178 protein-coding genes and 4 tRNA genes (2 of these 182 cut by a window edge) are annotated in these 230,686 nt (G+C 38.5%); 61 read left to right on the plus strand and 121 right to left on the minus strand.

The window, feature by feature from the left end:
• The 3 genes from porG to PP182_RS01120 form a co-directional block, all read right to left on the minus strand.
• On the minus strand, positions 1 to 644 hold the 5' portion of the coding sequence (gene porG, locus PP182_RS01110; RefSeq protein WP_419197717.1) for a type IX secretion system protein PorG. It extends 46 nt beyond the left edge of the window; the window shows 644 of its 690 coding nt (coding positions 1-644); its start codon is at positions 642 to 644; its stop codon lies beyond the left edge, outside the window.
• 112 nt (positions 645 to 756) lie between these two features.
• Positions 757 to 1,638 carry an NAD kinase gene (locus PP182_RS01115; RefSeq protein ID WP_272649483.1) on the minus strand — a complete coding sequence of 294 codons (882 nt, stop codon included), beginning with the start codon at positions 1,636 to 1,638 and terminating at the stop codon, positions 757 to 759.
• Position 1,639: 1 nt separating this feature from the next.
• On the minus strand, positions 1,640 to 2,296 hold the full coding sequence (locus PP182_RS01120) for a CBS domain-containing protein (RefSeq protein WP_272649484.1): 657 nt from the start codon (positions 2,294 to 2,296) through the stop codon (positions 1,640 to 1,642).
• A gap of 92 nt (positions 2,297 to 2,388) precedes the next feature.
• Between PP182_RS01120 and PP182_RS01125 the strand changes: the two genes are divergently transcribed.
• The 6 genes from PP182_RS01125 (at position 2,389) to clpX (ending at position 7,813) form a co-directional block, all read left to right on the plus strand.
• A complete protein-coding gene (locus PP182_RS01125; RefSeq protein WP_272649485.1) occupies positions 2,389 to 3,102 on the plus strand; it encodes a pyridoxine 5'-phosphate synthase in 714 nt (237 codons plus the stop codon).
• A complete protein-coding gene (locus PP182_RS01130; protein WP_272649486.1) occupies positions 3,099 to 3,872 on the plus strand; it encodes an alpha/beta fold hydrolase in 774 nt (257 codons plus the stop codon). The genes PP182_RS01125 and PP182_RS01130 overlap by 4 nt, the downstream gene beginning before the upstream one ends.
• Before the next feature lie 77 nt (positions 3,873 to 3,949).
• The gene (locus PP182_RS01135; protein ID WP_272649487.1) at positions 3,950 to 4,294 is read left to right on the plus strand and encodes a phage holin family protein; all 345 of its coding nucleotides are present in this window, start codon (positions 3,950 to 3,952) and stop codon (positions 4,292 to 4,294) included.
• A 104-nt stretch (positions 4,295 to 4,398) separates the two neighbouring features.
• Positions 4,399 to 5,721 carry a trigger factor gene (gene tig / locus PP182_RS01140; protein ID WP_272649488.1) on the plus strand — a complete coding sequence of 441 codons (1,323 nt, stop codon included), beginning with the start codon at positions 4,399 to 4,401 and terminating at the stop codon, positions 5,719 to 5,721.
• Positions 5,722 to 5,810: 89 nt separating this feature from the next.
• Positions 5,811 to 6,491: an ATP-dependent Clp endopeptidase proteolytic subunit ClpP gene (gene clpP / locus PP182_RS01145; RefSeq protein WP_272649489.1), complete on the plus strand. Its 681-nt coding sequence runs from the start codon at positions 5,811 to 5,813 to the stop codon at positions 6,489 to 6,491.
• A gap of 86 nt (positions 6,492 to 6,577) precedes the next feature.
• Positions 6,578 to 7,813 carry an ATP-dependent Clp protease ATP-binding subunit ClpX gene (gene clpX, locus PP182_RS01150; protein WP_272649490.1) on the plus strand — a complete coding sequence of 412 codons (1,236 nt, stop codon included), beginning with the start codon at positions 6,578 to 6,580 and terminating at the stop codon, positions 7,811 to 7,813.
• On the opposite strand, the gene PP182_RS01155 is transcribed toward clpX, so the two are convergent.
• The 4 genes from PP182_RS01155 to PP182_RS01170 all read right to left on the minus strand — a co-directional run bounded on the left by PP182_RS01155 (position 7,810) and on the right by PP182_RS01170 (position 11,688).
• On the minus strand, positions 7,810 to 8,376 hold the full coding sequence (locus tag PP182_RS01155) for an alpha/beta hydrolase (RefSeq protein ID WP_272649491.1): 567 nt from the start codon (positions 8,374 to 8,376) through the stop codon (positions 7,810 to 7,812). The genes clpX and PP182_RS01155 overlap by 4 nt on opposite strands.
• A gap of 171 nt (positions 8,377 to 8,547) precedes the next feature.
• Positions 8,548 to 8,898: a hypothetical protein gene (locus PP182_RS01160; protein ID WP_272649492.1), complete on the minus strand. Its 351-nt coding sequence runs from the start codon at positions 8,896 to 8,898 to the stop codon at positions 8,548 to 8,550.
• A 115-nt stretch (positions 8,899 to 9,013) separates the two neighbouring features.
• Positions 9,014 to 10,159 carry a helix-turn-helix domain-containing protein gene (locus tag PP182_RS01165; protein ID WP_272649493.1) on the minus strand — a complete coding sequence of 382 codons (1,146 nt, stop codon included), beginning with the start codon at positions 10,157 to 10,159 and terminating at the stop codon, positions 9,014 to 9,016.
• A 14-nt stretch (positions 10,160 to 10,173) separates the two neighbouring features.
• Positions 10,174 to 11,688, minus strand: a complete 1,515-nt coding sequence (locus PP182_RS01170; protein WP_272649494.1) for a GH3 auxin-responsive promoter family protein — start codon at positions 11,686 to 11,688, stop codon at positions 10,174 to 10,176.
• A 76-nt stretch (positions 11,689 to 11,764) separates the two neighbouring features.
• On the opposite strand from PP182_RS01170, the gene PP182_RS01175 reads away from it, so the two are divergent.
• Positions 11,765 to 12,559 (plus strand): DUF2797 domain-containing protein, encoded by a 795-nt coding sequence (locus PP182_RS01175; protein WP_272649495.1) that lies wholly within the window; start codon positions 11,765 to 11,767, stop codon positions 12,557 to 12,559.
• Here the strand turns inward: PP182_RS01175 and PP182_RS01180 are convergent.
• From PP182_RS01180 to sppA, 3 genes are all read right to left on the minus strand, one after another.
• Positions 12,552 to 15,287: an AsmA-like C-terminal region-containing protein gene (locus PP182_RS01180; protein ID WP_272649496.1), complete on the minus strand. Its 2,736-nt coding sequence runs from the start codon at positions 15,285 to 15,287 to the stop codon at positions 12,552 to 12,554. The two genes, PP182_RS01175 and PP182_RS01180, sit on opposite strands and share 8 nt — an antisense overlap.
• Positions 15,288 to 15,434: 147 nt before the next feature.
• Positions 15,435 to 16,145 (minus strand): queuosine precursor transporter, encoded by a 711-nt coding sequence (locus PP182_RS01185; protein ID WP_272649497.1) that lies wholly within the window; start codon positions 16,143 to 16,145, stop codon positions 15,435 to 15,437.
• Position 16,146: 1 nt separating this feature from the next.
• Positions 16,147 to 17,907, minus strand: a complete 1,761-nt coding sequence (gene sppA / locus PP182_RS01190) for a signal peptide peptidase SppA (RefSeq protein WP_272649498.1) — start codon at positions 17,905 to 17,907, stop codon at positions 16,147 to 16,149.
• A gap of 71 nt (positions 17,908 to 17,978) precedes the next feature.
• Between sppA and folK the strand changes: the two genes are divergently transcribed.
• Positions 17,979 to 19,124, plus strand: coding sequence for a 2-amino-4-hydroxy-6-hydroxymethyldihydropteridine diphosphokinase (gene folK, locus PP182_RS01195; RefSeq protein WP_272649499.1), 1,146 nt, complete (start codon positions 17,979 to 17,981; stop codon positions 19,122 to 19,124).
• Between the two features lie 113 nt (positions 19,125 to 19,237).
• Here the strand turns inward: folK and PP182_RS01200 are convergent, their stop codons facing one another.
• Entirely contained in the window at positions 19,238 to 19,768 is a 531-nt protein-coding gene (locus tag PP182_RS01200; protein WP_272649500.1) for an RNA methyltransferase, read from the minus strand.
• A 144-nt stretch (positions 19,769 to 19,912) separates the two neighbouring features.
• Here PP182_RS01200 and mutS point away from each other — a divergent pair, with 144 nt between their 5' ends.
• The 4 genes from mutS to PP182_RS01220 all read left to right on the plus strand — a co-directional run bounded on the left by mutS (position 19,913) and on the right by PP182_RS01220 (position 25,036).
• A complete protein-coding gene (gene mutS, locus PP182_RS01205) occupies positions 19,913 to 22,495 on the plus strand; it encodes a DNA mismatch repair protein MutS (RefSeq protein WP_272649501.1) in 2,583 nt (860 codons plus the stop codon).
• A 95-nt stretch (positions 22,496 to 22,590) separates the two neighbouring features.
• Positions 22,591 to 22,663 (plus strand) — tRNA-Gly (locus tag PP182_RS01210).
• A gap of 54 nt (positions 22,664 to 22,717) precedes the next feature.
• Positions 22,718 to 22,801 (plus strand) — tRNA-Leu (locus tag PP182_RS01215).
• Positions 22,802 to 23,227: 426 nt separating this feature from the next.
• Positions 23,228 to 25,036, plus strand: a complete 1,809-nt coding sequence (locus PP182_RS01220; protein WP_272649502.1) for a hypothetical protein — start codon at positions 23,228 to 23,230, stop codon at positions 25,034 to 25,036.
• A gap of 140 nt (positions 25,037 to 25,176) precedes the next feature.
• Here the strand turns inward: PP182_RS01220 and PP182_RS01225 are convergent, their stop codons facing one another.
• The 6 genes from PP182_RS01225 to PP182_RS01250 all read right to left on the minus strand — a co-directional run bounded on the left by PP182_RS01225 (position 25,177) and on the right by PP182_RS01250 (position 30,710).
• The gene (locus PP182_RS01225; RefSeq protein WP_272649503.1) at positions 25,177 to 25,683 is read right to left on the minus strand and encodes a hypothetical protein; all 507 of its coding nucleotides are present in this window, start codon (positions 25,681 to 25,683) and stop codon (positions 25,177 to 25,179) included.
• 137 nt (positions 25,684 to 25,820) lie between these two features.
• Complete coding sequence (locus PP182_RS01230) at positions 25,821 to 25,964, minus strand: hypothetical protein (RefSeq protein ID WP_272649504.1); 144 nt, start codon at positions 25,962 to 25,964, stop codon at positions 25,821 to 25,823.
• Between the two features lie 91 nt (positions 25,965 to 26,055).
• A complete protein-coding gene (locus tag PP182_RS01235; RefSeq protein WP_272649505.1) occupies positions 26,056 to 27,669 on the minus strand; it encodes a carboxylesterase/lipase family protein in 1,614 nt (537 codons plus the stop codon).
• Between the two features lie 14 nt (positions 27,670 to 27,683).
• Positions 27,684 to 29,054 carry an FAD-binding protein gene (locus tag PP182_RS01240; RefSeq protein WP_272649506.1) on the minus strand — a complete coding sequence of 457 codons (1,371 nt, stop codon included), beginning with the start codon at positions 29,052 to 29,054 and terminating at the stop codon, positions 27,684 to 27,686.
• A 9-nt stretch (positions 29,055 to 29,063) separates the two neighbouring features.
• On the minus strand, positions 29,064 to 29,981 hold the full coding sequence (locus tag PP182_RS01245) for a sugar phosphate isomerase/epimerase family protein (protein ID WP_419197718.1): 918 nt from the start codon (positions 29,979 to 29,981) through the stop codon (positions 29,064 to 29,066).
• A gap of 36 nt (positions 29,982 to 30,017) precedes the next feature.
• Complete coding sequence (locus PP182_RS01250; protein ID WP_272649507.1) at positions 30,018 to 30,710, minus strand: NUDIX hydrolase; 693 nt, start codon at positions 30,708 to 30,710, stop codon at positions 30,018 to 30,020.
• Between the two features lie 228 nt (positions 30,711 to 30,938).
• On the opposite strand from PP182_RS01250, the gene PP182_RS01255 reads away from it, so the two are divergent.
• Positions 30,939 to 32,135 carry an esterase gene (locus PP182_RS01255; RefSeq protein ID WP_272649508.1) on the plus strand — a complete coding sequence of 399 codons (1,197 nt, stop codon included), beginning with the start codon at positions 30,939 to 30,941 and terminating at the stop codon, positions 32,133 to 32,135.
• A 138-nt stretch (positions 32,136 to 32,273) separates the two neighbouring features.
• Here PP182_RS01255 and PP182_RS01260 read toward each other — a convergent pair whose 3' ends face one another.
• Complete coding sequence (locus tag PP182_RS01260; RefSeq protein WP_272649509.1) at positions 32,274 to 35,894, minus strand: family 78 glycoside hydrolase catalytic domain; 3,621 nt, start codon at positions 35,892 to 35,894, stop codon at positions 32,274 to 32,276.
• A gap of 175 nt (positions 35,895 to 36,069) precedes the next feature.
• Between PP182_RS01260 and PP182_RS01265 the strand changes: the two genes are divergently transcribed.
• The 8 genes from PP182_RS01265 to PP182_RS01300 all read left to right on the plus strand — a co-directional run bounded on the left by PP182_RS01265 (position 36,070) and on the right by PP182_RS01300 (position 46,727).
• The gene (locus PP182_RS01265) at positions 36,070 to 37,092 is read left to right on the plus strand and encodes a GntR family transcriptional regulator (RefSeq protein ID WP_272649510.1); all 1,023 of its coding nucleotides are present in this window, start codon (positions 36,070 to 36,072) and stop codon (positions 37,090 to 37,092) included.
• A gap of 100 nt (positions 37,093 to 37,192) precedes the next feature.
• Positions 37,193 to 39,292: a bifunctional aldolase/short-chain dehydrogenase gene (locus PP182_RS01270; protein ID WP_272649511.1), complete on the plus strand. Its 2,100-nt coding sequence runs from the start codon at positions 37,193 to 37,195 to the stop codon at positions 39,290 to 39,292.
• Between the two features lie 74 nt (positions 39,293 to 39,366).
• A complete protein-coding gene (locus PP182_RS01275; RefSeq protein ID WP_272649512.1) occupies positions 39,367 to 40,647 on the plus strand; it encodes a sugar isomerase in 1,281 nt (426 codons plus the stop codon).
• 3 nt (positions 40,648 to 40,650) lie between these two features.
• Positions 40,651 to 42,021, plus strand: coding sequence for an FGGY-family carbohydrate kinase (locus PP182_RS01280; RefSeq protein WP_272649513.1), 1,371 nt, complete (start codon positions 40,651 to 40,653; stop codon positions 42,019 to 42,021).
• Positions 42,022 to 42,027: 6 nt separating this feature from the next.
• The gene (locus PP182_RS01285) at positions 42,028 to 43,179 is read left to right on the plus strand and encodes an alpha-hydroxy acid oxidase (RefSeq protein WP_272649514.1); all 1,152 of its coding nucleotides are present in this window, start codon (positions 42,028 to 42,030) and stop codon (positions 43,177 to 43,179) included.
• 19 nt (positions 43,180 to 43,198) lie between these two features.
• Positions 43,199 to 44,605: a purine-cytosine permease family protein gene (locus PP182_RS01290; RefSeq protein WP_272649515.1), complete on the plus strand. Its 1,407-nt coding sequence runs from the start codon at positions 43,199 to 43,201 to the stop codon at positions 44,603 to 44,605.
• Positions 44,606 to 44,798: 193 nt separating this feature from the next.
• Positions 44,799 to 45,437 (plus strand): SanA/YdcF family protein, encoded by a 639-nt coding sequence (locus tag PP182_RS01295; protein ID WP_272649516.1) that lies wholly within the window; start codon positions 44,799 to 44,801, stop codon positions 45,435 to 45,437.
• Between the two features lie 39 nt (positions 45,438 to 45,476).
• Positions 45,477 to 46,727, plus strand: coding sequence for an NRAMP family divalent metal transporter (locus PP182_RS01300; RefSeq protein WP_272649517.1), 1,251 nt, complete (start codon positions 45,477 to 45,479; stop codon positions 46,725 to 46,727).
• Between the two features lie 292 nt (positions 46,728 to 47,019).
• Here the strand turns inward: PP182_RS01300 and PP182_RS01310 are convergent, their stop codons facing one another.
• The 7 genes from PP182_RS01310 to PP182_RS01340 form a co-directional block, all read right to left on the minus strand.
• Positions 47,020 to 48,939 carry an OmpA family protein gene (locus tag PP182_RS01310; RefSeq protein WP_272649519.1) on the minus strand — a complete coding sequence of 640 codons (1,920 nt, stop codon included), beginning with the start codon at positions 48,937 to 48,939 and terminating at the stop codon, positions 47,020 to 47,022.
• A 10-nt stretch (positions 48,940 to 48,949) separates the two neighbouring features.
• A complete protein-coding gene (locus PP182_RS01315; protein WP_272649520.1) occupies positions 48,950 to 49,933 on the minus strand; it encodes a PorP/SprF family type IX secretion system membrane protein in 984 nt (327 codons plus the stop codon).
• A gap of 5 nt (positions 49,934 to 49,938) precedes the next feature.
• On the minus strand, positions 49,939 to 54,423 hold the full coding sequence (locus tag PP182_RS01320) for a Calx-beta domain-containing protein (RefSeq protein ID WP_272649521.1): 4,485 nt from the start codon (positions 54,421 to 54,423) through the stop codon (positions 49,939 to 49,941).
• A 158-nt stretch (positions 54,424 to 54,581) separates the two neighbouring features.
• A complete protein-coding gene (fabD, locus tag PP182_RS01325; RefSeq protein ID WP_272649522.1) occupies positions 54,582 to 55,466 on the minus strand; it encodes an ACP S-malonyltransferase in 885 nt (294 codons plus the stop codon).
• Positions 55,467 to 55,535: 69 nt separating this feature from the next.
• Positions 55,536 to 56,054 carry a gamma carbonic anhydrase family protein gene (locus tag PP182_RS01330; RefSeq protein ID WP_272649979.1) on the minus strand — a complete coding sequence of 173 codons (519 nt, stop codon included), beginning with the start codon at positions 56,052 to 56,054 and terminating at the stop codon, positions 55,536 to 55,538.
• A 14-nt stretch (positions 56,055 to 56,068) separates the two neighbouring features.
• Positions 56,069 to 56,800, minus strand: a complete 732-nt coding sequence (locus PP182_RS01335) for a LytR/AlgR family response regulator transcription factor (protein ID WP_272649523.1) — start codon at positions 56,798 to 56,800, stop codon at positions 56,069 to 56,071.
• Entirely contained in the window at positions 56,801 to 58,999 is a 2,199-nt protein-coding gene (locus PP182_RS01340) for a histidine kinase (protein ID WP_272649524.1), read from the minus strand. It lies immediately after the preceding gene.
• A 203-nt stretch (positions 59,000 to 59,202) separates the two neighbouring features.
• Here PP182_RS01340 and PP182_RS01345 point away from each other — a divergent pair, with 203 nt between their 5' ends.
• Positions 59,203 to 60,378, plus strand: coding sequence for a VWA domain-containing protein (locus tag PP182_RS01345; RefSeq protein WP_272649525.1), 1,176 nt, complete (start codon positions 59,203 to 59,205; stop codon positions 60,376 to 60,378).
• 45 nt (positions 60,379 to 60,423) lie between these two features.
• Here PP182_RS01345 and PP182_RS01350 read toward each other — a convergent pair whose 3' ends face one another.
• Positions 60,424 to 61,446 carry a PorP/SprF family type IX secretion system membrane protein gene (locus PP182_RS01350; protein WP_272649526.1) on the minus strand — a complete coding sequence of 341 codons (1,023 nt, stop codon included), beginning with the start codon at positions 61,444 to 61,446 and terminating at the stop codon, positions 60,424 to 60,426.
• A 123-nt stretch (positions 61,447 to 61,569) separates the two neighbouring features.
• Between PP182_RS01350 and PP182_RS01355 the strand changes: the two genes are divergently transcribed.
• From PP182_RS01355 to PP182_RS01375, 5 genes are all read left to right on the plus strand, one after another.
• Complete coding sequence (locus tag PP182_RS01355; RefSeq protein WP_272649527.1) at positions 61,570 to 62,478, plus strand: NifU family protein; 909 nt, start codon at positions 61,570 to 61,572, stop codon at positions 62,476 to 62,478.
• Between the two features lie 72 nt (positions 62,479 to 62,550).
• On the plus strand, positions 62,551 to 62,751 hold the full coding sequence (locus PP182_RS01360) for a dodecin family protein (RefSeq protein ID WP_272649528.1): 201 nt from the start codon (positions 62,551 to 62,553) through the stop codon (positions 62,749 to 62,751).
• A 113-nt stretch (positions 62,752 to 62,864) separates the two neighbouring features.
• Complete coding sequence (locus PP182_RS01365; RefSeq protein ID WP_272649529.1) at positions 62,865 to 64,898, plus strand: thioredoxin domain-containing protein; 2,034 nt, start codon at positions 62,865 to 62,867, stop codon at positions 64,896 to 64,898.
• A gap of 93 nt (positions 64,899 to 64,991) precedes the next feature.
• Entirely contained in the window at positions 64,992 to 65,816 is an 825-nt protein-coding gene (locus tag PP182_RS01370; RefSeq protein WP_272649530.1) for a mechanosensitive ion channel family protein, read from the plus strand.
• A gap of 114 nt (positions 65,817 to 65,930) precedes the next feature.
• Positions 65,931 to 66,632: a hypothetical protein gene (locus PP182_RS01375; RefSeq protein ID WP_272649531.1), complete on the plus strand. Its 702-nt coding sequence runs from the start codon at positions 65,931 to 65,933 to the stop codon at positions 66,630 to 66,632.
• On the opposite strand, the gene tsaB is transcribed toward PP182_RS01375, so the two are convergent.
• The 26 genes from tsaB to ruvB all read right to left on the minus strand — a co-directional run bounded on the left by tsaB (position 66,629) and on the right by ruvB (position 97,770).
• Positions 66,629 to 67,303 carry a tRNA (adenosine(37)-N6)-threonylcarbamoyltransferase complex dimerization subunit type 1 TsaB gene (tsaB, locus tag PP182_RS01380; RefSeq protein WP_272649532.1) on the minus strand — a complete coding sequence of 225 codons (675 nt, stop codon included), beginning with the start codon at positions 67,301 to 67,303 and terminating at the stop codon, positions 66,629 to 66,631. The two genes, PP182_RS01375 and tsaB, sit on opposite strands and share 4 nt — an antisense overlap.
• A 75-nt stretch (positions 67,304 to 67,378) precedes the next feature.
• Positions 67,379 to 68,746, minus strand: coding sequence for a TolC family protein (locus tag PP182_RS01385; protein ID WP_272649533.1), 1,368 nt, complete (start codon positions 68,744 to 68,746; stop codon positions 67,379 to 67,381).
• A gap of 31 nt (positions 68,747 to 68,777) precedes the next feature.
• Positions 68,778 to 69,914, minus strand: coding sequence for an efflux RND transporter periplasmic adaptor subunit (locus tag PP182_RS01390; RefSeq protein WP_272649534.1), 1,137 nt, complete (start codon positions 69,912 to 69,914; stop codon positions 68,778 to 68,780).
• 24 nt (positions 69,915 to 69,938) lie between these two features.
• Complete coding sequence (locus PP182_RS01395; protein ID WP_272649535.1) at positions 69,939 to 71,201, minus strand: ABC transporter permease; 1,263 nt, start codon at positions 71,199 to 71,201, stop codon at positions 69,939 to 69,941.
• A gap of 1 nt (position 71,202) precedes the next feature.
• On the minus strand, positions 71,203 to 72,432 hold the full coding sequence (locus tag PP182_RS01400; RefSeq protein WP_272649536.1) for an ABC transporter permease: 1,230 nt from the start codon (positions 72,430 to 72,432) through the stop codon (positions 71,203 to 71,205).
• Positions 72,425 to 73,126 (minus strand): ABC transporter ATP-binding protein, encoded by a 702-nt coding sequence (locus PP182_RS01405; protein WP_272649537.1) that lies wholly within the window; start codon positions 73,124 to 73,126, stop codon positions 72,425 to 72,427. The genes PP182_RS01400 and PP182_RS01405 overlap by 8 nt, the downstream gene beginning before the upstream one ends.
• 99 nt (positions 73,127 to 73,225) lie before the next feature.
• The gene (locus PP182_RS01410; protein ID WP_272649538.1) at positions 73,226 to 74,341 is read right to left on the minus strand and encodes an efflux RND transporter periplasmic adaptor subunit; all 1,116 of its coding nucleotides are present in this window, start codon (positions 74,339 to 74,341) and stop codon (positions 73,226 to 73,228) included.
• A 31-nt stretch (positions 74,342 to 74,372) separates the two neighbouring features.
• Positions 74,373 to 75,632 carry an ABC transporter permease gene (locus tag PP182_RS01415; protein ID WP_272649539.1) on the minus strand — a complete coding sequence of 420 codons (1,260 nt, stop codon included), beginning with the start codon at positions 75,630 to 75,632 and terminating at the stop codon, positions 74,373 to 74,375.
• Between the two features lie 35 nt (positions 75,633 to 75,667).
• Positions 75,668 to 76,915, minus strand: a complete 1,248-nt coding sequence (locus tag PP182_RS01420) for an ABC transporter permease (protein ID WP_272649540.1) — start codon at positions 76,913 to 76,915, stop codon at positions 75,668 to 75,670.
• A gap of 114 nt (positions 76,916 to 77,029) precedes the next feature.
• Positions 77,030 to 77,302: a hypothetical protein gene (locus PP182_RS01425; RefSeq protein WP_272649541.1), complete on the minus strand. Its 273-nt coding sequence runs from the start codon at positions 77,300 to 77,302 to the stop codon at positions 77,030 to 77,032.
• A complete protein-coding gene (locus PP182_RS01430) occupies positions 77,292 to 77,825 on the minus strand; it encodes a DUF420 domain-containing protein (RefSeq protein ID WP_272649542.1) in 534 nt (177 codons plus the stop codon). Before PP182_RS01430 ends, PP182_RS01425 begins: the two co-directional genes overlap by 11 nt.
• Before the next feature lies 1 nt (position 77,826).
• Positions 77,827 to 78,552 carry an SCO family protein gene (locus PP182_RS01435; RefSeq protein WP_272649543.1) on the minus strand — a complete coding sequence of 242 codons (726 nt, stop codon included), beginning with the start codon at positions 78,550 to 78,552 and terminating at the stop codon, positions 77,827 to 77,829.
• On the minus strand, positions 78,552 to 79,184 hold the full coding sequence (locus PP182_RS01440; RefSeq protein WP_272649544.1) for a hypothetical protein: 633 nt from the start codon (positions 79,182 to 79,184) through the stop codon (positions 78,552 to 78,554). Before PP182_RS01440 ends, PP182_RS01435 begins: the two co-directional genes overlap by 1 nt.
• Positions 79,185 to 79,314: 130 nt before the next feature.
• Positions 79,315 to 79,698, minus strand: coding sequence for a cytochrome C oxidase subunit IV family protein (locus tag PP182_RS01445; RefSeq protein ID WP_272649545.1), 384 nt, complete (start codon positions 79,696 to 79,698; stop codon positions 79,315 to 79,317).
• A 34-nt stretch (positions 79,699 to 79,732) separates the two neighbouring features.
• Complete coding sequence (locus PP182_RS01450; protein WP_272649546.1) at positions 79,733 to 80,707, minus strand: cytochrome c oxidase subunit 3; 975 nt, start codon at positions 80,705 to 80,707, stop codon at positions 79,733 to 79,735.
• Between the two features lie 98 nt (positions 80,708 to 80,805).
• A complete protein-coding gene (locus tag PP182_RS01455; RefSeq protein WP_272649547.1) occupies positions 80,806 to 81,387 on the minus strand; it encodes a cytochrome c oxidase subunit 3 in 582 nt (193 codons plus the stop codon).
• Positions 81,388 to 81,393: 6 nt separating this feature from the next.
• Positions 81,394 to 82,293, minus strand: a complete 900-nt coding sequence (gene cyoE, locus PP182_RS01460; RefSeq protein WP_272649548.1) for a heme o synthase — start codon at positions 82,291 to 82,293, stop codon at positions 81,394 to 81,396.
• A 175-nt stretch (positions 82,294 to 82,468) separates the two neighbouring features.
• Positions 82,469 to 83,173, minus strand: coding sequence for an energy transducer TonB (locus tag PP182_RS01465; RefSeq protein WP_272649549.1), 705 nt, complete (start codon positions 83,171 to 83,173; stop codon positions 82,469 to 82,471).
• Positions 83,174 to 83,235: 62 nt separating this feature from the next.
• Complete coding sequence (locus tag PP182_RS01470) at positions 83,236 to 83,631, minus strand: VanZ family protein (protein WP_272649550.1); 396 nt, start codon at positions 83,629 to 83,631, stop codon at positions 83,236 to 83,238.
• Positions 83,624 to 84,004, minus strand: coding sequence for a glycine cleavage system protein GcvH (gcvH, locus tag PP182_RS01475; RefSeq protein ID WP_272649551.1), 381 nt, complete (start codon positions 84,002 to 84,004; stop codon positions 83,624 to 83,626). Before gcvH ends, PP182_RS01470 begins: the two co-directional genes overlap by 8 nt.
• 88 nt (positions 84,005 to 84,092) lie before the next feature.
• Positions 84,093 to 91,280, minus strand: a complete 7,188-nt coding sequence (sov, locus tag PP182_RS01480) for a T9SS outer membrane translocon Sov/SprA (protein ID WP_419197719.1) — start codon at positions 91,278 to 91,280, stop codon at positions 84,093 to 84,095.
• A 5-nt stretch (positions 91,281 to 91,285) separates the two neighbouring features.
• Positions 91,286 to 91,867: a Holliday junction branch migration protein RuvA gene (ruvA, locus tag PP182_RS01485; RefSeq protein WP_272649553.1), complete on the minus strand. Its 582-nt coding sequence runs from the start codon at positions 91,865 to 91,867 to the stop codon at positions 91,286 to 91,288.
• A 42-nt stretch (positions 91,868 to 91,909) separates the two neighbouring features.
• The gene (locus tag PP182_RS01490; RefSeq protein ID WP_272649554.1) at positions 91,910 to 94,204 is read right to left on the minus strand and encodes an NADP-dependent malic enzyme; all 2,295 of its coding nucleotides are present in this window, start codon (positions 94,202 to 94,204) and stop codon (positions 91,910 to 91,912) included.
• 118 nt (positions 94,205 to 94,322) lie between these two features.
• On the minus strand, positions 94,323 to 95,642 hold the full coding sequence (locus PP182_RS01495; RefSeq protein ID WP_272649555.1) for an MFS transporter: 1,320 nt from the start codon (positions 95,640 to 95,642) through the stop codon (positions 94,323 to 94,325).
• A 173-nt stretch (positions 95,643 to 95,815) separates the two neighbouring features.
• The gene (gene queG / locus PP182_RS01500) at positions 95,816 to 96,718 is read right to left on the minus strand and encodes a tRNA epoxyqueuosine(34) reductase QueG (RefSeq protein WP_272649556.1); all 903 of its coding nucleotides are present in this window, start codon (positions 96,716 to 96,718) and stop codon (positions 95,816 to 95,818) included.
• Positions 96,719 to 96,747: 29 nt separating this feature from the next.
• Entirely contained in the window at positions 96,748 to 97,770 is a 1,023-nt protein-coding gene (ruvB, locus tag PP182_RS01505; protein ID WP_272649557.1) for a Holliday junction branch migration DNA helicase RuvB, read from the minus strand.
• 95 nt (positions 97,771 to 97,865) lie between these two features.
• Between ruvB and PP182_RS01510 the strand changes: the two genes are divergently transcribed.
• Complete coding sequence (locus PP182_RS01510; protein WP_272649558.1) at positions 97,866 to 100,130, plus strand: acyl-CoA dehydrogenase family protein; 2,265 nt, start codon at positions 97,866 to 97,868, stop codon at positions 100,128 to 100,130.
• Here PP182_RS01510 and PP182_RS01515 read toward each other — a convergent pair.
• The 9 genes from PP182_RS01515 to PP182_RS01555 all read right to left on the minus strand — a co-directional run bounded on the left by PP182_RS01515 (position 100,127) and on the right by PP182_RS01555 (position 112,857).
• Positions 100,127 to 100,954 (minus strand): GIN domain-containing protein, encoded by an 828-nt coding sequence (locus tag PP182_RS01515; protein ID WP_272649559.1) that lies wholly within the window; start codon positions 100,952 to 100,954, stop codon positions 100,127 to 100,129. The two genes, PP182_RS01510 and PP182_RS01515, sit on opposite strands and share 4 nt — an antisense overlap.
• Positions 100,955 to 101,086: 132 nt before the next feature.
• Positions 101,087 to 102,919, minus strand: coding sequence for a cytochrome c oxidase subunit I (locus PP182_RS01520; protein WP_272649560.1), 1,833 nt, complete (start codon positions 102,917 to 102,919; stop codon positions 101,087 to 101,089).
• Between the two features lie 60 nt (positions 102,920 to 102,979).
• Positions 102,980 to 104,083: a cytochrome c oxidase subunit II gene (locus PP182_RS01525; protein ID WP_272649561.1), complete on the minus strand. Its 1,104-nt coding sequence runs from the start codon at positions 104,081 to 104,083 to the stop codon at positions 102,980 to 102,982.
• A 31-nt stretch (positions 104,084 to 104,114) separates the two neighbouring features.
• Positions 104,115 to 105,434 (minus strand): quinol:cytochrome C oxidoreductase, encoded by a 1,320-nt coding sequence (locus tag PP182_RS01530; protein WP_272649562.1) that lies wholly within the window; start codon positions 105,432 to 105,434, stop codon positions 104,115 to 104,117.
• Between the two features lie 15 nt (positions 105,435 to 105,449).
• Positions 105,450 to 106,010: a c-type cytochrome gene (locus tag PP182_RS01535; RefSeq protein WP_272649563.1), complete on the minus strand. Its 561-nt coding sequence runs from the start codon at positions 106,008 to 106,010 to the stop codon at positions 105,450 to 105,452.
• Positions 106,011 to 106,012: 2 nt separating this feature from the next.
• Positions 106,013 to 106,543 carry a DUF3341 domain-containing protein gene (locus tag PP182_RS01540; RefSeq protein WP_272649564.1) on the minus strand — a complete coding sequence of 177 codons (531 nt, stop codon included), beginning with the start codon at positions 106,541 to 106,543 and terminating at the stop codon, positions 106,013 to 106,015.
• A 3-nt stretch (positions 106,544 to 106,546) separates the two neighbouring features.
• Positions 106,547 to 108,295: an NrfD/PsrC family molybdoenzyme membrane anchor subunit gene (gene nrfD / locus PP182_RS01545; RefSeq protein ID WP_272649565.1), complete on the minus strand. Its 1,749-nt coding sequence runs from the start codon at positions 108,293 to 108,295 to the stop codon at positions 106,547 to 106,549.
• A gap of 31 nt (positions 108,296 to 108,326) precedes the next feature.
• Positions 108,327 to 111,443, minus strand: a complete 3,117-nt coding sequence (locus PP182_RS01550) for a TAT-variant-translocated molybdopterin oxidoreductase (RefSeq protein ID WP_272649566.1) — start codon at positions 111,441 to 111,443, stop codon at positions 108,327 to 108,329.
• 34 nt (positions 111,444 to 111,477) lie between these two features.
• Entirely contained in the window at positions 111,478 to 112,857 is a 1,380-nt protein-coding gene (locus PP182_RS01555) for a cytochrome c3 family protein (RefSeq protein WP_272649567.1), read from the minus strand.
• Positions 112,858 to 113,090: 233 nt separating this feature from the next.
• Here PP182_RS01555 and PP182_RS01560 point away from each other — a divergent pair, with 233 nt between their 5' ends.
• Entirely contained in the window at positions 113,091 to 113,465 is a 375-nt protein-coding gene (locus tag PP182_RS01560; protein ID WP_272649568.1) for an SPOR domain-containing protein, read from the plus strand.
• A 39-nt stretch (positions 113,466 to 113,504) separates the two neighbouring features.
• Here PP182_RS01560 and infB read toward each other — a convergent pair whose 3' ends face one another.
• From infB to rimP, 3 genes are read right to left on the minus strand one after another with little or no spacing between them, the layout of a single operon-like run.
• On the minus strand, positions 113,505 to 116,180 hold the full coding sequence (gene infB, locus PP182_RS01565) for a translation initiation factor IF-2 (RefSeq protein WP_272649569.1): 2,676 nt from the start codon (positions 116,178 to 116,180) through the stop codon (positions 113,505 to 113,507).
• A 42-nt stretch (positions 116,181 to 116,222) separates the two neighbouring features.
• Complete coding sequence (nusA, locus tag PP182_RS01570) at positions 116,223 to 117,455, minus strand: transcription termination factor NusA (protein ID WP_272649570.1); 1,233 nt, start codon at positions 117,453 to 117,455, stop codon at positions 116,223 to 116,225.
• A gap of 12 nt (positions 117,456 to 117,467) precedes the next feature.
• Positions 117,468 to 117,929 (minus strand): ribosome assembly cofactor RimP, encoded by a 462-nt coding sequence (gene rimP, locus PP182_RS01575; protein ID WP_272649571.1) that lies wholly within the window; start codon positions 117,927 to 117,929, stop codon positions 117,468 to 117,470.
• 208 nt (positions 117,930 to 118,137) lie between these two features.
• Between rimP and PP182_RS01580 the strand changes: the two genes are divergently transcribed.
• Complete coding sequence (locus PP182_RS01580) at positions 118,138 to 119,478, plus strand: cation:proton antiporter domain-containing protein (RefSeq protein ID WP_272649572.1); 1,341 nt, start codon at positions 118,138 to 118,140, stop codon at positions 119,476 to 119,478.
• Positions 119,479 to 119,506: 28 nt separating this feature from the next.
• On the opposite strand, the gene PP182_RS01585 is transcribed toward PP182_RS01580, so the two are convergent.
• Both PP182_RS01585 and PP182_RS01590 read right to left on the minus strand, forming a co-directional pair.
• Positions 119,507 to 119,827, minus strand: coding sequence for a hypothetical protein (locus tag PP182_RS01585; protein ID WP_272649573.1), 321 nt, complete (start codon positions 119,825 to 119,827; stop codon positions 119,507 to 119,509).
• 244 nt (positions 119,828 to 120,071) lie between these two features.
• Positions 120,072 to 120,142 (minus strand) — tRNA-Gln (locus tag PP182_RS01590).
• 168 nt (positions 120,143 to 120,310) lie between these two features.
• On the opposite strand from PP182_RS01590, the gene PP182_RS01595 reads away from it, so the two are divergent.
• Positions 120,311 to 123,664, plus strand: coding sequence for a DUF2723 domain-containing protein (locus tag PP182_RS01595; RefSeq protein ID WP_272649574.1), 3,354 nt, complete (start codon positions 120,311 to 120,313; stop codon positions 123,662 to 123,664).
• A 28-nt stretch (positions 123,665 to 123,692) separates the two neighbouring features.
• On the opposite strand, the gene PP182_RS01600 is transcribed toward PP182_RS01595, so the two are convergent.
• From PP182_RS01600 to PP182_RS01610, 3 genes are all read right to left on the minus strand, one after another.
• Complete coding sequence (locus PP182_RS01600; protein ID WP_272649575.1) at positions 123,693 to 123,989, minus strand: thioredoxin family protein; 297 nt, start codon at positions 123,987 to 123,989, stop codon at positions 123,693 to 123,695.
• Positions 123,990 to 124,081: 92 nt separating this feature from the next.
• Entirely contained in the window at positions 124,082 to 125,311 is a 1,230-nt protein-coding gene (locus tag PP182_RS01605) for a metallophosphoesterase (protein ID WP_272649576.1), read from the minus strand.
• 57 nt (positions 125,312 to 125,368) lie between these two features.
• Positions 125,369 to 126,091 carry a copper homeostasis protein CutC gene (locus tag PP182_RS01610; protein WP_272649577.1) on the minus strand — a complete coding sequence of 241 codons (723 nt, stop codon included), beginning with the start codon at positions 126,089 to 126,091 and terminating at the stop codon, positions 125,369 to 125,371.
• Positions 126,092 to 126,132: 41 nt separating this feature from the next.
• On the opposite strand from PP182_RS01610, the gene PP182_RS01615 reads away from it, so the two are divergent.
• From PP182_RS01615 to PP182_RS01625, 3 genes are all read left to right on the plus strand, one after another.
• Complete coding sequence (locus PP182_RS01615; protein WP_272649578.1) at positions 126,133 to 127,128, plus strand: isoaspartyl peptidase/L-asparaginase family protein; 996 nt, start codon at positions 126,133 to 126,135, stop codon at positions 127,126 to 127,128.
• 95 nt (positions 127,129 to 127,223) lie between these two features.
• Complete coding sequence (polA, locus tag PP182_RS01620; protein ID WP_272649579.1) at positions 127,224 to 130,058, plus strand: DNA polymerase I; 2,835 nt, start codon at positions 127,224 to 127,226, stop codon at positions 130,056 to 130,058.
• Positions 130,059 to 130,234: 176 nt separating this feature from the next.
• A complete protein-coding gene (locus PP182_RS01625) occupies positions 130,235 to 130,564 on the plus strand; it encodes a T9SS type A sorting domain-containing protein (RefSeq protein ID WP_272649580.1) in 330 nt (109 codons plus the stop codon).
• A gap of 3 nt (positions 130,565 to 130,567) precedes the next feature.
• On the opposite strand, the gene PP182_RS01630 is transcribed toward PP182_RS01625, so the two are convergent.
• The 4 genes from PP182_RS01630 to PP182_RS01645 all read right to left on the minus strand — a co-directional run bounded on the left by PP182_RS01630 (position 130,568) and on the right by PP182_RS01645 (position 137,781).
• On the minus strand, positions 130,568 to 132,985 hold the full coding sequence (locus PP182_RS01630; protein WP_272649581.1) for a TonB-dependent receptor: 2,418 nt from the start codon (positions 132,983 to 132,985) through the stop codon (positions 130,568 to 130,570).
• Positions 132,986 to 132,999: 14 nt separating this feature from the next.
• Entirely contained in the window at positions 133,000 to 134,163 is a 1,164-nt protein-coding gene (locus tag PP182_RS01635; protein ID WP_272649582.1) for a DUF4249 domain-containing protein, read from the minus strand.
• Positions 134,164 to 134,563: 400 nt separating this feature from the next.
• The gene (locus tag PP182_RS01640; protein ID WP_272649583.1) at positions 134,564 to 135,064 is read right to left on the minus strand and encodes a lipocalin family protein; all 501 of its coding nucleotides are present in this window, start codon (positions 135,062 to 135,064) and stop codon (positions 134,564 to 134,566) included.
• Between the two features lie 83 nt (positions 135,065 to 135,147).
• Complete coding sequence (locus tag PP182_RS01645; RefSeq protein ID WP_272649584.1) at positions 135,148 to 137,781, minus strand: DUF5916 domain-containing protein; 2,634 nt, start codon at positions 137,779 to 137,781, stop codon at positions 135,148 to 135,150.
• A 240-nt stretch (positions 137,782 to 138,021) separates the two neighbouring features.
• Here PP182_RS01645 and rplM point away from each other — a divergent pair, with 240 nt between their 5' ends.
• The 4 genes from rplM to tsf all read left to right on the plus strand — a co-directional run bounded on the left by rplM (position 138,022) and on the right by tsf (position 141,130).
• Positions 138,022 to 138,477, plus strand: a complete 456-nt coding sequence (gene rplM / locus PP182_RS01650; protein WP_272649585.1) for a 50S ribosomal protein L13 — start codon at positions 138,022 to 138,024, stop codon at positions 138,475 to 138,477.
• Positions 138,477 to 138,863 carry a 30S ribosomal protein S9 gene (gene rpsI, locus PP182_RS01655; RefSeq protein ID WP_272649586.1) on the plus strand — a complete coding sequence of 129 codons (387 nt, stop codon included), beginning with the start codon at positions 138,477 to 138,479 and terminating at the stop codon, positions 138,861 to 138,863. Before rplM ends, rpsI begins: the two co-directional genes overlap by 1 nt.
• Positions 138,864 to 139,106: 243 nt before the next feature.
• Complete coding sequence (gene rpsB, locus PP182_RS01660) at positions 139,107 to 140,243, plus strand: 30S ribosomal protein S2 (RefSeq protein ID WP_272649587.1); 1,137 nt, start codon at positions 139,107 to 139,109, stop codon at positions 140,241 to 140,243.
• Between the two features lie 62 nt (positions 140,244 to 140,305).
• A complete protein-coding gene (gene tsf, locus PP182_RS01665; protein ID WP_272649588.1) occupies positions 140,306 to 141,130 on the plus strand; it encodes a translation elongation factor Ts in 825 nt (274 codons plus the stop codon).
• A gap of 79 nt (positions 141,131 to 141,209) precedes the next feature.
• Here the strand turns inward: tsf and PP182_RS01670 are convergent, their stop codons facing one another.
• Positions 141,210 to 143,078 carry a M61 family metallopeptidase gene (locus tag PP182_RS01670; protein WP_272649589.1) on the minus strand — a complete coding sequence of 623 codons (1,869 nt, stop codon included), beginning with the start codon at positions 143,076 to 143,078 and terminating at the stop codon, positions 141,210 to 141,212.
• A 166-nt stretch (positions 143,079 to 143,244) separates the two neighbouring features.
• Here PP182_RS01670 and pyrH point away from each other — a divergent pair, with 166 nt between their 5' ends.
• The 6 genes from pyrH (at position 143,245) to PP182_RS01700 (ending at position 150,759) form a co-directional block, all read left to right on the plus strand.
• Positions 143,245 to 143,952, plus strand: coding sequence for a UMP kinase (gene pyrH, locus PP182_RS01675; protein WP_272649590.1), 708 nt, complete (start codon positions 143,245 to 143,247; stop codon positions 143,950 to 143,952).
• Positions 143,953 to 143,991: 39 nt separating this feature from the next.
• A complete protein-coding gene (gene frr, locus PP182_RS01680; RefSeq protein ID WP_272649591.1) occupies positions 143,992 to 144,546 on the plus strand; it encodes a ribosome recycling factor in 555 nt (184 codons plus the stop codon).
• A gap of 125 nt (positions 144,547 to 144,671) precedes the next feature.
• On the plus strand, positions 144,672 to 147,059 hold the full coding sequence (locus tag PP182_RS01685) for an efflux RND transporter permease subunit (protein WP_272649592.1): 2,388 nt from the start codon (positions 144,672 to 144,674) through the stop codon (positions 147,057 to 147,059).
• Between the two features lie 165 nt (positions 147,060 to 147,224).
• Positions 147,225 to 148,658: an asparagine--tRNA ligase gene (gene asnS, locus PP182_RS01690; protein ID WP_272649593.1), complete on the plus strand. Its 1,434-nt coding sequence runs from the start codon at positions 147,225 to 147,227 to the stop codon at positions 148,656 to 148,658.
• A 38-nt stretch (positions 148,659 to 148,696) separates the two neighbouring features.
• Positions 148,697 to 150,154 (plus strand): RNA polymerase factor sigma-54, encoded by a 1,458-nt coding sequence (rpoN, locus tag PP182_RS01695; protein ID WP_272649594.1) that lies wholly within the window; start codon positions 148,697 to 148,699, stop codon positions 150,152 to 150,154.
• Positions 150,154 to 150,759: a hypothetical protein gene (locus tag PP182_RS01700; protein ID WP_272649595.1), complete on the plus strand. Its 606-nt coding sequence runs from the start codon at positions 150,154 to 150,156 to the stop codon at positions 150,757 to 150,759. The genes rpoN and PP182_RS01700 overlap by 1 nt, the downstream gene beginning before the upstream one ends.
• Here PP182_RS01700 and PP182_RS01705 read toward each other — a convergent pair.
• The 8 genes from PP182_RS01705 to PP182_RS01740 all read right to left on the minus strand — a co-directional run bounded on the left by PP182_RS01705 (position 150,754) and on the right by PP182_RS01740 (position 155,904).
• Positions 150,754 to 151,440: a porin family protein gene (locus PP182_RS01705; RefSeq protein WP_272649596.1), complete on the minus strand. Its 687-nt coding sequence runs from the start codon at positions 151,438 to 151,440 to the stop codon at positions 150,754 to 150,756. The two genes, PP182_RS01700 and PP182_RS01705, sit on opposite strands and share 6 nt — an antisense overlap.
• A 73-nt stretch (positions 151,441 to 151,513) precedes the next feature.
• Positions 151,514 to 151,996: an ExbD/TolR family protein gene (locus PP182_RS01710; RefSeq protein WP_272649597.1), complete on the minus strand. Its 483-nt coding sequence runs from the start codon at positions 151,994 to 151,996 to the stop codon at positions 151,514 to 151,516.
• Between the two features lie 19 nt (positions 151,997 to 152,015).
• On the minus strand, positions 152,016 to 152,636 hold the full coding sequence (locus PP182_RS01715; protein WP_272649598.1) for an ExbD/TolR family protein: 621 nt from the start codon (positions 152,634 to 152,636) through the stop codon (positions 152,016 to 152,018).
• A gap of 9 nt (positions 152,637 to 152,645) precedes the next feature.
• A complete protein-coding gene (locus PP182_RS01720) occupies positions 152,646 to 153,077 on the minus strand; it encodes a hypothetical protein (protein WP_272649599.1) in 432 nt (143 codons plus the stop codon).
• 27 nt (positions 153,078 to 153,104) lie between these two features.
• Positions 153,105 to 153,854 (minus strand): MotA/TolQ/ExbB proton channel family protein, encoded by a 750-nt coding sequence (locus tag PP182_RS01725; protein WP_272649600.1) that lies wholly within the window; start codon positions 153,852 to 153,854, stop codon positions 153,105 to 153,107.
• A 77-nt stretch (positions 153,855 to 153,931) separates the two neighbouring features.
• Positions 153,932 to 154,019: transfer RNA gene (locus PP182_RS01730), tRNA-Ser, on the minus strand.
• A 70-nt stretch (positions 154,020 to 154,089) separates the two neighbouring features.
• Positions 154,090 to 155,121: an asparaginase gene (locus PP182_RS01735; RefSeq protein WP_272649601.1), complete on the minus strand. Its 1,032-nt coding sequence runs from the start codon at positions 155,119 to 155,121 to the stop codon at positions 154,090 to 154,092.
• Between the two features lie 15 nt (positions 155,122 to 155,136).
• Positions 155,137 to 155,904, minus strand: a complete 768-nt coding sequence (locus tag PP182_RS01740; RefSeq protein WP_272649602.1) for a TatD family hydrolase — start codon at positions 155,902 to 155,904, stop codon at positions 155,137 to 155,139.
• Positions 155,905 to 155,985: 81 nt separating this feature from the next.
• On the opposite strand from PP182_RS01740, the gene PP182_RS01745 reads away from it, so the two are divergent.
• A complete protein-coding gene (locus PP182_RS01745; RefSeq protein WP_272649603.1) occupies positions 155,986 to 156,447 on the plus strand; it encodes a retropepsin-like aspartic protease family protein in 462 nt (153 codons plus the stop codon).
• 33 nt (positions 156,448 to 156,480) lie between these two features.
• Here PP182_RS01745 and odhB read toward each other — a convergent pair whose 3' ends face one another.
• Both odhB and PP182_RS01755 read right to left on the minus strand, forming a co-directional pair.
• Positions 156,481 to 157,758 carry a 2-oxoglutarate dehydrogenase complex dihydrolipoyllysine-residue succinyltransferase gene (odhB, locus tag PP182_RS01750; RefSeq protein WP_272649604.1) on the minus strand — a complete coding sequence of 426 codons (1,278 nt, stop codon included), beginning with the start codon at positions 157,756 to 157,758 and terminating at the stop codon, positions 156,481 to 156,483.
• Positions 157,759 to 157,779: 21 nt separating this feature from the next.
• Positions 157,780 to 160,584, minus strand: a complete 2,805-nt coding sequence (locus tag PP182_RS01755) for a 2-oxoglutarate dehydrogenase E1 component (RefSeq protein WP_272649605.1) — start codon at positions 160,582 to 160,584, stop codon at positions 157,780 to 157,782.
• Between the two features lie 117 nt (positions 160,585 to 160,701).
• On the opposite strand from PP182_RS01755, the gene PP182_RS01760 reads away from it, so the two are divergent.
• Together PP182_RS01760 and PP182_RS01765 are read left to right on the plus strand one after the other, a co-directional pair.
• Positions 160,702 to 161,217 carry an alpha-ketoglutarate decarboxylase gene (locus tag PP182_RS01760; protein ID WP_272649606.1) on the plus strand — a complete coding sequence of 172 codons (516 nt, stop codon included), beginning with the start codon at positions 160,702 to 160,704 and terminating at the stop codon, positions 161,215 to 161,217.
• A 42-nt stretch (positions 161,218 to 161,259) separates the two neighbouring features.
• Positions 161,260 to 162,363: an acyltransferase family protein gene (locus PP182_RS01765; protein ID WP_272649607.1), complete on the plus strand. Its 1,104-nt coding sequence runs from the start codon at positions 161,260 to 161,262 to the stop codon at positions 162,361 to 162,363.
• A 33-nt stretch (positions 162,364 to 162,396) separates the two neighbouring features.
• Here the strand turns inward: PP182_RS01765 and PP182_RS01770 are convergent, their stop codons facing one another.
• The 4 genes from PP182_RS01770 to PP182_RS01785 all read right to left on the minus strand — a co-directional run bounded on the left by PP182_RS01770 (position 162,397) and on the right by PP182_RS01785 (position 166,338).
• On the minus strand, positions 162,397 to 162,744 hold the full coding sequence (locus tag PP182_RS01770) for a hypothetical protein (protein WP_272649608.1): 348 nt from the start codon (positions 162,742 to 162,744) through the stop codon (positions 162,397 to 162,399).
• 23 nt (positions 162,745 to 162,767) lie between these two features.
• On the minus strand, positions 162,768 to 164,045 hold the full coding sequence (locus PP182_RS01775) for a metal-dependent hydrolase family protein (RefSeq protein WP_272649609.1): 1,278 nt from the start codon (positions 164,043 to 164,045) through the stop codon (positions 162,768 to 162,770).
• Positions 164,046 to 164,123: 78 nt separating this feature from the next.
• Complete coding sequence (gene galE / locus PP182_RS01780; protein WP_272649610.1) at positions 164,124 to 165,140, minus strand: UDP-glucose 4-epimerase GalE; 1,017 nt, start codon at positions 165,138 to 165,140, stop codon at positions 164,124 to 164,126.
• A gap of 43 nt (positions 165,141 to 165,183) precedes the next feature.
• A complete protein-coding gene (locus tag PP182_RS01785) occupies positions 165,184 to 166,338 on the minus strand; it encodes a DegT/DnrJ/EryC1/StrS family aminotransferase (RefSeq protein ID WP_272649611.1) in 1,155 nt (384 codons plus the stop codon).
• 91 nt (positions 166,339 to 166,429) lie between these two features.
• Here PP182_RS01785 and PP182_RS01790 point away from each other — a divergent pair, with 91 nt between their 5' ends.
• From PP182_RS01790 to PP182_RS01800, 3 genes are all read left to right on the plus strand, one after another.
• A complete protein-coding gene (locus PP182_RS01790; protein WP_272649612.1) occupies positions 166,430 to 167,665 on the plus strand; it encodes a 3-deoxy-D-manno-octulosonic acid transferase in 1,236 nt (411 codons plus the stop codon).
• Positions 167,666 to 167,683: 18 nt separating this feature from the next.
• Positions 167,684 to 167,920: a hypothetical protein gene (locus tag PP182_RS01795; RefSeq protein WP_272649613.1), complete on the plus strand. Its 237-nt coding sequence runs from the start codon at positions 167,684 to 167,686 to the stop codon at positions 167,918 to 167,920.
• Positions 167,921 to 168,809: 889 nt separating this feature from the next.
• A complete protein-coding gene (locus PP182_RS01800; RefSeq protein WP_272649614.1) occupies positions 168,810 to 170,630 on the plus strand; it encodes a helix-turn-helix domain-containing protein in 1,821 nt (606 codons plus the stop codon).
• Between the two features lie 507 nt (positions 170,631 to 171,137).
• Here the strand turns inward: PP182_RS01800 and PP182_RS01805 are convergent.
• The 13 genes from PP182_RS01805 to PP182_RS01865 form a co-directional block, all read right to left on the minus strand.
• Entirely contained in the window at positions 171,138 to 172,892 is a 1,755-nt protein-coding gene (locus tag PP182_RS01805) for a RagB/SusD family nutrient uptake outer membrane protein (protein ID WP_272649615.1), read from the minus strand.
• Positions 172,893 to 172,940: 48 nt separating this feature from the next.
• Entirely contained in the window at positions 172,941 to 176,138 is a 3,198-nt protein-coding gene (locus PP182_RS01810) for a SusC/RagA family TonB-linked outer membrane protein (protein WP_272649616.1), read from the minus strand.
• Positions 176,139 to 176,763: 625 nt separating this feature from the next.
• A complete protein-coding gene (locus PP182_RS01815; protein ID WP_272649617.1) occupies positions 176,764 to 178,491 on the minus strand; it encodes an efflux RND transporter periplasmic adaptor subunit in 1,728 nt (575 codons plus the stop codon).
• On the minus strand, positions 178,481 to 178,963 hold the full coding sequence (locus tag PP182_RS01820; RefSeq protein ID WP_272649618.1) for a DUF305 domain-containing protein: 483 nt from the start codon (positions 178,961 to 178,963) through the stop codon (positions 178,481 to 178,483). The genes PP182_RS01815 and PP182_RS01820 overlap by 11 nt, the downstream gene beginning before the upstream one ends.
• A gap of 16 nt (positions 178,964 to 178,979) precedes the next feature.
• Positions 178,980 to 181,481 carry a heavy metal translocating P-type ATPase gene (locus tag PP182_RS01825; protein ID WP_272649619.1) on the minus strand — a complete coding sequence of 834 codons (2,502 nt, stop codon included), beginning with the start codon at positions 181,479 to 181,481 and terminating at the stop codon, positions 178,980 to 178,982.
• Positions 181,482 to 181,483: 2 nt separating this feature from the next.
• On the minus strand, positions 181,484 to 182,713 hold the full coding sequence (locus tag PP182_RS01830; RefSeq protein WP_272649620.1) for a permease: 1,230 nt from the start codon (positions 182,711 to 182,713) through the stop codon (positions 181,484 to 181,486).
• Positions 182,714 to 182,719: 6 nt separating this feature from the next.
• The gene (locus PP182_RS01835) at positions 182,720 to 183,250 is read right to left on the minus strand and encodes a DUF3347 domain-containing protein (protein ID WP_272649621.1); all 531 of its coding nucleotides are present in this window, start codon (positions 183,248 to 183,250) and stop codon (positions 182,720 to 182,722) included.
• 2 nt (positions 183,251 to 183,252) lie between these two features.
• A complete protein-coding gene (locus PP182_RS01840) occupies positions 183,253 to 184,470 on the minus strand; it encodes a TolC family protein (protein ID WP_272649622.1) in 1,218 nt (405 codons plus the stop codon).
• On the minus strand, positions 184,467 to 188,252 hold the full coding sequence (locus PP182_RS01845) for an efflux RND transporter permease subunit (RefSeq protein WP_272649623.1): 3,786 nt from the start codon (positions 188,250 to 188,252) through the stop codon (positions 184,467 to 184,469). The genes PP182_RS01840 and PP182_RS01845 overlap by 4 nt, the downstream gene beginning before the upstream one ends.
• 116 nt (positions 188,253 to 188,368) lie before the next feature.
• Positions 188,369 to 188,791 (minus strand): HYC_CC_PP family protein, encoded by a 423-nt coding sequence (locus PP182_RS01850; protein WP_272649624.1) that lies wholly within the window; start codon positions 188,789 to 188,791, stop codon positions 188,369 to 188,371.
• A gap of 296 nt (positions 188,792 to 189,087) precedes the next feature.
• Positions 189,088 to 189,882, minus strand: a complete 795-nt coding sequence (locus tag PP182_RS01855; protein WP_272649625.1) for a hypothetical protein — start codon at positions 189,880 to 189,882, stop codon at positions 189,088 to 189,090.
• Positions 189,883 to 190,026: 144 nt separating this feature from the next.
• Positions 190,027 to 190,758, minus strand: a complete 732-nt coding sequence (locus PP182_RS01860; protein WP_272649626.1) for a LytR/AlgR family response regulator transcription factor — start codon at positions 190,756 to 190,758, stop codon at positions 190,027 to 190,029.
• The gene (locus PP182_RS01865) at positions 190,759 to 192,717 is read right to left on the minus strand and encodes a tetratricopeptide repeat-containing sensor histidine kinase (protein WP_272649627.1); all 1,959 of its coding nucleotides are present in this window, start codon (positions 192,715 to 192,717) and stop codon (positions 190,759 to 190,761) included.
• Positions 192,718 to 192,939: 222 nt separating this feature from the next.
• Here PP182_RS01865 and PP182_RS01870 point away from each other — a divergent pair, with 222 nt between their 5' ends.
• The 8 genes from PP182_RS01870 (at position 192,940) to PP182_RS01905 (ending at position 200,056) form a co-directional block, all read left to right on the plus strand.
• Positions 192,940 to 193,464 (plus strand): ester cyclase, encoded by a 525-nt coding sequence (locus PP182_RS01870; RefSeq protein ID WP_272649628.1) that lies wholly within the window; start codon positions 192,940 to 192,942, stop codon positions 193,462 to 193,464.
• 156 nt (positions 193,465 to 193,620) lie between these two features.
• Positions 193,621 to 194,517, plus strand: a complete 897-nt coding sequence (locus tag PP182_RS01875; protein WP_272649629.1) for a nuclear transport factor 2 family protein — start codon at positions 193,621 to 193,623, stop codon at positions 194,515 to 194,517.
• Between the two features lie 156 nt (positions 194,518 to 194,673).
• Positions 194,674 to 195,435 (plus strand): hypothetical protein, encoded by a 762-nt coding sequence (locus PP182_RS01880; RefSeq protein WP_272649630.1) that lies wholly within the window; start codon positions 194,674 to 194,676, stop codon positions 195,433 to 195,435.
• A 292-nt stretch (positions 195,436 to 195,727) separates the two neighbouring features.
• Complete coding sequence (locus PP182_RS01885; RefSeq protein ID WP_272649631.1) at positions 195,728 to 196,063, plus strand: hypothetical protein; 336 nt, start codon at positions 195,728 to 195,730, stop codon at positions 196,061 to 196,063.
• A gap of 977 nt (positions 196,064 to 197,040) precedes the next feature.
• On the plus strand, positions 197,041 to 197,760 hold the full coding sequence (locus PP182_RS01890; protein WP_272649632.1) for a DUF6090 family protein: 720 nt from the start codon (positions 197,041 to 197,043) through the stop codon (positions 197,758 to 197,760).
• Complete coding sequence (locus tag PP182_RS01895; RefSeq protein WP_272649633.1) at positions 197,757 to 198,476, plus strand: DUF6090 family protein; 720 nt, start codon at positions 197,757 to 197,759, stop codon at positions 198,474 to 198,476. The genes PP182_RS01890 and PP182_RS01895 overlap by 4 nt, the downstream gene beginning before the upstream one ends.
• Positions 198,477 to 198,540: 64 nt before the next feature.
• Positions 198,541 to 199,263, plus strand: coding sequence for a DUF6090 family protein (locus PP182_RS01900; protein WP_272649634.1), 723 nt, complete (start codon positions 198,541 to 198,543; stop codon positions 199,261 to 199,263).
• A gap of 49 nt (positions 199,264 to 199,312) precedes the next feature.
• A complete protein-coding gene (locus tag PP182_RS01905) occupies positions 199,313 to 200,056 on the plus strand; it encodes a DUF6090 family protein (protein ID WP_272649635.1) in 744 nt (247 codons plus the stop codon).
• Between the two features lie 52 nt (positions 200,057 to 200,108).
• Here the strand turns inward: PP182_RS01905 and PP182_RS01910 are convergent, their stop codons facing one another.
• Together PP182_RS01910 and PP182_RS01915 are read right to left on the minus strand one after the other, a co-directional pair.
• A complete protein-coding gene (locus PP182_RS01910) occupies positions 200,109 to 201,158 on the minus strand; it encodes a DUF3667 domain-containing protein (protein WP_272649636.1) in 1,050 nt (349 codons plus the stop codon).
• 400 nt (positions 201,159 to 201,558) lie between these two features.
• On the minus strand, positions 201,559 to 203,019 hold the full coding sequence (locus PP182_RS01915) for a sulfatase family protein (RefSeq protein WP_272649637.1): 1,461 nt from the start codon (positions 203,017 to 203,019) through the stop codon (positions 201,559 to 201,561).
• Positions 203,020 to 203,193: 174 nt separating this feature from the next.
• On the opposite strand from PP182_RS01915, the gene PP182_RS01920 reads away from it, so the two are divergent.
• Positions 203,194 to 204,897, plus strand: coding sequence for a sulfatase family protein (locus PP182_RS01920; protein ID WP_272649638.1), 1,704 nt, complete (start codon positions 203,194 to 203,196; stop codon positions 204,895 to 204,897).
• 182 nt (positions 204,898 to 205,079) lie between these two features.
• Here the strand turns inward: PP182_RS01920 and PP182_RS01925 are convergent, their stop codons facing one another.
• The 16 genes from PP182_RS01925 to PP182_RS02000 form a co-directional block, all read right to left on the minus strand.
• The gene (locus tag PP182_RS01925) at positions 205,080 to 205,427 is read right to left on the minus strand and encodes an L-rhamnose mutarotase (RefSeq protein WP_272649639.1); all 348 of its coding nucleotides are present in this window, start codon (positions 205,425 to 205,427) and stop codon (positions 205,080 to 205,082) included.
• 3 nt (positions 205,428 to 205,430) lie between these two features.
• Positions 205,431 to 206,750: an L-fucose:H+ symporter permease gene (fucP, locus tag PP182_RS01930; RefSeq protein WP_272649640.1), complete on the minus strand. Its 1,320-nt coding sequence runs from the start codon at positions 206,748 to 206,750 to the stop codon at positions 205,431 to 205,433.
• Between the two features lie 19 nt (positions 206,751 to 206,769).
• Positions 206,770 to 207,564, minus strand: coding sequence for an SDR family oxidoreductase (locus PP182_RS01935; protein WP_272649641.1), 795 nt, complete (start codon positions 207,562 to 207,564; stop codon positions 206,770 to 206,772).
• A gap of 6 nt (positions 207,565 to 207,570) precedes the next feature.
• Positions 207,571 to 208,404 carry an amidohydrolase family protein gene (locus PP182_RS01940; protein WP_272649642.1) on the minus strand — a complete coding sequence of 278 codons (834 nt, stop codon included), beginning with the start codon at positions 208,402 to 208,404 and terminating at the stop codon, positions 207,571 to 207,573.
• A 14-nt stretch (positions 208,405 to 208,418) separates the two neighbouring features.
• Positions 208,419 to 209,429 (minus strand): zinc-binding alcohol dehydrogenase family protein, encoded by a 1,011-nt coding sequence (locus tag PP182_RS01945; RefSeq protein WP_272649643.1) that lies wholly within the window; start codon positions 209,427 to 209,429, stop codon positions 208,419 to 208,421.
• Positions 209,430 to 209,587: 158 nt separating this feature from the next.
• Positions 209,588 to 210,676: a Gfo/Idh/MocA family protein gene (locus PP182_RS01950; RefSeq protein ID WP_272649644.1), complete on the minus strand. Its 1,089-nt coding sequence runs from the start codon at positions 210,674 to 210,676 to the stop codon at positions 209,588 to 209,590.
• 162 nt (positions 210,677 to 210,838) lie between these two features.
• Positions 210,839 to 211,774 carry an RraA family protein gene (locus PP182_RS01955; RefSeq protein ID WP_272649645.1) on the minus strand — a complete coding sequence of 312 codons (936 nt, stop codon included), beginning with the start codon at positions 211,772 to 211,774 and terminating at the stop codon, positions 210,839 to 210,841.
• A 27-nt stretch (positions 211,775 to 211,801) separates the two neighbouring features.
• Positions 211,802 to 213,082, minus strand: coding sequence for a mandelate racemase/muconate lactonizing enzyme family protein (locus PP182_RS01960; protein ID WP_272649646.1), 1,281 nt, complete (start codon positions 213,080 to 213,082; stop codon positions 211,802 to 211,804).
• Between the two features lie 41 nt (positions 213,083 to 213,123).
• On the minus strand, positions 213,124 to 214,230 hold the full coding sequence (locus tag PP182_RS01965) for a bile acid:sodium symporter family protein (RefSeq protein ID WP_272649647.1): 1,107 nt from the start codon (positions 214,228 to 214,230) through the stop codon (positions 213,124 to 213,126).
• 11 nt (positions 214,231 to 214,241) lie between these two features.
• Positions 214,242 to 214,709: a nuclear transport factor 2 family protein gene (locus tag PP182_RS01970; RefSeq protein ID WP_272649648.1), complete on the minus strand. Its 468-nt coding sequence runs from the start codon at positions 214,707 to 214,709 to the stop codon at positions 214,242 to 214,244.
• A gap of 19 nt (positions 214,710 to 214,728) precedes the next feature.
• Complete coding sequence (locus PP182_RS01975; RefSeq protein WP_272649649.1) at positions 214,729 to 215,667, minus strand: RraA family protein; 939 nt, start codon at positions 215,665 to 215,667, stop codon at positions 214,729 to 214,731.
• Between the two features lie 200 nt (positions 215,668 to 215,867).
• Positions 215,868 to 217,367, minus strand: a complete 1,500-nt coding sequence (locus PP182_RS01980; RefSeq protein WP_272649650.1) for a mandelate racemase/muconate lactonizing enzyme family protein — start codon at positions 217,365 to 217,367, stop codon at positions 215,868 to 215,870.
• A 61-nt stretch (positions 217,368 to 217,428) separates the two neighbouring features.
• Complete coding sequence (locus PP182_RS01985) at positions 217,429 to 218,994, minus strand: SusD/RagB family nutrient-binding outer membrane lipoprotein (RefSeq protein WP_272649651.1); 1,566 nt, start codon at positions 218,992 to 218,994, stop codon at positions 217,429 to 217,431.
• A gap of 4 nt (positions 218,995 to 218,998) precedes the next feature.
• On the minus strand, positions 218,999 to 222,562 hold the full coding sequence (locus PP182_RS01990; RefSeq protein WP_272649652.1) for a SusC/RagA family TonB-linked outer membrane protein: 3,564 nt from the start codon (positions 222,560 to 222,562) through the stop codon (positions 218,999 to 219,001).
• A 79-nt stretch (positions 222,563 to 222,641) separates the two neighbouring features.
• On the minus strand, positions 222,642 to 223,838 hold the full coding sequence (locus tag PP182_RS01995) for a FecR family protein (protein ID WP_272649653.1): 1,197 nt from the start codon (positions 223,836 to 223,838) through the stop codon (positions 222,642 to 222,644).
• 112 nt (positions 223,839 to 223,950) lie between these two features.
• Positions 223,951 to 224,454, minus strand: a complete 504-nt coding sequence (locus PP182_RS02000; protein ID WP_272649654.1) for an RNA polymerase sigma factor — start codon at positions 224,452 to 224,454, stop codon at positions 223,951 to 223,953.
• A 465-nt stretch (positions 224,455 to 224,919) separates the two neighbouring features.
• On the opposite strand from PP182_RS02000, the gene PP182_RS02005 reads away from it, so the two are divergent.
• Together PP182_RS02005 and PP182_RS02010 are read left to right on the plus strand one after the other, a co-directional pair.
• Positions 224,920 to 226,107 carry a fumarylacetoacetate hydrolase family protein gene (locus PP182_RS02005; RefSeq protein WP_272649655.1) on the plus strand — a complete coding sequence of 396 codons (1,188 nt, stop codon included), beginning with the start codon at positions 224,920 to 224,922 and terminating at the stop codon, positions 226,105 to 226,107.
• A 135-nt stretch (positions 226,108 to 226,242) separates the two neighbouring features.
• On the plus strand, positions 226,243 to 228,180 hold the full coding sequence (locus tag PP182_RS02010) for an SMP-30/gluconolactonase/LRE family protein (RefSeq protein ID WP_272649656.1): 1,938 nt from the start codon (positions 226,243 to 226,245) through the stop codon (positions 228,178 to 228,180).
• 14 nt (positions 228,181 to 228,194) lie between these two features.
• Here the strand turns inward: PP182_RS02010 and PP182_RS02015 are convergent, their stop codons facing one another.
• Both PP182_RS02015 and PP182_RS02020 read right to left on the minus strand, forming a co-directional pair.
• On the minus strand, positions 228,195 to 229,433 hold the full coding sequence (locus tag PP182_RS02015; protein WP_272649657.1) for a cupin domain-containing protein: 1,239 nt from the start codon (positions 229,431 to 229,433) through the stop codon (positions 228,195 to 228,197).
• Between the two features lie 56 nt (positions 229,434 to 229,489).
• Positions 229,490 to 230,686: the 3' portion of an outer membrane protein assembly factor BamB family protein gene (locus PP182_RS02020; RefSeq protein WP_272649658.1), read on the minus strand. It continues 1,011 nt past the right edge of the window; the window shows 1,197 of its 2,208 coding nt (coding positions 1,012-2,208); the start codon falls outside the window, past its right edge; it ends in the stop codon at positions 229,490 to 229,492.

The raw sequence follows: 230,686 nt of genomic DNA on the forward strand, positions 1-230,686 counted from the left end.
AAAGTCACCCCTGAGAAAACATACCAATCATCACTAAAGATATTTCCAAAACTGAACTCTTCAAAATTGGAACCCATAGGGTTGCTGGCATCCAAATTATCAGTAAAGGTATACCTTGCCCCTATTTCTGCCCCAAAAATAAGAAACTGGTTGATACGATACTTAAAACCTGCTGTCATTGGTATGGCGAATGATCCATCCGATTGGGAAATATCTTGAAAAACACCCCCATTAAAATAGTTGAAATCATACCTAAAATAGGTAACTCCCGTATATAAGTAGGGAGTAAAGGCAGGACCCAATTTATGTAAGTTATATTCCACAAAATTAAATTCCAGGCCTACGGAACCCTCTAATACGGAATTGTCTACCACATATCCCCGCTGCTGCCTTGAGGACATGCTCGATTTGTTGTCATCTGCAGTGAATTTACCATAGGTTATACTACCTCTCCAAGCATATCTTTTACTCTTGTTCCATTTGAACAGTCCACCAAAGGCCATTCCGGATGGTAATATATAATTTGTTCGCCCTACGTCCCCTATCACATTCGCACCACCCGCGAAAAGACCCACTTCATAGGTCTGTGCTCTTATACAGAAAGAAGTCATAAAAAATATTAGTAGAGCTAAACTACGCATCATAATCAATATCGTTTACATTCCTATACAGCCAATTATCTATAGATAATAACCCCAAAAATTTGTTCTCAAAAGGTAAACAGTTTTTAATGGCAAATATTGTTTAAAGGAAAGCTCAATTTCTTCTGTCCTCTCCCCATAATAATTTATTTCGGAGTGTCTTCAAGAAACTTTCAGAAGTATATTCTATCATTTTGATAGTAAAAGGCGCTTTGGTTATGGTTATCTCATGTCCATTCTCCAGGGATGCTATTCTTGAATCCAATGAAACTAAATGGTTATCCTCGCGGCCTGAAACCCTTAACCTAATTTCCGTATCATCGGAAATAACCAAAGGCCTGGCATTCAAATTATGAGGAGCAATAGGCGTTAATACCAAGGATTTTGCAGTGGGTATAATTACCGGACCACCACAGCTTAATGAGTATCCCGTTGAGCCCGTTGGGGTCGAAATAATTAAACCGTCAGCCCAATACGAAGTGAGGTATTCATTATTTAAAAAAGTTTCAACAGTTATCATGGAAGTGGTATCCTTTCTGCTCACCGTGATTTCATTCAAAGCAAAATTTAAGCTACCAAACTCGACATCCAAAGCTTCCGCATGTATCTGGACCAAGCTTCTTTCAATTATACTATAATCACCTTTTTCAAATTCCTGAATTACCTTCCTAACATCCTCTTTTTTAAATGTAGAAAGAAAACCTAATCTACCTGTATTTACACCAACTATGGGTATACCCAAATCCTTAACAAATGTAGTTGCCCTAAGAATTGTGCCGTCACCCCCAAAACTTACGAACATATCAAAGGTATGATCTAATCCACGCTCTGATGTAAATGTTGGATAGGAAACCGAGTCTTTCTTTTCCTTAAATAATTGATGGAAATCCCTCTCGATAAAGACTTCGGATTTTACCTTATCAAGTTCATCCAAAAGCTCCTCTACGTAATCAAAGGCATTATCCTGATAAGTTTGACCGTAAATGGCGACTTTCATACTAGACATTTAGATACTTATCCAGATAGTCCGACCTATTTTTTAAATCTTCCAAAAACTGGTCATCACTATTTCCAAAGATTATATGGTAATTATACCTTCTAAAGGTTTGTACAACCTTGTCAAAATTCGAAGTACTTATTTTAATGGTAACTTGTACCACATCATTCTGCATGTCAGTAATAAAGCCACCAATCAATTTTGCATTATTACTTTCCACGATTTGCGCTATTTCGCTAAATGAATAATCCTTTACCCCAGTGGCTACGACCAAAATATTGCCAGGATCCGTAAAGAAAGGTGTATTTATAAAAACAGAAACGATATCCGTTAAGTCATAGTAACCTATTACCTTTTCGGCTTTATCCAAAATAGGAAGTAGATTTGCTTCATTTCTTGCAAATACTTCCAGAACGTCCAACCAACTCGTTTCCCTCCGAACAAAAAATGTTTCTAAGTCATACCTATATTCATCGATCCTTGAATCAATGGGAACTACGTCCATATCATTTTCGGAAAAAACCCCTAAAAACCTATCCTTCTCAAGGATAGCAACATGGGAATAGGTGTTTTCCTTGAAAAACTCCATAACCTCACTACATGACACTTGAACGTCAAAAGTTGGGATGTTAGAAATAATATGTTGTTGAATATTCATATCCGAGATTATAACGCAAAATTACAATTAATAATATCAAAAGGTGTGCCTTATTCGTATTTTTGGGGTCCTTTTACTAAGTAATCGATAATATGACGAAACTAAGTGTTAATGTGAATAAAATAGCCACCTTAAGAAATGCCAGAGGTGGAAATGTACCTAATTTATTAAAGGTTGCCTCGGACATTGAAAGATTTGGTGCCCAAGGAATAACGGTTCATCCAAGACCGGACGAACGCCATATTAGATATCGTGACACCAGAGATTTAAAAAAAATTGTTGCCACTGAATTTAATGTTGAAGGAAACCCCAATCCTAAATTTATTGAATTGGTCTTAGGAGTAAAACCCGACCAAGTAACTTTGGTGCCAGACGCGGTGGATGCCATTACCTCCAATTCTGGCTGGGATACAATTAAGCATCAAGAATTCCTAAGGGAAGTCATATCCAAATTTAAGGACGCCGGAATAAGAACCTCCATATTTGTAGATCCAGATGAGCAAATGGTTAAAGGAGCAAAGTCCACAGGAACCGATAGAATTGAGCTATATACCGAAAGTTATGCAACTGGATATTCCTCAAATAAAGAAATGGCCATAAAGCCTTTTATTGAAGCTGCTAAAATGGCAAACTCACTTAATATTGGCATTAATGCAGGTCATGATTTGAGTTTAGAAAATATTCAATTTTTCAGTGAGAATATTCCCGGTCTTTTAGAAGTTTCCATTGGACATGCCTTAATATGCGAATCTTTGTACCTCGGGTTAGACAATGTTGTAAACATGTATTTAAACAAATTGAAATGAACCCAATTTTATACTCTAACATTATAGGCACAGGAGAACCACTTTGTATTTTACATGGCTTTTTGGGAATGTCCGACAATTGGAAAACCTTGGGCACCCAGTATGCAGAAAATGGTTTTGAAGTACATCTATTAGATCAAAGAAATCATGGGAGAAGTTTCCAATCAGCAGATTTTAATTATGACCTATTGGCAAAAGACCTATTGGATTATCTCAACGATAAAAAAATCGATAAGGCCACAATAATCGGTCATTCTATGGGTGGTAAAACAGCTATGCAATTCGCCTGTTCCTATCCGGAAAAAACCAAAAAGTTATTGGTGGCTGATATTGCCCCTAGGTATTATCCTCCACATCATCAAGACATATTAAATGCCTTGAATAGTCTTGACCTGAACAGTATAAAAAGTAGAAGTGATGCAGACCAACAATTGGGAAGGTATTTGGAGAACTTCGGTGTGCGTCAATTTTTGTTAAAAAACCTATACAGAACCAAGGACAAGAAATTTGGTCTTAGGATGAATTTGCGAGTATTGAGCGACAAAATGGAAGAGATTGGGGAAAATATCTCTAGCTCGGAAAGCTTCAACGGGCCTACACTTTTTTTAAAGGGTAGCAAATCGGAATATGTTTCTGAGGCTGACACCGCACAAATAAAAAGACATTTCCCAAATGCAAGGATAGAAGTTATTGAAAATGCAGGGCATTGGCTACATGCTGAAAATCCAACACAGTTCTTTGAAAAATCATTACGTTTTTTTCAACAATAACAAAGAACGATCGCAAGGTCCGCTTAGCTCTAAACCATTTAATTTTCTATCTTTAAAAGAATCTAAATTTTTGTACCATGAACATGATCATCCGAATACTTTTGAGCGCCTTAGCGGTTGTTCTTTTGGCTAATTTTCTTCCACATGTATCCGTCGACTCATATGTTACGGCCATTATAGTCGCAATTGTACTAAGTCTTTTAAACTTTATAGTAAAGCCCATTTTGGTCATCCTTACCTTACCGGTAACCATTGTCACCTTTGGTCTTTTTCTGCTGATTATCAACGCTCTAATCATATTATTAGCCGATAATTTAATAGGTGGTTTTAATGTTGACGGCCTTTGGTGGGCCCTGCTTTTTAGTCTTTTACTGTCTTTTTTGCAATCAATTCTATTTTCGCTACTTAAGGAGGATAAATAACCAGTTATTATTTGAAATTCAGCCCTTTAAAAACTTGTTCAACATAAGAAAATAAAGTAATTTTGCCTCCCGTTTTATTAAAGTAATCAAGAAGATACGAAGGAATGAATATTACAAAAGAACAGATAGACGATTTAAATGCCGTTGTTAAAGTTGCTATCACAAAGGAAGACTATCAAGATAAGGTGGACACTATCCTTAAAGACTACAAAAAACAGGCCAACATACCCGGTTTTAGAAAAGGGCAAGTACCTATGGGGCTAATTAAAAAGCAATATGGAAAAGCTGTCTTGGTAGACGAAGTAAACAAATTACTTCAAGACAACCTGAACAAATATTTGACCGAGGAAAAATTAGACGTACTTGGAAATCCTCTACCCAAACAAAAAGATGATTTTGATTGGGACCAGGACGAATTGGATTTTGAATTTGAATTAGGACTGGCACCTGAGTTCGAAGTTCCTTTAAAAACTAAAAAAGCCATTACCCATTACAAAATTGTTGCTGACAAAAAAATGATTTCCGAGCAGGTGGAGCGAATCCAAAAGCAATATGGAAAATTAGTAAACAAAGAGGAAGTTGGGAAAAAAGATGAAGTTTCAGGTACTTTTACCAATGAAGAGGAGGAGATAGACAACCAGGCCCTTCTTGAAATGGATAAGCTTAAAAGTAAAAAAGCCATTGAAAGCCTTTTAGGTAAAAAAGTGGGTGACGTAGTTACTTTAAAGACCAAAGGCCTATTGAAAGAAGACCATTTGCTTGCCAGTGTTTTGGGAATTGCCAGAGATAAGGCTGAAAACTTGAACACCGAAGTTACTTTCACGATTAAGGAAATAAATGAAAGAGAGCCTGCTGATTTAAACCAGGAGCTTTTTGATAAACTTTTTGGAAAGGATACCGTAAAATCCGAAAAAGAATTAAGGGAACGTATTGCTGAAGATTCGGAAAAGCAATTTGAACAACAGGCCGATCAAAAATTATTGAATGACGTAACGGAGTATTATATTGAAAATACAAAGTTTGAACTTCCTACTGGATTTTTGACCAAGTGGATTCAAATGACAGGTGATAAGCAGTTATCTCCTGAAGAAGCCAGCGAAGAGTATGAAAAGTCGGAAAAAGGATTACGCTACCAACTTATTGAAGGTAAGATAATCAAGGATAACGATCTTCAGGTTCAATTTGATGAATTGAAAGAGTTTGCAAAGGGATTTATAAAATCTCAAATGGCGCAATTTGGACAATTAGACCCTAAAGAAGAAGAATTGGATAATATTGCTGCAAGGGTTTTAGGAAACCAAGACGAAGTAAAACGTTTATCCGAACAACTTATGAGCCAGAAGTTATTGGAACTTTATAAGGAAAAAGGAAACCTAAAGACAAAAGAAGTTACCTATGATAACTTTGTGAAAGAAGTTTACGGATAACATTCAAACAATAAATTAAGTATCTTTACGGTGCCGGAAATCCATTTTTCGGCACCTTTTTTTACTACTAAAAAATCGATTAAGAGTTTATGGATTACGGAAAAGAATTCAAAAAATACGCCATAAAAGATCAAGGTATCAACAGTATGTACTACGATAAGATAATGAGTAGCATGTATCCTGTGGATATGACTCCAAACATTATCGAGGAAAGACAGCTTAATGCCATTGCAATGGATGTGTTTTCGAGATTAATGATGGATCGGATTATCTTTTTGGGAACTGGAATCAATGATCAGGTGGCCAATATAGTGCAGGCACAACTATTATTTTTGGAAAGTGCAGATGCTTCCAAGGACATCCAAATTTATATTAATTCCCCGGGAGGTAGTGTTTATGCCGGCTTAGGTATATATGACACCATGCAATTTATCAAACCTGATGTTGCCACTATTTGTACTGGTATGGCGGCTTCCATGGGAGCTGTGCTTCTTTGTGCAGGCGAAAAAGGAAAACGAAGTGGATTAACCCATTCTAGGGTAATGATACACCAACCTTTAGGCGGAGCTCAAGGTCAGGCAAGTGACATAGAGATTACAGCACGGGAAATCCTAAAATTAAAGGAAGAACTTTATCAAATCATTTCGAAACATTCAGGACAGTCCATTGAAAAAATTCATGAAGATAGTGATCGCGATTATTGGATGAAAGCTGATGCTGCGCTTGAATATGGGATGATTGACGAGATTTTAGTAAGGGATAAAGAATAATTTCGACCAATTACTAGAAATTTAATTGTTTTATTGAACCAAAAAGAATTATAATACGTTAGTTTTTTGGTTAGATTAATCATTATATGGCAAAGGAAAATTTAGAATGTTCGTTTTGTGGAAGGAAAAAGCCAGAAACCAATCTTTTAATCGCTGGTTTGGATGCTCACATATGTGATAGATGCATTGAGCAGGCCCACGGTATCGTGGCAGAGGAATCGAGACAAACCAAAACAAACGACCTTAGTTCGGAACTTACCCTTAAGAAACCTCAGGAAATCAAGGAGTTTCTTGACACTTTCATCATTGGTCAGGAACGAACAAAAAAGGTAATGTCCGTAGCCGTATATAATCATTACAAAAGATTATTACAACCTTCTTCCAAGGAGGACGATATTGAAATACAGAAGAGCAATATTATAATGGTAGGTCAGACCGGAACCGGAAAGACCCTTATGGCCAAGACCATAGCCAAAATGCTCAATGTACCCTTAGCCATTGTAGATGCTACCGTACTTACAGAGGCTGGTTATGTTGGTGAAGATGTAGAGAGTATCTTAACAAGGTTACTCCAAGCGGCCGATTATAATCTTGAAAAAGCAGAGCGTGGTATTGTTTTCATCGATGAGATAGACAAGATTGCCCGCAAAAGCGACAATCCTTCGATTACCCGTGACGTATCCGGTGAAGGCGTTCAACAAGGTTTACTAAAACTATTAGAAGGTACTACTGTAAATGTACCGCCTAAGGGTGGAAGAAAACATCCTGACCAAAAATTTATTGAAGTAAATACAGAGAATATATTGTTTATTGCTGGTGGTGCCTTCGATGGAATCGAAAGAGCCATAACAAAACGACTTAACCTGCAAGCCGTTGGTTACAGTGCTTCAAAGGCAGATGAAAATCTGGATGAAACCAATATACTTCAATATATTATACCAAAAGACTTAAAGGAATTTGGCCTTATACCAGAAATTATTGGAAGGCTTCCTGTTTTAACCCATATGAATCCTCTAGATGAAAAAACTTTGAGGGCCATACTTACCGAACCTAAAAATGCCATTATCAAACAGTACGAAAAACTGTTTGCAATGGATGACATTACCTTTACCATTACGGATCAGGCATTGGATTATATTGTTAAAAAAGCCATTGAATACAAACTTGGCGCTAGGGGATTAAGATCTCTTTGTGAGGCTATATTTACAGATGCCATGTTTGAAATGCCAAGTACGGATGAGTCTGAGTTTAAGGTTACCAAACCATATGCAGAGCAAAAACTTTCGTACGAGACGGTGAAAAAATTAAAGGCAGTTTCTTAAACTGCCTTTTTTTCTACTGGTTCTGGTATAGAAATCGTAGTAACTTGTTTTAATAAAGAAAGACATACATCTTTAATTATTTTTTCATCCGTGTATAGCGTGTGTCCGTAGTTGGGAATTAAATCCAATTCAACATCTACCTTATTGGCCCAAGTATCACTTGGTTTATTAATATCCTTTTCCCCATATATTAAATGGAATGGAACATTTGGTTTTTCTTCTTGAAGCCTAATTCTGGTAGCAGAAACAGAAAATAGTGATTTAACCTTCAATCCTTTTAGGGCAGCTTTCCAAACAATAGTACCGCCTGTACTAAAAGCTAAATAATAACAAGGAGTTTTTTCCTTTTTCAATAAGTGGGCAACCGCTGTATCAATACCCCCATTTATAAAAGCTTCATGGACGTTTTTTCCAGTTTGCACCGGTAAATCTAAATTCGCCAATTGTTGGCTATCATAAAAAGTAATATCGAAATACTGTTGTAGATAACCTAAATATGAAGTAATCCAAAGGCCCTTTTTTGTGCCCCACATATCCGAGACAATTACTAGTTTTTCAGCCATAATTATAGTTTTGTAAATTAATAGTTTGGGAACATTACCTTCAAATTGCTTAATTAACGTGACAAACCATCATTTATTTGTTTAGTAGCTACAAATCTTCGACGTAGTCCATTAAAGCATTTTTTAAGCAACCATTTAAATCAACGAACAAACAAGCACGAAGAATAATTATTAATTATACCAATCTCCTCCAATTGCCAAGCCGGATCCATTGATTGCCAGCCATAATGCTCCGAATACTCCGACCGTTGCCGTTGTAGATAATACTATGGTCTTCCCAAGGGAAAACTTTCCTTTTTTAATTTCTTGGATTCCGTCCCTTCTAAGTTCGATAATTTTTCCATTTGAAGTTATATAGGTTATAATACTGTCTTTAACACTAAGCACCCTACCTTTTTTAAACTTACCATATTCCACATGTTTCAACTTATATCTATCCCCAGTTATGAGTTCTTCTTGATTCAGTTCCAGTTTTTTATAAGTAAAACAACTTTGCAATAACAATACGACAACTAATAACATCAATTTAGTTTTCATAACGATCAACCATAAATTATAGGTACAAAACTAGAAAGCAGACAAAACTAATTGTCCAGAATTATCTAAATCAAAGAAATTCGGACAGTGTTTTAAAGCATTACCGTTGTTGACTTTTATATTGTACAGGGGTAATGCCGGTATTTTTCTTAAACGCGGAATAAAATGTGGATTTGGAATTAAACCCACATTCCAAACCAATCGCCGCAATGGTATATTCCGAAAAATCGTCGGAGGCTAAAAGCTCCTTTACTTGGGCCACTCGAAACGCGTTTACAAAATCTGAAAAATTTGTATTCGAATTTGTGTTTATTATTTTGGATAAACCGCTAACGCTCATATCAAGTTCTTCTGCCAATTTTTCCAAGCTAAAATAGGGGTCTAAATAACGTTGCTCTTTTAGGATATGGCTTTTTACCTTGCTAAAGGTTTCGGCTCCCCTGCTTGTGCGGGAATTAGCAAACATTTTGTAGCCTTGATCAAAAGTAGATTTTGATTTTTTCCTGATTTCCTTTCGTAGTACTATCCTATTTTTTAACATCGTATATCTAAAGAAACCTTGATAGCCCACCCAATAAATTAATAAAGACGAACTTAATCGGAGCGGATAAAAGCTATAGGGTTTTTGAACAATTCCCGTAATATTCCAAAATATGGACAACAACCAAAGGGCAAAAACAACACCACCCAAGAACATAAATTTTTTCACCCACCTTAAATCATCATAAGCAAGAATATCCGGGTAAAGTCCTTGATATTTGTAAATAAGTCGTATTGCTTTTACAAACAAAAATAAAGAATAGGAAAAAGTAACCGTGTCCTCTAAGGAATCATATAAAGAGGCAAATTCCTGGGCAATCGCTCCATTGCCCAATAAATAGTAAACAACTGACCTTGTTATTAATTCCACTACAAAGAGGGTCAACGACAATCTTAAATAGGGCCATCTTTTACTTTCCAACTCAAGATAGTAAATCAAAAAAGCATAGAACATAGGAACTATCAAGACATACCAAGGAATTGTAAAATGCCCCCAGTAATCCTCATTAAACAAAAACCCTTTATCCCTTAACCATGACTGAAGGTTGTTCAATGAAAGAAAAAAAATAAATAGGTTGAGAAATAAAATGGGGTTTTCAATTTTCCTGCGAGAAGAAAATGTAGCTATATTGAAAACAAAGCCTTGAATTACACCTGCAATCATTAAAAAATTGAAAATAGCCGTCACTAATAACCATATTTCCAATCAAGATATGCATTTTAACCATTCATGCGAAGGAGTTCTTCTATGTATTCCCGTTTATTGGATAGTCTTGGAATTTTATGTTGTCCACCAAGCTTATCATTTATTCTTAACCAATCGTAAAAAAGATTTTCTCGTGCCATATGAATCTTAGGCATTTCCAATGTAATATTGTTATAACGCTTTGCCTCATAATCCGAATTCAAGGATTTAAGGGCATTATCAAATAATTCCGTGAAATAGTTTAAATCCTTAGGTGATTTCCTAAATTCTACAATCCATTCGTGAGATCCCTTCTCCTTACCATCCATAAAAACTGGCCCAGCAGTATAATCCTTAATTTCGGTATTGGTCTTTAAACAAACCATCTTAAGGGCCTCCTCTGCATTTTCAATAATCAACTCCTCCCCAAAGACATTGATATGATGTTTAGTTCTTCCTGTAACCCTAACTCTATAGGGGCTTTTGGAAGTAAAGCGTACCGTATCACCAATTTTATACCGCCATAATCCCGAGTTCGTAGTTATGATAATTGCGTAATTTTTACCCAATTCCACATCCCAAAGAGGAATACAGTCTTGTTGTTCGCTACCATAAACGTCCATTGGAATAAATTCATAGAAAATGCCATAGTCTAACATTAATAAAAGATCATCTGCGTTATTTCTATCCTGAATCGCAAAAAACCCTTCCGAAGCATTGTAAATCTCGTAGTACCTGAATTTTTTTCTAGGCAACAACTTTTTATATTGTTCCTTATATGGACTAAAACTTACCCCACCATGAAAATAAACCTCGAGATTTTCCCAAACCTGAAAAAGATGATCCTTTCCGGTTTCCTGAAGTACATTGTTCAACAAAACCAGCATCCAAGAAGGTACTCCCGCTAAACTCGTTACATTTTCTTTTATACTCTCCTTAATTATAGCATCCAATTTTGTTTCCCATTCACTCATCAGGGAAATCCTGTTACTGGGTGTACTACTAAACTCCGCCCACAAGGGCATATTATCTATTAATATGGCGGATAGATCTCCAAAGAATGAACCATTATCCTCGTATAGTTCCTTGCTACCTCCCAACCGCAAACTCTTGCCCGTAAAAAGCTGCGAATTCTCGTTATTATTCAAATACAAACAAAGTAAATCCTTCCCGGATTTATAATGACAATCTTCCAATGCCTCTGAACTCACAGGAATGAACTTACTCTTGGCATTCGTAGTTCCACTGCTTTTAGCGAAGAGCTTTACGGTTGTGGGCCAGAACAAGTTCTGCTCCCCTTTTCTAGTCCGCTCTATTATTGGTTCAAACTCCTCATAGGAGACTACGGGTAAACGTTCCTTGAACGTGGAATAGTTATTAATCGTTTCAAAATCATATTGACGTCCAATTTCGGTATCCTCTGCAAACTCCAAAAGGTTTAATAAGACCTCTTCTTGCACTTCCTCTGGATACTTTAAAAAAAGTTCTATCTGATGATAGCGCTTTTTAAGCAGCCAAGAGGCAATAGAGTTAAACAGTGGAATGGACATTTTTGGGTATCTTTAACGCCTAAAAATAGGTCATATCCCTATCATTTTCAAATTGAAATATTAATAGCGTTCAACTATGCAGTACGAGGGTGTTCTACGAAAAATGCAAACTGAAATTGGAAGTCCCATTCAATATTATTTGGTATTTGAATCTGATTATCTGAATATGAACCAAGTCCTGAACAACCAATTAAAGATTGAGCTGATAAAGCATCAATGCTTAAATTGTGGGAATGATAGGCCTATATACCGCCAAGGGTTTTGTAAGTCCTGCTTTTTTGACATACCATCTGCAGGAGACTGGATAATGCGACCAGAGTTGAGCACAGCACATTTAGGTAAGGAGGACCGCGATTTGGAGTATGAAAAGAAAGTTCAGTTGCAACCCCATATAGTTTATTTGGCGAATTCTAGCAATATAAAGGTTGGAGTTACCAGAAAAACACAAATACCCACACGTTGGATCGACCAAGGAGCACATGAGGCCATAGAAATTGTAGAGGTTCCCAATCGCTATCTTGCAGGAATTACGGAGGTGGCCTTAAAAGACCATGTTTCGGATAAAACCAACTGGCGTAAAATGTTGACCAATACTATAGAAGATCAAGATTTGGTATCATGGCGGAATAAATTAAAGTCCTATATTCCCAAAGAGGCACTCCCCTATTTCATTGAAAATAATACGGAAACCAATTTAGAATTTCCTGTACTACAATTTCCAGAAAAAGTAAAGAGTCTAAATCTGGATAAAAATCCCGAGTACTTGGGCACACTTAAGGGAATTAAGGGACAGTACCTCATCTTTGAGGACAATACGGTATTCAATATTCGGGGAAGCGAAGGCTACTACGTTGGCCTTACAATTAATTAACTGTATCCTTTTTGGTTTCAGCTTCCGTTTTTTTCTTTCCAAATAATCCTTTTAGAACATCCTTAGCGGCTTCTTTTACTGCTTCCTCTTTCTTTGGAGTTGTCGTAACCGTATCTGTTTTGACCCTTGTTGAATCGGTATTTTTACTGCCCTTGAGTATTCCTCCCAACACCTCTTTTGCCCCAGGCTTGTTATTATCACCGCCGGTAGAATCCTTCTTAGTTGAATTAGATAAAATACCTCCAATCAAATCTTTGGCCTTCTCTTTCCCTTTGTTTACCAATTTCTGTTTCTCAATTTCAACCAGTTGGTTCGTCAGGTTTTTTATACCAGAAGTTAAATCTGTAGAAACATTTGGGCTGTTGTAAACACCTCCAATATTGGCCGTAACAGGAATAGTAAGACTATCCAAAGCACTATCGTTTATCCTTGCGATTAAATTATTAATATCCTTTCCAAGGTATTTTGCAGGCACCTGCATCGTGGCCTTATAATCCATTTTTTGGTCGAAGGTATGGTTACCGTCTATATTAATTTTAATATCCTGATAACTAATGGTAAAAGGTTTTACGGACACTAATCCATCTTTGAAAGATAACTTGGTCTTTAGTTCTCTGAGGTTTAGTTTTTCCAAATTGATAAAATCCAGTTTAGAATCCAAGGCCGATAATACCGGTGCCTTTTCCGCACTAATTTCTCTAGTAACGATATCCGCTAAAATATCACCAGTCAATGAAAGTAGGTTCGGAGTAAAATCATCCGTTAGGTTACCTGACAAAGAAATGTCGGAACTCAATTTACCTTTGAGAATTCGAGCCACTGGAGCCAAGACTTGAAATAATTCGAGGGCTTCAAAACTTTCTTTCAGTTCCAATTGATCTAATGCCAATTTCATAGCAAAAGTTGGAGTATCCTGTTTGGTAGAAACTTCACCATTAAAGGCAACCTTACCATCAAATAAAGAGGATGTCATATTACTTAAGGTCGCTTTTTCATCCTTGATCTTTAAATTTCCCTTTACATTTTTAAGGGTGATATTATCATAAATCACGGTATTGGCGGAAGCAGCAAAATTGGCATCCAAGAAAGATGGTATTTTTATCTTTTCGGTCGATTCCTGTGAGCCACTAGAAGTATTTTCCAAAGATGTGTCGCTCTCATCGACCATAAAATCATTCAAAGCGAAAGTGTTGGAGACCAAGTTGAAATTACCTTCAATATTTTCATCATTAAAAAGGTATCCCAAAAAATTATCTATAGTACCCGTTACTTGAAAATCGGTATTACCAGTAGCCCCTTTCATTTCTTTCAACGTAACCGTTTTAGGGTTAAAAGAAACAGAGGTCGAATTCAAGACTACCGGATTAGGTATCTCCTCCGAGTTATATTCGAATCCAGTTAGGGTCATTTGCCCCGCTGTCTTGGTATTCTCATATTGTTTTTGCTCAATGGTGGCCATATCAAAGGCCGTTGTTATATCCGCGTTCAACAATCCTTTTAGACTAAGGCCGGCAGGTACAGGATAAGCTTTTTCCAAGTTGGCCAAGTTCATTTTTCCGTCCACATGGGCATTAACACGGGTATTACCCATTAACTCGGTAATTTTAGATGTCAAGTTAAACCGATCATCATCAATCATAAACGAGGCGTTATTAATATCCAAATAAGTATCTTCAGCGATTCCCGTCGTATTATTCACCACCACATCAATAAAAATATTCTTGACGGCTTTGGGAAGGTCCGGATACTTAAAAGATGCATTATTTGAATTTATCTTGATATTAAATTTTGGAATATGCGTATCGTCCACCACACCATTAAAATTCCCTTGCACCATAAAATCCCCAGTTGTAGTGACATTAGAAATATTTTTGGAATATGTTTCGGGGATTACGGCCAAGAAATTTTTAAAATCAGAAGAAGGTGTCTTAAAACTTATATCCATTTCCTGGCTGTCCTCGTTCACTTTTACGAACCCTTCAAAAACCAAGGGTAGTTGATTTACAAGAGCTTTGTTCTTTAAAAACGAATATTTATTTTGGTTCAAATCAACCCCAATCAAAGCATCCAATTGGACCTTATTTTTATTTAGATAATTAGTGCTATCCATTTCAAAGGAAACCAAGGCATCTGTATGGGTATCCAATTCTGAATTTTCCAAGGATAAATCTCCGGTTCCCGAATGGCTCATTTCCAAAACTTCCAAGTGTATACCAGTAGCAAAGTCATCATATAATATTTTGGAATTGTTTATTTCATAGGATTCCATATTGAACGTAAATCCATCCGCTGCAGAAGGTTCCGTAGCAGTTACAGATTCTGCGGCTTTGGCTATATCATAATTGGCATTTTCATCTTCATCAACTTTAATATGTAGTAAGGCATTTTCTACCTTCAATTTTGTAATGGAAATAGGATCGCCGCTGGATTTGAATAATTGCATAATTCCCATGGATAAAGAAACTTCCTGGGATGCGAAAAGGGTGTCCCCCTCAAATGGCGCTTTGTTTATAAGGCTTACATCCTTTAAACTTACCTCAGCATTGGGAAAACTACTGATCAGACTTAAATCAGCATCGGAAAAATCCAATGTGGCATTGACGGAATTATTAACATTATTTCTGATTATATCTCCTATTTTGGCTTCCAGAAAAAACGGGATTGCCACAAGTAGTCCTAAAACCAGTAACAGTACTATTCCAACTATCTTTAAAACCTTCTTTTTCATGTACTCCTATTTGTTATTTTTTCAATGTCGATTTGTATTATCGAGCCCAATGTTCATGGGTGAATGCCAATAGTTTTTTACCTTTTTACAATTGGGTATTTCATACAAGAACATTGATACTCTTAAAACAGGAAATTGGTCTTAATATTATGCGTCCAAATCAATTTCTTGATTTAAGCTTAACTTAAAACGTTTCCTCATTATATATACGAAGAAATAGAGGAAAGGAGTGTCTAGAAGTGCTATAATTATCTTAAAAATAAATCCGCTGATTACCAGACCCGTGAAACGATCCCATGGGATTTCGCCGAAAGAACACAGTAGTAACACCACGGTAAAGGTATCGATTAGCTGAGACGAAAAAGTTGAAAAGTTGTTACGTAACCATAAATATTTACCCTTAGTAAGGTTTTTCCAGAAATGATAAATCTGTATATCTACAAATTGCGCTAATAAATAGGCCATCATAGAGGCAAAAACAGCAATAATGGTATTTCCAAATACCGATGTAAAGAGTTCATTATTTACAGGAGACCAGACCGTTGCGGGTACACCGTTGGCCGTATAGACAATAAGTAAAGAAAAAAATGATGCAAAAATTCCGGCTACAACAATTTGATTCGCTTTTTTCTTTCCAAAAATTTCCGAAATTAAATCCGTAATCAAAAAGGTAACGGGATAGGGTAGAATCCCAACGGATATCTCGAACAATGGGGCTCCAAAAATACGTACATCCCCGAACGGTTGCCAATAGAAAAATTTTTGAAATATAAGATTGGAAACCACCAAGGAGGTAATAAACAGCGCCCCTAAATACAGGTAAATTCTTCGGGCAATTAATTTGTCCTTGTGAAGCATGTTAATCTATGTTCAGGATGAAGGGCATTCTTGCCTGAACCCCTTTTTGGTTCATAAAGGATTTCACTTCCTTTAAAACCTTGTAGGCCTCTTCGCCAATTTCTTGTTTTATTAGGTTATCCTTAGCTTTTGCCCCCGCACCGGATATATCTTCCATAAATCTTTCGAATCCGGATTTGTACTTAGGATATTTTCTAATTCCATAACTTTCGATCTCCGCCAAAATAGCTGCCTCTTCGATTGCATCCTCTAAGGTTCCCAATTCATCTACCAATCCTAATCGTTTTGCATCAACACCACTCCAAACTCTACCTTGGGCAATACTGTCCGCTTGAGCCATAGACATATTTCTTCCATCAGAAACTCGAGCCAAAAAAGTTTGGTAGGTATCCTCTATACTTTCCTGAACCTGATTTCTGAATGTTTCACTCATCGGTTCAAAAAATGAGTATTCTATGGAATTTTTGTTGGTTCCCACCTGCTCTGCATTTATGCCTATTTCTTCAGATAACCCGTGAAGATTCGGAATAGTACCGAATACACCAATGGAACCCGTAATAGTAGTTGGCTCCGCAAATATCTTAGTAGCCCCTGCTGCAATATAATACCCTCCAGAGGCCGCTACATTCCCCATAGAGACTACCACAGGTTTCACCGCTTTTGCGAGTTCGACTTCCCGCCAAATAATATCCGACGTAAGTGCACTTCCTCCAGGCGAGTTAACCCGTAATACTATGGCTTTCACTTTTTCATCTTCTCTAGCCTTTATAAGGGCTTTATTGATTATTCCCTGACCTATGACATCCGGTCCGCCTTCGCCATAAAATATCTCCCCTTGTGCAAAAATTACTGCGATTTTGTCCTTTCCGGACTTTACCTCTTTCTTGCTGGAATATTTTGTGTATTCGTCGAGCGTAATATAATTAATATCCTCATTTTCACTTTCGGACAAAGCATACGCTATTTTACGCTCATATTCATCGTAAAAAAGAATGTCATCTATTAATTGGTTTTGTTTGGCATATCTTGGCAACCTTCCACCCAAGGTATCGGCGATTATATTGAGATTATCGACCGTTAGCCCCCTATCCTCGGAAATATCGGAAATCATTGAATTCCATAGCGATTGTATCAGCTCCTTGATTTGCGTTCTGTTCGCTTCGCTCATTTCATTTTCTAAATAAGGTTCCACGGCACTTTTATATTTTCCATGACGAATAACCTCCATCTTTACTCCTGTTTTTTCCTGTAAATCCTTGTAGTACAAAACTTCGGAAGAAAGCCCCCTAAAATCCAATACCCCAACTGGGTTCAGAAATACGGAATCCGCTACACTGGCCAAATAATAATCTTTCTGGGAATAAAAATCCCCGTAGGTATATATAAACTTATCTTTCTGCTTAAATTCCTTTAAAACTTTACGCAATGTTTGGGTCTGCGCGAGCCCTGCCAGTAAAAAATTGTTGTTGATACTTATTCCTTTAATTCTCTCATCATCCTTAGCAACCGTAATGGCATGTAAAATTTCATCAAGACCTTGCGATTCCTCAAATAAGCCAGATAAGGGGTTTATATCACTACTACCTGTATAATCGGCAATAGGGCGTTGCAATTGAATCTCCAAAACAGAATTGTTCTTAACATTTACTGCATCCTCACCACTCCCTATAAGGGATATAAATATGAAGAACATGACAAAGACAATTCCGAAGGCAACCAAACTACCAAGAATAGCAGCCAAAAAGTTTCTTAAAAAATTCATGCAAGAGCAATTTTTATTAGCCTGCAAAGATAACTAATGTGAATTTGTTTTAGTTATTTTGCCCTCATATTATGTCTGAAACTCAAACCCTATATTTATCTATTGGCAGTAATCTGAACCAAAGACAAAGTAACTTACAAAATGCTATTTTCCACATTGGAGAGCGTATAGGAGAAGTTACTACCGTTTCTCCAGTTTACAAAACTCCTTCTTGGGGCTTCGAATCGGCCGATTTTTTTAATGCATGTCTCATGGTGGAGTCCTCCTTGTCCGCACCTTCTATTTTGCAAGAATTACTGAAGATTGAAAAACAAATGGGTAGGGTAAGGTCTATTGAAGAGGGGTATCAAAGTAGAGTTATTGACCTTGACATCATATATCTTGGAAATGAGGTAATTGATAATGACGTTTTAACCATTCCCCATCCCAGAATGGCGGAACGAAAGTTTGTACTTAAGCCACTGGCCGATATTGCCCCCCAATTTTATCACCCCATTGTTAATAAGGATACTAGGAATTTATTACAAGAAACCCGGGATAAAAGCGAAGTGACCAAACTACCGATTAAACTCTTTAAAAATAAGGTTGAGCTATTCTCCGATACTCAATTCATCGCCATTGAAGGTAATATTGGAGCGGGTAAAACCAGCTTAGCAACTAAAATTTCAGAGGATTTTAATGCTAAATTGATTTTGGAACGTTTTGCGGAAAACCCCTTTCTACCCAATTTCTATAAAGATCAATCACGTTATGCATTTCCCCTCGAGATGTCCTTCTTAGCGGACCGCTATCAGCAGTATACCGATGACACCAACCAATTTGATCTATTCAAGAATTTTATGGTCAGTGATTATGACATCTTCAAGTCACTTATTTTCGCCAAAGTAACCTTACAAAAAGAGGAATTTGCGTTGTATCGTAAGATTTTCAACTTCATGTACAAGGAGGTCAAAAAACCGAAAATTTACGTTTATCTGTACCAAACAACGGAGCGCCTCTTGGAACAAATTAAAAAAAGAGGTAGGGATTATGAACAGCGTATCGATGCAGTATATCTAGAGAATATAAATCGTGGCTATCTGGACTTTCTAAAAACCTATCCAAAACAGAATCAATTGGTTATAGACGTATCCAACCTTGATTTTGTCAACAATAAGATAGACTATCAAACTCTATTAAAGCACATCACCGACTTTGCTCTCCTACAAAGGAATTAACACAATTTTGGCTAATTACTTGCACAATAGAAATGATTTTACTTTCTTGGTAGCCTCTAATGAGAAACTAACTAACTCAAACTATACACAAAGCCCGGCAATGCCGGGCTTTTTTATTTTTGCAGTTTGGACCAAAAATCCCAAATCACGACCCCTACGCTTACTGCAATATTTAAGGAGTGTTTGGTCCCAAATTGAGGTATCTCTAGAACAGTGTCACAAACATCGACCACCTTCTGCTGTACTCCCTTTACTTCATTTCCAAAAATCAATGCATACCTTTCTGTTAAATTTGGTTTAAATTCATTGAGCATTCTTGCACCTTCCGTCTGTTCAATCGCCATGTTTCGATATCCCTGTAATTTAAGCTCTTGCGTGAGTTCCATAATATCCTCAACATATTCCCACGCTACACTTTCGGTTGCCCCAAGCGCTGTTTTATGTATATCCTTATGTGGAGGTTTTGCGGTTATACCGCAGAGGTATATTTTTTCGACAAGAAAAGCGTCGGAGGTTCTAAATACTGACCCTATATTGTTTAAACTACGTATATTGTCCAACACAATACACACGGGAACTTTATCGGAGTTTTTGAATTCCTTCACATCCAATCTGCCCAATTCTTCATTCTTTAATTTTCTCATCTAGATACTTTTCAACTATCAACCTTAAATATCAACAAAAATTCAAATAGCATTTGGAATGCTATATATTCGTAACTGGTCAACAAAAATAGGTAGATAAAACAAGTGGCGACAAAAGGAAAGACAAAAAAGGTAACTCCGTTGATGAAACAATACAACACAATCAAGACTAAGTATCCTGATGCCTTGTTATTGTTCCGTGTTGGTGATTTTTACGAAACTTTTGGAGAAGATGCCGTCAAAGCTTCTAAAATTCTTGGTATAATTCTTACCCACAGAAACAATGGAGGAGACAGAACCGAACTTGCGGGTTTTCCACACCATTCACTGAATACCTATTTGCCCAAATTGGTTAAGGCGGGTCAACGAGTTGCTATTTGTGACCAGTTGGAAGACCCCAAACAAACAAAGACCATTGTTAAAAGAGGGGTGACCGAATTGGTTACTCCCGGGGTTGCCTTAAATGATGATATCCTAAATGCAAAAAGTAATAACTTTTTATGTGCCGTTCATTTTGGCAGAAAGAAGCTTGGAGTCGCCTTTGTTGATATTTCCACTGGGGAATTTTTAACCTCGGAAGGCAATGAAGAACAGATAGATAAACTACTTCAAAACTTTTCCCCAAATGAAGTGCTAATTTCCAAAGCCCACAAAAGGGAATTTTCGGAAATATTTGGAAACCAATTCCATACTTTTTTTATGGAAGATTGGGTGTTTCAGGAGGATTATGCCTTAGAAAATCTTACCACCCATTTCAAGACCAAGTCGCTAAAAGGGTTTGGAATTGATTATTTAAAACATGGAATTATTGCATCTGGCGTTGTCCTGCATTATCTATCCGAAACCCAACATAGGCAACTACAACATATAAACACCTTACAGCGGATAGCTGAGGATGAATACATATGGATGGATCGTTTCACGATAAAAAATCTTGAACTATACCATTCCTACAATGAAAATGCAGTAACCTTATTGGATGTAATCGACAAAACGATTTCCCCAATGGGCGGTAGGATGATTAAGCGTTGGTTGGCCCTTCCGCTAAAAAATGTCCAAAAAATTAAAAGTAGGCATCAAGTTGTTACCCATTTATCCGATAACGAGGGTATTTTGGACAAATTACAAGGAAGTATAAAGCACATGGGAGATTTGGAACGGTTGATTTCCAAAATCTCAACAGGCAAGGTTAACCCGAAAGAGGTTGTACAGCTCAAAAATTCCTTAGAGGCTATTCTTCCTATAAAACAAATCGCATCGAATTCCAAGAACGATGCATTGGCATTAATTGGTGATAAATTGCAATCCTGTGATTTACTGCGCAATAAAATTAAGGAAATGCTCAACGAAGAAGCGCCCGTTAATCTTTTGAAGGGTAGCGTGATTGCGAAAGGGTTTTCCAAGGAACTGGATGAATTACGAGGACTGGCCACAAGTGGTAAGGATTATTTGGACCAGATGTTGGAGCGAGAAACTAAAGCCACAGGAATTTCTTCCTTAAAAATAGCATCAAACAATGTATTTGGATATTATATAGAGGTTAGGAACACCCATAAAGATAAAGTTCCCGAAACTTGGATTCGAAAACAGACCTTAGTGAGTGCCGAAAGATACATTACCGAGGAACTCAAGGAATACGAAGCAAAAATTCTTGGTGCGGAAGAACGTATCACTTCCTTGGAACAACAGTTGTTCTCGCAGCTTATCGTTTGGATGCAAGAGTACATTGAACCCGTACAGAATAATGCACAACTTATTGCCCAATTGGACTGTTTATGTGGTTTTACCCAATTGGCCAAGGAGAATAACTATGTAGCTCCGGAATTAAATGATTCCACGGACATTACCATAAAGAATGGAAGGCATCCTGTGATAGAGAAACAACTACCCTTGGGAGAGGCCTATATTGCCAATGATGTTACGCTGGACCGTAGCAACCAACAAATTATCATGATAACCGGTCCAAACATGAGTGGTAAATCCGCTATTCTTAGACAAACCGCATTGATTGTCCTATTAGCCCAAATGGGGAGTTTTGTACCGGCAGACTCTGCTCAAATTGGCTACGTAGACAAAATTTTTACACGGGTCGGTGCCAGTGACAATATCTCTATGGGGGAATCCACTTTTATGGTGGAGATGAACGAGACTGCATCTATCCTAAACAACCTTTCTGATAGAAGTTTGGTCCTTTTAGATGAAATAGGACGAGGTACTAGTACTTATGACGGTATTTCCATTGCATGGGCCATTTCGGAATACTTGCATGAACATCCTGCCAGGGCAAAAACTTTGTTTGCCACCCACTATCATGAATTAAATGAAATGGCGGCTACTTTTGGGCGCATAAAGAATTACAATGTTTCCGTTAAGGAGCTCAAGGATAATGTTCTTTTTCTAAGAAAATTGACTTCGGGTGGAAGTGAGCACAGTTTTGGCATCCATGTGGCAAAAATGGCCGGTATGCCCCAGCAAGTAATTTCAAGGGCGAATAAGATTCTAAAAAAACTGGAGAAGTCGCACTCCAGTGAAGAACTTACTGAGAAAATGGTTTCCGCACCCGATGAAATGCAATTAAGCTTTTTTAATCTGGATGATCCTTTACTAGAGGAAATCAAAGAGGAAATACTCCATTTGGACATTGATACCCTGACACCCGTGGAGGCATTAATGAAACTCAATGAGATAAAACGCTTACTCTCAAAAAAGAAGAAAGCGACCTCCTAATTAAAATTATTCTTTTGCTTTTTTTACTTTGACATTTATAGAATTGTATTAAATTTGCATCCGCATCTTTTAATAGATGTACGTTCTTTAAACTTGCGAAAATAGCTCAGTTGGTAGAGCGCCACCTTGCCAAGGTGGAGGTCGCGGGTTCGAATCCCGTTTTTCGCTCAGAGACGCTGGTTTCAGCGTTTTTTTATACCAATACCTGTCGATAGGTATTAGGCTCGAGTGGTGGAATTGGTAGACACGCCGGACTTAAAATCCTGTGACCATCTGGTCGTGCGGGTTCAAGTCCCGCCTCGAGTACTTACAATTAGAAAAGTCGTGACAGTTGTCACGACTTTTTTTTGTTTTTAAGGCTTGGGCACATCACATTCTTAATGCTATTCATAAAATATTCCCTACCTAATTCTATTCCGTTTATAATTTCTTTAAAATTCAGCAATCTATTTTTGGGGTTTGGTTGCGATAGCCATAAGAAAATCAAACTGGTCCAATCTTTCAAATCCTCACTCCGAATGGGCTTTACCCAATAAATGTTACGTTTAAATAATTTTACGGTGCAACTTTCTTCATTCCCGACTTTGTTATGATTAATGTCCAGTTCCGTGTTAAGTTTTCCTATTTAAATTTCTCACAGGATTTATACAGTTTAAAAAATATGAGCTATGACATATGTCAGGTTTTAGTTAAAGAATAAAGGTCACATTTGTGTTTTGTTTAATTTAAAAAATGGTTTTGCCTGAATCAATACACACCTTTCATATTCCAGTAATGGGATTAGCGTATACCATAGACAGTCCAATACGTGTGGCCCACCATGGAATTTCTTCTGTAATATCTATTATTGACGATGAGCTCATAGAACAAATGAATTCGTTCTATAGTAAAAAGTTCAATCTTCCATATCAAGAAATTTCAAAAAAAGCACAGGATTATCGTGCCAAGCGTATAACTTCCTATTTAAACTTAGTGGATACCATTGTTAAGGAAAAATTCTCAAAATTTAAAAAAGAATTAGCTGAAAGTAAATTGGCATTGGAACGTTTCATTACTACCTTGCCCAATACATCCAGTATAAGGGAAGGACTTTCCAATTTAATGAATGAAGGTTCAGCGCCTAAGGACGACATAGAAAACTTTTTAGAAGCGCATTTAAAAGCGGGAGATATTGATGTGAATATCATGACAAAAGTTGATAAGGACAACTTTGTCAATAATGAGCAATTGCCTATTGAATTTAACGACGCCCATGCCTCACTCCGGGGTTTTGCCAATAGTAGACTAAACTCTTCAGTAGTACTTTCGGCAGGAATGAACCCTAGATTGTATAGTTACTTTGAAAATTTCAAAGATTTCTTTCCTGATAGAAACCACCGATTAAAAAAGAAGATTATTCTTAAGGTCAGTGATTATCGTTCAGCAACCATTCAAGGTAAATTTTTGGCAAAAAAAGGACTTTGGGTTTCAGAATATAGGATTGAATCCGGTTTAAATTGTGGCGGACATGCTTTTGCAACAGAAGGCTTTTTGTTGGGTCCTATTTTAGAAGAGTTCAAAAATAAAAAAGCAGAATTAATTGAAGACACACACAAGGTTCTTACAAAAGGGCTGCTTCAGAAGGGGATGGAAGTTCCTGTACAGCCTTTAGATTTGAAGATTACCGTACAGGGAGGTGTCGGCACGGCAGATGAACACGACTTTTTACTTGAAAATTACCAAGTTGATTCTGTAGGTTGGGGAAGCCCATTTTTATTGGTTCCGGAAGCCACCTCAGTAGATAATAAAACTAGAACATTATTAGCTGATGCCAAAGAAAAAGATTTGTATTTAAGCAATATTTCACCTTTGGGAATTCCTTTTAACACCATTAAAGGGAGTACAAATGAGTACCATAGACAAAAACGTATTGACAACAATAAAGCTGGGAGTTCCTGTCCAAAAAAATATTTGGCGTTGAGCAAAGAGTTGGATTTAAAGGGTGTTTGTACAGCTTCAAAAAAGTATCAGGACGTGAAACTTCAGGAATTAGAAGCTAACCGATTTGAAATCCCCCGAAATACCTATGAAAACGCCAAAGTTAAAATAACTGAAAAGGCCTGCCTTTGTGTAGGTTTGGCCAATGCATCTTTTTTGGAAAACGATATTGAAATAAAAGGACAGAAACAAGGTGTGGTTATTTGTCCAGGACCTAATATGGCGTATTTCGACAAGGAAGTGTCACTTTCAAAAATGATGCAACATATTTATGGAAACGGGTCTGTGCTCCACACCCTGCATCGCCCAAACATGTTTGTCAAAGAATTGAAAATATATGTGGATTATTTAAAAAATGAAATAGAAACTATTTCAGAAGAAGTTACAACCAAACAAATCAAGAAATGGGAGGCTTTTAAAAGTAATTTGTTTAATGGAATTGCTTATTATCAGGATTTGTTTCAAACGGATATATTTCCTGAAAACATCAACCTACAAAAGGATTTACTATTTTTCAAGGAAGAACTCAGCGTCGTTACTATACCAATAATAAAAGAGATGTAATTTAAGGGCAATAAAAGACACTATCTCAAATAAGTGTATAATTTCAAATATACGGTTGGACCTTTTTAGAGACTGACCCTTTTTAGTTGAAGTTTATGTTATTTTCTCTCGCTTTGTTTGCCCCACTTTCTTCTAATGTATTAAATAAATAAGATAATCAGGGTCAAGACAATACCCGCTAAGGAGAAGTAGATTCCTTTTTTAAAAACCGAGGTTTTTGGCAAAAACATCCAAAAGGCGGATACTACGAAGAACAATAGGGATAAACCAAAGAATATATTCAACCAATACACGGGACTATCCGTAGTGGCTTTATGCAAATGTTCCATTTTCTGTAGAATAATTGGCAATTCTTTCCTTTTAACAACCGCAAGACCTGTTTCTGTGTTATAGGTACTTTCTCCAAAATAAATTATGTCTCCCTCAGTCTTATCCACATTTACTCTCATTTTTAATTGCGGTCCTAATTGCTCTACACTTAAATTAGGCCCTAATTGCCTTTCAACGATTACTTCTTTTTTTAAAAAATCAGTATTTCTAAAAATCATGATAATCCCGCTAATGGCGTACATACCCATGATACCGGCCAAGAAGAAGCCTAAATACCGATGAATAATTCTCATATAAAGTCCTGTGGTCATTTTCATTTTGAACCTATTATTGGTTTTTATTTGTTTAGTTGTTCTTTAGACGAAGAAAAAAGTAAAGGGTTTAATGGAATATGGAATTTTTTAAAAATGGAAAGCCCTCAATTCTAAGTATTGAGGGCCATTAAATAAACTTCCTATTTATATGTAGACACTCTTTCGTCTGAAATAGGTCCATTCCAATTTAGTCCAAAGGCAAAATCATAAACATTCCCTTCAGAATCCGTATACGGGATCATATCCCTTGGCACATCTTCAAACTGGGTTTCGACGGTAGTCATATCGGCAGGCATCTAAAATGGCAGAGCACAAGGGTTGTAATGGTCTGTACACTCAAAAGTTCATACTCCCTGAATTTTGGTATTATTTTTTCTAATTTCCACTTACAATTTCAAACAATTCCTTGTCCATTTGAGGTTTTACCTCACAGGTTACGTTAAAATGCATCGTAGCCGTATTCGTTTCATTGTATACAGGCCATTCCGGCAAACTAGCTGCATTGGGATTCCCCGTCTTGGCAAAATTGATCCAAGCGCTACTCATTTTATCGGCCAGTTGATGGGCCTCTTCGCCTCCTCCGGTCATTTGATTTGCCAAATCCACCGTATCAAATACAAATGGTAATTCCATACAATGCAAGGCCTTGTATTTTCCATTGAAAACTGGGGACTGCCAGGTAAACAAATACATATAAACATCCGCTCCGCCCTTTAAAGCAGATTTTTCGTTCGCCTGCACCACGGCTCCAGGTCTGAACATCGTATCCACGTCCAAAAGATCTTTGGGGTCTGTATCGTTGGGGTATGCTTTTTTCACGGCCTTTATATAGGCATCGGCATTTTCTTTATAGCGTTCCTTAATCTGTTTCATAATATCTTCTTCAGAAGCATTTACCAATTGCATCGTAGTAAAAGGGGCAAATTCGTTTTTTACCGTTCCAATCAATAGTGGTATTTCCTTGGACATTTCCATGGCCTTGTTGGAATTTACCTGATGGGGTAAATCCGTTCCATCCAGGCTAGGTCCCCAACTAAGACCAAAACCTATAGCCGGTTTGCCAGCAGCCCTCATTTTTTCGGCCGTAATTCTTAAAGCCTTGCTACTTGCTTCGGACAATACTTCAAAAGGAATATTCTGAATGCTATCCACAGAGGCCTCATCCAACCCTAAAATGGATAAGGTTTCGGACGCTATGGACTGGGTATCCTCTTTTTCCAAAATAGAACTTCTAAAAGATCCGCTCTGATTAATAGCCTTATGGAACAAACCCTCGGCCTTGGGCATGGCCATTAAAGTATTTACCTTGGCACCACCACCAGATTGGCCAAAAATGGTTACATTATTTGGATCGCCCCCAAAATTGGCAACATTGTCCTTGACCCATTCCAAGGCCAAAACGATATCTAACATGCCGTTGTTGGCGGAATGACTGTATTTATCCCCATAGGCCGAAAGATCCAAGAACCCTAAAACATTCAAACGATGATTAATGGACACAACGACTACATCTCCTTTTTTACTCAGATTTTCACCATCATAAGACGGTAGTTCATGACTTGACCCCGAAGTGAATCCACCCCCGTGAATCCAAAATAGTACCGGTCTTTTTTTAGTGTCCGATATACTTGGGGTCCAAACGTTCAAACTTAAACAGTCCTCATTGGTATATCCCCAATCATGGTCAAAAACAAATTCCGCCTCATCATTGACCGTTGTTGTTGGTGTTAACAAAGGGGCCACTGGTCCATACATCGTAGAACTACGAATACCCTCCCATGGTTCTGGTTTTACAGCGGCCTCAAACCTTTCGGCCTTACCAAAAGGAATTCCCTTATATGTAAAAATATCGTTTTGTATATACCCGCGGACCTTTCCATTATTGGTGTTCGTAACCGCCACATCCATTCCGGTCTTCACTTCTTGGGCCACCATGGAAATGGAAACCGATAATAGAAGCATGCAAATTTTAAGAGTTAGTTTTTTCATTGTTTCAATATTTTTTAGGCTTGATATAAATTCTTGTTCAAATAATCATTTTTGAATTTTCCATCGGAATCGTGCTGTTTCGCCAGAGCTAGAAAATCCGAAAACTTACTATATCTTAAGGCCAACACCTCGGGGTCAACGTTAAAGATTTTCCCCCAATGTGGCCTGAACTGAAAAGGCTCCAGTTCATTTTCTATCATGGTTACCAGCTCCCCAACTTCCTTGGGGTTTTGTTTCCATGTGAAATGAATGGCAACACAATCCTGTTGATAACATGGGCTCATCCAATAATCATCTGCCGCTATGGTACGTATTTCAGTAATCATCAATTGCGGGGAAATTAGGTCTCTCTTTTTTTCCAGGGCCAATATGGCATCAAGTGCTTGATCTTCAGGTACAAAAAACTCCGATTGTAATTCTTCACCGCTACTGGGCGTGAAACCCATTTTAAAATGCGGAAGTCGGTCGTACCAAGGTCCAGAAACACCCATTTGATCCGTGCAATTCACAGCAGACAATTCCGTAATTGGATGCAGGTTTCTTGTAGCCGCTTTGGCTCCAAAATAATCGTTACCTAAATCCTTAACTTCTTCATCGGTCCGTCTTTTCACCCACACCTGACTTATTTTTTGATCCTGCCAGTCCGTAAAAAGACTTACGCTGTAACCACCCGATAAAATAGCATGAAAATTTTCCTTCAGGGATTCCAAGGGAAGTTCTTGAAAGACATCCTGTCGAACATCAAATGTCTTTTGGATATCCAAGGTCATTTTGGTGATAATACCCAAGGCTCCGAGATTTACTACAGCACCGTTAAAGGCTTCGTCTCCCCTTTTTAGCATTATAATTTCTCCATTGCCATTGACCAATTCAATGGCAGCCACTCCAGTTGCTAAATTTCCGTTTTTAACGCCAGAACCATGTGTTGCCGTCGCACATGCTCCCGCAACCGAAATATGTGGCAGAGAGGCCAAGTTATGCAAAGCATATCCCCTTTCATGTAATTCAGGGGCAAAATCACCGTATTTAGCACCTGCACCAACGGTAACGGTCATTTTTTCCTCATCCAAATCGATGACACCATTTAAATGTTTGGTGGAGATTTGGTTCATAGGACTATCGGCAATGTTGTTGAAACAGTGTTTAGATCCTAAGGCTTTTTGAGCATCCAGTTCCTTGATCAAGGTTTGAACCTCTGAAGTGGTCTTCGGCTCATGTAAATCTTTTGCCTTGTACACATAGTTACCGGCCCAATTCTTTCGAACAGGTTCAAGTGGCAAATCTTCGGACATTTTCTTTTTATCCAGTTTACAGGAGGCCAAGGGATTTATGGTCGTAGCAGCTGCGAATGCGGCCGTAGTTTTAATAAAAGTTTTCCGTTTCATCTTGAAGGATTACTCAAATCCGATTTCCTTCAACCCTTCATGGCTAATCTTTATGGCTTCCAAAGGTTTTAGTCCATCAAATGTCATATCCTGTTCCACCATATAATATTCCATACCGGAAAGCTCTTTCTTCTCTAAAATTCTACCAAAATCAATGGTTCCTGTACCAACAGGAGCAAATCTCCCCTGATCATCCATATCCTTTACATGCCAAAGTTTAAAACGACCCGGATACTTTTCAAAATAAGCAACTGGGTCGGCGCCTGCTTTGGTCACCCAATACAAGTCCATTTGAAAGTTAACGTTATCAGGATTACAATTTTCCAGTAAATAATCTATCATTACCACATCGTCGTCCCCTTTTTTAAATTCGAAATCGTGATTGTGATATAAGAGTTTAAGGCCAGCATTGCTTGCTTTTTCCCCAAGAGTATCCAAAATATCGGCTAGTTCCTGAGCGGTACCTTTCATTCCCATAGTTCTTTCCTCCATATTGAAGGTGAACATTCCCATAGGAGGAACTGGTACTACGAAATATTCAAATCCCGCAGCCTTAACCTCTGCCATCATTTCATCCGCATTATCCAATGTAACGCTAGACTGATGTGTACTTATAGGGTTAAGGCCTATTTCAGATAAGTAGGCTTTAAAATCAACAGGAGTCATGTTGTAGAATTTACCATCAGCATAACCTGCGGCCTCAATATTTTCATAGCCTGCATCCGCGACGGCCTTTAAGGTTGACTTGGCATCCGTTCCCATATCATCTCTTACGGTGTATAATGCAAGACCTCCAAAGTCCTTAACTTCTTCCACTGGAGTTTCAGGCGTATCTGCCATTTCATTTGTTTTCTCCGTTTTTTCCTTACAAGAAAAAACAAGGCCAAATGCAACCAGTATAAACGCATTAAAAATTATTTTCTTCATGTTCATTATTGTTTTAATTAATTATTGATTCAATTTTTATTTAAAGCTATATAGATAAGGAGCTTTATGAGCTTTACCCTGAAACAATTTTTCATGCCTTACCAAAATGTCAAGGGAAAGCATTTTTCTTTGAAAAGTTGTTCGTCGCAGTCCCACTCCTAATACCGCTTCATATACCTGTTGCAATTGCTTCATTGTGAATTTATGAGGCAATAGGTTCGTCCCTACCAATTTCCGATCCAAATTATGGCGGAGTACCCTAAGCGCCCTTTCCACCATTTCCTCATGGTCCATCATCAACTTTGGAAGTTCATCAATCGGGTACCAGTTGATACTATCCGAAAGTTCATCGGGTTTAGGAGTCACATCTTCATAATTGATCAGTGCATAGTAACCAATGGAAATAAATCGCCCCATCATCCAGCTGTACTGTTCCTTATCCAAATTATTTTGGGTTAAAATCTTATCCATTGCTGCTGGATCGGACCGCTTTAAACCACCAAAGGTGTAGAATTGTTCCAAGTAAATATCCTGAATACCGGTTCGCTGCCTAACTCCATTTTTTACCGCGTCCTCCAAGTTTTCATCCATCTGTACAAATCCTCCAGGAAGCGCGAACAATCCTGTATTGTGATACTCCAAAATAAGGATTTTCAACTGAGTTCCATTAAAGCCAAATATTACAGAATCATATGACAAATTTTGAATAAAATCCTGCTTTTCCTCCATAGTCTTCAATTTACACGCGCAAATAATCCTAAAGTGTCAAATAACGAACAAAACAAGTAGAAAACAAAGTATTATTGTAACAAAATGAGACAATAATTAAACTATTACCTTTAGGAAGCGCTTTTTTTGTATACATTTGTTTGCGTTCACAACTACCTACCTCATCCTTAGCAGGAATAAATATTAAAAATCTAAGACTTAAAATAATTTCGATCTAAACTTTTTAAAATGACAAAAACAAAAATAATGATTGCCCTTGTCATGCTTTTGGCAGGTCTAAAATCAAACGGACAAGAAGCCTTATTTGGCGGACAGGAAATTGTATCACCAGAAATAAATAAAGATAAAAGCGTAACATTTCGATTATTGGCGCCAGCGGCCGATTCCGTATTCATTACAGGGGATTTTCTGCCCACCACAAAAATGAAGACTCCCATGGGTGAAATGGATGCCCCCGGAAAAAAGTTGTTATCCAAAAATGGTGACGGCCTTTGGACGTATACCACCGAAACCTTACCCTCTGAATTGTACAACTATAGTTTCATTGTAGATGGTATGACTATAAGGGATCCAAACAACCCCTTTGTCATAAGGGATGTGTCTTCCCTGACCAATATTTTTATTATTGGGAAAGGAAAGGCAGACAGTTACAAAGTAAATGATGTGCCCCATGGAACCGTTGCCAAACGATGGTATGATTCACCCGGACTTGGCATGGACCGCAGAATAACCATCTACACCCCACCAGGATATGAGGATTCCAAAGAAGAATATCCTGTACTCTACCTTCTTCATGGTGCCGGAGGTGATGAAGAGGCTTGGATGGACTTGGGACGTACCTCACAAATTATTGACAATCTTATTGCAGAAGGAAAGGCACAGCCAATGATCATAGCAATGCCCAATGGCAATGTTACCCAAGATGCAGCACCTGGAAAGGGCAGTGATGGATTTTACAAGCCAGTTTTTATGGCCCCGAAAACAATGGACGGTACGTACGAAGCATATTTTATGGACATTATCAAATTTGTTGAAAGCAACTATCGAGTGAAAGCGAATAAAGAAAATAGGGCTATTGCTGGTTTATCCATGGGCGGATTTCACTCCTTTCATATTTCAAGATACTACCCCAATATGTTTGATTATGTAGGGCTATTTTCCGCAGCCATCATGCCCAGAGAAGATGCCACAGGAGAAGTGTATAATAACATAAACGAAACGCTTGAACAACAGCACAAAAATGGTCTGGAATTATACTATATCGCCATTGGAAAAACAGATTTTCTATATAAAGCCAATCAAGATCTTAAGAAGCAATTGGACGAAATAGGAATGCCCTATGAATATGTAGAAACCGACGGTGGACATATTTGGCGTAACTGGCGAATTTACCTGACCGATTTTGCTCCCAAATTATTCAAGTAGAAACTCATAAATATTATAAAAAAGGCCCAATCCTCAAAGTATTGGGCCTTTTTTATTTCTACTAAGAAAAAACTTTAAAAGTTTTTTTCTTATAAATTCATAAATCTCTTATAGGTGTGAACACAGAATTCAATTGCTTTAATTATTTATCCTAAAACTATAGTTACCCGAATCTAGTTCTAAAATAACTTTATTTCCATCATCCTCTAGGAGTTGAACCCCCCCCGCTTTTTTGATTTTTTTACCATCGACTGTAATCTTCTTTTTTGAATCAGAAGGTAAATGCAATGTGGCCGTAGTGTTAGCCGGTACAGTAGTGTTGTAATCCCAACCACCTTCTATCCACCTCCATTCACTTTCAATACGACCGTACATACTATCATAATATCCTTTGGCGAAGGTCATATTCTTATCAGGATCTGGCGTGGGCATTAAAACAAAATGCTTAAAGCCAGGATTTTCCTCATCTCTTTGTATCCCCAAGGAATAATTGTACATCCAAGCTGCGACAGCACCAAAGGAATAATGATTGAATGAATTCATACTATTGTTTCCACTAAATCCATCTTCAACGGTATACGAATTTAAACGCTCCCAGATTGTGGTTGCTCCATTTTTTACGGAATACAACCAAGAAGGATAGGAGGTTTGCTGCAACAAGCGATAGGCAACCTCACTTTTTCCATTCTCGGACAAGGCATGGTTCAGTGATGCCGTACCGATAAAGCCCGTCATCAAGGAATACTCCGGGCGTACCACCCCAAGTTCATCTTCGTTGGTGCGCTCAATGGCGGATACCAAATTGGAAATAGTCCTGATTTTGTTCGTTTCGTTTAAAACACCCATATTCAACGGAATAGCATATGATGCTTGTGTGTCTACAAAGTCTCCTGCTTTTTTTCGTTTATCCTCGGGCAGTGGTGGTCCAAAGCGCATACTTTGGTTCCCTAAATGCAAGGATTTACCTGTTTTACTATCCACATACGTTTCATTGAAGAATTCTTTACGTTTCTCGTATTCCTTTTGGAAAGTTTTGGCATCCGCATCCTTCCCTAATAAGGTGGCCGTTTTGGCTAAAATTTCCAAATCACGTAAGTGATAGGCCGTCCAAAAAGCCGTATCTTCATTTTTGAATCCTTCGGGGCTCAACCAATCACCCAAGGGCCCTTCATTGATTACGCCAGTCTCCGGTTCTATTTTTGAACTAAGAAAATTAATATAACTTTTCATGGCGTCGTAATGCTCCTCCAGCAATGCCTTGTCACCATATTGTTGATAGACCTCCCATGCGACGATAACGCCGGCGCTTCCCCATAAGGTTCCACCAAAACCACCACCTACAGGTGCAACATCCGTGAACCTACCGTCTTCTCTTTGAATGTCCCTCATAGCCAACATGTGCCTGCTTAAAAATGGGTCTACATCTGCCAAGTAAGTGGATGCCTCCGAAAAGACATTGATATCCCCACTCCAACCCATACGTTCATTTCGCGCAGGCGTGTCCGTAGGGATGGACAAAAAGTTACTCCGTAGCGACCAAGTAATATTTTCCCATAGTTTATTCACTAACTCATTGGACGTTTCATAGTTTGAAGCCAAACTTTTGATTGAACTAACGACCAAGCCTTTCACATCACCTAATGGTAATGGGTCGTTGATTCCGGTTATCTCTAAAAAACGAAAACCATGGAACGTGAAACGTGGTCGTATGGTTTCTTCACCACCTTTCCTGATATATATATCCTGGGTCAATGCTGCCCTTATATTTTCCAGCATCACCATACCCACATTAGGATTGTACTCCCTTAAATCCGGATACTTCACTTCGGCATATCTCAAGGTTATGGTATCACCAGCCTGACCAGGAGGAAGTTTTATTTCAGGAAATCCAACCATGTTTTGATTTAGGTCGTACACGAAAACATCCGGTCTTACCTCCTCGACACTTATGGGTGTCAGTTCTTTTACGATAGCTGGACTTTGGCCTATTTGCCCGATGAGCTCCAAATTTTCATAGCTCAAATCCTCGCCTTGATAGGTAGTCCCATTTAGTGGTACTTCCACAACGGACTTCCAATCCGTATCGTCAAAATCCGTGGTTGCCCAGCCCTCAATTGCCGACTCCCTATTCGCATCATAGACCTCACCCTGGAAAAAACTACCATATTGTACAGGTCCGTCCGTAAATAATTTCCAATCCGTATCATTGGTAGTAATTACCTTCTCGGTTCCATCTTCATACGTGATAATCAGTTGGGCCAGTAAAGATTGACGGTCTCCAAAAAAATTCCAATTTTCACCACTATAGGTAATATTTCCACTCCACCAACCTTCGCTCAACCATGCTCCCAAAGCATTTTCCTTGTCTATAAGATTGGTAACATCATAGGTCTTGTACATTTGGGTTTTATTATACTGCGTAAGCCCGGGGGTAAAATAATCCTCACCCACTCTTTGGCCATTTAGATACATTTCATAAATGCCCCTGGCCGTGACATACAGTCTTGCTTTAGCCACTTTTGCACGGGAAGCACTGAATTCCGTTCTTAACATGGGTTCGGAATTTTTACTGGGGTCTGCCAGCACCAAAGTGCCTTCTGTCCCTCCAGCTATATGTAGTGAACCGTCTTTTAGGTTTAAATTCGAATTCCCATTGATGTGTTCTTCAAATACGCCATTATAATCGGCTTCTTTTTCAAAACCATCTGAAAACAAAGCATTGGAAGGAGCCCTAAAGTTCCTAATGTTAATATTGGAGAATTCGGCTTGTTGATCGGCGCCTACATAAAAACCGATATCGGCAACCATTGGAAAACTGATATAATTGTTTCCAGAACCTACAGGATTGAGATTGATGCCCTTTGGTGCTCTCGGATTATCATCTGCATTGGGGTTTTTGGTCAATTCATTATTTTCTTTCATCCCGTTGAGATAGACCCTGAAAATTCCAAAATTACATTCAGTATAAAAAGCATGCTTTTCATTTTTGTTCCTCTCGTTTATCAAATCCAAGGGAATTTCATAGCTCTTAAAAGGTTCATCACTACTATCCTTTGGGGTATATCCCACTCTGAAAATATTAAATTTGGCCAGACCATCTTCGGAGCCATCCACAGCCGCAACATCCAATTCGAAACGTATATAGCTTTCATCTTTTCCAACCTTCACCCCTTGAATGTTCATATCCTTATCCATCAGACGGGCATCATTCCCACCAAACAAAAAAGATGCTTTGGTGCTTTTGGACTTCGTATCTAGCTGAAGTCCATATTCCAATTTAAAGACGGACAAATAATGGGAATACAGTACGAGGTCCTCTGCACCACCTCCAATCCATTGGGCATTATTCCAATAATCAGAATTGGGGTCAGAATCCATTAATCCGGTTTCAAACCAAGATGAATTCCCCATTTTTTTATTTTTTTCATCCCAAACCGTCAACTCCCAATTATATCTTGTCCTTGATTGCAATTTTTCGCCTTGGTAAGGTATTGCCAGAGAAATATCGCTGTTCACTTTTCCGCTGTCCCAAACCATATCACCGTTTTCCGAGCTTACCTTAATTTGATACGCCATTTGCTTTTGTCCATGGGCATTTGCGTTGGTTTTCATCTGCCAACTAAAGCGAGGCGTTTCCACATCAATACCCAAAGGAGTTTCTAAATATTCTGTTGTAAGCTCCTGTGTAGAAGTTTGAGCAACGCAATAGTTAATCGTAAATATTAATGTGACAGCAAGTGTCAATGTTCTCTTTAGCATATTTTCTATTATTTTAAATCAATAAACATTGAGGATACCACCCCGAAAATTTATTTGGCCGAATATATTTTTTTATTGATGAATAACTGTTACGTACAGTTATGTTGTTAAGATTTAATACAAGAAAATACGACTTTTTTAATTTACTATCTTCGAAAAAACGTTTTTACCATTTATGCTGCATCTTATTCAAATAATAGAAGATTCAAAGGTTCCCAAGTATAAGCAGATTATAAATTCACTCTTTGCAGCCATTGAAAATGGGGATATTAAAAAAAATGATAAATTACCCTCGGTCAATGAACTCTTGATTGAATTCGACATTTCCAGGGATACTATTGTTAGAGCTTATGATTATTTAAAAAAACTGGAATATGTAGAATCTGTCCCCGGAAAGGGCTACTACATAAAAAAGGATGATTTGGTTTTAAAAGCAAAAGTCTTTTTACTTTTCAATAAACTAAGTGCACATAAAAAAATCATCTATGATGCCTTTGTTAGAGCGCTAGGCGACAATGCTACAGTAGACTTTTTTATTTATGACAATAATTACAGGCAATTCAAAAACCTAATAGAGGCAAGTAGAGCGAGAGACTACACCCATTACACAATTATTTGCCATTTTGAAGAAGGTGGTGAAGACCTTATCAATTTTATTAAAAAGGAAATCCCATTGGATAAACTGATAATTCTCGATAAACGTGTAGAACTTTTGGGGTCAAAAGTTGGATGTATTTATCAAGATTTTGAAAAGAATATTTATGAGGCACTTGCAGAACTAAATCCACAATTAAAAAAATACAAACAGATAAAATTATTACTACGAAAGAGAACCTATCATCCCATTGAAATAAAAAAAGGTTTTATAAGGTTCTGCGGACAATATGCCTACGATTTTAAAATTGTGGAGGAAATAGAAAATGAAATTATTGAAAAGGACACAGCCTACATCAATTTGATGGAAAATGATCTGGTAATCTTAATTAAAAAAATTAAGGAGACCGATTTAGTTATAGGAAAAGACGTTGGTATTATATCCTACAATGATACCCCGTTAAAGGAAATCTTACTTGATGGCATTACTGTAATTTCGACCGATTTTGAAAAGTTGGGAAAGGAGGCTGCCAAACTTGTTATCAACAAACAAAAACAACAAAAAGAGAATCCTTTCTATGTGATTCAGCGGAAATCCCTTTGAATTGTTTGCAGAACAGACTTTAGAAGTAAGAACAGAACTGTACAGAATACTTTTGAATAAATGAATCCATAGTTTTGAATCATATTTTTAGAATAAAAAAATGGAAACAAAAAAGTTCAATCACGTAGACTACCTCTGGGACAATGAAAAGGCAGCCGCTTTAGGCGATGACCAAGTTGCATTATTTCTTTATAGATCCAACATTTTAGGAGCCGATTTAAGAATTACCAATTACGGTGGTGGTAATACCAGTTGTAAGACCATAGAAAAAGATCCCTTGACCAATGAGGAAGTTGAAGTAATGTGGATCAAAGGTTCCGGTGGGGATATTGGTACATTGAACAGAGCGGGAATTGCAGGTCTTTATACAGAACGATTACGGAACCTTAAAAATGTGTATGGCGGTTTAGAGGATGAAGACCGTATGGTAGGCCTATTCAATCATTGCATTTATGATTTGGATAGCAGGGCACCTTCTATTGACACCCCTTTACACGGGCTACTACCCTTTAAACACATAGATCACTTGCACCCAGATGCCCTCATTGCCGTGGCGGCCGCAAAGGATAGCGAAAAAGTTACGAAAGAAATTTGGGGAGATACCATGGGATGGGTACCATGGCAACGACCTGGTTTTGACCTGGGACTTCAGTTGGAAAAATGTTTGAACGATAACCCAGGAATTCGTGGTATTGTATTGGGTAGCCACGGATTGTTCACTTGGGGCGATACTTCCTACGATTGTTACATGAATAGCTTGGAAGTAATAGAAATGGCCTCTGAATTTATAGAAAAGAAAATCAAGGAGAATGGAAGTGTTTTCGGCGGACAAAAAGTGACCTCATTACCCGAAAAAAAACGAAAAGAAAAAGCAGCGCAATTAATGCCTTTATTAAGAGGTCTTTGTTCTTCTGAAGCTAGAATGATCGGTCATTTTAATGATAGCGATGTTGTTCTTGAATACATCAACAGTAATGATTTGGAACGATTGGCACCCATGGGCACCTCCTGCCCCGATCATTTTTTGAGAACAAAAATCCAGCCTTTGGTTTTGGACTTGGATGTAAATGAGGATACGAATGACTCCGACGCCCTATTGAAAAGATTGGAACCTGCATTTGAAAAATATCGTGAGGAATACAAGGAGTACTACGAAAATTGCAAACGGCCCAATAGTCCGGCCATGCGGGACCCTAATCCGGTCATAATCATTTACCCGGGAGTGGGCATGTTCAGTTTTGCCAAAAACAAGCAGACTACTCGGGTCGCCAATGAATTTTATGTAAACGCTATCAACGTTATGCGAGGTGCAGAGGCAATAACGGAATATACATCACTACCAAGACAAGAAGCATTTGACATAGAGTATTGGTTGTTGGAAGAGGCCAAATTACAGCGTATGCCCAAGGAAAAGCCACTTTCAAGAAAAGTAGCTCTAGTTACCGGTGCCGGCGGAGGAATAGGCAAGGCAATCGCCGATAAATTGGCCCAGGAAGGCGCCAATGTAATTCTTAGTGATATTGCCGAAAATCGTTTACAGGAAGCTGTGGAAACGTATCCAAGGGATGTCGCTAGATATGCGGTGTGCGATGTAACCAAAACGGAATCCATTGAAGATGCCTATAAAAAAGCCTGTTTGGAGTTTGGAGGAATTGACATTGTAATTCATAGCGCTGGCTTGGCAATTTCAAAACCCTTGACCGAAACGACCGAAAAAGATTGGGACCTCCTTCAAAATGTATTGGTGAAAGGTCAATTTGAATTGGCCAAACAAGGGGTAGCTATCATGAGACAGCAAGGACTAGGTGGGGATATCATCAATATAGCAAGTAAAAATGGATTGGTTTCAGGCCCCAACAATGTTGGATATGGAACCGCCAAAGCGGCACAACAACACATGTCTAGATTACTGGCGGCAGAATTGGCCTCCGATAAGATTAGGGTAAATGTCGTGAATCCGGATGGTGTCATTGTTGGTAGTAAGATATGGGAAGGAGAATGGGCCGAAGGACGCGCTAAGGCCTATGGTATTACAGTAGACGAACTTCCCGCACATTATGCCAAAAGAAACCTACTCAATGAAATCATCTACCCAGAGGACATTGCCAATGGGGTTTTTGCCCTAGTTGGCATATTGGACAAATCCACTGGAAACATTATCAATGTTGATGGGGGTATGGCCAATGCATTTGTAAGATAATCGTGTTAATTTTAAGTTGAGGGAAATCTCCACAAGCGTAATGCTTGTGGAATTTCTCTATTTAATGAAAAGGTATGATAGTAAACAAATCAGATATAGCATCGGATAATCAAAAATCACTTCAAGACCATCAAAATAAATTTGATTTTTTGTCCAATTCTTTGGCAAAATCAGAAATTATTGTAGATGATCTTGTAAATAAACTGGCTGACTTCCAAGTGGCCATTCCCAGCTGGGCCTTGGGTGCAGGAGGAACGCGCTTTGGCCGTTTTTCCTATGGCGGAGAGCCAGGCACTTTGGAACAAAAGATGGACGATGTAGGAGTCATCCACTCGTTGACCCAAACCGCTGGGGCTATCTCCCTACATATACCGTGGGACATACCAAAAGACTATGAAGCCATAAAACAAAAAGCAGCCCAACACCACTTACTATTTGATGCCGTAAATTCCAACACTTTCCAAGATCAGAAAAATGCCAAAGAAAGCTATAAGCATGGTTCTTTAAGCAATATCAGTACAGCCTCTCGTGAACAGGCCATACAACATAATATCGATGTAATAAAAATAGGTGAAAAGTTAGGTTCCAAGAGCCTGACCGTTTGGCTATCTGATGGGGCCAATTTTCCGGGACAGGGCAACTTTCAATCGGCACTTCAACATACGGAGGATAGCTTAAAAAAGATTTACAATTCCATGCCCAAAGATTGGAGTCTTTTTATTGAATACAAACCTTATGAGCCCAACTTCTACAGCACAGTAATTCAAGACTGGGGTACTTCATTTATGTTGGCCAATGCTTGTGGCGATAGGGCGTATACCTTGGTGGATTTGGGGCATCACCTGCCCAATACCAATATTGAACAGATCGTTGCGACGCTCATGCTCAAGGGAAAATTGGGAGGTTTTCACTTTAACGATAGTAAATATGGGGATGATGATCTTACCGTAGGCTCCATTAAGCCTTATGCCCTTTTCCTTATCTTCAATGAACTGGTACAAGGAATGCAACACAATCCCCAAAATCCCTATCCGGCTTGGATGATCGACGCAAGCCATAATATCAAAGATCCGCTGGAGGACTTAATACAATCATTGGAAGCCATTCAGGAAGCATATGCAAAAGCAATGCTTATCAATCAGAATCAATTAAGGGAAGCCCAAGCAGCGCATGATGTGGCACTTTGCCAAGAAATTATACAATCTGCCTACCGGACCGATGTAAGACCCTTATTAGAAAAAGCCCGATTGGCACGAGGCGGAGCCCTCTCACCTATTCAGACCTATCGAAACCTAAAAGTAAGGGAAACATTGATAAAAGAAAGAGGTCTTCATTCGGTAGCATCGGGACTTTAAGTTATGCAGAACGTAACGGCCATATTTGACATTGGTAAGACCAATAAAAAGTTTTTCCTTTTCGACACCAATTTTCAGGAGGTGTACCGGGAATATACGTCATTCGATACCATTGAAGATGAGGACGGTCACCCAACGGAAGACCTATTGGCACTTCAAAGATGGCTAAAAGGTGTTTTTGACAGCATACTTAACGAAGGGAAGTTCAATGTAACCGCCATAAATTTCTCAACCTATGGTGCCAGTTTGGTGCATTTGGACGAAAATGGGGAAGTACTTACCCCTTTGTATAATTACACTAAACCCTTGGATACCGAGATTATTGAATCGTTTTTTGAAAAATACGGTCCAGAAGATAAATTTGCAGCCGTTACTGGATCCACAAATTCAGGAATGCTGAACTCCGGGATGCAACTGTATTGGCTGAAAACCAAAAAACCGGAACTATTTAAGAAAATTAGATTCTCTCTACATCTTCCTCAGTATATCAGTTACGTTTTTACCGGAATTCCTCTAAGCGAATATACCAGTATTGGTTGCCATACAGCTTTATGGGATTATTCTAAAAAAGACTATCACTCTTGGGTTTATGCAGAAGGTCTTCATAAAATATTCCCTTCTATCGTTTCCACGGAGACCAGTATCAATATGAACTATAATGGAAAACGAATTAAAATTGGTGTTGGCATCCATGATAGTTCCGCAGCTTTGCTTCCTTATGTTCGTAGTATAGAGAAGAAGTTTGTATTGGTTTCTACAGGCACATGGAGCATTACCTTAAACCCCTTTGAAAATGGGGTATTATCTAAAACTGAAGTAAAGCAGGATTGCATCAATTATATGCGGATCAATGGAAAGCCAGTGAAATCCACCCGATTGTTTTTAGGAAACGAGTATAGTCATCAGATTAAAATTCTATCGGAGCATTACCAAGTTTCCGAAGATTATCACACCTCGGTTGCATTTGATATGGAATTATATCTGAAGTTAAAAAAGGATTTTCAGAACAGGTTTTCATGGAAGGTTTTAAACAGTCCTGAAATGCCTACTAAAACCATTATTAACTATGATACTTTTGAAGAGGCCTACCACCAATTGATGATGGAATTGGTGGAACTGCAAGTGAAAAGTATAAAAATGGCCCAAGGGGCTATGAGTATCAAAAGACTATATATTGATGGTGGATTCAGCGATAATGATATTTATATTCAGTTATTATCCGATGCCTTAAAAGATATGAAACTCAGAACGACGGATTCCTCCTTAGGATCAGCTTTGGGAGCAGCCATCGCAATTTCTGATGTGAAATTAAATTCCAAGTTTTTAAAGAATAATTACTCGTTAAAAAAACACGTACCTTTTATTACCAAATAAAAAGCAATGGCCAAAAATTTTGACTCAAATTATCCCTCGGTAGACGATTTAAGAAACAAAGCTAAATCTAGGGTTCCCAGATTTGCTTTTGAATATTTGGACGGAGGCTGTAACGAGGATGTAAGTTTGGCAAGAAATACCAACGATATCCGGGAGCTACAGTTAGAACCCAGATATTTACAAAATTATGGTACCAGCTCCACCAAGACCAAGGTGTTGGGAATGGAATTCGACGCACCTTTTGGGATTGCTCCAGTGGGATTACAGGGTTTGATGTGGCCCAACTCACCGGCCATTTTGGCAAAAGCAGCTTTCAAACACAACATTCCCTTCATTTTAAGTACGGTAACTACGATGAACATTGAAAAAGCGAGTGAGTTGACCGAAGGTAATGCCTGGTTTCAGTTATACAACCCCGTAGATGATGCCATTAGGGACGATATCATTAATAGGGCACAAGCGGCAGGTTGCCCAGTTTTGGTATTACTCTGTGATGTTCCCACATTTGGGTTCAGGCCCCGTGATTTTAAGAACGGACTGGCCCTACCTCCAAAAATGTCCATCGCCAACATCCTACAAATTTTGGGAAAACCTACTTGGGCATTCAATACCTTAAAATACGGACAACCCACCTTCGAAAACCTAAAACCATATACGCCAGAAGGGCTTAATTTAAAACAATTAGGGGCTTTTATGGACAAGACCTTTTCCGGTCGACTTAATGCAGAAAAAATAAAACCCATACGGGACAAATGGAAGGGCAAATTGGTATTGAAAGGTGTGGCCTCGGAGCAGGATACCCAAGATGCTATTAAAATGGGCTTTGATGGAATCATCCTTTCCAATCATGGCGGAAGGCAATTAGATGCCGCACAATCCACCATTGGCACCCTACAGGACGTTGCCGACAAATATGGTAACCAAATAGAAATTATGCTGGATAGCGGCCTACGTTCAGGACCCGATATTGCGAGGGTTATGGCCAGTGGTGCTAAATTCACCTTTATGGGACGTTCCTTTATGTACGGCGTAGGTGCACTGGGTCCAAAAGGTGGAGATCATACCATAGGCATGCTCAAAACCCAATTTCAACAGGTGATGGATCAGTTATGCTGCAAAAAGGTTGAGGATTTGCCAAACCATCTCATTAAACAATAACCAACTTAAACAATACTTTATGAGTCAGTTCAATATTGAGGAAGAAATTGAGGAAATCGCTGGCGGTGAATTTGAAAGGGAACCCGTACCTCAATCCAAATTAAAAAGCTGGAAAAGCTTCTTGGGTATGTATGCGGGTGAGCACGCCGCAGGAACCGAATTTGTAATTGGCCCCCTATTTCTCACTACTGGAGTTAGTGCCTTTGATCTAATCATTGGTTTGTTATTGGGTAACCTAATGGCCGTGTTGAGTTGGCGATTCCTAACATCTGAAATAGCCGTTAAAAGACGACTGACCTTATACTACCAACTGGAAAAAATCTGTGGCAAGAAACTGGTAATTGCCTATAATTTGGCCAATGGAATCCTATTCTGTTTTTTGGCAGGATCTATGATTACAGTCTCCGCCACGGCAGTGGGTATTCCGTTTGATATGGAAATGCCCAAACTCACGGATACCATGCCCAATGGAGTTACGTGGATTGTAATTGTTTTGGTCATTGGGGCAGTGATTTCGCTCATCGCCTCAAAAGGTTATGAAATGGTATCCAGAGCAGCCAATTGGATGTCACCAGTCATTGTATTGGCATTTGTTGTTTGTGGCATTGTTGCGTTACAGCAGTTGGGAGTTGAAAGTTTTTCAGATTTTTGGAATATCTGGGGAGATGGAGGGGAACCTTTTCCCGGACAAATAAAATATACTTTCTGGCATGTTTTCTTTTGGTCATGGTTTGCCAATGCCGCTATGCATATTGGTATGTCCGACCTATCCGTGTTTCGATACGCAAAAAAGGCCAGTTCCGGATGGACATCGGCAGCGGGAATGTATGTTGGCCATTATATGGCATGGATAGCTGCGGCATTATTATATGCTGTTTACATTAGAACACCGGAAGCACAGAATTTACTAGGAATTGGCGAGGCCCCTACGGTAGCCCCGGGACCCTTGGCATATAATGCGATAGGCGTTTTTGGAATCATCGCGGTTGTACTTGCGGGTTGGACAACGGCCAATCCTACTATCTATAGGGCAGGTTTGGCATTCCAAGCCATTATGCCCAAAACTACGACATTTTGGGTAACTATATTAGCGGGAACTGTTGCTACCATCGCTGGTCTATTCCCTGCATTCGCAATGAAACTGTTGGATTTTGTTGCTTTTTATGGATTTGTACTTGCCCCTGTGGGAGCAATAATCGTTTTTGAACATTTCTTCCATGATAAAGTAGGAATAGTGCAGGATTATGCCGAAAAGGCCAATTTAAAGTTTAATAAGTCCGTTTTATTAGCTTGGGCCCTTAGTTTTGGGATCTTCTATTATGTGTCCGTTCAGTTCAATATATTTTTGTCCTTCGTGACCTTACCGGCATGGTTATCATGTGGTGTTTTATATTTGGTTTTCAGTCATTTTACGCAAAAGAAATAATCCGTATGGATTTCGATATTAAGCCTTTTAAATCTCACTTTATAGAAGTGATATACCCATTTCTAGAAACGTATGTGACTAAAATTACTAAACATGTATAGAAGATTGCCCACCTGTTGGATACCACAATGAAAGATTGCCTATTTTTGGATACTTAAGAAGAACATTGATGATGTTCTCAAAAATTTGATGGATGTTGCGCAAGAAAGCTTTGAGATTATTGGTTGCCTTAATATTCATGACCTTAATAGCGCTAGTTGCCAGTAATACCATCATCAATTCCTTTGCTATCGGTAAAACTTTTGATTCCTTATCCCAAGTTCCAAAAAACAAGGTAGGTATGATACTGGGAACGGCAAAAAAAGTAAAAGGGGGAGGTTCAAATCCATACTACGCCAATAGAATAGCCGCTATTGTTTCCTTATACAAGGCCCATAAAATTGATTTCATCTTAGTAAGTGGGGATAATGGCAGTGTATATTACAATGAACCGACCACAATAAAAAATGACCTTATTAAAGAAGGAATACCTTCCGAAAAAATATTTTTGGACTTTGCAGGCTTCAGAACATTGGACTCCATGGTAAGGGCCAAAGAGGTTTTTGGCTTGGATGAAGTTACCGTGGTTTCACAAAAATTCCATAACGAGCGTGCCATCTATCTAGCCCATAAGTTTGATTTAATGGCCATAGGATATAATGCCGAAGATATTGCCCTTGAGTCCGGCTTAAAAGTTCAATTGCGGGAATATTTTGCAAGAGTAAAAGTGTTTATCGATCTGGCATTAAAAACACGTCCTAAATTTTCTGGGGACGAAATTAAAATTGAATGATTAATTTAGGCCTAATGAAGCTTGCTGGTCGATTTCATTATGGACAAACTTAAAATTCTAATTAAAAACTTGGGGCCCGGATTACTTTTTGCCAGTATGGCCATTGGTACTTCCCATTTAGTTTTGTCGACTAAGGCCGGTGCACAATATGGTTGGGTCATGGTTATTCCAATCGTATTGGCCAATGTTTTTAAATACCCATTTTTTGAGTTTGGAGTTCGTTATACCAGCGTCACCAACAAAACCCTTATAGAAGGGTATCTAAATAGAGGAAAAGGCTATTTATGGTTTTATGCCTTTATCACTCTTTTTTCGACCTTTACAATTTTAGCGGCACTTTATACTGTAACGGCCGGCCTGTTTATAAATCTATTTAAAACCACAGGTGTATCCATAAGTATGGTTGCTTTAGGGCTATTTGTATTTATTAGCACCTTACTCATAGTTGGCAAATACAAATTTTTGGAAATCAGCCTAAAATTTGTTGTCAGTATTTTGTTTATTGCTCTGATAATAACAACCGGTCTGGTCCTACTTAACGGTCAGAAGAGTCCAATAGAGGCTTTTGAACCTACACCCATCTTTAATGAAGTCGGTATATTATTCCTAATTGGTCTAATGGGTTGGATGCCCACCACGGTCGAAGCTTCCAGTTGGGTTAGCCTTTGGAGTATTGAAAAATGGAAGACCCAAGAAAAACCTACTTTAAAGGAATCGCTCCAAGAATTCAATATCGGATACTTCTTAACGGGGTTGCTCGCCATATTTTTTATGTTGATTGGCTGGTTTACCTTATATGGCACCAATACAGTCCTAAGCAACAATGCAGTTAGCTTTGCAGATCAAGTTGTGCAGCTATTCACGACCCATATAGGACCATGGGCCTATATTTTCATAGCAATATCTGCCTTTGCTACCATGTTCAGTACATGTATGACCGCTCATGATGCAGTAAGCCGAGTTAGTTTGGATATATTGGATTTGTTATTTCCTAAAAAGGGCACCCTCCAAACAAAACTAAATTTTGCCATTACAGTGGTCCTACTTGCCATAGTAAATTATATCGTTATAGCAGCTTTTGCAGCCAATATGGGGAATTTAGTGGCATTGGCTACCTTTGTATCTTTCGTGGTGGCCCCACTCATTGGTTACATGAATTTAAAAAATGTAATGAGCAGTGATGTAAACCCAAAATTTAGACCCAATAAATCCCTGCAAATACTAACCTATTTGGGTATAATTTTCCTTACACTCTTTTCCGTGTACTATTTCTGGATCATCATTTTTTGACCCTACCTAAAACCTTTATGGACGGGGCCTAACGAGTAAATTTGGGATTGGATATTGATTTTTAGACCTTTGTAATGAAAATAAATAAAAAATCATGAAACTTATTTCCATCAAAAGGAGAACAAAAAAGGAAAAAAGGTATACTCAAAAAATGGGAGTTTTATATACTGATGTAACTTACATTAAAAAATTTGCATTTGGTATTCCCTATAGAACAATGCACAAGTATCGTGGCACCTATTATGGAAAAATCAAGGAGTGTGGCGAGTGTGTATTAGCCAATTGAAATAAGTTACTCACTTACAACTTCTATTAATGTACGTTCGTTTTGTTTATGGAGAAAATTCAAACAATATACGCCATCGGTACAGTTGTTCGTGATTTTTTCTTCTCCATACCCTACTGATTCGATTATATTTTCCTCTGGAACATTTTTACTTAATAGATAGTTCTTGATAGCATCGGATCTTTGTTGAGACAATTTCTTGTTTGTACTGGCATAACCCCTGCTATCGGTATGAGTCTCTATTCTTATTTTTAAATCTGGGAAACTTTTTACAGCTTCAACTACTTTATCCAATTCAGTGGATACTTCTGGGTTAATATCACTTTTGTTCTTGGCAAAAAAGAATTTTTTCAGCTTTATAACATTTTTTCCTTCTGCCTCTGTAAGCAAGTCCACTAATTTTAAAAGTTCGATATTATAGGATTGCTTTTGAATTTCCTCTAATTCTTTTCCGGTATAATTTTTAGAATATTCCGAGAATTCGCCTTTACCCGATTGGATTGTAATTTGATTAACCCATGGTACCTCAACCGTAAAATTTCCATCATCATTTGTATATAATTCTTTTAGCAAATCTCCATTATCACTAAGTAGTTTTATTTGAGCCTTCGCAATTCCGAGATTCGAGGACACATCCACTACCCTGCCCCTTAAAGCGAAAGTCTTTAATCCAGGAGGATTGTTCATCTGAAAACTGTAAATATCATCTTTACCCTTTCCTCCTTTTCTATTGGACGCGAAAAAACCCGTGTACTCTTCGTTTTCTTGTTTGATTATCAATCCGAAATCATCTTCCTTTGAATTTATACCGTTACCTAAGTTTACAGGGATACCGTAAACATCACGGTCCTGAATTCTTGACTTATAAATATCCATTCCTCCTAAACCATAAAAAACATCAGAAGAAAAATACAAACTACCATTAAACAAGTATGGAGCTATTTCGTTTCCCGGTGAATTGATTCTTGGACCTAAATTCACAGGTGCTGACATTATTTGGCCGCTATTTGTAGACACATAATACAAATCGGTACCTCCATAACTATCATCAAAATTCGCCGCGAAATATAGCCTATCTGTTTCGTCGTCATAGAAGGGATAATAGAACGAAGTACTTAAATTTTTAAGTAAAAATCTAAATTGACCGGAGTTAGAGACAGTTCCAAGAGCTAAAGCATTTTTTCCCTCCTCATCAAAAGCCATTTCATTACCCTGAGTATTGGATAGGATATAAAAAAAACTTTCACTTTTTTTTGAATAAAAAGGGGTGGATTTATGAAATTTTGAACTTGGTATTTTATTGAATACACTAGGGTTTCCAGCTGCTCCGGTTTCATTGATGGTAACTTCATAAATATCCAAATATGACTCACCAGAAGGTGCATAAACCGCTTTGGAATCCAGAGGCCTACTGCTACTAAACAAAATTTTGTTCTTGTAAAAGGCCGGTGAAAAATCCGTTTGAGGAGAATTGATTGTAAGGTTTTCAATATTTAAATCGTTTGCCTCCATAACCCCATCCTCCAAAATCTCGAAGTTGAACTCGGCATTGTCCATTAATTCATTAGCCAACAAAGGAGACTTGGAATGTAAAAAGGTTTTCACCCGATCCTTACTAGAACTTTTAGATAAACTTTGTAATAATTGGTTAAACTGATGAACGTTCATGATGGTGTCGTTCTTATTTATTTCTTGGTATAGCTCTGCGGCATTACCATAACTTCCCACCTTAAAATACGAGTCGGCCAAATTTAGCACCTGTCTATTGGTCAACGGACCTTTTCGCTCCTCCTTTTTATATTCCTCAATAGCCTTTTCATATTGATATCCATAAAAGTAATTATCTCCCTTTGAGCTTTTACCTTGGGACAACAGAATCCCGGGAAGCACAACTATTAGAAGAAAAATAAGTTCTTTAACCTTCATACCTTTCAATTTAGAAAAATCTGGGAGAATCAATTTGTTTTGGTTTATTCTTAAGTTCCTTATCCTTGGCTTTACGTGTTTTATTTTCACCGCTAAGACCAAGAGAAAACTTTAAAATTATTTCATGGGATCCATTATTAAAATCTCCCAATAAGTTTGTGTTATAATCGTACGAATAGCCTACGAACATACCCTGAGAAATTTGGAACCCTGCAAGACCACTGAATGCATTGTTAATTCTGTAAGATGCACCAGCTGTAAAGGAGTTCGAAATTAAAAAATTTGCAGAAACATTCATGTTCAAAGGATTTCCTTGAAGTGAATTAATCAAAAATGCTGGTTTAAATTTTAAATTATCCGATAGATTGAAAACATAACCCCCTATAAAATTAAATTGAAGGCGGTCCTCAATAATGGTGGCAACATCATCATTATATATTCCTTCGGTCAAAAAGTTAGGTACAGAAGTACCTAAATACCAGTTATCACTATATAAAAACAAACCCGCACCAACGGTAGGATAAAATTCATTAAGCGTTTGCCTATTCAAAATAGGCTCACCAGGATTCTCAAAGGTACCTTTGGAAAAATCAACATTCAGTGCGGAACCACCTGCATCGATACCAAATGACAGATAAGTAGTACTTGAAATGTTTATTTGGAATGAATAGGCCAAATCAAAATAGGTCTGCGATACAGGTCCCAACTGATCATTTACAATATTAAGACCTAGGCCATGCTTTTCATTGGCCATTGGAACATTCGCACCAACGCGAATAGTTCTTGGAGCACCAGGAATGTCAATCCATTGGGCACGATACATTGCGGTAATCTCTGGACTTAGCACGGAGCCTACATAGGCAGGATTAAAACTCCCAATATTGTACATGTATTGCGTGTATTGAGGCTCCTTTTGAGCATTTGCTATGCTCATGCTGAGAACTACTGAGAATAGGAGTACCTTATAAATTTTATTAAAAATTCTCTTTTTCATAAATATTACCTGATGAGTTGAATCCAACCTTTGTCTAAAGTTGGCCCATTACCCACATTATAATTTAATATGTAAAAATATGTGCCCTTTGGAGCTTCTTTCCCTTCCCATGTACCGTCCCATATTTCAGGATCTGTCCTTTCCTCTGGAGTTTCAAAAACTAAATTTCCATACCTATCAAAAATTTGAATTTTATATACAATAGGTTCTACAGATCCTGTAATGGGATTTCTTAAGTTGATTCTTAGTATGTCGTTTGTACCATCTCCATTAGGCGAAAATTGATTGAATAAAAATCCAGGGTCGGCAGGAGTGGGAGCATTGACATTTACTTCGGCAACACTACTATTATTTTCGGCATTGCTATCTGCGGGAGATGAACTTACGTAAGCGGCTGTATTTGCAAAAATAACTTCAAAAAGAACCCTGACCACAATTTGTAATGTAGCCTCTTGTTCATTTATTAATGAAGGTATTTGCCAAAGTCCTGTTTCTAGATTATAGGTTCCTATACTTGGATCCAAAATAGAAACTATTTCATAATCGGCATCTTCTCCTTGATCCAATACATCCTGAACAGCAATGTTATTTATAGTTTCTCCATTTTCCGATTCATTTGTTACGGTGATAGTAAAAGTAATTGTTTCACCAATCAACGGATTTGGTACGTCCACTGTTTTAACTATAGACAGATCTATTCCTTCTGGTAAATCTACATTTAATTGCACTGATGCAGTATTGTTGACCATGTTTTCATCAACAGGTAAGGAGGACAATAGTTCTGCCGTATTTGAATAATTTCCATTTTCCGTAACAGTAGCCGTGATTTGTAGCGTTTCGGTGCCCAATTCCGTTATTAGAGGAATTAACCATTCACCGGTAACTTCCGAATATGTTCCAGCGGAAGCATTACTCGAAACATAGTTAAAACTAGTCCCAAGAAAATCGTCAACAACAATTTCACTGGCATTTCGGGTGGTATCCAAATTATTTACCGATATGGTAAATGTAACGGTATCCCCTACGGTAGCCTCTATATTATCCACTGCCTTTAAAACTTCTAAATCAATGGGTAGGCAATTTGGGTGCTCTGCATTTGGATCGCAAGGGTTATCAGGATCCGTACCATTGGTTATTTCATCGCTATCCGTTATATCATCTCCATCAAAATCACATATACCATTTTCGCGATTTGGAATACAAGGGTTGTCATTATCAGGATCCTGTTGATCATTAACTCCATCACTATCGGTATCGGCTGTATTTGACTCTAGGGCATCGATTATTCCATCACCATCTTCATCCAGCGGATTTTCTGTATCAGGACCTACTTCCACACCATCTTCAATACCATCTCCATCGGTATCCGGATTATTAGGATCAGTTCCCAAAGTAGCCTCTTCCCCACCTAAAAGTCCATCATTGTCATCATCCGTTTCACAAGAACTTACCGTTATAATGACGTTTATGGAATTTTCGGTACAGGGCGCTGTTGAACCTGTGGTTGTAAAGGTAAATACGTACTCACCTGCCAACAAATCTCTAAAGTCAACGATATTGGAACCATCGATAGATACCATTCCGGAGGGGTCGGTATCTACACTCCATACCCCAGAACCTTCTCCGGTTAACCTATCATCAAGGTCTATAATAGTTGGGCCGTTTTCGGGTACACTACAAATAGATGCATTGGTAGCCGTACCTGTTGATACTTGAATGCCAATTGTCACTACAACTTCTATACGTTCAGAAAAACAACCGTTTTCTTCAGCCTCAACCCAATACGACCGGGATGTATTTAGATTAGGCGTAGTAAAACTGTTACCACTTGCCAAAGGCGTATCCGAATCCAAAGCATCATACCAATTAATGGAAGCGGATGGACTGGCACTTGTAGCCGTTAGCAAGACCGTACCTGGTCCACAGCGCTCTTGATTTTCAGCGGTTGGTGCAGCAGGTATTGGATTCAGTACTAAAGTAACTTCTATGGTCCCACTGGCACAATCGTCATCAAAATTAGTTGGTGTTCCATTATCGTCTAGAAAGAAGCCATAGTACGTGAATTCTTCGGTAATTGAATTTATTTCACTAGGTGACAAATACGAATTCTCCTCCAAAGGGTTTGAATCCCTACTCCATCTCAAAGAAATATTAGGATCATTGTTTACACTTTGGGTATAGTCATTTAGACTATTAACATCGGGGTTACTAGCAAAAATGATATCTCCATCCGTGCCACAAAACGTTGTTGGAACATCCATATTCAATGTGGGTGCAGCCACACAATTGTCATCGTCATTAATCGTTCCGGTAGCACCCCCACTTCCAGCTAACGTAACCCCATTACTAGGATTACCCAACTCCACGGTAAATGTTTCCGTCAGTTCAAGTAATTGATCATTGATAATGGCTACCGTAATAGGCTGGACTTCTTCTGCAGTACCATCAAAACTTAGTGGACTATTCGTTGTTAAGGTAAAATCAACTCCCCCTCCTGTTGCAGAACCGTTGGAAATTGAAAAAGGCACTGTTGTACCACCAGCTACGGCTGCGCTAAGGGTTACATTAAACACTAAATTTCCAGAGGCAATATCTTCATTTACGGCAATATCTGAAATAGTTAATGTGGCAGAATCATCATCAGAATTCGTTGCATTGATTGTCTGATCAGGAAGACTATCAAAAGAATCGTCGCTGGCGGCATCGTTCACGCTTACTGTTATATCATATAACTGTGCACCATCCAACACATTATCATTAACTCCAGTTACAGTTACTATCTGCGGACTAGCAAAATTAGCAGAGGTAAATGTTAAGTTTGCAGGGGAGACCGTGCCTTCTCCTGTATTTGACGAAGCTATGTTCAGGACCACATTGCTAGCTGGGGCACTTGTCAGAACCACAGAAAAAGTATCGGTAACATTTGGCTCAGACGTCGTCGTTCCAGCACCGGTCTCAGTAACTACAAAACCAGCGACGTCATCATCGGTATTTGTCGCATTGATTATTTGGTCTGGAAGAGTATCGAAAGCATCGTCGCTACTCGCATCATTTACACTCACAGTGATATCGTATAGTTGTGGGCCGTCCACCAAGTTGTCATTTACCCCAGTAACCGTTACTGTTCTGGGAATATCAAAATTGGCCGCGGTAAAGGTCAGACTTGCAGGAGCTGTCGTTCCCTCTCCCGTATCTGATGAAACGATATTAAGTACAACATTGCTTGCAGGGGCACTGGTCAAAACCACCGTAAAACTATCCGTGTCGTTCGGCTCAGACGTTGTAGTTCCCGACCCACTCTCATTAATTGTAAATCCAGGGTTATCATCATCGATAATAGTAACGGTAGCGGAACTTGGACTTCCAGCAGTATATGCGCTGCCACTTACCCCTGTAATTGTCAAAATCACTGGTTCGTTGCCTTCAACAACATTATCGTCTATTGGTGTTACATTAATACGAACCTGATCATCATCATCCCCGAAAGTAACCTCCCCAAAAGTACCGTTTACATTATAATCCTGTCCAGCACCTGTTGATGTTGCAGTACCCTCAAGGATATAGGTTACAGTAATATCATTTCCAGTCGTGTTGGGTTGACTTAGATTGATTTCAAATCTACCATTATTACCTCCCCCGCCGCCATCTTCGTAAGTTGTTAAGCGTCCTGGATCGGTTACTACTGTGACACTACCTACATCATCGTTAAGAATAGTTCCAGTTGCGGTATCTGAATCAATTATGGCATTGTTACTAGACGTCAAGTTCACAGTAAAGGTCTCCGCCCCTTCGACTAAATTATCATCAAAAGTATCAACTGTAAATTGCTGTGTTTCTCCTAATGTTCCCGTAAAACTAAGATCTGCTGGAGGAACATCATTATAGTCGTCACCACCATTTGCCGTTCCATCCATATAACCTATAGCGACGGTAAAAGGTGCAGAAACGGCGTTGTCCAAGGTAACAGTGAAATTTATACTACCTCCTTCCTGAGCCGATTCCTCATCTATGGTTAAAGCAGCGGTATCATCATCCGCTATGATAACAGTTGCTTGACCTGAGCCACCTATATTATAATTTGCACTTGGAGTAAGGACGACAGTAACCGTTTCATTTCCTTCAAGGACAAAATCGTCCAAAACATTCACGTCAACAATTTCTTGTCCACCTGTAAGAAAATCATAATTAACAGTAACCGGCGCTAAAGATATCGTATAATCCACTCCTGAAGTGGCCGTACTGGATCCCAAAACTGTAAAATTCACCTCCACCGAGCCATTGCCTGTAAAGGCGTCCACAGTTATAGCAAAACTTCCTGTGGTAGTTGGGATACCCTCAGATGCATTTTCATCATTTGAAATCCTAACCGTTTGACCATAAACATTGGTAAACGAAATAAGGATTAAAAGCAGTGTGCAAAAATGAAGTAATCTTTTAAAGATGGTCTTTTTATAAGTATTTCGTAGAAAAAAAATAGCTTTCAATTTCATAGCACTAATCTAAATTGCTAATTACAATTTTTGAATCGGTTCTCACTGTTCAGCAAAAGTTGGGGGTCAATATTACTAAAAAAAACTGCTAAGCCCTTAATAAACAGATTAAATCGTTTTTTCTTTGATGAAATACAGTAGAATGTCAGTTTTGCGTATTATTCCAATTCTGGAGATTGGGTCGCTACGCTAGCATCAATTTTCTTTACCAAACCTTGAAGCACTTTTCCAGGACCAATTTCTGTAAATAACGTAGCGCCATCGGTAATCATGTTTTGTACACTTTGCGCCCACTTAACAGGTGCGGTTAACTGCGAAATCAAATTTTTCTTGATTTCCTTTTCTTCCTTCACTGCCGTAGTGGTCACATTTTGATATATGGGACAACTTGGCTTTGCAAAACTTGTGTTTTCTATAGCCAAAGCCAATTCTTCCCTTGCCGGTTCCATCAACGGGGAATGAAATGCTCCCCCAACTGGTAAAACAAGTGCTCTTCGCGCACCGGCTTCTTTCATTTTGTCACAAGCTAAATTTATCGCTTCTACTTCTCCGGAAATCACCAATTGACCTGGGCAGTTATAATTCGCGGCTACCACAATACCCGGGGTATCTGCACAAACTTTCTCAACGGTTTCATCATCTAGCCCCAAAACCGCAGCCATAGTACTCTTTTGTAGTTCGCAAGCTTTTTGCATGGCCAATGCTCTTTTTGACACCAATTGTAGTCCATCCTCAAAATTTAATGTGCCATTAGCTACCAAGGCAGAAAATTCTCCTAGGGAATGTCCGGCGACCATGTTTGGTTTAAAACTTTCACCCATTATTTTACTCAACACAACGGAGTGTAAAAAAATGGCGGGTTGGGTTACTTTTGTTTCCTTTAATCCTTCTGCTGTGCCATTGAACATCGTTTCCGTAATTGGAAAACCTAAAATTTCATTGGCTTGATCAAACATTTCCTTTGCTATGGAATATTTTTCATAGAGATCTAGTCCCATACCTACAAACTGAGCCCCTTGTCCGGGAAAAATATATGCGTTCATTTTTTTTAGTTTTAGTGCTGCAAAAATAAGCAATATACTTCTAAGGACCATTTGGACCTACTGAATGGGTTAATCATTTTCCTTGAACCAACCAGAATACATAATGTAGGCCTCCGCTATCCTATTGATTTCGCCTGTACTTAGTTCCGGACTGATATCCTTTATCTTCTTAGCGGGCATCCCAGCATAAACACTTCCAGAAGGTACATGCGTTCCTTTCGTTACAACCGCTCCTGCAGCAATTATGCTGTTACTTTCCACCACACAATCGTCCATGATAATACTCCCCATACCTACCAATACGTTATCCTTTAAGGTACAGCCATGTACGATGGCATTATGTCCAATAGATACGTTGTTACCAATGGTGGTTGGCGATTTTTTGTAGGTACAATGAATTACCGCACCGTCCTGAATATTAACCTTATCCCCAATCTTTATGTAATGAACATCGCCTCGTATAACCGCGTTGAACCAAACACTACATTGGTTTCCCATGCTAACTTCCCCAACTATTGTGGCGTTTTCAGCAATAAAACAATCCTCGCCAATTTTTGGAATTTTACCCTGGACTTCTTTAATCATAATTAAATCTTTTTTCCTTAATCAAAAAACGACAATAAATCTTTCTTTTTAGAAGCGGAAACAAGCAATTCCTTCCCGTTGGAAACCACAACACTTCCTCCTTTACCCTTCCTATACTTTACCACTTCATTCACGTTGACCAAATAGGACTTGTGAATTCGGGCAAAATGGAAATCTGTCAAAGCATCCTCAAAATATTTAAGCGTTTTACTCACCAAAATTTTCTTGTTTTCCAGAAATATCTCCGTGTAGTTATCATCAGCTTTGCAATATAAAATATCTCGAATATTGAGCACCTGAAATCCATCTTGCTGAGGCAAAGTCAATTTTCCTTGGATACTTTTTGTATTGGTGTTCAAAACCTTTTCCTGCAGATTATTCTCCTTTACCTTTATTTCTGCAACATAATCCACGGCCTTTAGCAACTCATCAATGTTTATTGGTTTAGTGAGATAATACGCTGCATGGTGGTTTAAAGCATCCTTGGCATAGTGATCATAGGCCGTAACAAAAACCGTTTCAAAAGTTCGGTCCGGAATCTGGTCCAACAAATCAAAGGCATTGCCAAATGGCATCTCAACATCTAAGAAAACAAGATCTAACTCATTATTTGCAATAAGTTGTAAACCTTCCTTAATCGACGAAGCCTCCCCCAATACTTGTACATTGGGACAGTATTTATGAATGTAGTTGCTCAATATCTCCCTACTATTCGATTCGTCTTCAACTAATATAGCCTTTAGATTCATTTATCTTTTTTTTAAGGTAAACATGACTTTAGTTCCCGCTCCATTGGTCTTCAAATCTGAAATTTCAACGGAAACCTTATCCCCGTACATATCGTTCAAAATAGCAACTCTTTGTCTTATATTACCCATACCCTTGGATTTTTGTTTCTTTTGATTCACGGTTTTTAATTCCGCAGATTTTTTTCTGCCGATACCATCATCCAATATCAAAATTTGTAATTCGTCGTTACTTTTGGTACTTACTCTCACTTCCAAAACTCCTTTTTCTTCCTTGTACCTAAGGCCATGCCAAATGGCATTTTCAATATAGGGTTGCAACAACATAGGCGGAATCTGAAAGTCCGAAACATCCAAATTTTCATCAACATTCAATTTATAGTCAAACTTCTCCGGAAACCTGGAATGCTCTAGTTTTATGTAAAGTTCCAGCAACTCCAATTCCTTGGAGAGGGGAATAAAATCCTCTTCTGAATTCTCCAAGACGGAACGCATCAATTTTGAAAAATCGCTTAGGTATCTATTTGCACTCCTTTCATCGCTCTTTGAAATATAATTATTTACGGAATTCAAGGCATTAAAAATAAAATGGGGGTTCATCTGTGACCTCAAGGATTTTAAGGCCAATAGATTATTGGCCAACTTTTGTTGCTGATTACTCCGATAAAAAAAGAATGCGGCCAGTGCGGTAAGCAATAAGCCAAAAATCAAGGAGTAGATCACCCAGCGCTGCCTTTTATAACTTTCTTCCGCCAATTCCTGCTCCGTTAAGGCCAGATCATATTTACTTTGTGAAAGCTCCCGCTCTTGTTCCAAACCTGTAATTCTACTTTGGGTAGAGGCTAATTCCCTATTGAATCGTGCAGCTCGGGATATTTCCTGCTCCTTCCTAACATATAGGGTGTCTACCAAGGATACATATTCCTGATACGTTGCTAATGCGCGGTTATAGTCGCCTCGATATTCATATACTTCCGATAGCTTTCTTGTTGCATCTTTTTGTACCACCAAATCATTATTAGAATCTGCTTCAACAATACTCCGCTGTAAGTAGGGAATGGCTTCGTCATATTTATCCTGAGCGATGTAGGCATTGGCAATTTTATAATTGATGCGCTGTGTAGTAATGGTATCCCCTAAATCTGTTGCTTTGTTTTCTTTGGGCAAATTTATTTTATCCAGTTCCTCCAAACTATTTTTCCGAATAGCTATCTCCTCTGAATATTCGCTTTTTTTGTTATAAAAATCGGCTACTTTCTCGCGTTCCTGCAGTGCTCTTTTTGGGGCTAACTGAGTAGCCAATTCTACCGAATTACCATAATAGACCTCTGCCTCCCTTAGCTGGTTATCCTGCGCATAAGCATCGGCAATTTTAGAGTTTAAATCGGTCATCTTGGGAGTAATCTGATTTTTCGTGGCTACCATCAACCCCTCATTGTAATAACCTACGGCAGTCCTAATATCGCTTTGCTCCCTTTTTACATCTCCAAGAATTTCATAGAGCTCCACACGTTGATAGGGCACCATACTTCTTATTTTTTGCAGAGGTTTCAGTATCTCTTCCGCTTTCTGAGGCCGATCGATAATTACATAGGTCCTTGCCAACAAAAGCGACGTTGAAATTGTTTTATTGGCATCCAGGGCATCTTCAAAATTAGCGATGGCCAAATCGTATTGTTTATGGTGTAAATAGATTTCCCCAAGCATCGATAAGGATTTAGCCAACTGGTCCCTATTTCCAGTCGGTCCCAAGATTTCCATACTTTGGGCTACAAAATCTATACTCTTGGCAATGTCCGTTTTCTTGTAAACCTGCGCAGAATCCAGTAGAGATACGTAATTTCCAATATCACTTTGAGAAATGGAAGACCTACTCTTTTGGATGTTTTTTGTAGCCTCCTCCTCCACCTGAAGCGTAATGTCGTCCCTACTTGAAATACGATGACGGACAGTTTCAAAAGTAGAATGTTCAAGAATTAAGTCTTCACCCACGGAAGCCGAAATTTTAAACTCCCCCAATCCATTTGTCATGGTATTCTGGCCAGAACTTGTGGAAATCGACACACCTGAAATTGGCGAGTGGGTCTCTTTATATTCCACCGACCCTTCCAAAATAAAATTGGAAGCTTGATTGGTCTGGCCAATAACTTTTACGCCCGTTAGGAGGAGCACTAGAATCAGATGTAAAAAAGATTTTTTCATTCCTATTAATTACCGTAAACATAGCTGATTTACATCACACTAAAAAATGACATTTTCAAGTATAACAAGGCATTTGAGCTCCTTTAACCCCTTTAACTAATAGAGATGTTCCGTTAACTCACTAAAAGGGTACGTTCCCTAAAACTAACTATTTATTGAAAAAGTTTGGATTTATGTTTACACCGTAATCAAAACGAAAATCGATGAGAAATCTTAAAAAAATTATAGCGCTAAGTTCAATAGCCTTGACCCTAACCGCTAGCTATGGTTGTGAACCAAAGGTCAAGGAGAAAAAACAAATATTATTGGCAGAAAGTGTTGATCCCAATAAAGAAACTAGAAACAACACGGTTAAAATTGCATTACTCCTAGATACGAGCAATAGTATGGATGGGCTCATCAATCAGGCAAAATCCCAATTGTGGGATATCGTAAACGAATTTACACATGCCAAATGCGGAAACGAATCACGGCCGGAACTGCAAATCGCCCTTTATCAATATGGCAACGATGACCTGTCCTATAGGGAAGGTTATATTCAACAAGTTCTTAATTTCAGTAGTGACTTGGATGAAATTTCAGAAAAACTCTTTTCATTGACCACAAATGGTGGCGAAGAGTATTGTGGAGAGGTCATACAGACTTCATTAAAGCAATTGGAATGGGGTAAAAATCCTGATAATCTAAAGATGATCTTTATTGCGGGAAACGAGCCCTTTACACAGGGCAAACTAAACTATAAAGCTGCCGTAGGCAATGCAAAGGAAAAGGATGTTGTCGTTAATACCATTTTTTGTGGTAATTATGAGCAGGGTATTGAAACCGAGTGGAAAAAGGGTGCACAGCTAACCGGCGGGGAGTACATGGCCATTGATCATAACCGCGAAGTTGTCCATATTAATACTCCTTATGATGACATTATCATCAAACTAAATTCCAAGCTGAACAAAACCTATGTGGGTTATGGAAGCAGAGGAGCATCCAAAATGGAAATGCAAGTAACTCAAGACGATAATGCCCTAGCCCTAGAGGAAGTGGTAGCCGTAAAACGAGCTGTTAGCAAAAGTTCCCGTCTCTACAACAATAAATCTTGGGATTTGGTAGATGCTTCGGCAGAGGCCGATTTTGAACTAGAAAAATTGGATGAAGAAAGTCTACCAAAGGATTTAAAAGGAAAGTCAAAAAAAGAAATAGAGAAGTATATTGAAACCAAACGTATAGAAAGGGAGGAAATTCAAAATGAAATTGCCGAATTGAATCGTAAGAGGCAAGAATACATTTCAAAAAATCAGAAAGAAAATGCAGAAGGCGAACTGGAAAGCGCCATGTTAAAAGCTATTAAGAAACAAGCCGGATTAAAAAACTATAGTTGGGATTAAAACCTAGCATGAAACAAAGGTCTTTCAATAAACTGGAAGGCCTTTTTAATTGGCCGCAGGACAATAACAATCATACTTACGCTCTTGCTGTCCAAAATCGTAACCTAAAGTTATTTGATGGAATCCACCGTTTGAAAAACGAATATCCCCCATTTGATAAGAGTAGTTATAAGAAACTAGGAAGTTCTTGATATTTGCTCCAATAATCGGTGTGATCAGTTGCAATCGCTGTTCTCCAAAACTAGTAGCTGTTTGATACTGTGCACCATCAAAACTTCTTCTGTAGGATAATCCACCCCAAATACGACCAAAATTAACGTCCTTGTACACCTTTGCGTTCACATCCATCGTTTTCTCTCTAGTAAACTCCGTTAATTGAAAAAGGACTGAAGGTTCAAATTGCCATTCGTTACGGCCGAAAATATAACCGGCAGAAATAAGGTATCTTCTTATATTATCTATAACCAATTGGTCTGGATTATCCTGCCTATCTCTATAATACACATTCCTTCTACTCCCTGTTAAAGCGTTTGTTACCGCAAAGTGGGTATAAAACTCTTGGTAATTATAGGAAAGCCCTAAATCTACGTTGAAATAAGTAGAACTTAACTTTATACCTGAAATAGCAGGATCTACGACGGTAGATCTGAAGTCAGTTTCATCTAAATTACTCTGGAGTACCGTGGCACTTAGACCAAATGAAAGTTGGTTCAGTACCCTAATATCCTGGCTACCCATTCTTAAGTGATGAGCATAGGTTCCCTTAAAACCAGTTTGGGAATGATAACCATTGGCATCGTTAAAAATGATGGCGCCGATTCCACTAGGGGAATCACCCAGCCTAAAATGAGCATTGAGCGTTTGCAAATTAGGCGCATCTTCTACATCAAACCATTGTTTTCTAGCAGTTGCCCTAATTTTCCCCCCTTGGCTTACCCCTGCCATGGATGGAAAAACCAAATAATAGTTATCTGACAAATAATCAAAATAAACGGGGATACCCTCTTGAGCCTTGGAATTTATCCCAAATAACAGGAAGGAAAACAAAATAATAAGTTTTAATCTCATTTCGGAAATTTGGGGTAAATATTCAAATAGTGCCAAATATAAAGTATAACGGTACAACCATAACATTATTATGTTGAGTGGAAACTTAGAATTCCTTCGTATTTTTGTAATAAATTGATAGAAATGAAGGAGTACAACATTACGGTGGTAAAAACCAAAAACCCAACAATACTAAAATTTGAATGCAATCACATGTTGGTCAAGCGAAAAAACTATGAATTTAAAAACATAGATGAAGCAAAAAAATCACCTTTAGCACAGCAACTTTTCCACCTTCCATTCATTAAAACTGTATACATCTCGGGCAATTTCGTAGGAATGGAGCGCTACGATATCGTGGAGTGGGAAGATGTGAAAGACGAAGTGGCACAACAACTTGTGGAGTATCTTAATGCCGGGGAGCCTGTTGTAATAGAAGAGGATACCGATAAACCGATTGCCGTTACCGTTTATGCAGAGGTTACACCAAATCCGGCAACTATGAAGTTTGTTGCGAGTAAAAAAATTGTTGGATCCATGTTTGAATTTAAAAACATAGATGAGGCAAAGGATTCCCCACTTGCGACGCAATTGTTTCAATTTCCTTTTGTTAAACAGGTTTTTATTGACGACAATTATGTGTCCGTTACCAAATTTGACGTGGCGGAATGGGAAGATATTACTATAGAGCTCAGGGAACACATCCGAAATTTTATTGCTGAAGGAAGAGATATAGTTACCTCTAATGCAGAACCCATAAAAACAACTGAAAGCAAGGATAGCAAGCAAACCGAACCTCAAGAAGATTTGGATGATACTTCTTTGGAGATTATAGATATTTTAGAGGAATACGTAAAACCAGCTGTGGCCAGTGATGGTGGAAATATTCTTTTTAAATCCTACGAACCCGATAGTCGTACAGTGAATGTAATTCTTCAAGGGGCATGTAGTGGTTGCCCATCCTCAACATTTACCCTAAAGAACGGTATAGAAACCATGTTAAAAAACATGATGGGAGACCGAGTACACGAAGTAGTTGCTTTAAACGGTTAAAAAATCTAGCATATGAGTGTAATTTCTTCTTTTAAATACTTAAATTGAAGTGAACCTAAAAAAACACTAATTATGGCAGTTTTAAAAGTTATAGAAGTATTGGCTAATTCCGAGAAAAGTTGGGAAGAAGCCGCAAAAAATGCAGTGGCACAGGCCTCTAAATCGGTTAAAAACATTCGTTCTGTATATATTAATGAACAAAGTGCTACGGTTGAAGATGGAAAAATGGTAAACTATCGTGTGAACGTAAAAATCACGTTTGAGGTAAACTAAAATCTTCAATCATAATAGAATAACGAGCGCCCCAACAAGGCGCTTTTTTTATGGCAACAATACCATTAACTTTGAATATATACACAATCATAAACCCTTAGAAAAAAGGCATTATGACACCGAAATACACGAACAGTCTAATAAAAGAAACGAGCCCCTATCTTTTGCAACACGCCCACAACCCCGTCAACTGGGAAGCTTGGAGTTCTAAATCGTTGGACAAGGCGGAGAAAGAGGATAAACTTCTTTTAATAAGTATTGGATATGCGGCTTGCCACTGGTGCCATGTCATGGAGCACGAATGTTTTGAAGACGTAGAGGTGGCTGAGGTAATGAACACAAATTTTGTGAATATCAAGATAGATAGGGAAGAACGACCCGATATTGACCAAATTTATATGGATGCCCTTCAAATGATGACGGGAAGCGGCGGTTGGCCCCTTAATATTGTGGCACTTCCAGATGGAAGACCTTTCTGGGGTGCTACCTACGTAAGAAAACAGGATTGGATTAAGGTTTTGGGAGATTTATACAAATTGTACAAAACTTCTCCTAATCGTGTTTTGGAATACGCCGATAATATGGCACAGGGTATCAAGGAAATAAACCTCATCAATAATAGTACAGACGTTACCCCTTATACTTTGGAGCAACTTAAAGATGACGTTTCCCAATGGTCCGGTTATTTTGACACTTTTCTTGGAGGGTATAAAAGAGCTCCAAAGTTTCCCATGCCCGTCAATTTGAATTTCTTGCTACATTATGGGACTTCATTAAAAGACAATTCCATATTGGAATATGTACACACCACCTTAAAAAGAATGGCTTATGGTGGAATTTTCGACCATGTTGGAGGAGGATTTTCCAGGTATTCGGTAGACACTAAATGGCATATACCACATTTTGAAAAAATGCTTTATGATAATGGTCAGCTCATTAGTTTATATTCAAAAGCGTATGCCACTACAGGTACAATATTGTATAAGGAAACCGTAGAAAAAACAATAGACTTTGTAAAGACTGAACTAATGACTATGAATTTCGGTTTCTACTCCTCCCTAGATGCCGACAGTATCGATGTAAATGGAAATATGGAGGAGGGTTCATATTATGTATGGGAGAAAAAACACCTTAAAACACTTTTAGGCAAGGACTATCCTGTTTTTGAGGACTATTTTAATATTAATTCCTACGGATTTTGGGAGCACGATAAGTACGTTCTTATTCGGGATGCGAAAGATGAGGATATAGCTAAAAAATACAATATCACAACCAAGCAACTTAAAAACAAAATAAATAAAAGCATTAAAGTTTTAAGCCAAGAGAGAAATAAGAGGCCTAAACCTAGACTGGATGATAAGGTATTAACCTCTTGGAACGGTTTAATGCTAAAAGGATTGGTTGACGCCTATAGATATTTACAAAATCAAGAATATTTAGAGCTTGCCCTTAAAAATGGAACATTTATTCTTGAAAGTTTGATGAAAGATGATGGTGGATTGTTCCACAACCATAAAAATGGCAAAAGCACTATTAACGGTTATTTAGAAGATTATGCCACAATAATTGAAGCGTTCATTGGACTATATGAAATAACTCATGATGAAAATTGGCTGAATCATGGACATAATTTTTTACAATATTGCCTTGATTATTTTATGGACGACGAAAGTGGTCTTTTTTTCTTTACCTCAAAAGAAGACGACGTTGTGATTAGAAGAACGCTTGAAGTAGAGGATAATGTTATACCCGCATCCAACTCGATAATGGTCCATAACTTATTCAAACTATCAAAATATTATCCAGAGAAAAACTATGACCAAATTTATCTGAAAATGTTGAGAAATGTTCAGGATAATTATTCAAAAAATACGCAGAGCCAAGCAAATTGGCTAAAATTAATTCTATACAAAGAATTACCTTTTTTTGAAATTGCCATTGTAGGAGAACACTTCATGGAAAGGACTCAAGAGTTAATGAAAAATTACCTACCCAATTCACTTTTTGCCGCAACACGTAAAAAGGGGGATATTTCGTTGCTCCAAAACCGATATTCTAAAAACCAAACCCTGATTTATATTTGTGAACAAGGTGCTTGTAAATTACCATTAACACAAACGGAAAAAGTTTTAACCCAACTGCTATAAGTCCGAATAGGTTAACATAAGTTTAAAAGGTTTCACTTGGTTTAGGCCGTCTAATTATATATGTTGGGCAGATAAAAAACTATAAGAACAATTATGGAACAAATAACTAACTATCAAGAACACGTAGATAACGCCATTCAATGGTTTTGGGATGCACTCCCAAATCTATTAATAGCCATTCTCTTATTAGTTGTAGGGATTTACGTGATACGTGTTATAAATAAATTAATTCGGAAATTTTTCGCTAAAAAGGATTACGATGAATCACTCGAGTCTTTTTTGCAAAGCCTGATTTCAATTGCCTTAAAAATTCTTCTTTTTGTACTCGTCATTACGCAGTTAGGGGTACAGTCATCTTCACTTGTTGCCATTATAGGTGCGGCAGGTCTGGCCATTGGTTTAGCTTTACAAGGATCCTTGGCAAATTTTGCAGGTGGTGTTCTAATTTTACTCTTTAAGCCATTTAAGGTCGGAGATTGGATATCTGCGCAAGGCGTGGACGGCTCAGTAAAGGAAATCTCCATTTTTACCACAAAATTGAAAACCTTTGGAAATCAAATTGCTATTATACCCAATGGACAATTGTCCAACAACAATATTATTAATTATAATGCCGAGGATACAAGAAGGGATAAGATTGATGTTGGTATAGGGTATGGATCCAATATTAAAAAAGCTAAGGATATTCTTTTGGCCATATGCAATGACCGTGAGACCATATTAAAAGATCCAAAACCAGAAGTTTACGTTGGTGAATTGGCTGACAGCTCCGTAAACCTCACCTTGCGATTCTGGGCAAACAATCCAGATTTTTGGGCCGCTCATTTTTATGTGATGGAAGAAATTAAGAACAGGTTCGATGCAGAAGGAATTGAAATACCATTCCCACAAAGAGTTATACATCAAGGTCAAGATTAAGAATCAACTTACATTTCCCAAGATCAATAAGCCCGTTGACAATTTTCCGTCAATGGGCTTAAATATTTGTAATTCAGAATATTATTTCATAAATTAAAGAATAAAATAAGAATTATGCGAGCTATATATATTGTGGTTTATTTCCTTTTTATTAGCGGGGCTTTGGCCCAAGTGGCAGGCTTTGGTAAGAGTTCAGGTGTAACAACGGATGCTCAATTAGGTATTTCTTATAACGAGGTCGACGTTCAGGGTTCTCCTTATGTTAATGAGCTTTACAAAAAGGGTACCACCGTGGTATATGGAAAAAAGGCAAGGGAAGCTTTAATGCGATATAACGCCTATACTGATGCCATTGAAATAATCGATGAAAATGGAAAGGCAAGATCTATTCTACGACAAAGAAATATTGTGGCAACGTTTGGTGGTAAATCGTATGTAGTGATGGGCTATTTGGACGAAGGGAAGTCCAAATTGGGATATTTTAACCCTTTGAACGAAGGACATGTGGAATTACTTTGGAAACCTAAAAAAATATTCGTGCAGGCAGAAAATCCAGATCACGGATATGACACCTTTTCGCCACCCACTTTTAAGGATGTTTCAAGGTATTACATAAGGAAAGAAGGAAAACCTGCTGAAACTTTTCGGTTATCAAAAAGAAGTTTACTAAAGTACTTGGATGAAGAATCAAAAAACCTCAAGGAATATATTCGAATCAATAACCTTAATCTAAAGGAGGAAAAAGATGTTATTATACTTATTGAATATTATAATTCCCTACTTTCAAACCAAAAATCAAATGAAATTGAGAGTTAACCCTTTTTCTTTGTAATCATAAAATCCTTAAGGTAATAGGGCTCAAAATAGGCAACATCTTCGAATTCACCACTTTTGTATTTGTCGTGCGACAACTTCGCCATTTCTCTAGATGAAGGGACACACTCAAAAATAAATTCGGCGTTGTCATTTTTTAAAATATCCTTAATTTTCGCTGCACCACTACCCAGAAAATAGACCTTCCCTTCTAATAAGTACTCCTTAAAAGAACCTTCATCGATTATTTCGGCCAATGTTTCCCTGATAGGGTTTAAATGATTATCAAAAACTGCTGAATACACCTCCATGCGCCTTGCATCCAAAACGGGAATTATATAATCGCTTTTAGTTGTACTTGCTTGACTTGCCATGCTTTTTAAGGTAGCAATAGATATTAAGGGAATATCCAGTGCAAAACACAAGCCTTTGGCCGCTGACACACCAATTCGAAGCCCCGTATAGGAACCTGGACCTTTGCTAACAGCAATGGCATCTAAATCCTTGGGCGAATAATTAGTTTCCGAAAGACACTCATCTATAAATACATGTAATTGTTCCGCATGTGAATAGTTAGGAGTATTGTTTTCCCTTATGGCAATTACCTCCCCATCTTTGGCAAGACATACTGAACAATTGGTCGTTGCCGTTTCCAGATTTAAAATTAGTCCCATACCTCAAAGGTATTGAATAGGCATAAAAAAACCTGCAACTATCAATTACAGGTTTTTAAATTTATTAAAAATGAATCAGTCCAAAGATATAGGTATACCAAAGTAGAATTCTAAAATTTTTAGGCGGAAAATATAATCATATTTTGTACGTACCACCTCGGCTTCCGCATTATCTACACGTGCCTGTGCCTGACTAAAAAGGAATGAATTCATAAGACCTACATCGAACCTTTCTTTTGCGTATTGGTAAGCCAAACGTCTTGCAGCTAAGGTTTTCTCTGCAGCTTCATATGCCTTGGCAAAGGTTTTGGCATCAACATATACTTGGGTCACATCGTTTTCCAAAGCAAGTTTATCTTGTTCAAATTGTAGTTTGGCCCTTTCTACATCGATTTTAGAACGTTCTATATTATTCCTAGTACTAAAACCATTGAAAATTGGCACATTAAGTTGTACACCATAAGAAACACCGTCAAAAATCCAAAGCTGGTCCGTAAAATTTGGCGTAAAAAATTCTGGTGGAGATCCAGCCGGAAGTCCAGCAACTGGTATCCGCGCTACATCGGAATACCTTGTTCCATAATTGGCAAATGCACCCAATGTTGGCAATAAAGCACCCTTACTAATTTGAAGATCTTTTTCCGCCACTTCAACACTAGCCTTGGAAAATTTTATATCATTCCTAAATTCCAATGCCTTGGCAAAGATTGTATTTGGAGAATTCGATAGAATGTCAGAAGGAGGAATCTCATAAGATTCGTCAGCCGTATCGAAATTCTCATAATCAGTAATCTGCATCAACTGAGCCAGTGCAATCTTTGAAATCAACACCTGCCCTTCGGCATTAACAATTTGTTGTTCTTGGCTCGCAGCCGTAGCCTCTATATCAAGTAAATCTCCTTGTGGTACAACTCCGGATGCTACCAATTCTTTCGTTCGTTTTAAATCCTGCTCTGTAACGGCGTATTGAGCTTGTGCCACCTTTAGACGTTCCTTATTTGAGATTACTTGTAAATAGTTATTGGCAACATTTAGACGAATATCGTCCTTCAAATCCTCTAACCTATATTGATTTGCAATGGTATTCAATTTAGCCCTGTTCATTTGATGAACATCCCGCATACCATTGAAAAGGTTTACACTTGTTGTAATACCTGCATTAACGTTATTTTGAGTACTGTTCGTTGGCAAGTTTGTCGTGGGATTAATAGAAAAACCCGTGTTGCTTGAATAAGATGTATTCGCACTTAGATTCGGTAAAAAATTTCCTAATGCATCCTTTTCATTTATTTCAGCATTTTTAAGATCAAGCTCAAACTGCTCAACACTTAAATTGTTTTCCACAGCATACTCCACACATTCTTGCAAGGTCCATTTCTTGTTCTGAGCCAAGGCTGTACCCACTGCAAAGAGCAGTAGTATTATGGTTATTTTATACTTCATTTTTATGATTTTTGATTTTGATTGATGATGTTTATTCTGTCTCCGTTTCTTCATCGCCCTTTTTTATAGGCTCCGTTTTGTTCCAATGTTTAACTTTATCTTCTTTGGTCAGTCCAGATATAACTTCCACATTTACCCCGTCGGAAATACCGGTCTCAATATCTTTTCTTTCAAATTTCTGTTCCTCAACAGAACCGACAGCTACCTCAACATAAGGCTTATCCGTCTCTTTATCAAATTGCAATAAAGCTTCTGGGATAACTAATATGCTATCTTTTTTCTCCAGTACTATGGATGCATTTGCACTATAACCTGCACGTATAAAGATGTCATCTTTTTCCTCTACATCACCTTCTATCTTGAATTGAACTGCACCTGTTTCTTCGATACCCTTTGGTGCAATAAACTTCAATTTGGCATCTAGCTCCACATCTTCAACAGCCCCTAAGCTGATTTTTAAGGGTGTTCCCACTTTCAATTTTCCAACTTCACCTTCATCAACTTTACCTTCAAATATCATCTTACCTAAATCCGCTATTGAAGCGATGGTAGTACCATCATTAAAGTTGTTACTTTGGATAACTTGATCTCCCACCTCAACGGGAATTTCCAAAATAGTACCATCTACAGTAGCTCTAATGTTGGTATTGGCACTAGAAGATCCACCAGCAGAACCCCTACGGATAATTTGATAATCCGCCCTTGCATTCTGCAATTCCTGTTGTGCCTGGTTATAGGTCAATTGAAGATTGTTAAAATCCTGACTGGATATCACTCCCTTATCAAATAGTGCCTTATTTCTATCATACTCAATTTTGGCATTATTCAATGCCAATTCGGCATTTCTAACCCTTCCACTAGCTTGGTTTAAAGATTGTTCGTTAGGCACAACTTTAATCACCGCAATTAAGTCACCGGCCTTGACCTTTGCCCCTTCTTCCAAATAAATTTCTTCGATGATACCTGAAATTTGGGGTTTAATCTCAATTTCATCTTCTGGAACCACCTTACCGGTAGCCACCGTTTTCTTTTCAATGCTTGAAGTAAATGGCTGACTGGTGTCATAAGTAATAGCGGATTTGCTGTTTGATTTTATAAAGAAAACAGCGGCCCAAAGTGCACCAAGCACTAATACTCCTATTAAAATATATTTTACGATTTTGTTCATTTTAAGTGTTTATTTATATGGTTGTTATTCTTCTCTTAATGCATCTATTGGTTTAATACTAACTGCTCGTTGCGCCGGTATAAGTCCGATCAAGGTTCCAAGGACCACCATTATCAAAAGTGCTCCCAAAACATAGGGTATGGGTACGGTTGGATTGGTATATGGAAAGTCCAGGTCTTTTGTGAGATTATTTATAATAGATAAAACTCCCGCACCCAAAATAATTCCCATTACACCTGCAATCATAGTCAAGAAAACAGATTCCAGTACAATCTGGTTTCTCACTTCGGCCGGTGTAGCACCCAAGGCCCTTCTAACACCTAATTCCTTGGTACGCTCCTTTACGGATATTAGCAAGATGTTCCCAATGCCAATGACGCCCGCCAATATAGTGGCAATACCTACCACAAGACTTAAGAAAGTCATTCCCTTGGCAAAACCGGATACCCTAGTAAACATTTCGCCCAAATTAAAAGAACCAAAGGCCCTTTCATCCTCAGGGTTTACACGATGTATATTTCTTAAAAGAGCTTTTACATCTTTCTCAACCTGTACTACATCTACATTGTCATACGCCGCAATACAAAAATAGTCTACATTATCGCCCGTATTATATAATTTTTGGAATGTAGTAAAAGGTATAAAAATAGCATTGTCATTATCAAAGCTAACCCCTTGCGAAAGTTTATGTACCCCCACTACCTGAAAATACACATCCCCTATTCTTATGAATTGACCGATAGGGTCTTCATCCTTTTCAAATAGTTCCTGTAAGTTTCGCTCTCCTATAACACAGACTTTTCTTGCCTGTAAAATATCTTCGTCATTAATAAATCTACCCCCATCAAAAATTTGTTTCGTAGCTATTTTTGTGTAGACGGGATAGTCACCATTTACCGGATATGATCCGGACTTCTGGCCCCTTACGGTAAAAACCGGATCTGAACCAAAATTTCCAAGTGTAATCCTTGGAGCTATATTATTGATTTCAGGAATCCTATTTTGCATTTTAGCAACATCGCCTAACTTTAACTGCATAGGACGGCCAGTTTTGAATCCTTCGTAAGGCATACTCGTACTCTGTCCCCAAACGAACATACTGTTCATGGATACACTTTCAAATACTTTCTCAAAACCGTTATCCATTCCCTTGGCCGCACCGGACAAGGCAATATAAATAAAGATTCCCCACAATACACCCACGATAGTGATTATAGTTCTGGTTTTATTTTTACTAATAGAACCGAATATTTCTTGCCAAGTATTTCTATCGAAAATAAATTTCATATCATTCGTCCCTTAATGCTACAATTGGTTTAATTCTGGCCGCTCTTCTAGCAGGAATATACCCCGCAAGTCCTCCAAAAAATATCAAAACGATGGTCGCGAAAATGGCGGTGCCCATGTTTATGAAGGGATTGGTTATAAAATAATCCTTTAAAGTATCCCCTAAAGAACTTAGCATGGCCACCCCTAAAATCATTCCTACAATTCCGGAAATGGTGGTTATGAAAACGGATTCTAATAGAATAGTACTAATAACGGACTTTGGAGTAGCCCCCAATGCCTTTCTTATTCCTATTTCCTTTGTTCGCTCCTTGACGACAAAGACCATGATATTACTGATACCTATAATCCCCGCTATGATGGTACCAAAGGCCACAAATCCCACGATTATTTGTAATACCCCAGCGAACTGCTGATTTTGCTTTAGCTGATCGGCGACATTACGTATAAAGAAACCTCGCTGGTCATTGGGGTCAATAAATTTCTTTTCTCTAATAAAATCCCCCAGTTTCCTCTCAAACGTCATAGCCCCGGTATACCCTATTTCAGGTTTAAAACCAATGACAATTTGATTAATTTTATCCGTATTTTTTTCTATTAACTGTCTAGTGGTATAGGGAATGTAAATTCTTCTTTCCTCATCGTCCCCTGCATCATCCTGAAAAACCCCGATTACCTTAAAAGCGCTTCCCGTTATATCAATGTACTTCCCAAGGGCATTCTCATTTTTGAACAAATCTTTTTCAACCAATCTCCCAATGACGGCATATTTGGTTTTATCCTTAATATCTTCTTGATTAAGATACCTACCTTTCATTATCATCGTTTTCTCGGCAAATTGATAGGCCTCACTTACACCTCTGGTTGTATAATTATTAGATTCATTTTTATACTTGACCAAACCACTACGGTCAACTCTAGGTGAAATATATTCCACGAACAATGGAAAGGATTCTTCAATATCTGCTATATCCGAATTATCGAATTCTATTTGCCTATTGGATTTATATCCTTTATAAGGCATTGAAGTTCTGCCTGGAAATATATAAAAGGTATTCGTGGCGTCATCTTCAAAAAATTCGTTGAAGGTATTAATGAGGCCATTACCAAAACCATATAGAACAACAAATATTAGGATACCTAAAGCCACAGTAAAACCAGAAAGGAAGGTCCTTAACTTGTTTTTCTGAATGGTTTCAAATATCTCTTTCCAGTTGTCTCTACTAAACATATTGTGCGGCTCTAACCTGTTCTACTTTTTTATCCTCTACGATAACACCATCCTTTAAATGGACTATACGCTTACACATATGTGCTATATCCTCTTCGTGCGTTACCACAAGAATTGTATTCCCCTGATCATTGATCTTCTGTATTAAATCCATTACCTCGTACGAGGTTGTACTATCCAAAGCACCTGTAGGTTCATCGGCAAGCAAAACTTTGGGTTCTGCAGCCATAGCTCTAGCTATAGCAACCCTTTGTTTTTGTCCCCCAGATAATTCACTGGGTAAGTGGGTGGCCCATTGCTTTAGACCTACCTGTTCTAAATATTTTAGTGCCTTTTCTTGACGCTCCTTTCTACTAACCCTCTGATAATATAACGGAAGCGCTACATTTTCCGCAGCACTCTTGTAATTGATCAAGTTAAATGACTGGAAGATGAATCCTAAGAATTTATTACGATAATTGGCCGCCTTAGTTTCGTTTAGATTTTTTATAGGTACACCATCTAATGTATACGTTCCCTCGTCCAACTCATCCAACATCCCAAGAATATTCAACAAAGTGGATTTTCCAGATCCTGAAGATCCCATTATGGCAACCAGTTCTCCTTCTTCAACCGAGAAATCAATTCCTTTCAGTACGTGTAAAGAGTTTTTGCCCATTTTATAGGACTTATGAAGATTTTTTATTTCAATCATGTTGGCTATTGTTTTAGACCGTTAAATAATTAACGTCTACTGGTTAGACTTACCTTCTTGGATTTTGTTACAAGAAAAAACAAAAAATTCCTTACTATTTTAATTCTGTGCGAATTCATCTGCTTTAATCGCGTTCCAAACCTTAATTTTATCGCTTTTGGAAATACCGGATTTGACTTCTACGTTAATACCGTCACTTATCCCAAGTTCAATATCCCTGCGTTCAAATTGTTGATTCCCTGTCTCTACTTCTACAAATGGTTTTTTAGTTTTACCATCGAACTGAACCAGTGCTTCCTTAACAGCAAGAACACTATCTGCACGAGCCAAAATAATCGAGGCATTGGCACTTAGGCCAGCACGTATAAAAACGGAATCCTGTTTTTGCAATGTTCCCTTTATCTCGAATTGAATCGCCCCATTTTCTGCTTTCCCCTTTGGAGCAATATAATCCAATACAGCTTTAAAAACAGCATTTTCAATGGCCCCAACGGTGATTTCCAATGGCAAATCTTCCTTGATTTTCCCTACTTCAGATTCATCTACCTTACCTTCAAAAATCATTTTGTCCACATCGGCTATGGCAGCTATGGTAGTTCCTTCATTAAAGGTATTGCTCTCGATAACCTGATTCCCAACCTCTACAGGAACTTCAAGTACCATACCACTTACCGTAGCCCTTATTTGGGTATTTGCTGCGTTTCCATAGCCCTGGGTGGTACCCGTTTTTACAATATCAAACCTCTTATTGGCAGCACCATAAGTTTGCTTGGCCTGGTCATAGGCAACTTGTGCCCTTTCTAAATCTACTTTGGAAATAACACCTTTTGAAAACAGATTTTTTTGACGATCCAAATTACGAAGTTGATCATCCAAGCCTATTTTTGCCTCGTCGATGGCGTTTCTAGCATCGTTCAAAGCATTTAAATTTGGTACTACTTTAATAAGACATATCAAGTCCCCGGATTTTACATAATCCCCACCTTCAACATAAATTTCCTCGATAACTCCTGAAATATTTGGTTTGATTAACACTTCCTCCAGAGGTAATATACTACCGGTGGCCACCGTCTTTTTCACAATGGTCTCCGTTGTGGGTGTTTCGGTTTCATAGACTACGGGATCCTCCGCGTTTTTTTGGTACAAATAGTACATTGCCCCACCGAAGGCGACTACGATGAACAGTAAAATAAAAATGGTTACTTTTTTCTTCATTTTTTAGTTGGATTGATTGATGAATATTTTTTTATTCGGTTCTTAGAGCCTCTATTGGCCTTATTTTGATAGCACTATTAGCTGGAATAAACCCGGCAAATAACCCAGATACAATTAATATTATTAAAGCAACAGTTACCACCCCAAGGTTCACGCTTGGATTAACGAACATCATTACAGGCCCACTCATATCCAATACATAATTGATACCATAAATTACCAAGGCTCCAAAGGCGATCCCGCTCATACCAGAGATAATGGTCAAAAATATGGACTCCATTAATATTTGCTGTTTAATGGACCATGGACTTTCCCCTAACGCCCGTCTAATTCCTATTTCCTTTGTTCTTTCCTTTACTACGATCAGCATAATGTTACTAACCCCAATGATACCCGAAAGAAGCACACATATCCCAACGAAATAGGCAATCAATCTTAAGGCTCCAAAAAGACTGACCACTCTTTGAAATTGTTCATTCAAATCAAAAAAACCAATTGCTCGTGTATCTTCTGGGTGTATCCTATGATTCGTTTTAACGATATTGAATATTTGCTCTTTTATGTTCGTTATTGGAACATCATCCACAGCGGTTATAATCATTCTATTTACATTATCGCCTCTATTGAATGCTTGTGAAAAGGCAGTGAACGGAATATAAATTTCCTTTTGGGCATTTTCATTATCACCATCCGCGTTGGTTTTCTTGTAGGTCCCCACGACCATAAAGTTGACATCATTGATTTTAATATAATCGCCAAGGCATTCTTCTTCCAAATCAAATAAGCTTGACTTGACATTGACACCAATAACAGCAACCTTACGTTTTTCATTAATGTCCCCGTAATTTATAAAGCGACCAGAAGTAATGTTCATGGGTTCTTGCTTAATTATCTCCGGATAATTACCGTATACTGTGAAAGCACCTGTTTTCAACCCTCTTACTACATTATTGGTTCCTCGAAAACTCCCAAGCTGATTTTGTGGTGAAACGTATTGAATACCTTTCACGTTTTCTTTTATATCAGCTACATCATCAATTTTATAACTGAATTCCCTATCCTTTGGCAATCCTTTATATGCTTTTGAGGCTGTTCTGGTCCACATAAACAGAGTATTTGTGGCTAGACCACCAAAATCTGCTCTTATACCATTTTCAAGTCCTTTACCGGCAGCCAATAATATAATCAGTATAAATATTCCCCAAAAGACCCCAAAAGCGGTAAGTAGTGTTCTGAACCAATTGGTGGTGAGCACTTGCAATATTTCGTCCCAACGGTCTTTGCTAAACATTCTATTCTAAGCTAATTTGTTAGTATTATTAGATTTCATTCCTCTTTTAAAGCCACAATCGGTTTTATTTTTGCGGCACGCCACGCCGGGAAAAAACCTGCTAAAGTGCCAGCAAAAATTAAAAGTAAAACCGTTGTTATTGCAATATTAAAATCTATGGAGGGGTTGACCACATAATCCACTTCAACATTTGGACCGATTAATTCCAACAGGCCCATACTAAATATGAGTCCCGCAAACCCTGAAACTGCGGTAACAAAGATGGCCTCATGCAAAATCATACCTACAATGGACCATGGTTTAGCACCTAAGGCTTTTCGAATACCTATTTCCCTCGTTCTTTCCTTAACGATGATCAACATTATATTGCTCACCCCAACAATTCCTGCGATAATCGTACATACGCCCACGAACCAAAAGAAAAACTTGATACCACCAATAAGGTTCATGAACCGTTGTACATTTTCCAACGTGTTAAAGGTATTTATAGCGCTCATATCATCAGGAGCCACGGTATGCGATTGTTTTAAATACGTCTTTATTTCGTCTGTGAATTTTATGGACTCCGCAAGGGTTTTTTCAAATGTGGCTGCGGGCTTTAATGTGAAAAACATCATGTTTAAGCTATCGCCACCATTAAAAACACGCTGACCGGTGCTTAAGGGAATATAAATACGGTCTTCTTCCCGCTCACCTCCCTTGTCGCCATAAACTCCAATAATCTTGAAACTTAAATCCGCTATTTTCAATTCACGCCCAATAGGATCTTCCTCATTAAGCAATAGTTCTCTATGTATTTTATTGCTGATAACCGCAACCTTGGAAACGGACTGATGATCCTTGTAATTTAAGAACCGTCCTTTGGTAATGAACTCGTTTTCTATTTGCTGGTATTCTGGAGAAATACCCTGAACGGAATATGCACCAGATTCTTTTTTATAATTAATACTTGCATTAAATACCCTAAAATTTGGTGATTTATATTCAAGTTCATCCGCATATTTATCTTCTATGTAGTCATAATTTTCGTTTCTCAAACGTATTGGTCGACCTGGATTTAAACCTTTGAACTCTTTGGTTGTCACTTGTGTCCATACTCCAATCCGATTACTGGCATCCTCTTCAAATTCCTGGGCAATACCATTTTGCATACCTTGACCAAAACCCAATAAAATTACGAGGATAAAAATTCCAGAAGCTACCGAGATACCTGTTAGCACTGTCCGTAATTTATTTTTACGGATAGTATCAAAAATCTCTTGCCATCTTTCGATGTCGAACATGTTGATTGGTTTTGATTGATGAACGTAATACTAGTAGTACTGAACATAAGACTAGTGATTGACCACAATGTTACACATTCAACAGAAAAAAAATGTTAAAACCTTAAAATTGAGTTAAGAGCGCATTTTTCTATAAATAAAATAGAAAAGTCCAGCAACCAAGACATACGGTACAGCCATAAGGTACACTATACCATTATTGATACCCTCTGCAGTATTACCGGATGCTTCGCTTTCAAGAACCGCCCTACACATAGCGCATTGTGCTTCTGAAAAGGAAGGAATAAGCAAAAAAGCTCCGATTAAAAAATAAAAAATTTGCTTCTTCTGAAGTTTTATCAGAAAAAGAGAACCCAATCCATATTTGTAAATAAACTTAATAGGCATAATATGGTGAAATCATTATATAAACCACTACACCCGTAATGGCGACATACAGCCAAATAGGAAAGGTATATCTGGCCAAAGCCCTATGGTCCTCGAAGCGATTTAAGTAGGCTTTGGAATATGTTCTCAATACCAAAGGAATCAGGGCTATGGATAAAACTATATGAGTTATTAAAATAAAATAGTAGACATAGGCGATAAAACCTTCACCACCAAAGGGCGTGGATTCTGAGGTCATATGATAGAGAATATACATGACCAAAAACATTAATGAAAGTGCGATGTTGGTTGTCATCAACTTTTGGTGTAAGTCCTGTTTGCCATTCTTTATCGCCCAAACCGCAACGATCAACAATACAGCTGTTAATCCATTAATCGTTGCATAAATTGGAGGTAAAAAGGACAATGGTTCTACATTGGGAATTTTTACCCCAAAGAGTAAGGCTACAACTATAGGTATTATAACGGAGACCACTGCAATAACCTTATTAAACCTTTTCTCCTTAATTACTGTATTTTCCATACTATTCCTCCAATAATCTTTTAATATCCTCTTTTAAAATACTGATTTGTTCTTCTTCTCCTTGACTATTCTCTTCCATTTGCTCCGTTATAGCACCCCTATAATAAACAATAGGATTCCCAAATTTGTCCTTTCTAGAACGTATATACCCTTCTTTATCCACCAAGGCAAATAAACCTGAATGCTCAAAACCACCTGGCGCATCCGCCATCTCAGCGGCAAAAATATTGAACCCGCTATTAGCCAAATCGTAAATTTTATCACTATCCCCTGTCATTAAATGCCAGTCCATATCCGTAATGCCATATTTTTCGGCATACTCCTTTAATACCTTTGGTGTATCGAAATCCGGGGTTATACTAAAAGAGGCTATACCAAAATTGTCATTCTCCTTAAATTCATTCTGAAGCGTTATCAAATTTTTGGTCATAATAGGACAAATGCTAGGACATCTAGTAAAAAAGAACTCTACTACGAACACCTTTCCTAGATAATCCTTATCGGATATTATTAAGCTGTCTTGGTTTGTAAATTCAAAAGCAGGGACTTTACGTTTCTTACCATTCAGGAGCACATAGCTTAAGTTCCCCGTTTCTTGCGCCGTATTCATACGATCAGTTTCAACTACGTGACCCGATTTTAACCTATCAACTATTTTTGGAATAAAAATTATACCAAAAACCAATATTACCAAGGACACCCAAACATATGTATATTTTCTATTCATCAATTCTTTCTGGTAATATCATTTTCTTTCCGGGCCATCCTATACTCAGCTAGTATGATCTTTACATCATCCACCATCTTATTATTTAAATCGGCAACAGAATTTGTATTATACCCGTACTTAAGACCTTCGTCTTCATCTTCCAATCTACCTCGGAGCTTTCTATCCTTGTCCACTATAAAAACATAGGGTGAACCTAAGTCCTTTCCTAACTCAAAGTTTGTATTCAGACTTTTGAAAAGTCTTTGAATGGTATCATTATCCAAAAAGACAAAATTCCATTTATCCGTATCGGCTAGGTTAGACAGTTCTTTTTTTAAATCCACCACAGTATCCTCTGTACCTATGGGCAAAACCATTATAAATTGAAAATCATTGAATTCATGGAATCGCTTGTATATCTTTTGGTTTAAATTAAAAGCATTCCCTTTTCTTGTTTCAACATTATTCCCGAGAAACCCAAGAATGGTTATTTTATCATTAAAAACCGCGCCATCCTCTATGGTCGGAATTTCCAAAACCTCCTCGGTCAAAATAGATAACCTACCAAAGTTAGTGACTCCTGAAGCAAAGAAAAGATAGGCCACTATAGGAAGGACAAAAAGAACAACCAGTACAAATGTTTTTTTCATGTAATATTTTTTCCCCTTTAAACTTTACTTGTTAGGAAGTATTTATTCAATTTTAAAAACTTTACAAAAATAAAAAAGACGGTTCGTAAACCGCCTTTCAATTTTGTTAATTATATCTTTTAGTTTCGTCTTAAAAATCCCATTTCATAAAACCATCCTTATAGACGTCAAAAATATAGTTTCCTTCCACCAACAATATAAAGGCCAAATACAAGACAAGGAATACCGGAGTCCAAACAATAGCCCTTCTTAAGGCACTTTTCTCATCCCGTAAATGCATAAAATCCCATGCAATATAATATGCCTTAACCAAGGTTAGGATGATAAATATCCAGTTTAAAAGCTTCATTCCCAAAACAAGGGTATTCGTCAGTATCGCTGGTTTGAAAATACCCAAAATAACTTCAATTGCCGTTACTATAGTAAGAAACACCAAAACACCCCAAATCTTTTGGGTGTTGGATTTAAACTTCAACAGTCCTCTAAAAATCTCTAATTTATGTCCGTGTGCCATATTTTTTATCTAATCTTTTTCTAGAAATATAATTTTAAACCAAATAGAAGAATGTGAATACAAAAACCCATACCAAATCCACAAAGTGCCAATACAACCCTACCTTTTCAACCATTTCGTAATGACCTCGTCTTTCGTAAGTGCCGAGAACGACATTAAAGAATATAATCAGGTTAATAACTACCCCAGAAAATACGTGGAAACCGTGAAAACCAGTAATAAAGAAAAAGAAGTCCGCAAACAAACGACTACCATATTCATTATGGATTAGGTTCGCTCCTTCGACAACTTGGGAAGCATTTGCCAATTTATTTAAAGATTCTTGTCTGCTTAAAACCGTTTTTTCACCTTCTTCATTAATGGTTTCAGTTTGTATCACCACATTTGGATTGGCTTTAAATCCTTCCATCACCTCGTTCACCGTATACGTTGGCAAGGTCGACTCACCATAATACCAAATACCATTACTTTCCTCGTGTGCAACCCTTTCATCAGCAATAGTTTTGGCAAATTCGTCCAAGGCAACCCTGTCACCAGTCTCGGCATCTACAAACTGTAATATTCTTCCTCCTTTTGTCTCGATTGCTCCATAATCACCACTAATAAAAGTAGCCCATTCCCAGGCCTGAGAACCAACGAATATCGCACCACCAATTATGGTTGCAAACATGTACCAGATGACCGCATTTTTCTTCATTCTATGACCGGCATCCACTGCCAATACCATAGTAACGGAAGACATTATCAATATAAAGGTCATAAAGGCCACATATATCATAGGATAGTTACCGTGGAAAAAGGGAACGTGTGTAAAAACTTCATCGGCAATTGGCCAAGTCTCCATAAACTTGAATCGTGAAAAACCGTACGCCGCCAAAAAACCGGAAAAAGTAATTGCATCTGAAACCAGGAAAAACCACATCATTAATTTACCGTAGCTAGCGCCCAAAGGCCTATTGCCACCTCCCCAAACGCTTCCTTTAATTTCCGTTGTAACCGTAGTATCCATAGAGTAATTTATCGTTTTAATAAAACTTTAGCAAATTTACATTTTTTTCAATTATATAAAAGCTGAATTTTAGTCAAAACTATTTTTGTTTCAAATTATTACTTTACAAAGGTCATAAATAACAAAAGGTAAATCCATAAAATGTCTAAAAAATGCCAAAAAGTTGCACCCAAGGTTACCCCTAAGTATTCTTCTTTAGAATATCTTCCGTTGTATTGTTTATAAAGGACGACCAAAAGGGAAATCAACCCTGCAAGAACATGTACGATATGCACCATGGCAATCAAAAAGACATAGGATAATTTCACATTACTAGTAGGTCCAGTAAAATAATATCCTTGTGCTACCATTTGGGAGAACCCATTGAACTGAAAGAGTATAAAAGCTAACCCCAAAATCAGGGTGACTACCAACCATGTTGTGCCCATTTTTTGATTACCTTCCTTAACCGATTTTTTTGCATGAATATAAGCGAAACTGCTGGCTATTATAATTGCCGTGCTTATGTAAAAAGAATTGGGTAGTTCTAGACTACTTATCCAATCTTCACGAGAGCTACTTACAATATATGCACTAGTCCATCCTGCAAAACCCATAAGTAAGCTCACAATCCCAAACCAAAGCATCATTTTCTTTGAGCGATCGTTCTTCTCCTTCTCCGTACCTCTTGTTAAATCCATATTCGATTAAATATATTTATCTACTACGTATATTATTTGCATAAGCGTAATATAACTTACACTGGCAAGCATTAATTTTCTCGCTGAAATCGTATCCCTTTGGGCGTATAGCCTAAATGCAAAAAATAACATTACACCTCCCATTAATAGAATTATGATTGCAGCAGGTATGGAAAGTGTCAATCTTCCAGTAATGCCAAATGCCGGTAAGATTGAAATTACCATCATCCATATCGTGTACATTATAATTTGCAACGCGGTACCGGAATCTTTTTTTCCTGTTGGAAGCATTTTAAATCCTCCACTTTTGTAATCATCGTGCAACATCCAACCCAAGGCCCAAAAATGCGGAAACTGCCAAAAAAACTGAATCATGAAAAGTGTTCCGGGCTCAATACCAAATTCGTTGGTCGCGGCTACCCAGCCCAACATGAACGGAATAGCCCCGGGAAATGCCCCTACAAATACAGATAACGGTGTTTTGGTTTTTAAAGGCGTGTAAACGCTAGTGTATAAGAAAATGGAAATAGCCCCAAACATGGCTGTCTTAGGGTTTAAAAAATACAAGGTTACTACTCCAAGAACCGTAAGAGAAATAGCTATGAACATAGCCGTTGAAACAGACATTCTCCCAGAAGGAATCGGTCTATTTCTCGTCCTTTTCATCAGGGCATCCAAATCCTTCTCGATAATTTGATTGAAGGCATTACTTGCCCCGACCATACAATAACCTCCAAAGCCCAATAACAAAATTGAGGTAAGACTGATTTCGTAAGCCCCCAAGAAGTATCCTGCGATTGAAGAAAAAACTACACTAACCGCCAGTCTTACTTTAGTAATCTCTTTAAAATCAGCAAAAATCAATGCAAATGTCTTGTCTTTTGCCATACCGATAGCGGTCTTCATCCTTACTCAAAAAATTGGACTGCAAAGATAATCCGATGTAGATTGTTCTGCAACCTATTATATAGATTTTAAGTATAACTTAAATGAGAAATAAATCAGGGATAATCAAATTGACTACAAATAAAAAGGTCCGAACATTAAGTTCGGACCTTTTTCTATAAATAATTAAATATAATTACTGCAATTTAAAGTTGATTGGAATACTAAAAGGCACTCTTACCGCCCTACCCCTTTGCTTACCAGGAGTCATTTTTGGTAATTTCTCAATAATCCTCGCAGCTTCTTTTTCTAGGTTTTTGTCAGGCCCACGCATTCTAACATTACCAATACTTCCATCTTTTTGTATAACGAACATGACACTAACCCTACCTTGAACTCCCATTTCCTGAGCAATTTCTGGATACCGGAAGTTTTTACTAATATGTTTTTGTATCATGGAATTGAAACACGCCCTTTTATCACTTTCGTTTTCACATCCAGGAAAAATAGGTACATCCTCAATAACAGCAAATGGAACATCCACGTCTTCGACTTCTTCTTCGACTACAACATCTTCAACTTCAATAATTTCCTCTTCCTGACTGGTTTCAGTAGACTCGATTACAGTTTCCTCAACTTCTTCCTCGTCCTCCACAACTTCAATTATTTCAGGTGCAGCTGGTGGTGGTGGAGGTGGTGGAGTCTTTATCTGCTCCGTCATAGGAACTTCCTCATCTAATAAATCATCCACGTTCATGGAGACATCATAGTTATTTACTTCATCGTACGTTTTCCATTCAAATGCCACATAGGTAAGTAACATAACGGCGAAGAGACCTATAACAAAATATAAGCTGCTATTTTTCTTCAAATCCGCCTTTGGATTCTTTTTAGGTTCCATATATCATCATTTTAGTGATTGCTAATTTAATTAATTAATCCTTAAACATGCAATTAAAATTTTCATTTTAACGGCCAAACCCGATAAAATAATAGCCTAGTTAGTAAAAGACCTACAATTGCACCTAAAGAATTTGCCAAGACATCGAAAACATCGCCCTGTCTATTTTCAGTAATACTATACTGTAACACCTCAATAATTATGCCATATAATATTGAAAATACGAGTACACCAAGACATACATTTTTAATCTTAATCTTAGTACCTGAATATTCCATTACGGCATACGTGCCTGTTATTACCATCACAAAATAGAATACAAAATGAACCACTTTATCCGTGTTTGGAAAATCGAAAAATCCCCCGGTATCAATTCCTTTAAAAGAAAATAAGCTGGAAAAAGTGACAAACACCATCCAGCTTATAAATACTATTCTGAAGAAAAAAGATTTAAGCACCTACTAATTCTTTGTAGTCCGCATCACTAAGTAAATCTTCTACCTCATCCTGATTACTAATTTTCACCTTAACCATCCAACCTTCCCCATAAGGGTCAGTATTGACTTTTTCAGGTTCGTCTTCCAAGGATTCGTTAAACTCAACAATTTCACCGGACAAGGGCAAAAACAAATCAGAAACAGTTTTTACGGCTTCTACCGTTCCAAAAACCTCTTCCCTATTTAGAGTCTCGTCCAACGTATCCACCTCAACATATACGATATCCCCCAATTCTCCCTGGGCAAAATCGGTAATACCGATAATGGCCGTATCTCCTTCTATTCTAATCCATTCGTGATCTTTTGTATACTTTAATTCAGATGGTATATTCATAGTCTTATTTTTGATAAGGCACAAATGTAAATTATTCCCCAAAGGAATTCAAAAAATACTTTTACTTCTTTAGTATGTTTATTTAAGATTAGTTCCCAAAATTATACCGCAAGGTGAAACCTGCATTTACAGTGGTTTGTGGAAAAGCTGTAGAGACCGCAAACTGGGAGAAATTGTGGTCGTAAAAGAACAAAACATTTAATTGTTTGCTTAGCGCATAATCGGCACCAAACTTTATTGATAATAAGTTTTGCCCGGATGTAATTTGGTTATTGTCAATGTCCAAATTACGGATGATTGTAATATTATCTCTAAGACTTACATCTGCCTTTAAATTTAAATCCCCTTTCAACCTTGTTTTGTTACCGCCAATATTCGTTACGAACTGTACATCCTTTATTCTGTAACCTAGGCCTACGGTAAATTCTTTGCCATTGATTTCTGTCATTAAATTATTATCAAAACTTAAGGACAAAGCCCTATCTGTTCTTACTTCGGCCAAAACACTTACGGAGTTCTGCATTTCAAAATCGACCCTTACTAAAGGATTGAACTGATCTGTAAGCACTACGTTATTAAGGATTAGGTCCGGTAACAAATCCCCATTTTCCGAATTTACAAGAGGTAGATTATCGTTTCGTAATTGTTCTTTCTCCAAATTGGTTTGAAATGAGTTGATACTGTAGGCAGATCTGTAGCCATGGCTCAATGAAAAACGTTTGAATTTTTTCTTGAACCACTTGTTTTTCATTAAACCGGTGTATTTAATATTCCAATTGGGAATTGGAATTTGCCTGAAGACGTCTAAATTTACCCTATTGGCATCCTGACCGGTATAAGCTGCGAAAAATGCTGGCAACAGGACTTCCTGCTGGGTCTTTCCATAACGCTGTGGAAAACCATCTTCGTCCAATGTCCCAGCTGATTGCCCTCTATCGGCAAGCAAACGATTTGCAATGGTTATCCTATTTTCCTTGAATTGTTGAAAGGTTTCTGAATCAAATTCATCACTTTTACCAAAAGCGGTACCAATCATCATGGTGGATATACTGAAACTACCAAACTCATTCTGAAGACCCGTACTGCCGTTCAACAAGGCTTCCAAGTCATAATTTTCCTGAATACTGCTGGAATACTGTCTATCGGCCACCAGATCAATAGTGATATCCTTTGTAGGTTGAGCAGTGGCTGTTATATTCAATTGTTTATTCGTTCTTCTAATAAACTGCTCGTTAAAATCAGGGAAAGCGGTCAACCAACCATTTCTGGCAGCTTCGAACCTTACATCTGCCTGACTACCAAAAACAAAACCAAGTGTTGGTCGAGTTGTCCCGATAAAACCAATGGACTGCGTATATCCTGGAAGAACAGTTCCACTATTTTCGTTATAATTAATGTTTAACCGCTTGACCATGGTGATAATATCCACCGCCGTATTAAATAGACCACTAGTTTTTGGCTTCACTTTATCTTGACCCTCCGCCGGAACACCGGCCTTATCCCTCCTGATCGGACCTGTAGTTGCCGCCGTAGGGCTTTCTCTTTTCTTTAAACCGATAAGGTCGTAAAACTTTTGCATCGTCAACGAAGCAGTTAGGGCATGGGTGTTGGCGTTCTGCACCGTATTAATCTGTGCAGTGGGGTCACCTAAGGCATCCTGGGCCACCTCTGCCAAGGCATCTCCACCACGTTGCCAATCAAAATTACTGGTATAACTATATTGTGCATTGATAAAATCCAAAGCCGGAATTTTAGCAAAAGGGATTTCATAATTCAATTGCATTTGCTGTGAATGTCTATTAGGCTCACCTAAATCAAAGAAACCGTCCCAAAGGCCTAATGACTTATCAATATCCGAATCTGTGTTCCCATCTTCCTCAAAATAGTTACGGACAATATTATTGTTTGAAGTGGTCAAATTTAGTCGTAACGATTTGGTCAAATTATAGTTGATGGCATATTGCCAATTAAAAAGATAGTTTCTTTGTTGCAATTCCGGAAGTTCGAGTCTATCTACCCCTTCTTCACGTACATCCCTAAAGCGTTGCGCATTAAATTGCCTATTGATGTTTGAATTCACAGAAACACTGGCCGGTAGCAGGTTAAGATTTAATTCCTTCAACCATTGCCAATATTTTCCGGTAAATAAAGAATCCTTTTTTGCGAAAGGAGCCACCTCCACAGGATCAAAACTGTGGTTATAGACAAAGCCAGTGGTAACTGCTTGATCTCTGAGCTCTGCAATTTCAAAATCACGATGTTCCGTTTCGTTATAGGAATAATTAAAGGTGAAGTTTTCAACATCATAGAAATTAGCATCCGCTTCTTCGCCTCTATCCTTTCTAACCCCAATAAAGTTGATACTTGTTCTTTTAGTATAGTCTTCCGCCTGTTCCCTTATTTCCTCTGCTGCCTCTTGATCGGGAGCGGTATTAATTAAATCGTCCAGTTTCAAATCATCGTAGACAGGGTCGAATTCGGGGGTAATCAACTGCTCTGAAATTCCATAGTTAAACGGCAATTGAATACCCCATTTTTTTGGTAATAGCTGACCTACGTTAACATTGGTGACCACATCATATGAAGTGGCATCTTCCCTAGCTCTTTCGTTGGGCATTTGATCTATAGACCCAAATCCGGAAGTACTGGTACTACCTGTAGCGGTTACATTTGCAAAATCGGCAACATTGGCATCAACGGCAGCGATAGCCGCCCAGCCCCCATTATTATCCAACCCAGCCAAACGAAGTTCATTAAACCACACTTCACCTCTTGCCGGGAGAATATCTTGGTTTTTAATACCCACCATCATACTTCTTATACTACCTAATGAAGGATTTCCCTTGATACCTATTCGTAACCTACCAGGGGTTCTATCGTCAAATTCATTTACCGGAAATACTTCGCCATTTTCTACTTCGAAGAAACGTACTTCGCTTAAGTCTCCCCCTTGTATCCAAGAAGATTTTACCTTATTCAAATCACTTAAAGCAATTTCCATCTCGTTTGCTTCCGGCCAAATTTCACTTTCGGAAACCGCATTAAAAGAAGTAAATTGAAGCGGTAATTCTATTTGGTAATAGTTTTGGGTAAAATCTGTTCCAATCCTTAAGAAGCCTACCAGAGGTGTGGAACTATCCGCATAATCACTATCTACAATTTTCTCGGCATGCATAAACATCTTCAGTTTTTTGTACTGACGAATGTCCACATTCAAGTTTTTAAAAACCCCCCTTGAATCTCTAGCCTCCAAACCTTCAACTAGCAATGATAATGACTGCTCGTTTTGCCTGATAATGGTATTATTATTATTCAATTGTTCTCTAGCAACTCCTGGTGGCAATACATATGGGATGGGAATTCTTCCGCTATTTTCTTCGATATTAACCGTATTAACATCAAGGGTAGTTCCATCATCAGCTGGGTTGTCATCAATATCTGGATCCTGTAGTGTCTTAGTATAGGTTCTCCAATCTCCACGTACCAAATCCAGTGTTGCAAACCTCAATACTGTTGGATTGGAAAATCCGGTCATATACATACGCATAAAGCTTATTGACCTAAAGTCCGTTATACCCCCGACCGCATCGGTAAAGTCACTTAACGGTATTTTGTACTGTATCCACCTTCTGTTCAATTGAGCCCCGTTTGGTAATTCTGGCGTAACACCTTCTTTGATATCCGTGACATATTTATCATTGATGGTGGTGTTCGGTTTAATTTGAATACGGTATTCATAGTAGCTATTCACCGTATTCATCGTTAAATCGCGATCTATATCTTCAACATCGGGCAGTGTTGTGGAACCACGATTTGTGTTGGTTACCTGTACGGGAGAGTTTCCATCTGGGTTGTTGAAATCTAAATAGCGCTCCAAAATTCCACCATCACGATTTAGGTAATATTGATAGTTATCCAAAGCTGGGTCGGATCCAGGGTTTGCATCATAAATAGCGGCCTCAGCCTCATCGTTTAAACCATCATACCCTATGTCCTGCAAGGACCTATTGGCCTCACTAGCATCAAATGCATAAACCAAAGATTGCGTGGCAGGCACTTCACCCCAGCTCGTGGGCGCGACAAAATCGTTACTATCCACACCTGGCAATCCATTTTCATATTGCTTTTTACCATCACGCAATACATCTTCGGAAATATTACCTAGGTTTAAAACAAGTTCACCCGAACTTGTTGCTTCTCCGTCTACGTAAGGATCCAATACCCAAAATTGGACAAACTCCACATTGGCCTGTTCAAAATTAGTACTGCTCAATGATCGCATAATTCCTCCCCATTTCTGATTTGGCTGCGTAACATCAAAATCCGGATTGTTGTTATAAGGGCCCTTTAAATCGGGGTAATAGGCAATATCCAAAGTTCCTTGTACCGTAGTCTGCCCTTGAGCGATATCCACCTGTGGGAAAACCTCGTCAATAAAAACACGACGAGTAGGGTTCGTAGAAATATCATTGTCACTAATTGCGGAAGGTCTTTGGTTGGTATAAAAAATTGGGTCAATGGTATACCAAGCCATTTTTGCACGCCCGTATCCATTTTCAAGGTTCGCTGGATCTTCGGGCGAACTACCTGATAATTGACCGCCCGGAGCAAACTCCAATGGTGTACTCGCTAAGGCCCACCCTAATGAACCCCTAATATCTATTAAAGCCTGTGCTCCCTCAAAATCATCGAGATAGGTTGTGGTTTCTCCTTGAAAGTCGGCATTTTTAGGCGAGTTAGGTTTTAACCAAGCCACCTCGGCACGAACTGAGACATTGGAGGGAACATCGGTATCTATGTTGGGAAGTTTGTTCACCATCCTTGTTAACCATGGAACTTCCGTTGAGAAGTTTCCATTTAATCCAAAAATAGTATTGTTAACTGGCTCTACTCCAAAATTGGATTTTTGGGTCAAGGGTCGCTCGTTAAGGTTTAGCAAAGTACCACCGAGCACAAAATTCTTATTGAACTGATGTTCCAAATTTACACCTGTAAACCTTCTAGTTTGCTGACCAAAAACAGCATTGTTTTCAACCGAAATATTGATAGGTGTATTAGAAGCCTCCAAACTAGGGTCCAAAATTTGCACTGTTCCCGCCTGATAATTGACCGTGTAATCTATACCCTCTTGTAACTGTCTACCCCCTGCCGTTACCGTCACCGAACCTCTTGGCACATTAAAGGCCCCAATGGGAATCCCATTATTTCCTTCAGACTTGTACCTACCCTTTAAAAGAAACTTATTCTTTTCAGGGTCCTGTAATGCTGCTGCCTTGGTAGACTCGTACATATCCTTAAATACATACTTTTGCTGATTTTCGTTATAGCTAGCGGTGTTATCATATGTTCCACCATCTCCTAGGGTTTCGTAGAGGTATTCCCCAAAAGGCTCCACCTTGGTAAAAATGATACGTCCTCCTTGGATATCTACCGTTATCCCTGGATAAAAGTCGAAAAACCCGTCACCTCCAGGTTGCAGATCATTATAGACATTCAAGCGGTCTAGGTTAAAAACATCCAACAGGATACGTTCTTCCAAACCTTCTGGCCACCCACTACCCGGTCCTTCTATTACTGGGGTTATATAATTTCTAGGCGTAGGATCAGAATATAGAATATTCATTTTAAAGTCGTCCTCACTCAGCCTAAATGCCCCTGTAGCATATATATTTTTCATCATCAAATCCCAAATAGGATCACTGACATTCGTAATATTACTTTTTAAAAGCTTTAATACTAGAGTGTTGTTCTCAATTATTGGAGCGGCACCCCCAGAAACTGTTGTGGCATCCAAACCGCCATTGGCAAATTCACCGACCTGATAAACTTCTCCGGCAAAGGTATATTGATAGGCAACCGCCAAGACCTCATCATTGCTCAAGCGCTGATTTAAGGATATGTATCCTAGCTGGGTATTAAAATCATAGTCCCTTCCCTGCTCTAACTTACGGGCATTTTCTAAAATAGCATAATCAAACCCCTGATCTGGAGTGTAATTATTTGCGAAGCTGGTTGAATTAAATCCTCCTTCAACTGTGGCGATTTCCCGTATGTTATCATTTAAAGCTCCTGTACCATTACCAATTAAAGCAGGATTATAATCATTGGCATTATTACGGGGTCTTGCATCTCCAGGGTTATTAAAGAATCCTCCGGCAAAACCACTATTATTACCAATCCTGGTCTTATCAGGATTAGGTTCACCCAAATCCTGTAAGGCCACAACATTTCTCACATTGAGGGTTTGCTGACTTCTATTGGTTACCCAAACTTCCAGTCGTGTAACTTGTACCTGACTTTGGATATATGGATATTTCTCTAATGCACTGTCATAGTTGTCCCTAAAATACTGGGCCAAAAAGAAGTGTTTGTCTTCATCATAATCTAAGGCTGTCAAATTGAACTCATTAATCGTACCACCACCCTGTGCTACTACGGTGTTGTTCTGGGAACGCTGCTCTGAAAAAACTGCCGTAACCGTAGTCTTTCCAAATTGTAATTGTGTTTTTACACCAAATAGACTTTGAGCACCTTGAATTAGCGAACTATTTAAAGGCATATTCACATTACCTACCTCAATTTTTCTGAGTATATCATCTTCCGTTGGAGTATAATCCAGTTTTACTATATTTTGAAAATCAAAGGTTGCCTCGGTATCATAGTTAGCTGTAACCTGTAATCTTTCGCCAATTTTACCCAACATACTTAAACTAATACGCTGATCAAAATCAAATGACAGGTTTGTTCTATTACGAGGAGATAAGGAAGGGTTATCATTTTTTTGCCAAATAACTCCCAAATCCATAGCTACAGAGCCTTGGGGTATTACTTCTATAGTATTTCCTCCAAAAACAGATTGAAAAAAGTTGTTGTTTACATAGAAATTGGGTAATAAATTTTTTCTGGCCTCTTCGCTACCTGCCTTTTTACCAGAGTAGGCATCGGATTTCTCTTTAAAATAATCCTTGATTCCTTCTTTTCTGATGAGCTCGTAGTATTGCTCAGGTGTTAAGATTATAGGATAGCCAATATTGAAATCACCAATGCTTTCATTATAAATGTAACGATCCATTTCAGGATCATAGATGTATTTAGAGACAATACTTTCCGGATTTTCAAGTGCGATCCGCCCAAGATCATACCCAGTCTTTACGGAATCAATTTCTTGTTCATCTGTTTCTTGGGCCATGGAATACTCCATAAAACCGAAAAAAACAATGAATAGGAAATTATACTTAAAAGATTTTTTAAGAATTTTAAATGCCCCTTGTTTCAAACTTGCTACAAATTTTTCAGCGCTAGTTTTATAATGTTCTCTACGCTTAAAGAGGGGTCTTGGGAAATTACCTTATCTACTACCTTCTCAGCATGTCTTCTGGCAAACCCTAGAACCTCTAAAGCAGATAACGCTTCATCTTTATTTGTATTGTTTGTAGTCAACGAAACTTCGTCTATATCGTACACTTTTAAAATCTTATCACGTAGGTCCAAAATTACACGCTGTGCAGTTTTTGCGCCGATACCCTTAATTGCCTGTATGGAAGGTACGTCGCCATTGGCAATGGCATCCCTAATTTGGACTGGTGACATTGAGGATAACATGGTTCTCGCCGTGCTGGAGCCTATTCCAGAAACGGACAACAGCAGTCTAAAAATTTCCCGTTCTGATTTTTCAGCAAATCCAAAAAGTGTATGCGAATCTTCCTTAACTTGTAGATGGGTGTAAATGTTCACCAGTTCATTATCGGGAATATTCGAAAAGGTATTCAGGGATATGTTTACAAAATACCCTACACCACCGCATTCTACAATAATGTGAGTGGGATTTTTTTCTATCAATTTTCCTTTTAAGTGATGAATCATCTAGCAATTCTTTTTTTGTAATAATGAAGATTTAAAAAACAATTATTCACTTTTTTTTGCCTTTCTTCTTTTTTCCCTTTCCTGTGCATCAATGACCGCTACTGCAGTCATGTTTACGATTTCATCTACACTAGCGCCCAATTGCATAATATGAACAGATTTTCGGAGTCCGACCATTATTGGACCAATGGAATCGGCTTTATTAAGCTCTTTCAAAAGTTTATAGGTGATATTTGCCGATTCCAGGTTGGGAAAAACAAGCGTATTTACTTTTCTACCGGCCAATTTGGAGAAAGGGAACTTACTTTCATGCAATTCTTTGTTTAAAGCAAAATCCATTTGTATTTCCCCATCCACTACCAACTCGGGACTATTCTCATGTAATAGTTTTACCGCTTCCCGAACCTTTATAGCATTATGATGCGCAGAAGAACCAAAATTCGCATAACTCAAAAGTGCAATTACAGGGTCGAACCCAAAGGTAGTAGCAACATTTGCTGTCATTTGCGTGATATCCGCTATTTCCTCTGCATTAGGATCAATATTGATCGAGGTATCCGCCAAAAACAATGGGCCTCTTTCGGTAATCATAATATTTACCGTGGCCACTTTCTTTACTCCCGAAGCTCTGCCTATAACTTCCAAAATTGGTTTTACTACGGTTGGATAGGCTCGGGAATATCCGGATATCATGCCATCGGCATCGCCTTCGAGTACCATCATGGCACCAAAGTAATTGCGTTCCCTCATTTTAATCTTAGCACTGTATAGGGTGGTTCCTTTCCGCTTTCTACTTTCCCAATATTTGGTAGCGTATCGTATATGGCGTTCGTCAAATTCATCGGACAATGGGTCTACGATAGGAATATCCGCATCGAATTCCAGTTCTTTCTTTAGCTCTATTATGACGTCTTTTCTGCCCAAAAGAATCGGTTCTGCAATCCCTTCTTCATAAACAATCTGAGCGGCCTTAAGTACATCCAAATGATCTGCTTCGGCAAAAACAATTCTTTTTGGGTTGCTTCGTGACCTTCCATGTAATAGCCTTACAACTTTATTATCATTTCCGGAACGAAGCATCAACTCCTCCTTGTACTTTTCCCAATCCTCGATAGGCGCCCTTGCCACACCACTTTCCATTGCCGCCCTTGCGACAGCCGGGGGAATTTCATGAATCAATCGCTGATCAAATGGTTTTGGGATAATATAGTCCTTACCAAAAGTAAGTCGGGTTTCCCCATATGCTATGTTCACCTGCTCGGGTACAGGCTGTTTAGTTAGATCGGCCAAAGCTTTTACCGCAGCCATTTTCATTTCCTCGTTAATGGCCGTTGCCCTTACGTCCAAGGCCCCCCTAAAAATAAAAGGAAAACCAAGTACATTATTCACCTGATTAGGGTGGTCTGATCTACCCGTGGCCATAATAATATCTTTTCTGGTTTTTATAGCCAGGTCATAATTAACCTCAGGATTAGGATTTGCCATGGCAAAAACAATGGGATTATCCGCCATGGAGTTCAACATTTTCGGAGTAACGATATCGGCAATCGAAAGACCTATAAAAACGTCTGCATTTACCATGGCTTCCTCTAGGGTATCAATTTTTCTAACCGTAGCAAACTCCCGTTTTGATTCAGATAGGTTATCAGCATCCTTTCGGATGACTCCCTTACTATCCAACATCACAATATTTTCAGCTTTTGCCCCAAAAGCTTTATAAAGTTTAGTGCAGGATACTGCGGCGGCTCCGGCTCCACTAATTACAATGGATACCTCTTCAATCTTTTTCTTGGTAAGTTCCAAGGCGTTCAATAAGGCTGCTGCCGAGATAATGGCAGTTCCATGTTGATCATCGTGCATTACAGGAATATCCAATTCCTCTTTTAACCTTCTCTCGATTTCGAAGGCTTCGGGAGCCTTAATATCTTCCAGATTGATTCCCCCAAAAGTCGGAGCAATCATTTTAACGGTTTCTACGAATTTATCTACATCCTCGGTATCTACCTCAATATCGATTCCATCGATGTCGGCAAAAATCTTGAACAACAGACCTTTTCCCTCCATCACGGGTTTAGAAGCTTCTGGACCTATGTTACCCAAGCCCAAAACCGCCGTTCCATTAGAAATTATGGCAACCAGGTTACCCTTGGAAGTATATTTGTAAACATTCTCCTTGTTCTTGGCAATTTCCAGACAAGGTTCCGCAACACCGGGAGAATATGCTAGCGCAAGGTCACGTTGGGTACTATAAGGTTTTGTAGGAACAATTTTGATTTTTCCAGGTTGTGGTTTCGCATGATAAACCAATGCTTCCCTTCGTTGTTTTTCCTTGCTCATATTCTCGGATTTTGAATCACAAATTTAACAGTATTCCCGCAAACAAAATGAAAAGAAACCTGTTTTATCTAAAGAAATGCAGTGGTGGAAATAAAAAGGAACAAATCTGACAAACTTGTTACAAAACAGTATCTGTTTTTTCTTTGGACACATTGAGCCTCAGTGCAAGAACCGCGGCGATAAAGAAAAAGACACCCGCAAACAAAATGGCATTTATAGCATTTCCTCCCAAAAAATATTTATAAATTGGACCAAAGGTCAGGGTTTCTATCCCCATAGGGATTACAATCATCATATTTAATATTCCCATATAAACCCCCCTTCTTTCTTGAGGAACCACTTTGGACACCATGGTGTAGGGAATTCCCATCATGGCCGCCCAACCCACTCCGAACAATACCATTGGAGCCAGCACTAACAAAGGATCTTTAATAAAAGGAATTGTAAATAATGCAATAGCAGTTCCTACCAAACTAATTGAATAGACTTTTTTACCTCCAAATCTAAGGGTCAACGGTACAAGTCCCAATGCCACTACCATAGTGACAATGTTATACGTTAAACTCATCTGAGCCGATTGTGAAGCCGCTTCAGATGTTGAATACCCCAAGGTGTTCATAAACAAAGGAGTTATATATTGCCAATAAACGAACAATGCATACCATTGAAAAAGGTAAACCGCACCTAGTTTCCATAAAAAGGGAGGCATTTTTTTTATTGCTTCCTTTATTTCTCCGAAGGGCTGAGCAATTCTTACAGCTAAAGGTTTATTTCTTGATGCCTTTATTTCATTAAACTCCGATTCGGTTGGGGGAATTTCGGGAGTTTTCAAGACAGACCACAAAATAGTTGTTATGGATAAAATTCCTCCTATGTAGAATGAATAATATAACCAAGTAGGAATAGAACCAGCAACCTCTACGGATTGATCTCCGAACAGATATTGAAATAAAACGATGGATCCATTGGCTAATAGTATGCCAGCTCCAACAAATAAGCTCTGCATTTGATATCCAAGGCTAAACTGCTTCTCCGGTAATTTATCACCTACAAAAGCCCTATAGGGTTCCATAGCCATATTATTACCCACATCCAAAATCCATAGTAGTCCAACTGCGAACCAAAGAACGGGACTCGAGGGAAACATGAAGAGACAAATACTGCCTATAAGTGCACCGATCAAGAAATAAGGCTTTCGTCTACCCCATCTTGGAGACCATGTTTTATCAGACATTGCACCAATTATGGGTTGAACGACCAATCCAGTAACAGGTCCAGCTATATTTAAAATAGGTAGCATATCTTCCGGCGCACCCAAATAAAGAAATATGGGATTGATAGCCGTTTGTTGAAGTCCAAAACTGTACTGAATACCCAAGAATCCGACATTCATATTAAATATCTGCCAGAAGCTAAGGCTTGGTTTTCCTATTTTCATTCGATGGATAATTATATTTTAGAGACCCAATAATTAAGATATAGCTAAAAAAATCAGTTTAATTTTTTCAAATAAGCAAAAAAAGCTATCAAGCAATATAGTATAATTAAAGAAAATGATAATCTAAAAATGCCATAATTAAAAATGTGAAACCGACTATAACGTTGTAGTTGTCATGAATTCCTTTCTAAGAATTCGATATTTCTTTTCAATCCTGAGTATTTGGTTCTTTTCACGGCCGATTTTTTAAATATCTTTTTAAAAACATCCTCCGTGATTTCCTCCCAATCTTTTTTTGACATCGATAATAACTCTGGATTTGGGTCGAACAAAGGTTCGCTATGAGGTTTAGAAAATTTGTTCCAGGGACAAACGTCCTGACAGACATCACAACCGAACATCCATTCATCCATTTTTCCTTGGAATTCTTGGGGTATTTCGCTTTTAAGTTCAATGGTCAGGTATGAAATACACTTACTGCCATCTACTACATAAGGGGTAGCTATCGCCTCTGTTGGGCAGGCATCTATACAGGCGGTGCACGTACCGCAATGGTCGGTCACGGGTGTATCATACTCTAGTTCCAGATCAATGATTAGTTCGGCAATAAAGTAAAAAGACCCAACCTCCTTGGTAAGGAGATTACTATTTTTCCCAATCCAACCTAAGCCGGATTTTGCAGCCCAGGCTTTATCCAAAACAGGGGCAGAATCCACAAAAGCCCGTCCATTTACCTCACAAATGGTTTCATTAATGAATTCTTGTAGGTTTCTAAGTTTGCCCTTTATGACATGATGATAATCCTGACCGTAGGCATATTTGGATATCTTATAGGCATCATCCTTTTGCTCCTGTGAAGGATAATAGTTTAATAGTAAGGAAATTACTGATTTTGCTCCTGTGACAAGTAACCGTGGGTCCAGTCGTTTATCAAAATGATTGGCCATATATCCCATTTCCCCATGCATATTCTTATTCAGCCAACTTTCCAACCTTGGCGCTTCTTCCTCCAGAAAGTCCGCCTTTGATATGCCACAAGATAAAAAACCGAGCCGCTTGGCCTCGGTTTTAATCATATCTGCCCGTTTTTTAATTATATCTAAACTCAAAACAACCCGGGTTGTATGCCTCCATTGGTTCTTCCCAAATGTTTATAGGCCAATTCCGTTACTTCCCGACCTCTAGGTGTACGCATTATAAAACCTTGTTGAATTAAAAAAGGTTCATAAACCTCTTCAATAGTCTCGGCACTTTCGGAAACTGCTGTTGCCAACGTCGTAATCCCCACAGGCCCTCCCTTGAATTTATCGATGATGGTCGTCAATATCTTATTGTCCATTTCATCTAGGCCATGTGCATCCACATTCAGCGCTTTTAGTCCGAATTTGGAAATCTCTATATCTATACTACCGTTGCCCTTTATCTGGGCAAAATCTCGAACCCTTCGCAATAGGGCATTACAAATTCTAGGGGTCCCCCTACTTCGACCTGCAATCTCTATCGATGCATCATTGGTAATGGGTACTTTCAGAATTTCTGAACTTCGCTGTACAATGGTCGATAATAGTTCGGTATCATAATACTGTAACCTACTTTGAATACCGAAACGTGCTCTCATCGGAGCGGTCAATAGGCCAGATCTAGTAGTTGCACCAATTAATGTAAACGGATTTAAATTAATCTGGACAGAACGGGCATTGGGACCCGTTTCAATCATGATATCAATTTTATAGTCCTCCATAGCGGAATATAGATATTCTTCTACTATTGGACTCAAACGATGAATCTCATCAATAAATAACACATCCCTTTCATCAAGGTTTGTGAGCAACCCCGCCAAATCGCCGGGTTTATCCAAAACAGGACCGGAGGTAATTTTTATACCTACACCCAATTCATTGGCCAATATATGTGCCAAGGTGGTCTTCCCCAATCCCGGAGGACCATGGAATAAAGTGTGGTCCAAAGCTTCACCTCTTCTATTGGCCGCCTCCACAAAAATCTTCAGGTTTTCCAAAACCTGTTCCTGACCCGTAAAATCATCAAAACTTATGGGTCTTAATGCCCTTTCAATGTCAAGTTCAGCATCGGAAAAACCTTCTGTAGATGGATCTAAATATTCGTTCATGCACTAACAAAGATAGGTAAACACATGTAATTAGTTTTCAAACTACTTCGTGTTTATTCTTTAGAATTTCAGGGATAAATTCGTATTTTCAAATAATGGAAAAGAAAATTTATACCCCGGGTATACTTCAATATATACCGTTTTTTTATGTTATTTGGTCAGATGACCTTGTTTCGGCCTCAGAGGTTAATGTAGTCGAAAAAGCAATTGAAAAGGACCCCACCTTGAATAAGGCCGAAAAAGTAATCTTGCATTCTTGGTTACAGGTTGACAATCCACCCAAGAACGAAGAATTTAAAAATTGGAAACAAACTATCTCCAATTCAGGAACCAAATTAATAGAGGGAGTCACCTATCCCTTGACAACTTTTAGTCAAAAGGTGGTTTGTCACTATCATGATACCTGTCCCTTTAACGACCAATTAAAAGATATAGAAATCAATTTAGGTATACAGCCCAATCACTATAATCATTTATTTGAGGTGGAGGTTGAACATAATCTAAGTTCCAATTCCTATAAGGCCCAGGAAGTATCTCTTATTCTCAAAGGAAAACATGCACCCGTTATCGATAAGTTTCAAGAGTTACTAAAAAGGCCAATATTTGATTGGGATATTCATCGCAATAAAGAGGATTTTAGACAAATTGTCTTGAACCAAGTAAAATATCTTGCCGAAAATGGATATGGTGCAATGGCCTATCCTAAAGCATATGGAGGCACAGGAGATATGGAAGGTTATGCAACCATTTTCGAAAATCTAATGTATATCGATGGTAGTCTTACAATAAAATTCGGGGTTCAATTTGGACTTTTTGGTGGTAGTATTCAAAAACTTGGTACCAAAATTCATCATGACAAATATTTAAGTGATGCCGGTAAAGCTGAACTATTAGGTTGTTTTGCTATGACGGAGACTGGACATGGTTCCAATGTAAGGGGAATAAAAACCACCGCTACCTATCATAAAGAGAGTGACAGTATAATTATCCATACTCCTGGAAAGAACGATAATAAGGAATATATCGGCAATGCACTTCACTCTAAAATAGCCTCAGTTTTTGCACAGCTCATCGTTAACGGCAAGAACGAAGGGGTGCACGCCATCTTAGTTCCTTTAAGAAACAAAAAGCACGAGCTGCTATCAGGTGTGAAAGTGGAGGACAATGGTTATAAATTGGGGCTTAACGGGGTGGATAATGGTAAAATCTGGTTCAACCAAGTGAAGGTGCCCCGGCAAAACTTATTGAACAAATATGGAAGTATTAAAGAAGACGGCACTTACTTTTCTGAAATAAAAAATCCCAACAAAAGATTTTTTACCATGTTGGGCACTTTGGTCGGCGGACGAATTTGTGTGGCCAGGGCAGGATTGGGTGGAGCAAAAATGGCACTTACCATAGCTATTAAACATGCACTAAAAAGAAGGCAGTTTAATGACAATATAAAAATACAGGAAGACCTGTTAATGGATTATCCATCACATCAGTTACGCTTGACACCATTGGTTGCCAGTGCCTTTGTTTACCATGCCACATTGGACAAAATGATGGAGATCTATTGCAATGACAATCAACCGGATAAACGAAAAGTGGAAACCCAAGTTGCCGGATTAAAGTCCATCATAACCTGGTATGCGAACGACACCATTCAGGAATGTCGTGAAGCCTGTGGAGGCAAGGGCTATCTACTAGAAAACCGAATAGCTGACCTCAAAGGAGATGTCGACATTTTTACCACCTTTGAAGGCGATAATAACGTTCTCCTGCAATTGGCGGCTAAAGGAGTGCTCTCCGATTTTAAATCGGAATTCAATAGTGCTGGGTTTTCCTCAGTCCTTAAGCTATTAAGCCAGCAATTATCGGATAAATTAGCTACGGTAAACCCACTATATTCGAATAAAGTAGACAAGGAACATTTATACAATCCTAAATTTCATAAACACGCATTTGATTATAGAACCCGTAGGTTGACCTACACGCTAGCCATGCGAATTAGAGACTATATTAAGAAAGGGGTACCTACCTATCAGGCATTCTTAAAGGTACAGACCCATTTATTGGCTTTAGGGAAAGCCTATAGCATAGAACTGGCCTACAACACTTATTTTGAATTTACGGAGACTATAAAAGACGAAAGAAATAAAGAGCTATTTCAGAAACTAGGTACGCTATATGGACTCTATGAAATTAGAAAGGATGCTTCTTGGTATTTGGAACAAGGTTATATTGGAAGCACAAAATCTAAAGCGATAAGACAACGCGTCGAACGGTTGTGTACGGAGCTCAGACCTCATATAAATGTTTTGGTCGAAGGGTTCGGAATACCGGAAGATTGTATTACCGCCCCAATAGCTAACTAGTTATTTTCCTTATCCAATTGGGAGTTATCCAAAAAGTCTAAAATGGTTATTTTAGGATTTCCATATAGGCTAGTTTTGGATGATCCCCTTGAAGACAATTGAAAATCTTCCAATACATTTACCCTGGCATCTGGTGAATCCTCAAGTATAAGCATCGTCTTTTTTGCTTCGAGCATCTCCCCCTTTAGGGAACTTTTACCATATAGCTTTGCCGTAAAGGAATCTGCAATTCCCTCTAATTTTGCCGATGCATTCTCATACATAAATAAGTTGTTTGTAGCACCAGTGGAATAGACCTTGACATCGATACGGTCCTTGAATGTCATGATAAGGGAATCACTGGCAACATTAAAATCACCAGAGCTTATCTCCTCCATGTTAATATTTATGATATCCGCAGTTGCGTTCAATTCCAAACGGGATGTTCCCTTAGTCAACACATCCAATCGTTCACCAGAAATTACATCCTTCATGCTTATCTCACCATTGTTCATTGTAATACTGGTCAACTCATTGTAGAATACTGTAATTTCCAATTTGCGCTTCGATGTAATATTATAAAATGAAGAAATAACCAAGGTATTATCTTCTACCTTAAACTTAAGTACATCTATTAAGTTGTCATCTATCTCCAGGGCGTATCCTTCATTGGAAGCTTTTTGAAGAACAATTTCCAAGTCGTCTTCCAATTGTATCGCGTTGAAGACTGGCAAATTTTCACGAACTTCTACCACATTTTTATTACCCTTAATTTTAGGCTTTCTCTGGGCGTAGGTTTGCAACCCAAAAATCAAAGTAAGACCAATAAGCAATAATTTTTTCATGTATGAATATTGTAGTTTGATACCTTTAACTCTAAACCAAAGATATCATAATTTAGTAATAAGTAAATCCTAAAATATTAAGCAAAAAAAATGCCTAACTCAATAGTTAGGCATTTTTTTTATTACTTAGTTCTAGTGTTGTAGTTCTTCCTCACCATCAAACAAAGGTACATGTTGCTGCACATAGTCCTGATTTGGAATAATATATTCATCGTTCTCATCAACCTTACTGTAATCATAAGCCCACCTGTGCACCTCTGGTATAGCACCTGGCCAGTTTCCATGAATATGTTCAGTAGGTGTTGTCCATTCCAAAGTTGTTGCAGACCATGGATTCCGTGGTCCTCGCTTACCGTAAAAAATACTTCTTATAAAGTTGAAAGCAAAAAATAATTGTGCAGATGCAGTAATAATTGCAAAGACAGTCATTAGTGCTTGTACGTCCGTTAATTCATCGAACATTGGAAAAGCCGTATTCTCATAATATCTTCTAGGAACACCTGCCATTCCAACAAAATGCATTGGGAAGAAGATACCATAGGATCCAATTGCCGTTATCCAAAAATGGGCGTACCCTAAGTTTTTGTTCATCATTCTACCTTGGAACATTTTTGGGAACCAATGGTATACACCGGCAAACAAACCATAGAGTGCAGAAATACCCATTACTAAGTGGAAGTGAGCAACTACGAAGTACGTATCGTGAACATTAATATCCAATGTACTATCCCCAAGGATAATCCCCGTTAGACCTCCGGTAATGAAAGTAGAAACCATTCCAATCGAAAATAGCATTCCTGGATTCAATTGTAGGTTACCCTTCCATAACGTAGTTATCCAGTTGAATGCCTTAACAGCTGATGGTATAGCAATCAAAAGAGTTGTAAAGGTAAACACAGATCCCAAAAATGGGTTCATACCAGAAATAAACATATGGTGTCCCCATACAATAGTTGAAAGAAATGCAATTGCCAAGATAGAAGCAATCATTGCCCTATAGCCAAAAATCGGTTTTCTTGCATTTACCGCCATAACCTCGGAAACGATTCCCATGGCAGGCAAAATAACAATATACACTTCGGGGTGACCAAGGAACCAAAACAAATGTTCGAAAAGTACTGGAGAACCTCCCTGATAATGAAGGACTTCTCCCTGAATAAATATATCCGATAAAAAGAACGATGTTCCAAAACTTCGATCCATAATTAATAAAAGTGCCGCTGAAAGAAGTACCGGAAACGAAATTACACCAATTATTGCCGTTACAAAGAACGCCCAAATGGTTAGGGGCAACCTTGTCATAGTCATGCCCTTAGTTCGTAAGTTCAAAACGGTTACGATGTAGTTCAAGGAACCTAAAAGGGAAGAAGCAATAAATATGGCCATGGATACCAACCATAGCGTCATCCCCATACCAGAACCAGGCTGAGCCATCGGCAATGCACTTAAAGGAGGATAAATCGTCCAACCTGCGGCTGCAGGGCCTGCTTCAACAAACAATGAAAGTACCATGATCACCGTTGAAACAAAAAACATCCAAAAAGACAGCATATTTAAAAAACCAGAGGCCATATCCCGAGCACCAATTTGCAAGGGAATCAATAGGTTACTAAATGTACCACTAAGGCCAGCGGTCAATACAAAAAATACCATAATAGTACCGTGCATGGTAACCAAAGCGAGATATACATCGGCATCCATAACTCCTTCTGGTGCCCATTTCCCCAATAAAGCTTCAAAAATTACATTGGACTCTCCGGGCCAAGCCAGTTGCATCCTAAACATAATGGACATAGCAATACCTATGAAACCCATAAGAAGTACTCCTGTAATAAAATACTGCTTTGCGATCATTTTATGATCTTGGCTAAATATGTATTTTGTTATAAAAGTTTCCTTATGATGATGATGTCCATGATCGTCATGTGCGTGATCATCTACTAGTGCATGTTCTGTTGCTGACATAATCGCAATCTTTAATTTTATTAATTTTCTTTTTTAGCCCTTTCCTGATATGCCCGTAATTTATTCAGACATAGATACTCCATCCACAGCATTGAATGCGGCATTAGTATCATCCTTCATGACTGTTTCTGCAAAGGTAGATTGACCTTTCATCCACTCCATATATTCCTCCTCGGTTTCTACAATTATCTTCATCTGCATATTGTAGTGGGATTTACCACAAATTTTATTACACAATAAAATATAATCAAATTCCCAAGGGTCAATAACCTCCCCTGTTTCAGCGGACTTTTCTGCTCTTATCTTGTTCGTTCTTTTTACCTTTTCCACGATATCCGGATTCTGACGCATTTCCTCCGTGGTATAAACAGGTGTAAACGAGAACTCTGTAATCATTCCCGGAACACAGTTCATTTGAGCCCTAAAGTGAGGCATATACGCGGAGTGCAAAACATCTTGTGACCTCATTTTAAAGTTCACTTTTCTACCTACTGGCAAGTGTAACTCTTTTACAATAACATCATCGGATGCATAAGAATCCGATTCATCCAGGCCAAGAACATTGGCTTTGTCGATATCGATCATACGAACATTGGCGGTACCTAAGGTGTTGTCCTCCCCACCATATCTCGCAGTCCAATTAAATTGTTGAGCGTAAAGCTCCACTATTAATGGGTCATCGTCATCGTTCACATCAGTAATATTAGTCCAAGTATAAAGGCCGTAAAGAATTAACCCGGCCAATACCACAACAGGTATAATAGTCCATATAAACTCCAATCGGTTATTATCCGCATAGAACAATGCTCTTTTACCTTTTTCACCTCTATACTTAAAAGCAAAATAGTGAAGTAGGGCCTGAGTTATTATCTGTGTAATAAAGATAATGACCATGGATATCAACATTAAGTTGTCATAATCAGATCCATGCTCAGATGCAGCCTCCGGTAAAAGCACCTTACCATATTTCCAAAAACTAAAAATGGTTATACCATATATAAAGATAAGAAAAGCGAACATGAGGTATCCGTTATTCTTATTATCCTTATCATTGGCAACCTCGGAATTATCTGTTTTAAGCTGTGACAATTCAAATATCTTGGTCATTTGCCAAATAGCAATTGCCACGAGAACCAAAACAGCTAAAGTCAATAATGTTGTCATTGTATGTATTGATATTATTCTTTAAAACTCACTAGTAATGAAAGTGTCTACTTTCTTCAATAAACGGATTCCTTTTTGGTTGTAATGGTGCAGTAGTTAGAGCCCTAAACACCCAGAATATAAAGAAACCTGCAAAAAATAATATTGCACCAATCTCAGGAATGCCAATAAACCATTGATTACCAACAGTAGAAGGCATTATAGCATTGAAAATATCCATGTAGTGACCTGCTAAAATTACAATCCCCGTCAAAACTACGAACCAATTAATTCTTTTATAGTCACTATTCATTAAAAGAAGCACAGGGAACAGAAAATTCATTGCGACCATTCCAAAAAACGGCAAATTATAATCCTCTATTCTTGTAACATAATAGGTAACTTCTTCTGGAATGTTGGAATACCAAATTAGCATGAATTGCGAAAACCAAAGGTAAGTCCAAAAAATACTTATACCGAACATAAACTTTGCCAAATCATGTATATGACTGTCGTTAACGTCTGGCAATAATCCTTTTGATTTTAGGTAAATGGTAACCATTGCAATTACGGTAATACCGGAAACAAACATACTAGCAAATATATACCATCCGAACAAGGTGCTAAACCAGTGAGGTTCTACGCTCATTATCCAGTCCCATGACATAATAGATTCAGAAATTAGATAAAATACTAGAAATGCAGCAGATATTCTAAAATTCAATTTGAAACTTGAATTATCGTTTGATTCATCTTGCTTCAAAGACAATCTTCTAGAATATTCCCTGTAAGCTATCCATCCACCCAAAAAGATGACCGCCCTAATTAAAAAGAAAGTAGGGTTCAAGTATCCAGATTTTCCTTGTAGCAATTCATCATGAGCAACAACTTCAGGGTCCATCCAAATAAACAAATGATTCATGTGAAGTACGGAAAGCACCAGGATTACAAAAACGATAATTCCACCTGGAACCAGATAGGCCGTAATTCCTTCCATCACCCTAAATAATAAAGGCGACCAACCGGCCTGTGCCGCTCTTTGTATTGCATAAAAAGCAAGAACGCCCAAAGCAATCATCATAAAGAAAAATGCTGCCACATAAAGTGCCGCCCAAGGTCTATTCTTTAACTGACTTAATAAATGTTCATCATGAGAAGCATCATGTTCGGCTGCAGCGCCGTGTTCCATTCCAGAATCATGGGAAGCAGCCGCGTCATGACCGCCACCATGCCCATCATCATGACTGGCAACTATCGCCTTTGCCTCCTCGACTGTTCCGGGAGCCATAACAAAGCCTCCGATAATACCTAACAAGCCTATTGCCATTAATATTATGGAACCTATTTTAAGTCTATTTGAAAACGTATACATAGTATTGTTTACCTATTATTTGGTTAAATCTTGTTTCAGCTTCATTACGTATTCCGCAACTTGCCACATTTCAGTGGAATTCATCTGGGATGCATAGGACCCCATAGAATTAAGACCATAAATCTGCGTGTGATAAGCTGTTCCTACTGTAATATTTCTAGCTGGGTCATCATAACTTGGCACCCCAAGAATCTTCTCCCTTTTTACTAAGGTTCCCTGTCCTTTTCCTTTATCCCCATGACAAATAGCACAGTAAATAGTATATAATTCGGCACCTGTTGCCAAATTTTCTTCCCGGGACATGGAGTCCAATGGACTCGTATTCAGCCTAGCAAGCTCTTTTCCCTCTGGTGTATTTTCAAATTCATAAGGTAACCAACCCCTATTGATGGTATTGGCGGGAGGCACCATGGCCTCCTGATTGGAAGGAAGGAAATCAACTTCATCATAAGTTTCATATCCGACAGGCTCATACATATTGGGCATGTACTGATAGTTTGGTTCGCGCTTATCTTGACAAGCCACCACAACCATCAATAAACATACTATGACCGTTAATTTTAGAAAACTGTTCATATTTAATGACTGTTTTTTTCTGATATATTAATTTCTACCGCACCAGTACCCGTAAGCAAATCCGTTAATTCCCGTTCGTTATTATGAATCTCGATTTCCATAACAAAATGGTCATCCGTTGTTCTAACATCAGGGTTTTCTGCTTTCTTAAAAGGCCATAACCTACTACGTAAATAAAATGTAATTACCATTAAGTGCGCTGCGAAGAACACAGTTAACTCGAACATAATAGGTACAAATGCAGGCATATTCTCTATATAGCTAAAGCTTGGTTTACCACCAATATCTTGGGGCCAATCCTTAATCATAATAAAATTCATCATTACAATGGCCACTGTAAGACCTACACATCCATATAAAAAAGAAGTAATGGCGATTCTAGTTGGAGCCAATCCCATAGCCTTGTCAAGTCCGTGAACCGGAAATGGACAATAGACCTCTTCTATATGATGTTTGGCCGCTTTAACCTTTTTGACAGCATGCATTAACACATCATCATCATTGTAAAATGCTTGTATTACTTTAGATGCCATAGCCTACTTTTTGTTATTTAATAGTTTCGCTTGTCCAGCCCAATCGTCTCTCTGCGCTCTTCCCGGAAAAGAACCAGTGATTGAATCCAACAAGTCATATTCCTTTTCCGTCATCCTAGCTACCTGTGCAAATGTGAAGATTCCAATTTCGTTTAAAGTGGCTTCCATTTGAGGGCCGATACCTTTAACCTTCTTCAAATCATCCGGAGATTGCTTTGTAGCATCAAAGGTCCCTATAGCGCTTAAAAGTTCATTGACACCAACTTTATCTCCCGTGGTAGGCTCTGTTTCCCCCATCAATACATCGTCAGTAATAATTGGCTCTTCTTTTACCACAGCCTTTTCATTGGAAATTTGATAAAGTGGTTTGCCGGCATCCCTTAGTTTTTTATAGCGTTCTCCGGATGATTTCAATATGGACTTAACCTCCGCTTGCGCGATTACAGGGAATGTTCTGGCATATAATAAGAAGAGTACAAAGAAAAATCCAATAGTACCAATAAATATACCTATATCCACAAAGGTTGGTGAGAACATCGTCCATGAAGATGGTAAATAATCACGGTGTAATGATGTTACTATAATCACAAAACGCTCAAACCACATTCCAATGTTTACCACAATAGAGATAAAGAACGAAAACATAATACTCGTTCTCAATTTCTTAAACCACATAAATTGTGGAGAGAATACATTACAAGTCATCATTGACCAATATGCCCACCAATAAGGACCGGTAGCCCTGTTCAGGAATGCGTATTGCTCATATTCCACACCGGAATACCATGCCATGAATAGCTCTGTAATGTAAGCACAACCTACAATGGACCCTGTAAGCATAATTACAATATTCATCAACTCTATGTGCTGTACCGTAATATAATTTTCTAAACTACAAACCTTTCTCATGATGATCAACAAGGTGTTTACCATTGCAAATCCAGAGAATATCGCCCCTGCAACAAAGTATGGAGGGAATATGGTCGTATGCCATCCTGGAATTACGGATGTAGCAAAGTCAAACGATACAATAGTGTGTACGGACAATACCAAGGGCGTAGCTAAACCTGCCAACACCAAGGAAACCTCTTCGAAACGTTGCCAGTCCTTTGCACGACCACTCCAACCAAAGCTCAGAAGACCGTATATTTTCTTTTGGAATGGTAAAACCGCCCTGTCACGAATCATTGCAAAATCCGGTAAAAGACCTGTCCACCAAAAGACCAAGGAAACGGATAGATACGTTGAAATCGCAAATACATCCCAAAGCAACGGGGAGTTAAAGTTAACCCACAAAGACCCAAATTGATTCGGTATAGGTAATACCCAGTACGCCAACCACGGTCTACCCATGTGAATAATTGGAAACAAACCAGCTTGGATAACAGAGAAAATAGTCATGGCCTCAGCAGATCGGTTAATTGCCATTCTCCATTTTTGACGGAACAAAAGTAACACTGCCGAAATTAGGGTTCCGGCATGTCCGATACCTACCCACCAAACAAAGTTGGTTATATCCCAAGCCCAGTTAACGGTCTTGTTCAGTCCCCAGGTTCCAATACCCGTTGAAATAGTATAAATAATACAACCTACTCCCCAAAGAAATGCCACTAAGGCAATGGAAAAAACAATCCACCAATGCTTATTGGCCCTTCCTTCTACCGGAGCGGCAATATCCACAGTAACATCGTGGTAGCCTTTGTCTCCAATCACTAGGGGTTTTCGTATAGGTGCTTCGTAATGCGACGCCATAGACTTCTGTTATAATTACTTTCTAGTATTGTTATGCTTCGTTGGTATTTCTAACTTTTACGTGATAGAATACGTTTGGTTTAGTACCTACATGCTCCAATAAATGATACATACGGTTACTTTCTTTTAATTCCGACACTTTGCTGCTATCATCATTTATATCTCCAAAGACCATGGCACCGTTTTCACAAGCCGCTGAACATGCTGTTTGGAACTCTCCATCCGCTACAAGTCTTCCTTCTCTTTTAGCATCCAAAATGGTTTTCTGTGTTTTTTGAATACACATAGAACATTTTTCTATCACACCTCTAGAACGAACATTTACATCTGGATTTAATACCATTTTACCCAAATCATTGTTCATATGGAAATCGAACTCTTCGTTGTTGTTATATAGGAACCAGTTAAATCTTCTAACCTTGTAAGGACAGTTATTTGCACAATATCTAGTTCCCACACATCTGTTATAGGCCATTTGATTTTGACCCTGTCTACCATGGGAGGTAGCCGCTACCGGACAAACCGTTTCACATGGAGCATGATTACAGTGCTGGCACATTACGGGCTGAAAAGCAACCTGTGGGTTCTCCGCAGGATTTTCCAACTCTCCGAAACCTCCTAAAGAACCATTATCACCACTAAGACCATCGAACTCGTCCTTTTTTGTATTATCCGCTTCAAAAGAATCTTCTGAAGAGTAATATCTATCGATACGCAACCAGTGCATATCCCTTGATACCCTCACCTCTTTTTTCCCTACTACGGGAACATTATTTTCTGCATGACAGGCAATAACACATGCACCACAACCCGTACACGCATTTAAATCTATAGACAAGTTAAAGTGATGCCCAATAGAGCGATCAAAACTCTCCCATAAATCAACGGAAGTTGCCGGCACCTCTTGGTGATTTAAGGAAACCTGAGGAACATGATTCCATTCCGCATGGTCCTTAGTATTAAATACCTCCAAGCTAGTTTCCTTGATAATGTCACCTCTTCCCATTAAGGTTTTATGAAGCTGAACACAGGCAAACTCATGGTTACCTCCTGCTTTTTCTATACTTACGTTCTGATTTGCATTAAAACCTTCGTACAATCTAAATGCATTCACTCCAGTTCGCATCTCTTCCTTCATACCAACGGATTTACCGTAACCAAATGAAAGACCGACCGAACCCTTTGCCTGTCCAGGCTGAACTACAACAGGGACATTTTCAACAGTAACACCGTTCACCGTTAAGTTTACGTAACTACCGTCCATACCACCATTGGCGACATTTTCATTCTCTACACCCAATGCCTCTGCATCTGACTTAGAAATTGTAACATAGTTATCCCAAGAAACCCTTGTTATAGGATCCGGGAATTCTTGCAGCCATGGGTTGCTAGCCTGCTGACCATCACCCATACCTACTTTAGAATAAAGGGTCAACTCCATTCCATTACTTGTTGCATTCGCCAAACTTCTTACAGCGGAAGCTATTCGAACATTTGGAGTTTCAACTTCTACGCCTTCAATAGCATCCACCACCGCTCCTTCATCAACAGCAACTGCCATAGTTTCCGAAGCAAAAACACCATCTTGCAATGCTTGATTCCAACTTGCACCATTCAGAATACCTTGGTCCCAAGTCTCCTTTATGTATTCATAGTAGGAACTTTCACTCCCCATCCAATTCAGCAATGCACTTTGAAATTGACGTGTATCGAATAATTCTTTTATTGTAGGCTGCATTAAACTATAATGCCCTTTCTTCATTTCAAGATCTCCCCAGGATTCCAAATAATGATTGGATGCGGCAGTATATTGAACGACCTCCGCCGTTTCGTTCCAGTTCGCAGTAAATAATACGGAAAGATCGGTCTTTTCAAGGCCTTCCTTAAAATCAATCGAATTAGGAAGGGAGTACATAGGGTTTACACCATCCATGATCAAGGCTCCTATCCTTCCGGCCTTCATATCGGAAATCAAGGTTTCCAACATCTTAATATTTCCTTGTCTTACATATCGAGGAGAATCCGCATCAAAAGCTCTACTCCCCAACATTTTATTAATGGCCAGGGCAACTGTCTGAGCGTTGACATCATCCAGACCCGTAACTACTACGGCACCAGCACCTGCCTTTTTAATTTCCCCAGTTAATTGTTCGACAATAGCATCGTACTCCGAAGTATTTCCTCCTACCGATGTACCATTAAGTTTTCCATATAATTTTGCAAGTACTACTTTTTGCGCAGAAGGGGTCAATGGAAACCTTTTGTCCGCATTCGCACCGGTCAAGGACATATTTGCCTCCAATTGTACGTGCCTGGACATTTTTCCATTCTTTGGAATACGTCCCTTGGCATAACCACTACTGTACCCGCCGCCTTGCCAGTCGGCCAAGAAATCCGCACCCAACGAAACAATTAATTCCGCCTTTTCAAAATCATAATCTGCCAATGCTCGTTCTCCATAGGAATTCTCGTAGGCCGTTAAAGCAGCATCCTCGGAAATAGCATCGTATGTTACATGCTCTATATTTTCATTTGCAGCCTTGAACTCTGATATTAATCTATCCGTAGATGGGCTAGCATAAGTTTGGGTAAGCAATACAGCCTTTTTGGAAGAAACGTTAAGACTGCCCATTTTTGCCTTTACGGCAGCATTAAGCGCATCCCATTCTACCGGTTCGCCATTTGCCATGGGCCCTTGTAACCTAGTACTATCGTACAAGGACAACACAGAAGCCTGAACCCTAGCATTTGCACCACCGCCTACCTTGGCCATGGTATTGTTTTCAACCTTAATAGGGCGACCTTCACGAGTCTTGATAAGCACGCTTGCAAAATCAAACCCATTCGCTATGGTAGTGGCATAATAATTAGCCACTCCCGGAACAATATTTTCCGGCTGAACCACATAAGGTATTGATTTGATTACAGGTCCCTCACAGGCAGCCAAAGAAGCCGCAGCAGTACTAAAACCAACATACTTAAGAAAATCCCTTCTATTGGTGCTCGTTGAGGACAAGTTTTGCTTATCCCCCAAAAAGTCATCAACTGGGATTTGCTCTACAAATTCATTTTGTTTTAGCGCCTCAACAATGGAATCGTTAGGATTTAACTCCGCTTCGCTTTTCCAATATTTTTTGTTTGATGCCATACGTATTATCTGTAATTAGCTTCTTTGATTTATATTAATAGTGACACTTTCCACATTCCAACCCGCCCATTTGAGCAGCTGTCAAATTTTCCACACCATATTTCTTGGAAAGCTCAGCGTGAATTTTTTCGTAATATTCGTTACCCTCAACCTTAACATTGGTTTCACGGTGACAATTAATACACCAACCCATTGTCAATGGGGAATATTGATACATAACTTCCATTTCCTGTACCGGACCATGACAGGTCTGACACTCAACACCGGCAACAGAAACGTGTTGTGAGTGATTGAAGTATGCAAAATCTGGAAGGTTATGAATCCTAACCCATTCTATCGGCTGAGTTTCACCAGTATATTTCTGGTTCTCTTCATCCCAACCCACAGCTTTATACAACTTCTTGATTTCCTTGGTATAGAACTCATTCGTATAACCATTCGCCAAATCTTCTTGAGAAGGACCTTCAGGATTCCCTTTATACTCATAAATGGACTTATGACAGTTCATACAAACATTCATAGCAGGAATTCCAGAATGCTTCGAAACCCTAGCGGAAGAATGACAATACTTACACTCGATTTTATTATCACCTGCATGTATTTTATGGGAGTAATGTATCGGTTGAATTGGAGCATACCCTTGATCAACACCGATTTGCATCATCCAACCATAAGCGAAATAAGCACTACCCAATAAGAGAAAAATTACAGTCACCAAAACCAAAAATTGGTTTTGGGCAAAAGCTTTCCAAATAGGCAGTCTTTTTTCCGCCCTTTCTTTTTCAACGGAAATACCATTAGCCTCCGCAATTCTGCGAAGTGTGTTGTTCACCAAGAACAACATGACCACCAACAATGCAAAGACCAATGCCAAGGCCCCAAGAATCACCTCATTTGAGATTCCCCCAGAAGCGGCACCACTAGCAACTGTGGCGGCCTCTCCAGCAGCGGGAGCAGCGGGAGCAGGTGGCGGAGCAGCGGTATACGCTAAAATATTATCTATATCAGCATTACTTAATGTAGGAAATGCGGTCATCGCCGCTTGATTGAACTCATTATAAATTTTATTCGCGTAAGCATCTCCGGACCTAATCATTCCAGGGCTATTTTTAATCCACGAATACAACCACTCCCTATCCAATCCCTCTTCTTCTGCCAAACGACTTTCGACGTTAGCCAAGGCCGGACCTGTCATTTTACGGTTCAATGCATGACAAGCAGCACAATTCTGATTAAACAGCGCTTTACCCGCAGCAGCATCCCCATCGGAAGCTCCTGCATCTTCAGTAGCAACGGCATCACCAGACTCCGTAACAGTGTCCTGTGCCACCAACGAAACTGAAAAAAGTAGCGTAACTACTAAACTGAAAACAAAGACTTTAGAAAACTGATTGCGGTATAGTACCTTTTTCATAAATAGAATATTTCAATCGGAATCGTGGCACGGTTTTAGCCCGTTCTATAACGGAAAACATATAAAAAATGCCTCAATCGATGGCAAAAATACGACATAGACTTTATTTGAAAAAACGTTAATGTATTTATAATTTCTAATTTATAGTTATTCTAAATAGTTGAAATCGCTAACCAATTCTACCTTAAAAAATTACATTTGTACATTAATAAAATTCACCTATTTATTTCTTGATGAAAAAACTTTTTTACATAATAATCGTGATTTTAATCACAAATTCCGTCAAAGCACAAGAAGGAAAAGTTTCCATTGACCAAGACCCTCAAATAAGCCAATTATTAGAGCTGTACAAAAAGTCCTTGGATAAAAATGACTATTATAAAATACAAGTGGGATTTGTCAGTAACAACGAAAAGGCACAAGAAATAAAAAGCAATGTAGAAATTGATTTTCCCGAATTACCATCCCAAATAGATTTTGATTCCCCCACTTACCGCATCAGGGTAGGACGCTTTAAATCGAAATTAGAAGCGGAACGTAAGTTCAATGAGGTACGGAAGAAATATCCCAATGCTATGCTATTAAAACCAAAAAAATCGACCTTATAGGCCGATTTTTTCTTTTTCATCTTTCCAAGGAAATCCTAATTACTTTAATTTCTTTTTGACGGCAACTTCTTGGAACGCCTCTACAATATCATTTTCATTAATATCATTGTAGTTCTTAATCTGAAGTCCACAATCGTAACCTTTGGAAACTTCTTTAACATCGTCCTTGAAACGCTTCAAAGATGACAATTCTCCAGTATAGATAACCACACCATCACGAATTAATCGAATATTGGAGTTTCTGAAAATCTTACCACTAGTCACCATACAACCAGCAATGGTACCAATTTTAGAGATTTTAAAGGTTTCCCTAATTTCTGCCGTACCGGTAATTTCCTCTTTCATTTCTGGAGACAGCATACCCTCCATCGCGTCCTTAAGGTCATTAATAGCATCATAGATAATAGAGTACATACGTATATCTATCTCCTCATTCTCTGCCATTGCCTTGGCATTACCCATAGGCCTAACATTAAATCCTATAATTACGGCATCTGAAGCAGAAGCTAATAATACGTCTGATTCGGTAATAGGACCTACTGCTTTATAAATAATATTGACCTGAATTTCATCAGTTGATAGTTTCTGGAAAGAGTCCGTAAGCGCTTCAACAGAACCATCCACATCACCCTTAAGTATAATATTGAGTTCCTTGAATTCACCTAAAGCAATACGTCTGCCTATTTCGTCCAAGGTAATATGACGCTGGGTTCTAACCGATTGCTCCCGCTGTAATTGAGATCTTCTTGCAGCAATTTGTTTCGCCTCCCGTTCATCTTCCAGAACATGGAATTTATCACCGGCTTGTGGAGCTCCATCCAAACCTAAAATAGATATGGGTTGTGAAGGTCCTACCTTATTCACATTTTTACCTCTCTCATCTTGCATCGCCTTGACCTTACCACTCGTTGTTCCTGCAAGCACATAATCTCCAATTGTCAAAGTACCAGCCTGTACCAGTATTGTGGAGACGTAGCCCTTACCTTTATCCAAATAGGCCTCTACCACTGTTCCGGAAGCAAGTCTATCCGGATTGGCCTTTAACTCCAATAATTCAGCTTCCAGCAACACTTTTTCCAAAAGTTCTTGAACACCTTCACCTGTTTTCGCGGAAATATCATGAGACTGAATTTTACCGCCCCAATCTTCCACCAACAGGTTCATTTGGGCCAGACCCTCCTTAATTTTATCAGGATTGGCCGTTGGCCTATCTATCTTATTTATAGCAAACACGATTGGAACACCTGCCGCCTGAGCATGGCTTATAGCCTCCTTGGTTTGTGGCATTATATCATCATCGGCAGCAATCACAATGATTGCAATATCAGTAACCTGAGCACCTCTGGCACGCATCGCGGTAAAGGCCTCGTGACCAGGAGTATCCAAGAAAGAAATTTTTTGACCATTTTCTAAGGATACCGCATAGGCTCCAATATGCTGTGTAATTCCACCACTCTCACCTGCAATTACGTTCTCTTCCCTAATGTAATCCAACAAGGATGTTTTACCGTGGTCCACATGTCCCATAACGGTTACAATTGGTGCTCTTGGCTCCAAATCCTCTGGCGCATCTTCCTCTTCAACTATACTTTCTTCAATGTCCGCTGTTACAAACTCGACCTCATAACCAAATTCATCGGCTACAATCGATAAAGTCTCGGCATCTAATCTTTGGTTCATGGTTACCATGATTCCCAAAGACATACATGCTGAAATAATCTCTGTGGTTGAGACATCCATCATGGTTGCAACCTCACTAGCAGTTACAAATTCAGTAACCTTGAGGATTTTACTTTCCAGCTCTTGCTGTTCAAGATCCTTCTCTGTCTGTTGACGGTGTTGATCTCTTTTGTCCCTTCTATATTTGGCCCCTTTACCTTTTTTGGATTTACCCTGTAGTTTTTCAAGGGTTTCCCTTACTTGTTTTTGAACATCCTCTTCCGTAGGCTCAACCTTAGGTGCTGAAAAACGTCTATTTCCTTTACGATCATTGGAGGCACCGCCTCTAGAACCCTGAGAAGTGTTTTTGCTAACTATTCGCTTCCTACGCTTCTTTCTATCCGAATTATCAGAGGGTTTTTTCTCTTCTTTTTTCTTTTTAGGCTTTTGAAATTTGGAAAGGTCAATCTTATCGCCAGTAATTTTAGGCCCTGACAACTTTTTGTATTTCGTTTCCAAGGTTTCCGAAACTTCTTCCTTAACCTCTGGAGTTTCCTCGGATTTTTTTTCAACGGCAGGAACTTCCTTCTTCACCTTATCCTCCGTTTTCTTTTCTTCGGTAGCCGCTTTTTCTTCCTTGATCGGTTCTTTTTCCTTTTCCTTAGGAGCCTCCTCTTTTTTCTTCGGGTTTAAATCAATTTTACCGACAGTCTTTGGCCCAGTCAACTCTACTTTTCCGACTAATTTTTTGTCTTCCTGCTCAGCGTTCCTTTTTTCACGCGCCAAACGTCGTTCTTCCTGTTCCTGTTCCAGTTGAATTCTTATGGCCTCTTTCTCCTTTCTCTTTTCCTCTCCGACCTCTTTTGAAGCTACTTTCTTGCTCTTATCGGTTTGGAACTCATCCAATAGCACCTGATATACTTCATCGGAGATTTTTGTGGTCGGTCTAGCGTCCACATCATGTCCTTTACTATTCAGGTAATCTACTGCCCTATCCAAGGAAATGTTAAGCTCACGAAGAACTTTATTAAGTCTTATTTTTGCATTATCTGCCATAAATACTGATTCCCGTTCTTTTATTTAATTGCTAATATATAGCTAATCTTCTAATTCTTCTTTTAGGATACGCACAACTTCGTCAATTGTCTCTTCTTCCAAATCCGTACGTTTAACAAGATCATCTACATCTTGCTCCAATACGCTTCTGGCCGTATCCAAACCTATTTTCTTAAACTCTTCAATAATCCATCCATCGATTTCATCTGAAAACTCGGTCAATTCCACATCTTCCTCAACGCCTTCTCTAAATACATCTATCTCATAACCAGTTAATTGACCCGCTAAACGAATATTGTGGCCTCCACGACCTATTGCCTTGGAAACCTCTTCGGGCTTAAGATAAACCTGAGCGGTCATTTTCTCATCGTTCAGTTTTACCGACGAAACCCTCGCCGGGCTCAATGCCCTTGTAACCAATAATTGTGGGTTTGAAGTCCAATTGATCACGTCAATATTTTCGTTGCCCAATTCCCTTACGATGCCGTGAATACGAGAACCCTTCATCCCAACGCAGGCTCCAACAGGATCAATACGATCATCATAGGAATCAACCGCAACTTTCGCCTTCTCACCAGGAATACGAACCGCCTTTTTAATCGTAATCAAACCATCAAAGACCTCTGGTATCTCTTGGAAGAACAATTGTTCCAAAAATAACGGTGAGCTACGAGACATGATTATCGTCGGCTTAGCACCTTTAAGTTCAACACTTTCAATAATTCCTCTTACATTATCACCTTTTCTAAAGAAGTCCGATGGTATTTGCCTGTCCTTTGGAAGTATTATTTCATTTCCTTCATCATCCAACAAAATAACCGCCTTATGACGAATATGATGCACCTCAGCGGTATAAATTTCACCTTCAAGGTCTTTAAACTGCTTGTATATGGTCGTATTATCGTGTTCATGAATCTTGGAAATCAAGTTTTGACGCAAGGCCAATATTGCCCTTCTTCCCAAGTCTATCAATTTGACTTCTTCAGACACATCTTCACCTACCTCGAAATCTGGCTCTATCTTTCTAGCTTCAGAAAGTGAAATCTCCTCATTGGGCTCCTCTACTTCACCATCCTCTACAACCACACGATTACGCCAAATCTCCAAATCCCCCTTATCCGGATTGATAATAATATCAAAATTGTCATCCGATCCGAACTTCTTTTTCAAGGCATTTCTGAAAACATCTTCCAAAATTGCCATAAGCGTTACCCGGTCTATGAACTTATCATCCTTAAACTCCGAGAAAGATTCAATTAACGCAATATTTTCCATTGGTAATTACAATTAAAATTTTAATACAACTTTTGCTTTCTTAATATCAGAAAAGTTTATTTCTTTTCTTTTCTGAACCGTAACTTTTCCCTTACCAACAGGTTTGGGTTCTCTTGCCTTCCATTCCAATACTATACATTCCACATTGGTTTGGGTAAGCTTTCCTTCATATGATTCATCGGAAGTTTGCACCTCCAATTTCCTTCCAATATTCTTTTTATACTGTCTGGGCATAATCAATGGTGCTGTCGCACCGGCCGAGGCCACTTCCAGGGCAAAATCTTGTTCCTCCCTATCCAAATTATGCTCAATGGCCCTACTGATCTTAATACAGTCATTAACAGTTACTCCATTGTCACCATCAATAATAACTTTGATTTTATTATCCGGAGTAACCGTAAAATCAATTAAAAAAAGTGAAGAATCTTCTTCCAATCCCTTTTCCAATAATTCCTGTACTTTTTCCTTCAACATAAAAACCAAGTAATAAAAGAGGGGACAAATTGTCCCCTCACGAATACTTTTTATTCTTTCAGTACTGCAAATATACAACAATCTTTGTTCTGTGCAATAACTACTTAAATTACAATTGAATAATTCCTAGAAAATAGAAATGGTTAGGTCTAAGCAAGTTAATTTGGAAATTAAGTCTATTTTTAACCAAAACCAACCTTGATATACAATGGACTTATTTTCTTCTTACAATGTCATCATTGGTGCCGCTATCATTGTAGTTCTATCCTTTTGGTTTAATGGTATTGCAAAAAAAACGAATGTCCCGGCCGTATTAATGTTGATTGTTTTGGGGATATTAATAAAAATAGGCCTTGAACTATTTATTCCTAAAGCCCCAAACTTTGACGCATCTTTGGAAATATTAGGAACTGTAGGACTTATCATGATTGTTCTTGAAGCTGCACTAGAGCTGGAATTAAAGAAGGACAAATTAGTCCCAATCCTAAAATCTATGGCCATAGCGCTTTTGGGTTTGGTAGCATCCGCCTATGTAGCCGCCTATATTCTGCACCTATCAATCCCCGATATGAGTATGCAGTCGGCACTTATTTATGCCACACCATTATCCATTTTATCCAGTGCCATTATTATTCCAAGTGTTGGTGGTCTTTCTGCCCCAAAGAAAGAATTTCACATTTACGAAAGTACCTTCTCCGATATTATGGGCATCATGATGTTCTATTTCCTCATAGGTGGCATTAATCCCACTGAAGATTCTGGAGTATTGGGTTTTAGCATTAATCTCGTGCTGACAATAGTCATTGCCATTGTTTCCAGTTATGCCATAATCCTAATTTTTCAACGGATTAAAAGTCAGGCTAAATTATTTTTACTTATTGCCGTACTGCTATTGCTTTATGCCATTGGAAAGAAACTTCACTTGTCCTCATTAATTATCATTTTAATTTTCGGATTGATGGTAAAAAACATTAACCTTTTTTTTCCAGGTAAAACCAAGGTTTTTTTGGAGGCCGAAAGAATGAAACAAATCTACCATGAACTACATATTATTACGCTAGAAACTGCCTTTGTTGTCAGAACTTTTTTCTTTGTAATATTTGGAATCACCATTGTTCTAGAATCTTTGTTGAATTTTACGGTAGTGCTTGTAAGCCTTGGAATTATTGCATCAATATATCTAATCAGGTTCGTAATACTTCGGGTCTTTATAGGTAAAGATCTAAAGCCACAACTGTTCATTGCGCCAAGAGGCCTTATAACCGTACTTTTATTTTATGCAATTCCTCCAGAAGCGCAAGTCCCAGCCTTTGAATCTGGGATTTTATTATTTGTAATAATCGCGACGAGTTTAATTATGACCTGGGCTATGATAAAGGACAAACTGAAAATGGGCACACCTCTCGACGAAATCGATGATGAATATGATGAAAGAAATATGGCGGAAGATATGCTAAGGATGCATACAAATGAGGAAATATCAAGTATGGTCAAAGAGGTTAATCCACAAAATCTGGATACAAAAAGAATTAATGAAACAGACGACTAAACACCCTATAGGTTTTGATTTCCAGTTATTACCGAAAAACACCAGCGGTCTGCGGCTTTTCCTCGGTTGTAGTTATGGAATTTATACTATCAACTTCTTTTCTGAACCTCAATATCATTAAAGTATCTAATTGGTTTTGAATACTATCTTTCATGAGTTTCCAATTACTGGAATTCATTTTTTGATTGTATTCCGTAATTTTATCAAATCGAGAAAGATTGTATCTATTCGCCTTCCAGGCGTGTTGTGTACTTTTTTGATGTTGTAAATCCTGAAGGTAAATCCCTACTCCAAAACCAACCAACACGACTACCAAAATTATCTTTAAACTTTTCACGGTCAACTTCATAACATTAGTTTATAAGAGTGGGGTAAAACTAAAAAAGTGAATCAAAAATTAATATCTATTTTCAATTATTTCTTAACGCAATCAATGGGCAATGTACAAAATATCCATTTTATGATTCCAAATATCCGTTGAAGTCAAATTTCTATCGACAATAAGCACAAGTCTAAATTGTTTGTATCGAATTGGTAGACCTAATAAAAAATCCTAACACCTTGTCGATGTTAGGATTCTATAATCTTATTAGTTGGCCCACTAGGACTCGAACCTAGAATGACGGTACCAAAAACCGGAGTGTTACCATTACACCATGGGCCAATACCTATAAGAGCGTGCAAATTTAAAACAAAGTTTGATTTGGACAAACATTTTTTGAATCAAAAAATAAAAAACACACATTTCCCTGCCTGTTAAAGGTTTATAAAAATAATGGGAAGGTATCTATTTAAATTACTAAATTCGCCGCATAGCTTTAACCAAGGTTCCATGTTTTCAAAGAACTTCAAAAAATGGGACACCTTAACAGGGTGGGCCGTCTTTTTTATTGCATTTATAACTTACTTCATTACCGTTGAACCTACAAATAGTTTTTGGGATGCCGGTGAATATATAGCTACCTCGGCAAAACTTCAGGTAGGACACCCTCCAGGCGCTCCTTTACTACAGATGATCGGGGCGTTTTTTGCCATGTTTGCCTTGGAGCCTAATCAAGTAGCTATGATGGTGAATTTAGTTTCTGGGGTATCCAGTGCCTTTACCATTTTGTTCATGTTCTGGACAATTACCAATATCACCCAAAAATTATTGGATAAGGACGAGCAAATGACCAACAGCAAGGCTATTGCCATTTTGGGTAGTGGGTTAATCGGAGCTTTGGCTTTCACATTTTCCGATAGCTTTTGGTTTAATGCAGTTGAGACCGAAGTATATGCCATGGCCAGCTTAATTATGGCATTATTACTATGGCTAGGATTAAAATGGACCGATAACTTGAATGACCCAAGAGGTAACCGCTGGATTATTTTAATATCATTTGTTATTGGGTTGACGTTCGGAATTCAGTTTATGGGATTTCTGGCGATTCCCTCAATTGGGTTGCTCTATTACTTTAAGACCTATAAAAAGACCACCGTTAAAAACTTTCTATTGGCAAACATCATTGTCATTGCCATTTTGATGTTGGTATACAAATTCTCTCTTACCTACGTCCTCATGTTCTTTGGATGGGGAGAGGTCTTCTTTATTAACTCCATTGGCTTACCATTTAATTCTGGGTCCATTATCATAGGTCTTATTTTCATTGCAGCCTTTTACTTTGGACTCAATTACACCCGAAAAAACAATTATAAGATAGCCAATACACTTGTCCTTTGCCTCATGTTTTTATTTTTAGGCTTCTCATCGTGGTTAATGCTCCCCATTCGTGCCAACGCCCACGTAGTGATAAACGAAAACAATCCAGAGGATGCACGGGCATTGTTAGCCTATTACAACAGGGAACAATATCCCGGAGTGGATAGCCCCGTTTACGGTACTTATTATTCTGACATGTTTGCCCCTGCAGGCGAGGATAGGGACGGAGCCCCTAAATATGAAAAGGACTACACCTTAGGGAAATATGTAATTGTCAATAAATATAAAAATTCCGAGCAAGGTCCCAATCCCAAACACCAAGGCATTTTACCTAGAATGTGGAGTTCTCAACATGCATCAAACTACATGAAGTACTTTGGACCCCTCGATTTTAAAATGACCGAGTACAATGCAGACCTTGCAGAGGCTATAAACCAAATGAAAGCCGGTTTTGCCAATGGTGAAATTGACGCGGATCAATATATTAGTTTTATTAGAAGATTCAGCGACTATATTGAGGTGGAGCCGCCATCCGTTTGGGATAATATTAAATACATGTTCGAATTTCAATTCAATTACATGTATATGCGCTACTTTATGTGGAATTTTGTCGGTAAGCAGAACGATGTTCAAGGGAGGTATAATGAAAATGGTAATTGGTTAAGCGGTATAAACTTTTTGGATAGTGCGAGATTAGGTAGCCAGGACAATCTGCCTAGCGACATTAAGAATAACCCTGGACGTAACACCTATTTCTTTTTACCATTGCTTTTGGGTATAATCGGCCTAGTTTTTCAAGTGTCCAAAGACCCGAAACAATTCTGGGTGTTAATGATATTTTTCCTCTTTACGGGACTGGCCATTCAGTTCTACACCAACCCTTATATTTTTCAGCCTAGGGAAAGGGATTACTCTTTGGTAGGGTCGTTCTATATTTTTGCGTTATGGATTGGATTGGGCGTTTACGGCCTTTATGATGGATTTAAAGATTGGGTAACCCCAAAAGTCTTGGCACCTGCCGTAGTGGTTGTTTGTCTCTTAGCTGTACCGACAGTAATGGCCGTACAGAATTGGGATGATCATGATCGGTCCAATAAATTTACGGCCAATTCTTCGGCCACATCTTACTTAGATTCCTGTCAGGAAGATGTTGGGGCAATTTTATTTACCATTGGGGATAACGATACCTTCCCACTGTGGTACGCTCAAGAAATAGAAGGCTATCGTACCGATGTTCGCATAGTCTGTACAAGCCTATTTGAAACGGATTGGTATATTGACCAAATGAAGCGAAAGGCTTATGAAAGCGACCCTATTCCTTCCCAATTAGAGCATGATAAATACCGATGGGGAACTAGGGATGTACTTTACCACCAAGGAATAACAGAGAACAGATGGCCCATCAAGGACTTCATCGATTGGATCGACAGTGACAAACCTAGGACCAAACTGAAGTATATCTTAGAGCAACAAGGTGCTGATATGAGCTATTACCCGGAAAACACTCAAAACATGGTGTATTATCCCACCAAGAAAATCAGAGTACCCGTAAATAAGAAAAATGCCTTAGAAAGTGGCTTGGTTAAACCAAAAGACTCTGCCTTAATGGTAGATTATATCGATATTGATTTGCCAAGTGTCATCACCAAAAAAAGTATGATGATGCTGGACATCCTTGCCAACAATGATTGGAAACGTCCACTTTATTTTTCCGGCGGAAGTTTTGATGATGCGGAATACCTATGGATGAAAGACTATTTACAATTGGATGGTTTAGCCTATAAATTGGTTCCTATAAGAACGGAAAGACCTAATTCATTTGAAATGGGCCGTATTGATACAGACCTTATGTATAATATAGTTAAGAAATGGAATTGGGGTAATGCCGGAGATGAGGATATCTATCATGATACACAAACAAGAATCCAAAGTGTGAGCTATCGAGGTAACTTGGCCCGTTTAATGGAGGCCCTGATCAAAGAAAACAAAATGGATAAAGCCAAGGAAATTATCGAAATGTCCTTGGAAAATATGCCTGTTGAAGCATTTGGATATTACTCTTTGGTCGAACCTTTTGTAGACGGCTATTATAAAGTAGGCGAAACGACCAAAGCCAGGGAGCTATTTAATGTATTGAAGAGAAAATACCAGGAGCGTTTGGAATATTACTCCCAAACTAGTTTGGATGAGCAATACGGCAATATAGATGATATCATCGCGGATATGGAAGCCTACAGACGAAATATTGATACGGTTATTGGTAATGATGACAAGGATTTTGCCGAAAAGGAAACCCTAATATTTAATGAATACATTGATAAATTCCAGCACTTTTATAAGGACGAGGATAGTCTAGAAATGCCGGAAGGTGATTTCCAAAATGATCCGGATATGATCATAGACACCTTACCCATGACCGACACAATTAGAACGGATAGAACGGAAACAGATTTATTGCAAGATACGATTGGAACTCCAATCGAATAGTTTTAATTGGGTTTAAGAAAGGAAGGAACTAGACGTATTCGTTGAGTATGCCTATAAGGGTTTTGGCATCTTGTTCTCCACTTTGACGCCATACCATCTCCCCTTTTTTGTAAATCATAAGGGTAGGAAGGCCTTTTACACGCAATGCTTGGGAAAGCTCTTTGTTCTTGTCCACGTCAATTTTGATCACTTTACCTCTATCTCCTAGAGCAGCGGCCACATCTCGCATTACCGGATGCATTGAAGTGGATTGTTCGTTCCACTCGGCATAAAAATCCAATAGAACGGGAACATTCAAGTCTATAAGTTCACCAAATTTAGACATAGGGTCGGCTTTACGTTATTCGCCAAATGTAGTAAAAAATGTTAAAATACAACGTGAGCCCCATATATTGTAAGCATGGAGCTAAGTTAAAATCATGTTAAGGCTTTCTTTTTTAGGGTAATCACAGTAATCTCTGGCCAAATACCTACCCTTCCTGGATAACCTAAAAAACCAAACCCTCTGTTTACATTGATAAACTGGCCCAGTTCTTTATAAACTCCAGCCCAATACTTGTAACGCCATTTTACGGGGCTCCATTTTACCCAACCTGGAATTTCAATACCAAATTGCATACCATGGGTGTGTCCGCTTAAGGTTAGGTGATAATGCTTTTTATCATAAATCACTTCCTCGGACCAATGAGACGGGTCGTGACTCATTAAAATAGTAAAATCCTCTGCAGCTATTTTAGAGGTCGCCTTTTTTAGGTCTCCTGCTTTTTTAAAGCCACCTTTACCCCAATTTTCTACACCCACAAGGGCAATCCTGTCGTCACCTTTTTGTAAATACCTATGTTCATTTAATAACAGATCGAATCCCATATCTCGCTGTAATCGTTTTAGGTCCTCTAGGTTTTCACGTTTTAGTTCCTCGGTTTCCCAATCAATATAATCCCCATAATCATGGTTTCCCAAAACGGAAAATTTACCGTCCCTGGCGTTTAGGGTGCTAAAAAGATCAGCCCATGGCAACATTTCCTCTGTCTTATTGTTTACCATGTCACCGGTAAATAATAAAAGGTCGCTTTTCTGCTTGTTAATTAGGCTTACGCCATATTCAATCTTTTTACGATTATCAAAACTTCCGCTATGTATATCAGATATTTGTGTTATTTGATATCCGTCAAAACTCTCTGGTAGATCATCATATTCCAAGGTGTACTTTAAAACCTTAAAATTATACTTCCCCTTGTACATACCATAAAGTAAGGCACCAAAAGGCAAAGCGGCGATACCCAAAGCAATCATTCCTAAGAAACGCCTTCGTTGAGGCAGACTAAATTCCTTGGATTCTCCAAATAACTTTTGATAGGTTCCTGAAAGGATTCTGAAAATATCCTCGGAAAAAAGGAAAAGAATAATGACCAATTTAAAGGAAAGCATGGTTAACAAAAAACCAAAAGCATAACTTTTTGGTCTACTTAACACTCGACCGGCCTCCTCCCCTGCCGTAAATTGATAAATAAAGTTCACCAATACTGCCAAAGAAAGCAGAACATAAATAATATAGACCCAAGGCTGTCTAAACAATGTTCTTAGCGCCTGAACAATATAAAAACTTAAACCTAGGTATATCAATACAAAAATGATCCAGCGAAGCATGTTTCCCTTTTTTACAAAGATATTTTATGAGAATTTAGAAAGCGGTCCATTTGGTTTTTATTTAACCTTATTTACCACAGCTTGAATGGTCTCCAAGTGTGAAGTCCCAATTTTATCGTCGTTTAAAAAAGAAACGGAGTTCATTGAAATTGGGGGTGCAATTCTTAAACTTTTATGGAATTTAGTTCCCGACAAATGTACTGCTCTAAAACCTTGTTCCTTAAACAGTTTTACATTGCCATCGTTGATGCCGGAACCGGGCATGACCATTATATTCTGAGCACTTTCTTTTAACTCTTTTAAAAAATCGAACCCCTCTATAGCTGTTTTCTTTTGACCGGAAGTCAAAACGCAATGAGCTCCCAATAATTCCAATCTTGATAGTGTTTCCAGGGGTGTCTTAACCCAATCAAAGGCTCTATGAAAGGTAAACTTCATATCGTTGGAAGCGTCAATCAAGGACTTGGTCCTTTCTTCGTCTAGGGTATAATCCTTCTTTAGTATTCCAGAAACAATACCTTGAAAACCCAATTCCTTGCATAGTTTAATATTCTCCTTCATAATATCAAACTCCAAATCGGAATAGGTGAAATCTCCACTCCTTGGTCGGATTAATACGTGAACTGGTATGGAAACATGCTTCTTTACCATCTTTAAAAGGCCATAAGAAGGCGTAATTCCCCCGACGGCCAACTCCGAGCAGAGTTCAATTCTATCTGCACCTCCTCGCTCCGCATTTAGGGCAGATTCCAAGGAATTAGCACAAACTTCTACAAGCATATTCTTATATTTAGATTTCCTAAAAGTAAAGAACCACAACCATGAAAAGAAGAAAGTTCATTAAAAATTCCGGCGCCCTTACGGCAGGCATTTTAACTACACCCGTCATAGCTTCAAGTACTCCGAAAGTCAATAACGAACAAGGGCCAATAAATGCAGCAAAAGGAACTATACCCATAGCCATATGTACTTGGGATTTCGGAAATGCCACGGCAAAGGCCTGGGAAGTTCTTAATGCGGGCGGAAGTTCTTTGGATGCCGTTCACCAAGGTGTCATGGTTGAGGAAGATAATTTAGAAAACCAAACCGTAGGGACTGGAGGCCGACCGGACCGCGACGGAAATGTTACACTAGACGCATGTATCATGGACAAGGATGCAAACTGTGGTGCCGTGTTGGCACTTCAAAATATAGCCAATCCTATTTCCGTAGCCCGCAAGGTTATGGAAGAAACACCCCACGTCATGCTCGTTGGAAAAGGCGCGGAACAATTCGCGTACGAACAAGGTTTTGAAAAGAAAAACCTATTGACCGAAAAATCCAAAAAAGAATGGGAAGAATGGAAAAAAACATCCAATTACAAACCCATAATCAATATAGAAAACCATGACACCATCGGAATGTTGGCGATAGATAAAAATGGAGATATCTCAGGAGCCTGCACAACCAGCGGTATGGCCTACAAAATGGCGGGGCGCGTGGGAGATTCCCCGATTATAGGGGCAGGTCTGTATGTGGATAATGAAATTGGAGGGGCCACCGCTACAGGTGTTGGTGAAGAAGTGGTACGTACAGTGGGGAGTTTCCTAATTGTAGAATTGATGAGACAAGGGAAGTCGCCCCAAGAAGCCTGTGAGGAAGGCGTAAAACGGATAATTGCCAAAAATAAGGATAAACAGGATTTTCAAATTGGATTTATAGCTATCAATAAAAATGGGGATACCGGGGCCTATTGCATTCACCCAGGATTTACCTATAGAACCTATACTGATGAGGGTCATATAAATAATCCTTCTGCCAGTTATTTAAAATCATAATGAAAATATTGAACCAATCAACATCCTAAATAGAAAGCTCACCATTCTTTCAAAACAAACTTTGTACTTTTAACCTCAACCTATAATTTTCTAAAATGCCAGAACAAAAGAGACTATTTTTATTGGATGCATATGCATTGATTTTTCGTGGATACTATGCATTGATAAAGAACCCAAGAATCAATTCAAAAGGAATGGATACCTCAGCAATTATGGGGTTTATGAATTCCCTTTTTGATGTCATAAAGCGAGAAAAACCAGATCACTTGGCCGTTTGTTTTGATAAGGGAGGCAGTGTAGAAAGAACTGAAATGTTTCCAGAATATAAGGCAAATCGCGACGAAACACCGGATGCCATCCGGATTGCCATACCCTACATACAGGATATTTTGAAAGCCATGCACATTCCATCCGTAGTATTGGAAGGATGGGAAGCCGATGATATCATTGGAACACTTTCCAAACAGGCCGAAAAGGAAGGCTATAAGGTTTTTATGGTAACCCCGGATAAAGATTTTGGTCAATTGGTTTCCGAAAATATCTTTATGTACCGACCGGCAAGAATGGGCAATGGCATTGAAATCTGGGGTATACCCGAAGTCCAAAAACGATTTGGAGTAAAACGCCCCGAACAGGTCATTGATTATTTGGGAATGATGGGGGATGCAAGTGATAACATTCCCGGGCTACCAGGAGTAGGAGACAAAACTGCCAAGAAATTTATTGAACAGTTCGATTCGTTGGAAGGCCTATTGGAAAATACGGACCAGCTTAAGGGAAAAATGAAAGAAAAGGTTATCGAAAATGCAGAACTAGGTCGTCTCTCCAAAAAACTGGCAACTATTTGTATTGATTGCGATGTAACCTTCAATGCAGAAGATTACGAACTATCTGTACCAGACAATGAAGCCGTACAGAAGATATTTGAGGAACTGGAGTTTAGAAGGCTGAAAGATCAGTTCATTAAAATATTCTCCGGTGAGGAAGAAGTGATACAAACACCTGTAACCAATACCGAGACCGGCAAAAAAATGGCTTCTTCTGCAGGAAGTGGTCAATTCTCCTTGTTCGGTGGGGATGGTGCTTCCCCTGCGACTATTAAGGACAGTTCCAGCAGAAACACCATAAATGATATTCCGCATTCCTATCAGAGTGTTGCCCCTGGAATGGCCATGAAGCTATTCCTCCAAAACCTAATGAAACAAAAATCGGTCTGTTTTGATACCGAGACAACGGGGCTAAACCCATTGACGGCCGAGTTGGTGGGAATTGCTTTTTCTTGGGAAGCCACCAAGGGGTTTTATGTTCCAATATCAGAAAACAAGGAAGAAGCGCAAGAAATCCTCGAACAATTAAGGCCGTTTTTTGAGTCCGAAGAAATAGAGAAAATTGGGCAGAATCTCAAGTACGATATTAAGGTGTTGGACAAATACGACATCACAGTCAAAGGGAAATATTTTGATACTATGTTGGCCCATTATCTCATTAATCCAGATATGCGCCATAATATGGACGTCCTATCGGAGACCTATTTAAATTATACTCCTGTCTCTATCACTGAGCTTATTGGAAAAAAAGGTAAAAACCAACTTTCCATGCGTGAAGTTCCATTGGAAAAACAGACAGAATATGCGGTCGAGGACGCAGATATTACCTTTCAACTTGCTCAACACTTTAGACCCGAATTGGCTGAAGCGAAAACCGATGGGCTATTTAATGACATTGAAATTCCATTATTAAAGGTTTTGGCGGATATGGAGCTTGAAGGAATTAAGTTGGATATTGACTTTCTTAAGTCACTCTCCGAAGCATTGGAAAGTGACATTGCCAGTCTAGAACAACAAATTTATGAGGATGCCGGGGAAGAATTTAATATTGGCTCTCCAAAGCAACTTGGGGAAATTCTGTTCAACAAAATGAAGTTGGTGGACAAACCAAAGAAAACGAAAACCGGGCAATATTCCACTGCAGAAGATGTGCTGTCCTATTTGGCAAAAGACCATAAAATTATCCAAAATGTATTGGATTATAGAGGACTGACCAAACTACGGAGTACTTATGTAGATGCACTTCCGGAGCAAGTTGAGCCTTCCACAGGAAGAGTACACACAGATTACATGCAAACGGTAGCTGCAACTGGGCGATTGAGCAGTAACAACCCCAATCTGCAGAATATCCCCATAAGAACGGAACGAGGAAGGCAAGTCCGTAAGGCCTTTATCCCTAGAAATGAAGATTACACCTTATTAGCGGCGGATTATTCCCAAATAGAACTAAGGATAATCGCGGCCCTAAGTGAAGAAGACACCATGATTGAAGCCTTTAAAAATGGTGAAGATATCCATGCTTCGACTGCTTCTAAAGTATTCAATGTTCCCATTGAAGAAGTTACAAGAGAACAGAGAAGTAATGCAAAAACCGTGAACTTCGGAATTATTTACGGCGTCTCGGCCTTTGGTCTAAGTAATCAAACCGATTTAAGCAGGGCAGCATCTAAAGAACTAATCGATACCTATTACAAAACCTATCCCAAGCTTAGAAACTACATGAGTGAACTGGTAGATTTTGCCAGAGAAAATGGATATGTTCAGACCGTGCTCGGAAGAAGACGATATTTAAAGGATATTAATGGTAGTAATGCCGTGGTTAGGGGTGCTGCCGAAAGAAACGCTGTCAATGCACCTATTCAGGGTAGCGCAGCTGACATTATTAAAATTGCGATGATCAATATCCACAATAAGTTAAAAGAAGGCAGCTACAAATCCAAGATGTTATTGCAGGTACATGATGAATTGGTCTTTGATATTTATAAACCCGAATTGGAAGCGTTGAAAAAATTGATTAAATCTGAGATGGAAAATGCCTATACCTTGGCCGTACCCCTAGATGTGGAATTAGGAATGGGAGAAAATTGGTTGGTGGCCCACTAAGCTTATTCCGTTCTCAATACTTGAGGTTAAGGCACCTTTCGGCGCCTTTTAAGGTCATAGGTCAGTTACTTTACCATTTGACCATTTGGTTTAGGTCCATAAACGTTAAACATTCTTAAGAAGGCACTAAATTAAATCATACATGCGTTCGATGTATAACTGGGAAATTCCAACGGATGAAAAAAATAGCTATCATATCGCTCTTTATGCTCGCTACGAGTATGTTTTCCCAACAGCCTAAAAGTTATGACAGTCCAACAGCATCAAAGGAAGTTAAGGTGTTTCCCAATCCCGCAACCAATGTTATCAATATTCTCGGGCTACATAATTCGACAAAGGCTGCGATAGTAATATCCGATGGTTATGGGAACGTTATTTTAAACTACACATGGAAAATTAAAAACAATGCCTTAAATATTCCCATCGCCAACTTGAAATCGGGTATCTACCTTATATCCATACGTTCTAAAGAACAACGTATTCAAAAGAAATTTTTTAAGCAATAGTTCTTAGTCAAAGACAAAGTTATAGGTTACCGCAAAAAGAGGACTATTGAGCACGGAAAGTTCATAGGACCCTAAGGGACTTCCCAAGAAGATATCGGCATCCTCTAATCCCTGTCTCTGGGTATAATATACGTTGAATGGATTCCGTCTACTATACACATTATAAATGGTAAATATCCAATCTCCCTTCCATTTTCTATTGGGATTCTTGCCATAGGAAATCTTCCAAGAAAAGTCCAATCTATGATAGGGCCTTAGCCTTGCATTGTTTCGCTCCAAGAATATGGGAACATCTAAATCCTCCAACTTAAAAACACTGTTTGCAACGGTATAGGGCCTACCGGTTTGGGCGGTGAAGTTAAAACTCCAAGTGTTATATGGGTCACCCTCAAAATTAACCGTACCATTAAAAACATGTGGTCGATCAAAATCGGATGGATACCATTGATTATTATTAACTCGATCCACCAATTTTTCATTTTGTGATCTCAACAAACTCCGTGACCAGGTATAATTGAACCATCCATTAAATTTACCCCTTGGTTTTCTAAAGCTAAGTTCTACACCATAAGCTTTTCCTTCTGCTTGCACAATGTCACGCTCCAAAAATTCTTGTAAAAAGAAATTCGCACCGGGCTTATAGGTTAAATTATTGTCAGACGTCCTGTAATACCCTTCAACTCCAAGTTCAATGGTATTATCTGCCACACCGGTATAAACTCCAAGCCCAAAGGCGTCACTGGATTGGGGAGCAATATTTGGGTCTGATGTCTTCCATCGAGATGTTGGTAAGGGGGTCGTTGAATTATAAACATTCTGTAGATACTGATTCAATCTGGCATAACTAGCCTTAACAGAAGTTACTTCCCCTAGTTTATAATTAAGCCCCATTCTTGGTTCCAAATTGTTATACGTTTTTACCCCTGCCCCTTTTTCAAAAAAAGTAGACCCTGTAAGTTCCCCTGTAATATCATCGAAAGTACCCTGTGTATAAGGCCCCACAAAAACAAAGTGATTAAGGCGTAAACCGGCGGAAAGTTTCAATTTTTCTCCCAGCAACCAATTTACATTTCCATACCCAGAAAAGACATAACTATTTTCCCGCTCAAGGTCCACAGCTGATATACTATTACCATTTCCCGGGTCAAGGTTACCCGGTTGAATCGTATACTTGTTAATTTGGACCCCCCCATAATAATCGACCTTATCATTCACAATATTGGATAATTCCGATACCAAGCTTAAATAATTAATGCTTGAAGTGAACTCAATTTCATTATCACTCTCCTGTTCTGGAAAGATTGTTTTTGGTTTATAATCACTGGCTATAAAAAGTGTCCTAAGATTAACATCATTTTTAAAACTATGGGTCCAGTTTAGCGTACCGTTTAACGTCCTAAAATCGTATTGGTTACTCTCGGCATTTATGTTCTGAATCTTTGTAATTAGGTCCAATTGATAGAAATCCTTGGTATAAAATCCCGTAAAGGATAATTGATCGTTCTCGGTTGGCAAATACAACAATTTCATTGTGGCATCCTGGAAATTGGCCTTGGTATTTTTAAGTCTTTCCGAAAATAATGGCAGCAAGAAATCTGTGAAGCCTGCTCTACCTCCCACGCTTATCATTAACTTATCCTGTATAATGGGAGTTTCCAGTGATAATCTACTTGAAATAATTCCCACACCACCACTTAATTTAAACTTGTTGGTATAAGGATTTTTCACCTTTACATCTAACACCGAGGTAGTTCTTCCACCATATCGCGCCGGTATATTTGCCCTATATAAATCTACTGTGGATACCGCCTCTGGGGTAAAGACAGAAAACAGACCAAAAAGATGAGTCGGATTGAAAACCGGAGCGTAATCATAGAGCAATAGGTTTTGGTCTAAAGATCCGCCCCTTACCGAAAGCCCATTACTGAGCTCTCCAGCATTATTGACTCCGGCCAATAATGTCATACCTCTTAAAACATCAAATTCGCCTATGGCCGCTGGAATTTTTTTTAATTCTTGCGCATTCAGTTCAAGGGCCCCCATTTGCGGAGTTTCCAAATTATCCAAAATCCGTTTTGCCCTGACCACAACTTCTGACAACTGCTCCTCTTGGGGACTTAATTCAGTAGTTAAAATTTTATTTTCATTCAATTGTACATTAAGCACTTTAATGGCAAAACCGATATAATTGATGGTCACACTGTAATTTCCATCGGGCAATTTAATGGAGAAACGGCCTGCTTCGTTGGTTATACCGCCACATGAACAAGGATTAATTGCTATTTGAGTATTATCCAAGGGAAGACCTGTATTTTCGTCTAAAACAAGCAGGGAAAGGGTATAATCTTGTGCATTAGAAAAGAATCCAATTAATAAAAATGTTAATACTAAAAGACCTTTGGTTGGTATATATTGCTTCATTGGTTGTTTTTGGTTTATTGCCATCCAACAGGTTCTATGGCGGTTCTATATCTAGATTCTTCACATGGGGCCAATTGTGTTGGTGGGGGTGGATACGGCGAAGCTAAAGTAGGTTCTGTTGAAATAGTAGATGGTTGCAATGATTCCAAAGGTGCTTCCTCAATGTTCGCCCTTTCTACAAAAACATTGGCCAAAGAAGAGGCTGCAGCGGTAAACCTACCAAGCACGAATTCATCTGGGTCGTTCACATTAAACAGGTTCCCAATCAAGGCCGCAGGAGGTGGTGCGTTAAAACCGGATGCGTTATCCGTTATATCCTTTAGTATTTTGTAGTACTGATAAGCAGCAGGGGTTAATGCGAATTGCTGAATTTCTACGACCATATTTTCCTTGGAATACAAGGGCAATGTTCCCACTTCCAACTTTGAAACCACCTTGCCGTTAGAAAACGTATCATCAAAAATATTCACCTCTTCAGGATATCGTATTTTCCAACAATCGGTCTCACAGATATAGTCAAAATAACGCAACTCTCTATTGCTTAAATCATAAGGAGTACACGCTCCATTCCTGAAAATTGCATTTTGGCATCTTATACAATAATCAAGATTCTCAAAGGTACGGTAGCTCCAATAGTAATTATTTTCCGCCCCTGCGGGATCATCAAAACTTACCGCAATCTTATGACCCGATATAAACTTATCCAAAGACTCCCTGTATTCGAGTTCCTTAATATAGTTTATTTCTACTTCCTTAATTGGAACAGGATTCAGTACAACTTCAGGTTCAGATTCGTAGGTTCTACCATCAGGAAGTGTTACGGAAAGTTTCCAACGATCACCAGGGGCAACCATGAAATCCGAGGGGGAAAGATAGGTATCCTCAGATTCCTCAAAATCTACCATCGCACCAGTATCCATATTCACGACACTTACCGTGGCGCCAGTAATAAAACTCAGGCCCCTAATACCAAATTCCGTTACTGATTCATTAATAGAAATAAATGAAGCACCCGGAATTGTATTGGCAAAACCCTCGATAAATACTAAACCATCTTCATAATCGTATTCCGGGGTTACCGGTTCGATACAGCCGTTTATTAATGAGGTCATTGCCATTATTATAAGTACAGCCTTAAGCCATAAAATATCCGACCGTCCAAATTTATTTAAACTCATACTTTTTTTATTGAGACCATTGTATTGGCCGATTAGAAGTATTATATTTTTCATTTACCCAAGAAAGGACCAAGAATTGAGAAAGATAAATACAATTTTTATAGTGACGCCCGATAAAACTAAAAAGAAATACATCGATGGTTTTTAATTTAGGACTTGAGCGATTGAAATTAAGGAAGTAAAAAAATTGAAGCACAAAAAAATAGGACAAATGAGACCTGGTAACTTGGAGAAAAAATAACACCCCATTGGTTAATATCATTTTTAAAAATAGGAGTAAAAAACCACTAAACTGGTAAGTTAAATGTTAAAAATAAAGAGAATTGAGAATATCGGTTAAAAAACAAAAACCTTCAATGTAACATTGAAGGTTTGCTTTGAATATTATTTAAGATTGTAATTATCTTCTCTGGAAAATAAGCTGCCCACTTTCATTAAATTCAGGGATTTGTAAATCGGCGGCATTTACGGTCATTACATCTCCATTAATTGTAACGTCTACGGCTACGGTATCCCCATTGGCATCCACAAAGCTTACCACATTACCTTCGTAGGAATATGTACTGGTCTCCGTATCCGATTGTGTCGGACATGGAATGTCCAACCCCGTTTGAGTGGCATTTATTTCAATGAAATTCGCAGAATTAATTGCTGAAGCGGTCATATCCGCATTAAATTGCAAGGTTATAATATAGCAATCCTTATCCGTAAGATGGGCCAGAATTTCTCTGGCAAATAAAGCATCATCATTGGCTGTGGATTCGTCTATTTGTAGCTCCGTAGCGTCCCAGGTGCCCACTATATTTACCGAAGAATCAATATTGGGCTCATCACCTTTATCCGAGCTACATGAAATCAACAATGAAAACATTATAAGGAAGCTAAAAACACTTTTTTTCATAATTACTATAGATTTGGTTACCAAAACTATAGAACGAAAGAAACCTAATAATATTTCCTTTTCTCTTCTTTGGTCTGTAATTATTAAAGTATAAAGCGATATGTGGCCTTTAATAAAAAGGTATTATCCTTTTTCTGACCTAGAATCTGGTTATCCAAGTTTCTTCCCAAGGTTTCGGTGGGGTCTCCAAATCCGACAACACCTTGAGACCAAACCAAGAATATTTCCGAGCCGGGTATATATTCCCATCGCATTACCAAATTTGAGCGGAACTGTACAAATGAAAAGTCGGGGTCAGCAATTTCATAATCCGTATTTCCGTTCAAATTTTCGTCTATCAGATAGGAACCGGTTTCCTGCGATTTGGATATTTGGGAATCCGAATATAATGTAATCCTTTCGTCTAATTTTTCTGCTATTGAATTATTCACATAATTGAAATCCGTATAAGTCCCTCGAGATATAAACGGTTCTCCGTAATACTGGATAGAAAGATTAGGGTTTAAACTATAGTTAAAACGAATTGCGGTATTGAATGTACGCTGGTCTATATTGGCAGTTATATATCTTGCGGTGCCATTAAAGGAACTCTCCGATACATATTGCGTTTTGTTCGGATTCTCCTCGTATTCCGAGGAAATCGAGAGACTAAAAGCATCAAACGGTTGATAATTGCATCTGAACACATAGCGCTTTAAGGAAAAATTATCTTCCGCAGCCTGGCTGTTTACATAACCCAAGGTAAAATTGAATTTTTTTCTTCGATCAGAACCAAAAAACAAGAACCAAAAATTTTCTTCGGACCACTGCCATCTGGGGCCTCCCCTTAAAACCGTGTTTGAGAATATTCTTGGTTTGTGCGCGGCTCCCGCTTCCGTCCACCAGTTATTTTTGTAATTAATAAAACCTTGGAACTCATATTGTACCCTATTGTAGTTTCCTTGAAAGTCATAGGTAGTGAATTGCTCCAAACCTACCTGCGCCGTCCTGTAAAAACCTGTAGGTTTTAAAAACAATCTCCGAATACTTGCGTATTGCTTTATTTCATCGGCTTGTCTTAAGAACCCTACATCATTTAATTCTAACTCCGGGGAACGCCAAATAACCCCGCCATTATATCGCCAGCTTCCACCTCCTGCTTTACCCAATTCTAACTTACCGCCTGTTCCTGTAAGCGAGGTTCTTGTGGTGTCCACGTTGACATGATCAGCATCTACCCGTTGAAATAAATGTGTTATGCTCCTTTGTGTATCCGTTATTGCCACTTTACTGCCCATAATGTGGCTTCCCACAAAATTACCTTCTAAATAATACTGCCTTTCTTTCCAGTTATGTCTAAAATCCAAACCGCCGGAATATGCAGATTTTCTCAAAAAAGAAAGATTATCGGGAAGGTTTCTGTTGGTGGCGGTGAATATGCCTCCAACATAAGAGTTTCTTTCATTAAAATCCTTTTGTACCCTACCGACTAAATAATTGGTCAAAGGTTCCACCAGTTCCTCTCTTCCGTTTCCAAGAGTATCCAACACTTCGGCAAACATGTTTCCCGTTACACTTTCTAAAAGACCTAAGGACCAACCATTCTTTGTTTTTCCAGAAAATTTAGCAGCGCCCAAAATCGTTGAGTTTTTTGGATGATCGATAAATTCCGCATCTTCATCCACCACAAAACCTTGAGGACTTCTACCGATTCGTCTACTATAGAAAAGGTTATCATTACCATCGGCAAATTCATAATCAAAAATATTCTTGTTCTCAATAAAGAAAGGTCTTCTTTCTTCAAAAAATATTTGAAAACCGTCCAGGGCTATTGCCCCGGGATCGGCGTCTACCTGTCCAAAATCTGGGTTAACGGTAAGGTCCAAGGTCAAATCGTTAGTTATTCCGATCTTAGCATCCAGTCCGCCGTTAAACCTAAAATCACTTCCATCCCTAAAGGGGTTCCTTGCTTCGGAAGGATAGGTATCCAATTGGTTTACCACAAAAGGCTGAATTTCCAATTGTTTCTGTGGTTGTATATTAAATAACCCCCTTAAAATCCCAAACTCACTTACCCAACCGGGAGCACCACGCAGCATTGGTTGCCATAAAGATCGTTCCTCGGCCCTAAAAAACCTTCGGTTTAACTGTAAACCCCATATTTGCTCCTCCTTTTTTCCAAATTTCAATTGACTAAATGGAATTTTCATTTCGGCTGTCCAACCCAATTCATCAATGTTGGTCGCTGTATACCAAATAGGGTTCCAACTTGCATCCCAATTATTGCCATTTTGCGAAATGAACTCATCACCCTTTACCCCAGCAGCGGATACATTGAAAGAGAACCCCGTTCGTTTATCATTATAACTATCAATATTTAACTCTATCCAATCTCCAGCAAAGTTATCGCGTCTGGCCAACCTCCTTTCTATGTTAGCCGGAACACTGTCAAAACATCTTACACCAACATACAGAAACTTGGCATCGTAGGTTATTTTAAATTTTGTTGGTTGACTGGGTACTTCTCCGTTGTTGGGGTCGAAAACGGTAAAATCCCCTTCCCAAGGTACAACCTCCCAAGCCTTCTCATTTAAAAGGCCGTCAATTTCCAAAAGTTCACCAGAAGGCAACACTTTAGTTTTATATGTTCTTTTAGGAATGGCAGTGGAGTCACTTTGGGAATACACACTAACTGATATCAATAAAGAAATTGATACCAATCGTAATTGGTTTAACATGTTTGATCGTTGATTTGATTGAATGACCTAAAAATAATGTAGGTGTTACATAGTGATGGGTATTTTAGTCTTTTTTTAACACCATTAAGGCAAATAATTATGGCTTCATCTTGGTCAAATAATGGAAATGAAAAAAACTAAAAATAATTAGAAACAAGTATTTGCAATTCAAGTTTATAGTTGTACATTTGCAGCCCATTTCACGGGATTGAATAGAATAATAGTTAAAAAACAGTAGCAGTGGATACACTAAGTTATAAAACCATATCCGCCAATAAATCAACCGTAAACAAAGAGTGGTTGTTGGTAGATGCCGAAGGAGAAACGCTAGGGCGTTTATCCTCTAAAGTGGCTAATTTATTGAGAGGCAAACACAAACCAAGTTTTACCCCACATGTTGATTGCGGTGACAATGTAGTTGTTATCAATGCTGAAAAAATTACCTTGAGCGGCAATAAATGGTTAGATAAAACGTATGAGCGCTATACTGGTTATCCAGGTGGACAGCGTTTTACTTCCGCAATGGAATTGTTGGAAAAAAACCCTGCTTCAATTGTAGAAAAAGCCATCAAGGGAATGCTTCCAAAAAATAGACTAGGTGCGGACCTTTTCAGAAACCTTAAGGTTTATGCTGGTTCAGAACATGGTCAAGAAGCTCAAAAACCTACTGCGGTAAATTTAAAAGATCTTAAATAATGGAAATAATTCATAAAATAGGTAGAAGAAAAACTGCTGTTGCCAGAATATATCTTTCTCAAGGAGATGGTGCAATCACTATTAACAATAAGGATTTAAACGATTATTTCCCAACTGCCACTTTACAGTATAAAGTTAAGCAGCCATTTACACTTACTGATACTACGGACAACTACAATGTAAAGGTCAATGTATTTGGTGGTGGTATAACTGGACAGGCCGAAGCAATTAGATTGGCCATTTCCAGAGCCATGTGCGAAGTGGATATTGAAAACAGAGCAACCCTAAAACCAGAAGGTTTATTAACTAGGGATCCTAGAATGGTAGAACGTAAGAAATTCGGTCAGAAGAAAGCCCGTAAAAAATTCCAGTTCTCCAAGCGTTAATCAAAGAATTTTCAAAGCATCCGTCTCATGGCGGATGCTTATTTATATTTATTTTTTCCGGTGCAATTCCGGTATATTTTCTAACAAGTTCATTGAAAGTCCAATTATAATGGACACTTAAAAATCCTTTTCTATTGTATAGTGAAAGGTAAATTAGTTTAGCATCTAAATGATGGAGGCTTTTCGTTTTTCGAAATACCACTTTGTCATTGCTAATTCAAAAGAACGTAAACTAAATTTAAAATGGCGAAAGTCGAAGTAAAACAATTATTAGAAGCAGGTGTGCATTTTGGCCACCTAACCAGAAAGTGGAATCCAAACATGGCTCCTTATATCTACATGGAGCGTAATGGTATTCACGTAATCAATCTTTACAAAACAGTTGCAAAAATGGACGAGGCGAACGAAGCCTTGAGCAAAATTGCTGCATCTGGAAGAAAAATTCTTTTTGTTGCCACTAAAAAACAGGCAAAGGATATCGTTGCCGAAAAGGCATCGAACGTAAACATGCCATACATTACAGAAAGATGGCCTGGAGGAATGTTGACCAACTTCGTAACTATCCGTAAAGCCGTTAAGAAAATGGCTTCCATTGATAGGATGAAGAAGGATGGAACATTCAATACCTTATCCAAAAAAGAACGTCTACAAGTAGATCGTTTAAGAGCGAAGTTGGAAAAGAACTTAGGTTCTATTTCTGAAATGACTCGTTTGCCAGGTGCTTTATTCATCGTTGATACCATGAGAGAGCACATCGCTGTAAAAGAAGCTCAAAAATTGAACATTCCAATTTTTGCCATGGTCGACACCAACTCTGACCCAAGAGATGTTGATTACTTAATACCATCCAATGACGATGCCTCTAAATCCATTGATATAATTATGACCCAAGTAACGGATGCCGTTGCAGAAGGTCTTGCAGAGCGTAAATCTGAAAAATCCGAGGCAACAGAAGGTAAAAAAGAAAAAGCTCCTAAAAAGAAAGAAACTTTAGATAAGCCAGAACCAACTCCTGCAAAAGTTGATACAAAGCCAACACCTGTAGTAGACAAAGTTCCAAACGTAACCGTTGACGTTGAGGCTACTAAGGAAGCTGTTAAAGAAGATAAGAAAGCTGATTCTGCCGATTCAGATGATTTAACCAAGATAGAAGGCGTTGGTCCAAAGGCCGCTGAAGCACTTTCTAACGGCGGTTTAAATACTTTTGCTAAAGTTGCAAAAGCTGATGCCGACAAAATGAAGGAAATCTTGACGGAGGCCAGTTCTAGAATGGCTCATTTAGATCCTACTTCTTGGCCAAAACAAGCTAAAATGGCCGCTGACGGTAAATGGGACGAGCTTAAGGAATGGCAAGACAGTGTTAAAGGAGGTGTTGAATAATACATCACTTCAAGAATAATTAAATTAAACCTCCCTGCTACAGGGAACAAAAAATATAGAAAATGGCAAAGATTACAGCCGCAGAAGTAAATAAATTAAGAAAGACTACCGGTGCTGGAATGATGGATTGCAAAAAAGCCTTGGTTGAGGCTGATGGTGATTTTGAAAAAGCAATCGAAATTCTACGTAAAAAAGGTCAGAAAGTTGCCGCAAAAAGAGCGGACAGAGATTCCTCCGAAGGTGCTGCAATCGCAAAAGTAAATGACGACAACACTAGTGGCGTTATCATTTCCCTTAATTGTGAAACAGACTTCGTTGCCAAGAATGATACGTTTGTCACTTTGGCCAATGAATTGGCGGACTTAGCCCTAGGGTATGACAGTAAGGATTCCTTTTTAGCTGCCGACTTTAACGGAATGTCCGTTCAGGATAAACTAACCGAGCAAACCGGTGTTATTGGTGAGAAAATTGAAATAGGTGGTTTTGAGAAGTTGAACGCGCCATTCGTTGGATCTTACATCCATGCCGGTAACAAAATTGCTGTTTTAACTGGTTTATCCGCTGCAGTAGATGGTGCTGAGACAGCTGCAAAGGATGTTGCTATGCAGGCAGCTGCAATGAATCCTGTGGCCTTAAATGAAGACGGAGTAGATCAATCTGTTATCGATAAAGAAATTGAGATTGCCAAAGATCAACTACGCCAAGAAGGAAAACCTGAAGCCATGCTAGATAATATCGCTAAAGGTAAATTGAAAAGATTCTTTAAGGACAATACATTGGTAAATCAAGATTTTATCAAGGACAGCAAACAAAGTGTTGCGCAATATGTTAAGTCCGTAGATTCAGAATTGGAAGTAACAGGATTTAAAAGAGTTGCTTTAGGATAATTCTAACTCAATTTTATACTATAAAAAATGCCAAGTAAGTATTACTTGGCATTTTTATTTTTTTACAAGACGACAAAGGCTAATTTTTTAACCAATCATCCCTCAGGTTAGTAACTGCTTCGGACACGTTTTCAAGTGGAGTTATCTTATTAACCTCAATTGTAGGTCTTCCCACCGGGCCTTCAATTTCCATAACTATACCATCGCGTATAATCTCCATTTTAATTAAGGTATCGGGGCTCCATGCAAAACTCTGTCCTATAATGGGTCTCATCGTTTCCAAATTTATATCCACTCCATTTATACTTTTGATTACATCACCGCCTTGTAACTTCAAACTCGTAAAAAAGCTATTTAAGTCAATTCCTTCTCGAACAAATATGGCATTTTCATTATCTTGGTCAACATCGATAAAAGGTATCTCGCCCTGTAAAAAATAACCTGTTTGCTCCTCTACTTTTTTCATGGTCAAACCTACCTTCTCCAAAAAGGCCTCATAATCAATTGGTGTATCTCCAATTACATGCTGATCAAAAAAGCTCCTGACCTCAGGGTACGTCAAGTCCACTATTTCATCTATTAACTCTTCATCGTTAAAGGGCGAATCCACCCCATATTTTTTGGACAACTCTTTCATTAACCAAAGAACCCCCTTTTCACCCTTGCTTTTTTCCCTAATCAAGATATCCAGAGCCATATTGATCAACGCCCCTTTTTCATAAACATTGGCATAATTGCTTTCATAGGGCTGCTCCAATATGTTCTCGCTCATAATAGTAAAGGACATAGCATCGTCATAACCTTTAGCGTTACCTATTTTCTTCCTCATACGTTCAAAAAACTCTTCTTCGTTAATCAAACCTTCGTGGACTTGAAACAGATTTGCAAAATACTCTGTAGTCCCTTCATACATCCACAAATGCTGTGACATTTTTGGGGCATTAAAATCAAAATAATGAATCTCCTTGGAATGAACGGATAAGGGAGTGACTATATGAAAAAACTCATGGGAAACCACATCAACCATTGCTTGCTCCAACCTTTCCTTTGGTAACGCCTCTGGCAATACCACAACCGTAGAGGTATGGTGTTCCAAAGCCCCAAAACCAGTAGCATCCGTATCTTCCAAAGTTGAGAGGTAAAGCAAAATATTATATTCGGTAGTCGAATCTATATCTCCTAAAAAAGCTTTCTGCGCACTCATCATGCTCAGCATTCGCTCTCTTAAATCAGAGGCCTTATATATTCCATTAGGAGAATACACACTCAAGGTAACCTCAATACTACCTACTTCAAAAGACTCTTGGTTTGGCTTTGTGTAAAAAATTGGATTGTCTATGACCTCAAAGTATCTATTTGCCATAAATACATCTTCATTATTCACGGTCTCCAAAGCTGCTTTTGACAATGAAGTAGCCGCTTTAAGGTCTTCTGGCCTTAGTATAGTCAGCTGATAAGGGATTTCCTTAAACCCATCAAAATAACCGACAAATCCATGTAGATTAAGCATATAATTTGAGCCTTTCAATATATTGGTCCCTGCTGGAGAAAAAACAGCTTCTCCAACCTCATTTTCAGTATCATAAGTATCGTTCACTCGATAACTTATCTTGTCCAAATCCTTTGCCTTCGAAATACTCCATGTATTTATATCCGGTTTTTCAACTTCCATGATGTTTCCAGAATAATCATAGGCTACAAATTCCTCAACATATTTTCCGTAGTCATCACTACTATACGTACCTGGAACTGTTTTAGGTATCCTAAAAGAAACCATATCTGCTCTAAACGCCCCGGGATCAATTAGTACATTCACTTTGTCATCCGCTATATTGACCAAATTTAAATTTACGAGCACTGGGGTTTTATCTATAGCAATCAACTGCTTTGTAGAGCCACAGCTGTAAAAAAGTAAGGCCGTAGTTATGTATAAAAAAATCTTTTTCATTTATCTCTTAGTTATGTATTGAACTTAAACAATAAACTCCGCAAGGATATCAAAAATAAAAATGAATGACCTAAGAATTAGTAAATAATTAAGTTTTGGGAGCACATATTTGTCTTTGTCCTCCATAGAATTTTTTCATTATTTTTGCTTTGAAATAAATAAAACGATGCAATACAAACGGATTCTTTTAAAACTTAGCGGTGAGGCCTTAATGGGGGATAAACAATATGGAATAGACCCCAAAAGATTGGATGAATATGCCGATGAGATTAAAAAAGTTGTTGATAAAGGAATCCAAGTGGCTATCGTAATCGGAGGAGGTAATATTTTTCGAGGTCTAGCAGGTGCCGCTACCGGCATGGATCGGGTGCAAGGCGACCATATGGGCATGCTTGCTACTGTAATAAATGGATTAGCACTGCAAAGTGCATTAGAAATGAAGAACGTACAAACACGTTTACAATCGGCCATTAAAATCAATGAGGTTGCCGAACCTTTCATTCGTAGAAGGGCGATGAGACATTTGGAGAAAGGAAGAGTTGTGATATTTGGGGGAGGCACTGGAAACCCATACTTTACAACGGATTCTGCCGCGGTTTTACGTGCCATTGAAATCGAGGCCGATGTTATCCTTAAAGGAACCCGAGTAGATGGAATCTATACCTCCGATCCGGAAAAGGATAAAAATGCCACAAAATTTGACACCATTTCTTTTCAAGATGTGCTTCAAAGAGGGCTTAAAGTTATGGATACGACGGCGTTTACCCTTAGCCAAGAAAACGAACTCCCCATTGTTGTTTTTGATATGAACAAAAAAGGAAACCTATTGAAAATAGTGGACGGAGAGGCCATAGGAACCACCGTAAACATGTGATTTTGGTATAATTTATGCTCTTGAATACAAAATATTGATATGAACGAAGAAATACAATTTATTTTAGACTCCACTAAAGAAGCTATGGACGCTGCCATAACACACTTGGAGAAAGCATTTGTTAAAATTAGGGCTGGGAAAGCCAGTCCTGCTATGCTTTCATCCGTAATGGTGGAATACTATGGCTCCCAAACACCTCTTTCCCAGGTAGCAAACATAAATACACCGGATGGTAGAACTATATCCGTACAACCTTGGGAAAAGGGAATGCTTCCTGAAATTGAAAAAGCCATTATGAATTCCAATTTAGGATTCAATCCTATGAACAATGGTGATTTAGTTATTATCAACGTTCCACCCTTAACAGAGGAGCGTAGGATCCAATTGACAAAACAAGCAAAGGCCGAAGCCGAACACGCCAAAGTCGGGGTTAGAAGCGCTAGGCAAGATGCAAACAAGGAAATAAAGGATTTGGAAGTTTCCGAGGACCTAGAAAATAATGCAACTGCTGACGTACAAGAACTTACCGATAAATATGTAAAGAAAATAGATGACTTCCTAAGCGCTAAAGAAGCTGAAATCATGAAGGTTTAATTACTTTTACATAATATTTAAAAGAGCGGCCTTATAGGGCTGCTTTTTTGTGCACTATTTTCTTTAATTACAATTTAGGTACAATTATACACATTGGTTACCTTTGCACTCTGCTAAAATAGAGTATGGTTGCTAAAATTACCAAAGGATTTTGGGCCAGAACGGCCAGAATAATACTAAGGAACAGAATTCTTATTTTATTACTGGTAGCTGGAATGACAGTCTTTCTTGCATTGCAATGGGAAAACATGCGCTTCTCAAGCTCTCAAGCAAACCTTTTACCAGATTACCACCCTGTTAACATTGAATACCAGAAGTTCTTAGGTCAATTTGGAGAAGAAGGGAATGCCGTGGTTTTTGCCATTAGGGACTCAGCTTTGTTCACAGTTTCCAATTTTAACCGTTGGAACAAATTAAGCAAACAATTGGGAGCTTTCCCAGAGGTAGATTTCGTGCTTTCAACCGATAACCTACAGGAGCTTACAAAAGATAACGAGTTACAGAAATTTGTAATGCGTCCACTAATAAAAACTACGCCCGAGTCATCGGCTCAGGTGGATAGTATTACCCAACATTTGTTTAACGACCTACCTTTTTACGAAAATTTAATTTACAATAAGGAATCCAAAACCGTTAGAACGGTTATGTATTTGGATAAGGATATTGTAAACACAAGCGTTAGAAAAGATTTCATATTAAAGGACCTAAGCCATTTAATTGAAAGGTTTGAAGAGGAAACAAACTTAGATGTTCATATTTCAGGAATGCCCTATGTACGGACTATGAACTCCCAGAATATTATAGACGAAATTGGAAAGTTTATATTGGCCGCCTTAGGTGTAACTTCAATAATTTTTTTCTTTTTCTTTAGAAGTTTTAGGGCAACTTTTATCTCCATGTGTGTGGTCATTATTGGAGTTATGTGGGCCTTCGGTATTCTTGGGCTACTCCAATACGAGATAACTGTTCTAACCGCTTTAATTCCTCCTCTTATTATTGTAATCGGTATTCCAAATTGTATTTTTTTAATTAATAAATACCAACAAGAAGTTAAAAAACACGGAAACCAAGCGCTCTCTCTACAACGTGTCATCTCCAAAATTGGTAATGCCACTTTAATGACTAACATTACAACGGCATCGGGTTTTGCTACTTTTATTATTACAGACAGTAAGCTCTTAAAAGAATTTGGTATCGTGGCTTCAATCAATATCATTGGGATTTTTATATTATCCCTTTTGATTATTCCTATTGTTTATAGCTTTCTCTCACTTCCTAAAACCAGACACTTAAAACATCTAAACAAAAAATGGATAGACGCTTTTGTGAATTGGATGGAGAATATAGTCCGAAACAAAAGAATAGCCGTTTACATAGTTTCTATCTGTTTATTGGTGGTTAGTATAATCGGGATCTATCAAATAGACATCTCAGGAAGTCCAATAGAGGATATGCCCAAGAAAGCAGAATTTTTTGAGGATATCCGATTTTTCGAAAATGAATTTGATGGAATAATGCCCGTGGAAATAGTTGTGGACACTAAAAATCCAAGGGGCGTGATGAAAACAGCCACTTTAAAAAGAATGGATCGTTTGGGTGAGGTTATTGAAGAAATTCCAGAATTGTCCCCTCCCCTTTCCGTTGTTAATCTGGTTAAATATTCCAAACAAGCATTTTATAGTGGTATCCCTAAATATTATCAGCTACCCACTAGCCAAGAAAATACGTTTATTATGGACGTGGCCAGAAAGTCCTCAAATGATAGTAACCTACTGAAAAACTTTGTCGACAGTACTGGACAGGTGGCCAGAATGACAACCTATATGCGGGATGTAAAAACAAGCCGCATGGAACAAATTGAGGAAAGACTACTTGAAAACATCAACAAAATTTTCCCAGAAGAACGATATACTGTTTATATGACAGGTAGCGCCCTTTTATTCCTAAAAGGGACCAAATACTTGGTTAAAAACCTCATAATGTCCCTTGCGCTTGCTATTGGTCTTATTGCGCTGTTTATGGCATATCTCTTCCGATCATTTAGAATGATTATCATATCTCTAATCCCTAATCTACTTCCATTGATTGTAACTGCAGGGATTATGGGGTTTATAGGAGTTCCTATAAAACCTTCTACCATTTTGGTCTTTAGTATAGCCTTCGGTATTTCTGTTGACGATACGATTCACTTTTTGGCAAAATATAGACAGGAGCTGGATTCCAAAAAATGGCAGATTAAAAAATCGGTTTACGCCGCCTTAAGGGAAACTGGTGTTAGCATGTTCTATACCTCTATTGTTTTATTCTTTGGATTCTCCGTGTTCGTTATTTCAAATTTTGGCGGAACTGTTGCCTTAGGCGCATTGGTTTCCGCAACACTATTATTTGCCATGTTGGCCAATCTAATTTTGCTTCCATCTTTGTTGTTATCTCTTGAGAAAAGTATAGCCAACAAAAAAACATTAAAAGAGCCTCAAATAGATATCTTGCCCCAGGACGAGGAAAACGATTAGTCGAAAAATTTTGGAAATATCCAAGGGATTTTTTTTCAGCCAAGGTAGGCCCAATAAAATTTAAATCTACCGCATTGGGTAAAACTTGAGCTTTTAAAATTAGGTTTCATTCATTCTTTTGGGCCAAAAACCTATCTTTGGCTTTTAATTTTCAATTGATTTATAATGCGATCAGTAAGCATCAAAGAACTACTTACAGGAAAGGAAGTATTACAGGAGATAATCATTAATGGATGGGTAAAAACCTTTAGAAGCAATCGATTTATCGCCCTCAATGATGGCTCCACTCTTAATAACATCCAGTGTGTTGTAGATTTTGAAAAAATCGATGATACTATTTTAAAACAAATAAATACAGGTGCTGCTTTAAGAATTTCAGGCACCTTGGTAGAAAGTCTGGGTAAAGGACAAAGTTATGAGATCCAGGTAAAAGACATATTCGTTCATGGTGGGGCAGATCCTGAGGTTTATCCTATCCAGCCCAAGAAACATTCCTTGGAATTCTTAAGGGAAAAGGCTCACTTACGTGTTAGGACCAATACCTTTTCGGCTGTAATGCGTGTGAGGTCAGCATTGTCTTTTGCAATTCATCAATATTTTAGAAATAATGGATTCTATTATTTCCATGCACCAATTATTACCGGTTCTGATGCCGAGGGAGCCGGGGAGATGTTTCGTGTTACTACGCTTGACGAAAAGAAACCTCCCTTAGACGAACAAGGGGAGGTCAACTTTAAGGAAGATTTTTTTGGCAAGGAAACCAATCTTACGGTTTCCGGGCAATTGGAAGCTGAGGCATACGCTATGGCTTTGGGCAAAGTTTATACTTTTGGACCTACTTTTAGAGCGGAAAACTCGAATACTTCGCGCCATTTGGCAGAATTCTGGATGATTGAGCCCGAAATGGCCTTCTTCGATTTGGACGCCAATATGGATTTGGCAGAAGATTTCATCAAGGAGGTTCTTAAATATGTACTTGAAAATTGTGAGGATGACCTTTTGTTTTTGGAGAAACGATTATTGGACGAAGAAAAAACAAAACCTCAAGCTGAAAGAAGTGAGATGCCGCTTATTGAAAAATTGAAATTTATAACCGATAATAACTTTAAACGGGTCACCTATACCGAGGCCATTGAAATTTTAAGAAACAGCAAACCGAACAAAAAGAAAAAATTTCAATATCCCATAAATGAATGGGGTGCAGATCTCCAAAGCGAACACGAAAGATACTTGGTGGAAAAGCATTTTAAATGTCCTGTAATCCTTTTCGATTATCCGGCAAAAATCAAGGCTTTTTATATGCGATTGAACGAAGATGGAAAAACGGTACGTGCTATGGATATACTTTTTCCAGGGATAGGTGAAATTGTTGGTGGTTCTCAGCGTGAAGAACGGTTGGACGTCCTTACCAAAAAAATGGACGCATTGAATATTCCCGAGGAAGAACTTTGGTGGTATTTAGATCTTAGAAAATTCGGTACTGCCGTGCACAGTGGTTTTGGATTGGGCTTTGAACGACTTGTACTTTTCGCTACGGGAATGGGGAATATTAGGGATGTTATTCCTTTCCCAAGAACACCCCAAAATGCTGAATTTTAAGGGTATTTCGTTATTTTTATAAATAGCAGCAGAATAAAATGTTAAAACAGCACTTACAATTTAAACTTTCTCAGAAGTTATCTCCTCAACAGATTCAGTTGATGAAGTTGATTCAACTTCCTACACAGGCATTTGAACAACGTCTTAAACAGGAATTAGAGGAGAATCCTGCATTGGAAAGTGGTAAGGAGGAATTGGAAGATACTTCTGATGAGTATGATGACGTTTATGATAATGAATCGGATAGTGAAACCATTTCCGCTGAGGATATTAATATAGATGATTATTTGAGCGATGATGAGGTACCGGATTACAGAACCCAATCCAACAATTATAGTGCTGACGATGACGAGAAAAGTGTTCCCTATGCTTCTGGAACTACATTCAATCAGTATCTTATAAATCAATTAAATACAGTATATCTAAGTGATGAAGAATGGGCGATAGCAGAATTCTTGGTAGGTAGCGTAGATGAAAGCGGATATATTCGTAGACCCATTTCCGATATTTTAGATGATTTGGCTTTTACTCAAAATGTCTTTACAGACGAGGAAACCATAAAAAAAGTACTCTCCATTGTGCAAGAATTGGATCCACCAGGTGTCGCTGCCAGATCCTTGGAAGAATGTTTAATTATTCAATTAGAAAGAAAAGAATTAAATCCTAGTATTGAATTGGCTATTTCCATTCTTAAAAAGTCATTTGAGCAGTTTACGAAAAAACATTACAAGAAACTTACTCAAAAACACAACGTAACGGAAGAGGAGCTTAAGGAGGCTATTTCAGAAATTGAGAAATTGAATCCAAAGCCAGGGGGTTCCTATTCCGGCAATAATAGGATAATAGAGCATGTAGTTCCAGATTTTTCCATACGAATAGTCGAAGGTGAGCTGGAACTGAGTTTAAACGGTCGAAATGCACCGGAACTTCATGTATCCAGAGAATATAGTAATATGCTCAAAGGGTATAAGGAATCCAAGGATAAAACCAAGTCCCAAAAGGATACGGTCATGTTCATAAAACAAAAATTGGATGCAGCTAAATGGTTTATTGACGCTATAAGACAACGTCAACAGACCCTGTTCATTACCATGAACACTATTATGCACTACCAAGAGGAATATTTCTTAACAGGAGACGAACGCAATCTACGCCCAATGATCTTGAAAGATATTGCCGATGAAATTGATATGGACGTTAGTACCGTTTCTAGGGTTGCCAATAGTAAGTATGTGGACACACCTTACGGGACTAAATTGATTAAGGAATATTTTTCCGAGTCCATGAAAAACGAACAAGGTGAGGATGTATCGACAAGGGAGATAAAAAAAATATTGGAAACGGTTATCAAAAACGAAGAAAAAAGAAAACCTTTGACCGACGACAAGCTTGCCGCTATTTTAAAAGAAAAGGGATATCCTATTGCTCGGCGTACCGTTGCCAAATATCGAGAGCAATTGGCAATACCCGTTGCACGATTGAGAAAAGAGATTTAATGAAGTTTTTGTTTCAGGTAATATCCTATATTTTTCATCCTATTTTTGCTCCGATCGCTGGGACCGTTGCCTATTTTTTAACAACACCGAAGTATAGCCCTTTGGATTTACAGAGTGGCAATATTCTCCCTATTTTTATCCTCACGGTCATCATTCCTATTATTGCTTATTTAATTCTGAGAAATCTGGGAGCTGCAGATACAATTTTCCTAAATTCCGTATCAGAGAGAAAATACCCCTTAATAATTCATATCATATTATTGGTTTTAATACTCATTAAAGTAATCCCTAATAATTATATCACTGAACTGTATTTTTACTTCGTAGGTCTACTAGGCGCGGCTATTTCATGCTTATTTCTCCTATACTTCAACTTTAAAACGAGCTTACACGTTGTTGGAGTGGCAGGTATACTCATGTATCTCATTAACTTAAGCATTCATTTCGAAATAAACATTATCATAGCTATTGGTTTAATGACGCTTATTATTGGACTTGTAGCATCCTCGAGGTTATACTTAAGGGCACATTCCAAGCTTGAAATTTTAGCAGGTATATGTATAGGCCTTTTATCCCAGTTACTTACCGTTAAGTTTTGGTTATAGGATATAAAAAATTAATCCCACCCTTAGGGGTCTAAAACCAAGTTGTTCCCCACTGATTTGAGCCTGATCATCAAATAAATCGCTCAATGCATAATATATATGCACATTAAAGGTATTGTACCCAAAATTAAAAGTTGGACCATACTGGAAATTACTGATATCCGTATTAAAAAATCCATCCTTGAAATCACTGGTAACCAGTTTAGATCTAGCACCTATAATATATCCAAACTTGAATCCCGTATAAACGCGCCAAAATTTATATTCTGTTGGTGTAGAATTTCTCCATCTAAACTCTATGGGAAACTCAATTAAATGAGTTTCTAACTTACTTCGTTTTAAATTGGATATACCGCTAATATCATAAGAAAAACCATCTGAGATTTCCCTAACTATCAAATTTGAGTAATAGGTATTCAAGGCAAGTCCAAATCCTACCCCCAAAGCCCTAGTACCAGAATTGTTCAAAGGGATATCCTTGATTAAACCTGCTTGTAATCCATAGGACAAGTTCCTTTGCTTTAAATCGTCCGGTTTATTCCCAATAAAATTATAGGTAATTCCTATATAAAATTGATCTTCAAAATACCGTTGGTTAAATAGACTATCAGTAGAGGACTTAACCTGGGAATACGTAGAATAGCTCCCCAAAGAAATTAAGATAAAAAAGATGTATCTCATGGAGATAAAGTTAAACAAATAAAAAACGCTTCAAATAAATTTGAAGCGTTTTAAAAGTTTGAAAAATTATTGTTTATTGAAGGTTTCTAAAAGCATCACCTTCATACGTTGTATAATTTACTTTCAATGCATTTACCTTGCGTAACTCCTGCTTAATATCGGAAATAAGTCCCATATTGGCATTCTTATCCACCTTTAAAGCTGTGGTTAATACATTCTGTAGCTCTTGGGGCTTTTTAGCCCTCTCCATCAAAATGTAATCACCTACTTCTGAAGGTCTGGCAAATTTATCGTTTAATTGTATTTGTGGCTCTTTACCGTATACTCTTTCATATTCCTTAGTTGGTTTCCCAACATAGATATAAATTACCCTATCCTTTTTCTCAAGTTTTTTAACCTCGTTCGCATTAGGTAAAACATTTTCCACTTTTAAGGAACTATCCTTCATAACGGTAACCGTCATAAAGAAGAACAAAAGCATAAATACAATGTCCGGGAGCGATGCCGTCGATACAGCAGGTGTTTCCCCATCTTTTTTCTTTGCAAATTTTGACATAGTGTTTTATTTAATGTTCTTAATTAGAAGTCGTCTCAGCCTCGGACAATTTTTGAGGAAACAAATCTTGGATTCTTTTCACTTTCTCCTTAAGCTCCTCCTTTACCTCATCAGAAGTCTCTGGATTAAGATATTCAGCTTCCATATCCACAAAATCCTTTCCATAAAGTCTTTGAGCTTCTCTATCTCTCAAGTCATTGTAGGCACCTACCAGCTCATTCTGAACGGTAATGTAAGTCGAGTACTTGGTCTCCCTATCATTTTTAAGGGAAATAATAGCCTTGGATGGACTATCAGATGACGAAGCATCTCTGGTCCCTTGACAATAGCTACAATAGTCCGGACTTCCTTGTGGAGCTCCTCCATTATCCAGGAAAGCCATTGCTTTGTCTCTCAGCTGTGTAATCTCAATCAATTCATCGTCCGCCAATAACTGACCATTTTTATTAATGTTAACCTGAAAGATATTTTTCTGCTTAATTACAACATCTTCCTCTGGCGGTTCAATTGGTGGCAACATACGATCTAATCCTGCATCCGTTTCAATGGTTGTTGTTACCAAGAAAAAGATGAGCAGTAGAAACGCTATGTCCGCCATGGAACCTGCATTTACTTCTGGTGCTCCTGCTCTTCTAGCCATAATATTTTTTTATTTACCAAATAGTTTCTTAATCCCGGGAATGACCATCAAAACAACAGCTACCGCCGTCAATATGAAGAAAACATTCAGGCCCATTCCAATTTTTTTCACTGTAGACTCACTAGACATGGACATATATTCAGGAGCAACATCAGTACTACTGGATAACACGTAGGAAATACCTACGACTATGGCCAAACCTACCAAAACAAACAATGTTTTTTTAAGGCCTTGGGGATTAGAAAACATATTCTTTAATGTGAACAATAGTGCGGCTACCACAGCAATTCCCAAAAGAATATATGTGATGATGAACATAAAGTTCATTGCACCGTTTTGGGCCGCCTCCCCTGCTGGCATTTCGCTATCCGGCAACATGTACCAAAGCACAGCGCTCAGCAAGCCGACGACAATCAATGCTATTTTTATTATTTTTTGCATAATAATCTTGGGTATTTAAAGTGGAACTTATTTTTTGTGGTCTACCAACATGTCGATTAAGATAATCGAAGAGTCCTCCATATCATTTACGATACTATCGATTTTCGCGATAATATAGTTGTAAAAAATTTGAAGTATGATAGCCGTAATAAGACCAAATACCGTAGTTAATAAGGCTACCTGGATATCCCCTGCAATAAGAGAGGCACTCAAGTTACCAACAGCCGCAATCTTTTGGAAGGCCTGAATCATACCGATTACCGTTCCCATGAAACCAAGCATTGGAGCAATAGCGATAAATAAAGACAACCAAGAAACATTTTTCTCTAATTGTCCCATTTGCACACCACCATAGGCAACAACTGCTTTTTCGGCAGACTCGACACTTTCTGTAGCTCTATCCAAACCTTGATAATATATAGAAGCAACAGGTCCTTTAGTATTTCTACAAACTTCTTTTGCAGCTTCTATACCGCCTGAAGCCAAAGCATCTTCTACTTGCTGCTTCAATTTGGCAGTATTGGTACTGGCCATATTCAAATAAATAATTCTTTCGATTGCAACAGCTAAACCAAGAATCAAACATAAAAGTACAATCCCCATGAAGCTTGCACCCCCTTGGATAAACTGCTCTTTCAATACTTGGGTAAATCCTTTATCCGCCTCAGGAGCTGCATCTTGAACTAGCAAAGCTACTGCCGCTACATTTGCACTTACCATATTTGTACCTGCTACAAACGCCCCAGCTACAGCTAGGCTTGGAAATAATTTTTTCATTTTTTCAAACTTAAATTAGTTAGTTAATAGGGTTAAAGATAAAAAAAAAACAATATAAAAAAAGTAAAACTTACTTGCAGAGAGGAAGGGATTCGAACCCTCGATACACTTTTGGTGTATACACACTTTCCAGGCGTGCGCCTTCGACCACTCGGCCACCTCTCTAGTTTAGCCTTTTTAAAGGTTGGGCAAATAACAAAAAAAATATTAGACAATAAAATTATAGCAGTTAATTTTAGCGCATTTCTCCGCGCAAAGAAGTCTCGAAAACAGTTTTAAAGTGTTTGCTGGACACTCCGCTGCCGAGCATGTACATCGCCTTTGAAATGGCCGCCTCCGTGGTAATATCCTTACCATTAACAACTTGCATTTTTTTTAAATGTGAACTTGTTTCATATTTTCCCATGATTACACTACCCCCAGAACATTGGGTCACATTAATAACATGCAAACCTCGTTCAATGGATTTTTTTAAACAATCCAAAAACCATTCCGCGGTTGGCCCGTTTCCAGAACCATAGGTTTCCAATATCAACGCCTTTAAACCTTTTGTTTGTAATACACTTTCTAAAACTGACCGATTAATTCCAGGAAAAAGTTTTAGCAAAGCCACGTTTTCATCCATTTTTTTATGGACTTTTAGGTTTTTGTTCCTTTTCACGGGTAGTAAATATTCAAAAAAAACATTTAAATGAACCCCAGATTCGGCCAAATGTGGATAATTAAGGGACGCAAAAGCCCTAAAATTCTCTGCATTTATTTTGGTGGTCCTGTTTCCCCGATAGAGTTTGTACTCAAAATACAGACCTACCTCCCTTATCACGGGCAAGCCTTTTGCACTTAGTGCCGCAATTTGAATGGAGGTAATAAGATTTTCCTTGGCATCTGTTCGTAAATCCCCTATGGGCAATTGTGAACCCGTAAGAATTACTGGTTTATCTAAATTTTCCAACAAAAAACTAAGCGCAGATGCCGTGTAGCTCATAGTATCACTTCCGTGTAAAACTACAAAACCGTCATAATCAAGATAGTTTTCTTCAATAATTGTGGCAATTTTTATCCATTCCCTAGGGTTCATATTGGAAGAATCTATGGGATTCTCAAAGGAGATAGACTCTATGGAACAATCTAATTGATTCAGCTCCGGCACATGTTTTAATAGCTTATTGAAATTAAAAGATCTTAAGGCCCCGGTATCATAGTCTTTAACCATACCTATGGTTCCCCCTGTATACAACAACAAAATATTTCTTTGTTCGGCACTCATATTTTTACGTAATCTTTATACCCCGAAAACTTCTTTTGAATTTTCAGTAGTAATTTGGGCAACTTCGTTTACATTCATATCGTATAGAGAGGCTACTTTGTTCAATACGTTGACCACATAGGAACTTTCATTCCGCTTTCCTCTATATGGAGCAGGAGCTAAATAGGGTGAGTCTGTCTCCAATACGATATTACCTAAATCTATTTGATTTAAAAAAGTATCTATCTTACCATTTTTAAAGGTAACCACTCCGCCTATACCAAGCTTCAAATTATAGGAAATTGCTCTTTTAGCTTGCTCCAGGTTTCCAGTAAAACAATGAAATATACCTCGAAGCCCATCGCCTTTCTGTTCCTCCAAAATTGCGAACACCTCATCAAAAGCATCTCTACAGTGTATTACGATGGGAAGGTCGAGACTTTTTGCCAATTTAATTTGACTACGAAAAGCATCTTGTTGTTGGGTAAAAAAGCTTTTATCCCAATATAAGTCGATACCTATTTCGCCGATTGCATAATATTGATGTTCTTTGACCAATTGCTGAATATGACCCAACTCCTCTTTATAATTCTCCTTTACATGAGTAGGATGCAATCCTGTCATTAAAAATATATTTTCTGGATAACTCTTTTTCAAATCCAACATACTATCCGTATACGTTGAGTCTATAGCTGGAATAAAAAATCGGGTTACCCCTTCGTCAAGTGCTCTTTTTATGACCTGTCTTCTATCCTCATTAAACGCTTCACTATATAAATGTGTATGGGTATCTGTAATAATCATGGCACAAAAATAGGTTTATCTTTGGCTTTTATTGCCATTCATGAACTTACAATTTAGAATTATAGTCTTAACCTAGGATGTATGAGCTCACTTAAGAAGTTATTAAAGAAAAAAGGATACCACAGAATTCCGTTAACCCTAACCAATACCAATCACCTGGAAATCACTGCGACCATAAACAATAAAAAAGGAAGATTTATTTTGGATACGGGGGCATCCAATACCTGTATCGGATTCGATAGAATTGACTATTTCAATCTTAAGTCAAAGGCTTCGAAAATTAAAGCGGCGGGTGCGGGCGCCACGGATATGGAAACTTTAACTTCCAGTAAGAATACTATAGAAATAGCGAAATGGACCCACAAAAAATTGAAGATTGTACTATTTGACTTAATCCATGTCAACACAGCATTGATTGCGCATGATGCCGAACCTGTCGATGGAATTATCGGGGCGGATGTACTAAATAAGGCCAAAGCCGTTATAGATTATAAAAACAAGGTGCTATATTTAAAATTAAAGAAAAAGAAAAAGCACCGGTAAACCGGTGCTTTTATACTTTGACTAAAACTCAAATTACATTTCCAGGGCTTTCTTAACATCATTGTCCATTAACAACTCTTCGGGACTTTCCAAGGCTTCCTTGATAGCCACCAAGAAACCAACCGATTCCTTACCATCTATAATTCTATGATCGTAAGATAAAGCAACATACATAACCGGGGCAATCGCGATTGCACCATCCCTAGCAACAGGTCGTTCCACAATATTGTGCATTCCCAAAATAGCACTTTGAGGAGGATTGATAATGGGAGTTGACAACATAGAACCAAAAACCCCACCATTGGTAATGGTAAAAGTTCCTCCTGTCATTTCATCAACGGTAATCTCCCCTTCCCTAGCTCGGATTGCCAGTCTTTTGACTTCCGACTCAACTCCTCTAAAAGATAGATTTTCTGCATTTCTAATCACTGGTACCATAAGCCCCTTAGGTCCGGATACAGCAATACTGATATCACAAAAATCGTAAGAAATCATTTCCTTACCATCTATCATTGAATTTACAGATGGATACAATTCCAATGCTCTAACCACAGCCTTGGTAAAAAAAGACATAAAGCCTAAGCTCACACCGTGTCTCTCCTTAAAGTCTTCTTTATACTGCTTTCTCAATTCAAAAATAGCTGACATATCCACCTCGTTAAAGGTTGTCAACATCGCTGTTTCGTTCTTAGCGGAAACCAAACGCTCCGCTACTTTTCTTCTCAACATTGAAAGTTTGGAACGACTTTCCCCTCGGTTTCCTCCAGTAACTGGGGAGCCCATTGATGGCTTGGCCTCCATGGCGTCAGATTTGGTAATTCTACCATCACGTCCCGTACCAGAAACACTAGATGCATCAACCCCTTTTTCACTAAGAATTTTCTTTGCGGCTGGAGAAGCTACACCCGAAGCATAGGTTTCTTTTGCTTGTTTAGGCTGAGGGGCCTTCTCGCTATCCTCTTTTTTTTCTTTTTGAGCTTTTTGCTCATCTAAATCCTTTTCCGCATTACTGGAAGAACCTTCATCTCCTCCTGAGGAAGAACTGGCCGCTTCGCTTGCTCCGCCCGGCTTTTCAGCACTGGTGTCAATTAGACAGACAATTGCACCTACGTCTACGGCATCCCCTACTTCGGCCTTTAAAGTAATTGTTCCACTTGCCTCTGCTGGCAGCTCCAAAGTTGCCTTGTCTGAATCAACTTCTGCAATCGCCTGGTCTTTCTCAACATAGTCACCATCCTCGACCAACCATTCGGCTATTTCAACTTCGGTTATAGATTCCCCCGGTGAGGGAACTTTCATTTCTAGAATCATTCTTTCTATAATTTGATATTCTTAATTCTTACTCTTTGGTTTTGACATGTTGTCCTTGGTCTTATCAAAAACGTAGTCAATTACCTGCTGGTGTCTAGCCTTTGACCTAACCGCACTACCTGCTGCGGGAGCCGCATAAAATCTTCTTGAAGCTACCCTAAATTTGTTTACATCGCTAAAATGCATTAGTAAATGACTCCAAGCCCCCATATTTCTTGGTTCTTCCTGTGCCCAAACTAGGTCATCCGCATTTTTGTATTTTGATATAATATCCTTCATTTGCTTGTCTGGCAATGGAAATAACTGTTCTATACGAACCAGGGCCACATCCTCCCTATTCAGCTCTTCTTTAACCGCAAGTAAATCATAATAGAACTTACCAGTACAAAAAACCAAAGTTTTCACTTTCTTGACATCTGCTTGGGCATCATCTATAACCTCCTGAAAACTTCCTGCGGCCAACTCTTCAACCGAAGAGACTGCCTTCGGATGCCTAAGCAAGCTCTTAGGTGTAAAGATAATAAGTGGTTTTCTAAAATTCGCCTTCATCTGTCGCCTAAGGATGTGAAACATTTGTGCAGGCGTGGTTACATCCGCAATGTACATATTGTCCCGAGCGCAAAGCTGCAAGTACCTTTCCATTCTAGCAGAGGAATGTTCCGCACCCTGACCCTCATAGCCATGTGGTAAAAGCATAACCAATCCATTCTGTAATTTCCATTTATCCTCGGCAGCTGAAATATACTGGTCTATCATTATCTGCGCCCCATTACTAAAGTCGCCAAACTGGGCCTCCCAGATGGTCAACGTATTGGGACTTGCCATCGCATAGCCATAGTCGAAACCAACGACTCCATATTCCGAAAGTAAGGAGTTATAGATTTGGAACCTTCCCTGTTCTTTAGAGATATTATTCAATAAAAGGATTTCCTCTTCACTCTCCTCCACTTTCATGACGGCATGACGGTGAGAAAATGTTCCTCTTTCGACATCTTGACCGGACATACGCACACCAAATCCTTCATCAAGTAAGGTACCGTAAGCCAATAATTCGCCCATGGCCCAATCCAAAGTGTCCGTTTCAAAGAACATCTTCTTACGATCTTTTACCAATTTCTCAACCTTACGCAAAAACTTTTTTCCTTTTGGAAGCTCGGTAATTACCTTGGCTATTTTGGTCAACTTATCTTTGTCGTATTTGGTGTCCACAGGGTCCATCATCTCCCACTCGCGAACATTTTCAAAACCTTTCCACTCGTCCGACATGAATGGAGTAACCACGGTTTTATCCTCTTTCCTGGAATCCTCCAATTTTATTTCTAGGGAATCCTTATACTGCTTTTCAAGTTCCGCTACGTACCCTTCATCGATTACCCCTTCTTGAATCAAGCGTTCCGCATAAATATCTCTGGGGTTCTTATGTTTGGAAATTGCTTTATACAATTTAGGCTGTGTAAATCTTGGCTCATCTCCTTCATTATGCCCATACTTTCTATAACCCAATAAATCGATAAACACATCTCTATCAAACTGCATTCTATACTCCAGCGCAAATAATGCGGCATGAACAACAGCCTCTGCATCATCAGCATTCACATGCAGCACAGGGCTTAAGGTAACCTTACCAACGTCAGTACAATACGTGGAGCTTCTGGCGTCTAAATAATTGGTAGTAAAGCCAATTTGGTTGTTTACCACGATATGTATGGTACCCCCTGTTTTATATCCGTCTAAATTGGCCATTTGAACAACCTCGTAAACTAATCCTTGTCCCGCAATCGCAGCATCTCCATGGACCACAATGGGTAAAACTTTAGAAAAATCATCCTGATAGTGAGCATCTTGTTTTGCCCTGGCAATACCTTCCACAACGGCTCCCACTGTTTCCAAGTGAGATGGATTGGGGGCAATGTTCATACGTATCTTGTTCCCATTGTCCGACATTCTATCCGAAGTCCAACCCAAATGATATTTTACATCGCCATCAAAAATTTCCTGCTCATAATCCTTACCATCGAATTCACTAAAAATATCCTTTGCGGATTTTCCGAAAATATTGGTAAGGACGTTTAATCTCCCCCTATGGGCCATACCCATAATAAATTGCTTCACGCCCAATTCAGCGGCACGCTCTACAATTACGTCTAAAGCAGGAATCAAAGATTCATTTCCTTCTAGCGAAAATCGTTTTTGGCCTACATATTTGGTATGTAAAAACCCTTCAAAGGAAACGGCCTGATTGAGTTTTTTAAGTATGTGTTTTTTTCTTTCCGGATCGAACTTTGGATGGTTGTCATTAACGTTAATCCAGTTTTGAATCCATTTTATGCGTTCCGGCTTACGAATGTACATATACTCCACTCCGATGGCGTCACAATATATACTGGTGAGATGTGTAATGATTTCCCGCAAGGGGCTTGGACCAATTCCAATAATATCTCCCGCATTGAAAACCGTATCCAAATCAGAATCGTTCAATCCAAAGTTTTCAATTGAAAGCGTAGGCTCGTACTGTCTTCTTTCACGTACGGGATTCGTTTTTGTAAATAAGTGTCCTCTGCTCCTATAACCATCTATGAGCCGAATAACCTGAAATTCCTTTTGAAGGGATTCTGGCATTTCCACCTGATTCCCGTTAATCATAACGGTCGTGCGATTTTCCGGGTCAATATCCAGTTCGTCCAACGAACTTTCTATACCAAAATCAAATCCCTGAAAAAAGGCCCGCCAACTTGGCTCAATACTATCTGGATTGGTTAAATACTTATCATATAACTCGGAGAAATAAGAGGTATGAACAGCATTCAAAAAGGAATATTTATCCATGAATTACTTTCTGTATCTTTAGAAGAAATTTGAACAAAAATACAACATTTACTACATCTAACGGAATGTTGGAGTGTAATATTGAAAAAAAGTAATGTTTAAAACAAAAATTCCCAAATGATACTGAAAAAATTGATTTTTGGTTGCTTTTTGGTGCTCCTTCCCTCCATGGTCCTTTCCCAAAATATTTCAGGTCAAAACGATTTTTGGAAGCGTGTAAGATACGGTGGAAGTTTAGGACTGGGATTTTTCAACGGAGGGTTTAACGCTTCTGTTTCACCAAGTGCCATTTATCCTTTTAGCGACGAATTTTCCGCCGGTGCGAGCCTAAATTTCAATTATGCCAAGTTCAATGATAACAAATTATTGGCCTATGGCGGAAGTATATTGTCCCTCTACAATCCTATTCCACAGATACAACTTTCAGCAGAACTGGAACAACTAAGAATTAATAGAACATTTGAGGCTACACCTGTAAACATTGAAGACAATTATTGGTCTCCTGCCTTATTTATTGGAGCTGGATACAGTAATTATAATGTAACCTTAGGTCTTAGGTATAATCTGCTTTATAGGGAGAATGAAAGTATTTATACCAATGCTTTACTTCCTTTCATTAGGGTATATTTTTAAATTACTAATTTTCTTTACCAATTCATAACCAAACCTACCAACATGAACAAATTGAAAAACAGATACCTTTCTCTTGATGTCTTTAGGGGATTGGATGTGGCTTTAATGATCATTGTAAATTCTCCCGGCAATGGAGACACTAGTTTTGCCCCTTTAAAGCATGCGGAGTGGCATGGTTTCACCCTTACGGACCTTGTTTTTCCCACCTTTTTGTTTGTGGTTGGTAATGCCATGAGCTTCAGTATGAAAAAGTATGAGACCCAAGGAGATGTCGCCTTTTTCAAAAAGGTATTGAAGCGATTTGCCATTATATTTCTATTGGGGTTCCTAATGTATTGGTTCCCTTTTTTTGAAAACGGAACGCTAAAACCTCTTGCCGAAACCCGAATATTCGGCGTTCTTCAGCGCATTGCCCTGTGCTATCTTTTTGCTTCCATATTACTCTATTACTTCAAAACACGCACGGTAATTATTTTTAGCGCATGCGCCTTGATATTTTATCATATCCTTTTACTGACTTTTGGCGACCTTACGTTACTCGGTAATGCTGTTTTAAAGCTGGATAAATTTTTAATTGGTGCCAATCATATGTACCACGGCAATGGCAGGGTCGCTTTTGACCCTGAAGGGCTATTAAGCACACTACCTTCCGTCGTGAATGTCCTAGCTGGGTACCTTACAGGTAAATTCATTCAAAAAAATGGACAGAGCTACGAAACAGTAGCTAAAGTTTTAATGGTAGGTTGTGTTTTGGTTCTTGCAGGATTGGCCTGGGACCTAATTTTACCCATTAACAAAAAATTATGGACCAGTTCTTTTGTACTTTTAACATGCGGAATTGACCTCTTCGTTATTGCTATTTTGGTCTACTTGTTAGATATGACCAAGACCTTTAAAAGAACATACTTCTTTGAGGTTTTTGGAAGGAATACCCTATTTATTTACCTCTTATCCGAAATCTTCATTATCAGCCTGTTTGAAATTAAAATGAAAGGAACAAGTGCTTACCATTGGATAGCGGATAATATATTCATTGCAACAACAGGTGATTACATGGGATCATTATTGTTTGCCCTTTGGGTTATGCTGACTTGTTGGCTGGTTGGTTATATTATGGACAAGAAAGGTATTTACATAAAGGTTTAACTTTTTTGAATCATAACAAGCTACAAAGCCTATTTATTTGTATTTGTTTCTGAGCAAAACTTTTTGAAATTCCCGCTTTAGGATTAGAAACGCCATTTGACTTGAAACCTCAACAGTATCGGTAACCTCTATATGTTGAAATTCTTTTTCCGGTATATCAATGACATAAAGTACGTTTAGATATTCAGAAAACCGTTCCATCATCAGGAAATAAATTTTCTCTACGAGCACTTTAATCAGTTCTTCACTTTTGATATCCCTAGTTATATTTAAGGGAACATTGGCAAGTAAGAAATCCTTTTCAAGTTGCTGAATTAAACCATCATACAAATCCTCCTTTTTTGTTTTGAACAGCAATTCTATGACCCCATTTTTCTCCATGCCAATTATTGATGCTTTCAGAGCTATTCCTCCGATTTATAGATTTCACCTTCTTTCATTACAAAAACAACCTCTTCAAGCGTATCCACATTTTGCAGTGGATTCTCGTTCACCGCAACGATATCGGCAATATAGCCCTTCTTTATTTGACCTAAATTCTCCATTCCCAACAAACTGGCATTCGTTATTGTTGCAGAGCGCAAAGTTTCAATGATTGGCATTCCCGCCCGGTGCATGTAGCCAAATTCCTTACCGTTATCGCCATGGGGAGAAACTCCAGAATCTGTTCCAAAGGCAATAGGAACACCCTTTTTGTAAGCCTTTGCAAAAGTTCCCTCTAGCTGCGGTCCAATTTCCAAAGCTTTCTTTGCCACTACCGGAGGCAAGTAACCAGGTATCTTCGCCAACCGAGCGGCCTCTTGTCCCGCAGATATGGTAGGGACCATGTAAGCATTATATGCTATCATTAAATCCATGGTCTCTTCGGACATTAAGGTGCCATGTTCAATGGTCTTAATTCCACCCCTTACAGCACGCTGCATACCTTCATCCCCATGAGCATGTGCCGCAGTGAGCATTCCATAATCTTTGGCTGTTTCCGTGATGGCCTTTATTTCCTCTAAGGTAAATTGCGGATTTTGTCCATTCTTTGCAACACTCAAGACTCCCCCCGTTGCAGTAATCTTAATTACATCGGCTCCATTTTTGTAACGCTGGCGAACGGCCTTTCTGCCATCCTCTGGTGAATTAACCACTCCCTCTTTTGGACCCGGGTCTCCCATAAGGTCGCTTCTTGTCCCATTCGTGGGGTCTGCGTGACCCCCAGTGGTCGCCAAGGATTTTCCTGCTGTATAAATCCTAGGCCCTACAATGGTTCCTTTGTTGATTGCGTTTCTAAGCGAGATGTTGACTCCCGATCCACCCAAATCCCGCACGGTGGTGAAACCGGCCATCAAAGTTCTTTTTGCATATATGGTAGATTGAAAAGCTACATCTGCTTCATTCTTTGTAAAGCGCTCCAGATATCTTGACGGACTAGATTCACTCTCAATATGTACGTGCATATCTATAAACCCCGGTAAAACAGTTTTTGACTTTAAGTCAACCAAAATATCAGAATTGGAACCAGTTACATATCCGTTCTGTACACTTTTTATTTTTCCTTCGGATACGACAATAGTTTTTTCATTTAAGATTTTTCCAGACTCTACATCCAAAACCTTTCCACAATGAAGATATGTATCCTGTGCGCTAAGCAGACCAACAACCAAAAAAATTAAAAATAAAAACGGGGTTTTCATATCTACGATTTATTCTATAATTAAATAAGGGGAAATATAGTTATATTTCCCCTTATTTAATATGCCTAACTCCTAAAATCAACTCCTGATTTTCTGTTCCCAATCCCAAGCCGACTTCATGGCCTCATCCAAAGAGTATTGAGATTTCCAACCCAGAACTTCATTTGCCCTAGTGGTATCCGCATAGGCGGAAGTAATGTCACCAGGTCGTCTATCAACTATCTTATATTTCAATTTTTTACCTGATACTTTCTCAAAACTATTTATTACTTCCAATACAGAACTTCCTTTACCGGTGCCAACATTAAAAACTTCGTAATTTTCTGAATTCTTCCCAGCCAATAATCGCTCCAAAGCCACTACATGGGCTTTCGCCAAATCTACCACATAAATATAGTCGCGAATACAGGTACCATCCTTAGTTGGATAGTCATCACCAAAAACGGATAATTCTTCTCTAAGGCCTACCCCAGTTTGTGTAATAAATGGCACTAAATTCTGAGGCACACCTATAGGTAATTCACCGATCTCAGTACTGGGATGAGCCCCCATGGGGTTAAAATACCTAAGCGCAATTGCATTTAGACTTGGGGAAACCTTGCAGGTATCCCTTATGATCTCCTCCCCCATTTGCTTTGTGTTACCATAGGGAGATTCTGCTTCCTTGACAGGAGCATTCTCGGTAATTGGCATCTTATCGGCCTGACCATAGACCGTACAGGAGGAACTAAAAATAAAACTAGCCTTGTTTTTTTTGTTTAGCTCTTTTAGGATATAGACTAAAGACCCAATGTTGTTCTCATAATAAAGTAGGGGCTTCTCCACGCTTTCACCAACCGCCTTCGAGGCCGCAAAGTGAATTACTCCTTCTACATCAGGGTTGTTTTGAAAAAAACACTCGACCTTTTCTTTATCCTTAAGATCCATTTTTTCAAAAATGGGTTTTTCACCAGTGATTCTCTCAATACCACCTAGAACATTTTCATCAGCATTGGAGCAATCATCAATAATAACGACTTCAAAACCTTTGTTTTGAAGTTCAACTACGGTATGAGATCCGATAAAACCCAAACCTCCGGTAACTAAAATTTTCATGCAATAAGAATTTACCCGATTCTAAAAATACTACTTTGACTGTCTAAGCATTCATAAACTCGATAACCTTACCGGTAATAAAGGCAATTTGCTCATCATCCAATTCAGTATGCATCGGCAATGAAATCACCTCTTCCACGAGTTGATTGGTTACAGGGAAGTCGACTTCCTTATATCTATCGTCCAAATATGCTTTTTGCTTATGAAGTGGAATAGGATAATAAATACCACAAGGAATATCGTTCTCATTTAGAAATTTCACTAAGCCATTACGTTTTCCGCTGGTGATTCTTAAAGTGTATTGATGAAAAACATGGCAGTCGCAAGTATCACAAATACCCTCACATTGATTTACCGTTTTTGGAAGGATGATACTCTCCTCATTCCTTAATGCCTCGTTATATTTACGTGCTGCGGTTCTGCGGGCATCGCAATAATCATTCAATTTTGGGAGCTTGGCCCTAAGAACAGCTGCCTGTATCGAATCCAACCTAGAATTAACACCAACAACATCGTGATGATATCTTTCATACATCCCATGATTAACAATACCCCTAATAGTATGCGCCAAAGCATCATCATTCGTAAAAATTGCCCCTCCATCCCCGTAACATCCTAAATTCTTGGATGGAAAGAACGAAGTAGCTCCAACATGCCCTATGGTTCCTGCCATTTTTTTATCCCCCTTACCCGATAAGTATTTTGCTCCAATTGCTTGGGCATTGTCCTCAATAACATAAAGGTCATTTTTTTCTGCCAGTTCCATTATGGCATCCATATTCGCGCATTGACCAAATAAATGCACAGGTACAATTGCTTTTGTTTTTGATGTGATTGCCCTTTCAACGGCACTTATATCAATATTGAAGGTATCTGGTTCAACATCTACCAAAACAGGAGTTAATTGCAATAATGCAATCACTTCTACCGTAGCGGCAAACGTAAAATCCGCAGTTATCACCTCATCTCCCGGTTTTAGACCAAGGCCCATCATCGCAATTTGGAGTGCATCGGTACCATTGGCACAGGGAATTACGTGTTTAACTTCTAAATATTCCTCTAAATCCTTTTGAAAAGCATGTACTTCCGGACCATTTATATAGGAAGAAGTTTCCAATATTTGGGAAATTGATGCATTTACTTGTTCCTTTATTTCCTGGTATTGACCCCCTAGGTCTACCATCTGTATTTTTTTCATATCAGTGGATTAGATGAAGTTGGGCAAAAATACGAAACGAGTTAGAATGATTTTCTTGAAAGAAATGTAATTTAGTCACAAATAAATCATTTTGCGGTTCATCTATTCCTTAATTGTTTCCTTGGTTTGGCAATTATTAAAACTTATCGCCTTGGCAAATCCAAAGATTGCCAAATTCGTAAGTGGTAGAAAACAGGTAATTAAGACCTTAAAAAAACACCTTTCGAAAACCGATAAAGTGGTGTGGATTCATGCTGCATCCTTAGGAGAGTATGAACAAGGACTTCCTATTTTGGAAAAGTTAAAAAAAGACTATCCAGAACATAAGGTCTTGTTAACCTTCTTTTCACCTTCTGGATATGAAGTTAAAAAGGACACTTCCCCTGCCGACATCGTTACATATCTTCCATTGGACACTCCACAAAAAGTCAAGAGTTTTCTAAACGTCTCAAATCCTAAAATGGCTATTTTTATTAAATATGAAATATGGCCTAATTATTTGTCAGAACTAAAAAAGAGAAATACACCCACTATTCTAATTTCCGCAAGATTTAAATCGGATAAAATATTCTTTAAAAGTTATGGTAGGTTTATGCGAAATGCTCTCAAAAAATTTACCTATTTGTATGTTCAAGACCTAAAATCCCTAGACCTTTTAAAATCCATAGGGATGGAAAATGTAACGGTAACCGGGGACACCAGACTAGATCGGGTATCAGAAATCTTAAAACGCAATAATTCACTTCCTTTTATGGACCAATTTTGTAAACAAACAAAATGTCTTGTTGCGGGAAGTACTTGGCCAGATGATGAAGTTTTCCTTATTGATTATATCAATAATAGTAAAAACGACGAAAAATATATCATAGCCCCCCACAACATTAAGGAAGAGCATATCCAAAGTCTTAAAAACTCAATCCAACGAAAAACGCTATGCTATAGCAGCCTACCTGAAAAAATTCCAAAGGAAACAGCCGTAATAATCATTGACACCATTGGACTATTGACTAAAATTTACAGTTATGCCACTGTGGCTTATGTGGGAGGAGGATTTGCCACTGGTTTACATAACACGCTTGAACCAGCGGTATTTGGAATACCGGTCATTATAGGACCAAAATACAAAGGGTTTCTTGAAGCAGAAGATTTGGTTAAACTGGGAGGAGTGATTCCCATTTCCAACAGAAATGAATTTTTTAATAGCGCTAATAGTCTTCTCAACGATGAGCAAAAATGTACCAAGGTTGGTGAAATAAACTCACAATATATCTTAATTAACAAAGGGGCAAGCATCCAAATTATGAAAGGTATTCGTACATTAATATAGTACTAGAAGGTAATACGCATGAAGGGCACCAAATCCATTACGATTATATTATTATATATTACACTCTGTTCTTGTTGGGATTCCTATGTAAATACGAAGCAAACTCCCGAGAAGAAAGCCCCAAGAGAAGTGGTCCCTTCTAAAAAAGATTCTAATTTATTAAGGAGACCCGAGCCTAATCAGCATAAATTAAGGAAAAACAAAGCATTGGACACACTGAAACCCATTGTTGCCTCTGCGTTTTTTAGACCTTAACAATTGTATTCCAAAAAATAAGAGCTTTATAATTGTTCTTTATTTTAAAGATTTTTTGCATCCCTTAATCGAATTAACCTCCTGTTTTCCAACAACTTTGTTTTAAAAAAGGTATATTGTAGTAAACAACACTATATGATTATGGAACAAGAACTTTCGTTTGGGGTAAAACTCCTTAATGGTTTTTTAAAATTTATGATTGCTTGCCTTGTAGGAATTTTAGTGGCTATCCCGATAGCACTAGTTTTGGATTGGTTAGATTTGATTTAATACCTAAATAGTATTTAACCTATATAAAAAAACTACAGGATGCATTTTTAAAGTGCATCCTTTTCAATTTACAAAGACCTTCATATTGGATTTTTTACGATAAAATGTACGAAAACTTCGATGAGCAACAACAAATTGTCGGTCATTGGCAACGGTAAAACCCTGTTACACAACAATTAATACAATTAAACTCTTACTATTCCGTACTTTATTAGTAATAACTTTAAAGTAGGTAATGTTATGAACAATTTATCATTTAAAACGGGGGTTGATACTTATCTATCAATACTCATCATTGCAATGAATGCCTTTTTGGCGGTTGTTGCAGTTGGATCCTTATTAGCCTTATTTGGCTTAATTTAATTAATCAAAATTTTCGATTATAGATTTAAATCTACAATTAGAAAAAGCCCTCTTAATGAGGGCTTTTTTAGTTAATTAAGCTCAATACCCTTATCGCTAGCCTTGACTTTTAACCGTACTCAAAAACATCAATTTTCTGAAATTTAGAAAGTTGTGAAAGCCTATATCATATTTCAATTTCAAACCTTAGCGAGTAATAGTATTAACCAAGTTAATTTTATATTTTAGATGCTTACTTAAGGTTGATAATGACGGTTTGAACAAGAGCTCCAAAATATTCGTTACTGTTTTTATTATTTTTCACTCATTGGTTTTTTCCCAAAATGAAAATGATAGTATTGGCGGTTACTTCAATCGCATAGAAAATTTAATTTCCGAAATAAAAATCAAGAATAAGTATAAGGAAATCAACACGCTTACTGCATTGGCAGCCAATGTAAATGGGAAAGAAAAAGCGGACATCTTACTTCAACTCTGCCATCTTTATACTTATAGAAACATTGAAATAGCCAAAAATTACAATCAAGAGGCTCTTGAGATTTCTCAGGATTTGAATTATCAAAATGGTGTCAACAAGGCCAAGTTTAATATAGCCTATCTTCAGTTTATACAAGGAGACTTTAATCGTTCCATGGAGGTTATAAAAAGCCTCGAGGAAAAGGTAAGCTACATTAGATTTCCAGAAACCTATGCAGATTTTGAAACTTTAAAATCTGATATACATACGGAAAAAGGAGAGTATGATATGGCGCTCGAAACTGGGCTTAGCTTACTGGACGTTGCTGAAAACACAAAAAACGAGTATATCTTATCAAAGGCTCATGCCGCATTGTCCCATTACTATCTTCGATTAGAGAATTATGAAAAAGCCTTGGAACACTGTCTTAAAGGCTTGGATTATATTATAAAACAAAAAGACACACACTATATCTTTCAAAAGGTTGATGAAATAGCCAGAATGTCTGCGAAATTAGGAGACAAGGAAGCGGCCTTATTAGCTTATGATTTCTACCTAAAGATGGAAAAGGAACTCTATTCCCCTGGCAGCTATATCCAAAGTGTAGTTTACATGAATATGGCTGACATTTATATGTCTAATGAAGAATTTAAAAAATCACAGAAATATTTGGACCAATCCTTAGATATGATTAAATCCAATAATTATCGTTTTAGATTACCTAGAGCACTTATGATACGGGCAGAACTCTTTTTAAAAACCAAAGATACCTCGAATGCAATTTTAGCTTACGAAAAGAGTATAGATGCAGCAGAAAACATTAATGCCTTTGACGTCATAAAATCAAACAGTCTAATTCTTATGGACTTATATGATGTGACTGATAAACCCGAAAAAGTAAAGGAATACAGAACCCTACATGACGCCATAAGAGATTCTTTGTTTAATAACGAAAAAGAACAACGCATCATAATATTGGAGACAAGAAGAAAAATCAAGGAAGCCAACCAAAAACAGCAGGAACTAGAAATGGTTAATTTATCTCAGAAGTCAAAGTTGACCGCTATTATTACTGCCCTGGTTTCCTTTCTAATAGTGGGGTTATTTGTGGTAATCTCCTATGTAAAAATTAAAGAAAAAAATAAGGTTATTTACAGAAGAACCATTGAAAATCTTGAAGCACAGTTAAAAACTGGCAATAATGAGGTATCCGTTAAAAAGTCCATTTCCAAATCTGAGGACAGGACGAATCCGGCTTTGGACGACCATGTAAAATACATAATACTGAATAGGCTGAAAAAATTGGAAGCAGAAAATTTCTTTATTGATTCGCACTGCAATCTTCATCAGCTTTCAGAAAAACTCAAGACCAACCCAAAATACCTTTCGCAGGTCATTAATATTGAAAAAGGCTCCAATTTCAATAATTATATCAACGAACTAAGAATCAATTATTTATTAACTAAATTATTACAGGATGAGGAATTTCGCAATAGTAAATTAAGCTATATTGCTTCCTCTATTGGATACAACAATCTCAATACTTTTAACGCAGCCTTTAAAAAGAGACAAGGGATTCTTCCCTCCTACTTTATTAAACAATTGAACGAAGAGAATTAATAATTAGCAACTCTGCTATTTAAAACAAAAAAAGGTAGCACGGGGGAATACCAACGCTACCTCTTAGGAAATTAAATAAACTAACTCAACTTAGTATGTAGCCCTTACTACACTTACTCAAGTTACAATAAAAAGTAATCAATATATGTAACTAAAAATATTTTACCCTTAAAATTCATGAATTTTACAAACTGTAACCATGGTTATTTCAAAGGATACAGAACTTGTCAATCCATAAGATAAACGCCTCATTAATAATTAATTATTCTATTATCCAAAATTTTTAAAATTAATAGTTCCACTTTTAAGCTACGTTGTCTCTCTTTGAAGTATATTAAATAAACAACTATTAAATCGCTCCATAAAAGAACCATCATAACGAGACAAATCCATTCTCAAGATTTCCTTTAAGTTTTTATTGCACTTTTCCAAATCTTCATTCAAATAAAAAGGCTTGGGGTTTTTAAAAACCCCAAGCCTTATATAATTCATCTAAATACTAATTAATTAGTAAGCAGGATCTTGAGTTAAGGTTGCCGTACCTTCAAGGAAAGATCGGTCAATTGCCTGCGAAGGTATCGGGAAATATTCATTTCTACCTTCTGTGAAAGATCTACCATTCAAATACGTTCTGAATTGAGATTCACTAGCAATGTAGGCATTTAACGTTTCCGCCGCTATACCCCATCTTACCAAGTCCCAATATCGGTGACCTTCCATGGCAAATTCCAATCTCGTTTCAAAACGAACCGCTTTACGCGCCACTGCAGCATCAGTCCAAGGGGTATCGTAAGTAGCGATATCATAATTTGCAGCCGGCACCCCTTCCTCTACGGTAAAGTCATTTCTATTTTCACCCTGTATGGCATTGGGCACAAAACCATCTGGATTTGCCGCTCTAGTCCTGATCTGATTTACCAGTGCTCTAGCTTCCTCCAAATTTCCAAGTTCAACTTCAACTTCGGCTAACCATAAAATTATCATACCTAATCTCATGTAGCGGTAATTATTAGCCGTTAGGTTACCCCATCCTCCAATTCCGAAACCTTCAGGTTCCGCAACATGCTTCTTAGAGAAGTAAGGACCTGCGTAGGACAAATCCCGAACAAAATCGGTCTGATAAATTTTAAAACCTTTATAAAGAATACCAGGTCTACCTAAGGTATGGTCAATTCTTGGATCCAATCGAGCCGTTACTACAGAAGAACCATCGGCATTGGTATCAGGGGACACATTAGTGTCGTTAAAGTTATCCAGTAACGGAAGTCCGTTCTCTGTTTGATACGCATTTACCAAATTCTGTGAAACTTGATAAAAGCCACAGCATCCCCATGGATCGGTATATGGATGTGCTAGCCCCATTCCTCTAGAGGAGGCTTGGTCGGCCGCACTACTAATAGCATATTGAATTTCAAATATAGATTCTGAGTTGTTACGCGTAGACACTAAGAAATTATCTTCAAAGCTAGGGGCTAAACTAAAAGGTCCATTATCTATAATGTCTTCCAATATTGGTTTTGCCTCCTGTAATTTGGAAACATTTGCAGAACCATCGTCGTTCCAACCTTGGTACACCTTTGCTTTCGCCAGGAATGCCTTAGCGGCCCAACTTGTCGGTCTACCTATATCCGATTGGGATGCAGGTAAAACAGCAGCTGCAGCCTCTAAATCGGCTTCAATTAAAGGCCAAATCTCACGATCATTTGGAACAAGCGTACTGTTAACGTCATTAATATCAAAATTCTCATCACCGACATATTTTGGCATTCTCCACATCTTGCGGGCTTCCATATGAAAAACACCCCTTAAAAATGTAGCCTCGGCAATAATCTGCTCCCTTCTTGCATCATCCAAGCCTTCTACAGTCCTGGCAGAAACAATAGCATCATTTGTTCTAGCTATCCCTTTATATAGAGACCTCCATCTATTGGTGATGTGACCATTAAATGCCTGAAAATCGTAGGCTTCTATAAATGATTGCTCGGGTTGGTCTCCTGCATCCGTGCCTTTTAAGGCATCGTCTGAAGCAATATTAAACGCCCAATTCTCTACTGTTACATTCCAATCATTTGATCCGTCAACACCGGAACCGTCGATCATGGCATAGGCTCCCAAAAGGATACCTTCAACACCATCCGGTGTTAAAAGACTAGGTTGTCCAAATTGCCCTTCCGGTTCCCTGGTTAGAAATTCATCGCTACAGCCCGTAACTAGGACGAGAAGACCTGTTAGTGCTGTGAAAATTAATTTTATCTTTTTCATTTTTTATAATTTATGTGTTTTGAAAGTTTTCACAATCCTATTTTTTAATTAATCAAAACTTACTCTTAACCCTAAAGTATAGGTTTTGGATACGGGCATAAACCCACCATCGAATCCTAAAGTCGCATCACTTCTTGGAGAATTGATTTCAGGGTTTAGTCCTGAATATTTTGTCCAAGTTGCTAAGTTCTGCCCTTGTATATAAATTTGAGCTCTAGAAATACCAACGCCATCCATTAAATCTTGTGGGAAGTTATAGGTCAATTGAACATTCTTTAACCTAAAATAACTACCATCTTCAATGAAATATGAAGAAGGACGGCTACTTACCTGATCATTAGCATCCATAATAGGAACTGTTGCATTAGGATTTGCCGCAACCCACTCACTACGGGGAGCTGTTGGGTTCGATGGTTGCCAAGCATCATATAAAGCTCTTGTAGACCTGTTACCTTGGAAGGTGTTAAAGTCGGCAAAATAGCGAACGTAATTATAAACATCGTTACCTTGGAATCCATTACCAAAGATATTCAAGGCCAAGTTTTTATAGTTAAAATCTAAATTGATACCATAGGTAAAGTCCGGATGAGGACTTCCTATAATAGTTCTATCATCGTCATTAATTTCTCCATCTCCGTTGATATCTACCACCTTTAACTTACCAGGAGCATTGTAGTCACCATATTCTGGCCACGCATCCGCCTCTGCCTGAGATTGAAATATTCCGTCGGTTACAAATCCATAGAATGAAGAAATAGGACTCCCTGCCTGAGTTACGGTTAAGGATGGTACACGAGAAGCATCTCCAAACAATCGGGTATCATCACTTTCACTTAACCTATTGACCTCGTTGGTATATTGAGAGAAATTGATTCCAATTCCATAGCCCCAGTCTCCTTTATTTTCATTCCAGTTAATAGCCAAATCCACCCCTTTGTTTGTCATTTGACCAACATTGAAAAACGGAGCGTTTGCATCACCCGCACTATAGGCAATTGGTGATCTAAACAACATATCAGATGTTACCCTATCCCAAATATCCAGGTTTACATTTAATCGACTGGCAAACATGGTTAAGTCAACACCAAAGTTGTTGGAGGTTGTGGTTTCCCATTTTGCATTCGGGTTTCCGAAGCCTGCAGCATCGAAACCAATAGCCGGTGCGCTTGTTGAGCCATCAATTGGATATCCAGCATTGAATATGTTCGAACGATACGTTGTATAGGCGTTATAGTCCCCAATTTCTTGGTTTCCTGTTTTACCCCAACCATAGCGTAACTTTAACTCATCTATCCATTCCACATTATCCATAAAGCTCTCATCTGAAACCCTCCAACCCAAACTAAATGCTGGGAAAAAGGCACTTCTCGATGCCGATTGGAATCTTGAAGAGGAGTCGTTCCTTAAAATCAACTGTGCTAAATATTTGCCATTATAATCATAATTAAATTTACCAAACTGAGAAAATAACGTATAGTCGATATAAGCTGCTCCATCATTAAAAGATGTGGTAGCATCACCCAACCTAAGATATCTTAAAATATCGGTAGTCTCAAAAGCGAATTGATTTCGACCTGCATTGAAAAACTCCCCAAAAGCTTGTATTCCTTCAACACCTACGAAAGCATCTACATTGTGAACTTCATTAAATGTTTTACTAAAAGTAAGTACGGTATTCCATTGCCAGTTATATTCATACCTATTACTAGAGGTAGACCCATTTATAAAGTTACCCTCTACATATTCCGGTTGTGGTCTACGAAGATCAATACCCCTTTCATTTTCGGCATCAACACCAAAACTTGTTTTTAATTCCAATTCCGGTAAGATATCGTAAGAGGCATATACATTACCCAGTAATCTAGTCCTATACCTTCTATCATCCTGATCTCTTGTCAAGATTGCAACGGGGTTAAAGTTATTACCCAAGTTTGCACCTCTACTACCCGCAAAGTTTCCTGCAATATCATAAATAGGCAATAATGGATGATGCTTATAGGCACCAGAAACCGTATTTTGTTCATCATCATTGGAGAACCCTCCTTTTCTGTTATCCAAACTAACCGTAAGATTTTCGCCTATGGTCAATTTATTGTTTAATGCCCTGAACTCTGTATTGGCCCTAATAGAAGTTCTGTTATAACCAACAAACTTTGTAATGGCATCTTGTTCAAAATAACTTAATGTAAATGCATACCGGGCACTTTCCGTAGCACCTGATGCACTAATTTGATGATTCAAAATAGGAGCTGACCGTATCGACTCCTCCCACCAATTGGTATCTGCAGAACGTGTAATTGCATAAATATTTCCTGGCTCCAAGGCATAGAGACTTGGATCTGTACCCGCATCCCCTTCATTTGCAGCACTTGGAAAGACATAATCTGGAATGGTAACCTCCCCGTTTGGACCAAATGTGTATTGCCCATGACTAGGTGTTTTGCCCGCATACAAATCCGCTAAATATAAATATTCTCCCAGTTCCTCGGCGTTTAATGCTTCCACATCTTCTGCAGCTGATTGTATACCGTAATACGTCTCATAACTAATTACCGGTTTTCCTAGCTTTCCTTTTTTAGTAGTAATGATAATTACACCATTTGCTGCACGAGATCCATATATGGAAGCAGCAGATGCATCCTTCAAAACTTGCAATGATTCTATATCACCAGGGTTTAGGTTAGCCTGGGATCTAGAGGGAACTCCATCTATAATATAAAGTGGATCATTGTTACCAATAGTACCGTAACCACGAATACGCACCTTGGCCTCACCACCAGGTGTTGCATCACTTACAATTCCAATACCTGCGGCCCTACCTTGTAATTGCTGGGCAAACGTCGTTGCTGGCACTGCTGTTAATTGTTCTACATCCACCGTGGATACTGAACCTGTAACATCCCTTTTGGACTGAGAACCATAACCTGTAACTACTACTTCATCCAAAGCGGCAGCGTCTTCCTCCATGGTCACATTAATAGTAGACCGACCCTCAACTGGGATTTCTACCGTTTTAAATCCGATGTAACTGAACACCAAGACAGCATTACCGTCTACATTATCCAGTGTATAATTTCCATCAAAATCCGTTTGGGTACCATTGGTTGTGCCCTTTATCAGAACACTGGCACCTGGCAAGGGACCCGCTTGGTCTGAAACGATCCCCGTTACTGTTTGTGCTTCCACCAGACCGAAACATAAAAATGCCCCGAATAGCAAAAGCCCCTTTAACATTGTACTCTTCATAAAAAATTTAGGTTTAAGTTAATATTGATTGTTGTTAGTTAAAATGAATTACTTTAAGTACCTGACCTTCTAGATTTGAGTTTATCCGAGGCCAATAAAAAATTATGTTAATATTTTAAATTTTTCTTAAAACTACCTTAACGAAATTAAACCATCATATTGTTCATAAGACAAAAACTCTCAAATTCATGAATTTTAAGGTTTTTAAGGTTTAAAATCCTCTTCATCTTCATACTCTCCCATAATTATTAAGTGTGTAATTAAAACCAACTTTCATTGAATATTTCTTCAAATTTAGTAATTTTTTAACAATTATTCGCAATAATTGAAAAAACATTAACTATACAAATAAAACTACTTGCAGATCAGTAATAGAGATTATTGAATTAAAATGAGAATTGTTAGCTCAAGTGTTATTGAGAAATATGGCATACAATGAAGAATAAATAATTTACAATGAGCCCACATCGTAAAAATTAAAATTTTAAGAAATACTTCTAAAGGTAACTTTATGCACTTGTTAGGATATACAAACAATCAGGCACTACGTACTTCCTTAATATATAATTAGAATTCACGCTTCAAGTACAGTGAATAATGAAGTTAATTATTTTAAAATTCAATCTTAATTTATAGTATCTATTATGCTTCCACATGTCATCATCTGTTCTCCATAATAGGGGTTTCTAATCTCTTTTTCTGAACTGATCCAAAATGCGCCTTTATTGTTATTGGCCATTGGGCATTTTTGAATATAGACCGGGTTTTCCATTCCTCCTATATTCATGACTATCGGAACCATATTCTCATTTAGTTCAATAAAAATATCCCTTTGATATTTCAAATCTTCACTACTCGCTACCTTGCCTAACAGTTCCTCAAGTCTTGAAAAATGTAATTTCCCCATGTTATTGAGGTCGGATTCATTAATAGAAACAAGGCTTTCCAATAGGTTTTTAGAATATTCAGACACCTCGGTTGCATTTCCAAGCACTAGAGCATTCTTAATATTGAAATAAGATGGTAAGACCGATTTAAATCCCATTTTAAAAGAATCTGGAAATACCAATTTCATATTGCCAATCCCACTAGATGTAACTTCCTTTTCTTGATTTTGAGTCATCATGGATTTTTTACCTTGTAGCTGTGCTGCCGCATCCACGGTAAAAGTTCCCTTGGTCACAACTTCATCCCCTGTTTGAAGACCTGAATTCACCACAAACATATCCCCGTTCCTATCTCCCAACTCAACTTCCCTCATCCTATAAATGGGCTTATCCTTGTTCACTTTTAGATAAACAACAGAACGTTCACCGGTCCACATTACCGCCGTAGCCGGAACCATAAGTGAATTAGAAAAATCATCCCCCGTTTCCTTTGAACTTTCTATATGTCCTTTAACGAACATTCCCGGTTTAAAAACCCCATCCCTATTATTTAAAGTGGCACGTACTGCCACTGTACGGGTTCTTTCATTTAAAATTGGATCGATAAAAATAATTGTAGCCTCAAACGACGTATTTGAATACGCATTTGTGGTCAATGTTATTTTGTCACCTTTTTCCAATGAAGCAATTTGATTCTCATATACATCAAACTCCACCCAAACCGAATTAAGGTCCATCAATTTTAAGAGCGGCTCACCTTGTTTGACATAATCCCCTTCAGAAATCATTTTTTCAGAAACAGTTCCAGAAACTGTTGCGTATATGGGAAAGTACTCCTTAACCTTCCCTGTTTTCTCAATGGTATTGATTTGGTTTTCGGAAAGTTTCCATAGCTTCAATTTGTTTCTGACTGCTTTATATAAAGCTGGTTGAGATTCCTTAAGCGACAATGAACTTATCAACTCTTGCTGCGCAGCAACCAAGTCTGGAGCGTAAATAGTTGCCAAGAGCTGCCCCTTCTCTACTTGTTCTCCTTCGAATGATACATTCAAACGTTCCAAACGACCATCAAAATAACTTGACTGTACGGCCTCAGACTCCTCATTGATTGTAATACGCCCGGATAATGTTATTCTACCATTTGTAATCGTCGATTCGTCACCAATTATCGTAGTAGCTATATTGGCTAAAGCTATCGCATTTTTGGTCATCCTAATTTCATTTATTGCCAATCCCTCACTTTCTGTATCAACAAATATCAAATCCATCCCACAAATAGGACAATCTCCCGGTTCAGACTGTATAATTTGTGGATGCATAGAGCAGGTCCACATTTGATCGGTTTCTGTAACCGCATCGTGATTATGGTCTGTTCCTTCATTTGATGAGCCACCAAAAACCCACCAACCCAACAACACACCTACTGCGAGTATTCCTATGTATATAAAAATTTTATTATTTTTCATACTCTAATCGTTTTATCATTGCTTTCATTTCTTCAATTTCTTTACGTTGTGCTTTAATGATATCTTCTGCTAATTTTTTTACTTCTGGGTCTTGAATATCTGCTCTTTCACTTGTTAAAATAGCTATAGAATGATGCGGTATCATGGCTTTCATCCAAAGAACATCACCAATTATTGGTGCTTGTGTTCTTACCAATCCTAATGCCCCCACAAACAGGATAAAGCTACCTGCAAGTATGGCACTATTCTTCTTTTTGTCGTTATACATTTTGCGCATAAAAAACCACATGATGACTGCCATTGATGAAACCCCTAAGCACGTCATATAAAATCGTGTTAAGCTAAACCATACGTGGTCCATGGAATAAGTGTTCAGATACATAGTTATATACATTGCTACAAATGAGCAAGCCAACATTATAAAGAAGGTTTTGTAATTTCCTTTGCTTGAGTGTTCCTTTGAATTTTCCATAATTTTGATTTTTTAGCTACACTTTAATTGCTCTTAACCGTAATGCATTACCTATTACCGAAACAGAACTAAAACTCATGGCCAAAGCGGCAATCATGGGCGAGAGTAATATTCCGAAGAATGGGAACAATACACCTGCTGCAATAGGCACACCTAGAGTGTTGTAGATAAGTGCAAAAAATAAATTTTGCTTGATGTTTTTCATAACTGACTCACTTAAATTGCGAGCTTTTACAATGCCGTGTAAATCACCTTTTACAAGCGTAATCATCGCGCTTTCAATAGCAACATCAGTTCCTGTTCCCATAGCTATACCAACATCGCTTTTAGCCAATGCTGGTGCATCATTGACACCATCACCTGCCATAGCAACTACTTTACCATTTTCTTGTAATTTTTCTACTTCCTTTAGTTTGTTCTCTGGTAACATACTGGCTTTAAAATCTGCCAGTTTTAATTCTGATGCTACCGCTTGCGCTGTATCGTGATTATCACCTGTAAGCATAATAACATCAATGCCTTTATCCTGGAGCTCTTTAATAGCTTTGGCACTTGTTTCTTTTATCTTATCACCAATAACAACATAACCAACTACATTTTCATCTATTACTAAAAATGAAACTGTTTTACCTTGCTTTTGGTAAGTTTTAGCTTTTTCTTTCATTTCAGATGTAATGTCTGCTTTCGCATATTCCATCATTTTAGGATTACCCAATGCTACATTTTTATCCCCTATTTTGGCTTGAACACCTTTGCCTGTGATTGCACAAAAATCTTCAGATTTTAATAGTTCCGTATTCTGTTCTTTCCCATATTTTACAGTAGCTTCTGCTAAAGGATGTTCGCTATTGGTGTTCAATGAAACGATGTATTGAAGCACCTCTTTTTCATTTAAGGTATCTCCAAAAACACCTATCGTTTCTAAGGTTGGTTTCCCTTCTGTAATGGTTCCCGTTTTATCTATTATTAAGGTATTTACCTTATTCATTCTTTCAAGTGCTTCCGCATTTTTAATCAGCACGCCATTTTGAGCACCTTTACCCACACCAACCATTACGGACATTGGTGTTGCCAAACCTAATGCACACGGACACGCAATGATTAATACCGCAATTGCATTGACCAACGCATACACATAAACGGGTTCTGGGCCCCAAATGACCCAAACTGTAAAGGTTATTAAAGAGATAATGACTACAACAGGTACAAAATAACCTGATATTTTATCTGCTAGATTTTGAATTGGGGCACGACTTCTACTTGCATCATTAACCATGCTAATAATTTGTGAGAGTAGAGTATCCGAACCCACTTTATCTGCCCTCATTAAAAACGATTGGTTACCGTTTATAGTACCACTGCTCACTTTATCGCTCACTGATTTTTGTACAGGAAGTGGCTCCCCTGTTATCATGGATTCGTCCACAGAGGTCCCTCCTTCGGTTATCGTACCATCCACCGGAATCTTCTCCCCAGGTTTCACCTTAAGGATATCATTGATTTCAATGGTGTCGATGGCTACCTGCTTTTCCTGTCCATCTACTATTTTTATAGCTTTATTAGGTGCTAACTTCAATAATTCTTTTACGGCTGAATTGGTTTTGCTATGGGCGCGAGCTTCCAAAACCTGCCCCATGAGGACTAGTGTCAAAATGACCGTTGCCGATTCAAAATAAACGTGTACTGCACCTGATTCGGTTTTAAATTGTTCAGGAAACATATCTGGAAATAGCATCCCAATCACGCTAAAAACCCACGCTACACCAGCACCAATACCAATGAGTGTAAACATATTAAGATTCCACGTTTTGATACTTTTGTAAGCACGTTCAAAGAACATCCAAGTGGCATAAAAAACTACTGGAATGGATAAAGCAAACTGAATCCAGTTCCAATATTTCTGTTCCATTATCTCGTATAACGGATTGTTGTTGAGCATTTCGCTCATTGCAATTAAGAAAATTGGCAAGGTGAGTACTATGGCAATCCAAAACTTCTTTAATAGTTTCTTATAGGTCTTTTCTTCTGCTGAAAGGTCAGGTTGCATTGGTACTAAATCCATCCCACAAATTGGGCACGAACCTGATTCGTCTTTCACAATTTCTGGATGCATCGGACACGTCCATTTTTCTGCTGTTGACGTGGATAGATTTTGTTCTTCCACCAAATCCATTCCGCAGACAGGACAATCGCCTGGTGCGTCATAGGTTTTATCGCCTTCGCAATGCATAGGACAATAAAATGTGCCTGTGCCTTTTCCTTTTGGTTTCTTTTTCTTTTTATCTTCTGAATGCTGATGACGTTCACCTTGTTTATGAATGCTATAGCTGCCACCATCCTTTCTTAAGGCTTCTTGAAATGTTTCAAGGGGAATATGTGAAACCATTTCTATGGTAGCTTCAGAATTTTCCAAATGAACTGTTGCTTTTGAAACACCTTCTACTTTAGAGAGCGTTTCCTCAACGTGACTGCGACATCCATTGCAGGTCATTCCGTGTATGTTATAGGTGTGTTTCATAGTTAGAGTATTAAAAATTTTACAACCAATCCACCTGCTAACCAAGCATAGCAAAAAAAAGCTAAATACTTTAAGACTTTTTCAAGTAATGGACTTTTTGGTGCCATTTCGCTCATAGAATGCTCCACATCTTTTTTCTTGAAAAATCCCAAATAAATGAGATAGCCAGAAATAGCCAAGAAGGCAAGATTTAAAAAGAATGTATAATCGATTTTAAAATATTCGCTATCCTGAATTTTTACTTGAGAAGGATTAGGTAAAATACTAAATAGGTCAAACGTATAATGCAATGCCAGTGAAGTACCTATTAACGCCGTAAACAATAAGAAAAGAATAAAGAGTGACATTTTCCAGCCATAATATTTTGCATTAATACGTAGCACAGGAAATACTACTAAATCGCTAAAAATAAAGGCCATTACCCCGGCAAAACTTACCCCCTTTCCAAACAATAAAGCTGCCAATGGAATATTTCCCATAGAACCGATAAACGTTAAAAATGCCGCAACTGGTCCAACGATTATGTGTTCTAAAATTTCAAAAAAAGTAAAATCCGTATTGCCTTGACCACTATTGATAAACAAGGTCTGAAAAAAAGCATCAGGAACAAATGCGGCCACAATGCCCGCTATGGTAAAGCCGACCGTCACATCCTTCCAAACCATCTGCCATTCCATTTTATATTTTTTACCGACCCTCGCCCAACTATCTTCCTTCTTAATCTGTTTTTTCCAATCCTTGGAATCGTCCATGGAACCACCATCATCCTGACTATCCAAGTTTTTTCGTGCAGCCTCAATAAGTTTTTTTGGATTGATTACCCTAATAAGAATCCAACAAATACCTATCAACAATAGCCCACCAACATATTCGCCAACCACGAACTGCCATCCCAAGAAAATAGAAATAATAATTCCCAGCTCAATGACCAAGTTCGTAGATGCCAATAAAAAAGCAATGGAAGACACAAAACTTGCCCCTTTTTTAAACAATGACTTAGCACTTGCCAAAGCCGCAAAGCTACACGAACTACTAATCAAACCAAAGAATGTTCCCAAGAGTACACTTTTGGACTCCTCTTTCCCCATCGTTTTCTGCATTCGCTTTTCAGTCACAAAAATCTGTATCATACTACTTATGACATAGCCCAAAATAAAGGCCCAAAGCGCCATCCAGAAAAATCCGGTAGTCGTGTAAGCCGCTTCACCCCATTGTTTTAAAAAGCTGCTCATTTTAATCTATTTTATGGTTTCGGTAACCTTTCCACAGGTCAACATTTTATTTCCAAAATAAGGGTTCCTTATTTCTGATGCGTCCGATATCCAATACCCTCCTTTTCCTTCGAAGGCCATTGGACAAAATTGCTTATACATTTCCCCGCTTTCTATGGTTCCTTTAAATAAGGGTTCTACTTTTTGAGATATTTCGGAAAACAATTCGCGTTGTTTTTCGACATCTTCGGCTTGTGAAAGTTCTTCAGTCAAAAAGCTAATTTCTTTCTGATTTTCACCTAAGTTCATTTTCATTTCTTCAGCTGCGATTTTTGCCTTTTCTTTTGCAGTCGCTACCAAGGCTTTCCTTAATTTTTGATAGTCCTTAAATAAGGCGCTTGATGATTCATCCTTGAAAGTTACCCCAGCCATTTGTTGGGTTTGATTTTCTACTTTAGCCTCAGCACTTGAAGATTCAGTAGTGGCTTTCTTCCCGTCCTTACATGCAAGTGAGCATATTGCTATAATGGCCAAAAATGGCGTTTTTACTCTTTTCATAGTTATTGAATTAAATAATTAATTATTGCACTTTGTTTATAATAAGACTTCACAGCTTCTATCTGATTTACCTGAAATTTTAGCTGTAATTCCTGGATGTCCAAAACATCATTAAAATCTATAGTTCCCGTTTCATAGTTTTTAATCAGTATTTCCTCTGCGTCCTGAGCCCGCAATAGGTTCCTTTCTAAGGTCTCATAGGCAATACGGGCCTGGTTTCTTTGAGAAACAGCTCTTGCCAAAGTAGTTTCCAAAACGTTTAACCGTTGCTGTTTTTGAGTTTGAAGTTCTTTTTGGCGTAGTTCATTTTGCTTGGACACCGATTTAAAGGATGTATTGAACAAGGGAATGGATAGGGAAACCATGGGCATAACGATATCCTTGCCATTATCGCTGAAATCCATATTGGGTCGCTCGGAAACTGCAATATAATCCAACCCCACCCCAAAACTCGGGGCACTCTGTTTTTGATTCAACAGTTCCGATTTTGAAACCGACTCGTACAACCGATCATATTTCAAGAGTTCAGGGTTTAACTCGAGTGGCTCGCCCGAAAAAATACTATCCCCTTCGGGCAATTCCAATTGCGAAACCACACTTACGGAGCGGTTTTGTTTTTGATTTCTTAGGTTATTAAAATTAGCTCTTTCCCCTAAAAATTCTTGCTCTAGAACATCAATTTGTTGTTGCAATTCGTTTTGTCGAATCTGTAGCTTCAAAATATCGACTGCTGATGCCTTTCCCACTTCAACTGAGGTTAGGGCCAACTTTTCATAGGTATCCAACAATTGAATGTTTTCTTCCAAAACGCGTGTCTTGGCTTTAACCGCGAATAATTCATAATAAGATTGTGCTACGGACAGGCTCAACTTTCTTTTGGCAATGACCAAATCCAAATAATCAGTTTCCGCAATAGAGCTTGCATAGCTTTCCCTAGCCATAATCGTTCCAAACCAAGGAAGCATCTGTGCCACGGAAAGACGGGTACGCTGGGCCCCAGTGCGGGTTTCCGGTTCACTTACGAAATAACCGGCACTAATAGAAGTATTGGGCAAACTCTGAGCTTCCCCCACTTTTTCCTTGGAAATATGATAACGTAGCTCATAGGCCTGTATCTTTGGATTGTTTGCTACTGCCTCTTCCAAATAGGATTCCAGACTTTGCGCATTCAGGTTATATCCGAACAGTATTAGAAATATAATAACAGGTATTGTTCTCATTTGTTAGCTCGTTTTAATTGATATTCTTTTTGCCAACTGTACAGCACAGGCACTAAAAAATAAGAGGTTATATCTATAACCATTCCCCCAAAAATGGGTATAGCCATGGGAATCATAATATCGCTTCCCTTGCCAGTAGAGGTCATGACGGGCAACAAAGCCAAAATAGTGGTGACCGTGGTCATTAAACAAGGCCGAATTCGTTTATTGGCCGCTTCTAAGGCTGCTGAGCGAATCTCCTTTACATTGCCGGGATTTTCCCTATCAAAAGTCTGAGTCAAGTAGGTAGCCATGACCACCCCATCATCTGTTGCAATTCCGAACAGGGCAATGAAACCGACCCAAACGGCAACGCTCAAATTGATGGTCTTCATGTTAAATAAATCCCGAAGGTTTTCACCGAACAGGCTGAAATTCAAGAACCAATCCTGTCCGTAGAGCCAAATCATGATGAATCCACCTGCAAAGGCTACGCCAATACCGGTATACACCATTAAAGATGTAGTGACCGATCTAAATTGAAAGTACAGTATTAGAAAAATGACCAACAAGGCTAGAGGAACTACAAATGACAAGGTCTTTTCCGCCCTTAATTGGTTTTCGTAAGTACCCGTAAACCTATAGCTTATACCACTAGGTACCGTTAACTCATCATTATCAATTTTTTCCTGTATCAAAGCCTGGGCGTTTTCAACGACATCCACTTCCGCAAAACCTTCCAGCTTATCAAACAGCACATATCCTACCAAAAAGGTATCCTCACTTTTTATGACCTGAGGTCCTTTTTCATATCGGATGTCTACTAATTCACCAAGCGGTACCGGACTTCCATTTTCTACGGGAACATAAATGTTTTTTAGGTCTGTAGGGTTGTCCCTAAGCTCTCTAGGATACCTGACCCTAACTGCATATCTTTCTCTACCCTCTACCGTTTTCGTCAAGGGCATACCGCCTATTGCGACTTCAAGTATATTCTGAACATCCATAATAGAAATACCATAGCGTGCCAACTGTTCCCTTTTAATATCGATAAGCAAGTAGGGCTTGCCAATAATGCGGTCTGCAAATACAGCCTGTTCCTTTACTCCCTCTGCCTGTTTTAGAATATTTTCCAGTTGTAAACCAAACGCTTCTATCTGCTCAAGATCTTGACCCTTCACCTTGATGCCCATGGGTGCGCGCATACCGGTCTGTAACATGACCAACCTAGTTTCTATGGGCTGAAGTTTAGGTGCCGAGGTTACACCGGGCAATCTCGTTGCGGAGACGATTTCATTCCAAATATCCTCCGGACTTTTTACTTCTGGTCGCCAATTTCTAAAGTATTCTCCGTTTCCATCAGGAATTAATTCATCATGTGTAATCGTTTCCTGTAGCTCCACCTCACCGTAATTGGAATTAATCTCATCGAGGTGGTTTGGATTGATGTGAAACTTACCATTGTTCAACATGAAGAGACCATCTTCATTTACTTTGTATCGTTGCCGCTCACCCTTCGAATTTCGCATGAATTCAGACTTATACTGAATTATATTTTCGTACATGGAAAGTGGAGCTGGGTCAAGCGCAGATTCGGTCCTTCCCGCTTTTCCTACAACTGTTTCAATTTCTGGAATATTGGCTACCGCCATATCCAATTGTTGTAAAACTCGTTTATTTTCTGCTACTCCCGCATGCGGTAGCGAAGTGGGCATCAATAAAAAGGAACCTTCATTTAGGGTCGGCATAAACTCCTTTCCTGTATTTCTCATTACCCATATACCCAAAACCAGTACGGTTGTCGGTATCAAAATAAACAGCCCTTTGTTTTCCAAGGCCCATTGCAAGATTTTGGCGTAGTAACTCTTAAATAATGAGAAAACTCCTAAAAGACCAAAGCAAATAATTGCGACGAAAATGAAATTTATGACCAATCCCCTATCAAAGCCCAAGGGCCTCCAATATTCCGCAAGAAGAATAACAATAGCCAAAACGGAAATACCAATGTTAGCTAATTTTTTAGAAACAGAAACTTGATATCCATTTATGGAAAATTTGAAAGTTTCTGTAGCCTTAAAACCAAACCACAATCCCAAGAATCCGAAGGCGACCAAGGCCAAGCCCAACCAAAAACCAAAAATGATGGCCAAAACCCCTAAAACTATAAGTACATAGTCCCAAACTTTGCGGAATGGCAATTGTCTTTTTGATCTTTTAAAAAGGAATGCAGCAAAGGGAGGAATCAAAAACAAGGCTATAATCAGAGAAGCGGATAAAGCCATGGTTTTGGTAAAGGCCAAGGGCCGAAACAATTTACCTTCCGCACCTATCATGGTAAAAACAGGGATAAAACTTATAATGGTCGTCAACACCGCGGTAAGGATAGCTCCCGAAACTTCCGAAGTTGCATTGTAGACGATTTCATTCGTTGTGAGGTGACTCCCATCTTCCCGAATTCTTAGCTTTTCATCCTCCAAGTGCCGTATCATATTTTCTGCTAATATGACCCCAACATCGACCATGGTTCCTATAGCAATGGCAATACCGGACAATGCTACTATATTGGCATCCACATGAAATAATTTCATGGTAATAAAAACCATAAGAATGGCCACGGGTAGCAGTGCGGATATAAGCAGCGATGCCCTTAAGTTAAAAACCATAACGATAATCACCAAAATGGTAATGAGCACTTCTAAGGTCAATGCTTCGTTTAAAGTTCCCAAGGTTTCCTGAATCAATTCCGTACGATCATAGAAAGGAACAATGGTCAATTGAGAGGTACGCCCGTCAGCTAGAAGTTTAGACGGTAGTCCGCCACTCAATTCCTTGATTTTTTCCTTCACATTGGTTATCACCTCCAAAGGGTTTGCGCCATATCTGGCCACAACAACTCCGCCTACGACCTCTGCGCCCTCCTTGTCCAATATTCCCCTTCGGCTTGCGGGTCCTAAATGTACCCTCGCAATGTCCTTGATACGAATGGATGTAAAGTCTTCGGATGCAACTACAGCATTTTCAATATCCTCTAGGGATTTTATATATCCCAGTCCCCGAATTAGATATTCGACCTGGTTCATTTCCAAAGTTTGAGCTCCTAAATCTTGATTGCTTTGCTTTACGGCCTTCACAACATCTGTAAGTCCAATTCCATACTGTCGCATCAACTCCGGGTCAACATCTACTTGGTATTCCTGGACAAATCCACCTATAGAGGCCACTTCGGAAACCCCGCCTGCAGCCGACAATCCATATTTTACATAGTAATCCTGTATGCTTCGTAGTTCCTGTAAATCCCATCCGCCGGTAACGTTGCCTTCTTTGTCCCTGCCTTCCAATGTATACCAGAATATCTGTCCAAGTCCGGTAGCATCTGGACCTAATGTTGGAGTTACCCCTTCCGGCAACAATCCGTTTGGTAGCGAATTGAGCTTTTCTAGAATTCTACTGCGGGACCAATAGAATTCTACATCCTCCTCAAAAATGATATAGATACTGGAAAAACCGAACATAGACGAACTGCGTACAGTTCTCACACCCGGAATTCCCAATAAGCTACTGGTAAGGGGATAAGTAATCTGGTCCTCTATATCCTGTGGAGAGCGACCTTCCCATTTAGTAAAAACAATCTGTTGGTTTTCACCAATATTCGGAATGGCATCTACCGCAACCGGATCAGTTGGCAAAATGCCCGTATTCCAATTAAACGGTGCGTTCACTATACCCCATCCTACTAATAGGAGAAGAATAAGTACCGCAATCAGTTTATTTTCTATTAGATATTTTATGCCTTTATTCAGCATATAAATTGAAGATTAGACCGTTAAACAATTTTCCGTTTTGAAATAGCATAAAAAAACGCATAACAAAACGTGCCCAGAAACCATTGGCTACCAGGTAGAGTATTAATGTCTAAAAATCAAAGTAAAAAGGTCTGATCCAGAATTTGAATATCCCGAATCAAGGGGGGTGGTGAGTAATCCTTGAAGCCTAAATTTACTTTATGCCTGCTCTCAAATAAATCAGCATAAGTATATACAAAAGAGACGACAAAAAACTGTTGATCAAAAGATAACCGGTCGAAGGAAGCTTGTAAATCGTCCTGACCCATAACAGATAGTTCTACATCGGAACAGCAATCCATTTTCATTTCCGTCACTGAGCAATTACTGGAGGATTGCGTCATTTCCGACTGCATCATACAGCTTTCGACATTGCCCGACAAACTAAAATCCATAAGATGATCACCACAATAATGCATGCCCACCGAGAACGATGTCGTGGTGAACAGCACCAAAAATGCCATGGAAATGGATATTATTTTTCGAGACAATTGCTTCATTTAAATACAAAAGTATGAAAATATTGACTTGATTTTGTTTTTGATTGCCAAATCATATCTAAATTACTTAACGTTCATTATCTCAAGATATTTGATTTTCAGCTCCTTGACATTAGTGAATATTTTGGTATAATCTAAAAGTAGGGTAACAGAAAATCCATATTCCCATATGGTAATACAAAAGAAAAAAGGGGGAAATAAAGAATAGAAAGTCGAATACCTACAGCTTCAACAACCGTAGGTATGTTAAGTAGATAATTGCAATGGACACTACCATTATATTCTTTAGCAATGAATTATCGCGCCATTCTAATTAATTCGGCCATATACACGTATTTCATATCTCTAGCTGCAATACCCTCTTGCATCAATTTGGTATTGGCGGGCGTTGCCCCCTCTTCATAGTTAATATTTTGGTTAAGGGCTTGCTTATAATCCTTGAACATGCTCACTGTCATATGGGAAGCATAAGTATCACTTCCTATTGGATTGATAAACCTAATTAGTCCCCAGCTATTCTTATCACCCGCATCTACGGATTTTTGATGTAGGGGTTGAAACACTTCTGCCTCAGCCTTTTCATAAGTGCCATAACTCATTAAGTCCACTTTCATCATATCAATTTCCGCTATTGTCCCTAAAACCATTTCTGCAGCTGAAGTCCCTGTAGTGGTTAGAATTTCCTCTGCATAAATTCTTACCGCCAAATCCCTGGTTTTGGCAGAACTATTTAACTTATTCATCAAATCGGACCCTGACATATTAGGATAGGCTGCTTTTGCGCGGTCCATTAAATTGGACCAACTACTACCATCCATCATCTTTACGGGATCACTATATAGTGAAACCGTAACATACTGAAAATCTTGCATTTCCCCTCCTGGACTAAGTGCCCATAAATCCCATCCAAGAATATCTCCTCCTTTTACACGCTGCTCTTGGATTTTTTGCCAGAATTCCTCTACTTCTGAATATGCGGTTTCCTGCTCATTATCTACTTTCATGAATTCAAAAACTAGATACAATTTTTCTTGTGCATTGGCCATTCCGCAGAATAACATCAATACCACAATTAGCATTACTTTTTTCATGTTCTTTAATTTATTGGTTGAATTGGATCTAGTTCTTCCAGACCTCAGCTAAGAGTAACCTATTTTGTAAAATAAAGATTTTAAAACAGGACGAACGAGTGCTATTTGTGTCCGAGGTAACGCTTTAAATTATCAAATACCGGATCAAATTGTATGTATACGGGACATTAAAAATTCCTTATGGGATTTACTCAGTGGAATTACCTTGCGGCCAATTTCTAAATGATGGTCCGTCACTACATCCACCTTTGAAATATTGATTACATAAGATCTATGGACTCGGATAAAGCTTGACAAAGGAAGTTCTTCTTCCATTGTTTTTAAGGTACTGGCAAGAACGTGTTTGCACTTTTCAGTAACCAATGTACAATAGTTACGGTCCGCCTCTATATAGAGGATATCGTTCAAAAGCAATTTACTCATCTTGCCATTACACCGAATAAAAATACGGTCCTCCATAAACTGGATTTCATTCAAAGGTTTTTGATACCCCTCCCTTTCCTCAAGTTGCTCCACTGCCAGAGCAATAGTTCTTTGTAAATCCAATCTATTAAAGGGTTTCGAAACAAAAGCAAATGGGTGGGTTTTCCGGGCTCTGGTAAAAGTAACCTCATCGCTATTGGCCGTTAAATAAATGATGGGAATATTATGATTTTCCTGTATTAAAGCAACGGTCTCTATACCATTAAGTTTTCCTTTCAGGTTAATGTCCATTAAAATGATGTCCGGAGAGTTTGCATTGGTATGCATTATTGCCTCCTCGCCCCTAGATTCAATTCCTGTTACTTCATAGCCCAAGGTGGATAATTGTAAGGATAAATTGGCTCCTATAATCATATCATCCTCAACTATCAATATTCGAGTTTTCTTTTCCATCTAGGCCGCTTTTTTCAGTTGGAATTCAAAAGAGACCGCAGTTCCATTTTGTACCTTCAAATTCATTTTTCCATCTAACTGCTTCGTCAATAATTCTATGAGTTGGGTTCCAAAACCTAGGTCTTCATTTCCAACATCAGTTAACCTACCTATACCATTATCCGCCACTTTAAGATGTAGCGAAGAATCAACTTTTCTTAAGGTTATTATTATTTCTCCGATTCCGTCCTTGGGAAAAGCGTACTTCATCGAATTCGTTAATAATTCATTGACTATTAACCCTATTGGAATCGCAAAATCTATATCCAATTCAAGTTCATCCATAAGACAAACCACAGAAATTCTTTCTTTGGCTCCGAATGAGTCGATAATATAATTGCCTAAATTGATAAAATAATCTTTCATTTCTACTGCCTCCAAACTCTTTCCTTGATAGAGTTTTTGATGAATCATGCTCATGCTCTGTACCCTTTGCTGACTTTTTTGCATAGCTTCTGCAATATTAGGATCGTACATTTGTGCAGCTTGAAGCGATAAAAGACTAGAGACAATTTCAAGATTGTTCTTGACGCGATGATGAATCTCTTTCAATAAAAATTCTTTCTCATTGTTTTGCTTTTGTAACAACCTATTTTTCTTAGCATTGCTACTAACAGCTTTATACAAAAGTATAAGGTAGAGTACCAAAAGGAAAAATAGAATATACGTCAGTGTCTGAATGGTTTTTTGTTTTTTTAATTGGCTCTGCTGTTCCACGATCATACTTTCCTTTTCGGCAACCTTGAATTCTGTTTCTAGTAATGAGATATGCTGATCGGCCTGTTCAGTGAACACTGCACTTTTATAACTATCATATTCCGAAAAAGCCTGATAAGCCTCTTGGTACTGATGATTCCCGGCAAATGCCTTACCTAGCTCACCATAGGCTTGGCTGAGATGGAAGGTGTCGCCAAAATCGATAGTGGCCACCGCAATGCACTTTTTTAGGCTTTCCACGGCTAAATCATACTTCCCTTCCATGTTCTGAAGTTTTCCCATGGAAAGCCAACTGCGCATGACCATATAATTATTGCTCAATAATTCAGCATATTTTAGGGCGTTCTCCCCAGCCTCTGTGGCCTTTTCAAAATCATTTTGGTAGGCATAGAGCTCTAGTTGCAACATATAGATGTCGCTCAAATTATTATAAAAGCCATAACGTTCTCCAATAACAATGGCATGCTGAAAATAGTCCATGGCCTTATCATATTCCTTCAATCCCAAATAATTATTGCCAACTACAAACAAGGTAAAATCATAATCGAGGTCATTGATACCTCTTTCCTCAAAGGTCTCCAGGGACCTAAGGCCATATTCTAGACCAGCCTTGAATTTTGATTGTTTCCAAAACAGATTACTCAAGTCACTATAGGCCATAGCAATGGCCCAATTATCATTAAGTTTTCTACCCAATTCAAGGGTTTCCATGGCAAAATCAGCTGCTATATCCAATTGACCACGTCTTTCATAAACATAACCCAACTGCGTATTAAGTAGGGGTAGGTCTTTCTTTAGTACTTTAGACCTTGCGCTTTCAAGGACAAATTCGGCACTATCCAGTTTTTCCATTCGCAATAGAATGGCTCCTTTTGTAATTTGAAACCGGCCTTCCCATAGTGCATTTTTACTTTCAGTTGTAAGTTGTAGTCCCATATCGGCAAAATCTTTTGCCTTGACCAAATTGCGCGTATGCCAGTAATAGGCCAAATCATTAAGCATGGAGAATTTTAAAGCGTCTTGATTTGCCTTGGTATAGGATTCCTCTAGAACATCCAAATAGGAAGCGCCAAAATTGTCTGTTTCCACAAAGACCTTTTTGTAAGGTTTTTCGCGGTCAAAGTCAACAATCTGGGCAAGGGCAATACCGCAATCCAAAAAGGAAAGGAAACAAATACAGATGGCCTTAAAATAACTGCGCATACTGTGTATTGGTTTTAAAGAAAGGGGCGGTTGCCCTTGGAAGGTACAAATTTTATCTACAATAGCTACTCGATAAGTAATAATGATGCTTCGGACAAGAAAAACATGTGTTCGTCCTCATTGATTTCAACAACGAGTTAAAATTGACTTTTTTAACGTGTTCCTATATGACAACCATGTTCTCATTGAAACAATAAAGAAACTAGTATAAATATGATTTTCATGAAAACCACCGTCCTTGGCCCAATTCTTTTGCTTCTTTTGATGGTCTACTGTGGTACGGATACAAAGCAACAGGTTAAAAATGCGAATGAAACTAAATTGAGATATACCGCATCGTTTGACAGCTACGTTCATTCGGTCTGGAACAACCAAAATATGGATAGCCTAAAAATAATTGCTGTAGAAAAATTTACCCGGAAAATGAACGGTTCTGTTGTGGCAACCAATCAACAAGAAGTTGCGGCCCAAATGAACATTTATTTCACAGGTTTCCCCAATACAAGAATAGTTGTAGAAGACCAAATTTTCCAGGACAATAGATTGTCCGTCAACTGGACTTTTACAGGTACCCATACAGGAACATTTAAAGAAGTAACTGCCACTGGGAAAAAGGTACATGTTAGTGGCCATTCCACATTCAAATTCAACGAGAATGGTAAAATATTGGAAGAAGATGCTTACTTCAACGAGCTGGAGCTCCTACAACAACTCGGATACACTTTAAACGAACCTATAATGAATTAAAAAATAAAACAGGCAGGTGGAGTATTCGAGGAAATTTTGAAAATGCATCAAGAATAACGGTTGGTATCTTGGGTTATTGTCATATGTGTTTTCAATCTTAAACTGCCTGTTTTTAATATAAACAAACCTAATTAAGAATCATCTAAAAACTAAATCATGAAAAAAACATTCGTTTTGGCAATCACAATCTTATCGCTTGTTGCTTGCAAGCAAGAACAGCGCTACACCCAGAATTCACCTGAGATTGACACCTTCAAATCAGTCATTAAAAGCTATAATGACCAAGATTGGGATGCCATGCTAGTCCATTATGCCGATACGGCAAAGACCTACAATAACAGCTCGGACATTGGTCTTACGCTTTCTGAAATGGTAGACTACCATAAAGAAAGCCTAAACAACCTATCGGCACGCGGTTTTTTGGAAAAAGAACAGGAATATGAAATGGTCGTGACCGATAAAGGCGATACATGGGTCAACTTTTGGGGGGACTGGGAAGGAACGCTTAAAGCCAACAACAAGAAAATAAAGATTCCCATTCATTTAACCGCACAGTTCAAGGATGGGAAAATAGTTCGTACCAGCGGAAACTGGGACAATGCCCCTATGGTTTTGGCATTACAGGAAATTGAAGCTATGAACAACCTTTTACCAGAAGAAAACAGGGCGATTGTCAACAATATGTATCAATCTTTTTCACAAGGAGATGTTCCGGCAGTACTCGCTTCCTTAGATCCCAATGTGGTATGGATGGAAGCCGAAGGAAATGCCTATGCGGATAGAAACCCTTATAAAGGTCCCGATGCTGTATTAGAAGGAGTATTCTCGAGGATTGGGGAAGACTATGAATCCTTCACACTCGAAAATATCAAATTGCATGAAATGGCCGACGACAAAGTATTAGCCACCCTCCGATACAACGGCAAGCTAAAAGGAAATGGAGCCACAATTGATGCCCAGGCGGCCCATTTATGGACGTTGAGTGATGGTAAGGTCATTGCTTTTCAGCAGTATGTAGACACAAAACAGCTCGATGAAGCTTTAAATAAATAGAATTAACAAAGAAGATAAATTTCTTTTGGTAGTAGTCTCTACCAATTATGAATTACAGGTAATGAAATGGTTCCCTGAGAACAGGATCTAAAGTAGGACTACATATTTATTACCTACAGAAAATTATAGAACAATAACCAATTAAATATAAAAACAATGAAAAAATTAATGTGTACCCTATTGCTATTACCCTTATTGGCCGTAGCGCAAACAAATGAATCTTTGATTATTGAAAATGTGATGCTTACCGTGAATTCTGAAAACATCAAGGAATTCGAAGCCGGTATTGCCGCCCATAATAAAAAATTCCATGCAGATGGACCCTACGGCGCCAGGGTCTATAACATTCTTAATGGTAAAAATGCCGGTAAATATATGTTGGTTATGGGGCCATTACCTTGGAGTGCAATGGATGCAAGACCATCGAGCCAAGAACATACAGATGACAATGATAAAAACATAACTAAATACATGACCCCGGACGTTGAGGTAAATTATATGAAAATGCATCCTGAACTCTCCAACTTCTCTAAAGACTTTGAAATCAATAAAGTATCGGTCTTTATGATAGATGTAAAGCGATTTAAAGAACAGGAATTTATGGAAAAAGTGCTAAAAAAGGTGGTTAAAATGTATTTGGAAAAAAGGCCTGATCAGATTTATGGAATCTACTCCAATGAAATGAATAATATGGACGGTATGGATTTCGCTTGGGTAGACTTCTTTAATAATTCTTCTTGGTTGGGCGAAGAAGATACTTTTGCACAGGATTTCGAATCCGTTCATGGGACTGGAAGTCTTCAACAATTCATGGCAGATGTAGAGGCTACTACCGATGGTGACCGAACTGAAATATGGACACTAAGAAAAGATCTCAGTGGGCCAAGTGCCAAGGTAATGTCAGCGACCCGGCAATAATACGATTTTGAATTAGCTTATTATCTTAATTAACCGGTGCTAATAAAACCCAGGGTGACCTGGGTTTTTATTTAATGAATTGCTTTAGATTTCATGACTCCAATTACTTAAAGCTGAAATAGCTCATCCATACAGCAATCATTGCTCTGAGAAGCATATCACAATATAAAAGTGGTACAAGTGCCAGGATAATCAGCCTTAACAACAATATACTACTCAAATAAATAAGGATACAATTTCATTAAAAGCCATTGGCAATACAGAAAATACGGTGTTCAACAAAAAAACTACTATGGAAACAAGTAAAAACAAATGGTCCAAAAAAGAACTGCAAATTTATATTCTATTGCTATGTGCAAATGCAGATTCCAATGTAACCGATGAAGAACTGGATTTAATAAAATCGAAAACGGACAAGGAAACCTTTAAAAAGATGCAAAAGGAGTTCGGAAACGATTCTGAGGACGAAAGTCTTGAAAAAATCCAACAAAATGTGCACTTGCACTATTTCTCCCATATGGAACTTATAGCCTTTCGAAAAGAGGTTCATGCGGTTTTCTTTACGGATAATAAATTTGATAGGATGGAGCGTAACCTGTATAGAATATTGGATAATATAATCTATTAAGACCAACCCACATGGGCTTTTACAAAACTATCATGATTAAACAATAATAACTTAAACTATGGAAAAAGCATATAAAAAATTAGGCTACTTCTTTTTGCTCATGATCCCATTGATATTCTTGGGGTTTTATAAATCGTATTTTGTTCAATTTCCAAATTTTGAAGAGAACATAACCACGTTCATTCACCTCCATGCACTAATCTCCTCTATTTGGATACTCCTGCTCATAGTTCAACCTCTTCTCATTGCGAACAAAAAACACCAATTACATAGAAAACTTGGAAAACTATCCTATGTAGTCTTTCCGCTTCTGATTTTGTCTTTTGTTCCCCAAATAATTCGAATCATAAATTCAGATGCACCCCTGTTTTTGTTCTTTCCATTAGCCGATAGCGTGCTGTTGATTCTATTTTATGCATTGGCTATGTTTAATAAGAGGAATACCGCAAAACATATGCGGTACATTATAGGAACCGCGACTGTTTTTTTGGGGCCAACACTTGGTCGCATTGGTCCAAATATTTTAGAACTATCACCAGGTGTATCCCAAAACATACAATACGGATTAATCTACGTCATATTAATAAGTTTAATTTTTTTAGATAAAAAGAATAAAAAAAATTATCGCCCCTATATTTTCATTCTAACAATTTGGACACTACACCAAATCATCTTTAATCTGATATTTTAAAAAAGACAACACCTTGAACGAAATATATAGCAACAATTAAAAACCCTTTGTAGTTCTATACAAGACTCTAAAGTAGAAAACAAATTAAGGTTAAAAGTATAATTATTGCGAATTATACGGACGTACAGGTCTCCTTGGCGATATATTTTTGACTTTTTCATTTTAAAACACCTAATATCAAACTCTTACGCATAACCTTGGTACAACAGAAAACCGTACATTTAAGAACCATAGGTGGTTTTAGGACAGACTTCCGATGTACTGCAATACGAAAAACCGCTAATCAATGATAAAATTCTTTAGACGAATCCGTCAAAAGCTGCTCACTGAAAATAAGTTCAGTAAATACCTGCTCTATGCTATTGGGGAGATTATTTTAGTCGTTATCGGAATCCTAATTGCGCTTTCTATTAACAATTGGAATGAAGGCAATAAAATAAAAGCAAAGGAAAGAGAGATTTTACTTCATATGAAACGAAATTTGGAATCCAATCTACAACAGTATTATCCAAAACAAGTAATTGAAAATGCTTTAAAAGCCAATAATGTTATCTTGGAACATTTAGAACAGGCCAAACCCTATACTGATAGTTTGGATTACTATTTTGGATGGATACCGGCTTATACGCGCTACATGCCCAATACCACTGCTTATGAAAATTTGAAGAGCATAGGTTTTGATATTATCTCCAACGATACTTTACGCGAAAACTATCAAAATTTATTTGCTTTCAATTATAGTCTTATAGAATTTCAGAGAAATGAATTGGCGTACAATAACGCCATAGTATTTAAAGAATTTTACAAAAAACATTTCCGCAATTTTATCTGGCAAAAGAATGCTACACCAATTGATTATCAAGCCCTAACCAAAAACAATGAATTTCATGAAATGCTATTGACGACGAGAAGGGAAAACACTGAGCAAATGAGATTACGGGATTTAACCAATGTAGAAATAGAAAAATTAATACAAATGATCAATAGAGAACTTCATGAGCCATGATTAAATTCTTCCGCCATATCCGTCAAAAACTACTTTCTGAAAACAAGTTCAGTAAATATCTGCTCTATGCTATTGGGGAGATTGCGCTAGTGATGATTGGTATTTTACTAGCACTTCAAGTAAATAATTGGAATGAAGAAAGTAAAGAAAGAGAAGTTGAGTTGGGTATCTTAAGACAAATAAAAAAAACGCTTACAGAAGATTTAGTATATGAAAATGAAAATTATGCAATTAAAAACGCCATAAATTCTAGTGATATAATAATTGAACACCTTGTGAATAAATTACCCTATAGCGATTCCTTGGATATACATTTCGGCAATCTATCTTCTTATAGATTACATATGCCCAATACATCAGCTTATGACAATTTGAAAAGTATAGGGTTTGGCATTATTAGGAATGATTCTTTGAGAGAAAAGTACCAGAAATTATACGTCATAAACTACAGATTCTCAGCATTTACTCGCAATAATATTGATGTGAAAAAGGCAGAAAAATTCAATGAATTTTTTTTTGACAATTTCATAGATATAGAATGGGAGAAAAACGCTACTCCTATAGATTATTATGCTTTATGTGAAAATCAAAAATTTATTGAATTTGTCAAATGGAATAAAAAACAAAATTTAGAGAGGAAGGAAGTTTCCAATTGGACCATACAGGAAATTAAAAATGTAATCCAATTAATTGACGATGAACTTAAAATACGATAATAAAATATTCCATATCAATTAAAAATTATATCTAGAATATAGACGGTGTTTTAAATGTAATCCAATGATAAAATTCTTTAGAAAAATCAGAAAACGTCTACTCACTGAAAATAAGTTCAGCAAATACCTGCTCTATGCTGTTGGTGAGATTGTGCTTGTGGTGATTGGAATTCTAATTGCTCTTTCCATAAATAATTGGAATGAAGGAAAGAAATCAAAATTAAAATCGAAAGAATATTCGGAAAACCTTATTTCTGATATTACCGCCGATGTGAAAAACCTAGATAAGTTAATTAAAAATTGCCAGGCGATGCAAAAAAATATAGATGCCTATTTTGACAATTTTGATAGGGTCGAATATTCACTTTCGGAGCACATCGACAACTCAAAAATTGTACAATGGGATTTCTTTAGATACTTACCCGTCAATTACACTTTCGCGGATATGCAGTCTTCAGGAAATACTACCTTATTAAATGAAGAACAAAAAGGGTCACTAAGTGAATTATTTAATTCCCAAAAATTTTTACAGATCATTATTGAAAAAACAATAGATGATATAAAGCATGAAATCAACGAAAGAAATAAGTACATCGATTATGATCGTTCAAAAGGGGAATTTTTTAAAATAGTTGGTGTATCACACGATAAAAATATCAAAGCACAAGGTTTACTGCACCAACACAATGTTTTAACCAATGTTCATGATCTCTGCTATAACCTAATAAAGTTTGGAGAGCTAATAAAAAAACAGTCGGAAAATTCTTCACAATTATTAGCTGAATAATCCAAGAAAAGGAAGGTGAAAAAAACATTTATAAATCTCCTAAAAACCAATGATTAAATTCTTTCGGAAAATCCGTCAACGCCTACTCTCTGAAACCAAATTCAGTAAATACCTCTTATATGGCATTGGCGAAATTGTATTGGTAGTTATAGGTATTTTGTTGGCATTGCAAATCAATGAATGGAACGAGGAAAGACAAAACCAAAAAGAAGCGCATAAAATTTTATTGAGATTGAAAACGGAATTCGAAAATCATAATAAGCGCATTGACCCAATCATTCTCTTTCACACTAAAAGGCTAAATGCTGCCAAGGCTTTAAAAACACAATTTAAAACAAGTAGTGAATTAAGCACAGATTCTTTAAAAATCTTATTCGGTGAATTACAGGCAGACTGGAAATATGACCCAATAAAAAATATTATTGAATCAGTTATTTCATCGGGAAAAATTGAGTTAATCCAAAATGATTCTGTAAAAGATATCGTCAGATATTGGGATTCAACAATAAAAAAATATGATGAACTTTACAGTTCGCAAGACGAAATATTCAATACTCATATCCTACCCATCTTAATTGAAAATTATCCATTGTTGGAGTATGATGGAATTTACAACAGCGATTTTGCTGCAAATACCGATAAGATATTCGGCAATTTAAAAAATGAAAACTTATTTTTTATTTTAGAAATTGATGTTAAGGCGTTAGTAAATTGGACAATACATATTAAAGAAATGCAATATGACGCCTTAAAAAAAATTGATTTGGAACTTAAACAAATGACGGTTAATTAAAGAGATTCATACCAACCAAGCTGTAGATAAGTAAATCTTGAATCCGATAGGTTCAATACAGCATAAAGGCCACCATAATAATGCCTATTGCGGCTACTGGCACAATGATACTCATATATAAAAATGAGATGATATTGGCCTTAAAGAAAGCCCCCAACCAAGAACTTCTATAAAAATTCCGTAAGGCAATTATTAAGTAAAGAATAAATGAGAAACAAATTAACACTTCTATCCAAATTGGAATCTCCCACACTTTATTTACTAAAAGCATAACACAGAATGAGGTGAATATAAACGTGAAGAAATAAAAGCTAAACACCAAATGGTGTGCAAAAGTGGCCGGTTTCCAGTAGAATATTTTTAGGAATACGGCAAAAAGCGGTAAAAGGAGAAACATTGCAATGGGAATGGTATCATATAATACCTGAACAATACCTCCGCCCTGTTTTTCATAAAACTTCAACATCTGGGCATAAAACCTTCGTCCAAAGGCATTAGTATCCTTGTCCATTCCCATGGCCTCCAATTTTTGATCTAAAGGTGCTCCCACGGCAATTAGGGAGTCCAATAACTTACGTTTAAAACCCAGTGATATATTTGGCACCCCAGAATCTGAGCTCATAACAGAATCCAATTCCATTAATTTTTCATCGGACATACCAACAATTTTTTGATTCTTTTTAAGAGCAACTTTGGCTTCTGCCATGTCCAGCGAATCTACATTAACGGCAATAGAATCTATATTTATTTCCTGCTCTAAGCCCTTTTTTATGGCCTCGGAAACCTCATTATCCGCTTGACGTACGCTAAAGGAAAAAACAAAGAAAAACACCACCGATATAAAGAGATAAAACTGCGCAGGGTGCAGGTATTTAAGTCGTTTCCCATCTACAAACCGCCGAGCGAGTACACCCGGTTTTACCATAAGGGTAACAAAGCTCCTAAAGAATCTGGCATCTATGGAAAAGTAATTTTCTATGGTATTACTAAAAAGGACACCAACGGTAAGGTTGTCCGTAGCTTCCATACCGCAATACGGGCAATATTCATAGTCTGTATCGAACGTTCGTTCGCAGTTTTTACATTGTTCGGTGGTTGGCATCTACCCTACTTTTTCTAAAATTACAAAATAGATGGTCACCTTCGTAGGCCCATATGGAAAATCCTAATTTCAACTATGGAACAATTGTTAATAGGCTATCTAATAAACATCAAAACTTTCGCTATTCAATGGCTTAAAAAGCAGCAACTAAATATTTACCTATCTTGTTGAAACAACTACCGACCCTTCTTTACAATGATCAAGTTCTTTAAACATATCAGCCAAAGACTCCTCACAGAAAATAAGTTCAGTAAATATCTATTTTATGCCATTGGAGAAATAGTACTTGTATTTATTAGGATTCTAATTGAACTGAAAATCGATATTTGGAATGCTAAACATAAAAATTAGCAGATTAAAGCTAAAAAAGAAAGCAAGGCCGAATTAACTCAAACAACTATTATCCTCTATCCTTTAGCATATCGGGTCCTTTTACCATTTTCTCGTTATGGTCCTTTACCACTTTCATCATTTTTGCCATAATTTCTGGATTGGCCTCGGAAATATCATACTTTTCAGAAGGGTCAATACTAAGATTGTACAATAACGGAGTTTTATGTTCCTCCACTTCCGGACCACTATAAGGTTCTTGGGTTAGAAAGTGAGCCTTATAATCCCCGACCCTTACAGCGTATAATTTATCACCTCGATAATAGAACATATCCTTTCTCGTACTGGTCTTATTATTAAAAAGAACTGGCGCGAGGTCTACACCATCCACAATCCTGTCATTCGGGATATCGACACCAGCAATTTTGCTAAACGTGGTAAACAAATCCAAAGTACTGCCCAAATCGGTAACTATTCCTGGTTCAATGCGACCTGGAGCCCAAAAAATACACGGCTCTCGCATTCCACCTTCCCAAGTAGAGCCCTTTCCACTTCGCAATAGGCCTGCGCTGCCTCCTTCTTCGTTCATAATGAGCCAAGGACCATTATCAGAAGTAAATACCACGATTGTATTTTTATCGAGCCCCGTCTTTTTCAGTTCGTCAAGGATTTGCCCAACACTATGGTCAATTTCCTCGACCACATCGCCATAAATGCCCCTTGGACTTGTTCCTTCAAAATCCTTTGAAGCAAACAAAGGAACATGGGGGAGGTTATGGGCAAAGTATAGAAAGAACGGTTCTTCCTTCTTTTCATTGATGAACTTTATAGCTTCTTCGGTATACCGTTTGGTAATGGTATGTTGTTCGGCAGGTCGCTCAATAATTTCCGTATCTCTCATTAAGGGAACATTAAACGTATTAATGTCCTTTCTTTCCTCAGATTTCCAAAAGCTAAAATATCCTCCAGCGGATCGGAACGGTGTTATGTTGTCCATATCATTGCTATAGGGTATTCCGTAATAGGAATCAAAACCATGACTTGTTGGCAAGTATTCGGCTTTGTGCCCTAAATGCCACTTGCCAATCGCTGCCGTGGCATACCCCCCTTTTTTCATCTGTTCTGCCAAAGTCAACTCTGACTGTGGCAGACCATTATGGGAATCCGGAAAAAGAACTCGGTTCATGGAACTCGCCATACCGCTCCTTATTGGAAGCCTACCGGTCAACAAGGCCGCCCTACTTGGGGTACAAACACTGGCTCCCACATAAAAATTAGTCCATTTTTGACCTTCTGCAGCCATTTGGTCAAGATTAGTTGTCCTAATGGTAGGATGACCATAAGAACTCAAGTCTCCGTATCCCAGATCATCGGCGAAAATGATAATTACATTAGGTTTTTCCAAGCTTGGCTTCCGTTCTTGACAATGTCCTTGAAAAAACAACAGCATTAGAGCACTCAAAGAATATCTAGCTGCTATTTTTAAAATGCTATACGTTCTGGCAGTGGTTTTTAATTGAAACTCCTTCATATCTTATTAATTTTTGTACATCTAGTTGACTTCGGAAAGCAAAAGTTATTGTTTCAATAACAGTGAAAATACACAACACACCACAGTAAAAACCAAGCATATTGACTATCTTACAACCCAGAGAAGTTACATAATTAAACAATGATAATGAAAATCTATCAACCCAATATTTCAATGAAAAGGCTAGTAGTATCTATAAACTTTGTTTTACTACTTACCCTTTTAATAAGTTGTAAATCTGAGAGCAAGTCCGAAGACAAAGAGGAAGCCCAGCGGCCCAATATTGTGTTTATCATGTCGGACGACCATGCCTACCAAGCTATTTCCGCCTATGATAATAGCTTGATAGAAACACCCAACATAGATAGAATTGCTAAAATGGGTATGTTGTTTACCAATGCCAGTGTCACCAATTCTATATGTGCGCCTTCTAGGGCCACTATTCTAACCGGAAAGCACTCCCATAAAAATGGCAAGGTAGATAATGTATCCCCTTTCGACACCACCAATGTCACCTTTCCACAATTGTTGCAAAAAGCAGGATACCAAACCGCGATGTTCGGTAAACTACATTTTGGCAACAACCCGAAAGGTTTTGACCAGTTTAAAATATTACCGGGACAAGGGTCTTATTACAATCCGGACTTTATCACCAAAAATGAAGGTGAGATTAATGTTAAGGGATATGTGACGGATATTGTTACCGATATGACTTTGGACTGGCTCGATAATGAACGCAAAATGGATGCTCCGTTCATGCTTATGTACCTGCACAAAGCGCCGCACCGTTCGTGGCTCATGGCAGAAAGACATATGCAAGAGTTTACCCAGAAAACGTTTGAAGAACCAGCTACCTTATTCGATGACCATGAAGGGATGCCCGCAGCCAAGGTCGCTAAAATGAATATCCATGGCGATATGGGCTGGGCAGCAGACAGTAAACTGTATCCAGAGGTGATGGATGAAATGGGTTTGGAAGAACAAATCGGTTTCGACAAGCTTCGATATGAGATGACGGTTGGAAGACTGGACTCCACTCAAAAGGCAAATTTTGACAAATTCTATACCGTAATTGCCGATGAATTTATAGAGCGATATCCGAATATGACGGATAAAGATCTTGCCAAATGGCGCTACCAGAGGTATATGCAAGATTACCTGGGCACTATTAAATCCGTTGATGAAAATGTGGGTCGGGTTTTGGGTTATTTGGAAGCCAATAATATGATGGAGAATACTATTATTGTCTATACTTCAGATCAAGGATTCTATTTAGGTGAACACGGTTGGTTCGACAAGCGATTTGTATACGATGAAAGTTTAAAAACACCCTTGTTGGTTTCGTGGCCTAATAGAGTTAAGGCTGGCGCAGTTTCTGATGAACTTGTTCAAAATTTGGATTTTGCACAAACATTTTTGGATGTGGCCGGTGTAGCGCAACCTGCTGACATGCAGGGAAAGAGTTTAATTCCAGTGCTAACGGGTGATTTGGATAATTGGGACCGAGAAGCCGTCTATTATCACTATTATGAGCATCCATCGGAACATAACGTAAACAGGCACTATGCAGCAATCACCAAGGATTACAAATTGATACACTATTATTTTGACCTGGATTATTGGGAATTGATCGATAGGAAAAAAGACCCTTTGGAACAACATAATTATTATGACGATCCTGCCTATGCAGAAATACAAAAGGACTTGCACCAAAAACTGGATGAACTTCGAGAGCAATATGGTGACTCGGAAGCTCTAAGCCAACAATATGTTGATGAGTTTATGCCACTTGCCAAAGAAGGAAAAGTATATGGAGTTGAAGATGATATTTTGAAGCCTATGGTAGAGAAATGGGAAAACTCCAAGAAAGATGATTGATAATGCTTTTATAGGACTAACTATCTTTTTTTAGTTTTAAAATTCAAAAGCCGACTTTTTAAAGTCGGCTTTTGAATTGATGCAATAGTTTTTGTTCGGACTCGGACATGTAGCCTTTACTATTTAGTATTAGGTGGAATCAAAAACAAATTAGTTATTTACAAAATACATTTAATAGGGTGTCAATCCAATTTAAAAATCCGTTCTGTGGCCACCCACTTTTCACCTTTTGTAGCAGATGGTAGTGCTTGCTGAAACTTCCACATCAACTGTTCCCATTCTTTAACTTTGGGGTTTTCATCATCCATTTTTTTCTTTCGTTCCGGACTAAAGGTCTCGTCGACCTCTACAATCATGAACAATCGATTTTCCACCAAAAAGATTTCCATATCCACAATACCCGCCGCTTTTATACTTTCCGTAATTTCTGGCCAAACTTTGCCCACTGAGTGATACTCCTTGTATTGTGCGATTAAATTTGAATCCTTTACCAAATCGCAGGCATAACAAAAACGTCTCGCAGTTTTCATTGATTAAAGGTTATATTTTGCATATACGTTACGTGCATATAGCGCCACTAAAACAAAACAGCCCAATGGCAATACAAAGGAAAAGTTAACTTCAGGAACACCTAATATATTGACATCGGTATAACCGGTTCCGCCCAAATCCAAAATAAGACCTTGCAATGTGGGCATTAACGCACCTCCCACTATTGCCATGACCAAAAATGCAGCCCCGAACTTGGAATCATCACCCTGCCCTTCCAATGCAATTCCATAAATGGTTGGAAACATTATTGACATGAAAAAAGAGATTCCTACAAGGGCATAAAGTCCGACTATTCCTGGAACAAATATGGTGACCAAAGTACATAGCGACGCACCCAGAGCAAAGAAGAACAATAATTTACCGGGGCTTATGGAACGAAGCAATGCCGTACCTACCCACCTACCGGATAAAAAGATCACCAAAGCGGCAATACCGTAATTGACGGCAGTGGCATTATCTATACCAAAAGATTCCGCATATTGATAAAGATACGTCCAGCACATAATTTGGGCGCCCACATAAAAGGCCTGTGCCACCACTCCTCCAACAAATTTTTTGGATTTGAACAGTCTTTTGATGGAGTCCCCAATGACTACTTTTCCTTCTTGCCTTTCATTATGTGGCATTTTCATGACAGCTATGATCACAAAAAATGCGATGACCACCAAACCCAAAATAACATATGGATTCCTAATTACCGATAAATCAGAGGTTCTTACCAATTCTTTGGCACTTTCGGTCAATGTGCCATAAACGGGTTCGCCATTGGGCAACAAATCGTCGGATTGTAGTGCGGCCAAAATGAATTTTTGTGCTACTACTAGTCCCAATAAGGCACCGACTGGATTAAAAGCTTGGGCCAAATTCAATCTTCTTGTTGCAGTCTCCTCAGACCCCATGGATAAAATGTAAGGGTTGGCAGTGGTTTCTAGAAACGCTAACCCAAAAGTCAAGATATACAAAGCGGCAAGAAAAAAACCGAATTCCTCATAGGCGGCAGCGGGATAAAAAAGTAGGGCACCAATGGCATACAATGCCAAACCCATTAGAATTCCTTTTTTATAGGAGTACCGGTTCACAAAAATAGCCGCGGGAAGTGCCATGGTAAAATACCCGCCATAGAAAGCCAGTTGCACTAGGGAGGCTTGAAAATTATCCAGTTCCAGCACCTTTTTGAAAGCGGAAACCATTGGATTTGTAATATCATTGGCAAAGCCCCAAAGAGCAAAAAGTGAGGTAATTAAAATAAAGGGAACTAAAATGGCCTTTTTTACTAATGGAGCAGTATTATTCTTGGTCATGGTTATTGAGTTGGTTATTTCATTTTGAAGGAAGCAGCGCCCTGTCCAAATGGACATATCCCCCATCCACAAAGACAAATTGACCCGTGGTATGTGAGGATTTGTTCGAAATCACGAAAAGGGCTGTATTCGCGATTTCTTCTGGCGTAGTCATTCTTGACTCCAATGGAATCGTATTTTTTATGGAATTCAATTTCGCAGCTCCATTTTCCAGTGATTCTATCCATGTTTCATAAGCCGGAGTATAACATTCTGCTATAATCAGTGCATTGCTTCTTATACCATATCCGATTAGATCAACGGCCCATTCCCTCGTTAGACCCAACACACCACCTTTGGCCGCCGCATATCCCGAAGTTCCTCCTTGCCCCGTCAATGCCACTTTGGAACCAATATTCAAAATAGCACCTTTACTCTTTTTTAAAAGTGGAAGTGCAAACTTTACAACCGCGAAAAAACTGACCAAATTTAGCCGAAGGGAATCCATAAAATCATCGATGGAACTTTCCAATGAAGCACCGTCATTGACCCCTACGTTATTGATTATAGCATCAATCCTACCATACTTTTCCGAAATCCTGATTATGGCATCCTCAATTTGTGAAGCATCGGTTAAATCGGTCTGATAAAAAGAGGACTCCGAATGAATTTTCTGAAGTTGTTTTGCATATTCGAACCCTCGTTTATTTCTATCTATCAAAACCGGAATAGCTCCCTCAGTGGCCAACGCAAAAATAATGGCATGGCCTATACTTCCTTCCATTCCCGCAGAACCTGTTACTACAACAACTTTATTTTTAAGATTTAAATCCATACGACATCAATTTATTAAATTATAAACTCGTTGGGCATTGTGATAAAAAAAATCCCGTTGCTCATTTGCCGACAGTTTATCGGCGAAATTTTTGGCCAATGCCAGGACCTCCTTATATTCTCCAGCTATCAAACAAACGGGCCAATCCGAACCATAAAGAATTCGCTTTGGACCAAAAGCTTCCAATACCAATCCCAGGTAAGGTAATATTTCTTGCTCGGTCCAAGTTTGGTAATCGGCTTCCGTAATTAAACCTGACACCTTACAGTTTACATTTTCGATTCGCCCTATTTCTCTCATCAATAAGGCCCAAGCTTCAAAAAAACCTTCCTTAATGTATGGTTTAGCCATGTGGTCAAGGACAAATGTAATATCAGGGAAGTGTTTTACAAATTCCAAAACGGAGGGCAGTTGGTGCGGAAACACCAAAATTTCATAGACCAAATCTCTTTTTTGAAGTTCCGAAATACCTCTTAAAAATTCATTTCTAAGTAGAAACAATGGGTCTGATTCGGCCTGAACGACGTGGCGATATCCTTTAATTATTGGATACTGAGCATAATTATCCAAATCATTCTCCAATTCATTACTACGTAAATCTATCCACCCTATAATTCCTTTAATAAAATCGTGCTTTCTTGCCTGCTCCAACAAAAAGTCATTCTCTTTCAGGGTCTGATCCGCTTGTACCGCAATACAACCAGTAACACCATTTTTCTCATATAATGGTTTTAAGTCCGACGGTAGAAAGTTCCTTCGTATACTGGACATTTCATCATCTATCCATGCATGTTTTTCAGCTTCATACATCCAGAAGTGTTGATGTGCATCTATAATCATGTCATACCCTTATTTCAGTCAAAAGTGACCATCGCCTTTACAACACCCGTTTCCGGAAGTAACCAAGAATCAAAATTTGCTATCATTTCCGAAAAATGTACTTCATGTGTTACAAAAGTATCGGTCGGAAATTCCTTTATATGTTCTATTACAAACTTAAAATCCTCCAACGTTGCATTTCTACTGCACAAAAGTGAAGTTTCCTTAGCATGGATTTGCGGGTGACTATAGGTCAACTCCCCTTTGGAAAGTCCTACTAAAACGTATCTGCCCCCGTGCGACATATAATCGATACCCGTCTCTAAGGCCTTGCGGTTTCCAGTTGCATCAAAAACGGAAGTTGCCATATCCCCGTTAGTGATTTCCGCTATTTTTCCTTGTGGATTCTCTTGAACATGCAAAGTATGGGCTACCCCTATTTCATTCTTTGCATAGTTTAATCGGTCTCTATTGACATCCAAGGCAATTACGTTTGCGCCAATTATTTGTGCAAGTTTCATTAAACCAATACCGATGGGACCACAACCGATTACAACAACAGATTCTCCTTTTTGTACCCCTGCCCTTCTAAGGGCATGAGCCCCAATGGCCAAAGGTTCAATGATAGCCATTTGATTAAAGGAGAGATTTCCTGCCGGAATTAACAAATCGGTTCGAACGCTAATCATTTCTTGCATTCCACCATCTACATGGACGCCTAGCACGTTAATGTTTGTACAGCAGTTCGTTTTACCATTTTTGCAGGCTACACAAGTACCGCAACTAACATAGGGCATAATGATTACATGGTCTCCAACTTTCAGGCCTTGTTTATTTTCTCCTATTTCCAATACTTCCGCGGCAAGTTCATGCCCCAGTATCCGTGGATATTTAAAAAATGCCTGGTTACCCTTATACGCATGTAGATCAGTGCCGCATATTCCTACACGGTGAACTTTTAGTAAGGCTTCCCCTTTTTTTCTTATCGGGACATCCTTTTCGTTCAATACAAAATGGTTGGGCTCCTCGCAGACTATATATTTCATCAATTGTATTTTTCTTTAGTATATAGCAAACCATCCACATACCAAAAACTTCAATCCAATATACCATTATATTTTGTCGGATTTCATATGGAAGTTCATATTTCAGCCAACAAGAAAGCATAGGGTTTAAAGCAAATTAATGCCACAAACCCTAATGATTATATTTTTACAGCACAGTTTTGATTTGCCGACTTGTAAATTGCCTCCACGACCCTAATATCACGCAAGCCTTCCTCTCCGGGAACTAATAAAGATTGTTGGTTCATTATGGCCCATGCATCTTCATCCATTTGTTTTGCCTGTTGGTTTTCTATGGGAAAATTAATTATGGTACCGTCGGACATACTGCCGCTGTTGCCATTATAGGAAGAATGGGGCTCCATTTTGAGCCATCCTTTTTCATAATTGACCTGTAGATGGTTCATGTTTATCCCAAAACTGGTTTGACAGGAAGCCCTGGCACCACTCGGAAATTCTAATTGAAACATCATGGTCTCTTCCACTTCGTGATAAATTTCAGGTCGTGTAGTGGAAGCTTGTGCCAGAACGGAAATGGGTTCTTCTCCAGTGGCCAGCCTGGCTCCTTGTAAGGCGTAAACACCCATATCCCCCATTGCACCGCCTCCCAAAGCCTTGTTCTGTTTCCAATGGTTTGTTCTACCATCAAAATACCCAGCAGCGGAAGTGACCATTTTCACCTTTCCAAAAGGGTGTTCCTTGGCAACGTTCATGTAAGCCTGTATGTTTGTGTCGTGCTGACATCGATACCCTATAGTCAGTTTTACCTTATTGTCGTTACATGCTTTGATCATGGCTTCACATTCAGCTACAGAAGGTGCCATAGGTTTTTCGCACCATACATGTTTTCCTGTGTTGGCAGCACGTATGGTATACTCCGCATGCATGGCAGGAGGCAACACGACATAGATAACATCAATGTCCGGGTTATTGGAAATGGAGTCAAAATTACCATAGTTATAGACGTTCTTATCCTCGATGCCATACTTTTCCTGCCATATTGGAATTTTCTCCGGGCTTCCCGTAACAATCCCCTTTAATTCACAATTTTTGGTCAATTGCAATGCTGGGGCCAAAAGGTCAGTGCTATAATAACCCAATCCAACTAGGGCCACCCCTAATTTCTCTTTTTTAGAATCCGTAGCCGATAATAATACGTTTGGTGAAAACGCCGTTGCAGCACCTATTATCCCGGCTTTTTTGATGAAAATTCTTCTTTGGTTTTCCATAGTTACATGTTCTTCAAATCAATTACATTGTACATCAATTTTCCTACTTCCCATATCAATTGGACAAAAAAAATATGAATCCTATCTGATTTTCATGAAAGTAAGGAATAGATTTTTAAAATAGTTTTATCTTAAAAATACCCTCTTGATGTCTATATTAACTTACCACGTGCGTTTTTTTAAGATTTCTTGAATCTGTTCCCTAGATACGGGGAGATCATCAATATGCTCGTTCAGCCATTTGCTAAAATCCTTTTCAATTTCATCGGCCCAACGCGTATCAATCTGCCCTGCGGTATAGACACCTTCCTTGATGCGTAGGTGTCCGAACATGTCCCGTAAACGAACGACTTCGGAAACGGTGGCTACTTTCTCCGCTAAATGTGGAGGTATAAAGGTTACCACTCCCATTTTACCTAGTACTACATCGCCGGGCATTACGGTTACCGTCCTAATCCTAGTAGGTTGATTGATTCCGATGAGCATCGTATTCAAATCCCCTGGTGGATTATGGTGTGAAGCATCATAACTAGTATAATAAGAGGTAAAACCACCTATTTCCATGAGTCCCTCTACATCCCTTAGTGCACCATCATAAACAATCCCGTTTCCAGATTTGGCATATATGGCATTGCCCACGTTATCACCTATAGTAGGACCATCCTTGTCCGCGCCAAATTGATCGGCCACATACACATCGCCCTTCACCAAAATATCTACGGGCCACGTATTCTGTCCTCGCTTTCCCTGGGCCTTTCCTCGATCATCGATGGCTTTCCATACATCGGGCCGACCTGGCATAAAGGTTGCCGTAACCGCACGCCCTACAAGTACGCTATCCGGATTGATCATTTTCCAACCTTCGGCAATTTGATATCTGTACCCTTCATTCTTCATAACAGCCCAAGCTTCCTCAACGCTAACAGATTTCATTCTTTCCAAAAGTGCATCAGACACTTTGGGCCTACCATCATCAAAACGTTCTCCCGTCCATTGGGGAGTTAAAAATATCAGTTCTTCCTTACTAATCTGTTGCCCCATCATCTGGGTTGCCAGACCGACAAGAACCACTATGAGCATATACTTTTTTCGTAACATAATCGTCTCTATTTAATGTGTTATTAATTATTCAAAAAACGGTATTCCTTCCGGAGCATATTTTCGCATGGCATCTTCATTGATGTCTACTCCAATACCTGGTTTTTCTGAAACGGTAACAAAACTATCCTTAACCCAGTCCCCCTCGTCATACGTAACGATTTCCTTAAACATCGGGTCGGTATGGAAATAGGATTGCCATTCCATTAAATGGAAATTGGGCACAGTGACACAAACATGTGCGCAAGCCATGGCACCCAAGAAAGAAGCAACCATATGCGGTGAGAAGGGAACATAGTACAGATTAGCTAAGTTCGCTATACGTTGACCTTCACCAAGACCTCCACATTTTTGAAGGTCTGGCATAATAATATCTACGCCATTGTCCAACAACTGTTTAAATCCATGACCTAGATACACATTTTCTCCTGCAGAAATTGGAGTACTGGTTTCTTCGGTAAGGGTTTTAAAGGCATCAAAATTTTCAGCAGGAATTGGTTCCTCCAACCAAGTCAGGTTTAAATCTTCCACCTTTTTTGCAATGGTCTGGGCCGTAACATGATCATATCGCCCATGCATATCAACACAAAGGTCTATTTTTGGGCCAACGGCTTCCCTTACTGCAGCAAGTTGGTCATACATTCTTATGATTTCCCCAGGACTAGCGGTCCAATTATAACGGTCATATTTATCCGGGTCACTGGCATAGTCCAAATCAAACTTCAGTGCGTTAAAGCCCCAGTTGCTTATGGCATCCTTGGCCGCAGTGGCAAAATCGTCCGGTGACGGGAAACGAACACGATACAAGGCAGTGTCACAATATACCCTTACCTTATCCCTAAATTTTCCACCTAATAATTTATAAACAGGCAAGTCCAAAGCTTTGCCCGCCAAATCCCATAAAGCAGTTTCTATAGCAGAAAGAACAGCTACGTAAGTACCTGACTGCGCACCTCCGAAATGACCTGCACGGCGAATATCTTCAAATATTTTATGAACATTGAACGGACTTTTGTCCCTTAGAAAAAAGCCCATTCTTTTGACCAGGTGGTAGGTACCGGGTACTGCATCCACCCCCTCTCCACAACCATAAATTCCCTGATTGGTATGTATTTTCACAAACAGACCACTACCACGGCGAATAAAACCACATTTTACATCCGTAATCTTTAAATCCGAGGGTGCAGAAAGCTTAGGGTTTTTGTCAATAGCCGTTACATACTCGTTACCATAGGTACTTGAAACCATACCCAAACCGGCACCGGCCATTAGTGATTTTGATATAAAAGATCTTCTTGAATTTTTCATTGGTTCTTTCGATTATTGTTAATATGATTTAATTATTTCCTTTAATTAGTTTCCAAAACTTTAGATTCTATCTCCGTGGGCTTTCCGTGCCAATACGAGGCAAGTATAGAACCCGTTATGTTCATCAACGGTCCGAAAACTGCAGGAGCCAATCCCATAGTAGCAATTTTGCCAAGACTGTTGGCAATACCAGAGGCCAGACCCGCGTTCTGCATACCTACTTCAATGGCAATTGTTCTTGAATCCTCTTCCGTCATACGGAACAGTCTGGCATACCAGTATCCCAGTAAATAGCCGAAAAAGTTATGCACAAGCACAAGAACCATTAAAATTCCTCCAATTTCCAACAGGCTGTCCCTACCCGCTGCCGTAATTATTGTAATTATTAGACCAATGGCCAGCATGGAAATTAAAGGCATAGCCTTACCTAACCATTTGACGCTTTTACCGAATATCCTATTGAAAAGTAGTCCGGCACCAATGGGTATAATTATCATTTTAACGATACTCCACATCATTGCCAGAACATCAATCTCAATGAATTCGCCAGCAAATAACTTCATCATTAAAGGTGTTAAAAAAGGTGCGAGTAATGTGGCTAATGAAGTAATAGTAATAGAAAGGGCAACATTAGCATTGGCCAAAAATGCCATTACATTGGATGCTACACCACTGGGCGAACACCCGATAAGTACAATACCGGCCGCAATTTCAGGTGGAAAATTACTTATTTGGGCCAAACAATAGCCCACTATAGGCATTACGATCAATTGTGCCGAAACCCCAATAAGAACTCCCTTGGGCGATTGAAATACCGCGGCAAAATCTTTAATACTCATTGTAGTTCCCATACCGAACATGATTACCTGTATTAAAGGTATAATCAAAACCGTGTACTTAAAATCACCAAAATTGGTAAAATAGGAAGGGTAGTATAAAGCTGCGGCAACACCCGCGAAAATCATAGTGGTAAATATTAACCCCTTCATTTTTTCATAGCCATTGAAACCAAGTGCCAATAGTGCAAAGAAACCAAGAACAAAGAGTCCGGCTTTGTCTATGTTTCCCGTCAAAATCATACCGATAATTACTAGAAACAAAAGGCCAGCCAAGCCTAAAGAAATTGAATAGATATTTAGTTTTCCCAAGAGTATACGGTTTAAAGTTTATATGCTTGTCTTGCCAATAATTTCCATCGACCTTCTTTTTTAAAAATCAAAAGACAGCCAATCCGAACATCTGCCGGCTTACCATTGTTTGTTCCTTTAGCAACGAAAATATGCCTAACAACACCCACTTTATCAACGATAGAAATGGTTTGATCCATAGGCGTAATTTCCGTAAACTGGAATGCCCCGTTCAGTACGCCATCTACATATTCAGCCTTATTTTCTATAGTACCACTAGAATGGCCATAGGTTAATTTATCCATTGTCAGGTCCTGCAATATGGTTTTATCCTTATCTACCATTGCCTTATATAGTTCTGTGACCGAATTCTCTATTTTGGCAACATTTTTATCATTGCTTTGTGCTGATAAAGACAAAAAACAGGAGATGCTGACCAAGGTAATCAGTACTACTATTCTTATTGGCTTTGGTAACTTAATGGATTTCTTATTGTTCATTTTTTAATCGTATTGATTATTAATTATTTTTAGATGCCATATAATCGTTTAGTTCCTTTCTGGTCATGGGCAGTTTGCTATCTGGATAGGATTTTAACCATTTTTCAAAATCAGCATTGATCTCATCGGTCCATCGAGTATCGATTTGGCCTGCTGTATATTTTTTTTCACGTAATCTTTGGAATCCAAAAAGGTCCCTTAAACCAACGATTTCCGAAGAAAGCACCAATTCGGAGGCCAAGTATGACGGTATAAAGACTGTACCATGTCTGTTTGCCAAGACCACATCTCCCGGCAATACCGTAGCCCTACCGATTCTAATGGGTACATTGATGTCCGTTAGCATTTGCTCTTGCAGATAAGATGGGTCGGCCCCTTTGTGCCATCCATTGAAACCTTCAATATCCAAAAGCCCGGCTACATCCCTAACTCCGCCATCAAATATGACCCCGTTCTTGGAATTGGTATAAATGGCATTTCCCAAATTGGATCCTATTAATGTACCATCAACAATTCTTCCGTAGCCATCTGCAACGTATACATCCCCTGGAACCAATTGTTGGATCGGCCATGAATTACTTCCGCCTATGGTATCCCTATTTTCTTTGGCTCCCTTTAATTTTATTAATTTTTGATAGTCGGGTCTTAATGGCATGTATTGTGCTGTTACTACTCGCCCAGTCATAACACTATCTGGGTGTATAATTTCCCATTCCCCTTCATACTGATTATTGTACCCTTTTCTTCGTAGGTATCCCCATGCTTCTTCTATCTGAATATTTTTCATTCTTTTCAAAAGGGCATCCGAGACTTTGGGCCTCCCATCCTTGAAGCGCTCTCCTTTCCATTCTGAGGTGAGTTCCTTAATATATTCGGCTGAGCCCGTTACCCCCTGGGAGATACCCTCATACCCGAGAACTAAGCAGATTAGGGCAATTCCTATCCTTAAATTTTTCATTTTTGGTTCTATTAAAGCTTTTGTTGTTTAAATTTTTTAAAAATTTAGCCAATAATATTAAGTAAGGCAAGGAACTCCCTCATTATTAAGGGAGTTCACATGCCTAACTCAAACTAACTCAAACTAACATAAAATCTTGCTTCCAAAAACACGTTCAAATATTCATATTTTAAACACTTAAATGTGTCTGGAAAATCTTATTAACTATACGTTCTATCATGTGATCTTAATTCGTTCCATTCTTCGGTAGATTTAAAGAAAGTCTTATCCGAAGGATGCAAATGGGCTTTGACCACTTCTTCATCCAACTCGATTCCTAAACCTGGAGCGATTAGTGGTACGGTGGCAAAACCTTTATCAATCATTTTGTAACCTCCGACCGTTTTCACTAAACTTTCCCACCAAGGCACATCGACAGAGTGATGCTCCAAGGCCAAAAAGTTTTGGGTAGCCGCAGCACAATGTACATTGGCCATAAAAGAAACCGGAGTACCCGCCTGGTGCATCGCCATGGCGATACCGTACTCTTCCGCATAGTCACCAATCCGCTTCGTTTCCAAAAGCCCTCCGGAGGAGGCTAAATCGGGATGAACGATATCCACAGCACGCTGCTCAATCAAAGGTTTGAAATCTTTTAGTAGATAAATATCTTCCCCTGTGGTCGTTGGTGTCTCTATAGAATTCGTAATCGTCTTCCATTGCTCAGTATATTGCCAAGGAACCATATCCTCAAACCAGGCCAAGCGATATTTTTCCAAAGCCTCGGCGAGGCGGATATTGTTGTTCAAATCAAAATGGCCATAATGATCTGTGGAGATGGGGATTTCATAACCGACCATATTGCGAACATCCTCCACCACTTGCTGTAATTCTTCCAGACCTTTATCCGTAATTTGAATTTGGGTAAAAGGATGCATGGTATTCCCATAACTCATAAAATTTCGCCGGTCCCCCCATTGGTTCAAATTTCCCTTTTCATCTTCCCAAAATTTACCATTTACTACCGTGCCCGGCTTACCTTTTAGTTCGCCTATGGAAACATCCATTTTTAGCCAAGTGTAACCTTGCTCATTTACCCTGAAGTCAATTAATCTTTTTTGTTCTTCTGGAGACGATGCTTCTGGAGTATCCGCGTATAACCTAACCTTATCCCTATATCTACCTCCCAGCAATTGCCAAGCCGGAACATTATAAGCCTTCCCACATATATCCCATAGCGCCATTTCAACAGCACAAACACCGCCTGCTTGTCGAGCAGGTCCGCCAAATTGTTTAATGCTTTTGAATATCTTTTCTACATTACAAGGATTTTTGCCTAAAATGCGGCTCTTGAGAAACAGGGCATACCGAACATCCGCTGCGTCCCTTACCTCTCCAAGACCATAAATACCTTGATTGGTCTCGATTTTAATAATGGCCGTACCCCCCATAACATTGGTCAAGGCATAGCGCATATCGGTAATCTTCAACTCTGAAGGGGCGGACATTCTACTTACCTTGGAAGTTGTTTGGGCTATGGTATCCTCTATACCAAGACCCATCATTCCGGTCATGGCAATACCTCCCAAGGCCGTCTTCTTTAAGAAGTTTCTTCTTTCGTCCGTGGTTTTAGGGTTTTCCACTTCTTTACGTCTAAGCGCCAAGAAAGTTTCTTCCTCCTTTTTAAATTTCGATATTAGTTTTTGCAGTGTGTTTTCCATTATAATTTAATTAGGGATTTCAAGTATTTAGCTCATAAATTATCCCATTAAATTAATTCTTTTATTCCACATCCCAGAATACCCTGGAAACCAGATTGTCTCCCCCTATAGCAGAGACTGCTGCAGTGTAACTATCTGAGTTGGCAGAACCCTCACGATCGGGGTACGTCATTCTGTGCACATAACCATCTCCACCGTTTGCAAGTAAATTATCATTAAAGTCATTACGAGCTAAATCAGGGAATCCACTTCTTCTAACATTGGCAAAGGCTTCGGTTCCATTACGAAAGTTAGTCAACCAATATTGAGTATTTATAAGTTCCAAAGCATTGGAAGCATCATAGGTAACTTCAGGTTCGGCTAAATAAGCATCTACTTCAGACGTTGGTATGGGCTCCGTATTGGGGTATAACGAATAAATATCCATATTGGCCCTGATACCTTCCTCATAATACGCTTGGGCACCCCCAGAGATCCAACCTCTAAAGGCAGCTTCTGCCAGTAACAAGGATGTCTGCCCAAAGGTTACATAAAATGCCGGTGCCGCAGGGGATGCAGCTGCGAATACATTAATCTGACTATAGTCAAGACCAGTTCCTTTGGGCCCTCTGTACCCAAGGGATGTGTCCGATAATTGCAAATCTGAAACACCAATTGGAACACCAAATTGATTGTCCAAATTGGTATTTGGATTCGTTTCGTTGGCCACTGCCCCCGGATCTTCAAATGTGGCAATCATATATTTGCCTCTTGGATCATTAGTTGACTTCAATTGGTCAACTAAAGGCTCCGCAGCATAATTGAAAAACGAAAAATTACGGAGCTGATTATTGTCTCCCCAGGTATAAACGTTACCATCATATTTGACATATGCATTATCGGCATTTGATGTCATAACTCCTCCGGAGAACGCTTCGGATACAATGGATTCTGCCCTGGATGGATTAACTTTTGAATATCGCATACCCAGTCTCAACAATAAAGAATTTCCAAGTTTTCTCCATTTTTCAACTTGTGCCGAAGCAGAGTTTGTAGGTTGACTACCATTGCTTCCATAAAAAAGATCATCCGAAACGAAATCACCACTGGCATTAAGAGATGCAACCGCACTTGTTATCTCATTGTACAAATCATCATAAATGTCCTCATCATCATCATAAGATGGAAAGTAAATGATATCACTGACCGCCTTTCCAGCCTCTGAATAAGGCACGTCGCCATAAGTATCCACGACCCCCATGAAAACTTGGGCCTTCCAAATTCGAATCATACTTAATAAGTTGACACGGTCAGTATCCTCACCGAGCAAATTTGTAGCCTGTACCAAGTTTCGTATTACAGAAGGGTATGAATCATTCCATTTGGGATTGTTCACCCCATCAATGTCCTCATTAAAGTTAAAACCCAGAGTAGCTCCCTGATTGTAAGGAATTACAAAATGTTGTACAATGGTATGTTCCGCTGCCCAAGTTCCTAAATGACTTCTTTGTGCTCCCGCAAACAACAGTGCCGGATCTACCTCATTAACTGCATAAGGATTAGTATTCACTTCCACAAAATCTTCGTCGCACCCTTGAAAAATGAGGCAGACTAAAACTATGGATAATATATGTTGTATCGTTTTCATGGTTCTAGAATTTAACATTAAGACTAAAATTAAAATTACGGGTGGTAGGCAGCGCTGAATTTTCATAACCGGCCCTAAAATCACCCGAGGACTGAATAGCTTCAGGATCAAGCCCTGGAATATCCTTATAAAGAATAGCTACATTTCTACAAGAAGCAGATAAAGTCAATCCCTTTACAAACTTCAAATCCGCCATATTGCTAACAATATCCGTAAGGTCATAGGATAATGAAATACTTCTCAACTTGATAAAATCAGATTTAAAGGTAAATGGATCTCCAATTTGAAGGTTACGGTAATCCGCATAAAAAGATTGCAAATTGCTTACCGCGGTGGTATTGGTCTGTCCATTACTTTCATATACACTATTAGGTACAATTACACCATTTTCTCCCTCTCTACGACCTTCAAGGGAAAACTGGGAATGTCCTTGCCTTGTCATGTTCAAATGCGTGGATGATAACATGGTACCACCAAACCTATAATCAATCAAAAAGCTGAAATTAAGGTTTTTATAGGAAAAGTTGTTATTCCAACCCCCTACATGTTTTGGTATGGAAGAACCAACGGGCAAAAATCCATTTGTGTTTTCAGCTCCGGGCGTATCACCGTTTGTAGCCAATAATCTACCATCATCGTTCACTAGAATCTGACCACTGTCATTTCTTCTATACGTTCTGGTATATAGTTGGTTCATTGGCAATCCTTCCGTATATCTTAGCTCTCCAAGAAACTCGTTTCCGGTTCCGTTAAAGAAAATCAATAAAAGTGTACCACTATCATTTCCAACATCCAATACTTCCGTAGAAAGATATGCGTTGTTCCATGTACTTGACCACCTGAAATCATCGGTCTGTATGGGCACCACTTCTACCAAAGTTTCCAATCCACGATTCCTCAGGGATCCCAAGTTTTGCTTTGAATTATCATAACCTGATGCGTTTGATAATGTTACATCCAGTACTTGATCGGTGGTCACCTTATCAAAAGCCGCTATATCAAAGCGGAGGCGACTGTTAAACATCCGCATTTCCAAACCAATTTCTTTCTCCGTAACCGTAAAAGGTCGTAAAAGTGGATTTGGGGCAAAATTACCTGCTACCCCTGCAGTGGTCTGGCCATTAAATGGTGGGTTAATATTGTAATTCAATATGCCCTCATAGGTCCCCACACCATTGGCACTACCTACTTCTGCCCAAGAACCTCTTAATTTACCATAAGTCAACCAACTTTGTTCTTTCATCAATTCAGAAAAGATAAGACTACCGGAAACAGAAGGATAGAATACACTGTTGTCCTCTGGATTTAGCACCGAGAACCAATCTTGTCTACCCGTAAAGTTTAGATATAAAAGATTGTCATATCCAAATTCAGCCAATCCGTAAAGAGAATTGATTCTGAACGTGCTAAACTGGTAGGGTTGAAAAGCGGCTTCGTCAGTTTCGAAACTTGTTCCGTTTTTTATTGAATATAAATCAGGTACTACAAATAATCTTGAATATTGGGCATTTCTTTGAAATTGAGAACGCCAAGTATTCCCTCCAAAACTTGCATCAACTGAAAACTTTCCAAATTCCTTGTTTGCACCTATTAAGAAATCAGCGTTTACATCACGCGTTTGGGTCTGTTGAATGTCATAACGACCTCTATAAAACCCAGTATCACCTTCTAGTGTTGTTGTAGCCCCAGCACCGTTAAGCTCATTCCACTCCGTAAAATTGGTAGCATAATCGTAGTTATACCGTCCTTGAAGGTAAAGCCAGTCCGTAAATTGATATCTTAGAGTAGCCGTACCCAACAAACGGTTCCTATTATCATTGAAAAATTGATTTTTTTGTAATTGGTAATAGGGATTGTTGATAGTTCCTAAAAATCCGTTGGTACGCAATTCTGCACCTGTAACAGGGTCAATAGCATTTTCTCGGTATGCCTCTATAGGAGTAGAGATAGCCAGTCTATTGAAAAAACCTACGGCACCGGGACCTTGTGTACCAATCTGTGGTGGATTGATATTCTCCTCGTTAGTATAGTTAACGTTTAAAAGCATGTTCAGCTTTTCTGTAACATTATAATTTATACCTACATTAAATATACGTTTCTCATATTCATTAGCCGGTTGAATCCCCTTAGCGGAAGTATTCGCAAACGAAGCACGGAAACTTCCTTTCTCATTACCTCCAGAAAACCCAACGGTATTGGTTAGGTTTGTTCCAGTTCTTAAGAAATCGTAGAGTTGATATGGGTTTGGCGAGTAAGGTCTAGACACACCATCAAAATTGACAGTGGGTGCTCCATCAAATCTTTCGCCAAAACTAAACTGTCCCGTACCTTGGGCCTCTCCCTGTGTCTGTGGCCGAATTCCACCAGTTCCCTGACCATATTCCGTTTGTCTTATTTCATCTAAGAAATTCAACGCATGCGAAGTAGTAATGCTTGATGTGAAATCTACACCAATACCTTGGTTTAAGGTACCTGTTTTTGTTGTTATGATTACCGCACCATTAGCTGCCCTTGCACCATAAATAGCGGCGGCAGTAGCCCCCTTAAGTACGGTCATACTTTCAATATCATCTGGATTAAGATTCTGAAGGTTATCCCCTAGATCTCGTTGATTATCACGACCATTGGCCCCTCTAGCACCTTGATCTATAGGAAGACCGTTGATTACAAATAATGGTGAATTGCTTGCTCCTGCAAACGCAGATTGACCACGCAAACGAATTTGAACACTGGCACCAGCTCCTGCTGATGGAGGGCTAATATTTAAGCCCGCAACCTTACCTTGCAAGGACTCCATAGCATTTACCGTTCTGGTTTTAGTAAGCTCCTCTGTATCTACCGAGGTGACCGCATATCCCAGTTTTTTGGCATCTCTTTTAATACCTAGACCAGTTACGACCACTTCGTCCAAGCCCTCGAAATTTTCATCCAAGACGACATTTATTTCATTGGATTGGCCCACGGTTATTTCTTTGGTAGAAAATCCAATCGAACTAAATACCAGAATGGCATTAGGCTGTGTTAGGGTTATCGTATAATTTCCATCAAAATCGGTAGGAACACCGTTTGAGGTTCCCTTTTCAACTACCGAAACTCCAGGAATTGGTTGCCCATTACTATCTGTTACAGTTCCAGAAACGCTTTCTTGAACAGAAGTTATTTCCTTTTCGGACTTATTTTCGTTAGCATTGGGCTTACTAATTTGTACTGCCTTCGGTTTTAGCACTATTTGATTGCCACTAAATATAAAGTCTATATTAGTGTTGTTGAAAAGCACTTTAAGTACATTCTCGAGCGCTAAATCCTTAACTTTTATGGAAACCTTTCTCGATGTGTCCACTTTATTGACATCAAAGAGAAACTTATATTCCGTAGTTGCCTCAATTTCTTCCATTACCCTATAAGTGGGTACATTTTCCAAGTTAATGGTCATTTTGGTTTTTTGGGATAATGTACTCGCCTGAACGGATATAAATATGGCGATAAAAAAGAGGGTACATAATTTGGTCCTTAAACCAATCTTCATGGTACTAGATCGTAATGATCCAAATAGTTCTTTAGTTTTCATATCATATTGTTGATTATTAATTGATTTAGTCTGTCTATCCTACAGAATTGAGTATGTTCCGTAGGTTAATTTTTGTTCTTTAAACTTTACCCATAGGCTTGTCGGTTTTTGATTGTCTTTTTATAAGAATATGATCTCCTTTGATTACATAATCAAAAGGTGTTTCCAGCTTAAAGGTTTCCAAGACTTCCTTAATGGATTCCTTTTCGAAAGTGGCGGTAAAAACTCTATTATTCAATTCTTGATACTCACTGATTATGGTTACGTTATAATGGCGTTGAAGCCTTTTTACAATATTTGAAAAGACCATTTCCTTCATCATCAGTTTACCATTTATCCAACCCGTATATAGTTCTGTAGGCACCTTTTCCAATTGTATCTTTTTTGCTTCTGGATTCCATTCCGCTTTATATCCTGGAGAAAGTAAGGTGGAATTCTCCGTATCATAAAGAGAACCTGTTTCATATATGCGAACTGAACCTTCCACCAAAACAGTATTTTGGTGTTTGTCTTCCGGATAAGAGGTAACGTTGAATTTCGTACCCAAGACCCTTACATCCACACCTCCTGAGGTAACTATAAATGGGCTGGATTTGTTTTTGGTGACTTCAAAAAAGCCCTCACCTATTAGAAGGACCTCTCTATTTTTGTCTTTTTGAAATTGCACGGGGTACTTTAAGGAAGATCCTGCATTCAAGTGTACCAGTGTACCATCCGAAAGCACTACTTTGAATGTCTTGCCATGAGGTATACGCAGTGTATTATATTCTAACGGCGTATCATTTTTATTTTCCGATTTGGATTGTGAATAGTCCACGAGACCGTCCACTTTCTCACCCAAAACCTTTCCTGCACCGTTTACAATCTTTAAAGTACCTTCCTTGGTAAGTACTTGCGTGTTTCCATTCCCTAATTCCAACGTAATCGAATTTGGATCGATTGGCTCAACTATAACAGCCTCGCTTGTAAAAGATCTGTAAGCCAAAAAGCAACCAAATATTCCTATGAAAATGGCGGCGTATCTTAAAAGTGTTCGACGCGAAATTCTAAACCCACTCTTTTGTTGCTTTCTTTTTGCATCCATAAGCAACTGCCATGCTTTTTGAGCATCCAATTGGTCAATATCCGGTAGAGGTACGTTAAGTTTATGTAATTTCTGAAGTCTTTTAAAGGTCAGAAGATTTTCATTCTTCTCAGACAGCCATTTCTCGAAAAGAACTTCTTCTTCCTGGTTTAAACGACCTTTAATTTTTCGAACTATAATATCTGTTATCAATCTTATTATTTTAATAGACAAAACAACATTGTCTATTAATAAGACCTATCAAAATCAGAATCGGGTAGTGGATTTATCAAAAAAAGTGTATTTTTTTTGATAATTAGTCATTTTAAAGGAACCATAAATACACATCCTTTAAATTTAACCTTAATAATTTAAAAGATTTCTTTAGGTGGTATTTTACTGTATTTACGGTAATTCCCATGATTTCTGCAGCACTTTCATACTTGATTCCTTCAAGAACGCAGAGCTTAAATACTTTTTTGCTATGGTCCGGTAAAGCATCAATATGTCTGAAAAGTGTATCGGATATTTCAGAACGTATTAGTTCGTTTTCGTAAGAAGAAACCTCTGTTGTATAATTTTTAAGAGAAAATGTTTTTTGCCTTTTTTCAATCCTTTTTAAACTTTCATTTCTTACACAAGTATTGATGTACTTTTTTAAGTCGATAATAGGCGCATCAAATTCTTTCTGCAAAAGTTTAATAAAAATATTCTGCACAACATCCTTGGAATCATCTATATTTCCAACATAACTAAATGACAATAAACACCATTCCTGATAATGTTTCAGAAACATTTCTTCAAGAACTAAAGCGTTTATCATTCCCATGTGTCCTATTTAAGTATAGAATACGAACTGTTAAGAAATATTAAATGTATTAAAATAATTGTATATTTCACACTTAATAGATGGCTAATATATTAATTTGATATTTTTTTCACAATAAAATGTTTATTTAACAGAATTAATGTTAGCGCTATCAATACAAATAAGCATCTTAATATATTTGAACTTGTAGGCTTTTTGATACGTTCATAGCCTCATAAATTAGCTTAGTTAAAAGAAATGAAAAGCTTGGGAAGAACTAAAGTAAAATGCCATTTTAGTACAGAGGTCAATATGCTATTTAGCTATAACATCAATTTTCCAAGCCACAACATACATTGGAAAAGCAATATTAAAGAATCAATTATGGAAGGTTAATGGGTTGCCAGAATATACCTCAAGAACAATTGTTACTTGCTTGAGAAATGGAATACCTATAAAAATGATGTTTAACAACTTAATTTAAATATGGAAATAAATGAAATAATTCCCAAGATGGGACTAAAAGGCACATGGATAGGAAGGTGCTATATCCCTAAAAAATTGGCCTACCGAAATGTGGAAGGCCCTCATGTAATCTGGGTACATCAAAAGAAGGTTTTTGATTTATCCCATTATTTTAAGTCCACCAGTGAATTAATCAATACCCCCAATTACAAGTCATATCTAAAAGAGGACGACGCCAACATTACAGAGGTATGTTCATTACAGGAGCTTTTGGAAAACTCAATACATTATCAAAAAGACGCTGCCAAACCCTTTTTATTGGCCCCTAATGACACACAAGCTGTTAAGGCTTGTGGGGTAACCTTTATTCAAAGCCTTTTGGAACGGGTCATTGAAGAAAAAGCCAAAGGAGAACCACAACTGGCACTTCAAATACGGGATGAAATCACTTCAACCATCGGGGAGGGACTTAGTAATGTCAAGCCTGGATCACCCCATGCCATGAAGTTGAAGGAAGAATTGAAGAAAAGGGGAATTTGGTCACAATATTTAGAAGTAGGTATTGGTCCGGATGCTGAAGTTTTTACAAAAGGTCAACCTTTTTCATCGGTTGGTTTCGGCTCTGAAGTTGGGGTACACAGTGATTCAGGATGGAACAATCCAGAACCCGAGGTAGTACTTGTGGTTTCAAATTCGGGCAAGATTTTAGGGGCAACCTTGGGTAACGATGTTAACTTAAGGGATTTTGAAGGACGAAGTGCATTGCTATTGGGTGAGGCCAAAGATCAAAATGGATCTTGCGCCATAGGTCCGCTATTTCGAATGTTCGATGATAGCTTTACCTTAAACGACGTTAAAACCTCGAGAGTAGCCTTGACCATAGAGGGCTCGGACGGCTTTCGATTGGAAGATTCCTCCGACATGGGAGAAATTAGCAGGTCTCCCGAAGAATTAGTCGCACAGGTCTTAAGCGAGCACCATCAATATCCGGATGGATTTGTTCTGTTCTGTGGTACCATGTTCGCGCCGACTTTAGATCGTGATAAAAAAGGGATGGGCTTTACCCATAAACCCAATGACAAGGTTACTATTGCGGCACCTAAATTGGGTAAATTGATTAATTGGGTGAACTATGCGGATAAAATTCCGCAATGGACCTTCGGAATCAATGCTTTTGTCAACTATACGTTAGAAAGGTCCAAAAATTGAAATTAAATCGATTGCCTTCAAAGTATGAATCTTAAAATAAGATAGGTTAATTGAAACCATTTGACGTAGTGAATAACATATACCAAAATTTTTGAAAAACCATTTTATTTAATACCCTTTAAAAACGAATTGCTCATGCCATTTAAACATTATCGACCTGCAACCGTACCACTTTTTGTAGTTTTCCTGAATCTACTTCTTTTAGGTTGTAACACTTCTGACAGACCGGAATGGGAAAAGCGCAATTCCGAATTGATACAAAAGTTTGGTCTCCCCATTAGAAACATTCCCAACCTACCCTCCACAGGTGTAGCGTCTAATTTAAAAGTGGGTACCCTTAAACACCTTGGGGATATGGATAGTATCCTACTATATCCCGGTGTAACCGCCAAATTTTTCTGGGGAAACGGAAATTTAGTCAGTGTATTGGAACTACAAGCCAATGCTTCCCTACCAGAGGAAGCTTTGCCCGCGGACCGGTTTCTTATACTTTCCCAAGGATCCCTTGCCTTAGCAAGTGATGGACAGAAGCATCAAATGATAGCAAAGGAGCGCGAAGAGCCGGATGGCACCCACAGTGGAACTCCGAGAATGGATTTTATTTTTCAAGAAAAAGGAAGAAAAAGTGAAATCATAGCAGGAAATACCGGTGCTAAGGTTATGGAAGTCTATAGCCCTATTCGGTTGGATTATCTTGAAAAATTAGATATTTCCGACCTTCCCTCCGAAATTCCACAAAGTAGTTCCAACGTGCAAGCGACGATTAAACCCAACACAGTGTACGACTTTTATGATATACAGTTAACACAACTTACAAAAGGTGTCTATACCAGACTTGTTTCTGCGGGCGACATACAACTCAGCTTGGTTTCTGCAGACCAAAATACAGAGTCGCAGGCACATATACACCCAGAGGAACAAATAACATATTTGCTCAGGGGAGGCCTTAAAGAAACCGTTCTAGATCAGGAGATGGATATGGAACCAAGTGACATAGCCCTTGTCCCAGGGAACGTGGTACATTCAGGGATTGCAGGTGAATTAGGCTATGATGCATTGGATATCTTCTGGCCAGTACGTGAATACTATTTGTCCAAGCAAAGGACAGCACTTGAAAAATATCACCAAATTATTCCAAAGGATGCCAAGCCCGAGTTGGTCATTGACGGTTCAAAGACAAAACCGACATTAACGTTTAGTGAAGGTCCCAAATGGATGGATGGCAAACTCTATTTTTCCAATATGTATTTTGACCAGAATTGGAACGCAGACCCAGAAAGAAGTTCTATTGTAGAACTAAAGCCCGATGGTTCCTACAGAAATATCATGGAGAGCAAAATGCAGGCCAACGGCCTATATCCCTATACAAACGGAAACTTGCTGGTCTGTGATATGATCGGACATCGCGTGGTAGAAATGACCACCTCTGGTGAAGTCGTACAGGTCATCGCGGACTCATACAACGGAAAACCCATAGACGGCCCGAACGATATTATCACCGATAGCAAAGGAGGAATCTATTTTACCGATCCCCAATTTACCATGGAGGCGGAGAAGTTTCAACCCGGAAGAGCCGTGTATTATGTCTCACACGATAGAGAAATCACGAGGTTGGTGGAACCCAATGAATTTGCCATGCCCAATGGAATATTATTGTCCCCGGGCGGCAAAACGTTATACATTAACAATTGCTACGACGATGAATCTTGGTACCCCGTAAACAGCTCTAAGGAAAATTATGTCTGGGCTTATGACGTGAACGAAGATGGTACCATTTCAAATGGCCGAAAGTTTGCAGAACTACGATTGACGGGCAATGTGTTGAACCGTAAAGGTAAATCCTCCAGTGCGGATGGAATGGCTATTGATACCATGGGAAATATTTATGTAGCCACTTATTTGGGTGTACAGATTTTCGATTCAAAGGGAGCATTTATAGGAATAATCAACTTGCCTTCGTTTCCTGTCAGTGTAGGCTTTGGAGGTGAAGATATGCAAACACTATTCATAGTTAGTTATGACAAAGTATACAAAATACCCACCCATATGGAAGGCTATGTTAACTACCTCTAATTTGATCGGAATTGTTAATCCTGGACGTCGTCGCCCATAACGTCATACCCACGCCATTTAAATTCCTTAGCAAGTCCGGAAGCAGCGGGCCATGCAATCTGATGTTGGTCACTTGCCACCCATTTTCTTCGGTTTTCCTCGGTATCGAAGGATATCTGAATTTGATAGTTATATGTCGTTGGCTCCGCTTGTATTTCCTTGGCCAAATCATCCGAAAATAGACGAAGTAATTTTGAGCTAAGATATCCGTCTTGCACTACCATAGCGGGCACATAGATCGAATAATACATTTTTTCAAAAGCGGCCGCGTTTTCCTTGTTCACCACAAAATCCATTTGCAAAACCATGGCCTTTGGTTTTTCCAACGGCCTAGCAATGGCCAGTCCGTCATCCTTTGATGCCGCAATACCGATGACCAATATTTCGAGGTCATCAGCACCTGTACTCGACCAAGAAATTTCCTCTCCCAAACCGGCGTAAAAGGAATCGTCTTTTCCAATGTTGACCGTCTTGGAACCTACGGTTACCGATCCACTTCCGTTCATTACATAATATACTTCTTCTACGCCTTCTAATCGACGCTTTTCAGTTTTACTGCCAGAAGGAACAACCAAATGGTCCACATGGTGCCAATCCGTTCGGAATACTTCCGGTCCTAACACCCGTCTATAAAGCACGCCTTCACCCTTGTAAATTTTGTTCACTTCTCTCCTAAAACCGTTGTCATCTGGCTTAAGTTCATCCTTTACCAAACGAGAAGCGACGAACGTTGGGATTTCATCTGTCTTGGACCCGACAAGATCATCGGCCAAGTCAAAAGCGTCACCCTGTGCCTTAACCTCGCTTACCGCAAAATTGAGCCATTTTAAAGGCTTTCCGGAGGTGTTATAAATTCCATGCGAATCCCCTAGCTTACAAGGAACCAGCGCTGGACCTTTAATTTTAGAAGTTTTTCCATTAATAGTGAATTCGGCTTCACCATCCAGAATAACATACATTTCTTCAATGGTATGGTGAAAATGATGTCCAATGCCCGATTTAGGCTGAATGACACCCGAATGTAAATACAAAAAGTTTGTTGCCAGGTCATTCCGACCGATCAACTGTGTAAATCCCATTTTGCCGGCACCGGCATGTACTGCGCTCAATTCACGATAGGTAGACGGATCATTGCGAACCACCCTTTCATTTAAGTTTTGGGCCATGCAAAAACTGCCCATGATGCAGAACACTAAACTAAGTACTGTTTTCATAATCAATGATTTATATATTACTCAACATGCCAACGCATGTTTTTTTATCCAGGTTTCTATTTCTTATCCGGTATCCCGTATACCACATATCCCTTGGCAATTGCTCCCGGCTTTTTTGAATGGTCATAACTATCCCTTCTAAAATTAGAGGTGGCATTAATTACCAAATATTCCTTTCCATCCAAAGTAAACATGCTAGGCTGGGCATTGGTCTCATTACTCAAGGTCGTTTCCCAAAGTACACTTCCATCCTCGTTGTCAAAAGCATACACTTTGCCTCCTTTTGCCGTTGCAAATACGATTCCCGTAGAGGTAATGACCATACCCTTTCGTTGGGTACCGTTCGGCGCTCCTTTGCTCTCATCACCTTGCACGTAAAGCGAATCTACTCCTATTGGGCGACGCCATTTAATAGTTCCATTATTAAGGTCATAGGCTAAAATTGAAGACCAAGGTGGGTCGATTAGACCAGGCCAATCTAAACCATAATCAGTAGTGTATCTATTTTCTGGATGGTCAACATCCTCAGGGTAATCTTGCATGGGCGCACCGCGTTGAGCATCTGGAGGTATTGCTACCCCTCCCGAAGCTACAACAGGGCCATCCACAGGTTCTGCCTGTTGATTGCCTCTTCTAAAACTTCTTCGCTCAGGATCACCCCCTAGGAATTGGAACAGGGCTTTTAAAGAGGCTTCGTCCACATGCACCAAACCGGGCATTACTCCTTTTCCATTTATCACCGTATTTCTAAATTCCTGGTAGAACATATGGTGACCAATATTTTTAAGAGAAGGGCCTGCCCCACCCTCCATATTTGGACCGTGGCAGGCAATACATGAAGAACCATAGAGCGATTTTACCTTATCCACATCGTTGTCTGTGAGTTCATTTTTTGGTGATTCAACCTTGTTCAATCGATATGTAGATGCGTATTCTTGGGTTTGAATGTACATAATACCATTGCGAGGGTCTGCCGCGGTGTTGCCATAATTGGCACCACCTAATGCGCCAGGCATCATAATGGTCTCATATTTATCCGAAGGTGGTACGTACAATCCAGATTTGGCAGAATCCAAGCGTTGTAACCAATCTTGACGTAGGCTATCCGAGAAATAAGGATTCAAATTTTCTTTGGTCACTTCATGTCTGGTAAAACTTGGAAGTGAGGTAATGGGTTGGGTGGGCCAAGACTCCTCCCCGGGCATTTCGCTCTTTGGGAAGGGTTTTTCCTCAATAGGAAATAAGGGCTCCCC

The sequence above is a fragment of the Maribacter sp. PR1 genome, assembly GCF_028464145.1.
Classification (GTDB): domain Bacteria; phylum Bacteroidota; class Bacteroidia; order Flavobacteriales; family Flavobacteriaceae; genus Maribacter.

Coding starts and splice junctions, on each gene's coding strand:
- PP182_RS01115 (WP_272649483.1), bottom strand. CDS start 1,638: ATGAAAGTCGCCATTTACGGTCAAACTTATCAGGATAATGCCTTTGAT.
- PP182_RS01120 (WP_272649484.1), bottom strand. CDS start 2,296: ATGAATATTCAACAACATATTATTTCTAACATCCCAACTTTTGACGTT.
- PP182_RS01125 (WP_272649485.1), top strand. CDS start 2,389: ATGACGAAACTAAGTGTTAATGTGAATAAAATAGCCACCTTAAGAAAT.
- PP182_RS01130 (WP_272649486.1), top strand. CDS start 3,099: ATGAACCCAATTTTATACTCTAACATTATAGGCACAGGAGAACCACTT.
- PP182_RS01135 (WP_272649487.1), top strand. CDS start 3,950: ATGAACATGATCATCCGAATACTTTTGAGCGCCTTAGCGGTTGTTCTT.
- tig (WP_272649488.1), top strand. CDS start 4,399: ATGAATATTACAAAAGAACAGATAGACGATTTAAATGCCGTTGTTAAA.
- clpP (WP_272649489.1), top strand. CDS start 5,811: ATGGATTACGGAAAAGAATTCAAAAAATACGCCATAAAAGATCAAGGT.
- clpX (WP_272649490.1), top strand. CDS start 6,578: ATGGCAAAGGAAAATTTAGAATGTTCGTTTTGTGGAAGGAAAAAGCCA.
- PP182_RS01155 (WP_272649491.1), bottom strand. CDS start 8,376: ATGGCTGAAAAACTAGTAATTGTCTCGGATATGTGGGGCACAAAAAAG.
- PP182_RS01160 (WP_272649492.1), bottom strand. CDS start 8,898: ATGTTATTAGTTGTCGTATTGTTATTGCAAAGTTGTTTTACTTATAAA.
- PP182_RS01170 (WP_272649494.1), bottom strand. CDS start 11,688: ATGTCCATTCCACTGTTTAACTCTATTGCCTCTTGGCTGCTTAAAAAG.
- PP182_RS01175 (WP_272649495.1), top strand. CDS start 11,765: ATGCAGTACGAGGGTGTTCTACGAAAAATGCAAACTGAAATTGGAAGT.
- PP182_RS01180 (WP_272649496.1), bottom strand. CDS start 15,287: ATGAAAAAGAAGGTTTTAAAGATAGTTGGAATAGTACTGTTACTGGTT.
- PP182_RS01185 (WP_272649497.1), bottom strand. CDS start 16,145: ATGCTTCACAAGGACAAATTAATTGCCCGAAGAATTTACCTGTATTTA.
- sppA (WP_272649498.1), bottom strand. CDS start 17,907: ATGAATTTTTTAAGAAACTTTTTGGCTGCTATTCTTGGTAGTTTGGTT.
- folK (WP_272649499.1), top strand. CDS start 17,979: ATGTCTGAAACTCAAACCCTATATTTATCTATTGGCAGTAATCTGAAC.
- PP182_RS01200 (WP_272649500.1), bottom strand. CDS start 19,768: ATGAGAAAATTAAAGAATGAAGAATTGGGCAGATTGGATGTGAAGGAA.
- mutS (WP_272649501.1), top strand. CDS start 19,913: ATGAAACAATACAACACAATCAAGACTAAGTATCCTGATGCCTTGTTA.
- PP182_RS01220 (WP_272649502.1), top strand. CDS start 23,228: ATGGTTTTGCCTGAATCAATACACACCTTTCATATTCCAGTAATGGGA.
- PP182_RS01225 (WP_272649503.1), bottom strand. CDS start 25,683: ATGAAAATGACCACAGGACTTTATATGAGAATTATTCATCGGTATTTA.
- PP182_RS01230 (WP_272649504.1), bottom strand. CDS start 25,964: ATGACTACCGTCGAAACCCAGTTTGAAGATGTGCCAAGGGATATGATC.
- PP182_RS01235 (WP_272649505.1), bottom strand. CDS start 27,669: ATGAAAAAACTAACTCTTAAAATTTGCATGCTTCTATTATCGGTTTCC.
- PP182_RS01240 (WP_272649506.1), bottom strand. CDS start 29,054: ATGAAACGGAAAACTTTTATTAAAACTACGGCCGCATTCGCAGCTGCT.
- PP182_RS01245 (WP_419197718.1), bottom strand. CDS start 29,981: ATGAAGAAAATAATTTTTAATGCGTTTATACTGGTTGCATTTGGCCTT.
- PP182_RS01250 (WP_272649507.1), bottom strand. CDS start 30,710: ATGGAGGAAAAGCAGGATTTTATTCAAAATTTGTCATATGATTCTGTA.
- PP182_RS01255 (WP_272649508.1), top strand. CDS start 30,939: ATGACAAAAACAAAAATAATGATTGCCCTTGTCATGCTTTTGGCAGGT.
- PP182_RS01260 (WP_272649509.1), bottom strand. CDS start 35,894: ATGCTAAAGAGAACATTGACACTTGCTGTCACATTAATATTTACGATT.
- PP182_RS01265 (WP_272649510.1), top strand. CDS start 36,070: ATGCTGCATCTTATTCAAATAATAGAAGATTCAAAGGTTCCCAAGTAT.
- PP182_RS01270 (WP_272649511.1), top strand. CDS start 37,193: ATGGAAACAAAAAAGTTCAATCACGTAGACTACCTCTGGGACAATGAA.
- PP182_RS01275 (WP_272649512.1), top strand. CDS start 39,367: ATGATAGTAAACAAATCAGATATAGCATCGGATAATCAAAAATCACTT.
- PP182_RS01280 (WP_272649513.1), top strand. CDS start 40,651: ATGCAGAACGTAACGGCCATATTTGACATTGGTAAGACCAATAAAAAG.
- PP182_RS01285 (WP_272649514.1), top strand. CDS start 42,028: ATGGCCAAAAATTTTGACTCAAATTATCCCTCGGTAGACGATTTAAGA.
- PP182_RS01290 (WP_272649515.1), top strand. CDS start 43,199: ATGAGTCAGTTCAATATTGAGGAAGAAATTGAGGAAATCGCTGGCGGT.
- PP182_RS01295 (WP_272649516.1), top strand. CDS start 44,799: ATGTTGCGCAAGAAAGCTTTGAGATTATTGGTTGCCTTAATATTCATG.
- PP182_RS01300 (WP_272649517.1), top strand. CDS start 45,477: ATGGACAAACTTAAAATTCTAATTAAAAACTTGGGGCCCGGATTACTT.
- PP182_RS01310 (WP_272649519.1), bottom strand. CDS start 48,939: ATGAAGGTTAAAGAACTTATTTTTCTTCTAATAGTTGTGCTTCCCGGG.
- PP182_RS01315 (WP_272649520.1), bottom strand. CDS start 49,933: ATGAAAAAGAGAATTTTTAATAAAATTTATAAGGTACTCCTATTCTCA.
- PP182_RS01320 (WP_272649521.1), bottom strand. CDS start 54,423: ATGAAATTGAAAGCTATTTTTTTTCTACGAAATACTTATAAAAAGACC.
- fabD (WP_272649522.1), bottom strand. CDS start 55,466: ATGAACGCATATATTTTTCCCGGACAAGGGGCTCAGTTTGTAGGTATG.
- PP182_RS01335 (WP_272649523.1), bottom strand. CDS start 56,800: ATGAATCTAAAGGCTATATTAGTTGAAGACGAATCGAATAGTAGGGAG.
- PP182_RS01340 (WP_272649524.1), bottom strand. CDS start 58,999: ATGAAAAAATCTTTTTTACATCTGATTCTAGTGCTCCTCCTAACGGGC.
- PP182_RS01345 (WP_272649525.1), top strand. CDS start 59,203: ATGAGAAATCTTAAAAAAATTATAGCGCTAAGTTCAATAGCCTTGACC.
- PP182_RS01350 (WP_272649526.1), bottom strand. CDS start 61,446: ATGAGATTAAAACTTATTATTTTGTTTTCCTTCCTGTTATTTGGGATA.
- PP182_RS01355 (WP_272649527.1), top strand. CDS start 61,570: ATGAAGGAGTACAACATTACGGTGGTAAAAACCAAAAACCCAACAATA.
- PP182_RS01360 (WP_272649528.1), top strand. CDS start 62,551: ATGGCAGTTTTAAAAGTTATAGAAGTATTGGCTAATTCCGAGAAAAGT.
- PP182_RS01365 (WP_272649529.1), top strand. CDS start 62,865: ATGACACCGAAATACACGAACAGTCTAATAAAAGAAACGAGCCCCTAT.
- PP182_RS01370 (WP_272649530.1), top strand. CDS start 64,992: ATGGAACAAATAACTAACTATCAAGAACACGTAGATAACGCCATTCAA.
- PP182_RS01375 (WP_272649531.1), top strand. CDS start 65,931: ATGCGAGCTATATATATTGTGGTTTATTTCCTTTTTATTAGCGGGGCT.
- tsaB (WP_272649532.1), bottom strand. CDS start 67,303: ATGGGACTAATTTTAAATCTGGAAACGGCAACGACCAATTGTTCAGTA.
- PP182_RS01385 (WP_272649533.1), bottom strand. CDS start 68,746: ATGAAGTATAAAATAACCATAATACTACTGCTCTTTGCAGTGGGTACA.
- PP182_RS01390 (WP_272649534.1), bottom strand. CDS start 69,914: ATGAACAAAATCGTAAAATATATTTTAATAGGAGTATTAGTGCTTGGT.
- PP182_RS01395 (WP_272649535.1), bottom strand. CDS start 71,201: ATGAAATTTATTTTCGATAGAAATACTTGGCAAGAAATATTCGGTTCT.
- PP182_RS01400 (WP_272649536.1), bottom strand. CDS start 72,432: ATGTTTAGTAGAGACAACTGGAAAGAGATATTTGAAACCATTCAGAAA.
- PP182_RS01405 (WP_272649537.1), bottom strand. CDS start 73,126: ATGATTGAAATAAAAAATCTTCATAAGTCCTATAAAATGGGCAAAAAC.
- PP182_RS01410 (WP_272649538.1), bottom strand. CDS start 74,341: ATGAAGAAAAAAGTAACCATTTTTATTTTACTGTTCATCGTAGTCGCC.
- PP182_RS01415 (WP_272649539.1), bottom strand. CDS start 75,632: ATGTTTAGCAAAGACCGTTGGGACGAAATATTGCAAGTGCTCACCACC.
- PP182_RS01420 (WP_272649540.1), bottom strand. CDS start 76,915: ATGTTCGACATCGAAAGATGGCAAGAGATTTTTGATACTATCCGTAAA.
- PP182_RS01425 (WP_272649541.1), bottom strand. CDS start 77,302: ATGCCTATTAAGTTTATTTACAAATATGGATTGGGTTCTCTTTTTCTG.
- PP182_RS01430 (WP_272649542.1), bottom strand. CDS start 77,825: ATGGAAAATACAGTAATTAAGGAGAAAAGGTTTAATAAGGTTATTGCA.
- PP182_RS01435 (WP_272649543.1), bottom strand. CDS start 78,552: ATGAATAGAAAATATACATATGTTTGGGTGTCCTTGGTAATATTGGTT.
- PP182_RS01440 (WP_272649544.1), bottom strand. CDS start 79,184: ATGAAAAAAACATTTGTACTGGTTGTTCTTTTTGTCCTTCCTATAGTG.
- PP182_RS01445 (WP_272649545.1), bottom strand. CDS start 79,698: ATGGCACACGGACATAAATTAGAGATTTTTAGAGGACTGTTGAAGTTT.
- PP182_RS01450 (WP_272649546.1), bottom strand. CDS start 80,707: ATGGATACTACGGTTACAACGGAAATTAAAGGAAGCGTTTGGGGAGGT.
- PP182_RS01455 (WP_272649547.1), bottom strand. CDS start 81,387: ATGGATTTAACAAGAGGTACGGAGAAGGAGAAGAACGATCGCTCAAAG.
- cyoE (WP_272649548.1), bottom strand. CDS start 82,293: ATGAAGACCGCTATCGGTATGGCAAAAGACAAGACATTTGCATTGATT.
- PP182_RS01465 (WP_272649549.1), bottom strand. CDS start 83,173: ATGGAACCTAAAAAGAATCCAAAGGCGGATTTGAAGAAAAATAGCAGC.
- gcvH (WP_272649551.1), bottom strand. CDS start 84,004: ATGAATATACCATCTGAATTAAAGTATACAAAAGATCACGAATGGATT.
- ruvA (WP_272649553.1), bottom strand. CDS start 91,867: ATGATTCATCACTTAAAAGGAAAATTGATAGAAAAAAATCCCACTCAC.
- PP182_RS01490 (WP_272649554.1), bottom strand. CDS start 94,204: ATGAGCAAGGAAAAACAACGAAGGGAAGCATTGGTTTATCATGCGAAA.
- PP182_RS01495 (WP_272649555.1), bottom strand. CDS start 95,642: ATGAAAATAGGAAAACCAAGCCTTAGCTTCTGGCAGATATTTAATATG.
- queG (WP_272649556.1), bottom strand. CDS start 96,718: ATGATTAAAACCGAGGCCAAGCGGCTCGGTTTTTTATCTTGTGGCATA.
- ruvB (WP_272649557.1), bottom strand. CDS start 97,770: ATGAACGAATATTTAGATCCATCTACAGAAGGTTTTTCCGATGCTGAA.
- PP182_RS01510 (WP_272649558.1), top strand. CDS start 97,866: ATGGAAAAGAAAATTTATACCCCGGGTATACTTCAATATATACCGTTT.
- PP182_RS01515 (WP_272649559.1), bottom strand. CDS start 100,954: ATGAAAAAATTATTGCTTATTGGTCTTACTTTGATTTTTGGGTTGCAA.
- PP182_RS01520 (WP_272649560.1), bottom strand. CDS start 102,919: ATGTCAGCAACAGAACATGCACTAGTAGATGATCACGCACATGACGAT.
- PP182_RS01525 (WP_272649561.1), bottom strand. CDS start 104,083: ATGACAACATTATTGACTTTAGCTGTTTTGGTTCTCGTGGCAATTGCT.
- PP182_RS01530 (WP_272649562.1), bottom strand. CDS start 105,434: ATGTATACGTTTTCAAATAGACTTAAAATAGGTTCCATAATATTAATG.
- PP182_RS01535 (WP_272649563.1), bottom strand. CDS start 106,010: ATGAACAGTTTTCTAAAATTAACGGTCATAGTATGTTTATTGATGGTT.
- PP182_RS01540 (WP_272649564.1), bottom strand. CDS start 106,543: ATGGCATCTAAAGTAATACAAGCATTTTACAATGATGATGATGTGTTA.
- nrfD (WP_272649565.1), bottom strand. CDS start 108,295: ATGGCGTCGCATTACGAAGCACCTATACGAAAACCCCTAGTGATTGGA.
- PP182_RS01550 (WP_272649566.1), bottom strand. CDS start 111,443: ATGGCATCAAACAAAAAATATTGGAAAAGCGAAGCGGAGTTAAATCCT.
- PP182_RS01555 (WP_272649567.1), bottom strand. CDS start 112,857: ATGAAAAAGGTACTATACCGCAATCAGTTTTCTAAAGTCTTTGTTTTC.
- PP182_RS01560 (WP_272649568.1), top strand. CDS start 113,091: ATGAAAAAACTTTTTTACATAATAATCGTGATTTTAATCACAAATTCC.
- infB (WP_272649569.1), bottom strand. CDS start 116,180: ATGGCAGATAATGCAAAAATAAGACTTAATAAAGTTCTTCGTGAGCTT.
- nusA (WP_272649570.1), bottom strand. CDS start 117,455: ATGGAAAATATTGCGTTAATTGAATCTTTCTCGGAGTTTAAGGATGAT.
- rimP (WP_272649571.1), bottom strand. CDS start 117,929: ATGTTGAAGGAAAAAGTACAGGAATTATTGGAAAAGGGATTGGAAGAA.
- PP182_RS01580 (WP_272649572.1), top strand. CDS start 118,138: ATGGACTTATTTTCTTCTTACAATGTCATCATTGGTGCCGCTATCATT.
- PP182_RS01585 (WP_272649573.1), bottom strand. CDS start 119,827: ATGAAGTTGACCGTGAAAAGTTTAAAGATAATTTTGGTAGTCGTGTTG.
- PP182_RS01595 (WP_272649574.1), top strand. CDS start 120,311: ATGTTTTCAAAGAACTTCAAAAAATGGGACACCTTAACAGGGTGGGCC.
- PP182_RS01600 (WP_272649575.1), bottom strand. CDS start 123,989: ATGTCTAAATTTGGTGAACTTATAGACTTGAATGTTCCCGTTCTATTG.
- PP182_RS01605 (WP_272649576.1), bottom strand. CDS start 125,311: ATGCTTCGCTGGATCATTTTTGTATTGATATACCTAGGTTTAAGTTTT.
- PP182_RS01610 (WP_272649577.1), bottom strand. CDS start 126,091: ATGCTTGTAGAAGTTTGTGCTAATTCCTTGGAATCTGCCCTAAATGCG.
- PP182_RS01615 (WP_272649578.1), top strand. CDS start 126,133: ATGAAAAGAAGAAAGTTCATTAAAAATTCCGGCGCCCTTACGGCAGGC.
- polA (WP_272649579.1), top strand. CDS start 127,224: ATGCCAGAACAAAAGAGACTATTTTTATTGGATGCATATGCATTGATT.
- PP182_RS01625 (WP_272649580.1), top strand. CDS start 130,235: ATGAAAAAAATAGCTATCATATCGCTCTTTATGCTCGCTACGAGTATG.
- PP182_RS01630 (WP_272649581.1), bottom strand. CDS start 132,985: ATGAAGCAATATATACCAACCAAAGGTCTTTTAGTATTAACATTTTTA.
- PP182_RS01635 (WP_272649582.1), bottom strand. CDS start 134,163: ATGAGTTTAAATAAATTTGGACGGTCGGATATTTTATGGCTTAAGGCT.
- PP182_RS01640 (WP_272649583.1), bottom strand. CDS start 135,064: ATGAAAAAAAGTGTTTTTAGCTTCCTTATAATGTTTTCATTGTTGATT.
- PP182_RS01645 (WP_272649584.1), bottom strand. CDS start 137,781: ATGTTAAACCAATTACGATTGGTATCAATTTCTTTATTGATATCAGTT.
- rpsI (WP_272649586.1), top strand. CDS start 138,477: ATGGAAATAATTCATAAAATAGGTAGAAGAAAAACTGCTGTTGCCAGA.
- rpsB (WP_272649587.1), top strand. CDS start 139,107: ATGGCGAAAGTCGAAGTAAAACAATTATTAGAAGCAGGTGTGCATTTT.
- tsf (WP_272649588.1), top strand. CDS start 140,306: ATGGCAAAGATTACAGCCGCAGAAGTAAATAAATTAAGAAAGACTACC.
- PP182_RS01670 (WP_272649589.1), bottom strand. CDS start 143,078: ATGAAAAAGATTTTTTTATACATAACTACGGCCTTACTTTTTTACAGC.
- pyrH (WP_272649590.1), top strand. CDS start 143,245: ATGCAATACAAACGGATTCTTTTAAAACTTAGCGGTGAGGCCTTAATG.
- frr (WP_272649591.1), top strand. CDS start 143,992: ATGAACGAAGAAATACAATTTATTTTAGACTCCACTAAAGAAGCTATG.
- PP182_RS01685 (WP_272649592.1), top strand. CDS start 144,672: ATGGTTGCTAAAATTACCAAAGGATTTTGGGCCAGAACGGCCAGAATA.
- asnS (WP_272649593.1), top strand. CDS start 147,225: ATGCGATCAGTAAGCATCAAAGAACTACTTACAGGAAAGGAAGTATTA.
- rpoN (WP_272649594.1), top strand. CDS start 148,697: ATGTTAAAACAGCACTTACAATTTAAACTTTCTCAGAAGTTATCTCCT.
- PP182_RS01700 (WP_272649595.1), top strand. CDS start 150,154: ATGAAGTTTTTGTTTCAGGTAATATCCTATATTTTTCATCCTATTTTT.
- PP182_RS01705 (WP_272649596.1), bottom strand. CDS start 151,440: ATGAGATACATCTTTTTTATCTTAATTTCTTTGGGGAGCTATTCTACG.
- PP182_RS01710 (WP_272649597.1), bottom strand. CDS start 151,996: ATGTCAAAATTTGCAAAGAAAAAAGATGGGGAAACACCTGCTGTATCG.
- PP182_RS01715 (WP_272649598.1), bottom strand. CDS start 152,636: ATGGCTAGAAGAGCAGGAGCACCAGAAGTAAATGCAGGTTCCATGGCG.
- PP182_RS01720 (WP_272649599.1), bottom strand. CDS start 153,077: ATGCAAAAAATAATAAAAATAGCATTGATTGTCGTCGGCTTGCTGAGC.
- PP182_RS01725 (WP_272649600.1), bottom strand. CDS start 153,854: ATGAAAAAATTATTTCCAAGCCTAGCTGTAGCTGGGGCGTTTGTAGCA.
- PP182_RS01735 (WP_272649601.1), bottom strand. CDS start 155,121: ATGAGTGCCGAACAAAGAAATATTTTGTTGTTGTATACAGGGGGAACC.
- PP182_RS01740 (WP_272649602.1), bottom strand. CDS start 155,904: ATGATTATTACAGATACCCATACACATTTATATAGTGAAGCGTTTAAT.
- PP182_RS01745 (WP_272649603.1), top strand. CDS start 155,986: ATGAGCTCACTTAAGAAGTTATTAAAGAAAAAAGGATACCACAGAATT.
- odhB (WP_272649604.1), bottom strand. CDS start 157,758: ATGATTCTAGAAATGAAAGTTCCCTCACCGGGGGAATCTATAACCGAA.
- PP182_RS01755 (WP_272649605.1), bottom strand. CDS start 160,584: ATGGATAAATATTCCTTTTTGAATGCTGTTCATACCTCTTATTTCTCC.
- PP182_RS01760 (WP_272649606.1), top strand. CDS start 160,702: ATGATACTGAAAAAATTGATTTTTGGTTGCTTTTTGGTGCTCCTTCCC.
- PP182_RS01765 (WP_272649607.1), top strand. CDS start 161,260: ATGAACAAATTGAAAAACAGATACCTTTCTCTTGATGTCTTTAGGGGA.
- PP182_RS01770 (WP_272649608.1), bottom strand. CDS start 162,744: ATGGAGAAAAATGGGGTCATAGAATTGCTGTTCAAAACAAAAAAGGAG.
- PP182_RS01775 (WP_272649609.1), bottom strand. CDS start 164,045: ATGAAAACCCCGTTTTTATTTTTAATTTTTTTGGTTGTTGGTCTGCTT.
- galE (WP_272649610.1), bottom strand. CDS start 165,140: ATGAAAATTTTAGTTACCGGAGGTTTGGGTTTTATCGGATCTCATACC.
- PP182_RS01785 (WP_272649611.1), bottom strand. CDS start 166,338: ATGAAAAAAATACAGATGGTAGACCTAGGGGGTCAATACCAGGAAATA.
- PP182_RS01795 (WP_272649613.1), top strand. CDS start 167,684: ATGAAGGGCACCAAATCCATTACGATTATATTATTATATATTACACTC.
- PP182_RS01805 (WP_272649615.1), bottom strand. CDS start 172,892: ATGAAAAAGATAAAATTAATTTTCACAGCACTAACAGGTCTTCTCGTC.
- PP182_RS01810 (WP_272649616.1), bottom strand. CDS start 176,138: ATGAAGAGTACAATGTTAAAGGGGCTTTTGCTATTCGGGGCATTTTTA.
- PP182_RS01815 (WP_272649617.1), bottom strand. CDS start 178,491: ATGAAAAATAATAAAATTTTTATATACATAGGAATACTCGCAGTAGGT.
- PP182_RS01820 (WP_272649618.1), bottom strand. CDS start 178,963: ATGGAAAATTCAAAGGAACACTCAAGCAAAGGAAATTACAAAACCTTC.
- PP182_RS01825 (WP_272649619.1), bottom strand. CDS start 181,481: ATGAAACACACCTATAACATACACGGAATGACCTGCAATGGATGTCGC.
- PP182_RS01830 (WP_272649620.1), bottom strand. CDS start 182,713: ATGAGCAGCTTTTTAAAACAATGGGGTGAAGCGGCTTACACGACTACC.
- PP182_RS01835 (WP_272649621.1), bottom strand. CDS start 183,250: ATGAAAAGAGTAAAAACGCCATTTTTGGCCATTATAGCAATATGCTCA.
- PP182_RS01840 (WP_272649622.1), bottom strand. CDS start 184,470: ATGAGAACAATACCTGTTATTATATTTCTAATACTGTTCGGATATAAC.
- PP182_RS01845 (WP_272649623.1), bottom strand. CDS start 188,252: ATGCTGAATAAAGGCATAAAATATCTAATAGAAAATAAACTGATTGCG.
- PP182_RS01850 (WP_272649624.1), bottom strand. CDS start 188,791: ATGAAGCAATTGTCTCGAAAAATAATATCCATTTCCATGGCATTTTTG.
- PP182_RS01855 (WP_272649625.1), bottom strand. CDS start 189,882: ATGAAAAAAGTAATGCTAATTGTGGTATTGATGTTATTCTGCGGAATG.
- PP182_RS01860 (WP_272649626.1), bottom strand. CDS start 190,758: ATGGAAAAGAAAACTCGAATATTGATAGTTGAGGATGATATGATTATA.
- PP182_RS01865 (WP_272649627.1), bottom strand. CDS start 192,717: ATGCGCAGTTATTTTAAGGCCATCTGTATTTGTTTCCTTTCCTTTTTG.
- PP182_RS01870 (WP_272649628.1), top strand. CDS start 192,940: ATGAAAACCACCGTCCTTGGCCCAATTCTTTTGCTTCTTTTGATGGTC.
- PP182_RS01875 (WP_272649629.1), top strand. CDS start 193,621: ATGAAAAAAACATTCGTTTTGGCAATCACAATCTTATCGCTTGTTGCT.
- PP182_RS01880 (WP_272649630.1), top strand. CDS start 194,674: ATGAAAAAATTAATGTGTACCCTATTGCTATTACCCTTATTGGCCGTA.
- PP182_RS01885 (WP_272649631.1), top strand. CDS start 195,728: ATGGAAACAAGTAAAAACAAATGGTCCAAAAAAGAACTGCAAATTTAT.
- PP182_RS01890 (WP_272649632.1), top strand. CDS start 197,041: ATGATAAAATTCTTTAGACGAATCCGTCAAAAGCTGCTCACTGAAAAT.
- PP182_RS01895 (WP_272649633.1), top strand. CDS start 197,757: ATGATTAAATTCTTCCGCCATATCCGTCAAAAACTACTTTCTGAAAAC.
- PP182_RS01900 (WP_272649634.1), top strand. CDS start 198,541: ATGATAAAATTCTTTAGAAAAATCAGAAAACGTCTACTCACTGAAAAT.
- PP182_RS01905 (WP_272649635.1), top strand. CDS start 199,313: ATGATTAAATTCTTTCGGAAAATCCGTCAACGCCTACTCTCTGAAACC.
- PP182_RS01910 (WP_272649636.1), bottom strand. CDS start 201,158: ATGCCAACCACCGAACAATGTAAAAACTGCGAACGAACGTTCGATACA.
- PP182_RS01915 (WP_272649637.1), bottom strand. CDS start 203,019: ATGAAGGAGTTTCAATTAAAAACCACTGCCAGAACGTATAGCATTTTA.
- PP182_RS01920 (WP_272649638.1), top strand. CDS start 203,194: ATGAAAAGGCTAGTAGTATCTATAAACTTTGTTTTACTACTTACCCTT.
- PP182_RS01925 (WP_272649639.1), bottom strand. CDS start 205,427: ATGAAAACTGCGAGACGTTTTTGTTATGCCTGCGATTTGGTAAAGGAT.
- fucP (WP_272649640.1), bottom strand. CDS start 206,750: ATGACCAAGAATAATACTGCTCCATTAGTAAAAAAGGCCATTTTAGTT.
- PP182_RS01935 (WP_272649641.1), bottom strand. CDS start 207,564: ATGGATTTAAATCTTAAAAATAAAGTTGTTGTAGTAACAGGTTCTGCG.
- PP182_RS01940 (WP_272649642.1), bottom strand. CDS start 208,404: ATGATTATAGATGCACATCAACACTTCTGGATGTATGAAGCTGAAAAA.
- PP182_RS01945 (WP_272649643.1), bottom strand. CDS start 209,429: ATGAAATATATAGTCTGCGAGGAGCCCAACCATTTTGTATTGAACGAA.
- PP182_RS01950 (WP_272649644.1), bottom strand. CDS start 210,676: ATGGAAAACCAAAGAAGAATTTTCATCAAAAAAGCCGGGATAATAGGT.
- PP182_RS01955 (WP_272649645.1), bottom strand. CDS start 211,774: ATGTTACGAAAAAAGTATATGCTCATAGTGGTTCTTGTCGGTCTGGCA.
- PP182_RS01960 (WP_272649646.1), bottom strand. CDS start 213,082: ATGAAAAATTCAAGAAGATCTTTTATATCAAAATCACTAATGGCCGGT.
- PP182_RS01970 (WP_272649648.1), bottom strand. CDS start 214,709: ATGAACAATAAGAAATCCATTAAGTTACCAAAGCCAATAAGAATAGTA.
- PP182_RS01975 (WP_272649649.1), bottom strand. CDS start 215,667: ATGAAAAATTTAAGGATAGGAATTGCCCTAATCTGCTTAGTTCTCGGG.
- PP182_RS01980 (WP_272649650.1), bottom strand. CDS start 217,367: ATGGAAAACACACTGCAAAAACTAATATCGAAATTTAAAAAGGAGGAA.
- PP182_RS01985 (WP_272649651.1), bottom strand. CDS start 218,994: ATGAAAACGATACAACATATATTATCCATAGTTTTAGTCTGCCTCATT.
- PP182_RS01990 (WP_272649652.1), bottom strand. CDS start 222,562: ATGAAAACTAAAGAACTATTTGGATCATTACGATCTAGTACCATGAAG.
- PP182_RS02000 (WP_272649654.1), bottom strand. CDS start 224,454: ATGGGAATGATAAACGCTTTAGTTCTTGAAGAAATGTTTCTGAAACAT.
- PP182_RS02005 (WP_272649655.1), top strand. CDS start 224,920: ATGGAAATAAATGAAATAATTCCCAAGATGGGACTAAAAGGCACATGG.
- PP182_RS02010 (WP_272649656.1), top strand. CDS start 226,243: ATGCCATTTAAACATTATCGACCTGCAACCGTACCACTTTTTGTAGTT.
- PP182_RS02015 (WP_272649657.1), bottom strand. CDS start 229,433: ATGAAAACAGTACTTAGTTTAGTGTTCTGCATCATGGGCAGTTTTTGC.